The sequence below is a fragment of the Flavobacterium lacisediminis genome, from assembly GCF_025909975.1.
GTDB classification, from domain to species: domain Bacteria; phylum Bacteroidota; class Bacteroidia; order Flavobacteriales; family Flavobacteriaceae; genus Flavobacterium; species Flavobacterium lacisediminis.
This window is the reverse complement of the sequence record NZ_JAPCIO010000005.1, coordinates 57672-238574: the sequence shown is the minus strand read 5'-3', so window position 1 is coordinate 238574 and position 180903 is coordinate 57672. Positions and strand designations below refer to the sequence as shown.

The 180903-nt window shown below is 32.3% G+C and carries 167 protein-coding genes, 1 tRNA gene and 2 pseudogenes (1 of these 170 cut by a window edge); 54 read left to right on the top strand and 116 right to left on the bottom strand.

Annotated features, from left to right (window positions below; translation table 11 throughout):
- Together OJ995_RS09330 and OJ995_RS09325 are read right to left on the bottom strand one after the other, a co-directional pair.
- A partial coding sequence (locus OJ995_RS09330; protein WP_264369167.1) for a choice-of-anchor L domain-containing protein occupies positions 1–1227 on the bottom strand: 1227 nt, incomplete at its 3' end.
- 3 nt (positions 1228–1230) lie between these two features.
- The gene (locus OJ995_RS09325; protein WP_264369166.1) at positions 1231–4587 is read right to left on the bottom strand and encodes a DUF8693 domain-containing protein; all 3357 of its coding nucleotides are present in this window, start codon (positions 4585–4587) and stop codon (positions 1231–1233) included.
- 168 nt (positions 4588–4755) lie between these two features.
- Here OJ995_RS09325 and OJ995_RS09320 point away from each other — a divergent pair, with 168 nt between their 5' ends.
- The 4 genes from OJ995_RS09320 to OJ995_RS09305 all read left to right on the top strand — a co-directional run bounded on the left by OJ995_RS09320 (position 4756) and on the right by OJ995_RS09305 (position 10486).
- Complete coding sequence (locus tag OJ995_RS09320) at positions 4756–6195, top strand: hypothetical protein (protein WP_264369165.1); 1440 nt, start codon at positions 4756–4758, stop codon at positions 6193–6195.
- 46 nt (positions 6196–6241) lie between these two features.
- Positions 6242–7486, top strand: a complete 1245-nt coding sequence (gene pepT / locus OJ995_RS09315) for a peptidase T (RefSeq protein WP_264369164.1) — start codon at positions 6242–6244, stop codon at positions 7484–7486.
- Between the two features lie 117 nt (positions 7487–7603).
- On the top strand, positions 7604–9832 hold the full coding sequence (locus OJ995_RS09310) for a M20/M25/M40 family metallo-hydrolase (protein ID WP_264369163.1): 2229 nt from the start codon (positions 7604–7606) through the stop codon (positions 9830–9832).
- A 75-nt stretch (positions 9833–9907) separates the two neighbouring features.
- A complete protein-coding gene (locus OJ995_RS09305; RefSeq protein WP_264369162.1) occupies positions 9908–10486 on the top strand; it encodes a YdeI/OmpD-associated family protein in 579 nt (192 codons plus the stop codon).
- A gap of 52 nt (positions 10487–10538) precedes the next feature.
- Here OJ995_RS09305 and yajC read toward each other — a convergent pair whose 3' ends face one another.
- From yajC to OJ995_RS09285, 4 genes are all read right to left on the bottom strand, one after another.
- Positions 10539–10805, bottom strand: coding sequence for a preprotein translocase subunit YajC (gene yajC / locus OJ995_RS09300; protein WP_264369161.1), 267 nt, complete (start codon positions 10803–10805; stop codon positions 10539–10541).
- Between the two features lie 21 nt (positions 10806–10826).
- Positions 10827–11285: a DUF1573 domain-containing protein gene (locus OJ995_RS09295; protein WP_264369160.1), complete on the bottom strand. Its 459-nt coding sequence runs from the start codon at positions 11283–11285 to the stop codon at positions 10827–10829.
- A 12-nt stretch (positions 11286–11297) separates the two neighbouring features.
- Positions 11298–12239, bottom strand: coding sequence for a transcription antitermination factor NusB (nusB, locus tag OJ995_RS09290; protein WP_264369159.1), 942 nt, complete (start codon positions 12237–12239; stop codon positions 11298–11300).
- A gap of 83 nt (positions 12240–12322) precedes the next feature.
- Positions 12323–13426: a Glu/Leu/Phe/Val dehydrogenase dimerization domain-containing protein gene (locus tag OJ995_RS09285; RefSeq protein WP_133607340.1), complete on the bottom strand. Its 1104-nt coding sequence runs from the start codon at positions 13424–13426 to the stop codon at positions 12323–12325.
- Positions 13427–13619: 193 nt separating this feature from the next.
- Here OJ995_RS09285 and OJ995_RS09280 point away from each other — a divergent pair, with 193 nt between their 5' ends.
- Together OJ995_RS09280 and OJ995_RS09275 are read left to right on the top strand one after the other, a co-directional pair.
- A complete protein-coding gene (locus OJ995_RS09280) occupies positions 13620–15386 on the top strand; it encodes an ABC transporter ATP-binding protein (protein WP_264369158.1) in 1767 nt (588 codons plus the stop codon).
- A 70-nt stretch (positions 15387–15456) separates the two neighbouring features.
- Positions 15457–15831, top strand: coding sequence for a PUR family DNA/RNA-binding protein (locus OJ995_RS09275; protein WP_133607344.1), 375 nt, complete (start codon positions 15457–15459; stop codon positions 15829–15831).
- 54 nt (positions 15832–15885) lie between these two features.
- Here the strand turns inward: OJ995_RS09275 and OJ995_RS09270 are convergent, their stop codons facing one another.
- From OJ995_RS09270 to trxA, 4 genes are all read right to left on the bottom strand, one after another.
- A complete protein-coding gene (locus OJ995_RS09270) occupies positions 15886–16218 on the bottom strand; it encodes a tRNA-binding protein (protein WP_264369157.1) in 333 nt (110 codons plus the stop codon).
- A gap of 66 nt (positions 16219–16284) precedes the next feature.
- Positions 16285–16497 (bottom strand): YgaP family membrane protein, encoded by a 213-nt coding sequence (locus OJ995_RS09265; protein ID WP_264369156.1) that lies wholly within the window; start codon positions 16495–16497, stop codon positions 16285–16287.
- 19 nt (positions 16498–16516) lie between these two features.
- Positions 16517–16906 carry a rhodanese-like domain-containing protein gene (locus OJ995_RS09260; protein WP_264369155.1) on the bottom strand — a complete coding sequence of 130 codons (390 nt, stop codon included), beginning with the start codon at positions 16904–16906 and terminating at the stop codon, positions 16517–16519.
- Between the two features lie 43 nt (positions 16907–16949).
- A complete protein-coding gene (gene trxA / locus OJ995_RS09255; protein WP_133607350.1) occupies positions 16950–17252 on the bottom strand; it encodes a thioredoxin in 303 nt (100 codons plus the stop codon).
- Between the two features lie 142 nt (positions 17253–17394).
- Between trxA and hemN the strand changes: the two genes are divergently transcribed.
- Entirely contained in the window at positions 17395–18759 is a 1365-nt protein-coding gene (hemN, locus tag OJ995_RS09250; protein ID WP_264369154.1) for an oxygen-independent coproporphyrinogen III oxidase, read from the top strand.
- Here the strand turns inward: hemN and OJ995_RS09245 are convergent, their stop codons facing one another.
- On the bottom strand, positions 18760–20592 hold the full coding sequence (locus tag OJ995_RS09245; RefSeq protein WP_264369153.1) for a BamA/TamA family outer membrane protein: 1833 nt from the start codon (positions 20590–20592) through the stop codon (positions 18760–18762).
- Between the two features lie 141 nt (positions 20593–20733).
- Here OJ995_RS09245 and OJ995_RS09240 point away from each other — a divergent pair, with 141 nt between their 5' ends.
- From OJ995_RS09240 to OJ995_RS09215, 6 genes are all read left to right on the top strand, one after another.
- Positions 20734–22080, top strand: a complete 1347-nt coding sequence (locus tag OJ995_RS09240) for a DEAD/DEAH box helicase (RefSeq protein WP_264369152.1) — start codon at positions 20734–20736, stop codon at positions 22078–22080.
- Between the two features lie 17 nt (positions 22081–22097).
- Complete coding sequence (locus tag OJ995_RS09235; RefSeq protein ID WP_264369151.1) at positions 22098–22598, top strand: DUF1877 family protein; 501 nt, start codon at positions 22098–22100, stop codon at positions 22596–22598.
- A gap of 121 nt (positions 22599–22719) precedes the next feature.
- Positions 22720–24645 (top strand): vWA domain-containing protein, encoded by a 1926-nt coding sequence (locus tag OJ995_RS09230; RefSeq protein ID WP_264369150.1) that lies wholly within the window; start codon positions 22720–22722, stop codon positions 24643–24645.
- The gene (locus OJ995_RS09225) at positions 24642–25901 is read left to right on the top strand and encodes a dihydroorotase (protein ID WP_264369149.1); all 1260 of its coding nucleotides are present in this window, start codon (positions 24642–24644) and stop codon (positions 25899–25901) included. The genes OJ995_RS09230 and OJ995_RS09225 overlap by 4 nt, the downstream gene beginning before the upstream one ends.
- A 20-nt stretch (positions 25902–25921) precedes the next feature.
- Entirely contained in the window at positions 25922–26242 is a 321-nt protein-coding gene (locus OJ995_RS09220) for a DUF4870 domain-containing protein (RefSeq protein ID WP_264369148.1), read from the top strand.
- Between the two features lie 9 nt (positions 26243–26251).
- Complete coding sequence (locus OJ995_RS09215; protein ID WP_264369147.1) at positions 26252–26890, top strand: alpha/beta hydrolase; 639 nt, start codon at positions 26252–26254, stop codon at positions 26888–26890.
- Between the two features lie 66 nt (positions 26891–26956).
- Here OJ995_RS09215 and OJ995_RS09210 read toward each other — a convergent pair whose 3' ends face one another.
- A complete protein-coding gene (locus OJ995_RS09210; protein WP_264369146.1) occupies positions 26957–27526 on the bottom strand; it encodes a fasciclin domain-containing protein in 570 nt (189 codons plus the stop codon).
- A gap of 148 nt (positions 27527–27674) precedes the next feature.
- Here OJ995_RS09210 and tpx point away from each other — a divergent pair, with 148 nt between their 5' ends.
- From tpx to ribB, 6 genes are all read left to right on the top strand, one after another.
- A complete protein-coding gene (gene tpx, locus OJ995_RS09205) occupies positions 27675–28172 on the top strand; it encodes a thiol peroxidase (RefSeq protein WP_264369145.1) in 498 nt (165 codons plus the stop codon).
- Positions 28173–28238: 66 nt separating this feature from the next.
- Positions 28239–28613, top strand: a complete 375-nt coding sequence (locus OJ995_RS09200; RefSeq protein ID WP_264369144.1) for a diacylglycerol kinase — start codon at positions 28239–28241, stop codon at positions 28611–28613.
- Positions 28614–28646: 33 nt separating this feature from the next.
- Positions 28647–31169: a DNA translocase FtsK gene (locus OJ995_RS09195; protein WP_264369143.1), complete on the top strand. Its 2523-nt coding sequence runs from the start codon at positions 28647–28649 to the stop codon at positions 31167–31169.
- A gap of 10 nt (positions 31170–31179) precedes the next feature.
- On the top strand, positions 31180–31824 hold the full coding sequence (lolA1, locus tag OJ995_RS09190; RefSeq protein WP_264369142.1) for an outer membrane lipoprotein periplasmic chaperone LolA1: 645 nt from the start codon (positions 31180–31182) through the stop codon (positions 31822–31824).
- Between the two features lie 46 nt (positions 31825–31870).
- On the top strand, positions 31871–33307 hold the full coding sequence (locus OJ995_RS09185) for an LptF/LptG family permease (RefSeq protein WP_432419328.1): 1437 nt from the start codon (positions 31871–31873) through the stop codon (positions 33305–33307).
- Positions 33308–33311: 4 nt separating this feature from the next.
- Positions 33312–34445 carry a 3,4-dihydroxy-2-butanone-4-phosphate synthase gene (gene ribB / locus OJ995_RS09180; protein ID WP_133607380.1) on the top strand — a complete coding sequence of 378 codons (1134 nt, stop codon included), beginning with the start codon at positions 33312–33314 and terminating at the stop codon, positions 34443–34445.
- 612 nt (positions 34446–35057) lie between these two features.
- On the opposite strand, the gene OJ995_RS09175 is transcribed toward ribB, so the two are convergent.
- From OJ995_RS09175 to OJ995_RS09135, 9 genes are all read right to left on the bottom strand, one after another.
- On the bottom strand, positions 35058–35354 hold the full coding sequence (locus OJ995_RS09175; RefSeq protein ID WP_264369140.1) for a GIY-YIG nuclease family protein: 297 nt from the start codon (positions 35352–35354) through the stop codon (positions 35058–35060).
- A gap of 324 nt (positions 35355–35678) precedes the next feature.
- Complete coding sequence (locus OJ995_RS09170; protein WP_264369139.1) at positions 35679–36134, bottom strand: hypothetical protein; 456 nt, start codon at positions 36132–36134, stop codon at positions 35679–35681.
- 110 nt (positions 36135–36244) lie between these two features.
- Positions 36245–36976 carry a hypothetical protein gene (locus OJ995_RS09165; protein ID WP_264369138.1) on the bottom strand — a complete coding sequence of 244 codons (732 nt, stop codon included), beginning with the start codon at positions 36974–36976 and terminating at the stop codon, positions 36245–36247.
- 181 nt (positions 36977–37157) lie between these two features.
- A complete protein-coding gene (locus tag OJ995_RS09160) occupies positions 37158–37577 on the bottom strand; it encodes a hypothetical protein (RefSeq protein WP_264369137.1) in 420 nt (139 codons plus the stop codon).
- A 510-nt stretch (positions 37578–38087) separates the two neighbouring features.
- Entirely contained in the window at positions 38088–38600 is a 513-nt protein-coding gene (locus OJ995_RS09155) for a hypothetical protein (RefSeq protein WP_264369136.1), read from the bottom strand.
- A 286-nt stretch (positions 38601–38886) separates the two neighbouring features.
- Positions 38887–39573, bottom strand: coding sequence for a nuclease-related domain-containing protein (locus OJ995_RS09150; RefSeq protein WP_264369135.1), 687 nt, complete (start codon positions 39571–39573; stop codon positions 38887–38889).
- Positions 39574–39593: 20 nt separating this feature from the next.
- Positions 39594–42740: a DUF3427 domain-containing protein gene (locus OJ995_RS09145; protein WP_264369134.1), complete on the bottom strand. Its 3147-nt coding sequence runs from the start codon at positions 42738–42740 to the stop codon at positions 39594–39596.
- Positions 42737–43054, bottom strand: a complete 318-nt coding sequence (locus tag OJ995_RS09140; protein WP_432419327.1) for a (deoxy)nucleoside triphosphate pyrophosphohydrolase — start codon at positions 43052–43054, stop codon at positions 42737–42739. Before OJ995_RS09140 ends, OJ995_RS09145 begins: the two co-directional genes overlap by 4 nt.
- Before the next feature lie 403 nt (positions 43055–43457).
- A complete protein-coding gene (locus OJ995_RS09135; RefSeq protein ID WP_264369132.1) occupies positions 43458–44207 on the bottom strand; it encodes a hypothetical protein in 750 nt (249 codons plus the stop codon).
- 769 nt (positions 44208–44976) lie between these two features.
- On the opposite strand from OJ995_RS09135, the gene OJ995_RS09130 reads away from it, so the two are divergent.
- The 5 genes from OJ995_RS09130 (at position 44977) to OJ995_RS09105 (ending at position 47636) form a co-directional block, all read left to right on the top strand.
- On the top strand, positions 44977–45171 hold the full coding sequence (locus OJ995_RS09130; RefSeq protein ID WP_264369131.1) for a hypothetical protein: 195 nt from the start codon (positions 44977–44979) through the stop codon (positions 45169–45171).
- A gap of 807 nt (positions 45172–45978) precedes the next feature.
- Positions 45979–46737 (top strand): hypothetical protein, encoded by a 759-nt coding sequence (locus OJ995_RS09120; protein WP_264369129.1) that lies wholly within the window; start codon positions 45979–45981, stop codon positions 46735–46737.
- 32 nt (positions 46738–46769) lie between these two features.
- The gene (locus tag OJ995_RS09115; protein ID WP_264369128.1) at positions 46770–47165 is read left to right on the top strand and encodes a DUF5675 family protein; all 396 of its coding nucleotides are present in this window, start codon (positions 46770–46772) and stop codon (positions 47163–47165) included.
- An 11-nt stretch (positions 47166–47176) separates the two neighbouring features.
- The gene (locus OJ995_RS09110) at positions 47177–47470 is read left to right on the top strand and encodes a hypothetical protein (RefSeq protein WP_264369127.1); all 294 of its coding nucleotides are present in this window, start codon (positions 47177–47179) and stop codon (positions 47468–47470) included.
- Positions 47463–47636, top strand: a complete 174-nt coding sequence (locus tag OJ995_RS09105) for a hypothetical protein (protein WP_162833736.1) — start codon at positions 47463–47465, stop codon at positions 47634–47636. The genes OJ995_RS09110 and OJ995_RS09105 overlap by 8 nt, the downstream gene beginning before the upstream one ends.
- 223 nt (positions 47637–47859) lie before the next feature.
- On the opposite strand, the gene OJ995_RS09100 is transcribed toward OJ995_RS09105, so the two are convergent.
- The 52 genes and pseudogenes from OJ995_RS09100 to OJ995_RS08845 form a co-directional block, all read right to left on the bottom strand.
- Positions 47860–49386: an ATP-dependent nuclease gene (locus tag OJ995_RS09100; RefSeq protein ID WP_264369126.1), complete on the bottom strand. Its 1527-nt coding sequence runs from the start codon at positions 49384–49386 to the stop codon at positions 47860–47862.
- A 201-nt stretch (positions 49387–49587) separates the two neighbouring features.
- The gene (locus OJ995_RS09095; protein WP_264369125.1) at positions 49588–50010 is read right to left on the bottom strand and encodes a DUF6943 family protein; all 423 of its coding nucleotides are present in this window, start codon (positions 50008–50010) and stop codon (positions 49588–49590) included.
- A gap of 1029 nt (positions 50011–51039) precedes the next feature.
- The gene (locus OJ995_RS09090; RefSeq protein ID WP_264369124.1) at positions 51040–52218 is read right to left on the bottom strand and encodes a TolC family protein; all 1179 of its coding nucleotides are present in this window, start codon (positions 52216–52218) and stop codon (positions 51040–51042) included.
- Complete coding sequence (locus tag OJ995_RS09085; RefSeq protein WP_264369123.1) at positions 52208–55303, bottom strand: efflux RND transporter permease subunit; 3096 nt, start codon at positions 55301–55303, stop codon at positions 52208–52210. The genes OJ995_RS09090 and OJ995_RS09085 overlap by 11 nt, the downstream gene beginning before the upstream one ends.
- 10 nt (positions 55304–55313) lie before the next feature.
- Positions 55314–56810, bottom strand: coding sequence for an efflux RND transporter periplasmic adaptor subunit (locus OJ995_RS09080; RefSeq protein ID WP_264369122.1), 1497 nt, complete (start codon positions 56808–56810; stop codon positions 55314–55316).
- 58 nt (positions 56811–56868) lie between these two features.
- Positions 56869–57114, bottom strand: a complete 246-nt coding sequence (locus OJ995_RS09075) for a hypothetical protein (RefSeq protein WP_264369121.1) — start codon at positions 57112–57114, stop codon at positions 56869–56871.
- A gap of 89 nt (positions 57115–57203) precedes the next feature.
- Positions 57204–57614: a hypothetical protein gene (locus OJ995_RS09070; RefSeq protein WP_264369120.1), complete on the bottom strand. Its 411-nt coding sequence runs from the start codon at positions 57612–57614 to the stop codon at positions 57204–57206.
- 304 nt (positions 57615–57918) lie between these two features.
- A complete protein-coding gene (locus OJ995_RS09065) occupies positions 57919–58974 on the bottom strand; it encodes an endonuclease (RefSeq protein WP_264369119.1) in 1056 nt (351 codons plus the stop codon).
- 252 nt (positions 58975–59226) lie between these two features.
- Positions 59227–59769 (bottom strand): hypothetical protein, encoded by a 543-nt coding sequence (locus OJ995_RS09060; RefSeq protein ID WP_264369118.1) that lies wholly within the window; start codon positions 59767–59769, stop codon positions 59227–59229.
- Positions 59770–59988: 219 nt separating this feature from the next.
- Positions 59989–62022: a UvrD-helicase domain-containing protein gene (locus OJ995_RS09055; protein ID WP_264369117.1), complete on the bottom strand. Its 2034-nt coding sequence runs from the start codon at positions 62020–62022 to the stop codon at positions 59989–59991.
- Positions 62006–63805 (bottom strand): ATP-dependent nuclease, encoded by a 1800-nt coding sequence (locus OJ995_RS09050; RefSeq protein ID WP_264369116.1) that lies wholly within the window; start codon positions 63803–63805, stop codon positions 62006–62008. Before OJ995_RS09050 ends, OJ995_RS09055 begins: the two co-directional genes overlap by 17 nt.
- Before the next feature lie 333 nt (positions 63806–64138).
- Positions 64139–64927 carry a hypothetical protein gene (locus OJ995_RS09045; protein WP_264369115.1) on the bottom strand — a complete coding sequence of 263 codons (789 nt, stop codon included), beginning with the start codon at positions 64925–64927 and terminating at the stop codon, positions 64139–64141.
- Positions 64869–65366 (bottom strand): hypothetical protein, encoded by a 498-nt coding sequence (locus tag OJ995_RS09040; protein ID WP_264369114.1) that lies wholly within the window; start codon positions 65364–65366, stop codon positions 64869–64871. The genes OJ995_RS09045 and OJ995_RS09040 overlap by 59 nt, the downstream gene beginning before the upstream one ends.
- 77 nt (positions 65367–65443) lie before the next feature.
- Positions 65444–66703 carry a Y-family DNA polymerase gene (locus OJ995_RS09035; protein WP_264369113.1) on the bottom strand — a complete coding sequence of 420 codons (1260 nt, stop codon included), beginning with the start codon at positions 66701–66703 and terminating at the stop codon, positions 65444–65446.
- 34 nt (positions 66704–66737) lie between these two features.
- A complete protein-coding gene (locus OJ995_RS09030; protein WP_264369112.1) occupies positions 66738–67109 on the bottom strand; it encodes a hypothetical protein in 372 nt (123 codons plus the stop codon).
- A gap of 6 nt (positions 67110–67115) precedes the next feature.
- Positions 67116–67565, bottom strand: coding sequence for a LexA family protein (locus OJ995_RS09025; protein ID WP_264369111.1), 450 nt, complete (start codon positions 67563–67565; stop codon positions 67116–67118).
- A 231-nt stretch (positions 67566–67796) separates the two neighbouring features.
- A complete protein-coding gene (locus OJ995_RS09020) occupies positions 67797–69788 on the bottom strand; it encodes a heavy metal translocating P-type ATPase (protein WP_264369110.1) in 1992 nt (663 codons plus the stop codon).
- Positions 69789–69798: 10 nt separating this feature from the next.
- Complete coding sequence (locus tag OJ995_RS09015) at positions 69799–70146, bottom strand: DUF3703 domain-containing protein (protein WP_432419326.1); 348 nt, start codon at positions 70144–70146, stop codon at positions 69799–69801.
- Between the two features lie 20 nt (positions 70147–70166).
- Complete coding sequence (locus tag OJ995_RS09010) at positions 70167–70526, bottom strand: heavy-metal-associated domain-containing protein (protein WP_264369108.1); 360 nt, start codon at positions 70524–70526, stop codon at positions 70167–70169.
- 57 nt (positions 70527–70583) lie between these two features.
- Complete coding sequence (locus OJ995_RS09005; protein ID WP_264369107.1) at positions 70584–70901, bottom strand: heavy metal-binding domain-containing protein; 318 nt, start codon at positions 70899–70901, stop codon at positions 70584–70586.
- A gap of 30 nt (positions 70902–70931) precedes the next feature.
- The gene (locus OJ995_RS09000) at positions 70932–72221 is read right to left on the bottom strand and encodes an efflux RND transporter periplasmic adaptor subunit (RefSeq protein ID WP_264369105.1); all 1290 of its coding nucleotides are present in this window, start codon (positions 72219–72221) and stop codon (positions 70932–70934) included.
- An 11-nt stretch (positions 72222–72232) separates the two neighbouring features.
- Positions 72233–76582: a CusA/CzcA family heavy metal efflux RND transporter gene (locus tag OJ995_RS08995; protein WP_264369104.1), complete on the bottom strand. Its 4350-nt coding sequence runs from the start codon at positions 76580–76582 to the stop codon at positions 72233–72235.
- A gap of 95 nt (positions 76583–76677) precedes the next feature.
- Entirely contained in the window at positions 76678–76965 is a 288-nt protein-coding gene (locus OJ995_RS08990) for a hypothetical protein (protein ID WP_231841451.1), read from the bottom strand.
- A gap of 99 nt (positions 76966–77064) precedes the next feature.
- Entirely contained in the window at positions 77065–78174 is a 1110-nt protein-coding gene (locus tag OJ995_RS08985; protein WP_264369103.1) for a hypothetical protein, read from the bottom strand.
- Positions 78175–78290: 116 nt separating this feature from the next.
- Positions 78291–78731 (bottom strand): QcrA and Rieske domain-containing protein, encoded by a 441-nt coding sequence (locus OJ995_RS08980; protein WP_231834648.1) that lies wholly within the window; start codon positions 78729–78731, stop codon positions 78291–78293.
- A 1-nt stretch (position 78732) separates the two neighbouring features.
- Positions 78733–79914: a di-heme oxidoredictase family protein gene (locus OJ995_RS08975; protein WP_264369102.1), complete on the bottom strand. Its 1182-nt coding sequence runs from the start codon at positions 79912–79914 to the stop codon at positions 78733–78735.
- A gap of 338 nt (positions 79915–80252) precedes the next feature.
- Positions 80253–80918: a hypothetical protein gene (locus tag OJ995_RS08970; RefSeq protein ID WP_264369101.1), complete on the bottom strand. Its 666-nt coding sequence runs from the start codon at positions 80916–80918 to the stop codon at positions 80253–80255.
- Between the two features lie 202 nt (positions 80919–81120).
- A complete protein-coding gene (locus OJ995_RS08965) occupies positions 81121–81780 on the bottom strand; it encodes an ATPase (RefSeq protein ID WP_264369100.1) in 660 nt (219 codons plus the stop codon).
- A complete protein-coding gene (locus OJ995_RS08960) occupies positions 81764–82525 on the bottom strand; it encodes a transcriptional regulator (RefSeq protein WP_264369099.1) in 762 nt (253 codons plus the stop codon). The genes OJ995_RS08965 and OJ995_RS08960 overlap by 17 nt, the downstream gene beginning before the upstream one ends.
- A 364-nt stretch (positions 82526–82889) precedes the next feature.
- Positions 82890–83204, bottom strand: coding sequence for a helix-turn-helix domain-containing protein (locus tag OJ995_RS08955; protein WP_264369098.1), 315 nt, complete (start codon positions 83202–83204; stop codon positions 82890–82892).
- 116 nt (positions 83205–83320) lie between these two features.
- On the bottom strand, positions 83321–84160 hold the full coding sequence (locus OJ995_RS08950) for an RteC domain-containing protein (RefSeq protein ID WP_264369097.1): 840 nt from the start codon (positions 84158–84160) through the stop codon (positions 83321–83323).
- A gap of 222 nt (positions 84161–84382) precedes the next feature.
- Positions 84383–86629 carry a multicopper oxidase domain-containing protein gene (locus OJ995_RS08945; protein ID WP_264369096.1) on the bottom strand — a complete coding sequence of 749 codons (2247 nt, stop codon included), beginning with the start codon at positions 86627–86629 and terminating at the stop codon, positions 84383–84385.
- A gap of 17 nt (positions 86630–86646) precedes the next feature.
- Positions 86647–86865, bottom strand: a complete 219-nt coding sequence (locus OJ995_RS08940) for a GDCCVxC domain-containing (seleno)protein (protein ID WP_026726769.1) — start codon at positions 86863–86865, stop codon at positions 86647–86649.
- Positions 86866–86916: 51 nt separating this feature from the next.
- A pseudogene (locus OJ995_RS08935) lies at positions 86917–87255 on the bottom strand (MerC domain-containing protein); the annotation flags it as partial.
- An 18-nt stretch (positions 87256–87273) separates the two neighbouring features.
- Positions 87274–89811: a heavy metal translocating P-type ATPase gene (locus OJ995_RS08930; protein ID WP_264369095.1), complete on the bottom strand. Its 2538-nt coding sequence runs from the start codon at positions 89809–89811 to the stop codon at positions 87274–87276.
- 78 nt (positions 89812–89889) lie between these two features.
- Entirely contained in the window at positions 89890–90450 is a 561-nt protein-coding gene (locus OJ995_RS08925; RefSeq protein WP_026726771.1) for a helix-turn-helix domain-containing protein, read from the bottom strand.
- A 10-nt stretch (positions 90451–90460) separates the two neighbouring features.
- Positions 90461–91705: a hypothetical protein gene (locus tag OJ995_RS08920; RefSeq protein WP_264369094.1), complete on the bottom strand. Its 1245-nt coding sequence runs from the start codon at positions 91703–91705 to the stop codon at positions 90461–90463.
- 14 nt (positions 91706–91719) lie between these two features.
- Positions 91720–92967, bottom strand: coding sequence for an efflux RND transporter periplasmic adaptor subunit (locus tag OJ995_RS08915; protein WP_026726773.1), 1248 nt, complete (start codon positions 92965–92967; stop codon positions 91720–91722).
- A 2-nt stretch (positions 92968–92969) separates the two neighbouring features.
- Positions 92970–94217 (bottom strand): efflux RND transporter periplasmic adaptor subunit, encoded by a 1248-nt coding sequence (locus OJ995_RS08910; protein WP_264369093.1) that lies wholly within the window; start codon positions 94215–94217, stop codon positions 92970–92972.
- Positions 94218–94219: 2 nt separating this feature from the next.
- On the bottom strand, positions 94220–95473 hold the full coding sequence (locus OJ995_RS08905) for a TolC family protein (protein ID WP_026704796.1): 1254 nt from the start codon (positions 95471–95473) through the stop codon (positions 94220–94222).
- A pseudogene (locus tag OJ995_RS08900) lies at positions 95460–98687 on the bottom strand (efflux RND transporter permease subunit). Before OJ995_RS08900 ends, OJ995_RS08905 begins: the two are co-directional and overlap by 14 nt.
- Before the next feature lie 92 nt (positions 98688–98779).
- Positions 98780–99253, bottom strand: coding sequence for a heme-binding domain-containing protein (locus tag OJ995_RS08895; RefSeq protein WP_264369092.1), 474 nt, complete (start codon positions 99251–99253; stop codon positions 98780–98782).
- A gap of 1 nt (position 99254) precedes the next feature.
- Entirely contained in the window at positions 99255–100016 is a 762-nt protein-coding gene (locus tag OJ995_RS08890; RefSeq protein WP_264369091.1) for a DUF3347 domain-containing protein, read from the bottom strand.
- Positions 100017–100051: 35 nt separating this feature from the next.
- Positions 100052–100522: a hypothetical protein gene (locus OJ995_RS08885; RefSeq protein ID WP_264369090.1), complete on the bottom strand. Its 471-nt coding sequence runs from the start codon at positions 100520–100522 to the stop codon at positions 100052–100054.
- Positions 100523–100557: 35 nt separating this feature from the next.
- Positions 100558–101214, bottom strand: coding sequence for a class I SAM-dependent methyltransferase (locus OJ995_RS08880; protein WP_231836797.1), 657 nt, complete (start codon positions 101212–101214; stop codon positions 100558–100560).
- A gap of 1 nt (position 101215) precedes the next feature.
- Positions 101216–102031, bottom strand: coding sequence for a hypothetical protein (locus OJ995_RS08875; RefSeq protein WP_231836796.1), 816 nt, complete (start codon positions 102029–102031; stop codon positions 101216–101218).
- The gene (locus tag OJ995_RS08870) at positions 102031–102528 is read right to left on the bottom strand and encodes a heavy-metal-associated domain-containing protein (protein ID WP_264369089.1); all 498 of its coding nucleotides are present in this window, start codon (positions 102526–102528) and stop codon (positions 102031–102033) included. The genes OJ995_RS08875 and OJ995_RS08870 overlap by 1 nt, the downstream gene beginning before the upstream one ends.
- A gap of 2 nt (positions 102529–102530) precedes the next feature.
- Positions 102531–102995 (bottom strand): TlpA family protein disulfide reductase, encoded by a 465-nt coding sequence (locus tag OJ995_RS08865; protein ID WP_231836794.1) that lies wholly within the window; start codon positions 102993–102995, stop codon positions 102531–102533.
- Between the two features lie 6 nt (positions 102996–103001).
- Positions 103002–103874: a DUF3347 domain-containing protein gene (locus OJ995_RS08860; protein ID WP_264369088.1), complete on the bottom strand. Its 873-nt coding sequence runs from the start codon at positions 103872–103874 to the stop codon at positions 103002–103004.
- 188 nt (positions 103875–104062) lie between these two features.
- Positions 104063–104440 carry a hypothetical protein gene (locus OJ995_RS08855; RefSeq protein ID WP_264369087.1) on the bottom strand — a complete coding sequence of 126 codons (378 nt, stop codon included), beginning with the start codon at positions 104438–104440 and terminating at the stop codon, positions 104063–104065.
- 60 nt (positions 104441–104500) lie between these two features.
- Positions 104501–105748: a site-specific integrase gene (locus OJ995_RS08850; protein WP_264369086.1), complete on the bottom strand. Its 1248-nt coding sequence runs from the start codon at positions 105746–105748 to the stop codon at positions 104501–104503.
- 288 nt (positions 105749–106036) lie between these two features.
- Positions 106037–106121: transfer RNA gene (locus tag OJ995_RS08845), tRNA-Ser, on the bottom strand.
- Between the two features lie 1256 nt (positions 106122–107377).
- Here OJ995_RS08845 and OJ995_RS08840 point away from each other — a divergent pair.
- On the top strand, positions 107378–107935 hold the full coding sequence (locus OJ995_RS08840; RefSeq protein ID WP_264369085.1) for a DUF6642 family protein: 558 nt from the start codon (positions 107378–107380) through the stop codon (positions 107933–107935).
- 34 nt (positions 107936–107969) lie between these two features.
- Here OJ995_RS08840 and OJ995_RS08835 read toward each other — a convergent pair whose 3' ends face one another.
- Positions 107970–109346, bottom strand: a complete 1377-nt coding sequence (locus OJ995_RS08835) for a hypothetical protein (RefSeq protein WP_264369084.1) — start codon at positions 109344–109346, stop codon at positions 107970–107972.
- 201 nt (positions 109347–109547) lie between these two features.
- Between OJ995_RS08835 and OJ995_RS08830 the strand changes: the two genes are divergently transcribed.
- The 3 genes from OJ995_RS08830 (at position 109548) to OJ995_RS08820 (ending at position 112228) form a co-directional block, all read left to right on the top strand.
- Positions 109548–111188, top strand: a complete 1641-nt coding sequence (locus OJ995_RS08830) for a tetratricopeptide repeat-containing sensor histidine kinase (protein ID WP_264369083.1) — start codon at positions 109548–109550, stop codon at positions 111186–111188.
- A 2-nt stretch (positions 111189–111190) separates the two neighbouring features.
- A complete protein-coding gene (locus tag OJ995_RS08825) occupies positions 111191–111856 on the top strand; it encodes a response regulator (protein ID WP_264369082.1) in 666 nt (221 codons plus the stop codon).
- A 78-nt stretch (positions 111857–111934) separates the two neighbouring features.
- Entirely contained in the window at positions 111935–112228 is a 294-nt protein-coding gene (locus OJ995_RS08820) for a hypothetical protein (protein ID WP_264369081.1), read from the top strand.
- Between the two features lie 3 nt (positions 112229–112231).
- On the opposite strand, the gene OJ995_RS08815 is transcribed toward OJ995_RS08820, so the two are convergent.
- The 3 genes from OJ995_RS08815 to OJ995_RS08805 form a co-directional block, all read right to left on the bottom strand.
- Entirely contained in the window at positions 112232–112549 is a 318-nt protein-coding gene (locus tag OJ995_RS08815; RefSeq protein WP_264369080.1) for a hypothetical protein, read from the bottom strand.
- Between the two features lie 140 nt (positions 112550–112689).
- Positions 112690–113025, bottom strand: a complete 336-nt coding sequence (ytxJ, locus tag OJ995_RS08810) for a bacillithiol system redox-active protein YtxJ (protein ID WP_133607410.1) — start codon at positions 113023–113025, stop codon at positions 112690–112692.
- A 93-nt stretch (positions 113026–113118) separates the two neighbouring features.
- Complete coding sequence (locus tag OJ995_RS08805; RefSeq protein WP_264369079.1) at positions 113119–114678, bottom strand: protein adenylyltransferase SelO; 1560 nt, start codon at positions 114676–114678, stop codon at positions 113119–113121.
- A gap of 167 nt (positions 114679–114845) precedes the next feature.
- Here OJ995_RS08805 and OJ995_RS08800 point away from each other — a divergent pair, with 167 nt between their 5' ends.
- Complete coding sequence (locus tag OJ995_RS08800; RefSeq protein ID WP_264369078.1) at positions 114846–115871, top strand: M28 family metallopeptidase; 1026 nt, start codon at positions 114846–114848, stop codon at positions 115869–115871.
- A 69-nt stretch (positions 115872–115940) separates the two neighbouring features.
- Here the strand turns inward: OJ995_RS08800 and glyA are convergent, their stop codons facing one another.
- On the bottom strand, positions 115941–117215 hold the full coding sequence (gene glyA / locus OJ995_RS08795; protein ID WP_264369077.1) for a serine hydroxymethyltransferase: 1275 nt from the start codon (positions 117213–117215) through the stop codon (positions 115941–115943).
- Positions 117216–117327: 112 nt separating this feature from the next.
- Here glyA and fahA point away from each other — a divergent pair, with 112 nt between their 5' ends.
- The 10 genes from fahA (at position 117328) to OJ995_RS08745 (ending at position 129476) form a co-directional block, all read left to right on the top strand.
- A complete protein-coding gene (fahA, locus tag OJ995_RS08790; protein WP_264369076.1) occupies positions 117328–118614 on the top strand; it encodes a fumarylacetoacetase in 1287 nt (428 codons plus the stop codon).
- Between the two features lie 201 nt (positions 118615–118815).
- On the top strand, positions 118816–119997 hold the full coding sequence (locus OJ995_RS08785; protein WP_264369075.1) for a hypothetical protein: 1182 nt from the start codon (positions 118816–118818) through the stop codon (positions 119995–119997).
- Positions 119998–120217: 220 nt separating this feature from the next.
- Positions 120218–122821, top strand: coding sequence for an ATP-dependent chaperone ClpB (gene clpB, locus OJ995_RS08780; RefSeq protein ID WP_264369074.1), 2604 nt, complete (start codon positions 120218–120220; stop codon positions 122819–122821).
- Between the two features lie 150 nt (positions 122822–122971).
- Positions 122972–124216 carry an MFS transporter gene (locus tag OJ995_RS08775; RefSeq protein WP_264369073.1) on the top strand — a complete coding sequence of 415 codons (1245 nt, stop codon included), beginning with the start codon at positions 122972–122974 and terminating at the stop codon, positions 124214–124216.
- Between the two features lie 39 nt (positions 124217–124255).
- Entirely contained in the window at positions 124256–124759 is a 504-nt protein-coding gene (locus tag OJ995_RS08770) for a DUF4199 domain-containing protein (protein ID WP_264369072.1), read from the top strand.
- Positions 124760–125368, top strand: coding sequence for a DUF2238 domain-containing protein (locus OJ995_RS08765; protein WP_264369071.1), 609 nt, complete (start codon positions 124760–124762; stop codon positions 125366–125368).
- A gap of 23 nt (positions 125369–125391) precedes the next feature.
- Positions 125392–125952, top strand: a complete 561-nt coding sequence (locus OJ995_RS08760) for a GNAT family N-acetyltransferase (RefSeq protein WP_264369070.1) — start codon at positions 125392–125394, stop codon at positions 125950–125952.
- Positions 125953–125955: 3 nt separating this feature from the next.
- On the top strand, positions 125956–127098 hold the full coding sequence (locus tag OJ995_RS08755; RefSeq protein ID WP_264369069.1) for an ABC transporter ATP-binding protein: 1143 nt from the start codon (positions 125956–125958) through the stop codon (positions 127096–127098).
- Between the two features lie 13 nt (positions 127099–127111).
- On the top strand, positions 127112–128629 hold the full coding sequence (locus tag OJ995_RS08750) for a hypothetical protein (RefSeq protein WP_264369068.1): 1518 nt from the start codon (positions 127112–127114) through the stop codon (positions 128627–128629).
- A 1-nt stretch (position 128630) separates the two neighbouring features.
- Entirely contained in the window at positions 128631–129476 is an 846-nt protein-coding gene (locus tag OJ995_RS08745; protein WP_264369067.1) for an aldose 1-epimerase family protein, read from the top strand.
- Between the two features lie 31 nt (positions 129477–129507).
- Here the strand turns inward: OJ995_RS08745 and OJ995_RS08740 are convergent, their stop codons facing one another.
- The 3 genes from OJ995_RS08740 to OJ995_RS08730 all read right to left on the bottom strand — a co-directional run bounded on the left by OJ995_RS08740 (position 129508) and on the right by OJ995_RS08730 (position 131245).
- Positions 129508–130098: a hypothetical protein gene (locus OJ995_RS08740; RefSeq protein ID WP_264369066.1), complete on the bottom strand. Its 591-nt coding sequence runs from the start codon at positions 130096–130098 to the stop codon at positions 129508–129510.
- 16 nt (positions 130099–130114) lie between these two features.
- Positions 130115–130396, bottom strand: coding sequence for a hypothetical protein (locus OJ995_RS08735; RefSeq protein ID WP_264369065.1), 282 nt, complete (start codon positions 130394–130396; stop codon positions 130115–130117).
- Between the two features lie 174 nt (positions 130397–130570).
- Positions 130571–131245, bottom strand: a complete 675-nt coding sequence (locus OJ995_RS08730) for an OmpW/AlkL family protein (protein WP_264369064.1) — start codon at positions 131243–131245, stop codon at positions 130571–130573.
- Between the two features lie 139 nt (positions 131246–131384).
- On the opposite strand from OJ995_RS08730, the gene smpB reads away from it, so the two are divergent.
- A complete protein-coding gene (smpB, locus tag OJ995_RS08725) occupies positions 131385–131837 on the top strand; it encodes an SsrA-binding protein SmpB (protein ID WP_133607514.1) in 453 nt (150 codons plus the stop codon).
- A gap of 10 nt (positions 131838–131847) precedes the next feature.
- Positions 131848–132210: a helix-turn-helix domain-containing protein gene (locus OJ995_RS08720; protein ID WP_133607516.1), complete on the top strand. Its 363-nt coding sequence runs from the start codon at positions 131848–131850 to the stop codon at positions 132208–132210.
- Here the strand turns inward: OJ995_RS08720 and OJ995_RS08715 are convergent, their stop codons facing one another.
- Positions 132211–132852 (bottom strand): protein-L-isoaspartate(D-aspartate) O-methyltransferase, encoded by a 642-nt coding sequence (locus OJ995_RS08715; protein ID WP_264369063.1) that lies wholly within the window; start codon positions 132850–132852, stop codon positions 132211–132213.
- 98 nt (positions 132853–132950) lie between these two features.
- Here OJ995_RS08715 and OJ995_RS08710 point away from each other — a divergent pair, with 98 nt between their 5' ends.
- The 8 genes from OJ995_RS08710 (at position 132951) to OJ995_RS08675 (ending at position 140454) form a co-directional block, all read left to right on the top strand.
- On the top strand, positions 132951–133916 hold the full coding sequence (locus OJ995_RS08710) for a Gfo/Idh/MocA family protein (RefSeq protein ID WP_264369062.1): 966 nt from the start codon (positions 132951–132953) through the stop codon (positions 133914–133916).
- A gap of 33 nt (positions 133917–133949) precedes the next feature.
- The gene (locus OJ995_RS08705) at positions 133950–134840 is read left to right on the top strand and encodes a 3-hydroxyacyl-CoA dehydrogenase family protein (protein ID WP_133607522.1); all 891 of its coding nucleotides are present in this window, start codon (positions 133950–133952) and stop codon (positions 134838–134840) included.
- A 65-nt stretch (positions 134841–134905) separates the two neighbouring features.
- On the top strand, positions 134906–136126 hold the full coding sequence (locus OJ995_RS08700) for a DUF1015 domain-containing protein (RefSeq protein WP_264369061.1): 1221 nt from the start codon (positions 134906–134908) through the stop codon (positions 136124–136126).
- A gap of 69 nt (positions 136127–136195) precedes the next feature.
- Entirely contained in the window at positions 136196–136723 is a 528-nt protein-coding gene (locus tag OJ995_RS08695) for a hypothetical protein (RefSeq protein ID WP_264369060.1), read from the top strand.
- Positions 136724–136729: 6 nt separating this feature from the next.
- Positions 136730–137395 carry a YggS family pyridoxal phosphate-dependent enzyme gene (locus OJ995_RS08690; RefSeq protein ID WP_264369059.1) on the top strand — a complete coding sequence of 222 codons (666 nt, stop codon included), beginning with the start codon at positions 136730–136732 and terminating at the stop codon, positions 137393–137395.
- A 40-nt stretch (positions 137396–137435) separates the two neighbouring features.
- Positions 137436–138797, top strand: a complete 1362-nt coding sequence (locus tag OJ995_RS08685; RefSeq protein WP_264369058.1) for an exonuclease domain-containing protein — start codon at positions 137436–137438, stop codon at positions 138795–138797.
- Positions 138798–138799: 2 nt separating this feature from the next.
- Positions 138800–139726: a tRNA (adenosine(37)-N6)-dimethylallyltransferase MiaA gene (gene miaA, locus OJ995_RS08680; protein ID WP_264369057.1), complete on the top strand. Its 927-nt coding sequence runs from the start codon at positions 138800–138802 to the stop codon at positions 139724–139726.
- A 2-nt stretch (positions 139727–139728) separates the two neighbouring features.
- Positions 139729–140454, top strand: coding sequence for an acyl-[acyl-carrier-protein] thioesterase (locus OJ995_RS08675; RefSeq protein WP_264369056.1), 726 nt, complete (start codon positions 139729–139731; stop codon positions 140452–140454).
- A gap of 30 nt (positions 140455–140484) precedes the next feature.
- Here OJ995_RS08675 and OJ995_RS08670 read toward each other — a convergent pair whose 3' ends face one another.
- From OJ995_RS08670 to OJ995_RS08610, 13 genes are all read right to left on the bottom strand, one after another.
- Positions 140485–141183: a response regulator transcription factor gene (locus OJ995_RS08670; RefSeq protein WP_153201734.1), complete on the bottom strand. Its 699-nt coding sequence runs from the start codon at positions 141181–141183 to the stop codon at positions 140485–140487.
- 18 nt (positions 141184–141201) lie between these two features.
- Positions 141202–142785 carry a sensor histidine kinase gene (locus OJ995_RS08665; protein WP_264369055.1) on the bottom strand — a complete coding sequence of 528 codons (1584 nt, stop codon included), beginning with the start codon at positions 142783–142785 and terminating at the stop codon, positions 141202–141204.
- A gap of 71 nt (positions 142786–142856) precedes the next feature.
- A complete protein-coding gene (coaE, locus tag OJ995_RS08660; protein WP_264369054.1) occupies positions 142857–143444 on the bottom strand; it encodes a dephospho-CoA kinase in 588 nt (195 codons plus the stop codon).
- A 1-nt stretch (position 143445) separates the two neighbouring features.
- Positions 143446–144444 carry a glycosyltransferase family 2 protein gene (locus OJ995_RS08655; protein ID WP_264369053.1) on the bottom strand — a complete coding sequence of 333 codons (999 nt, stop codon included), beginning with the start codon at positions 144442–144444 and terminating at the stop codon, positions 143446–143448.
- A 78-nt stretch (positions 144445–144522) separates the two neighbouring features.
- The gene (locus tag OJ995_RS08650) at positions 144523–147183 is read right to left on the bottom strand and encodes a T9SS type A sorting domain-containing protein (RefSeq protein ID WP_264369052.1); all 2661 of its coding nucleotides are present in this window, start codon (positions 147181–147183) and stop codon (positions 144523–144525) included.
- Positions 147184–147372: 189 nt separating this feature from the next.
- Complete coding sequence (gene fabV / locus OJ995_RS08645) at positions 147373–148560, bottom strand: enoyl-ACP reductase FabV (protein ID WP_264369051.1); 1188 nt, start codon at positions 148558–148560, stop codon at positions 147373–147375.
- A gap of 65 nt (positions 148561–148625) precedes the next feature.
- A complete protein-coding gene (recN, locus tag OJ995_RS08640; RefSeq protein WP_264369050.1) occupies positions 148626–150278 on the bottom strand; it encodes a DNA repair protein RecN in 1653 nt (550 codons plus the stop codon).
- A 28-nt stretch (positions 150279–150306) separates the two neighbouring features.
- The gene (gene porD, locus OJ995_RS08635; RefSeq protein ID WP_264369049.1) at positions 150307–151200 is read right to left on the bottom strand and encodes a type IX secretion system protein PorD; all 894 of its coding nucleotides are present in this window, start codon (positions 151198–151200) and stop codon (positions 150307–150309) included.
- On the bottom strand, positions 151190–152401 hold the full coding sequence (coaBC, locus tag OJ995_RS08630; protein ID WP_264369048.1) for a bifunctional phosphopantothenoylcysteine decarboxylase/phosphopantothenate--cysteine ligase CoaBC: 1212 nt from the start codon (positions 152399–152401) through the stop codon (positions 151190–151192). Before coaBC ends, porD begins: the two co-directional genes overlap by 11 nt.
- A 10-nt stretch (positions 152402–152411) precedes the next feature.
- Entirely contained in the window at positions 152412–152726 is a 315-nt protein-coding gene (locus OJ995_RS08625) for a DNA-directed RNA polymerase subunit omega (protein WP_026726592.1), read from the bottom strand.
- Positions 152727–152735: 9 nt separating this feature from the next.
- Positions 152736–153542, bottom strand: a complete 807-nt coding sequence (locus tag OJ995_RS08620; protein ID WP_264369047.1) for an outer membrane protein assembly factor BamD — start codon at positions 153540–153542, stop codon at positions 152736–152738.
- Between the two features lie 98 nt (positions 153543–153640).
- Positions 153641–154519: a 4-hydroxy-tetrahydrodipicolinate synthase gene (gene dapA / locus OJ995_RS08615; RefSeq protein WP_264369046.1), complete on the bottom strand. Its 879-nt coding sequence runs from the start codon at positions 154517–154519 to the stop codon at positions 153641–153643.
- A gap of 3 nt (positions 154520–154522) precedes the next feature.
- A complete protein-coding gene (locus OJ995_RS08610) occupies positions 154523–155041 on the bottom strand; it encodes a DUF6913 domain-containing protein (protein ID WP_264369045.1) in 519 nt (172 codons plus the stop codon).
- A gap of 45 nt (positions 155042–155086) precedes the next feature.
- On the opposite strand from OJ995_RS08610, the gene OJ995_RS08605 reads away from it, so the two are divergent.
- On the top strand, positions 155087–155875 hold the full coding sequence (locus OJ995_RS08605; RefSeq protein ID WP_264369044.1) for a 5'-nucleotidase C-terminal domain-containing protein: 789 nt from the start codon (positions 155087–155089) through the stop codon (positions 155873–155875).
- 9 nt (positions 155876–155884) lie between these two features.
- Positions 155885–156799, top strand: coding sequence for a bifunctional metallophosphatase/5'-nucleotidase (locus tag OJ995_RS08600; RefSeq protein WP_264369043.1), 915 nt, complete (start codon positions 155885–155887; stop codon positions 156797–156799).
- On the opposite strand, the gene OJ995_RS08595 is transcribed toward OJ995_RS08600, so the two are convergent.
- The 7 genes from OJ995_RS08595 to rpsF all read right to left on the bottom strand — a co-directional run bounded on the left by OJ995_RS08595 (position 156800) and on the right by rpsF (position 161876).
- Positions 156800–157513 (bottom strand): hypothetical protein, encoded by a 714-nt coding sequence (locus OJ995_RS08595; protein WP_264369042.1) that lies wholly within the window; start codon positions 157511–157513, stop codon positions 156800–156802.
- A complete protein-coding gene (locus tag OJ995_RS08590) occupies positions 157494–158198 on the bottom strand; it encodes a hypothetical protein (protein WP_264369041.1) in 705 nt (234 codons plus the stop codon). The genes OJ995_RS08595 and OJ995_RS08590 overlap by 20 nt, the downstream gene beginning before the upstream one ends.
- A complete protein-coding gene (gene ligA / locus OJ995_RS08585; RefSeq protein ID WP_264369040.1) occupies positions 158191–160182 on the bottom strand; it encodes an NAD-dependent DNA ligase LigA in 1992 nt (663 codons plus the stop codon). The genes OJ995_RS08590 and ligA overlap by 8 nt, the downstream gene beginning before the upstream one ends.
- 2 nt (positions 160183–160184) lie before the next feature.
- Complete coding sequence (locus OJ995_RS08580) at positions 160185–160658, bottom strand: DUF6495 family protein (protein ID WP_264369039.1); 474 nt, start codon at positions 160656–160658, stop codon at positions 160185–160187.
- A gap of 73 nt (positions 160659–160731) precedes the next feature.
- Positions 160732–161175 carry a 50S ribosomal protein L9 gene (gene rplI, locus OJ995_RS08575; RefSeq protein WP_264369038.1) on the bottom strand — a complete coding sequence of 148 codons (444 nt, stop codon included), beginning with the start codon at positions 161173–161175 and terminating at the stop codon, positions 160732–160734.
- Between the two features lie 60 nt (positions 161176–161235).
- A complete protein-coding gene (gene rpsR, locus OJ995_RS08570; RefSeq protein ID WP_008253655.1) occupies positions 161236–161532 on the bottom strand; it encodes a 30S ribosomal protein S18 in 297 nt (98 codons plus the stop codon).
- 2 nt (positions 161533–161534) lie between these two features.
- Positions 161535–161876, bottom strand: a complete 342-nt coding sequence (gene rpsF, locus OJ995_RS08565; RefSeq protein ID WP_008253663.1) for a 30S ribosomal protein S6 — start codon at positions 161874–161876, stop codon at positions 161535–161537.
- Positions 161877–162026: 150 nt separating this feature from the next.
- Between rpsF and OJ995_RS08560 the strand changes: the two genes are divergently transcribed.
- Positions 162027–162722, top strand: a complete 696-nt coding sequence (locus OJ995_RS08560) for a LytR/AlgR family response regulator transcription factor (protein ID WP_194096146.1) — start codon at positions 162027–162029, stop codon at positions 162720–162722.
- On the opposite strand, the gene priA is transcribed toward OJ995_RS08560, so the two are convergent.
- The 5 genes from priA to sucC all read right to left on the bottom strand — a co-directional run bounded on the left by priA (position 162719) and on the right by sucC (position 168970).
- Positions 162719–165169: a replication restart helicase PriA gene (gene priA, locus OJ995_RS08555; protein WP_264369037.1), complete on the bottom strand. Its 2451-nt coding sequence runs from the start codon at positions 165167–165169 to the stop codon at positions 162719–162721. The two genes, OJ995_RS08560 and priA, sit on opposite strands and share 4 nt — an antisense overlap.
- A gap of 116 nt (positions 165170–165285) precedes the next feature.
- Positions 165286–165849, bottom strand: a complete 564-nt coding sequence (locus OJ995_RS08550; RefSeq protein ID WP_264369036.1) for a chalcone isomerase family protein — start codon at positions 165847–165849, stop codon at positions 165286–165288.
- A 20-nt stretch (positions 165850–165869) separates the two neighbouring features.
- Positions 165870–166793: a YihY/virulence factor BrkB family protein gene (locus tag OJ995_RS08545; protein WP_264369035.1), complete on the bottom strand. Its 924-nt coding sequence runs from the start codon at positions 166791–166793 to the stop codon at positions 165870–165872.
- Positions 166794–166796: 3 nt separating this feature from the next.
- Positions 166797–167654 carry a carboxylating nicotinate-nucleotide diphosphorylase gene (nadC, locus tag OJ995_RS08540; protein ID WP_264369034.1) on the bottom strand — a complete coding sequence of 286 codons (858 nt, stop codon included), beginning with the start codon at positions 167652–167654 and terminating at the stop codon, positions 166797–166799.
- A 122-nt stretch (positions 167655–167776) separates the two neighbouring features.
- Positions 167777–168970, bottom strand: a complete 1194-nt coding sequence (gene sucC, locus OJ995_RS08535) for an ADP-forming succinate--CoA ligase subunit beta (protein WP_264369033.1) — start codon at positions 168968–168970, stop codon at positions 167777–167779.
- 236 nt (positions 168971–169206) lie between these two features.
- Here sucC and lysA point away from each other — a divergent pair, with 236 nt between their 5' ends.
- Positions 169207–170412, top strand: coding sequence for a diaminopimelate decarboxylase (lysA, locus tag OJ995_RS08530; protein ID WP_264369032.1), 1206 nt, complete (start codon positions 169207–169209; stop codon positions 170410–170412).
- A 49-nt stretch (positions 170413–170461) separates the two neighbouring features.
- On the opposite strand, the gene OJ995_RS08525 is transcribed toward lysA, so the two are convergent.
- From OJ995_RS08525 to OJ995_RS08495, 7 genes are all read right to left on the bottom strand, one after another.
- A complete protein-coding gene (locus tag OJ995_RS08525) occupies positions 170462–171079 on the bottom strand; it encodes a hypothetical protein (protein WP_264369031.1) in 618 nt (205 codons plus the stop codon).
- Positions 171080–171082: 3 nt separating this feature from the next.
- The gene (gene pafA / locus OJ995_RS08520; RefSeq protein WP_264369030.1) at positions 171083–172693 is read right to left on the bottom strand and encodes an alkaline phosphatase PafA; all 1611 of its coding nucleotides are present in this window, start codon (positions 172691–172693) and stop codon (positions 171083–171085) included.
- Positions 172694–172805: 112 nt separating this feature from the next.
- Entirely contained in the window at positions 172806–173234 is a 429-nt protein-coding gene (locus tag OJ995_RS08515) for a hypothetical protein (RefSeq protein WP_133607594.1), read from the bottom strand.
- Positions 173235–173246: 12 nt separating this feature from the next.
- The gene (locus tag OJ995_RS08510) at positions 173247–174191 is read right to left on the bottom strand and encodes an NAD(P)H-dependent flavin oxidoreductase (protein WP_264369029.1); all 945 of its coding nucleotides are present in this window, start codon (positions 174189–174191) and stop codon (positions 173247–173249) included.
- Positions 174192–174194: 3 nt separating this feature from the next.
- On the bottom strand, positions 174195–175811 hold the full coding sequence (locus tag OJ995_RS08505) for a S8 family serine peptidase (RefSeq protein WP_264369028.1): 1617 nt from the start codon (positions 175809–175811) through the stop codon (positions 174195–174197).
- Between the two features lie 60 nt (positions 175812–175871).
- On the bottom strand, positions 175872–177059 hold the full coding sequence (mnmA, locus tag OJ995_RS08500; RefSeq protein ID WP_264369027.1) for a tRNA 2-thiouridine(34) synthase MnmA: 1188 nt from the start codon (positions 177057–177059) through the stop codon (positions 175872–175874).
- Positions 177060–177824 (bottom strand): toxin-antitoxin system YwqK family antitoxin, encoded by a 765-nt coding sequence (locus tag OJ995_RS08495; protein ID WP_264369026.1) that lies wholly within the window; start codon positions 177822–177824, stop codon positions 177060–177062.
- Between the two features lie 186 nt (positions 177825–178010).
- Between OJ995_RS08495 and OJ995_RS08490 the strand changes: the two genes are divergently transcribed.
- Complete coding sequence (locus OJ995_RS08490) at positions 178011–178955, top strand: fasciclin domain-containing protein (RefSeq protein WP_264369025.1); 945 nt, start codon at positions 178011–178013, stop codon at positions 178953–178955.
- 60 nt (positions 178956–179015) lie between these two features.
- Here OJ995_RS08490 and proC read toward each other — a convergent pair whose 3' ends face one another.
- Complete coding sequence (gene proC, locus OJ995_RS08485; RefSeq protein ID WP_264369024.1) at positions 179016–179816, bottom strand: pyrroline-5-carboxylate reductase; 801 nt, start codon at positions 179814–179816, stop codon at positions 179016–179018.
- 57 nt (positions 179817–179873) lie between these two features.
- Positions 179874–180903, bottom strand: the 3' portion of a protein-coding gene (yidC, locus tag OJ995_RS08480; protein WP_264369023.1) for a membrane protein insertase YidC. The gene runs 863 nt beyond the window's last position; the window shows 1030 of its 1893 coding nt (coding positions 864–1893); its start codon lies off the right edge, out of view; the stop codon is at positions 179874–179876.

Sequence of the window (180903 nt, the reverse complement as noted above, 5' to 3'; positions counted from 1 at the left end):
ACACGTTGGTTGTGTTACTGCTCCAACTGTTGGTGCTGCTGGTGTAGTACCAACTGTGATTGTTATTTCATCAAAACATGATAAATCCGAAGCTGTCCATCTCAATACATTTGTACCTAAAGCCAAACCATTAACAGTAGTCGATGGACTTGTAGCAGAAACAAAAGTACCTGAACCAGATTGTACAGACCATGTACCCGTTACAGGGGATGTAGCTGTTATAGTTGCAGATGTTACGTCACACAAACTCTGATTTGAACCTGCATCACAAGTTGACTCAGTAGTAAAACTTCCAGCTTCTAAATAAACAACACTATCATAAGTTCCATCATTTACATCTGTAACAATTAATTTTATATGATACGTTTGACCAGGGGTTAAACCTGTTTGTGTTGCTGTCAAAATTCTTGTGTTACCATTAAGTTGTGTTCCATCAATAGTTCCTAAATATTCAGGTGTTGGGGTATTTTGTACCCAACTCCCATTAGCGGCAATACAATTGGCAGAACTTGGAGCACCACCACTTGATCCAACAACTCCATTATTTACAGAATTTATAGATACTTCTGAACCATTAGATAAACGAGCAATATTTCTTGCATTATTAGTAAAACCTTGGCCACCAGCAATACCAGGACCACTTATTAAAAAACCAAATTTATCATTATAAGAAGAACACTGATAATTAATAAAACCACTGTCGTCTGTATATTCTTCAGATCCAAAAATGTAACGAAAAGTTACAGAGTTTTCTACTGGAACAAAATCAAACTCTAAAATTGCAGCATTAAAATAATTTTGAGCTCCGGCTAAAATATCCAAATCTAAAATATAAGTTGGCGAACCTCCTCCTTGTCTTATTTCTCCAGTAGTCCCTGAAGTGTATGCAGTAGCCATTTGTCCAACAGAACCAGGATGAACCCCTAAAGTCAATGGAATTGTTGATGTATTTCCTGTTGACAACACAACTCCACTTGTAAAACCCATTTGTGCTAAAGTAGTAGTTGCCGTAGAAAAATATCCAACTTGATAACGACTTGCATCATTATAAACTCCTCTGAATACAACATTTGAAATTGTAGTCCCACTACTTGCAGGTACTAATACACCATCTACTAATTGTGTAGGTGTGTATAAAGTATTATTAATAGTTATTTGACAATAAGCAGATGATAATGCAAAAAGCAAAATTATTATCGTAACTATTGATCTGATGAAACTTTTCATATTCTAATTTTGATTTAAAATTTTAGTTGTCTTTTTTGCACCATTAACACATGTAACATTTACAATATAAATACCAGATGCAAGTACTATATTCTTGGTATAATTTAGGACATTTTGTTCAAGTGAAGCATTGAATATTAATCTACCATTTATATCATATAATTCAACTTTAGAAATTGGAGTATTACTTAAAATTCCAAGTTGTGAGTTTAAAATTGAAGCTTGAATTTCAGTTTCTTCATTAAGAATATCCTCATCTACTCTATCGGATTGATAAACAATTTCGAATCTATCTACAGTGTTGTCTGGATAAAAGAAATATGAAGCTTGGGTTAAATCATGATAAAAATTCATTTTTTTATCATGTAAATAAATACTTTGCGTATTGAAAACACCCTCTTTTTTACTTAAACTAATAGTTAACATTGATGATGGATTTTGTAACGAATAATCCAATGCAACTTTATCTGTTAATTGAAATGCCTCTCTTCCTTGGATAACTAATTTTTCATCCCCTAAAACCGAATAAAATTTAACTGGTGACAACGAATTAATTGGTCCATCGTATGCTTCATCAAAATCATTAGTTGCTCCCGATATGTAACCTACTAACAATTCATTATATCTTCCCTCTGCATCAGCTAAACGCAACCAATATCTATCTTTTTCATCATTTGCCCCTTTGTAAAATTGGTTGTTACTTGGAATGTCTTTTGTTCTCTGTTTATTAGTGAACAACACAGTTCCATTGACTTTAGGACGTACCATAAATCCTTGAGCAGAAGCAATATATCCATTTGGCAAAATACCATTTGGTGATTGAGTGGTAGCACTTGGAACCCCAACTCCCCCTGTTAAATTAAAGGACGCATAGTCAGCTTGCTGATAAAGTCCACTCCCCGGATAAGGTGTATTAGCCGACCATAAATAAACCGTACCATAAATTTTATCACTATTTTCATTATAAAAATCTTCAAATTTAATTGCTCCAGGATATGGATTTCCTAACAAAGTGAAATTTCTAAATGCATTATGTTCATTATCATAATACTTTACAGTTGCATTATAATTTCCGTTATTAGATGTACCTGAATAATTTAAAGTTATATTGGCTGGAGTTGTTCCAACACTTGTTTTTACTCTTGTAATGAAACCAGTTGCAACTGTTGGCTCACTTACTAGCGACCTCCAACCTTGATAACTAAAATTCACTCCATTAACACAAAAATCAGGATCCCAATAATATTTAATATCAAAGTTTGTATTAAACACAGGAAGAATGGCATTACTCACTGGCTTACTCCAATAAACATAATCCCAACGAATTTTATTCCCTGTATCTTTAGTAAAGTTTATATTGGGCGTTACGATAGATTCGTTATTTAAATCTAACGGATAGTTTACCTGAACTAAATTACCTCTACTCTTTACGTTTATTATACCATTATTAAAAATGGAATTTACTACATAAACATAAGTACCTAATTCATCTGCACCTACATTTGATTTACTATCGTTATCAATTACAAGTGTTTTTCCCGTTTTTACAGTCATAACACAAGCGTCAATATTACCATAAGTTGATGTATTATAGTCGTAATCAATGATTACATGTTCATCAACTGTTGGAATTGTTTTTCTTGACCATCCAATAGGTGTACCTTTTGTAAATGTTCCTAAAACTGTAGTAGTTCCTGGGTTTGTTGTTTTAGCAACTCTAAAAGTTCCGGTTGTAGGAACAGCTGTAACTTTATAATATCCATTATATCCTGCCGGTGTAAATCCTTCAATTACAACCCAATTGCCGACAACTAAACCATGAGTAGCTTTTGTAAAGGTAATTACAGAAGTAGCCCATGTTGCTGCTGTAATGGCATTTGGTAGATTTGCTCCCTTATCGAAAGTTATTACATCTGCATCTGTGGCAGTTGTGGTTACATCTCCCCATGTATTCAATGTTGAACAAATAAATGTTGCTGAAGCAGCACCACAAGTACCTGTGAAACGATCGTTACAAATGGTTAGCGGTAAGCTAGATGGAAGTGCTGTAGAATTTTCCGTATATCCCGGAGCTGCTACTATGGTAGTATCTGCACCAAATTCAGGTTTACTAACTGACACTCCTAAGCCATCTGCAACCATATCACCATTACCACCAATTCCTGCACCTAAATCATTTATTTTAATTGAATTCTTAGGAATATCTTTATTATAAAGATTTACTTGAGTACCTGAATAAACTGAATTAAATGTATTATTTTCTAAAACTACATCGAAAACAGGCGCAGTACTACCCTTATCAAAACTGATATCTTCACCTTTATCAACAGCATTATTATTTGTAAATGAACATGATTTTATATTAATATTAGATGTAACATCGCTTAAGTTAGTTATTGTAATAGCGCCACCATCGGAAGAGGTTGCTGTTGTGGAATTATTAGAAAAACTACAATTAGATATAGTTACATTTGAATCTACAGAAGGGTTAATTATAATAGCCCCTCCTCCAAAGTTACTCCCTCCTCCAGCAGTAATATTACTATCAAAACATGAATTCAATATTGTTAACGTACCCCCTTTATGAGCAATTGCGCCTCCAGTTGTAGCACCATTTGCATCAAAAGTAGAATTTGTGATAGTTACATTTGCAGAGGCTCCTTGAATTAAAATTGCTCCTCCATCTAAAGCACTTATCACATTATTATTCATGCTACAATTTTCAATATTAACAGTAGCATTATTTATTTTTAATGCACCTCCATAATTTGCTGAAGCAACTCTATTACAGGGTAAAGAAGAATTCTTAATTGTAACACTTGTAGTTGAACCTGAAATATATAACGAACCTTGACCTCCAGACCCAACATTAGCATAAATAATGACTTGATCAAAAATTATACCTGTTCCAGAAGAAATTGTCATAGCTATTCCATCAGATGCACAGTCATATTTTGTTATTTGAATTCCTTTGAAAACCGCATTATTTGCAGTAAGATTTCCCCATCTAACAGTACCAGTTACAGAACCAGATTCAAAAATTGTGTTTGCAGCTCCTGCGCCTATAATTTGAATATTATTTTTATTAAATGCAATTGTTCCTGTACTAATATATGTTCCTGAATCAACATAAATAATATCACCACTAGTTGCAATTGCGTAAGCAGCAGCAAGTGTTAATTTAGGAGAACCTGCTGTTAATCCTGAATTTGCATCATTTCCAAAAGCAGAACAATAAACATCGTTGAGAGCTGAACCATCATTTACATATATATTGGCTGAAAACACATCAGAACAGAAAAAGAAAGCTACAATGAATACAACGATTCTAAATCTAAATAAATAGTAATTTTTATTCATATGGTGTTCAGATTAATTTATTAGCAATTATTTAACGTGCTGTTAATCATTTGTTCAAAAGTAAGTAAACATGATTCACGTAATAATAAAAAAAATAACTATTTTTGGATTTTAGAACATATACATATGATTATAGACGAAAGCAAAAAACTCATAGAATCAATGTCTATGAACGAAAAAAGGTATTTTAAAATATTTATAAATAAAAATATTTTTGGAAGTCAGAATAAATACCTATTACTTTTTGATATTATCAACAGTAACACAACAATCACTGAAGATACTTTAAAAAAACATGTAAAAGAACAAGATTATTCGGATAAAAATATTTCTTATGATATTAATTATTTAAACAAAATCATACTACGCTCTTTAAATGAATTTCATCACGAGAAAACGATTAGTCTTAAACTTCAAAACCATATCAAATCGGTTGAAATTTTATTCTATAAAGGATTATATGATGAATGCTTAAAAATTATTAGAAAAGCAAAAAAACTAAGTCTCAAAAATGAAAATGAAATCTTAATTCTTGAATTATTGAATTGGGAAAAAAAATGCATGGGATATTCAAAAGGATTCTACGGTGCTATGTCGGTTAATGAAAAAATAGATAATTACTTTAATTACATAAAAGAAAACAGAGAAATTACCGATTTATATTATCACAGTTATTTCTTAAAAAACAACGTTGGAAAAATACCTTTCGAGGGAATTCTTGAAGAATTCAATAAAATTATTGGAAATGCTATTTTTAAGAGAGATGGATCGAGCCTGCATTCAGTTCAATCTAAAATATTTTATTTTTTAACAATAGCAAATTACTTTCACGTTATTAACAAAAAAGAAAAAGAACTACTTAACCTAGAAAAAACGATTGATGTTTTCGACAACAACCCTTTTTATAAAGAAGAAAACCCATTAGACTATATTTCTGTTTATACGCGAATTATTGACATCTATAAAAAAAGTGACGATACAACTTTTCATAACAAAATCGAAGCTTTACGTGGATTTGAAAACATTTTAGATTTTCAAAAAAGTGTAGCACAAGAGCGTATTTTCTTTCACACTAATCAAGCTGAATTAGAATTTTTAATTTTTAACAATAATTTTGAAGAGGGTTTAAGAATGATGCAAATAGTAGCAAAATCTTTGAAGGAAAACAAATTCAATATTGAACCCTACTATTTCATTGGGATGTATTATCAGTTTGCTTGTATATTACTAATCAGTAAAAACCTATCACAAAGCTTAAAATACATCAACTTAATTCTGAACGAATTCAAGTTGGAAGATCGACCAAAAACATTTATCAAAACAGAGATCATAAATCTCATCATTCACTACGAATTGAAAAACTATAAATTAGTACTTCACAATTACAGTACTTTTAATAAAAAATACAAGCGTGTTTTTAAACTAAACTTTATTGAGAAAAATATAATACAAGCAATTATTCAAATTTCTGAAAATCCCTTTGGCAGTAATGAAACAGTAGAATTCAAAAAACTACATACTAAAATTCAGAAAAAAAATGATTTAGAGGATAACATTTCAAATAAAATTTACAGAAAATACATAGACTCAAAATTAAATCGTAATTAACTAACCTATTCAACCTATTCCTTATATTTGCTTAAATTTAAAAAACATGCAACACATTATCGACCGCTTTGTAAGCTACGTTACTATAGACACTGAATCAGATCCAAACTCTGACACAACACCTAGTACAAAAAAACAACTAGATCTTGCCAAACTTTTAGTAAAAGAATTAAAAACAATGGGAATGTCCGATGTAACTATTGATAAAAATGGTTACGTAATGGCTACTTTAGAAAGTAATGTAGAACACGAGGTTCCAACAATTGGTTTTGTTTCTCATTATGACACAACTCCAGATTTTACGGGTGCTAATGTAAAGCCTCAAATAATTGAAAATTATGATGGCGGTGACATTTTGCTAAACAAAGAACAAAATATTGTACTTTCTCCAAGTTATTTTAAAGATTTACTTTTATACAAAGGTCAAACTTTAATTACTACAGACGGAACTACTTTACTTGGTGCCGATGATAAAGCTGGAATTACCGAAATCATGTCGGCAATGGAATATTTAATTCAACATCCTGAAATCAAACATGGAAAAATTCGTGTAGGTTTTACGCCTGATGAAGAAATTGGTCGTGGCGCCCATAAGTTTGATGTAGAAAAGTTCGGATGCGATTGGGCGTATACTATGGATGGTAGCCAAATAGGTGAATTAGAATATGAGAATTTTAATGCTGCTGGAGCGAAAATCACTTTCAAAGGAAAAAGTGTTCACCCTGGGTATGCAAAAGGAAAAATGATTAACTCAATGTTGTTAGCCAATCAATTCATTTCAAAATTACCAAAGAACGAAATTCCAGAAAAAACAAAAGGATACGAAGGATTCTTTCACGTGGTTGGAATCTCTGGAAGTATTGAAGAAACGATAGTGGAATTAATTATTCGCGACCACAGCGCTAAAAAATTCAAAGAAAGAAAAGAGTTCATCCACGAATTAGCGAATAAATTCAATAAAAAATGGAAAAAACAATTTGGTGAAGAAATCGTAATAGCAGAAGTCAAAGACCAATATTATAACATGAAAGAAAAGGTTAAGCCTGTTTTTCATATTGTTGAAATTGCAGAAAAAGCGATGAAAGAATTAGGAATCAAACCTATCATAAAACCAATACGTGGCGGAACTGATGGTTGTCAATTATCATACAAAGGATTACCTTGTCCAAATATCTTTGCTGGAGGACACAATTTCCATGGAAAATACGAATACGTTCCTGTTGAAAGTATGGTTAAAGCTACTGAAGTAATTGTTAAAATTGCCGAAATTACAGCAGCAAATAAAAACTAAATCAAAACTAGAATAGAAAACTATTATAAAGACAAGCATTTTGGAGCTTGTCTTTTTTTGTATATTCGTACCTCATTTTATATTCATTAAAAATAAAAACTAATTATGTTTCAAACTATGAATCTTAAAAAAGGCTTATCAGTAGTACTTATTACCTCACTTTCAATATTTTCTTTTGCACAAGAAAAACATCTTAAAAACATCAAACAATTAACTTTCGGTGGCGATAATGCAGAAGCTTATTTTAGTCCAAATGGAGATAAACTAACACTTCAAGTTACTAATAAAGCTTTTGGTGTGTCTTGTGACCAAATCTTTATGTTAGATTTAAAAGCACAAGAATTCAACGAAAAAAGTTTGCAATTGGTTTCAACTGGAAAAGGAAGAACCACTTGTTCGTATTACATGCCGGATGGAAAACATATTCTTTACGCATCTACTCACGCTGCTGATCATGCTTGTCCAGCACCACCAAAACCGATTGATGGAAAATATTTATGGGCCATTTATCCAGAATTTGACATTTACATTGCCGATTTAAACGGAAACATAACCAAACAATTAACTAATTCTCCTGGTTATGATGCTGAAGCTGTAGTTTCTCCTGATGGTAAAAAAATTGCTTTCACAAGCATTAGAAGTGGTGACTTAGAATTATACACCATGGATATCGATGGAAGTAATTTAAAACAAATCACAACTGGCTTAGGTTATGATGGCGGATGTTTCTTTTCACACGATAGTAAAAAACTAGTATTCCGTTCGTCACGTCCTAAAACAGCTGAAGCTATAAAAGAATATAAAGATTTATTGGCTCAAAACTTGGTAGCGCCATCTGAAATGGAAATCTACACTTGTAATATTGATGGTTCAGATTTAAAACAAATCACCAATCTTGGAAAAGCCAATTGGGCGCCTTACTTCCATCCTTCTGACAAGAAAATCATCTTTTCATCGAATCATCATTCTACTCGTGGATACGATTTTCAATTGTACATGATTGATATTAATGGTGAAAATTTACAGCAAATTACCTATGAAAGTGAATTTAATGCTTTCCCAATGTTTTCTCCAGATGGAAAGAAATTAGTTTTCTCTAGTAACAGAATGCAAAGCAAACCAAGAGAAACCAACGTTTTCATTGCAGACTGGGTTGAAGGAGATGCAACTGAAATTGCTCAACCAAAAGCATTAAAAAAACACATAACGTACTTATCATCTGATGCATTACAAGGGCGTTTAACTGGTTCTGAAGGCGAGAAAAAAGCAGCGGATTACATCGCAAAAGAATTCAAATCATTAGGATTAAAGCCTTATGCCAACAATAGTTATTTCCAAAAATTCAATTACAAAGTAAAATTGAATCCTCATGCAACGGATGGCTCTGGAGATAAAGCAAATCACGGAACTAATGTGATTGCCTTTTTAGATAACAAAGCTTCTAAAACCATTATTATTGGCGCACACTATGACCATTTAGGTTTAAACGAACACAACCATTCTACGAAACCAAATTCTCATGGCGAAATTCATAATGGCGCTGATGATAATTCTTCTGGCGTGGCTGGAGTTTTAGAATTAGCTCGTATGTTATCAAAAAACAAAGTCAAAGAAAATGCGAATTATATTTTTGCTTTGTTTTCGGGTGAAGAAGATGGTTTAATTGGATCTAAACACATGGCGGAAACTTTAAAATCATTACATCCAAATGTTATCGTAATGATTAATATGGACATGATTGGCCGCTTAAATGCAGATAAAGGTTTAACAGTGGGTGGTGTAGGAACTGCTCCTGAATTTACAAACATCATTAATAAAAACAAACCAGCTGGGTTCAATGTAACTTTAGACAATGCAGGACAAGGTCCATCTGACCATACTTCGTTTTATTTAAAAGATATTCCAGTGTTGTTTTTCTTTACAGGAACTCACATGGATTACCATAAACCAAGTGATGATGAAGATAAAATCAACTATTATGGTGTTAGAAATATTGTAGATTATGTATTTAGAGTAAGTAATGAAATTGAAAATCTAGATAAAATTACATTCACTAAAACGACTATGGATGCTGGAAAGACAGTTCCAAAATACAAAGTAACTTTAGGAATCATGCCAGATTATACAGACCATGGTGATGGTTTACATATTGATGGTGTTACCGATAATCGTCCAGCACATGCAGCAGGAATTTTAGCAGGCGATATCCTAGTAAAAATTGGAGATTGCGAAATCAAAGAAGTATATGGCTATATGGAATGTTTAGGAAAATTAAGTGTAGGCGATGAAAAAGACGTAACCGTAATGCGAAATGGCAAACCAATTACAGTTAAAGTAAAATTCTAAGTATTAATTAAAGAGGACAATGTTCCTCTTTTTTTATGAAGATTTTTTACATTTGATAAATAAATCGTTATCACTTTGGAAAAAGAAAACAAATGGAATAAAACCAATCAATGGGAAAACGAATTGGAGCAATTGCATACTATCATTCGTAAAACCCTTTTAGTTGAAACTACGAAATGGGGCGGACCTGTTTATACCTATAAAAACAGAAATGTAGTGGGAATTGGTGGATTTAAATCGTATTTTGGAATATGGTTTTACAATGGTGTTTTTTTGAAAGATGAGAAAAAACTGCTCATAAATGCCAATGAAGAGAATACGAAATCACTTCGTCAAATGCGATTCAACTCGGCACAAGAAATTGATGAAAAACTGATTTTAAACTATATAAAAGAAGCCATTGAAATTGAAGATAAAGGATTAGTTATTCCGAAAGAAAAAAAAGAAACCATTATCCCTGAATTGTTGCAAAAAGAATTGGATAAAAATTCAGAACTACATACTAAATTCAATCAATTTTCACCATATAAACAAAGAGAATTTATAGAATATATAGTTACTGCCAAACAAGAAAAAACACAAATTACTCGTTTAGAAAAAGTCATTCCAATGATTTTAGAAGAAAGAGGATTGAACGATAAATATAGAGCATAAAAAAGCCGAATTTCAATTAAGAAATTCGGCTTTACTTTTATTTAAAATGAAATTATGCTTTTAATTTAGCACTCATTTCCATTGAAATAGCAGATTTTTCCATTTTGATTTTACCAGCCATTGTTTCTACAACGATTGTATCTTCATTCAATTCTGCAATTTTACCGTGGATTCCAGCTTTAGTGATAATTTTATCACCTACTTTTAATCCGGTTTCAAATGCTTTTTCTTTTTTGGCTCTTTGTTGTTGTGGTCTTATTAATAAAAAATAAAACACGGCAATCATTAATACAATTTGTATTGCTAAACTTGGATTCATACGTTGTTTATTATTTAGCTACTACTTAGCAGCTGGTGTTACATTTGCTTTAATTTTAAACGTTTCATGACCATTCTCAGTATTAGTCGTTAACGTTACTGTTTTTTCTTGTTCTCCTGGTTTATTTTTAGAATCAAAAGAAACTTTTATTGGTGCAGAAGCACCTGGTTTAATTGGATCTTTTGGTGGTTCTGGAACAGTACATCCACAACTTCCTTTAGCATCAGCAATAACTAAATCAGATTCTCCAGTATTTTTAACAATGAACTCTGTTTCTACGATATCACCTTCTTTAATAGTTCCAAAATCGTGAATTTCCTTGTCTAATTCCACGATAGGTAATTTTCCTATTAATGCTTTTTCAGCTTCAATGGTTTTCACATCAGCATCAGTAATTTTATCTGCTGCACTTTCTTGTTTACAAGCTGTTGTTAACACAACTAACGAAAGGGCGAATAACCCAATTGATTTTCTTATCATATAATTAAAATTTTATAATAAACCTCTACCTGCTTTGTTCAATTTTCCGTCTCGGTCAAACTCTTTTACTAAGTTGTCCAAAATTCCGTTGATAAAAATACTACTTTTTGGTGTAGAATATTCTTTTGCAATTTCTAAATATTCGTTAATTGTTACTTTCGTAGGAATAGAAGGGAATTTCAACAACTCACAAATTGCCATTTTTAAGATAATGGTATCAATTTCGGCAATACGTTCTACATCCCAATTTGGCGTTTTATCGATGTATTCTTTAGATAATTCAACTTCGTTTAAAACCGTTTTTCTAAACAAGTTTTTTACAAATTCTTTATCATCAGAATCTTTATAGACTTTTGGAATTACCAATGCATCATGTTCCGATTTTAATTGTTTGATTTGCTTCACAATCAGAGTATTGATTCCCGGTAAATCATCTACCCAAGTTAATTTATAATCTTCTAAATAATCGTATAGACGATCACTTGGAGCAATTACTTCGGTATATAAATCGGCAATAAAGTTTTTATCATCTTCAAAACTACTAGTTGGTTTTTCCATGTAATTTTGGTACAATTCACTTTCTTTAATAGTGTCTATTAAACCTAAAATAATATCATCATTCAATTTCCAGTTGTTGATGTTATTATCATCTAAAGCCGTTTCTAATGCTTCTGATTCGGTTAATAAAACCAAAGCTTTATTGTTGATGAATTTTAAATTTGGATGACGTTCTTCTTTAGTAGCTAAGTGTTTTTTAGAAGCCAAATCGATGTATTCCTCTTCTTTCTTTTTGATTTCTATAAGTGCTGAAAGCAATAAAAGATACAAGTTTTGGGTATTTTCGATACTTTGAAAAAGGAATTTTTCTTCTTTATCCAAATTATCAGATTGGTGTTGGTGCATTGCATAAATACTTTGCATCACTTTTACTCGGATATGTCTTCTGTTTAACATACTAATTAAGAACTTTATAAAATTAAGAGAGCGAAAAAGTTGCCTCTTTCGCTCTGCAAAAATACAATTTTATTTAAAACGAATTACTTCTTTAATTCATTTTTTGCATCATCAATACGTTTTTGCGCCATTGAAAAGGCTGCTTGATGCGTAGTAATGTTGTTATCATCTGCAAATTTGAAAATCTCTAATGCTGTGTTATAGATGTTTTCTGTTTTTTCCATCACCTGAGCATTCGTCCATTTTACTAATTCAGAATACACATTGATAACACCTCCAGCGTTAATTAAGAAATCAGGTGCATATAAAATACCTTTCTCTTTTAAGATTTTTCCGTGAATTGCTTCGTTTGCTAATTGGTTATTTGCAGCACCAGCAATGATAGAAGCTTTAATATTGTTGATAGTAGCATCGTTAATAGTAGCTCCTAAAGCACAAGGTGCATAAATATCTACATCAGCACTGTATAAATCAGCACCTGTATAAATTTTAGCGCCGTACTTCGCTCCTACTTGGTTTACTCTATCTTCGTTAATATCAGTAATCGTAACTAAAGCACCACTTTCTGTTAAGTGTTGTACTAACACTTCACCCACGTGTCCAATTCCTTGTACTAATACTTTTTTACCTTCTAAACTATCAGAACCATATTTGTATTTAGCAGCTGCTTTCATTCCCATGAAAACTCCATAAGCTGTTACAGGAGAAGGATTTCCTGAACCACCTCTTTCAACTGAAATACCCGCAACGTGTTTCGTTACTTCGTTAACAGTATCCATGTCTTTGGTTTCCATTCCTACATCTTCTGCAGTGATATATTTTCCAGATAATGAATCTACAAATTGTCCAAAACGGCGCATTAATTCAGGCGTTTTTTGAGTTTTAGCGTCACCAATGATAACCGCTTTTCCTCCACCTAAATTTAATCCCGAAATTGAGTTTTTGAAAGTCATTCCACGAGACAAACGTAAAACGTCGTTTAACGCTTCCCATTCGTTTGTATAATTCCACATTCTAGTTCCTCCTAATGCAGGTCCTAAAACTGTGTTATGAATTCCAATAATTGCTTTTAATCCTGTATCTTTGTCGTGACAAAATACAACTTGTTCATGACCATCAAAAGAAACCTGACCGAATACTGGGTCTACTTTATGAAGCTCATTCGCTTTTAATAATTCTGCTGTCATGTGATTTGAGTTGGGTTGAAAATTATTCAATATTTAATTACAATATTACGAATAATTTTAAATTGATTCAAAAAATTATATTTATTTTAATAATTTAGCAATGAAAAGCTAAAAAACCCGATAATCATTCATTATCAATTGATTAACTTTTTAATTAATTTGGTAACGATTCGATATCACACTAAAGATTACTATGAAAGAACTGCAATATTTAAACAAATACTTTGTCAAATATAAATATCGTTTCCTATTAGGGATATTAATAACCATTATCGCACAAATATTTTCTTTATTCACACCTGAGTTAATTGGAAACTCTATTAAAGTGATTGAAGATTATGTGAAACACCCTACAAATGATATTCCGTTTCAGAAAGAATTATTAGTAAAAAATATTCTCTTAATCCTAGCTACCACAATTATAGCTGGATTTTTTACATTCTTAATGCGTCAGACATTAATTGTAATGTCGCGCCATGTCGAATTTGATTTAAAGAATGAAATCTTTAATCATTACCAGACTTTAACACAACGTTTCTACAAAAACAATCGTACTGGCGATTTAATGAATCGAATTAGTGAAGATGTTGGAAAAGTAAGAATGTATGTTGGGCCTGCCGTTATGTACTCATTAAATACCTTAATGCGTTTTACGATTGTGGTGATTTACATGTACAACATATCGCCAAAGCTTACTTTATATTCTCTATTACCATTACCACTTTTATCCTATAGTATTTTCAAAATCAGTTCTATGATTCATAAGAAAAGTGGTGATTTTCAACAAAATTTATCAACTTTATCTTCTTTTACACAAGAAATTTTTTCGGGAATTCGCGTGATAAAAGCCTATGCAATTGAGAATAAAAAACAACAAGAGTTTACCGATTTAAGCAATGAAAGTAAGGTAAAAGCAATGGATTTAGCTAGAGTAAATTCACTTTTCGGTCCTTTAATGATTTTACTTATTGGATTGAGTAACTTGGTTGTGGTGTATGTTGGTGGTTCTATGTACATTAATAACGACCCCGAAATTAACAGTATTGGAGTAATTGCCCAATTCATTTTATACATCAACATGTTAACTTGGCCTGTAGCCTCTTTAGGTTGGGTTTCATCATTGGTTCAAGAGGCAGAAGCTTCTCAAAAACGTATTAACGAATTCCTAAAAGAAGAACCTGAAATTAAAAACACCAACAGCAGCCATTCTACAATTGAAGGTAATATCAAATTTGACAATGTTTCATTTGAATATGATGATACCAATATCAAAGCTTTAGACAAGATTTCGTTTGAAGTTAAAAAAGGAAAAACATTAGCAGTTTTAGGAAAAACAGGTTCTGGAAAATCAACTCTTTTAACCTTAATTAGTCGTTTATATGACACTAATTCAGGAACAGTTTATATCGACAACAAAGACATTAAAGATTTAAATTTATTCGATTTACGTAATCAAATAAGTGTGGTGCCACAAGATGCTTTCTTGTTCTCAGATAGCATTAAAAACAATATTAAATTTGGTAATGAAAATGCTACCGATGAAGAAGTTATGGAAGCTGCAAAAAAAGCGGTAGTTCATGATAACATTATGAATTTCAATCAACAATACGAAACCATTTTAGGTGAACGAGGTATTACGTTATCTGGTGGACAAAAACAAAGAGTTTCAATTGCTAGAGCTTTAATCAAAAACGCTCCTATCCTACTATTAGATGATTGTCTTAGCGCCGTTGATACCGAAACCGAAGAAACCATACTAAACAACTTGCTAGCATATTGCAAAGACAAAACCACTATTATCGTAAGTCACCGTGTGTCATCAGCTAAAAATGCGGATTGGATTATCATTTTAGAGGAAGGAAAAATCATTGAGCAAGGCACTCATTCTCAACTATTAGAACAAAATGGTTACTACAAAGAGTTATACTTAAAACAACTTTCGGAAAAAGAAATTGACTAAACTTTTGTTTAATCCAATTTTTTTTTAGATTTTTGAGACGCTATAACACTAATTAATTGACAGTAGGATTATGAGAGAAAATGACATGTTAGAAAAAGAAGATATTTTTTCTAAAGTATTGCGTGCAGGAAGAAGAACGTATTTCTTTGATGTAAGAGCTACAAAAGCAGATGATTACTACATTACCATTACTGAAAGTAAAAAGTTTACAGAAGAAGATGGTTCATTTCACTTTAAAAAACACAAAATTTATTTGTACAAAGAAGATTTCGCTGCTTTCAGAGAAATTTTAGACGAAATGACTGATTTTGTTTTAGACCAAAAAGGTGAAGAAGTAATTTCGGAAAGACACCAAAAAGATTTCAAAAGAGAAATCTATGCTGAAGATAACGAAGAAATAAAATCAGCAGAAAGTTTTACTAATATTGATTTTGACGATATTTAATCGTTAGATTATGAAATACAAATCCCAAATTCTAAAAAGAATTTGGGATTTTTTTCATCCAATTCGCAACCCATTTTCAACTGGAATATCAGAAGTCAGCAAAACAATATCATTCTCCTCACCTACTGAACCCAACACCAAACATTCACTCATAAAATCTGCGATTTGTTTTTTAGGAAAATTGACAACTGCAATAATTTGTTTACCTAGTAATTCTTCTTTAGCATAACGTTTGGTAATTTGAGCAGATGATTTTTTGATGCCCAATTCAGAACCAAAATCAATCGTTAATTGATATGCTGGTTTATTAGCTTTTGGAAAATCTTGTACTTCTAAAATTGTTCCAACGCGCATTTCTACTTTTTCAAAATCATGCCAAGATATCATATTGTATAAAATAAAAAAGTACAATTTACCAAGGCAAATCATACTTTAAATAATATTGATTATTACTTATTTTTTTGGTTTTACTTTACAAGTATTAATTCCTAGTAAAGTATATAGAGGACAAAATTGCATTGAGGCTGTAAGAACCATAATAGCTCCAACACCTAATACTACCCATTTTAATGTTCCATCTAACATACCCGAAAGGCCTAAAATCAAAGCAATAACTCCAATCATAACACGCAAAAAGCGGTCACCTGTACCAACATTTTTTTTCATAATAATTATAATATTAAGTTTATTTTACTGTGGGTTTATTTTGGCTATTCCAATTTGAAATACCACCTTCCAAATCGGTAATATTTTTAAATCCTAATTCTTTTAATCTCGCAGAAGCTTTAGCACTTCTTCCTCCCGATTTACAATACACCATTACAGGTTTTTCTTTATCTAAACTCGCCACTTTGGCATCAAAATCATCTGCCATAAAATCGATATTTACTGCATTTTCAATATGACCTTCACTAAACTCCTCTGGTGTTCGAACATCCACTAATTGCACATCAGGTTGCGTAATTTTTTGCTCATACTTTGCTACATCTAAAACTTGCACGCTATCGGCTTGATTTTTTAAACAAGAGGTAAATCCTAACAAAAGGAACATTAAACTCAATACTTTTATCTTCATTATTCTATTTTTTTAATGTTTTCGAATCTAAATATACAAAAAATTAATTCAAATGATTACTGATAATATCAGTTAAATCTTTTGAACTTAAAACTCCCGATTGTCTCCAAAGCATTTTACCCGTTTTAAATAACATCAAAGTAGGAACTCCACGAACCATAAAATGACTAGCCAAATCTTGATGTTGATCAACATTCACTTTTATAATCTTTACAGCTTCTTTTAAATTAGTTTTCACTTCTTGCAATATAGGCGACATCATTTTACATGGTCCACACCAATCGGCATAGAAGTCCACTAAAACCAAATCATTACTATTGATGATATCATTAAATTTTGCGTTCATAATCTTTTATTTTTCTATTCCAAAGATACGATTTCAACCTGCCTTTTTATGTAATATTTGTTACACAAGGGCAATATGATAATTATCATTTTTTATTGTTCAGAAGCAAACTAAGTTTGTATGGTGCAAAAAATCTATCGCCATGTCAGTATCAATCGTCCAAAAATACAATGTTCCAGGGCCACGTTATACCAGCTATCCTACTGTTCCTTATTGGGAAGAGGAAAAATTCCATTTAGAAGATTGGAAACGTACCCTTTTACAATCTTTTAAAGAATCGAATGCTACCGAAGGTATCAGCTTATATATTCACCTTCCGTTTTGCGAAAGTTTGTGTACTTTTTGCGGTTGCAACAAGCGAATTACAAAACGCCATGAGGTTGAAGATCCTTATATTACAGCCGTAATTAAAGAATGGAAATTGTATTGCGATTTATTTCCAAGAAAACCAATCATCAAAGAAATTCATTTAGGTGGCGGAACTCCAACGTTCTTTTCGCCTGAAAATTTAGAACGCTTGATGAACGGAATTTTTCAGTATGCAACAAAAGCCGAAGAACACGAATTTAGTTTTGAAGGGCATCCAAACAACACAACTCGAAACCATTTACAAACCTTATACAATTTAGGATTCAGACGTGTAAGCTTTGGTGTACAAGATTATTCACCTAAAGTACAAGAAGCTATTCACCGCATTCAACCTTTTCATAACGTAGCAAAAGTAACATTTTGGGCAAAAGAAATTGGCTATACTTCTGTAGGACACGATTTAATTTTCGGACTTCCATTTCAAACCTTAGCCGATGTTAAAGATACGATTGATAAAACCAAATCATTACAACCTGATAGATTAGCGTTTTACAGCTATGCTCACGTGCCATGGATTAAAGGTAACGGTCAACGCGGTTTTAAAGATGAGGATTTACCAAAAGATGATGAAAAACGCATGTTGTATGAAGAAGGCAAAAAACAACTAGCACAAAACGGTTATCATGAAATTGGAATGGATCACTTTGCATTAGAAAACGATAGTATGTTTACTTCATTTAAAGAAGGTAAGCTACACCGTAATTTCATGGGCTACACGGCTTCAAAAACGCAGTTAATGATTGGATTAGGAGTTTCATCAATTAGCGATAGTTGGTACAGTTTTGCACAAAACGAAAAAACAATCGAAGATTATTACACCCATTTAGCAGAAGACCAATTACCTGTTTTTAGAGGGCACGTTTTAACACCTGAAGACTTAATTATCAGAAGACATATTTTGAATTTAATGTGTCAGTTTACTACTTCTTGGAAAGATGAAGCTTTAGATTTTCCTGAACTACCATCAGTTTTAGCAAGTTTAGAAGAAATGCGAGAGGATGGTTTTCTAACCATTCAAGATGATACCATAACTGTTACAGAAAAAGGAAAACCTTTCGTTCGTAATATTTGTATGGCATTTGATTTACGTTTAATTAGAAAAGCTCCAGAAACCAAATTGTTTTCTATGACGATTTAATTATTCATATTTAATGTAAGCAGGTTTGGATAACTGAAAATCATATAGTGTTAAATTAGTATTCTCAAAAGAATTGAATTTCATCTCGTCATCTCCTTCAAACGGAATCGTTGGGTAGTACGAAAAAGAAATCTGAAAACTATTGAATACTAAAAAATCATTATTAATTAAAGCTCCAATACTAAATTTCGAATACACCTTACTCGAAAACAAAGCCTTTTCATTAGCTAAAGAACCTAGTGTCATATTAAAATAAGGACTAAATCTAAAGCCATACCAACTTCCAGGAATATAAGATTGCGTTTGAAAAGATGCTGTCCATTTTTGAGTTCCGTTTAAACGATTATTAAATCCAGGTAATCCATCTGCTTCGAGTAAATTTAAACGATCTTTAAACGATTCATCTCTATTATTCCCCCAAACATACGTAGGTTTCACAAATTGTCTAAAATGCCATTTGCCCCAAGAAATAAGAGGGCTAAAATAATTCAAGCCTATCTTAAAAGTAGTTTGTTCTGTTAATCCAGCATCGTAAAAACTGCCCCATTCGGCAAAACCACTTGCGTAACCAAATGAATATTTTTTTCCATAGGAAACACTCAATCCAGTATACATTCTAGAATTACTATTTTTCTCTTGATGTCCAATAATTAAAGCAATATTTTCACCGTATGGAATATCCTCCGTAATATTATAATTGAAAACAAATTTATCTTGATAAAACTTTTGTTTAGAAACCCCAATCATTCCAATCCAATTCTTCTCATTTGAAAAATAATTAGAAGGATCTAAAACAGCATCGAGAACACGACCAAAAACTTTCTGATTATAAGTTAACGCTATAATCATATTGGTAAAATAGCGCTCTGGATTGTCTTTCGAATTTATTTTAAAAGCTCTTCCATACCAATATTCTTGAAAATCATATGAAACATCTCGCAAAATAAAATCATCAAAAAATGGAATTTGCTCTGTACGCAATCGGTTCTCGAAATAAAATCCACCAGCATTTTTTGTAATTACCGAATAAAAAGGGCGATTGATATCAATACTTCGTTTACTATCATTATTAAAATCATTAGCATAATCTAAATCCAAACGGATATAAGTATTTTTAATATTATTGATAGAATATTGAGCATAAGTAGCTCTTTCTTTAGTATCAAAACGGTTTTTTATATTTCCACTTATCAAATGTCCAAAACCTAAAATATTACGTTCAGTTAATTTAACACTACTCTCATTTGAAGACAAACTACCAGTTGGAATCAAAGTCCAAGAATCCAAAACTCGAATCTTAACATCAATCGAGTCTTTGCTATTAGGAATATCAACAGGTACAATAGTAACTTCACGAATGTAACGCTGACTTCGAATCAAACGTTCCGATTCGAGTACAAGTTTAGCATCTAATTTGTCATGCTTTTTGAACAACATGATATTTCGAATGGTAATTTCATTTGTTTTTATGTGAACCGAGTTTCCAAAATTCTCTAACTTTCTCTTAGGTACTTTTTTTTCGTTAGTAATTGAATAACCAAAAGGATCTAAAGTTTCAATTGTAATGTTACGAATGATTTTTCCTTCTTGAGATGTGCTAACTACCTTTTTTTTCTTTTTAGGCTTAAAAGGAACTAAGTTTTCAGCTTCTAATGCCGATTCTTTAAAAACCAACTTATAAATGAATCTCGAAAACTTATTTTTTTTAGATAAATCATTAATGTCTTGGTAAATCGAAATACTATCTTTCTCTTGAATAATATCCTGAGCACAAATGTGATCCGAATTTAAACAAAAGATAAAAACAATAAAAAATAAAATATTCCTTTTCACAATACAAAACTATTACTATTAAATCGAATTACTATTACACAATTCCGATAAAACGTTACAAGATTAAATTTAGTACCCTTGTCACGTGTTAAAATTCATTCCAAAAAGTTTATGTACCTTTGCACAAATTTAATACCCTTTATGAAAACGTTCCAAGAATTTGATTTACCAAAATCACTACAAAAAGCATTAGACGAATTAGGTTTTGTTCACGCTACACCTATTCAAGAAAAATCGCATTCTGTAATTCTTTCAGGAAGAGACATGATGGGAATTGCACAAACAGGAACAGGAAAAACCTTTGCCTATCTACTTCCTATTCTAAAACAATGGAAATTTCAAAATAACGAATCAGCAAGAATTGTTATTTTAGTTCCAACGCGTGAATTAGTCGTTCAAGTTGCAGAAGAAGTTGAAAAATTGACCAAATACATGAGTGTGCGGACACTTGGAATTTATGGTGGAGTTAACATCAATACGCAAAGAAAAGCATTAGCAGAAGGTGTCGATATTTTAGTAGGAACGCCTGGACGTGTTATGGATTTAGGTTTAGATGGAGTTTTACGTTTCGACGAATTACAAAAATTAGTTATTGACGAGTTTGACGAAATATTAAACTTAGGATTTCGTGCCCAATTGACTTCGATTTTATCGATGATGCGTGGCAAAAAACAAAACATCTTATTCTCGGCAACTATGACGGAAGAGGTAGATGCCATGTTAGATGAGTATTTCGATTTTCCAGTAGAAGTATCTTTGGCGCAAAGCGGAACGCCTCTAGAACAAATTGAACAAATCGTTTATCAAGTTCCAAATTTCCTTACCAAATTAAACCTATTAAAACACTTGGTTCGTGAAACCGAAACCATGGAACGTGTTTTAATTTTCGTAAACAACAAACGTATTGTTGATTTGGTTTTTGAAACATTAGACGAAGAATTTCCAGAGCAATTTGGTGTAATTCACTCGAATAAATCGCAAAATTATCGTTTGAATACGATGGCTTCTTTTCAAGCAGGCGAATTAAGAGGTTTGGTTACTACTGATATCATGGCGCGTGGTTTGGATATTTCTGATATCACGCACGTAATCAACTTACAATTCACTGAAGAACCAGAAAAATACATGCACCGTATTGGTAGAACGGGTCGTGCTGATAAAACAGGTATTGCAATCAGTTTGGTTTCACCAAGTGAAGTTGAAAGTAAAATTGAGGTAGAATTATTAATGAATACCGAAATCAAAGAATTTCCACTTCCAGAAGATTTAAAAATCGAAGAACGCTACTTAGATTTCGAAAAGGAAAAGAAAAAAATGAAATTCTTGTTGAAAACACCTAAAAAAGAAGGTGGAGAAGCTTTTCACAAGAAAAAAGATAAAAATGCGAAAGTAAACCTTGGAGGCCCAGGAAAACGTAAACCACGTAAAACCGAATCAAGAAATAGAAATATCGAACGTAAAAGAGACGAGAAGAGAAAGAAGAAATAATTAAATGCTTAAAATAAATGGGATTAATTGCTTGTTATTATGTTATTGAAGATAATATAATAGATAAAACCATCCATTTAAGCTTTGACTATGAAAGCTATTTAGAGAATAATTTTTCAGAGGAAGAATTAAATAACTTAATTTTTGGTCAAGACACTAAAAGTTGGAATCCATTATTTGAACTTTTAAAAATATTAGATACATCAAACACTAAAGTTTTATGTCAAATAGATAAAGATGATTTTTATATAAAAGAATCAGAAAATATGACAAGTTTTTATTTTCATGATTCGAAAAGAGTCAATGAAATTTGGAGTGAATTAAAAAATATAACTTCAGAAAAAATAACTAAATCACTTGAAAATGAAAAACTAAAAGAAAGAATTTCTAATATTGAAGGTTATTATAATGAGAGAATACATTGGGCCGAATCAATAATGATTGAATACAATCAAATTTACAATGCATTTGAATCAGCTCATAAATTTAAAAAAGGAATAATTATTTCAATTAGTTAGTTTTTTTTTAAAAATCCGTGTAAATTTCTTAAATCCGTGTCATCTGTGTTCCAAAAAAATGACTCAAATATCTACAGTAATCTAAATTGAATTTCGTACTTTTGACAAATTCTAATAATAAATGCAGTTCAAACATCCAGAAATTCTATACTTCCTTTTTCTGTTGGTGATACCAATTTTGGTGCATTTATTTCAATTACGTCGTTTTAAAAAAGAATATTTTACTAACGTAAAACTCCTTAAAGAACTTCAAATTCAAACCCGAAAAAGTTCTAAAATCAAGAAATGGTTGTTGTTAGCTACTCGTTTATTGCTATTAGCTTGTTTGATTATAGCTTTTGCACAACCCTTTTTTGACGCCAAAGACACAACCAATAAAGGAAACGAATTAATTATCTTATTAGACAATTCGTTTTCGATGCAAGCTAAAGGCGCAAAAGGCGAATTACTAAAACGAAGCATTCAAGATTTATTAGAAGAATTACCTGAAAACCAACAATTTTCATTACTTACCAATTCCGAAGTGTTTTGGGACACGGATGTCAAATCCATTCAAAAAGAATTGCAGAATTTAAAGTACTCTGCGATGCCGTTTCAGTTGGATTATTTGATCAATCAAGTAGAAACCAAAAAGAAAAACACAAAAAAAGACTACGTTATCATTACCGATGCCATTCAATCGGAAAGTAAAAAAGCCTTGGATTTAGCAGAAAATAACGTAGTATATTTCATCCAGCCCGAAGCGCAAAACAAAACTAATATCAGCATTGATAAAGTAACGATTTCACAAGTTTTAGAACAATTTTACGAATTGAAAATCACGCTTCAAGCTTTTGGAGAAACAGAGAATGAAGTGCCGCTTTCTGTTTTCAGTAACAATAAAGCCATTGCCAAAACCATTGCGAAATTTGAAAATCCAAAAACAGAAATTGCAATCACCATTCCAAAAAATGATTTCCACGGAAATATTAGTATTGAAGATAACAGTCTAAGCTACGATAACGATTACTATTTAAGCATTTCTAAACCTGAAAAAGCAAATGTAATCGCTATTGGAAATTCTGATAAGAACAACTTTTTAAGTCGCATCTTCACTGGTGATGAGTTTAATTTCAAAAGCACGGAATTAGCCACTTTAGATTACAATCAAATTGAAAATCAAGATGCGATTGTACTGAATGAATTGGAAGATTTACCAGTTGCTTTAGGAACAACACTGAAATCATTTTACGAAAAAGGTGGAAATATTGTTTTGATTCCGAATGCAAAAAATTCACCTTCTTTATTAAATGCTTTCGCAAAAAACTTCGGTGGATTGAATTATTCCGAACTTTCAACATCTGGAAAACAAATCACGAAAATCAACTTTAATCATCCATTATACCAAACGGTTTTTGAGAAAAAAGTGACTAATTTTCAATATCCAAATGTAAAAGAAAGTTTTACTTTATCAGGAATTACGAACATTTTACAATACGAAGACAATTCAGTTTTCGTGGGTTCAACTACGAATCGATTGGGAACGTTTTACGCTTTTTCGGCACCGATAAACAAACAAAATAGTAACTTCCAAAATGCACCTTTAATTGTTCCAACATTTTACAACATGGGACAAAATCAAGGAAAAACAGGAATTAACGCATACACCATTGGAGAAAACGAAAACCTAATTTTAGAAACTATTTTAGCAAAAGACGAAGTGGTTTCAGTTCAAAAAGAAGGCTATAGTTTCATTCCGATGCAACAAATATTAAATACCAAATGCAAATTATCCTTTGGTGATTACCCAGAAGAAGCAGGAAATTTTGATGTGATAAAAGCGAACAATTCGCTAAAGAAAATCAGTTTCAACTATCCAAGAACGGAAAGTGATTTAACGCAAATTTCGACTGCCAATTTTGAGAGTTTCACTAAAGTAGACAACATATCTACCGTTCTAAACGATATTGCTTCCGAACGTACAAGCAATGAAATTTGGAAATGGTTTATCATCGCAACACTACTATTTTTAATAACAGAACTACTAATCCAAAAATTTGTAAAATGACGCAAGTTATTCTAAAACAAGCCAAAATCATCGACGCTTCAAGTCCATTTCACAACCAAGTGATGGACATCAAAATTGAAAACGGAACGATAACACAAATAGAAAAAGAAATCGCAGCTACTTCAGGTTTTGAAGTGGTGAATGTTCCTAATTTACACGTTTCTCAAGGTTGGATGGACAGCTCGGTTTCTTTTGGAGAACCAGGCTACGAAGATCGTGAAACCATAGAAAACGGCTTAAAAGTCGCAGCTAAGAGCGGATTTACAGCTGTAGCTTTACAACCTAACTCAAATCCAACTATCGATAATCAAGCGCAAGTACGATTTGTATTGGACAGAGCTAAAAACCAAGCAACAACTTTATATCCAATCGGCGCTTTAACAAAAGGTAGCGAAGGAACGGATTTAGCGGAATTATTCGACATGAAAAACGCTGGAGCCATTGCGTTTGGGGATTATAAGAAAGCGTTACAAAATGCCAATCTTCAAAAAATTGCCTTACAATACGTGCAAGATTTCGACGGAATGGTAATCTCTTTTTGCCAAGACAGCACTTTAAAAGGAATTGGAATTGCAAATGAAGGTGAGGTAAGTACAAAATTAGGTATGAAAGGAATCCCAGCTTTAGCCGAAGAATTGCAAGTCGCTCGTAACTTATTTTTATTAGAATACACTGGCGGAAAATTACACATTCCAACAATTTCTACTCAAGGAAGTATCAAATTAATCAAAGAAGCTAAAGCAAAAGGCTTGAACGTTACGTGCAGTGTTGCCGTTCATAATTTAGTTTTAAACGATGAAATTTTAATGGGATTTGATTCGCGATACAAAGTACTGCCTCCATTACGAGAAGAAGCTACTAGAAAAGCTTTAGTGGAAGCTGTTTTAGAGGGAACAATAGATTGTATTACTTCAGACCATAATCCTTTAGACATCGAACTTAAGAAATTAGAATTTGATTTAGCCAAAGATGGAACCATCGGATTAGAGAGTGCTTTTGGTACTTTACTAACGATTTTACCACTTGAAGTAATAGTTAACAAATTAACAGCCAACAAACTGGTTTTCAATATTGATAACCCATCAATAACAAACGGAAGTAAAGCTGATATTTCTTTATTCACTACAGAAGAAAATTGGATATTTGGAAAAGAAAATATCCTATCAAAATCTAAAAATTCGGCTTTCTTAGGACAAAAAATGAAAGGAAAAGCTGTTGGAATTTACAATAATGGACAATTAATAATGAACCATTAATAATTGATAATTTTAAAATTATGAACGAAATAGAACAAGGAAAACAAACGGCAATTGTAAGTTATTTAACAATTATTGGAAGTATCATTGCAATATTCATGAACAGTGAAACTAAGAATAGTTTTGCTAGTTTTCACATTCGTCAAGCATTAGGAATTTTTATTACTTTCTTCTTATTAGGCTATCCTATTGGATATTTCGATAACTGGATGGTTACAGCTTCATTTTGGACATTCATCTTTATTTTATGGTTATTCGGGTTTATGAATGCATTGAATGGCGAACAAAAACCAGTTCCTTTTTTAGGGGAATTGTATCAAAAAATATTTAAAAGTTTCTAATTCATAAAAATGAACTTACACTACTTAATTCAAGAACCAAAAACAATAAAAGATAAAAACCCTTTATTGATATTATTACATGGCTATGGTAGCAACGAAGAAGATCTATTTTCTTTCGCTACCGAATTACCTCAAGATCATTATGTAATTTCAGTTCGTGCGCCTTATGATTTACAACCTTATGGACATGCTTGGTATGCCATTCATTTTGATGCAGACGAAAATAAGTTTTCTGATAATGTACAAGCCAAACAATCGGTTGAAATCATAGCGAGTTTTATTGATGAGATTGTTAAACAATATCCAATCGACGCTAAAAATGTAACTTTAATTGGTTTCAGTCAAGGTGCGATTTTAAGTTATGCTACTGCCCTAACCTATCCTGAAAAAATATCTAAAGTAGTGGCGTTAAGCGGCTATTTAAATCAAGAAATCCTACCAGAAGCCATCGATACTAAAGCTATTTCACATTTGAAATTTTTCGTTTCTCATGGTTCAGTTGACCAAGTAATTCCGGTAGACTGGGCTCGAAAAGCAAAACCAGCTTTAGAAAATTTAGGCTTAGAAATTGAATATCATGAATATCCGGTTGGTCATGGTGTAGCACCTCAAAACTTCTTTGATTTTAAGAATTGGTTACAACGATAAATTAAAAAGCTCTGAACTTACATTCAGAGCTTTTCATTTAACAAACTAAACTAAACATTTTAAGCATTATGATTTTGGAGTAACCACAGTATCTACTACGTGAATTACACCATTTTTTTGATTTACATCTGTAATCGTTACTTTGGCACTGTTTCCATTTTCATCAGTAATGTATAAATCTTTACCTTTCATCCAAGCCGTTAACGTGCCTCCGCTAACTGTTTTTAAAGTCGCTTTTCCATTTCCTTTTTTGATAGCAGCATCAATATCTTTTGCATTCATTTTTCCAGCTACTACATGGTAGGTTAAAATAGTTTGCAATAATTTTAAATTCTCTGGTTTCAATAAGGTTTCAACAGTTCCAGCAGGTAATTTCGCAAACGCAGCATTTGTTGGGGCAAAAACGGTGAATGGTCCTTCTGACATTAATACATCAACTAATCCAGCAGCTTTTACAGCTGCAACTAATGTAGTGTGGTCTTTAGAATTAACCGCATTCTCTACAATGTTTTTACTTGGATACATAGGAGCTCCTCCTACTTCTACTGTTCTTTCTTTAGTTTGAGCAAATGATGATGTTCCTACTAATAATCCAAAAGCCACTACTGCTGTAGCAAAAAATTTGTTCGTTTTCATATTATATTTTTTTAAGTTTTATAATGGCATTTACGCTGAAAACAAATTCTTGGTTTTAAAAAACAGAAAAAAATAATCTTAAGTAAACGATAAGGTACACTTTAACCAATTATTCTTTACTTTTGTTATTCAAAAAAAAAAATTAGGTATGGCATCAATTACATTAGGAGGAAATCCTGTACACACAAATGGCGAATTGCCAGCAGTAGGCTCAAAAGCTACTGATTTTAATTTAGTAAAAACCGATTTAGGAACTGCAACTTTAGCTGATTTTGCGGGTTCTAGAGTAGTTTTAAACATTTTCCCAAGTATTGATACTGGAACTTGTGCGGCTTCGGTTAGAAAATTCAATGAGAAAGCTAGTGCTTTAGCAAATACTAAAGTATTATGTATCTCAAGAGATTTACCTTTTGCTCAAAAACGTTTTTGTGGCGCAGAAGGTTTAGAAAATGTAATCAACTTATCCGATTTTAAAGACGGTGGTTTTGGAAAAAACTACGGTTTAGAAATCACTGACGGACCTTTAGCTGGTTTACATTCACGTGTGGTAATTGTTTTAGATGAAAATGGAACAATTCTTCACACGGAACAAGTAAAAGAAATTGCTGACGAGCCAAATTACGAAGCTGCTTTAGCTGTACTTTAAGAAACACCAACTGTCCTGAAATTGAGCAATCAACTTTAGGACAGTTTTTTAATTTAAACGAATAAAATGAAATTCGAAAAAGACGAAACACTTTTTACAGGCCGATTAAAAAGCATTGGATTTGCCATTAAAGGCGCAATTAAATTGATTACTACCGAGCATAGCGTTATGGTGCAATCCTCTTTAGCTGTGATTATGACATTTGCTGGATTCTATTTTGGTATTAATCGCATGGAATGGATGATGCAAATTCTAGTATTCGGTTTAGTATTAGGAATTGAAGGATTAAATACAGCTGTTGAAAAAATAGCAGATTTTGTACATCCTGATTATCACGAACGCATCGGTTTCATTAAAGATATTGCCGCTGGAGCTGTTTTTTTTGCTGCCCTAACAGCGATTACAATCGGATGCATTATTTATTTTCCGTATTTGTTTTAATTTAGCTACTTTTGTAAAAATTGTTCCGTTTACATGGCCAAAAAAACTAGCAAAGACTCCGTTAATAACCCTACTGAAACCAAAGAAAAATTCTCTTGGCGTTTAAGTCGTCAGCAGAAGTTTATTTTAGGTATTTCGCTTATTTTCTTTTCATTAGCCTTATTACTTTCTTTTATTTCTTATTTCATTACAGGAAATAACGATCAGGATTTAGTAACCGAATTAACGAATAGAAACGCTAAAGCCGAAAACTGGTTGGGCAAATTTGGCGCTTTCTTAGCCGACTTCTTCCTTTATAAAGGATTTGGAGTTGCCTCATTTATCTTTGTTAGAATCTTATTTTTAGTGGGAGCTTACCTAGTTTTAGATATGGCTTTAGCTAAATTAAAGAAAAGCTTCTTTTGGGATTTTTATCTCATCATTTTTGTTTCAATAATCTTAGGGTTTTTCTGGAATTATATTCCGCAATTAGGAGGAACGGTTGGATTTGAAATGAACCTTTTCATTCAAGATTACATTGGAAAAACAGGAACATTATTAGTGTTGCTTTTTGGTATCCTGATTTTCTTAGTATTTAAAATCAAAATGTCGCCTGAAAGCTTTACTAAAGTTTTTGAAAAACCGCAAACAGCTTTCAATGAAGATATTGCTGCAGAAAGCACAATAGCACCAGTAGCAGTAGACACTACAGAAGACAATAATGAAGAAGAAGAAGAAATCAATACTGATTTACCAATCACAACGCCTCCAAACTCAAAAGACGATTTTATCTTAACAGAAGACGAAGAAGAAATGGGTAATTTCGAATTGAAAACTTATCCTTCCTCTTTCGAAATAGATAAAGAAGCTTTAAAACCAACAATTGCTTCTGCATCGGAACTAAATTTAGATCCAAAACCAAAAGTTGAAACTCCAGAAGTAACTAATTTTTCTATCGAAGACCGAAGCATTCCCAAAGAAGATTTCGTAAACGAAGACGCTTTTGTAATTGAAAAAATTGAAGAAGAAGAATTAGTTGAAGAAAACTTAGCAGCCAAATTGGTGCAAGATTTTGGGTTATTTGACCCAACATTAGAATTATCACACTACCAATTCCCATCGATTGATTTACTAAAAGAATATTCTTCTGGAGGTATTACCATCAATCAAGCGGAATTAGAAGAAAATAAAAACAAAATTGTAGATACATTAAAGAATTACAGCATCGGTATTTCGCAAATTAAAGCTACTGTAGGACCTACGGTTACTTTATACGAAATTGTGCCAGAAGCAGGTATTCGTATTTCCAAAATCAAAAACTTAGAAGACGATATTGCGTTGTCGTTAGCGGCATTAGGAATCCGTATTATTGCGCCTATTCCAGGAAAAGGAACCATTGGTATTGAAGTACCTAATAACAACCCTACTATGGTTTCTATGAAGAGTGTTATCTCTTCACCAAAATTCCAAACCGCTGAAATGGAATTACCAATTGCTTTAGGGAAAACCATTTCAAATGAAACATTTGTAGTAGACTTAGCCAAAATGCCTCACTTATTGATGGCAGGTGCTACGGGACAAGGTAAATCAGTAGGTTTAAATGCCGTATTGACTTCCCTACTCTACAAAAAACATCCAGCCGAAGTGAAATTCGTTTTGGTTGACCCGAAAAAGGTAGAATTAACCCTTTTTAATAAAATTGAACGTCATTATTTAGCAAAACTACCTGATGGTGGTGACGCTATTATCACCGATAACACCAAGGTAATTAACACCTTAAACTCACTATGTATTGAAATGGACAACCGTTATTCTTTATTAAAAGATGCGATGGTTAGAAATATCAAAGAATACAACGAGAAATTCAGAAACCGTAAATTAAATCCAGAAAACGGACACCGCTTTTTACCATACATCGTATTAGTTGTAGACGAGTTTGCCGATTTAATTATGACAGCTGGTAAAGAAGTTGAAACGCCTATTGCACGTTTAGCTCAGTTAGCACGTGCCATTGGTATTCACTTAATTATTGCAACGCAACGTCCGTCGGTAAATGTAATTACGGGGATGATTAAAGCCAACTTCCCAGCGCGTATTGCGTTTAGAGTAACTTCTAAAATTGATTCTAGAACCATTTTAGATTCAGGTGGTGCTGACCAGTTAATCGGACGAGGTGATTTATTGTACACTCAAGGAAACGAAATCGTCAGAGTTCAATGTGCTTTTGTTGATACTCCAGAGGTAGACAAGATTTGTGATTTCATTGGAGCGCAAAAAGCCTATCCTGAAGCCTACTTACTTCCAGAATACGTGGGTGAGGAAAGTGGCATAAAACTTGATATAGACATATCCGAAAGAGATTCGCTATTCAGAGAAGCTGCGGAAGTAATCGTAACCGCACAACAAGGAAGCGCTTCTTTAATTCAAAGAAAATTAAAATTAGGTTACAATAGAGCCGGTCGTTTAATCGACCAATTAGAAGCTGCTGGTATTGTAGGCCCATTCGAAGGTAGTAAAGCCCGTTCCGTTTTAATACCTGATTTAGTAGCACTGGAACACTTTTTAAACAATGAATAAAAAAAATAAAATGAAACGTTTTTTACAAGTTGCAATCGCACTACTTATTGGTTTTTCATTACAAGCTCAAGATGCTAAAAAAGCAAAAGAGTTGTTAGATGATGTATCGGCGAAAATAAAATCGTACGATAATATTGTGATTGACTTTAAATATACTTTAAACAATCCAAAAGAAAACATCAACCAAGAAAGCAAAGGAAATGTGGCACTTCAAGGAAATTTATACAACTTAAATTTCATGGGAGTAACCAAGATTTTTGACGGAAAAAAAGTATACACTATTGTACCAGAAGATGAAGAAATAACTATCGCTAACTTTGATGCTAACGACGATAATGCCATTACACCAAACAAGATGTTGACTTTCTTTAATTCAGGATACAAATATGCTTGGGACATTCTTCAAAACGTAAAAGGAAGAAAAATTCAATACGTAAAATTAACCCCAAATAGTAGCAAAGACCAACGCAAAGAAATCCTTGTAGGGATTGATGTACAAACAAAACACATCTACACGGTAATTGAAGTGGGCAAAAATGGAACAAAAACTACTTTAACTGTTAATTCTTTTAAAACAAATCAGCCTTTATCGAAAAATCATTTTACCTTTACCAAATCAAAATATCCTAATTATTACATCAATAAATTAGACTAATTTCGTTCGGGTGAAAATATTAGATAAATACATTATTAAATCTTTCATGATTACATTTACTTCGGTATTTGTAATCTTGTTTTTTATATTCGTTTTACAAGGAATTTGGCTTTTCATTGCCGAACTAGCAGGAAAAGATTTGGACTTTTTTACAATTATCAAATTCCTATCGTTCTACGCTCCTACTATTGTTCCGTTAGTATTACCGCTTTCGGTATTGTTAGCTTCAATCATGACCTTTGGTAGTTTTGCCGAAAACTATGAATTTGCCGCTATGAAATCTTCTGGAATTTCATTACAACGCGCCATGAAAATGCTAACGATTACCATAGGGATTTTAGCGTTAGTATCGTTTTTCTTTGCTAATAATGTAATTCCAGATGCGCAATACAAATTCATCAATCTTAGAAAAACTATTGTACAGCAAAAACCAGCTATGGCAATTGCTGAAGGACAATTCAACACTATTGGTTCTTCTAACATTAAAGTAGATAAAAAATCAGGCGATAATGGCGAGTTCCTAGAAGGCGTTACCATGCATGTTAAAAACAACAACATGGGATTAGGCGCTAATACCATCATCAAAGCCAAAAGAGGGGTTTTAACTAGCGAAGACGATTCAAATTATTTACAATTAGAATTGTATGATGGTTATTATTACGAAGACATTCACCCTAAAAATTTCGAAGACCGCAAACGCTTACCTTTTGCCAAAAGTAGTTTTGAAAAATACGTGGTAAATATCGATTTAACCAAACTAAATCAAGCCGAAATAGACGATGGGAACATTACATCTGAAAAGATGCTTACCGTTCCAGAATTAAAATACACACTAGATTCATTACAAAATAGCTACAACAAAGATGTGATGTCGTATGCCGACAATGTTGTAATGCGTAGTGATAATATTTTTAGAAAGAAAAATCAAAATACGATTAACAATGTAACGCCAAAGGTTCCAAATGCAAACGTATCACCTAAAAAAGACTTGTTAAGTATTTTTACACCTTTGGAACGCAAACAAATACTAGAAATGGCAAAAAGCAATGCCGCTAGTACGGAGTTTAGTATTCAAAGTAGTAAAACCGATTTAGAAGGTAAAACAAAAAACATCAACAACCACTGGTTGGCAATTCATGAAAAATTTGTAATTGCATACTCTTGTTTGTTAATGTTCTTTATCGGAGCACCTTTAGGAGCTATTATCCGAAAAGGAGGATTAGGATTGCCTATTGTATTTGCTATTTTAATCTTCATAACCTTCCATTTCATTAATACTTTCGGACGTAAAGTAGCGCAACAAGATACTATTCCTCCTTTTCTTGGAGCTTGGATGGCATCGTTATTAATGACACCTTTTGCTATAATTTTAACCTATCGTGCTACAAACGATATTGGTATCATGATTAATTTTGATTGGATAACCGACCCGTTTAAAAAACTTTTTAATAAAATAACACAAAATAACGACGACAACAACTAACACCATGTCAAAGAACATACAACTAAACACGATTGAAGAAGCTATAGAAGACATCCGTCAAGGAAAAGTAATCATAGTAGTAGATGATGAAGACAGAGAAAACGAAGGTGACTTCTTAGCCGCTGCCGAAAAAGTAACCCCAGAAATGATTAACTTCATGGCAACTCACGGAAGAGGTCTTATTTGTGCCCCTTTAACCGAATCGCGTTGTAAAGAATTAGACTTACATACAATGGTACGTAATAATACCGACCATATGGAAACGGCATTTACGGTATCAGTAGATTTAAAAGGTAACGGAGTAACAACAGGAATTTCCGCTGCCGATAGAGCAAAAACCATTCAAGCCTTAATAGACCCTGAAACAAAACCATTCGATTTAGCACGTCCTGGACATATATTTCCATTAATTGCAAAACAAGGTGGCGTATTAAGAAGAACCGGACACACAGAAGCTGCAATTGACTTTGCACGTTTAGCAGGATTTAAACCAGCAGGTGTTATTGTAGAAATCATGAACGAAGACGGAACTATGGCGCGTTTACCTGAATTGGTAAAAGTGGCTAAGAAATTCGACTTAAAATTGGTTTCAATTGAAGCTTTAGTGGCTTACAGAATGCAACACGATAGTTTGATTCAGAAAAAAGAAGATTTTGATATTCAAACCCGTTTTGGAACATTCAGAATGCGTGCGTATTTACAAACTACCAACAAACAAGTACACATTGCCTTAACAAAAGGAACTTGGAATGCTGGAGAATCGGTTTTAACACGTATCAACACAACCCAAGTCAACAATGATATTTTAGGTACACTTACCGATAACAACGATAAGAAACTAGATGATATTTTCCGTAAAATTAACGAAGTAGAAAAAGGAGCAATCATCTTCATTAACCAAGAAGTAAAATCCTTAGAGTTATTAGATCGTATTGCCGAATTAAAAGTATTACAATCTCAAGGCGAAATGCGTGCCCCACAAATTAAAATGGACACCAAAGATTTCGGAATCGGAGCACAAATCCTCCACGACTTAGACATCACCAAAATCGAATTACTATCCAACAGCACCGCTCCCACCAAACGCGTAGGAATGATAGGCTACGGCTTAGAAATCACCGATTATGTAAATTATTAATTTACAAAAAACGCTCAAGTTGTCTTGAGCGTTTTTTTTATAAGATTAATGCTAGCTGAGGCACTCGATTTTCACACCGTTGCCTGAGGCACTCGATTTTAATACCGTTGCCTGAGGCACTCGNAAAAAACGCTCAAGTTGTCTTGAGCGTTTTTTTTATAAGATTAATGCTAGCTGAGGCACTCGATTTTCACACCGTTGCCTGAGGCACTCGATTTTAATACCGTTGCCTGAGGCACTCGATTTTAATACCGTTGCCTGAGGCACTCGAAGGCAAAAGGCCATGAGAAATGGTGGCTTCGAGAACCTCAGTCCCCATATCATATTTTCTATAGAACTACTTAAAACCGTTGCCTAAGGCACTCGAAGGCAAAAGGTCATGAGAAATGGTGGCTTCGAGAACCTCAGTCCCCATATCATATTTTCTATAGAACTACTTAAAACCGTTGCCTAAGGCACTCGAAGGCAAAAGGTCATGAGAAATGGTGGCTTCGAGAACCTCAGTCCCCATATCATATTTTCTATAGAACTACTTAAAACCGTTGCCTAAGGCACTCGAAGTCAAAAGGTCAAAAAAAATGGTGGCTGAGGCACTCGAAGCCCCCATTTTTATTATATCTCATCTAAATCTCTATAAGCCTTTGCTAATAATGGCAACAAATCACTTTTACCTTCAATTAAAGCTTCTTTCTTTTTCCTACTCCAACCCTGAACTTGTTTTTCTCTATAAAATGCCTCATCAATTCTTGAATATTCCTCATAGTATAAAAGAGAAACTGGTAATCTCTTTTTTGTATGATTAGCCCCTTCACCATTTTGATGCTGTTCCAATCTTCTCTCTAAGTCAGTTGTACTTCCGGTGTAATAACTACCATCAGCACAAAGTAAAATGTACATAAACCCTTTCATACTATTTATTCATTAATGGTGGCTTCGAGAACCTCAGCCCCCATATCACATTATTCATTAGAACTACTCAAAACCGTTGCCTGAGGCTCTCGAAGGCAAAAGGTAAACCGGTTGCCTAATCGGTTACTGAGCTTGTCAAAGTATCGAAGGCAAAAGGTCATGAGAAATGGTGGCATCGAGAACCTCAGCCCCCATATCATATTTTCTATAGAACTACTTAAAACCGTTGCCTGAGGCTCTCGAAGGCAAAAGGTCAAAAAAAATTGGTGGCTGAGGCACTCGAAGCCACCAATTTTAAATAAACTTCACTTTACAATCAAAGTATTACTTCATCAATTTCTTTAACTTCCTAGTAGGTTTCATGTTGTTTTTCTCATTTTTACAATAAGCAATCAACAACTCAACAACACGATTATGAATCTCATCATTAGATAAATTAGCCCCTTTATTTTCCAAAACAACTTTTGGCAAAGCCATCATATACAATCCAAATAAGTCATTATTTCCCTCGGTTAGTTCCACAGCCTTAGAATCGATAGAAAAAGAATAGTCAGTCCCTTCCATCCATTTTAAAACATATTGCATAGCCGACAAACGGTTTAAGTTATTTGCTTCAAAAAGAGTACTCAAAAGAAAATTTGAACATTCCAAGACTTTTGGTTCGGCCTTTACATAATCTTCCATTTTTTGCAAAGTACCCGAATCTAAAGACGTATAATCTTGGGCAAACAAATTCAAACTACTAAATACTAAAACCAAACATAAAATTACTTTTCTCATAAATATAAAATTAAAATTAATTATCACTTGTCATTCCGCCGAAGTTGGAATCTCCTACGAAGTAGGCACACGCTTCACAAAGTGAAGCCAACCTTCTCCCTTCTCCCTCATCAATCCAAATAATACCAAGGAATCCCCAACAACCCCTCCTTATACTCCACTTCCACCTTATCATTAATCTGATAGAGTTCATACTCCTCTGAAGAAACACTTATACTCTCCGCGTCATAGTGGTGTCCCCAAGGTTTTACTTTAACATAGTACGTTCTTCTACCTTTACTACTTCTACTAATACGCTTATCAATCACCTCGGTTTGATATTCCTTAGGTTCCGAATAATCAAACGTACAATTCACAGCCACAACAGCACTATAACTATAAATAAAAAAACTAAAAACTATAGAACCATAAATCCACCACTTGTCTTTATTCGAATCCGAAATTTGCTGATGCGTAACCAACAAAAACAAACAAATCCCCACAAAAGCAATCGTACCTGCAGTAATAACCGCTACATAAGAATCCGTTTCATAATCTAACAAAGTGCGAACTACAATAGCCCAAGCGGGTAAATCAATAAAATCCGCTACATCATACTCGTCTTTTGAATCACGATCAATTTCTACTAACGAAGCAATACTGGGCTTGTTTAACCCATTCAAAAACATACCCACAAAAGGCAGTAACAACAACGCTATTAACAAATAGTCATAAGGCTTTGGATAAAACACAAACCACAAGCATAGACCAATAGAAATATATTCCAACCAATCGAGTTGGTGCAACTTATATACTTTAATGGGTTGATTTTTAGCTTTTTTATTCGTTTTGATAACTTTCATGGCAAGTGGTAAATTTTATTTCTTTTTAAAACAATCTAAAGAACTCATTGAGAGAGTCTCAGAAAAACGTCAGTTCGAGTGTTTTTTTTGTGGAGTAAAGCGAAACAAAAAATGTATCGAGAACCGTTTTGATTAATGCTTTATTCTCGATACATTTTTTAATTTATAATCTAAAAAGTAATTACTTAACTCGAGTAAAGACTACTGTTTCATTTTTATCAAATGTTTTAGGTCTTACATTATTAAATCCAAATTGCAATTTGAAACTATCATTATTGATTTTTTGAGCAATTCCTAATAAAGATTGGGTTTGTTTTCCTCCAACAATTGTAACAACAATATCAATATGCATCAGTTTCCCCATATCCTGAAACTTGTAAGTCATAGTAGCTTTTTTTCCGTTCTCAACAAAGTTTTTACCACCAATCTTCTCACCATTTTCCTCTAAAAAAGCATAGCCATCCTCTTGAAAAATCAGGTAACCAACCGATTTTTTTTCTACTCCTTTCCATCTTCCAACGATATTAAATGCCGCTCCATCAGGTGTTGTAAATGAGGCTAAACTTAAAGTAACTAATACTAATAAAATAATTTTTTTCATGATTAAAATGTAAGAATTGAATTTCAAATATAACAGAAAAAAATATAAAATACTATCTGTTAAACCAATTCATAAAAACAATTTTCAAGAGATTAAAACGAAATAACATTTCATTTGCTACACACAAAGTTGTCATTCCGCCAACAGTAAGCTTTTGCTTTACGCAGTAAAAGCTGTCATTCCGCCAAAATAGGAATCTCCTAACCTTAGGCACACGCTTTACGAAGTACAAGCTGTCATTCCGCAGAATAGGAATCTCCTACAACGTAGGCTATCGCTTTACGCAGTCAAAGCTGTCATTCCGCCGAAGTAGGAATCTCCTACACAGTAGGCTGTTGCTTTACGAAGTACAAGCCTGTCATTCCGCCAATTAGGAATCTCCTACATCGTAGGCTTTTGCTTTACGCAGTAAAGCCGACCTTCATCATTCAACATTCGTTAATCATCAATCATCATTCAATCACTCTTTGTCAAGGATTGCGAAAGGATACAATGACACCAAGCAAAAACTCAACTAATAGTCACCTTAGAAGCAATTAAATCGGCAATTTCTTGTTTCGTTATACCATAAACTCCTAAAATGTCCTTTGCTTGATTCAAATTACGTTTCAATCTTTTATTCGCATGATGAACAGCGAACTCTAAATCATTAAAACGCAATTCTTCAAGGGTAAAGCCTTTTTGTTCTAATTGCAGCAAATGCCAATCAGTGTAATTGATGGGTAATTTAATGCTTCTTAAAATACTATCGTCTTCAAAAAAAGTAGTTTGAGCCGTTACTTTAGTAACTCCCATTTGCAATTGATTATCCGTAACAATACATTCAAAAAAAATACCATCCCAGGTTTTCACCATATCATAAAAATAATGAAAATCAAAAGTGGCTTTTGCCGTATGTACCGTTTTACAAGGCAGTTCTAATTTGATGCCTGGAATAACCAATGTAAGTAAATTATCTGTAATCGTAAGCTCTAAGACCGTATAAGTCTTCTTTTTATACATCGTGGCAAGCGCCTTCTGCATCTTAGTTAACTCCGTTTTTAATTTTGATCTGCGAATGGTAAAGGAAGCTTTGTGCATAGGAAACGAATTTTAATTATAACTACAAAACTTAAAAAATAGTATAGTTATAAAATCGATTTCATGCTATTTATTTTAGCAGTCTTAACTTCTGCTTTTTGTAAAGTCTTATAAAAATCAAAACCTTTTTCTACATATTTATTGTCATGATGAATTTGTTTTAGTATCTAATTACTAAAATTTATCATCAAATAGGTGTATTTATTTTAACACGTGTGTATAGAAATTTTTAACGACCGAAATACTTTTTTATATTTTCAACATGTGTTTCTTTAATTTTATCATTATCTCCATTTAATGAAGCAGAGATTAAAAGATCTACAATTTCTCTTTTATTAGCATATTTTACTTGCTCATTTTGTTCTAAAATTTCCTTTATTACTTTAATTGCTCTAGAAGATTTTACCAAAAAGGTATTATTTGGAACATAATCAAGATTTCTAAAACTACAGTTACCAAAAAAAACAATTACAGAATAGAAAGGAACGTTTTGAAATTGAGGTAATTGTTTTCTTAAATCTTCAATATGCTTTTTATTTTGAAGTATTGGATTGTAAAATCTATATTTCTCTCTACCATAGGCTAGAACTTGTGTCCAGTGATTTTGACTTGCATATCCGAAGATCCATCCGTTGTATTTTTTAATTTCAAAAACAATTATACCAACTTTAGTAGCCACAACTAAATCAATTTGACAATATTGATTACCAGCTTTTTTTATATATAAATCATGAAAAATAGTTTGGTGATGAAATCCAGATTTCAGGAGTTTTAACACCATCAGACGTTCTGTGCGAGTACCACGATGTGATTTAGTAACCGTCATTAGTAATTTTTTGTCTTGAACTTTACGATATATAACAAGAAAAAGTATCAAGACAAATAAAATCAATATAAATAAAGCTTTTAAATTCATTAATAAATGATAAATTGAAATTAACCAACAGACATTTTAGCAGATTCTTTCCATAAATAATTAGGCATAGGTTCATTTAATTCCCATTTAATACTCATTGGTTTTGAACCTTCATATTCTTGAAAATTTCCTTCTCCAACAAATACATAACCATTTGTATTTTTGAACTCATTAGTTGATTTTTCTCTAACAAATAAAAGTATTTTTTTTCCTAATTTTTGATGGTTGATATAAGTTAATCCTTTACCACTATCATCTCTAGTTTGATTTTGAGATTGCCAATGAAATAATGTTTCACTGATTGCATAATCATCATAGAGAGTTGTAGGCGAGTAATCTTCTTCTGATTTGATTAAATCTATAAAAAGTAATTCTGTATTTAATTTTTTGTTTTCAGCAACTCCAACGCCTATAGCATTTGAAGATCTTTTTTCAAAAGTTGACATTTTGAATGCTACTAATATTTGGTCTCTTGTGTAACGAGCATGTAACTTCAAAGGCTGATCATATGGAAGTTTTATATCAATTTCCTTAAAACTAATTTTATCAATCAATATTTCTAAAACTTCTATAATTTCATTAACCAATATTTTGTTTTTCCCAATTTGTTTAATGCTATCTTCCAAAGAAACAAAACCTCCAGCGCTTTGCCAAACATCATAATGTAACATCAATAGCATCGCTTTTTCATTTTCATTGAAATCATTTATTTTAAAATTAAAGTCTTGTTTAGCAATCTTTAAAATAAAATTAAAGTAACTGTTTGAATTAGTAGACAACCATTTTTTAGCTATAGCGGAATAAATTTGTTTTTCATTAATTGATTCAAAATCATCAATTATTCCAGCTTTTTGACATAATCTTGACCAACTATCTTTTTTATAAATTGATTCAATTGAAATATGATTTAAATTTATAAAATTCCCTAAAGTTAATGGTAAGGTAGTTTGATGTTGAAAATTTCTAATTTTAGCTATTAATTGATTTACATTCAACGATGTTGCTTTTTCGATATTTTTAAGAATAGTCTCTTTTGCTTTCTTTTCCAAAACAATTGAACAACCCAAAGGCAAATGAGGAAAATCATCTTCAATTTCCTTTTTAACTGAAGTTGTTGTTTTACCAATTAATGCTCTAAACTTACTTTCAAAATCATATTCCGGCCTAGAGTTTCCAACAAAATCTAAAACAGTCAAACAATCTTTTCCTTCTGCTAAACGCAGACCGCGACCTAGTTGTTGAAGAAATACCGTTAAACTTTCGGTAGGTCTTAAAAATAAAACAGTATCAATCTCGGGAATATCAACACCTTCATTAAAAATATCAACTACAAATAAATAATTAAATTCTTTTTTCTTGAATTGTGTCCTAATTATATCCCTTTCATTTGCGTTTTTACTTGTCAAATATTCTGCCTTTAAACCAGCTAAATTGAATTTTTCAGTCATAAAAATTGCATGCTCAACTGTAACACAAAATCCAATTGCTCTAACATCATTTAAGTCGTTAGTATATTTATCAAGATTTGAAATAATTTGTCCAACACGCACATCACTATTTGTATATAAACTTGTCAACTCACTAGCCACATACTTTCCTTTTTCCCATTTAACGTTTGATAAGTCAATATTATCGGTAATTCCAAAATATTGGAACGGACATAATAATTTTTTATTTAATGCTTCTGGTAGTCTAATTTCGGCAGCTATACGATTACAAAAATCCTCCAAAATATCTTCACCATCCATTCTTTCTGGAGTTGCAGTTAATCCTAATAAAACTTTTGGCTTGAAGTAATTAATTATAGGTCGATATGTTGATGCTGAAATATGATGCACTTCATCAATTATAATAAAATCGTAATAATCAGACGAAAGATTAATATCTTTTAGTCTATTATTCAATGTTTGAACAGAAGCAAAAACGTATTCATTTGAAGTTGGTTCCAATCCATCGACCCATAAATCACCAAAATTATTATCTTTCAAAATTCCTTGAAAAGTGGCTTTTGCTTGAGTTAAAATTTCTTTTCTATGAGCGACAAATAACAACTTTGTAGACTTATTGTTATTTCTAAAATTTTTATAATCAAAAGCAGAAATAACTGTTTTCCCTGTTCCTGTTGCTGCAACTAAAAGATTCCTATATCGATTATGAACCTCTCTTTCTACTTCTAATTTTTCTAGAATTTCACTCTGATAATGAAATGGTTTCAAATCAAAATAGGAAGTTGAGAATGTATACTCTTTTGAAAATTTCCCTTGCTTTAATGCTTCAACTAGCTTTGAAGAATGAATATTTATATCATATAATTCAAATTCAGAATTTTGCCAATATGCCTCAAAAGTTTTCTTAAATTTATCTATAATATGTCCAACTTCTTTAGTTGTTACCTTTAAATTCCATTCTAATCCATCAGTTAAAGCTGATCGAGAAAAATTTGAAGAACCAATATATCCAGTATGAAATCCTGTATTTCTTCTAAATAAATAGGCTTTAGCATGCAATCTTTCGTTTCCTGTATTATAAGAAACTTTAACTTCTGTATTTTTTAATGATGATAAAAAATCTATAGCCTTTGCATCGGTTGCACCAATATAAGTAGTTGTAATGACACGTAATTTCCCTCCTCTATCAGTAAATTCTTTTAGCTCTTTTTCTAGTATTCTAATTCCTTTCCATTTAATAAATGAAACCAATAAATCTATTTCATCTGACGATAAAATTTCCTTTCTTAACTCACTTTCTAAGGTGGTTCCAGAATTTCCCCCAGTGAAAAGTTCACTATATGTTAATCTCGTATAAGGTGTAATTTCTTTTAAATGTAAATCTAAATCGGTAAAATGACTATCAACTTTTGTGAAAACTGCTTTTAGAATTTTTCCTTCTGTCTCAATTAAATCATCTTCAAACTCCTCTTTTTTTAATTCCTCTTTTAAAAATAATATTATTTTATTAGCAATATCAATTTGATTCTCTAATACATTTTCTCCTTTAATTAAATTAAAAGCTTGTTTAATAGTTTTACTTATATGGAGCGATAATATCTGAGAAGCTTCAGCTTTATCAATAGGAGTTTTTTTAATTTGAAATGTGTTTTTATCTAATTCGTTTAATTTGTAGTTAATTAGTTTTGTGACTAATTCTTCATATATTCCTTGGTTCATAATTCAAGCTTTAAAAATTCTTTTACAATTGGTAAATCTGCTTCAGCCCAATCTAAATTTAAGAGTTCTGATTTATCAAGTAATTTATAGTCTTTATGTTCAGTTAAGATAATTTCACCTGAAACATAATTTGCAGTAAATGGAATCAAATTAATTTTAAAATTTCCGTAATCAAATAAGCTATTTGATAATTTTTCTAAAACTTCAATATCAATATTTATTTCTTCATTTATCTCTCTTTTTATACAATCAATTTCGTTCTCACCTTCTTCTAATTTACCTCCAGGAAACTCCCATTTTAAAGGTAGCTTCATTTTTTCACTTCTTTGAGTAACTAAAATTTTATCATTAAAATATATAATAGCACAGGTTACATTTATCATTTAATCAAAGGATTTATAAGAATATTGATTTGAAAAGATTTATACTCAATAATATTATTAAATAACTAAATTGAAAAACACCTTTTATAAGTATTATCTGTAAAAATAGTAAAAAAGAAATCTAAAATATATTCCTATACTAAGTTAAAATCCAGAAGTTATAAACATCAGCAGATTATTTATTTTTCAAAAATATAGATATAATTTTTAATTAAAATGTGGAAAACCGTATAGGAAATGTTAAAATAAAAAACGCCCCACCATTTCTGGCAGGGCGTTTCCAATAGGGCTATACTGAACACTAACAACCCAATTAAATCAAGGCTATGAATTACTATTGAACCTCAAGCAAATTAAGCACATTGTAAGCACCATTGTTCAACATATATTGAACCCCATTCACTTCCTGAAAAAATTCAATAAGTAACACATGCATACCCACACCACTACCAGCAGGAACACCACTAGGCGTCAAAACAGGAGAAATAGCCCCTTGAACCAACGGAAAAACAGATTCAGGACTCAAAGTCAAATCCGATTCTCCAGTTTCAAAATTCAAGTTCAAATAACCCACCTGCAAACTAAAATGAGTAGCACCTTCAGCAGCGCGTAATTGCTCCATAGGATTAAACGAAGAAAGAGTAACCTCTCCTGTTCCGGTATCAACACTATAACTAGTATTCAACACACTGCCTAAAGTAGCTCTAGCATTAAAGTCAAACCCCTTTAAAAGCAACTTAGCCGAAGCATCCGTCAACCCAACAGAAACATTTCTCTTCCCTCTCTCACTTACTGAGTCCAAATTCTTAATTTGCCCCATAACCTTCACAAGCCTACTTGTCAGCTTACTGTCTTTCGCTCGAAACACCAGCGTCCCCAAAGAATTACGCAACAACTTACCCGAAGTAGCAATACTGCCAAACTCCATTCCGTTTTCACGAGTTCTCACAAACGCAGGATCGTTCATAATTCTGTTTTTGCTAACACCACCTTTGGTGCGCACAAAGTGCCCGTCTGCACTTTTGTAGAAGGTCAAGTTATCTAACGTACCTTCAAACTTTACCAAGCCATTTAATCTAGCCATATTTAAAAAAATTTAAAATTATTATGGCTCAAAACTAAAACATATACCAATACCCGTTTTTCAACATTTCCTTTATTGACAAGACCTAAGAACTTTTTCCCACATTTACCAAATACGTCCAAAAAAGTAAAAAATGGCACTTATTTCCGAAAAAGACACTTTCTGTAATAATAAAACACAACCCCACTTTCGTCACTTCGAGTGTTTTGTAGTTGTAAAGCCCAAGATTTACAAATACAAAATGTATCGAGAACAATAAAAAAGCGCAATTCCACCTCCGTCACTTCGAGTGTTTTGTAGTTGTAAAGCCTAAGATTTACAAATACAAAATGTATCGAGAACTATAGAAACGGTATTTTTTAATACAAGCAATACAATCACCCAACAAGTTTACTACATAGATACTCCATAGATAAAGTATAGATAGTGTATAGATAGTGTATGGATAATGTATGTACAAGTAGGTATAAAAAATCAACCTCCAATACAAAAAAGGAAAAAAAGAAGATATACTAGATAACGGACTTATTAACAGACGAACAAAAGTGGCGAATTACCACTTTTAAAAATCGCACTAAAAAACAAAATAAAGATTTCAAAACTAAGATATATAAGACACTGCTAAACAAAGCACAAGCAAGCTGCGCAAAAGAAAATACAGCCGTTAGTTGTTGATAATTTGTTTTTGAACTAAAGCAGTTAATTATTATTTTTGAAAATATGTAAAATCAAATCACGATACAAAAACTCAAAGCACAAAATGAGAAACATGCCATACAGAATCTGTATCACAACAAAAGATATAGCTAACATTAAAGGTTGCAGCGACAGAAATGCGCGCTTACTTTTAGGAGACATAAAATCCTACTTCAATAAAGAAGAAAAGCACCATGCAGTAACCTTTAAAGAATTCTCAGAATACACTCGTATTCCTTTAGAAGAGCTAGAACCTTTTAGAAAATAAAAAAACGTTGCCAAATCAAATGGCAACGTTTTTTTTTTATAATCATTACGCAATAAAAGCCGTCAATCAACACAAAACAAATCTATTGTGCCTATGTAATTTTATTAAAAAAAAGCCATAAAAAAAACCGATTCATTTCTGAATCGGTTTTACCCTGCGGAGAAAGAGGGATTCGAATCTCTTTCGTCAAGCCTATATTTTAAAAGTTTTTTCAATTGTCCAAATCTTGGGTCTCGATTTTAAACCTCAAAAAAGCATTCGTTTTTCTGACAAATCTTATAGTACAAATATAATAAAATATTTCAATTAAGTAGTTTAAAAATTAAATAAGTTGATACTGCTAATCAATCAATGGTAAAACATGTTCGATATTTAAGCCAGTATGAAAACAAAACTCTTCTATACTTACAAGGCTGTTTTTAGGCTTTCTAAGCGACTTTCTTATCTCATTTAATATTCTTGTGCTTTGACGATAGCTTTTACCTGTAATGCGTTGTATGTCCTTTGGATAGATACAAACTCGTTTTGATATTTGATTCATACTTTAACCTTGCTTTTGAGTTGGTTTTGAGATAGGTTAAAGGTACTTAATTAATCTTTTCATTTAACGTTAATTGAAGTTCTTGTTTAATATCATTTTAGGACATTTAAGGACAAATGTGTCGATTTAGGACATTTGGTATGGGGTGTTGTTTTTTGATGGGTATTGTGTGGGAAATTTGCCCTGTAATTATTTCAGAAAGTGTTGCAACCGTGTTTTGAATGATTTATGAAAGTGAATGAATGTTGAACTAAAATTTTGAAGTTATGGCTAGACAGAAAGGCATAATTAAGTTAAAAGGTACTATCGGGGATATTACTTTTTATAAGACGCAGGATGGGCATTTAGCTCGTGAAAAAGGTGGTATTGAGGCAAGTAGAATTGCTAGTGACCCTGCGTTTCAAAGAACGCGTGAGAACGGTTCTGAATTTGGTAGAGCTGGAAAAGCAGGTAAGCTTTTGAGAACGGCTTTACGCCCATTGTTGTTGAACTCTGCGGATGGTAGAATGGTGAGTCGTTTGACGCAACAAATGGTTAAGGTAATCCAAATGGATGCTGTGAGTGAGAGAGGATTACGAAATGTAATTGATGGGGAAATTGAATTGGTTCTAGGCTTCGAATTTAATATTCGTGGAAAATTAGGAACTTCTTTGTTTGCGCCTTTTACTACGGATATTGACCGTGTAGCTGGTACTTTGGATGTATCGATTCCTTCATTTGTTCCTGCGAATATGATTGCTGCTCCGAGTGGAACTACTCACTTTAAAGTGATTTCTGGAGGTGCTGAAATTGACTTTACAGGTGAAAGTTATGTGGTGGCTACTTCTGAAACTGCAATTTTACCTTGGGATGCTACAGCAACAGCTGTAATCAACTTGAGTAATGCGGTGACTGCTAACTCTACTCACCCACTTGTTTTGGCTCTTGGTGTGGAGTTCTACCAACAAATTAATGGGCAAATGTATCCGTTGAAAAATGGCGCTTTTAACCCGTTATCGATTGTTGCTGTAGACGGAGGCGTTTAATAGTGGTCAGTGATCAGTTTTAAGTGGTCAGTATGATACTGTTTTTAACAAGAACTTATTTCCCTGAAGGAACAAATGGAAAAATGGAATGTGAGGGCAAATTGATTAGTTATACTATTGAATTGCCATGGAAGCGAAATGAGCGTGGGATTTCCTGTATTCCGGAAGGGAAATATTTTATTAGAAAGCGATATAGTACGAAATACCAATGGCATTTGGAATTGGTGGATGTACCGAACAGAACTTATATTTTGATACATCCTGCCAATAATGCACAAAAGGAATTACATGGCTGTATTGCTCCTGTTACGAAACTTTCTGGACCTGGTTTAGGTTTACTATCTAGAAAAGCATTTACGAAGTTGAAAGACTTGGTTTATAAAGCTTTGGATAACAAAGAAAGTGTAGAATTGATTGTACAATCTTAATTTTTGAAAAGATGAATATAGTAGAACGTGCTAAGGCACCCACTCCGAAATTTTTTAAGGTGTTGCGCACCATTGGATTAGCCTTATTAGCAGTAAGTGGAAGCATTGTAGCTGCTCCAGTAGCTTTACCTGCTGTTGTTGTAACCGTTGCGGGTTATGCTGCCGTTGCAGGTGGTGTTTTATCGGCAGTGAGCCAAATTACTGTTGATACTTCGACAAGCTCAGCACAGGTTAAGGATAATACTATCCTGGGCAACAAAAAAGATGAGGTTAAGCCCGAAACTGACGTTGGAGGGAATGGATAATTCATTAACTTTGAAGGCAGGAACTTTTGGAGGATTTGCATTGAGTGTTATACCTAATTTAACCTCAGCCGATGTCTTAAAAACAATAGTTTTAGCCTTTATTGGAGCAGTAGTTAGTTTTGGTGTTACGTTGCTTTTAAAGCAATTGACCTCGAAAAAGAAATAAGCTCAGTTTTGATTGGTAACCTTTACTGAGTATGAGAAAGCCTAATGTTTTACGATTAGGCTTTTTTTGTTTTAAAGTTCTCTTAGCTTTAGGACGTTACATTAAATTTAGCCTAAAAGTTTATAAGAAAAAAACTTTCCAAATATAATTCCGAGAATTTACAAAACGCAAACCAATTTCCGAAATATCAAAAATCGGCTATTAGCGGCTCTTACTCCTGTCTTTAATTAAAAATTGGACCAAATACTTGATGAAGTTCAGGGTGATTGTTTGGACAATAGTGACTAGAATAATATTCAGCCAGTTTTATGCGAATGTAATTTTCCTCACGATTTGTTAGGTTTTTTATCTGTTCAATATAGTAAGGAATACGCATCTTTGCAGCCTGTCTTGGATTTGCTGAGTACACTAAACCTCTATTCTGTTCATCTATTATAATTTGAGAAATGTCAAACACTTCATTAAAAAGATCTTGTAGTGGTTGAATATGTGTATGAGGCTGATTGTTTAGCAATTCTACTAAACCTTGTTCTGGTGTTATAGGAAGATAATTAATTCTGTTTTGATTAGCATTGTATAGATTAAGTAATTCCTGTTGGCTTAAACTTCTATTTGCATTAACTTGTATTGCTTGCATGTCAGCATTAGCGTCTGAATCTAAAAAAGAATAAACACGTGTATTTTGAGGTATTAAATAGTTTGCTGATGCAATTGTAAATCTTAAAGTTTGCGGCCAACCGCCCACAGGTAAGATTTTGATAATTGGTCGTCTATGGTTATTTAGATTTATAAAATAGTAATTAATAAGTTGTTCAAGTATATACTTAGCATAGTCATCCTCAACGAAGAAGACTAAATCTGGCTGAACTTCTTCTTGGATGGCCATACTTTGAAGTGCAACCGCAGGATAGCAATTATATTCAACTTTAACTATTCCATTTGCAGCATTCCGCTCGAGATAGATTAGTTTTTTGGCTTTTTTTATTAGGCTACTTGAATGAGTTGATATAATTACGGTAAGATTTTTTTGGTTTGCTTGCCTTTCCAAAAAATGGAGTAGTTTGACCTGCACTTTTGGATGCAAAGCAAGCTCGATTTCATCAACCAAAATCAATGAATTATCAGCTATATTCTCCAACTGGAAAAGTGCATTTAAAACCAACAATTCCCCGAAACTAAAGTTTTTCTCTGTATAATATTGATTTTGACCTCCCATACTTTGCGCGGGCATTAAAAATCCATAATTCCACCTACCATAACCTCTGCCTTTCCCGTCTAACTTCTTTCTTCTAAGATTAGAATATTTCGTAGTTTGAAATATTTCATTCATTGAATCTTTAAAAAATTGCGGAGCTGCTAATATACCTTGAGTATTTAATTCATCATTTTGTACATAAAATCTATCTACACTTGAAGAAATAAACACAGCGTTATTATAACCCATTGTTGTTAAAAGAGTAGCACCTGATTTTGGTGTAGGTGACCATCTTGTATTTCTATAAGCATATTCTACATGAGCTCCATTTCGTTCATATCTTATACGTGCATTTCTAAAGTTGTCAAATTGATCATTAGAACTTGTTCTAAAATGTCGTTGGAAAGCATAGGAGTCAGTTAATCTCTGTAAGCATGCTAACAAAGTAGTTTTGCCTGAGCCATTAATTCCAGTCAATATATGTACTCCTGAAACAGGAATATCAAATTCTAGCGATTTAATACTTTTAAGATCTTTTATATGTATTTTACCCATATTTTAATTCTATTTTTGGTAGTACAGGTTTGTTGTACTTACCGCTGACTTATTTATAAGCGCTGCTAAATAGCGCCAATCTTTCCAATTTTGGATGTTTATACTCTATTTTGTAGGGTTTTTCAAATATAAATACAATATTTCGATTTATCTATCCAATTTCAATAAAAAAAGCCCAGACAAATTAGTCTAGGCTTATAATTACTTCATTCTATACCTCATCATAATAGCGTTTTTGAGTTCGTTGATGAGGTGGATGTTTTTATTGAAATGGTTTTCCTGCTCTTGCAACAGCTTTAGTGCATGGATGTTTTTTTTGTGCTGCTCGTGTTCTCGCATCATTCGCGTTGCTCTTGGGTTGAACTCTTTTTTGAATTCATAGAGAGATAAGAACGGAATAACGGAACCGCGAAGAAAAGGCATCCAGAATTTGGATTTCCATAGGCTCATGGCAATCCAAAAAATGTCCTCTTTTTGAGCTTCGGTTTGGAAGACTAGTACAAAGCTGTTTGTAAAAGGTTCGTTTTGAGGCTTTCCGCTATTTAGTCCTTTTGATAATACGAAAAAGTGCGGTTTGGCATAGTGCGCCCCAGGTTGGTGGGTTTTAATAAAAATTGTGTCCATAATACAAGGATTTAACAGGTTAACTTCCTTCGTCTTTCCTTCGTGATTGCCCGAAATGTGAATGGAAACCGAGATGCCCCACACACATTTTTGCAAAAGAAAAAAGGAAAAAAAAGAAAGCCGTCTTACCTTGTGGAGGGTTTCAAAAAAGCAAGTTTTACGGGTAAAATACTACCCATATGCGTCTGTGGAAACGCTAAGTGGATGTGGTGGTATTGAAAATTTATGGGTAGAGATTTTATCCGGAACCGAAGGCTTGAACTTGCTTTTTTGAATACCCGGAACAAACCTTTGGCTTCTTTTTTATCCTTTTTTTTGTAAAAATGTTTACCCCAAATGTTCTTATGAAATGGGGTTTTAGGGGTGTTCAAACGGGATTCGTAAACAAGGGTGTTTTTTTATTTGCTTACGTGGTGTATCAGTTGTTGATGCAAATAAAAATACACTCTTGTGATAGTTTGATTTTTGAGGATGCTTGATAGTTCATTTAGCAGTCGCGGTTTTCAGTTAGCAGTTAAGGTCTGATGGAAATGGGAAGCATCTTCAAAAAACAATGAAAATTACGTTAGCGGTAGCGTTCCTATTATTCTTCGGGTGGGTGCGGCTGGGAGCGGATATTTTACATAATAACCCTTATAACTTTCAGGGGGACTGCGTGGGGTGTTGGGAATGAATTATAAGGTTTATTATGTAATAATAGCTTTGGAGTGGTTTTTGTGTGTTTTTAGCGTTTGTTTTTTGGATTGGGTGTAAGTGGATAAAAAAAGGCGGACTGTGCGCGAGGGGTTGGGAAAACAGGGAGCCTTTTTTTATTGACTTACTCTGGGGTAAACAAGTGCTAAAAACACACAAAATACCACTAGTGCGGTGGGGAGCGTTGGACTGGGTGGGTGAAACTACTTCAGCGAAGCGTTCCTATTTTTATTGATGTATTTCTTTTTTTAAAATTTCAAATTTCCAAAATGATTCAAATAAAAAACACCCATTAAATCCTTTCGAAATAATGGGTGCTTTACTAGAATTAATAACTTACAATTTGTGTTTTAATAGTGTGGCAATGACATCATAATATTCCTTTTCTATTTCTAAATAAGAATTTTGAGAGTCGTTGTAATAATTTAATTCTACAAAATATTCTAAAACCGAAATTTGTCCAGCTGATAAGGCTTTATCCAATAATTGTATTGGTTCAACCGATTTATTTATCTTTTCGTATTCACTTAATATGCTTTTCAAACTTTCATAACGGTCATAAGTTTGTTTTATTTCATAATAGTATAAATTACTATGATCGTTTAAAGCACTTTCTGCAAAAGTCATTTTGGCTTTTTGAAGTTTTACGGTGTTTTTACTTTCCCAAAGCGGTAAAGCAACTCCAGTATGAATTCCGTTATAGGTTTGACCTAAAATGCCTTGATAATGATACCCAACTTCCATTTTTGGTAAGGCTAATGCTTTGCTTACTTCAATTTGTTTTTGAGCAATTACTTTTTCTTGTTCTAACGTTTTTCTAATGTAATCTTGTGCTTCAACTTCTTTTACGAATGTATCAAAGTCAGCAATAACAGGAGTTTCAAAATATCCGACATCTGTTAAACGTATTGCAATTCCTCCGTTTAGACTTGTAAGTTGTTCGTTGAGTTTTGCAATGGCAGAAGCATTGTCTTGAAACTGTTTTCTAATTTCTAACAATTGAATTTCTGCTTTATTTACATCCAAAATAGTGCCGTCACCTGTGGTCAATTTCTTCTTAAAATGAGCCAACCATTTTTCTGTTGCTTCTTTTCTTTTGGTTAAAGGAACTTGCAATTTATTTCGGTAAACCAATTCGATACAAATCTTTTTGGCTTCTAAAAGTAACTCTTGGTTAGCCGCTTTCAATTGTAAATCGGCTTGAATACCTAATTGATTCGCTAATTGGTTTTTCTTACCATACACCGTTGGAAAATCAAAAGATTGCGTTACTATAATATCTGTTTGATTTCCTGCTTCGGCTGGACTTCCTTTTAAATAATCATATTCAACCGTTGGATTGTATAACGAATTGCCCGTTTTGTATTGTACTTTTTGAGCATTCCAATAGTTAGTATTGGCTTGAATGGATTTATTATTTTTTGCAATTTCAGTTAAGACATTGTCAATATTGGATTGAGCATATCCCAAACCAAAAGACATCGTTACTAAAAATAGGATTATACTATTTTTCATTTGTTTCTTTTTTTCGATTAGATAAATAATACACTACCGGAACAATAAAAATGTTCAATAAAGTAGAAGTCAATAAGCCACCCAAAATAACTTTCGCCATTGGACTTTGAATTTCATTCCCAGGTAAATCACTTGCAATTGCTAACGGAATTAAAGCCAATCCTGCGGTTAGTGCGGTCATTAAAATTGGACTTAATCTATCTTTTGAACCTTGAATAACGGTTTCATAAAGCGATAATCCTTCTTTTTCTAAGGTTTCATAATGGGAAACTAATAGAATTCCATTTCGGGTGGCAACACCAAACAACGTAATGAATCCAATAATTGCTGGAATACTCAAAATGCCACTCGTAAAATAAATACTGAATACACCACCAATTAAGGCTAATGGTAAATTCAATAAAATGATAGATGCGGTTTTAACCTTTTTAAATTCTTGATAAAGAATTAAGAAGATTACCAATAATGAAATAAGTGAAGTTAAGACCAATGTTTTTGAGGCTTCCGCTTCGGCTTCAAATTGTCCACCATATTCGATATGGTATTCTTCAGGTAATTTTACTTCTTCATTTATGATTTTCTGAATATCCGCTACTACACTTTTTTGGTCACGACCTGAAACATTGGCAGAAACCACCGTTTTACGTTGCACATTTTCACGATTGATTGTATTTGGTCCAGATGTGCTTACTACATCGGCAACGTAGTACAACGGTATTTTTTTTCCATCGTGCGTATCAATCATTGCATTTTTAATGTTCTCGATTTTACCTTTATTAGCATCATCAAAACGAAGCATCAAGTCAAAGGTTTTATTTCCTTCATAAATTTCAGATACTTTTTCTCCTGCAAAAGCAACATCAACAAATTCATTAAACTGACCAATTGTAATTCCGTATTGGTTCAACATATCTCGTTTGGCTTTAATTTGAATTTGTGGTATTTCCACTTGTTGTTCCACACTCAAATCTACCAATCCTTCCACATTCTGAATTTTGGCTTTTATTTCATTGGAAAGCGTAAAGAGTTTATTCAAATCATTACCAAAAATTTTGATGGCGATATTTGCTCTAGTTCCTGATAGCATATGATCAATACGGTGTCCGATAGGTTGCCCAATAGTAATATTTGCACCTGTAATTCCTGATAATTTTTCACGAACATCAGCCATAAATTCATCACGACTTCTTTCTTCTAGAGTAAAAGGAGCGTCAATTTCGGCAGCGTTTACCCCTTGTGCGTGTTCATCGAGTTCAGCTCTTCCAGTTCTTCGGGTGGTAATTTTAATTTCAGGAACCGATAATAATGCTTTTTCTACTTGTGTACCAATTTTGTTGCTTTCTTCTAATGATATTCCTGGCAAACTCACAGCGCTAATTACTAAGGAACCTTCGTTGAACTCAGGAAGAAAACTTCTTCCCAGTTGGCTCATTACTAATAAGGAAACCAAGAATAATCCTCCTGCAATAATCAGTACTGCTTTTTTTATTTCCATTACTTTGTTCAAAGCCTTAGCATATACATTTTGCAAACGTTCTACTAACCAACTTTCTTTGTGCTGTTTTAAAAGCATTTTATCGTTAGTCAGTAAGTAACTTGCTAATACTGGCGTTAGTGTAATTGAAACGATTAACGAAGCAAATAATGCCACTATAAACGCAATTCCAAGTGGTGCTAATAATTTGCCTTCCATTCCTGATAAAAAGAACAGCGGTAAAAAGGCAACGATAATAATAAATGTTGCATTAATAACAGAACTTCTAATTTCAAAAGAACCATCAAAAATTACGGTTATTTTGTCTTTTTGTTCGGCTTTTGATTTTAGGGCATTTTCTTTGAGTCGCTTGAATACGTTTTCTACATCAATAATGGCATCATCTACTAAATCACCAATAGCAATTGCCATACCTCCTAAACTCATAGTGTTTATGGTAAAACCAAGCCATTTTAAAGTTAATATCGCAACAATTAATGAAATTGGAATCGCCAATAACGATATAAACGTAGCTCTCCAATTCATCAAGAATAAAAACAGAATGATGATGACAAAAGCAGTTCCTTCTAATAACGTTTTTTGAATATTACTGATAGAAGCATTAATAAAATCAGCTTGACGGAAGATTTTAGTATTAATTTGGACATCTTTTGGTAAGTTCTTTTGAATGTCAGCAATCGATGCATCAATAGTTTCTGTAAGTTCTAACGTATTGGTTGAAGGTTGTTTCATAACTGTCATAATAACAGCAGGTTTTCCTTTCAAAGAACCGTCACCAATTTTTAAAGAAGCTCCAATTTTTATTTCAGCTACATCTTCAATTTTTATGGTATTTCCGTTAACCGTTTTGATAACCGATTTCCCAAGTTCATTAATATCAGATGTTCTACCAATACCTTTAACGATATATTCGTTGTTGTATTCGTTCATAAAACCACCTGAAGAATTACCATTGGCTTCTTGACTTGCCTTTAATAATTCATTAAGGGAAATGTTGTAATAATTCATCTTTTGAGGAGAAGCTAATATTTGATATTGCTTGAATTCTCCACCAATAACAACCACTTGCGAAACGCCGCCTGTTGCTAATAATCTTGGTCGAATTGTCCAATCTGCGATAGTTCTTAAATCAATTTGAGATGTTTTATCAGCTGTTACACTGACCAACATAATTTCTCCCATAATTGAAGATTGTGGACCCATTGTAGGATTTCCAACACCTTGCGGTAATTTTTCTGCTACCGCTGTTATTTTCTCATTTACAATTTGTCTTGCTTTGTAAATATCCGTGTCCCATTCAAACTCTACCCAAACAATAGAAATTCCAGCGGAGGAAGAAGAACGAACACGTCTTACATTAGTAGCACCGTTTACTGAAGTTTCAATAGGAAATGTAACCAATTTTTCTACTTCTTCAGGAGCCATACCGTGAGCTTCAGTAAGCACAACAACAGTTGGAGCAGTCAAATCAGGAAATACATCTACTTCCATTCTTGAAGCAACTACACTACCAAAAATCAGCAGTAAAACCGATGCTATCACTACAAAAAATCGGTTGTGTAGCGAAAATTTAATTATTTTATTTAGCATAAGTTAGGTTTTAATGTTCGTGTCCGTGAGCAGGCAAAGCACCTGATGCACTAGATAATTTTATTTGATAACCACCTTTGGTAACTACTCTTTCGTTTTCAACTATTCCTGATAGAACTTGTACATTTAAACCATCACTTGCACCAAGTTTCACTTCTCTTTTTTGGAAACTTTCGCCACCAGTTTGCACATACACATAGAAAATTCCTTGTTCTTCAATTAAAGCCGAAACCGGAACTACTAAAGCATCTGCAATAGTTGAAGATTTAAGATAAATTTCAATAATCGAACCTGAAATTAATTGCCCTTCATTGTTGATTTCAAAAGTTACTGGAATAAATGGTGTGGAAGCCGAAGCACTTTTCCCATAAGAAACAATTCTACCATTTAAAGCCGTTGTATTGTAAACCACATCACTTTGAGGCGTTTTAAAATTAGCCGATGTAATGCTTGATAATCTACTAAAGTAGTTTTGAGAAACATTAGCTTGAACTAATAATCTTTTGTTTTTTGAAATAGTGGCTAACGGAGTTCCTGAAGCTACAAATTGTCCTTCTGTAACTAAAATATTTTTAACAAAACCCGACATTGGAGCTAACACATTCTGACCTTTACCACTGTAATTTTTAGAAACGGTGTTGTAGGCAGTTTGTGCATTTTCAAATTGTAGCTTCACTTGTTGATGGTCTTTCTCCGAAACAATTTTATCAGCGACCAATAATTTAGAACGCTCATAATCGGCTTTAGCTTTTAAGTAAATAGCTTTAGCATCTTTCACAGAAGCATCAATATTGCTTTCTGTCATATCAGCTCCCGTAATGGTAAAAAGTGAGTTGCCTGAATTTACAGCTGAACCCACAATAGTGTTTTTACCTGAAAAAACAACTACACCACTGGCTTTAGCAGTAACAATCATTTCGTCTCCAGGAGCAGAAAGAATTTGACCACTAGTTTTAATGACATCATTAAATGTTTGTTTTTTAATCGCTTGATTAGCAAATTCCACTTTCCAAGCTTGCTCTTTTAGATAAGAGACATCTGTACTTTCTGAATGAGGCGCTTGTTTGGCTAAAGCTGTTTTTTCATCAGGATAGACCACCACATTTTCTATGGTAATTTTATCTGTAAAATCTTTGGTTACTATGTCAAAAATTAATGTTCCTGTTCCTGCTGTTTTCGGATTTAATGCCAAACGAAATATACCAGGTGAACTAGGAGCATCAACAGAATTTTTAATGCCTTTATCTCCAACAAGTAAACTAACAGTAATTTTAGCATCTGTCAAAGCTTTAAAATTTTCACCCAAAATGGTAAAGTGAGCTGCAAACTTTGAAGTTTCACCTACTATCAAAGGTTTAAATTCAACAAATAGTTCTGAATTTTCAGTATAAAGAGTGTATGCTAATGGTTCTAGTGCAGAACTTTCTCTAGCTTCTTCTTTGTTGTTGCAACTTGTAAATCCTATTAAGAATAAATTAAGTAGCAGTATTTTATGTATTATTTTCATATATGTATATTATTTGAATGATGCCCATAACTCCAAAATTATAGGCATCAAAAATTAATTAATGGTCGTGTTTTTCACCATTTTCGTGTTGATGATCGTGCGCTTCTTCTGTTGCAACACTATCTTTACCAACGGTAAATTCTTCTTGAGAAACTGAATCCGTTTCGTGATTTGCATGCTCTTCACCATCAGCGTGTTGGTGTGTTCCATCTGTGTGATCATGTCCGTGTTCTTCGGTTTTGTTACCGTTACAAGCTGTAAATAAAAATGCTACAGCAGTCATTGAAAACAATACTTTTTTCATTGATTTAGTTTTTAGTAATTAGTATATATGAAAATAACTTAATGCCCAGAATAGGCAATAAGTGTCCTGTAATTCAAATAATGAATAGTTTAGCTAAAAAGTGTGGGCGGACCACGAAATTGTAAGGAGTGTAAATGGGGTGAAATAAAAATGAGTGGTTCTTTATTCCGAACGACTTCTTTTTTATTGTGAATAGTAAAGTTTAGATTCCAATTTGAAGGTATTTCAAATACCAATACTTCATTTGAAACCTTTTTAATAATTTTAGTTACTTCCTCTACATGAGAGTTCGAAAAAGTATCTGAGTGGTGATTAAAATGGGAGAAAATATGAGATAAACTGTCGTCATCATTATGTTCTTCTTCATGATGATGGTGATGATGTTTTTCTCCATGGTGATGATGGTGTTTTTCTGCATGTGTATGCGGAAAAAGGCTATGTCCTAATTGTAGCGAACAAGCTAAAAAAAGAAAGTAAATATAGATTTGCTTTTTTATCATCTTTACAAAAGTATGGAAAAAATCAAAACATAGTGTTAATTTTAAAAAGTCTAATCTAACTCTTTTTAATCTATTTATATAATCCTTTATTTTTGGTAAAATGTTTTGATGACAATCGGATATTCTTCTACTGAGTTCAAGATAAACTATGGACTGGTGGGTGAAACTACTTCAGCGAAGCGTTCCTATTTAAAACAAAGAAACCAAGAAAGCCTTTTGCTTACTATCTAGCCCCGATGGGAGTGATACCATGTTTAACGGACAGCGGGAATATGGAAACCAAGAATGCCCGAGCCTTTCGCTTCTAGTTCAAAATTACTTTATAAGATTTAGTTTTATTCTCTAACTGTAGTGTAATAAAGTAGATACCTTTTGAATTGCCTGATAAATCTATTGTATTTGTTGTAGTATTTATTGTTATTAATTGACCTAGAGTGTTGTAAATAGAGTAATTATATGTCTTGTTTTCAGTATTATTGATATAGATATAGTCCTTAGTGATTGTTGGGTAAATTAGGTTGTTTGATAGTGTATAATCATCTGAAGATAATACACCCCAAGTGTCTGTTGCTTGTGGTCCATTCCAAATTATTGTTGCTAGATATGGGTTGTCTATAAAAGGATTTCTGTTGCCTTGTATTGTGTTAAGAATATTGTTTCGGTTCATTTCATATTGTGAAACTGGATCTTGAGCATTCCAATCTAAAAACACGTTTGGCATATCCCCATAATTGGAATATGATGTACTACCTACACCAACATTGTTTGGTAAACATTGTGATGGATATCTAACATACATGTACATAATCATTCTTGCTACATCGCCTTTCCATTCATTACCTGGGTACCAATTCCCTGCTAGTGTAATGTATGACATATTAATCCCACTACCCTCTTCAAATTTTCTATTACTTCTTGAATTGTTTCTATCACTATCAATAGAACGCAAGTGATGTGCATCGGCACCTGCGAATTCAAAACCAAGATTAGGTGTACCTAATGAACGAGGGTAAACATGTTCTCTTACCCATAAACCACTACAAGAAGATGTATGACAAGAAGAAGTTTGAGCTCTGGAATAATCGTTTGTAATATCTGCATCAGTATCATTCCAACCGTAAACTAAAAGCACATTGTTTGTGTTACTTGGGTTTAAATCGGTTTGATATAATGCATCCCAAGTATCTGTAACGCCTGTTGCTGTATAGGGAAGGTTTGTAGTATGTGTGTTTGTTATAAGCGTAGTCAATTGGTTTTTTAAATAATCACCTTCTTGACTAAAATCAATTGAAGAGTAATATGCTGGAATTTGGGCATAGAATAAAGTTGGGACTAATAGAAAGAGTAATTTTTTTAGCATATTATTTTTTGTTTCATTCAAATCTAGTGAAATTAAATAAAGAAAGCAATGAATTTTTAAAACATCAGAACTAATTATTTTTCTCTAAAATAATGTTTATAGCGAATGTGGAAATTGTTTTAATAATACGTTATATCTTCAAACTTTAATGACCAAAATAACACTAAAATAACAAAACAACACATTCAACAGCTGATTTACAGAAGGATAATGAAATTAGCCAATGAAACATACAGTTTTTATAACATTTTTTTACAATTTACTAATATCTATTTTGAAATTTTTTCGAGTTGACATTTTGTCAATTTCAATGTAAACTTTCAAAAGCCAATCTTCTGGATAATTATTTAGAAATTTTGGCTCGCCTGAATATAAAGATTGTAGTATAGGAACCTTCATTAATTCTGCAACCTTCTTTGTGTTTACTGAAAATGTTAAATCAGGATTTATTCCAATTGATTTTAATGGATTTTTTACAAGGAACTTTTTTAAAGTAATGTAATTATACTTTTCGATAATTTTATCCATCTCTAAATTCCAAGCACTTACAGCTACAAAATATTCTTTTTGAACAATTTCAAAATTTAATCTAACCTTTTTTAAGTACACTTTCTGTTCTTTTGTAGGAACTTCTTGTTTTTTGTAAATTAATTTTATTTCTTGTTTGACTTGTGAAAACAAGTTTTCATTTTTTTCCAAAATGTTATTTTTTTCTATTATGCTTGGAATTAACTGAAATAATTCTGTAATTCTAATTTTATCGTTTTCTTCTATTTGATATTTTTTTACATTCATTGGAAGTAATTAAGTTGAAACATAACTATTAAATATCTTAAAATATTTACAACTTTTTAATAATTTAGTAAATTCTTGTTGTATATGACTTTGATAACTTTTCTTCTTTCATTTTCTATTGTCTGCCTATGAATTGATTGACGAATAGTTAGGTAGCGTATGGAATGTTGATTTGTACTAATTACCACGCGATGGGAATCACTCAGTATCGGGGGTGTTCTATTCATCAATATTTGTAACCTCAATTATTTCCCAAACATCTGTATCTATTTTATTTAATAAATTATTAAATCTGTCTTTATGAATTGCAATACAAAGTAAATCCGAAGGTCGTGAAAAGCCTACATATGCCATTTTTATTGAACTTTTATGATGCACTCTATTGTCATTGAAACTATTACCCAAGAATTGAGGAGTTAATCTTTCAGATTCGTAATTGCTGTGGTAGTATGATTCCAAATACAATGTTGCACAATGTGTTTGACCTTTAACTGAGTGAACACTTGTGATTTCAATTTCTAGCCCGTCTACTTTATAATAATTGGTGTTTTCCAATACTTCTTCATTGACGATAGGCATTCCTACTGGGTCATTATTGATGAAAGTTAAACTAGCTGAAAGAGCATTTTCAGAAAAGATAGCAAAGAAATTAATCGTGTATGCTTTTATCTCGTTCCAAACATCATATGTCTTTCCTTTGATTATACCGATTGACCAATTGTACAAATTTAAATTAAACTCATCTAATTTTTGAAATTCCTTTTCTCTGATAAAATCAATCAATTTTTTTTTTGTATAAGGTCGTTGGTCTAATGTATTAATGTTTTCTAAACGTAATATTTTCAGGAAAGCACTTAATATATTTTTGCGCAAAGGTTCTAATGTCTTTTTGTTCTTATCGTAATATAGCAAATAATCTTTCAGGCAATCATAATCTTGTTTAGGTTTGTTTTTTTCTTTTTTAAAACCTTTATGATAATCTTCTAATCTTAGTTTTACTTCATCTTGTCGGCTGGCAAAATCATCTTTCCAGTCTGTATTCCAACAAATAACTTTAACCGATTTGTCGGGATTGGTTAAGATGCCATTTTCTTTGTAAGTTTTAACTATTTGGGCAAAAAAAGGAATGACATTAGTAATATTTTTATTTTCAAAGACCAATATATGAGGCTTTAGAACACACTCATTGAGACCGACAATATCAAAATCCGCATCACTATGTAAAGCAAATTTTTTCACAATATCTGCGATTGGCTTACTAAGTCGTTGGCTACCGCTTAATCTTAATACATCTAATCTATCAATCCAAACATCTGTTGCTTTGACTGAATTATATATTGCCTGATTTTTATCACCAATTCGTTGAATTACTGAAATGCTATTACCTTCATTATAAAATATTTTTTCCAATAAATTATATTGGTGGGTGTCCATATCCTGCATTTCATCAACAAAGACAAAAGGGAAGCGTTTTTGTAAGATTTGTTTAATCGCTGGTATCTTGTGAAGATAGAGTTCACCAAAATGGTATGCGTAATCGTATGACATTATACCTTTCTTGAGCACCTCAACGATTATTGTTTTTAAACCGATAAATTTTTTATTTGTTTTGTCTCTCAATAAAACATCGCCATTAATGTTTTTTATTTCTTTAGTTATAAAATCAAAATACAGGCCTCGAACTTCATTTTCTATAAGTTTTTTGCAAATTTCTTTTTTAAGATTATTGTTATTATTTGCTTCTGAAGTAGCTCTATTGATGTGTCTTTGATAAAACCATTTTGTAGGTTGGTCATAATCTTCATTCCAAGCTATGATATTAAAAAGCTTTACTAGCTCCTCTTGGTATCTTTCCGTATCAATCCAATTCAACTTCTTTCTAAAACCAAGATTGTATATTGGAATGGCCAAAAATTCATCAACGAAGCTCTGTATAGTGCCAACAAAATTTGGATATAAAAAAAGTTTTGGACTATGCTTCTGTATCTTTTCTTTTATCTCATCAATGGCTGCGTTAGTATGAGATAAAACCAAAATACCTGAACCATCTGAAAAAGGAAGTTTTCTTTCCAAAATAACCAATTTTGCAAGTAGAGCAGTTGTTTTTCCGCTACCAGGAACCGCTTGTAAATCTATGTTGTTTAAGTTGCGAATAAAGTTTTTTCGTTCATCATCAAACTCTTTTCCTAAGGGAAGTAGAAGCTTTTCGGCATAGCGAATATCTTCATCCGATATATTAATTTCCTGCGGCATATTTAATTGCTTTTATAAGGTAATTTATACTATCGGCATCATCATCTACGGCAATCTGAATTGTTCGAAATGGTTTAATTAAATCTTCATCAATAGCGTTTGCAATTTGATAAGCAATTTCTGTTTTTTTAAGACTTTTTTTAATTAACTTTTTGGCAAGTGCTTTTTCAAAGTCGGTATTCCAGTCTGTTCCTGTATGGACTGTTTTAGCTGCATTTTGAAAGACCGCTGTTAAACTTGTTGATTTGAATAATGAATATTCCAACGTCCATTTTGAGGCAGCAAAATATTTTACAATTTGTTCCGCCTTTCCATTTATATTCGCTATTTTTTGCTGTTCTTCCTGTTGAACAGTATTTGCGTCTCTTTTTAAATAATCGTCTCCGATCTTCTCATAATCTCTTACGTCAGAATCTGTAACAATAGCAACAGGAATTTTCATAAAGGGCTCTTCATTTCTTAGATATATCTTCGCATAATGGTCAAACCCTGTATGACCAATGTTTACAATCGATACACCTTTTTCAGTAAGATTGATTCCAATTGCCTTAGCAATGCTTGGAATAAGGATTTCTTCCGCCCATCCTTCAACTAAAATTACACCCTTTGCAAAAAATAGGTTTGCTTTGGTTGTGTCAAGAAATTTTTCTAAGAATTTATAATTGTCTGAACCTAATTTAGTGAATGTATTTCCCATTGGAAAACAATATCCATTATTGCTGATAATTAAATTTTCAAGTTTTAGTTTAGAAGCTAAATTGGGGCTGTGTGTTGTAAGAATAAGTTGGATTGTATCCTGCTTTTCAAAAGCCTCAATTACCTGCATTTGTGCTTGTGGGTGTAAATGGGCTTCTAATTCTTCCACTAATCCTAAGCGTAAACCACTCCAATTTGATTTATTCAAATGAAGCAACTCAGCAGCCATAAACAATCTGTTCAATGTGCCTAATCCTGGATTCGGTTCGTCTTTCAAGAATAAAGTTAATTTTTCAAGTATGCTCTTTATATCGTTTGATGTGGCGTTAAATTCTGTTTCATAGTTATTGCCATAGAAACCTTTAATATATCCGTCTATTTTATCTTTAATTTGTTTTCCTTCAAGTGGCCTAATTGTTTGTTCTTCTCCTGCTTCATTGGTTAAAGTGGTTTCAAACTCACCTTTAAAATACTTTTTTAATTCTTCACTAAGGCTCTCAAATATCTTTACAAGTTCGTGTTCTTTCTCTTTTCCTTTAAAAGCTGTATCGCCTAAGAGAATTTGTGATAATCTTGAATTACGTTTGGCAACTAATTCATTTTCCGCATCTCTTAAAGGTTTTAAATATGTTGCCTTCAGATATTCTTTAGCTTCTGCTGTAAGAAGATAACCATCTTCATCAATGCCCGCCTTTACATCTGCTGGCAATATTTTTTCATCTTGTTGTCTTACATCATAATTTATTTTAAGAAAAGGTTTTGCATCTTCTCCTGTACCTTTCCACCCTAGCCATTCTGTAAAGTTTTTAGCTTCGTTAGGAGTTAAATTCTCAAAAATTAGTTCAATCCTGAAACGACTTGCATCCTTGAAAAAGTCTTTGTTTTCAACTCTTATATAATCATAACTATGAGTTTTGAGAACAAGTTTTACCGCATCAATAATTGCAGTTTTCCCTGAATCGTTTTCCCCAATAATCACATTCAACCCTTTGTTAAGGTTTAAATCCAAATTTGGTTTTTCAAGGTCTATTTCACTATCAGAACCAAATTTCCTATAGTTCCAAAGTTTAATGTTTGATATATGCATTTTACTTGTTTTCTAAAATTATTTCGTCTGTAGACATCTCTTTACACTTGCAATAAACGACAGACTGAGAAAAAACCTCACAATCTTATTAACAAATATAGTGAAATAGTTGTATTTTTACTTAAGCATCTCATCAGATTTGGCTATTGCACAAAGCCCTATTTTAGGCAAAACCATCACTTTACAACGCTTGAAGAAAAGAGGTTTTTTATCCTTAACCGAATTACATTTACAATTTAACCCAACTCTTTACTAACTGCCGAGTACGTGACACGTACGCACGGTATTGTGAGAGGTGCACGCCGTCAGTTAATGGCTTCGCCGTCTACTCGATTAGTTGATGGGTTTTTTCCCCGTTTTTCTTAAATTTGTTATATTTCCCTTTGAAAAAGTATAAGTTGAGCTATAGAATAAATCAAAAAGGATGTTAACACAGTATCGTTTTTCAATTGAAGCTTTAATATTGTCAGTTTGTTTATTAGACTTTCCGGATATCATTAAACTTGGTGCGATATGAATTGGAATGTGTTCAATTCCATTGTCAATCATGTATTCTTTTTTTAACTCATTTAAAACTCCAATGAAATTAAACAATAATTCTGGAAAAGGATTAAATTGTTTAACCTCACAAAATGTCATTAAATCATTATTATTTACAAAAGAAAAAGTGGTATTTGTATCATAATAACTTTTAGTATATTGTATTCTATCCTTTTTAATAACTGCAATATCTGGAGATGTAAAAATATTTTTATCGTGAGAAGATTGTACTGCAAGATTGTGGTGAATTTCAAAAGTAATCTTTTCAGATCCAGAATCAAAAGTTGCTTCAAAGTGTGAAAAATTTGATTGAATACCAGATGGAGAACATTTATATTTATACCTTCTACCAGCTTGTAAATTTGTAGCCTCCAATTCATAACCATTTAATTCATAAAATCTTACAATGTAATTGAAGCAACTCATTTCAAAATAATCACTTGTTCGTTTTGCTTGATTAACAACTGTAGTTTTATATTTATTTGCAAAAGTTCTAATTTCCTTTTCAAATTCAATCCAATCTTTAAAAGGGGATATCTTCTTCGTTATTTTTGTTTCCTTCTCGCTTTTCTTTATTGCCATTTTGAAGTTCAGATTTCAATGTTATTATTTTCTTTAGAAATTCTCTTGTTTCGTGATACTCCATAACTATTGGTGGAATGGAAAATCTTTCAAGTAAGTGATTAAAATTAATTACTACTGCAAGTATTTTATTTTTTTCTTCAAAAGTTAAGTCATAGCTTCCAATTCTTATAGTGTCAGTTTTCCCTTTTTTAGTTACCGTTCCGTAGAATTTGACTGCTCCGTCTAAATTAGTTATTACTCTTCTATGAAAAATAGATAATGACAATAAAAGTTCAATTGTTCTTGAACTATCTCTTAGTGATTTATATGTTTTATAATTCTCTATTAAATAGTTTGTTTCTTTAAGCCTACTTTGATACTCATTATAGATTTGGTTAGCTAAATTATACGGAAGTTGATATGTTAAGATATTTATTATTGGAGTGTCTTTTGTCATAGTTAATTGTGGTTAGATTATCGAGTCGCAACAACCTTGCAACTAACTTTTTATATCATTAAATATATACATTTTTTTTAAATTTTGATTGTTATAATATCGTCTAATCTTGTTGTGTATGATTTTGATAATTTTTCTTGTTTCATTTTCCATTGTCTCCCAAGGGATTGATTGGCGAACTTGATTTTGTTTTTGCCATAAGCTCTATTAAGTTTATCAACTACTGACATTAGGGGTTGGTGTTTTGGATTTGAGGTGTTGAATAGTGATAATTGGGTTTGGTCGTTTGGGGTTAAGCCCATGACTATTACGCCTGCTTTTTTGTAATTGTAGCCTTCTTTGAATATTGCTTTTAATCCAATTTGAGCATACTTGTTTAACTCGATTGTGGAGTTTGTTGGGAAATCGGTATTGATTACTATATTTCTTGAGTATTGAGGTTGGTCCTTTCTGAAATAGTTGGTGTGAAGAAAAACCATAATCATGTTGCAATGGCTGTTTTGTCTTCTTAGTTTTTCGGAACAGGAAGTTGTGAACGTTGCTATACGTTCTGAAATATCTTCCAATTTTGTCATTGGTTTTTCAAATGATCTTGTTGTAGCAATCATTTTTTTACTTTTTGGAGTTTCTAAATCCAATGTTGGTTTTCCTTCTAATTCATGTTTTAATCTCAATCCTACAACTGCCATTTCTTTTCTAACCCAATCATCGTGTAATTGTGTGAATTGATATGCATTAAAAACATTAACTGCTTGTAAGCGTTTTGCATGTTTTCGTCCAATACCCCAAACGTCTTCAATTTTAGTCCATTTAAGGGCTTTTATTCTCTTTTCTTCAGTATCTATCACATAGACACTTTTAGTTCGTTCAGGGAACTTCTTTGCTATTTTATTGGCTACTTTAGCTAGTGCTTTGGTTGGTGCAAATCCTACACTTATGGGAATTCCTGTATTTTTAGTTACAGTCTTTTGAATTTTTATTCCGTATTCTTCCAGGTTAAAGAATTCAAATCCTTCAAATTTTAAGAAAGCTTCATCAATACTATATACTTCAATATCGGGTGTAAAAGTTGAAAGTATGTTCATTACTCTGCTGCTCATGTCACCATACAGTGCATAGTTTGAAGAATAGACAAATACATTATTGTCTTCGAATAGTTTTTTGAATTCGAATGCAGGAGCACCCATTGGAATACCTAATGCTTTAGCTTCGTTAGAACGCGCAATAACACAACCATCATTATTGGAAAGTATTACTACTGGTTTTCCAATTAAATGTGGTTCAAATACTCTTTGGCAAGAGGCGTAAAAGTTGTTGCAGTCTACTAAGGCAAACATTTTTAAACAGTGTTCAGTGTTCAGTTATTAGTGTTCAGTTTTTGGAAATAATTTCCAAGTATTCTTCAATTAATTTAAAGTTAGTAATATCGGAATTTTCTATTTTGAGCGTTTTTCTATCTCCAGTACTAATATCCCAAAGTATAAGATAACTATCTCGACCATCCCAAAACATTTCTAATTCTTTCGTTTTGATATACCACGATTTATAAGCCTCAAATGTGTAATTTGAATCTTTTACATCCTGAACAAAAAAGAGAAAAATATCGTAAATAAGCTTTGAAAATGTGTTGTAATTTGCAGCTTCTATTTTGATAATATCCTCAATAAATTTATAATCTTCGTTATTAGCTGTGTTTGATTTTATTCTTTCTAAATGATTGATAATTAAATTAAATCTATCCATAACTAACTAAAATGTTTTAATGCTATGGATTACTATTCCCCAAATCATTAGTTCGTTTTCTTCTGTTACTTTTATGGGTTTGTAGTCTTCATTTTCAGCTATTAACCAAACTACTCCATTTTCTTTTTTGATTCTTTTTACTGTAAAATCTCCATCTATTTGACAAATCGCTATTTTTCCATCTTGCGGTTCTAAGCTTTTATCAATGATTAGTAAATCGCCATCGAAAATACCTGCGTTTTTCATGGAATCCCCTTTTACTTTGGCGAAAAAAGTACTGTCTTTATGTTTTATTAATTCTCTATTTAAGTCTATTGTTAATTCGATAAAGTCATCTGCAGGAGAAGGGAAACCGGCACTAATACCTACATCAACATATGGTAGTTCTAATTCTGTTGAATAATCAGGTGCGTAAAACTCGAAAACTTCGGTTGTATGTAAACTTTTTAATTTCATAGTTCTACAAAATTAAGTAAGTATTGTAATAGAAAATAATAATGTTGTAAAAATAGTTATTAACGAAATGAAGCAAACGGCAGCATTGATGCTAGGAATACTTGGATACCGATTGTTTTCGGTACAGGCATAGGAGCGATTTTTGTGCATATGAATGAGGTAATGAATATATACAAAAAAAAGATGCTTACTTAAATTAGTAAACATCTTTTTATAACTATATAATTAACTTTAAAACTTCATCCTTTGTATTCTAACCGCATTTAAAATAGCTAATAACGCCACACCGACATCTGCAAAAACGGCTTCCCACATAGTAGCTAAACCACCTGCGCCGAGAACTAAAACAATTGCCTTAACACTAAAAGCCAAAATTATATTTTGCCAAACAATTTTCTTGGTTTGTTTACCGATGTTTATTGCAATTGGAATTTTACTTGGTTTATCATCTTGAATAACTACATCGGCAGTTTCAATTGTGGCATCGCTACCCAAACCACCCATTGCAATACCAACATTACTTAAAGCAACTACTGGTGCATCATTCACACCATCACCAACAAAAGCTACGGTTTCGTTTTTAGCAATGATTTCTTTTACTTTGTTTACCTTGTCTTCAGGAAGTAAATCACCGAAAGCGTTTGTAATTCCAAGTTTTTGAGCTACAAATTGAACTACAGTATTTTTATCACCACTTAACATTGTGGTTTTTATACCTAAAGCTTTTAATTTATCGATTGTAATTTGTGCATCTTCTTTTATACTATCAGCAATAGTTAGATAGCCAACAAATTTTTTATCGTAAGCTACAGCAATCAATGTGTAAACGATACTTGTTGGGTCAATATCATAAGCTATAGAAAATTTATCCATTAGTTTGAAATTACCCACTAATAATTCTTTACTATTTACATAGGCTTTTAATCCGTGTCCTGATATTTCTTCTACATCTTTTAGTGTTATAGTACTATCAATATTTCCAACAAATTGATGAATGGCAGTTGCTACAGGGTGTGTACTTTGACTTTCTAAAGCATTTACCAATTGTAAGATTTCATCTTTGTTGAAATCGGAATTAAAAATAACTTCTTGCACTTTAAAAACTCCTTCCGTCATTGTACCTGTTTTATCCATTACAACATTTTGAACCGAAGCCATAACATCAAGGAAGTTACTTCCTTTGAAAAGAATTCCGTTTTTAGAAGCTGCTCCAATTCCACCAAAATATCCTAAAGGAATACTTATAACTAATGCACAAGGACATGAAATAACTAAGAAAACTAAAGCTCGATACAACCAATCTCTAAACTGGTAATTTTCTACAAATAACATCGGTACAACACATATTGCGATAGCTAAAGCAACTACAATTGGTGTATATATTTTGGCAAACTTTCTGATAAATAATTCGGTTGGTGCTTTTTTGGCAGTAGCATCTTGCACCATTTCGAGAATTTTTGACAATTTACTATCGGTGTAAGCAACAGTCACTTTTACTTGACAAACCGAATTTAAGTTTATCATTCCTGCTAAAACAGTTTCGCCTTTTGCTTTTGTGTCTGGTTTACTTTCTCCTGTTAATGCAGCCGTATTGAAAGAAGCAGTATCTGAAAGTAATTCGCCATCTAATCCTAATTTTTCACCTGCTTTTAATTGAATAATATCTCCAATCTTTGCATTTGATGCTTTGATTGTTTTAGCAACATTATTTTCGAGAATAGTTACTTCGTCTGGTCGTTGGTCGAGTAAGGTTTTGATATTGGCTTTAGCTCTTTTTACGGCTAATGCTTGAAAGATTTCGCCAATGGCATAAAATAACATTACTGCTACACCTTCGGGAAATTCGGCAATTGCAAAAGCACCAATTGTAGCAATACTCATTAATAGAAATTCTGAAAAAATATCGCCCTTTTTGATGCTTTCAAATGCATCTTTTATAACAGGAAAACCAACTGGAATGTACGCTAAAATATACCAACCTATTCTAATATAACCTGTAAACCAAGATGGGGTAAAATAGTTATCCAATCCAATGGCAAACATCAATAACACCAAGCTCATAATTGCTGGCAAAAACATTTGAAACGTAGATTTTTCTTGGTTAGAATGGTCGTGGTCGTGACCATCACCATCAGAATGATGTTCACTATCATTATTAATCTTATCTTCTAATGAACAACAAATTTGTTTTCCATCTTTGTCATAAATGTGTTTATGTTCCATACTATATAAATTAAGCGTTCAACTTTAAAATTTCTTGAATATCCTCTGGTATTTCCATTGTTTTTAAAGGTGGTACATTCGCACCACCTGTATTACCTAATGGAATATGACCAACAAATGATTTTACACCACCGACCAATAATCTTGGTATTTGACCAATAACTTCTTTTGAACTTTTTATCTTAATGCCAAATTGTAACATTTTCCAATGAACAGATGTGTGTTCACAAGGATATTTTTGTGCTATAATATGTGCTCGTTCTAAATGACACCAAGCATTTTGCAAATTATCTTGCTGTAAATTATCCTTAAATATTTCTAACTCTTTTTGATAAAAAGGAATTAGTTTATTTGGCATTTTAATAGTAAAGTTCATATTTATGCTTTACAACAACCATCTAAACTTTCATAAGCTTCTGGATTAGCTTTTACATCATCTGCATCATAACCTAACTTAGAAATACCATCTTTAATGGCTTGTAAAGTAGTTTTCTTTGAATTGTAATAAATGGTAAAAGTCATTGCTTTATCATCTAATTCGTACATCTTAACACCTTTAATTTTAAGCATTTCAGTTTTGAATTTTTGTCCACAGGTTTCACATTCTTTACAATGGTCGCAATGTAAAAATGTTTTTATTACTACTTTTTGAGTAGTTTTTTGTGCCGATACAAAATTTGAAAAGAAAAATAATGATACAGCTAACACAAATGTTTTTAATATTGGATTTTTACTCATAATTTTTATTGTTTTTTGGTTTTCGTGAATCATCGATTTCATAATTAACTTATTAGACTAATGATTATGTCCTTCGTGGCTCTCTTTTGAATGATCGTGTCCTTCGTGATTTTCTTTTGAATGGTCGTGACCTTCGTGATTATCAGCTTTGGCTTCAATTAATTCCATTTTGCAAACAGGACAGTTTCCTTTTTTATCGTACGTTTTACCTTTTTCACAATCCATTGGACATTCGTAAGCTAATTTTTGAGCTTCTCCTTCTTTGTGATTATGTCCTTCGTGTCCAGTTGTAGCTTCTGTATTTTCTTTTTTGTTACAAGAAACTGTACTAAATGTTGCAATAGCAAAAGCTATTATTAAAATTGATTTCTTCATTTTTTATGTTTATTAGAGTTAAATTAATTATTAATGTGCGTGACCGCCACCGCCTTCACTTTTCAGTAAATGACTTTGAATGTAGTATGCTCCTTTTAAGACAATTTTTGCGTTTGGTTCAATTTTTTGAAGTAAGGTAACTTGTGTATATCCTAATTGTGAAGTTCCTGTTTTTACTTCAATACGTTGGAAGTGGAATGTTTTTCCTTCTACTTCTTCGTGCTTGTCTCCATCTTCGTGATTATGTCCGTCTTTTTCATCGTGAGCTACTTCTTCTTTATGACCTTCTTCTAAAACAAAAACAAATTCTCTACCATCTGCTTTTATAATTGCTTCCGATGGTAAAGCTTTAACTGTATTTGCTCCTGCATCGATAAGTGCATTTACATACATTCCTGGTATTAATTTTTGTTGAAAGTTTGAAATATCAGCGTGTACGGCTACCGATTTTGTTTCGTTTTCGAATGATTTACCAACACTAAATATTTTTCCATTAATTTCTGTATTACCTTGATTAGTTAGGATAAAACGAACATTTTGACCTTGTTTTACTTTGAATAAATCTTTTTCGTACACTAATAAATCTACGTGTAATTTAGAATTATCGACTATATTCATTAAGGGTTTACCTGCTTCTACATTACTACCAATTTTAATATAAATTTCTGTAATATTTCCTGAAATTGGAGCAACAACTGGAACAGTTGCCGTAGTGTTTCCATTACCACTAATGTGTAAAGTATTCAATTGCTTTTGTAATGAATTAAACCTTGCTCTTTCAATTTCATAATCTGATTTAGTTTTTTGAAAAACTTTTTTAGAATTTACTTCTTCATCACTTAATGTTTTTTGTCTTTCAAATTCTAATTTTAGAAACTCTAAATTACTTTTTGAAGTTAGATAAGCTTCTTGAATTTTAGTAAATTCAGGACTTTCAATTGTAGCAATAGTTTGCCCTTTACTTACTCTTTGTCCCTCGATTACATTTATTGTTTTTACAATTCCTGTAGTAAAAACAGATACATCCGCTTGATTTTGTGGTGGTAACTTCGTATAGCCGTTAGCCTTAATTACTTCGCTTAAATTTTTATCTGAAAAAGTACCTAATGTTATACTTGATGCTTTAAACTGAGCTTCATTTAATTCAACTTCTTTAATTGTTGTTGGTTCTTTTTCTTCAGAATGGCTTTCTTCTGTATGAGCTTCACCATCTGTATGTACGTGTCCATCGCCTTCCGTATGACGCAAAGAAAAATATAAAATAATAGCAAGGATTATTGCTCCTACTATTGATGCATATATTATATTCGATTTTTTCATTTTACTTTTTATTATTGATTGATACTGTATTGAATTGTAATTATAGTTTGATTGTAATTATAAATCGCTTCGCTATAATTTAATTGAATTTGACTTGCTGTTTCTAAACTTTGAACATATTCTACATAAGAAATATCACCATTTTGATACCCTTTTGTAGCGTTTTTAATTATTAAATTAGCGTTTGGCATCGCTGTATTTTTATAATAATCTATTAAAGAAGCATACGTGACTAATTGCTCAGATTGTTGTTCTAAATGGCTTTTAAATTGCTGATTTATATAATCGGCATTTTTCTGTTCTCGTTCAATATTTGTTTTTGCAGATTTTGCTCTAGCGATACTACTTCCTGCAAATATTGGAACAGACAAACCAACTACAACACCTTGAAATTGAGGTGTGCTATTATAATATGTTGGTGTTCCGCTTACATCTTGAATACCTGTTATAGATTGCAAAAAATAACCTATTGAAAAATCTGGAGACAATGCTGATTTTTCTACTTTATGATTGGCTTTTGCAATTTTAACTTGTTGATCTGCTAATTGAACAATTGGGTTTTGTTTTACCATTGAACTATCAACTTTCGCCATAGCGGGATACGGCACAAATGAAGTGTCCGTTGCGATAAATTCTGTTTTTAAATCTAAAATTGCTTTTAGTTTTGATTTTTCAATGGCGATTTGTGTTTTATTTTGCTTTATTTTTTGCTCTAATTCTTGTTGTTTCGCCAATGCAATTGTTTTTTCTAAAGCATTTGTTTCACCTGTTTGAAATTTCAGATTGGCTGACTTTACAAATTTTTGCATCACAGCATATTGCTTTTCTAAAACTGCATTTTGTTTTTCATAAAACAACAATGTATTCCAAGATTGTCTAATAGAATAAGTTATTTCTTGTTTTGCAACTCCTAATTTAGTTGCACTTGCATTACTATACTCTTTAAGTAAACTTCTTTTAGCACTTATTTGAAATGGATTAAAACTTTGACTAATACCAAAATTTTTATCTTGAGCTTGTGAGTTTATTTGTCCAAATGTTCCTGACAATTCCGTTTTAGGAAGCTCAAATGCTGTTTTTTGCAACTGTGTTTGCATTTTTACTTCTAATTCTGAAGCTTGAATACTTTGATTGTTTTTCAAACCCATTTCAAGTGCTTGTTTTAAATCAAGCTTTTGAGTTTCTTGTGCATTTGCTCCAAATATCCCAAACAAAAAGGTAATTACTAAAGCCGAATTATTCATAGTTTTTCTTTTAATTTTTATGCCTTTCTCAAAATATAAATACAGAATTGGAAGGACAATTAAAGTAAGTAAAGTAGCTGTTATTAATCCACCTATAACAACAGTTGCTAATGGTTTTTGAACTTCAGCACCAGCACTACTACTAATTGCCATTGGTAAAAATCCAAGTGAAGCAACGGCAGCAGTTAATATAACAGGTCTTAATCTTACTTTAGTACCTTCTTTTATTCTGTCATACACATTGTCCATACCTTGTTTTTTAAGTTCATTAAAATATCCAATTAAAACAATACCATTCAGTACAGCTACACCGAAAAGAGCAATAAATCCAACACCTGCCGAAATACTAAATGGCATATCTCGTAACCAAAGGGCAATAATACCGCCAATTGCAGATAATGGAATAGCAGTAAATATTAATAGAGATTGTTTGATTGATTTAAAAGTAAAATAAAGCAATACTAAAATTAAACCTAATGCTACTGGAACGGCAACAGAAAGTCGTTTGTTAGCCTCGATAAGATTTTCAAATTGACCTCCATAAGTAGTGTAATATCCTTCAGGCAATTTAAGTTTTTCGTCTAATTTAGCTTGAATCGTTTCTACAACTGTTTTCACATCTGCACCACGTACATTAAAACCTACTACGATTCTACGTTTTCCATTTTCACGAGAAATTTGCATTGGACCATCTTCATATTTTACATCGGCAATTTGTTCTAACGGAATTTGATTGCCTGATGGTAATGTTACAAATAACGCCTTTAAGTTTTCAATATCTTTTCGGCTATCATTTGCTAAACGCACTACTAAATCGAAACGTTTTTCTCCTTCATAGACAACACCTGCTGTTTCACCTGCAAATCCCATACGAACTACTTTATTCAAGTCGCCAATTTTTAATCCGTAAAGTGCTAATTTGTCTTTGTTATATCGAATAGTTATTTGTGGCAATCCAGCAACTCGTTCAGCTTTCACATCAGACACACCTTCAATGCCATTGATTAGCTGAACTACTTCTTCACCCTTGCTCACTAACATATCAATATCTTCACCAAAAATCTTAACTGCTACATCACTTCTTACACCTGTCATTAACTCATTAAAACGCATTTGAATAGGTTGAGAAAACTCAGTAAATGCACCTGGAATATCAGACAAAGCATGTTCCATTTTTTCCATTAATTCTTCTTTGGTTTCAGCTGAAGTCCATTCACTTTTATCTTTCAAAAGAATAATCATATCTCCAGCTTCAATAGGCATTGGGTCAGTAGGAATTTCAGCCGAACCAATTTTAGTAACTATCATTTTAATTTCAGGAAATTTGGCTCTTAAAATTTGTTCTGCTTTTGTGGTTGCATCAACTTCTTGTGATAAAGAACTACCCGAAGCTATAATCAAATGCGTTGCAATATCACCTTCATCAAGTGTAGGAATGAACTCGCCACCTAGCGTATTAAATAAGATTAATGAACTTATAAATAATGTAATAGCTACACCGATAACAGCAGCTTTAACTCGTAATGCTTTTTCTAAAATAGGTGTATAGAAGTTGTAAATAGCATCAATTATTTTATCACTAAAATTCTTTTTATGCCCTGTTTCTTTTTTTAATGCCAAAGCAGACATCATTGGCACATAAGTTAATGACAATATAAATGCACCTAATATGGCAAATGATACTGTTTGTGCCATTGGTCCAAACATTTTTCCTTCGATTCCTACTAAGGCTAAAATTGGCAGATATACGATCAAAATTATTATTTCACCGAAAGCGGCACTACTTCTAATCTTCGCAGATGCTTTATACACTTCATCATTCATTTCTTGAGTGGTGAGTTTACCTTTTTTACTGACTTGGAGTCGATGTATAATAGCTTCAACAATGATAACAGCACCATCTACAATTAACCCAAAGTCAATTGCGCCTAAACTCATTAAATTTCCACTTACTCCGAAAAGTTTCATCATTGAAATGGCAAATAATAAAGCTAATGGAATAACTGAAGCCACAACTAAACCTGCTCTCCAATTACCAAGAAGTAATACTAAAATGAAAATTACAATTAATGCTCCTTCAATAAGATTGGTTTGAACTGTACTAATAGCTTTATCTACTAAAACTGTTCTGTCCATAAACGCCTCAATTTCTACTCCTTCAGGAAGTGATTTTTTGATTTGTTCCATTTTCTCTTTGACAGTTTTAACAACTTCGCCACTATTTTCGCCTTTAAGCATCATTACCATTCCTGATACTTCTTCGCCTTTTCCATCTTTTGTGACAGCTCCATATCTGATACTACTACCTATTTGTACCTTTGCAACATCACTAATAAGAATAGGTATACCATTTTGATTTTTTACAACAATTTTATTAATATCTTCAATACCATTAACCATACCCACACCACGAATGAAATAAGCATAAGGTTTTTTGTCTATATATGCACCACCAGTATTTTCATTGTTATTTTCTAACGCATCGAAAATTTCGGTAATTGTAGTATTCATACTTTTCAGCTTATCTGGCTGAACAGCAATTTCATATTGTTTAAGATTTCCACCAAGGGTATTCACTTCAGCAACTCCTTTTGTACCAATCAATTGGGGTTTTATAATCCAATCTTGAATAGTTCTTAAATCCGATGCATTGTATTTTTCTTCATACCCTTTTTTTGGAAATACAACATATTGGTATATTTCACCCAATCCTGTACTAACTGGAGCCATTTCAGGTGTACCAACTCCTTTTGGTATGGTATTTTCGGCTTCTTTTATTCGTTCTGTAATTTGTGCTCTTGCCCAATAAATATCTACTTCTTCTTTAAATACTACAGTTACAACACTTAATCCAAAACGACTTATTGAACGAAGTTCAACAATATCAGGAATTGATTTAACAGATTGCTCTATTGGATAGGTAATAAATTGCTCTACTTCTTGGGTTGCTAAAGTAGGTGAACTCGTAATTATTTGTACTTGATTGTTTGTAATATCTGGTAACGCATCAATTGGTAAAGTATATAATGAATAACTACCAACGATAACTAATACTAGTGTAAAAAGTCCAATAATAAATTTATTATTGATACTAAAATGAATGATTTTATCTAACATTTTTATTGTATAATGAATTAATAAACAGAGAACTGTTTTTCTTTTTAAAGTTGCTAAAAGACACAACTTATTAACCCGAAATTACTCGGGCTTCATTACACTAACTGTGGTGGTTGCCAAATGCTTCCGTAGAAATTTGAAAACGAAGTTGACTTATAAAAAGAAATAGAAGTTTTTATTTCTTGAAATCGAACTAAGAATTGAAAAGATTGAACTTCAAAAAAAGTTAATGTTTGTTGACCACAACAATTGCAAACACAAAAGGGAGAACATAAATCTGTTTCTTCATCGTGCGAATGATTGTGTTGTGAGTGAGCTTGTGAATGCGATGAAATAGTAGTAACATCATTATGCTCATCTGCACAAGGATAGGCAGTAAGCATAATTATATATATTGATAATATGATGTTTAAGATTTTCATCGTTGTAAAAGTAGTATATTTTTACAAAAAATAAAAATAATTACAAATTGAGCTATTATTTTAAAAATAAGTTGATATCCCAAAATTGAATCCATCTGTTATAGATGGTGGATTCGAAAGTATATCTCGTTGTTTTAGTAATCTATAATTTAAACGAATAACTGTTTGACTATTTGGTCTAAAACGTATAGCAGAAACCACACTCCATAAATCTTCACCTATATTACCACCTGTTTCGTTAAATTTACCCACATTCCAATCTACATATTCTAATCTACAAGCCACATTTAATGTTGCCTTTTCCCAACCTAACATTGTACGATTTAAAATTGGCTGAACGATATCTATAAAACCACCTTGTTGTTTACTTCCAAACTGTTGTGAATATGTACTAGGTACATCAACATTTATCCAAGCAAATTCAGTAGTAATAAAAGTTTTTGTATTTGGAAGTGTCGTATTGAAATCGATTGCAAAAATATTTACACTTCGCTTTTCATCTATAATAATGCCATCTTCTTGAAACTTATTGTAAACACCTCCCATATAAGACAAACCAATTTCGCCAATTTTACTATTTCTTACGGCTATTTTTCCTGTAAATAATGGTATTCCGCTATTAATTTCTTCGAATCTATCTGGATTATCTTTAGCTGCTGGTAAATAGGTTTTATTTTGAGTGTTTTCTATTATTGAATTATCAAAACTTCCTGAAAAATAAGCCTCATATCCATACATCCAATTTTTATGGTATTTTTTACCGTATAAACCTGCCCCAACATTACTAAAAGTGCCTGGTAACATCTGAGTTGCTGGAATTGGTCTGTCTGTAAATTCCCATTTTGGGCCATCGTGATTTTGATTAAATGCCCCGATTGGATTAACAATAATTCCTGCTCTAAAATTTGCCAAAGGATGAAACTCAACATCAACAGAAGCGAATTCGATTGCAATTTCATTGCCACCTTCTTCAAATTCTAACTCACTTAAAAACTTTACTCGTTTACCTATTGATGAAGACATAAATATAGATAATCTTCTAGCTTGAAACTGATGTCCTTCTGAAACACCATCGGTAGTAAGATGTTGCCAATTGGTTTCTACATAACCTCCAATAGCAATTGGTGTTTTATTAATATTTAAAGTTGGACGATTATATATAGCATCCATATTTAATACTTTGGTTGTATCTTTTGATACTCTTTTTAATAGGCTAGGATCTATTTGTGCATTGATTGTATTACTTATTAAAAAAAAACATAAAATTATATAGGAAATTGAGATTCTCATTTTAATGAAACTTTTAAAATATTATTTTCTATTCGTACTGGAAATTTTCTTAAATCTGTGCTTGCAGGACCGCTTTCAACTATTCCTTTATTGCTAAATTCACTACCATGAGCTGCACATTGAAGTTTATCTCCAAAAACTTGAAGTTCTGCTCCTTGATGTGTACATTCCATTAACAATGCCATATACTCTGTTTCATTGAATCGATAAATACAAATAGGAAATTGTAATATTTCATTCTGAGCGATAATGTATTTTTTATATTCTATTTTTCCATTTGAATTAATTTCAAAATCAGTAATTGGAACTAAAAGATCTGAACCTTTTATTTCTTTTGACAAGACTTGTGCTGAGGAACAGCTTTCTAATAAAGAAATACCTGCAATAGTTGCTAAACAACCAAAACCGCATGTTTTAAGAAAATCTTTTCTATTCATTTTATAAGGATTTTAAAAATTTTAGTACTGCATTTTTATCTGCTTGAGAAAGACTATTAAATGCGGTTCTACTACTAGTTGCTTCACCACCATGCATAGAAATGGCTTGTTCAATACTACGAGCTCTTCCATCGTGCATTAAAAAATATTGACCTCCCTGTGAATTCGCAGAAAGTCCTAATCCCCACAAAGGTGGCGTTCTCCATTCATAAGTTTTTGCAATACCTTCTGTGTAACCATCATCTAAACCACTTCCCATATCATGCAAAAGCATATCTGTATAAGGTGAAAATGATTTGAATGATAATCCAGTTATTGGTGAATATCCAGTTGTTAAATTTGATTTATGACAGCCTGTACAATTAATTTGTTCAAATACATTTCTACCCTGAATTACTTCTGTGTCATTTTGATTTCTTTGAATAGGTGCTTTTAATGTTTTAAGATAAAACACTAAATCATTAACCGTTACATTTGCTACTTCTGGGTCAATTTCTTCATTAGTGTAAACATCGATAGGATTAAAAGTTGATGTTATTCCCATATCTTGATTATAAGCATTTACTGTTTGATGCAATAAATTGAATGCAGCCGCTTTTTTTCCAAAACGACCTATATATTTTCCACCTTGTGTAGCTGCACCATCAGGATTAATGTAGCTTGGAATTGTTATCCAATTTGGTACACCCGAAATACCATCGCCGTCTAAATCATTTGGGTCTGCCATTGCTAAAATATCTGCATCTGTTAGATACTGTAAAAAGCCTAAACCTGTATTTGCAGGCGGAGTGAATTTTGAAAATGTTGCTCCTAAAGGAATTTGTTCAGGAGTATATCCTGGCAAAGCTCTATTTTGTAGTTGTGGTCCTCCTAAATGTAAAAATGTATTTCCGTTTTCGTCAGCTTGACCAAAACGTATTAATGTTGTAAACGGATGTCCTTTTCCATCACCTGCGTGACAACTTATACAACTTGTGGCAACAAATGTTGAACCTAAACCTGTATTACGAGTAAAAACTTCAGTAAATGCACCGTCTCCACTTAAAAACCTTGCTAATTCTTCATTTGATAAGCCTTCTATTGTTCCGTCTAAGACTTCATCATCAGCTGGAATATCTACATAACTTGTTTCGCACGACATAGCAATTGTGCAAAAAGCAACATATAAAATTAATTTTTTCATTACTTTAATATTATTTTTAGGCAAAACTAAAATATTAATTAGGTAAACACAAATTAAATAAAAAAAATATAGTATGAAAAAGATTTATAACTAATGGAATATGACAAAAAATCTAATTATTGGTGTTTATTTCGTTACAAAAAAAGATATTAAATCATAAAACATAAAAGAACATAAGTAGTGAGATAATGAATATGTAGATAGCTATAAAGGTGTAATTAACAATCCTTGTATAGTTCACACTATAGATAATATGTATTTAAAACAAAAGTAAATTTTAAAAAAGTTTTAAGCATACGTAAAACCGTACGGATTTATATAAAACCGTACGGTTTTCCTCATTCGAAGAAAATTTTTAGTTTTCTGCTGTAGTTGATTTTAGCAAGATAGTCAATGAATTCAGGAAGTTCTGATAGTGAGAGTAAGCCGTTTGTGTTTCTTGGTATAGGTTTGAAATAAACTTCTTTGATGTGCTTTTTGAAGATTATTTCACCCAAAGTAAATCGCAATAATAATTTTACATATTTTTTTGAATATAACTTGTCTTCATTTGAAATGTTTTCAGGCATATAAAGTGTTAGTATGATTTTTTTACTAGCTGTATTGTAGTCTTCTAACTTTATTAAAATTGATTTAATCATCTCTATCAATTTGTCTGAAAATTGGTTTTTGTTTTCGGCACATAATGGCTTTAGAAATGTGTGAGCTGTGAAGTATTCTAATCTTGGTGTTTTTTCACCTAATGCAATTATTTTAGGGAATAGTTTACGGTAACCGTGAGCAGAAAATAATACACAAAATTTGTTAGGCTGATTGTTTTGCATATAAATGTAAATGACGATTCTTTTTGAAACATAGTTGAGGTTTCGATGTAGGTTTTCTATTACCTCATCGGAATTAATTCCCAGTTTGTAGGCATGGTAAATTGCTTGTTCGTTTTGTTGGAACCATGTCCAGAAGTTTTGGATGGTTTTTATTTGGCGAGGGTTTAATTGTTTGTTCATTTTTATCGGATTTTACGTTGCACTTGGTTGGCACGCGGATGAAGCGGATTTTCAAGCGCGGGTTTGACGGATTTTTTTGTTTTCGGTTGTTGGTTGTCGGTTGTCTGGGTGGTTTTAAGCTGCGCTTAAAAGTAAGCCTACTTCGTAGGAGATACTTCGACAAGCTCAGTATGACAATTCAATTCTTTAGAAATATTGAAAATTATCTTTTATCCCTGGATTCATTGCTGAAGGTGATTAGGTTGAACATTGACCTCATCCTTGAGCGGAGGCGGTTGCCGTAGAGTGCTTCGATTTCGCTTGCGGAGAGGTTTGTGGTGATGTGGGTGATGGATTGATTTTGTACAAAATCTTCGTAGCGTGAAATGATAATTTCTGCCATAACGTTGAGGTCGTTGCCGTAGTGTTTGATGTTTTGTTCAGCTCCTAAGTCGTCGAAACAGTAGCCGGTTAAACGTGATTGCGTGTGCTCTTTTTGGGTGTAATGATGTAGTGATTCGAATCCATTTTTTGCGAATTCGAAAGATATTTCTCTACATGTCTTGATTTTGTAGTCGTGTTTGTGGTAAAAAAATGGTCGAATTAACGCCATAATTGACGTTTTCCCGCAACCAATTGGCCCCGACAATAAAATACCTTTGTTGAGGTCTAAATTGAGCTCTAAAGCCTTTTTTTCGTCTCGAATGGCATAAATTACCAATTTGAGAATGGTTTGATGGTCAACCACTTCAATTTTGAAAGAGCGACCGTAGATGAGTTTACCCTGGTACTCGATGTAGTTTAAGCACCAATTGAAGTTGTAAACTTTGAATCCGTTTTGAATAACGAAAGTGTCTTTGATGGTGTTAAAGTGCTTCTCCATAGTTTTTTTGATTTGTTACGTGGAGGTGTTTTGGGTTTAAATTGATTGTTTTGGGTTCTGTTTGAACTGAAGCATTAGTTTTATTTTCAAACTTCCTAGCGTTGAGCATCCAATTTCTTGCTGCAGCTTTCCAGTCTTTCATTTTGGTTCTGCCACCGACTAACCAACCGTTGCTCTCGAAGTAATTGAAAAAGCGTTGTGCTTCGATTTCGGTGAAGTTTTTTTCGAGGAAGTAGATTTGAGCTTCTTCCAAAGTGGGTTTTGATTGTTTTGAAATTGGTTTCTCGATCCCGATAGGTCGGGACAGGCATCCGCTCGAAGTGACAGTAGAATGATTTTCATCTTTCTTTTTCTTTTTTTGGCGCAACTTTTTTTCTTTTTCTTTTTCAATTTTTAAATCCGATTCTTGAACCTCATCAAAAATTGAATTTGTAAAAATTAATTTTTTTTCATTTTTTAAATTTTCTTGCTTAGCTATGTTTATAATGTTTGTATTGTTTATATTGTTTATATAAGGTACATGTTTAGAGCTTGTTTGATGCTTGTTTAGAGCTTGTTTAGTAACCTGTTCATTAACCTGTTCAATGACTTGGTCATTTTTTGACTTGGTTGCACGCTTTTTTAGTTCTTTTTTTGGCACTGGTTTGGAGTAAAAATCCAAGTTGCAGACTTCCAAAATGGACCCTTTGAATGGGTTAAAAGATGGTTTGTAAATCACGTATCCTCTTTCGGTTAAATCTTTCATGCATTTGTGGTAGGTTGCGGTTGATGCAATTTTGCTAATGCGCATAAGTTCGTCTCGTGAAATGCTAATTGGATTTTGAAAGCGATTTTGGTTCCAAAGTTGGAATATGGCCATGTAGAGGCTTATGTGGGTTGGGTTGAGGTCGTAATCGACGCTTACTTTTTCGAAGAAGCCGGTTAGGTGTTTTATATAATTCATGGTTTTAAAGTTTCAAGTTTCAGGTTGTGGTTTTAAGCTGCGCTTAAAAGTTAAAACCTACTTCGTAGGAGATACTTTGGCAAGCGCAGTATGACAACTTTGTTTGTCCGATTTACAGGTGCAAACTTCACAGGTGCCGTTACAGGTGTTTGTGTTTTCATTCATACTACTTTTCTAGCATTTTTACGATGTCCTCGTAGTTGTAGTAATTGATTCCGCCGATGCGTTTGTATTTTAGTGTCCCATTGATGCGGAGGTTTTGTAAGGTTCCTGGAGAGATTTTTAGGATTTCACGGACTTCGGCTGATTTGAGCCAAGGTTTTGGTAAAGCTTCAGATGTTTTTGATTTTGTTGTGGAATTTTTGATTTCTTGTAGTAGTAGATTTCCAAAATTTAGCAAATCTCGTTTCGTTACCATTTGGTGGTTAAGTAATTCAATGTTGTCCGTTTCTGGGAACAGGGCTTTGTGATTGAAGTTCATAATGCTATGTTTTGAAGTTATTTGGTACAAAACAATTGCATTTGAAAAAGAAAAGTTCCCAAGTTGGTACCAACTTGGGAACGATTTTTATGTGATTTGGTTGTTTTTAGTAGGTATTAGTTTAAATCATTTTCGATTTTAGTTTCCAGTGTCGCTTGCAACTGATTTAAAAATCGGGTTTGATCTGTTTTACGGTTTTTGATATCGATAAAGCTTCTGGTGATGTTGTCACCTAAATCGATTTGAAATGCTTTTTCAAAAACGTGGGTAATCTCTTTTATGTCGGCTTGCCCATTATCGAACACTTTAGATTCGTGTAACGCGTAAATGAGTTCGATTAAATCGACTTTTTTGGCTGTCCAGTGTAAGTTGGAATTGATTTGATTGTTAGTGATTGCACATGATTGATTAATACTATCTATTCGATTTTCAATGTGTAAAGCGAGTAATTCATAAGCAATTACTTCTGCTAATAAATAGTCATGTGAGGTACACAATTTAGCATCTTGATTGATAACCATACAATCGTTTAAGAATAAATCCTTATACTGTTTCCTGGAAAAATATAATTCATCAAAATGCGTAGAATGACTTTTAATGTATTTGATAAATTCTCTATTTTTCCTATAAAACTGGTTGATTGCATCAATCTTTTTTTCATAATGTTTTACTCGCTTGCTTTTATCTAAAGGAAGAGTTGCAACAAGTAAAAGTATTTCTTTATAGAAAATCAATTTTGCTACAATGTTAGGTTTGATTTCTTTGAAGAATTTGATTTCTTCTTGAATGGTATCGAAGACGTGGTTTTTGAGCCAGTCGGTTAACTGCTTTAAAATGTCTTCAATGAAAATAATAATCTTTTTTGCTTTTTCTACTTCATTAGAATTTGAGTTAAGGATTAGAGAAAGTTCGTGTTCAAAATCTACCAAAGAGTTGTTTTTTATAGTTGTTATCATAAAAAAATAGATTTTAGTTTGTCAAATTAAACTAAAATCTATTAAATTAAATGTAAATAAAATCTTAAAAATATTACAATATCTATAATATTTTAGTAATTAACTGATTTACTTTGCGTTTGCATATTAGCTTTGAATTTTGCTTTCAATATTTGCATATCCTCACTAATCTTCTTATCTAAAATCTTAGCGTAGTGCTGGATTTCATATACTAATTTAAAATCAATAATTTAAATTCACCCCAACTCCGAATCCCATATCACTATCATAATGTGTTCTTAGGCTTAGATTTCGTTTTAGAATGTATCGTGCTTCTAGCATGTATTCAGTATCAGTATTGACCATGAAGCCCATTCGTAATCGTTTGGAAACAGGGATATCTTCTCGCATTAATTGTAATCTTAGATTTCCATCTTGAAAAACTTCGGCTTGTGCAATTACTAACATTGGTAGTGTGTAATTAACTCCTGCACTTAAAACGGCTCTTTTATCTTTGGTGTTTTCTTGTCCAAAAATATTTTTTTCGATTTCTCCGTTCATTTTTCTGTAACGCCAATCGAAACCAATGAAAGGCATTAACCACTGCATTTTTCCTATGTATCTTCCTAAGTGGAATTCTGCTTCATAGCCGTGCATATCATTATACCCTAATCGCCATTCTGCTCCTAAACTCCAACGTGTATTTTGGATCATCGCCATTCCATCATTTCCATTGGTAGCAAAATCATTTTCAGCCATAATGTGAAAAGCTCTATCATCGGCAAATAATTTTCTTTGTGCTAATTTGGGATTTGGAATAAGTGGATTTGGAGCTTGGTTTTCGTAGGTAAAAACTCTTCCCATACCTGCCATCATGTGGTATAAAATATGACAATGAAAAAACCAATCGCCTTCAACATTTGCATTGAATTCAATAATATTTGTTTCCATTGGCATTAGATCCATTACATTTTTTAAAGGCGCAAACTCTTCTTGACCATTAATAATTCTGAAATCATGACCATGCAAGTGCATTGGATGACGCATCATGGAACCGTTGTAAAGCGTAATTCTAATATTTTCTCCTTTTTTTATAAGTATTTTATCGGTTTCAGAAACTACTTTATTGTCTAAACTCCAAACGTATCGGTTCATATTTCCTGTAAGCTCAAAACGAAGTTCTTTTACTGGTGCATCTTTGGGTAATGTCGTTTTATCAGTTGCTTTTAGCATTGCATAGTTGAGTGTTGTAATACTAGATAGCTTATTGGCATTGTATTGATTTTGATTATGGTTGGAATGGTCATTTTTCATTTCCATACTACTCTCATTTTCTTTGTTTTTTGCATTTGTAGCACCAGTTATTTCTGGATACATTACTACATTCATATCCATTTGGTTTAAGGACATACTCATTCCCATATCGTCCAAGTCGCCGTTCATTTTCATCATGCCATTCATCATTTTCATACCTTCAAAATATTTTAATTTAGGTAAAGGAGCAATTAATTGTTTGATGCCATTGCCAATGTATAATGAAGTTGATTTAGTTCTATCTTCTGGAGTTGCTAAAAATTCGTAGGAAGTATTATCGGCAGGAATTGTAACAATAACATCATAGGTTTCTGATACTGCAATCAATAATCGATCAACTTCAACTGGTTCAACATCGTTACCATCACTGGCAACTACAGTAATTTTTCCACCAGCATAAGTCAACCAAAAATAAGATGAAGCACCGCCATTTGCTATTCGCAATCGAACTTTATCACCACCTTTAAATTGCGATAATTGGTTTTCATTTTTACCATTAATTAGAAACTTGTCATAATATACATCGCTTACATCCATTGCGTTCATTCGTTTCCATTCGTTGGCAATTTTTGTTTTGAAATGACCTTGCCTAATAGCTTCCGCATAACTTTGTGTTGTGCCTTTTTTGATGGCAAACCAATCGGTTGCGTTGTGTAACATTCGATGAATGTTTTCGGGTTTTAAATCGGTCCATTCACTTAAAATTACTGGAACAGTTGGTAAATCATCGATACCTTTTCTAAAAGTAGGATCGTTTTCTTTTTTATTCATAATGAACATACCATACATTCCGATTTGTTCTTGTAATCCTGAGTGTGAATGATACCAATGCGTTCCGTTTTGGATGATGGGAAATGTATATTTATGCGTTGTGCCAGGTTGAATGGGCATTTGGGTTAAATTCGGTACTCCATCTTCTTTGTTAGGTAAAAATAATCCGTGCCAATGCAACGAAGTAGTTTCATTTAATTCGTTATGTACGTAAATTTCGGCAATATCGCCTTCTGTAAAAGTTAAGGTTGGCATTGGAATTTGACCGTTCACCGCAATAGCTCTTTTTTCTTTTCCAGAATAGTTGACAATTGTATCGCGAACGTATAAATCGTAACGTACTATATTTTGAGCAGTTATACTTAATGTAGTAAATGCTATAAGAATTGATAATTTAATTTTCATAAGTAATATTTTATATTTTAACAACAACCAGTTCCAACTTGAATTGGCGGGCATTTTACACTTCCGTAACTACAGTATACACAACAATCCCCTTCTAATGGACGTAATCTTTTTTTACAATTTTCACATTCATAAAAAAACTCGCAGGCATTTGTAGGCATTATTTCCTCTTTTTTATGACCGCAATTTGGACATGTAATTTTTGATTTTAGTTCTACTAATTTACCATTGTAGATGGTACATGTGTCGCAACCATTATGAAGTTTATTTCTGTAATAATTAACTATTGTAGCAATAAGAAGCCCAAACATACCAGCATATAAAAAATATACTTGATAATCATTATTGCAAAAATAATAGCTGTAAAAAATGACCAATGTACTTGGAATTGCTATTAATAAAGGATATAGACTTTTATGCCTATGATAGGAAAGAAAAAAACCAATAACAGAAACTAGAACCATACCTTGAAAAATCCACATCGTCCATCCGCCAAAAAGTTCAAAACTACCTAAACCTAAAGCAGATGCTGCAAATGCAAAAAGTGGAAAGCAACAAGGTGAAAATATTGCTGTGAAGAACATACCAATTGTTCCGAATTTATCTATATTATTTGCTATTTTCATTCTTTTTATTATTTTTTATTAGAGTTTTAAACTTCTTAATCTTAATGCATTTACAATTACGGATACAGAGCTGAAAGACATTGCTAAAGCTGCAATCATAGGAGATAGTAAAATACCGAAAACAGGATATAAAACTCCAGCTGCGATTGGTACTCCCAATACATTATAGAAAAAGGCAAAAAATAGATTTTGCTTAATATTTCTCATAACAGCATGGCTTAAATTCTTAGCTTTTACAATGCCTTGTAAATCTCCTTTGACTAAAGTTATTTTGGCACTTTCTATAGCGACATCTGTTCCAGTTCCCATTGCAATTCCAATATTAGCTTGGGCTAATGCCGGTGCGTCGTTTATACCATCGCCTGCCATGGCCACAATTTTGCCTTCGGCTTGTATTTTTTTAATTTCTTTGAGTTTGTCTTCGGGTAAACATCCTGCTTTATAAGTTGTTAATCCCAATTCATCAGCAACTGCTTTGGCTGTATTAACATTGTCACCAGTCATCATGATTACCTCGACACCCTGTTGCATTAATTCTTTTATTGCGTCTCTGCTAGAAGTTTTAATAGCATCTGTAATTGATACAAAACCAACAGCAACTCCATCAATGGCTATGTATGAAACCGTTTTACCTAATTTTTGTTCGGTAATTATTTTGTTTTCTAAATCGTCAGAAACTGTTGCCTTGACTTGCTCCATTAGTTTTTTATTGCCTAATGCCACTTTTTTATTAATCACTGTTCCTATAACACCCTTTCCGGCAACGGCTTCAAAATCTTTTACTTCGATTAAAGAAATGGATTTTGTTTTGGCATAAATTACCACAGCTTGTGCCAATGGATGTTCACTATATTGGTTTAAGGAAGCAATGCTTTGCAATAAGTCACTATCGTTGTTATTGGATGCATAAATTTTTTCGACAGATGGTTTTCCTTCGGTGATGGTTCCTGTTTTATCGGTAATTAAAACATTAACCTTATTCATGTTCTCTAAAGCCTCAGCATTCTTTATCAAAACGCCTGATTGTGCTCCTTTGCCAACACCAACCATTACTGACATGGGAGTTGCCAGACCCAGAGCACAAGGACAGGCTATAATTAATACAGCAATAGCATTTATAAAGCCATACACCAATGCTGGTTCGGGACCAAATTTTGCCCAAACAAAAAAGGTTATTGCCGATATAATGACCACAATTGGCACAAAGTACTTGGAGATACTATCTGCTAATTTCTGAATTGGAGCTCGTGAACGACTGGCATCATTTACCATTTGCACGATTTGAGATAGCAAGGTTTCGGAACCTACTTTTTCGGCTATCATCACAAATGATTTGTTTCCGTTTATTGTTCCGGAAATTACGTTATCGCCTTTCTTTTTATCAACCGGTATTGGCTCACCAGTAATCATGGCTTCATCTATACTGCTTTCCCCATCGGTTATTTTACCGTCAACAGGAATTTTATCTCCGGGTTTTACTCTCAATAAATCGCCTTTTTTGATGTCGTGGATTGATATTACTTTATCACCGCCATCAATAACCAAAGTAGCTTCAGTTGGCGCAAGTTTTAATAATTCTTTGATAGCTCCGCTGGTTTGGCTGTGTGCCCTTGCTTCGAGTAATTGTCCTAACAAAACTAAAGTCAGAATAACTGTTGTTGCTTCAAAGTATAATAATACAGTTCCGTGTTCTGTTTTGAATTCACTTGGAAAAATATCCGGAAAAAACATTCCGACTAAACTAAATAAAAATGCCACTCCCGTTCCAATTCCGATGAGTGTGAACATATTCAGATTCCAAGTAATAATTGATTTCCAGGCGCGAACAAAGAATATCCAACAGGCATAAAAAACAACAGGAAGCGATAATAGTAATTGTACCCAATTCCATTTTGAAGCAGTCATTAATTGCAATAGAGGATTGTTGTGTGCCATTTCAATCATGGCAATGGCGAAAATGGGAACCGTGAACAACACTGCAATTTTCATTTTTTTTACCAAATCTTTATACGTTTTTTGGTCTTCGCTTTCGCTTGGTTCCATTGGTACTAAATCCATACCGCATATAGGACAGGAACCCGGAGTTTCACTAATTACTTCGGGATGCATTGGACAAGTATATAGTGTCTTGTTTACGGTTAGTTCAGGTGCTTTGACTAGATCCATTCCACACACAGGACAATCGCCCGCTTTGTCATAGACTTTTTCGCCTTCGCAATGCATTGGGCAATAATATTTACCAGCGGCGTTGGTTGGTATAACAGCCTCTTTTTTATAATTATGCTCATGAGTAGAACAACATGACTTTGCAGCGGATTCATTAGTTGTAGTATCTTCTGTAGTTTTATCATTGCTCATTTCTATGGTGTATTTTCCAACAGTCGTCAGTGCTTCCTGCAACTTTGATGTTGGAATGTGTTTGTCCATAGTAATTATGGCCACTGGTGGGCTTAATGAAACTTTTGCTTCAATACCATCAATAGTATTCAATGCTTTCTCGACTTTAGAGCGACAACCATCGCAAGTCATTCCGGTAATGCTGTAAGTATGTATCATTTTTTATATTATTTTAATACAAATTTCTATCATAACTGCTTTTTGTATTTGCAAAATTTTGGGTTTGATTTGCAAGATTTATAAGTCTTCGATTTGCTTTCGTTTAATGGTTTTTATATTCTTAAAGTGTGTTGGTGAAAAGCCGGTTACTTTTTTGAATTGATTACTTAAATGTGAAACGCTACTATAGTTTAAAGAGTAAGCTATTTGGCTTAGGGATAATTCATCATAGATGATCAACTCTTTTACTTTCTCAATTTTCAGATTAATGAAGTATTTTTCAATTGTTGTGTTTTCTACTTCGGAAAAGAGGTTGCTCAAGGTATTATAGTCTTGGTGTAGCTCTTGGAATAGAAACTCGGATAGATTTGTTTTTAAATGATTGTTTTTATTTTGAACCAAATCAATAATCAATGTTTTAATCTTATCGATAGTTTTGCTTTTCCTATCATCAATCAAATCAAAGCCTACAGCATGAAGCTTTTTTAATAATTCGTTTTTTTGGATTTCCTGAATGTCATTTTTCAATTCAACTTCACCTAAATCAACTGAAACAGGATTGATGCCCATATTTTCAAATACAGATTTTACTACTATCTTGCAGCGGCTGCATACCATATTTTTAATGTGTAGCTTCATCATTGAGTTATTAAATTGTTTTTGCTATTTTATCCATGATCGAATGGTCTGTACCGAATTTGCAAATTGCATCACAATTGGTTCTTAGTTCTGAAAAGAGAATGTATTTAATATTCATTTTTGAATTTTTTATAACAGGTCTATTGAGTTGCTGAATGACATCTTTTTCGCGACTGTCAGGGATTATGATATAAAATACTTCATCACCATCAGAAATACTGAAATAAAGATCTGAAAGACGCAAAATCCCAGAGTAAATACTAGTGCTTTTTTCTACTTCAAATGCTCCGATAATGTTGTCAGTTCCTTTTTCAAACCATAAAACATCTATGAGTTTGATGGTGTTCTGAGTGTCTTTGTCACAAGGTAATTCAGGGAATTTATTTATAGAGATAAAAGAAAAATTTTGTCCGTTGAAAGCTTTGCTTTTATCATTACTTGCCGGTGTAACATCGAATCCTAATGATGCCCCAATTTTCAATAGATGGTATTGCATTTCACTATGCAGATTATCTTCTTTTTTTTCTTCGATAATTTCTTTTTGGCGTTTTACTATGTTTTTTTCCAATTTATGACGCTCTTCTTCACTCAGATAATCATCATTTCCTATTAGCATTTTTTGAGTCCCAATTTCAAAACACAATCCTGCGATTGCACCTAAATCATTGGATAGTTCCGATTTGAATTTTGAATTTGTTTCCAGTAGTGTCTCTCTAATTTTTAAGTATTCACTCCAGCTCCCCAATTTTTTTTTATCCTTGAATAAAAAATTAAAACCATTTACAATTGCCGTGTTGAAAGGAGGAAACCACGTTGGGTGCAAAAAATACAAAATACTGGCAACGGCCGGCCCCAATCCTTTGATGCGTAATTCGTCCAGTTTAACAATTTCTTTAAGTACCTGTTCTTCATTTTTTGCGTTAATACAATTTTCTAAGAATTGGCCAAAAGCAATTTTATTGGTTTGATTTTCATAGATATCAGGAATTCGGAGTTTTGGTTTCCAATAAAAAGGATGTGAAACCCCAACAAATACCTGTTTTTGCTCGGCAATGCAATTCAGTACAAATTCTAAGCTGCTATTTTTAAAATCGTTTGGGAATGATTTGTTTTTGATATCTTCAACAACCTGAATAATTCCGCGGCGGATAGTTCTGAATGCCTTTAACCGTTGGTCATTGTCAACAAACCAAGTATTATAAACACTCTCTGTATCGTTTTTGTATTGCTGTATTATTTGATTAAAATTGTTCATTCTTACTATTTAAATTACATTTTCATTCCTTCCATCGGGTTACTGCCTTTGCGGAATTTATATTCGCTATTGATGGCATAGGCACCCGTTATCACTACTTTTTGACCATTGGCAATTTTTGTTTTGATTTCTATCAGTCCATTAGTTTCAATTCCTGTTTCTACCATTAGATTTTCATAAACACCCGGTTTTTTTTCTACCCAGATGTAGGATGCGTTTTCTTCTCTAATTACTGCATCGGTGGGAATGTATATTCCTTTACCGCCGGAAATCATCAATTTTGCAATGGCCTGCATTCCCGGTTTTAAAATTAGATTTTGATTTGGTATTTCAAATCGAATCAAAAGTAAACGGGTTTCCGGGTTTATTTCAGGATTGATAAATGAGATTTTAGCGCTTATTGATTTATCAGGGAAATCGACAAATGTTATTGTAGCAATTTGGCCTATTTTGAGGCTTTTGAAGTAGTTGATATTAACTTGTGTTTCAAGCCAGAGTTTATTCAAATCAGTTACTTTGATGATTGGTTCGCCTTCCATGATATAGCTTCCTTCAGCAGTACTTATTTCTGAAACTGTGCCGCTGACAGTGCTATAAAATGTGGTATATGGGGAAACATCTTTATTACTTTTAATATTCTCAATTTGAGTATTGGACAAACCATAGAATAAGAGTTTTTGTTTGGCGGCATTCATTATATTTTTTGCGTTTTTTCCAAAATTACCGGGCATTTCCAGTTGTTTAAATGCTGTATAATAGTCTTGTTTTGCTATTGCAATATCCTCACTGTATAATTGAAAGACAGGCTGGTTTTTGGATAGGTAATCACCAGTGGATTTGAAATATAATTTTTCAATTCTACCCATTGCTTTTGAAGAAAAGGTTTTAGATTTTTCTTGATTGAATGTTAAAACACCTGTGTAGTTTTGTTCTAAATTGTTTTGTGTTTGTCCTATAACTTGAGTTGTGATATTACCAAGTTGAATTTGTTGTTTACTTAAACTTATTTGGTTAACCTCACTATCATCCTGTTTTATGGGTGTTAACTCCATGTGGCAAATAGGACACTTGCCGGGTTTATCTTCTTTTACTTGAGGATCCATAGAACATGTATAAAAAGTAGTTTCTTTATTTTTATCATGTTGAGAGTGGTCTTCTTTTTTATTCTCATGCTGAGAATGGTCTTCTTTTTTAGAAGAATTACAAGCTGTAAATATTAGGGAAAGCAATAAAAAGATGCCTATTTGATTTAAATTTTTCATACTTACTCCGTTTTAATAAAGCTTTCGCTATCGATTAAATATTGTGCATTTTTTGCAATAGTATCACTAACAGAAATACCTTTAATGATTTGAATATAACCGTTCAGTTCAAACCCTGTTTTTACCGGTGTTGCTTTAAAACCATTGTGAGATTTAACAAAAACAATTTTTTTATTACCTGTACTTACCAATGCGTTTTTTTGTATCCAAAGACCGCTAATTGACCGTGTTTTTATAATACCTTGCAATCTCAAACCTATCGGCAATTTGAGTGTATTGTTGTTTAAATAAACCCTAATTCTATTGGTTTTGTCGGTAGCATTAAATTGTGTTTCAATAAAATTTATTTTCGCTTCTATTGATTCTTCAGCATTGAGTTCAGAAGTTATTTTAATGGCTTGATTGACTTCAATAAAACTGCTGCTTTCCTGAGTAATGTTGAATACTCCCCAAACTTTATCAGTATTTACTAATTTAAACACAACTTCTCCTTTTTTGACATAGTTTCCTTCTTTTAACTCAAGTTTTTCAGTACTGTTATTCATACTTTGCATTGCAGAATTTGATGGAGTAACCATTGTTTCTGACCCTATGACAATTCCATTAGAAGGACTGTAAATGGCTATTTTAGGATTGGCTTTTTTTGAATTAGCTAAAGCACTTATTTGATTTTGAGTCATACCGTAAAGCAACAACTTTTGTTTTGATGCCTCAATAATTGAGCTGTTATCAATATCATTTGAAAGTAAATAAATAAAGTTTTCTTGCTCAGTTAAAAGTTCAGGGCTATATAAATCAAATAATTTTTGTCCTTTATTAATTCGTTGGTATTTAAAATTCACATATATTTTTTCAATTCGGCCACTTATTCTTGCTGCAATATTTACCGCTGAATTTGGGTCATAAGCGACAGTGCCAGGAAGATTGATTTCACCACTTAAAGTTGAATCTATTGCTGTTATAGTTTGAAATTTACCTACTACAAAGTTATCTGTTGGCTTGATGACATTATCAATATTATAATCTTCAATAGCATGATTGTCAATTACTTTTTTTACTAAAGTCATTCCGCAAATAGGGCAGTTTCCAGGTTTATCTCTAATAATTTGCGGATGCATTGAACAGGTATAGACAACGTTTTGATGAGAGCTTGCGTCATGTACTTCAGGTTTTATGACATAGAAATAAATAGCAGAACCGATTATTGCTATTATACCTAGAATCAAACCATATTTTATATACTTATTCATAGTTACTTAATTTCGAGTTGTTTTTCGATTTCGACCTGAGTGTTTAGTATGGACTGCAATTTGTCGAGAGCGTCCATTTGGGCCATGTTCAAAGCTTCCCATGCGTCTAAGACAATGAACAAATCACCAGTGTTATTTTGCCAAGCCAAAACGGCGGTATCATAATTTTTGCGCAATGAAGGGATGATGCTTTTTTCGGAGATATTGTATTGTTTATTGAGGTTAGAAAGCTCTGTATTCATGCCCGAAATCATTCCAACTGTTTCATTTAAAATCATTTGTTTTTGCCAATTGAGACTTTCATTTTTAATTTGAAAGCTACTGATATTGGCTTTGTTCATTTTTGTTGACCAAGGCATGGGGATAGTCATCATGCCCATTAGTGAGAATTGCTGTGGCTGTTGTCCAAAAGCAAACATGTGGTCATATTTAACTCCAAATTCGGGTAGAAATTTTGATTTTTCTGCATCAATTTTCAGTTGGTTTACTTCCATGGTTCTTTTGATGGCATTTATATCACTTCTGTTTTTGGAAATTGATGAGGTGTCCAATAGTTGTGAATTGTATTCCTTTAGTTCGAATGCTTCTTCAATTTCAAACACCATATTTTTATCTCTTGACATTAGAGTGTTGAGCATAATTCTTTTTTGTGAAATATCATTCTGAAGCATTATAATCATACTTTCTAACTCATTATATTGAGATTTTGCTTTATAATAAGTGGGGAGTTTATCCATATTGTACTGGTATCTTATTTCCATGCTTTTTATCATGTATTTTAAGAGTAGTAAGTTATCATTGGCCACTTTGACTTTTTTGTTTAGTACAAGCCATTGATAATAATTTGTCTTGGCTATAGCATAAAGCTGATTTAAAGTGTAATTTTTGTTTTCTTTTTCAACAGATGACATTGCGTTCATATACTTGTATTCGGCATTTTGTTTTTTTGAATTGGGAATCATTTGTGAGACTCCAATCATATAACTGCCCATGCCAGGACTCATATCATCTGCTTTCCACATTTTGGTATTGTAGGGCGTCATAAAAAAACCGGTTTCTACTTGAGGTGCCATCCAGCTTTTAGCCCCTTTTGCAGCAGCATCCATACTTTGGATATCGGCATCATACATTTTTAGCTGCGGATTATCGGTTTTGATTGTGCTCAAGATATTATCCAGTGAAACAATCTGTGCATTAGCAATTGTAAAGCTTAAAATCAAAAAGCTTATAACGATATAATATTTATTCTTTAACATCTATAAGTTCTATTTTGCCTTTAGTTTTTAATTCGTGAAGTTTCACCATTTCAAAAACAATAGGAGTTACTAATAATACATAAATTGTAGAAGTAATTGTCCCACCAATAAGAGGAACTGTGATAGGTAACATTACATCGGCACCTGTACCTGTTGCCCAAAGTATCGGAATAAGACCAAATAAAGAAACAGAAACCGTCATTAGTTTTGGTCGCAACCTTTTGGCTGATCCATCAATAATATATTGTCTCAATATTTCTTCGGTGATAACCTCTTTGCTATTTCCGTATTTCTCAACCATTTTGTTCATCGATTCATTTAAATAGATCGTCATTAACATAGCTGTTTCAATGGCCATTCCGAAGAGGGCAATAAAACCAACCGCAACCGCAACAGATAAATTTATTCCGTAGAAATAGACCATAAAAACACCACCGATTAAAGCAAAAGGCACTGTTATCATTGTAATGAGGGATTCTTTCATGGAGTGGTAAGTAAAATATAAAATAAGGAAGATAATTATCACCACAATTGGTAGTATCATGCTTAGCGTTTTATTGGCTCTCAACTGATTTTCCCACTGGCCACTCCATTCAATGTAATATCCTTTTGGCATTTTAGACATCATTGAATTTAATTTTTTCTGAGCTTCTTTCACAGTACTACCTAAATCTCGATCACGTACATTAAACAGCACACTTCCCCGAAGCATGGCATTTTCGCTATTTATCATAGGCGGCCCATCGCTTATTTTTACCTCTGCAATGGTTTCTAAAGGAATTGGGCCATATTGCATCGTTTGGACTTGCAATTTTTTCAGTGCATCAATACTGTTTCTATATTCTTGTGCATATCTTGCATTTACAGAGAAGCGTTGTCGTCCTTCAATTGTAGTTGTCAGTTTCATTCCTCCGATAGCTGCTTCAACAACTGCATTAATATCGTCAATTGAAAGGCCGTATCTGCCCAAAAGCTCCCTCTTTGGCTCAATGTCAATGTACCTTCCACCAGTTATTGGCTCCGCATACAAATCTTTTACACCCGAAGTACCTTCGAGTGCTTTTTTGATTTTTTGAGATAGTGCATTAATGGTATCTAAACTTTCTCCATAAACTTTAATTCCAACATCTGTTCGAATACCAGTAGATAGCATGTTTATTCTATTAATGATAGGCTGTGTAAAGCCGTTGGTTACTCCCGGAATTTGGAGTTTATTATTTATTTCGGTTATAATATCATTCTTTGTTTTTCCTTCTCTCCATTCACTTTGAGGTTTTAATAAAATGATGGTTTCAATCATGCTAATAGGGCTATTATCTGTAGCAGTATTGGCTCTACCAGCTTTTCCCAATACATGGTCTACTTCGGGAATTGATTTTATCAATTTGTCTTGAACCTGCAATATTCTTTTTACTTCCGAGTTTGAAACATCGGGCAAGGTAACCGGCATGAAAAGTACTGAACCTTCATCCAATGGTGGCATAAACTCGGAACCTAAACGAGTAAACATGACTAAACCGATTAGTAAAGCTACTACATTAATTCCTAAAACCGTTTTCCTCCATTTCAAACAAAAAACCAAAATAGGAGTGTATACACTTTCCAGTTTTTTATTGATTGGGTTTTTATTCTCAGGACGAAGTTTACCTTTTAATAAAAAGCTTATAAGCACCGGTGTGAGTGTAATGGCTAAAAAAGCATCAACGATTAGAATGAATGATTTTGTCCAAGCCAAGGGACTAAATAATTTTCCTTCCATACCTGTGAGTAAAAAAACCGGTAGAAAAGACGCAATTACGATCAGTGTTGAGTAAAAAACACCCGGTCCTACTAACTTTGATGATTTTTCAATTAGTTGAAGTTTTTCATCAGAGGATAAAGGGTCGTGTTCCTTTTTAAATAAATTTTTAATTTTTTCTATCATCATACCATTTTACTTGTTATCAATCATTTCTTCTTGTTTCTCTGAGATTGTCCTGTAGGCGTTTTCAACCATTACAATTCCATCATCCACAACAACTCCAATAGCGAGTGCAATACCGGTTAATGACATAATATTAGATGAAATACCAAATGCTTCAAGCAATATGAAGCCAATTGCTACGGATATAGGAAGTTGAATTAAGATTATAAGGGCGCTTCTCCAATGGAACAGAAAAATTAAGATAACGAGTGAAACTGCTATCATTTCTTCTATAAGTGTTCCCTTGACAGATTCAATAGCTTTTTCGATTAACTCGCTTCTGTCATAGGAAGTTTTAAATTTCACTCCTTCGGGCAATCCTTTTTCAACTTCTTTCATCTTTGCTTTAACCGCTTTGATGACTTTATCAGCATTTTCGCCGTAACGCATTACCACTATACCGCCTACGACTTCCCCAGTTCCGTTTTGGTCAAAAATTCCAAGGCGTAAATCTCCACCCATTTGTACTGAACCTATGTCTTTTACCTTCACAGGGATAGAATTGTAATTTTTAATCGAAATATCCTCGACATCTTTACTGTTCTTTATGTAGCCTAAACCTCTAATGATATAAGACATATTACTCATTTCAAACTTTCGGCCGCCTACATCATTGTTATTAGCCTTAACAGCATTCATTACTTCCATCATACTGACATTATAATACTGCATTTTTAGTGGATCTAAAACCAATTGATATTGCTTTTCAAAACCTCCGAATGAAGCAACTTCTGCTACACCGGGAACAGTTTGCAGTGCAAATTTCACATACCAATCCTGTAAGGCACGTTGTTCCCCAAGATCCATTCCGTTAGCTTCCAAATGATACCAAAAAATATGGCCAACACCTGTACCATCTGGTCCTAAGGTTGGAACAACATTTTGTGGAAGTAAACGTTGGGCATAATTTAATCGTTCCAACACACGGGTTCTTGCCCAGTAGGTATCTACATTGTCTTCAAAAATGATATAGACAAAGCTCATCCCAAACATGGAGGCTCCCCGTATATTTTTAACTTTTGGTATCCCTTGAAGATTAGAAACCAAAGGATAAGTTACTTGCGCTTCGATTACCTGTGGGCTTCTACCCATCCACTCGGTAAATACAATAACCTGATTTTCTGATAAATCAGGGATAGCATCTATAGGATTTTGTTTCACGCTATAGATTCCCCACACAAATAAACAAGCCGAAACCAGTAGCACAATTGCTCTGTTTCTAAGTGAGAATGTAATTAGTTTTTCTACCATTTTTGTCTTTTTTCTTCCTTTTAAATAAAATTAATCAATTGAGTCCTTTTACATTATGATATATATCACATATTCAAAATATAGGAGAGCACTTAATTTTCCGACAAACTGTTGTTTTCATTTATTGAATTAATCCAGGTAATTATTTCCTGTTTTTGCGCCTCATTAAGTATTGCATCATGATGTAATAGCGTGTAGGAACTTAAAGGCATATCACCCGATTTAATTTGTTTGCTTATTGCTTCTAACTCACTTTGCTGCTTTCGATTTGAATAACTGCCAAACTCATTAAAATTTAACTCTTTCTTTCCATCACTAATATGTGTTTCTACAAATATTCTGGCAGGTTGAATGTAATCGTACCACAAATATTTGGTGTTGTTACTGTGACAGTCATAACAAGCTATTTGCAATGAATTGAGAACTGATGGTGGCACATTATAATTGTTTGCAAAGTTTTTCCCAATATCGAACGAATTACTTATATTCTGTTTTGGTTGGTAGAATTGAATGGCTACAAACACTAAAAAGAATACTAATGCAATCTTTTTCAATTTGCGTTTCATTTTAAAGTGTTTTTTTCAAACTACCGCAAGTCAACATTTGGGAACCATAAAATGGGTTTTTAATTTCTTTGGTTTCACTAATCCATAGTGCACCTTTACCATCATTGTACATTGGACAATAATCTTGATACAGCTTTTGATCAGTTCCAAACATTTTAATTAAATCATTAATGTCTTTGCTAAGAATTGCAAAATGTTCTCTCTGATGGTCAATTTTACCTGCATTTTTACCTATGTGTTCCGCGTGTTCTTTTGCATCATCAACAATGTCTATATACTCTTTTTTCTGACTTGGTGTTAAAGCATTTGTATTGGTTGATGCCATAACTTTGAATAATGAATTTCCAGCAATTGCCGCAGTTTTAGCATCATCTTTTGTTAGTGCATTTTTAATTTTTAAATAGTTTGTAACTATTTCTTTTATTGAAAATGGTGATTTAGCAATTTCTGCTTCAACCACTTTTTTTTCAGCTTCATTAGTTTTCAGTTTTGTAGTGTCTTTATGTTCGTGAAGACCGTCATTATGGTTGTGTTCTGACTTAGCTTGAGCAACAGGTTCTGTTAATTCCATTCCACATTTAGAACAATTTTCGCCTTTTTTACCAGTTACTTCTGGGTGCATTGGACAGGCGAAAAGTTGATCTTTTTGAGTATCACTCATGTTATTTTCAGTTGATGTACTTTCAACCCCCTCTGACTTTGTAGTTTTGTTACAAGAGATTAATGTTGTAACTAATGCTATTAAAATTACTACTTTTTTCATTTTTTTAAAATTTTGAAGTTATTATTAAATAATTTTTATTTGTAACTATGTTCTGTGCTTTGTTCGTGATAATGTTTCGTTATTTCTTTAGGAATACGTTCTAGTTTTCTATCTTTTGAAAATATTGTTGAGATAGATTTTCCTCTTATCTTAAAAGTTACTTGAATATCGGTATACATATTTGCATTTATTTCGTTCACAATAAAAGCTTCTGCATCTATACTTGTTAATTCAACTTTCTTTGATTTTCCATCAGCAAATATTAATGAAGCTGTTCCTGTTATTTCAGTATTGCTTAATGGTTTCAATTTTTCATCAAGTATGAAAAAATATACTTTGCTATCCTTAATTAAAGTTTCGATATGATAACTTTTTACTTTTTTGATGGTTCCATTATGAGGACCATTAGAATTGTTTCCGTTTTGTGCGAATAAATTCATTATTGGCATTATTGCAATTAATATTGCAATAATTATTTGGTTATTTCTTTTTACAATTTCATTCATTATTCATTTTTTTAGAGTTAATTTTAAGAAACTGATTAATAATTAATTTTATTGGCTAAATAATAAGAATAAGTACCAATTGATGTATTGATATGGTCTATTTCCTCTACATTTTTAAATCTTGCATCTGAAATGTATTTTATCATTAAACCATTTACATTATCATTGGTGGTTTTGAAACCGTCAAGTAATTGAACTAAGTAAAATGAGAACCGCATCCATTTTGTTTTTGCTTTACCCCAATCTCCAATAATTAGCTCACCCTCTGGTTTTAGTATCCTATTAATTTCCAGTAAGCATTTTAATTTTGTGACACTATCTAACTGATGAAAAACAAGAGAACTATAAACCTTATCAAATGATTTATCTTCAAATGGCAACTTATTTCCATCATACAAAAAAAGCGGTGCGTGAATTCCTGCCTTATTTAATTTATACTCAGCTATTGATTTAATTTTAGGGTCAATATCAACACCTTGAACATCACTATCAGGAAATCGTTGTTTGAGAATAATAATGTTTTGAGCTGTTCCAAACCCAAATTCTAATATTTTTTCATCCTCTTTAGGGTTAACAAAATCTACTAACCTGTTTCTGAATTTTTTCTCAGGCATAGTTATTTTGATTGCTAAATCGTAGTAATCACTTAAAAAATCATAACCCAATGCTGGAATAAATTTTGTTGTACTCATTTTATTTTTGTTTTTTTAAATCGAAAAAAGTATAGTACAGATTGAAATAAAATCCATTTGGAGCTGAGCGTACCATTGAACTTACCAATTCTTGACGATATGCAAAGTCCAAACGTGCTTGGCTATTAAAAATAAATTGCACAGCAGGCATCACATCCAAATAAGATTTACCATTTTCATTAATAGTTTGTCCAACAAATTCAACCATTAAATTAATGTTTGTTTGTTTGTAATTTGTGTACTTTTTGGGGTACATCAATTTACCAAAAGAAAGTGTATAATTAGTTGCATTATCACCAATATTATCCGGAAATGGATAACTTGGTTTGTTATCTAAAGCTTTCTCAAAACTTATTGAAGAACTTATTGCAACTTTTTTAATCAATTTTGTAGCTATTAATCCTGTTTCAAAACCTGAATTGTGTCCTAAAATTTCAATCTGTTCTTGGTGAATATCTGCATTATTGAAACTATATCTACCATAAGCTGCTAATCGGAAATGACTATTTAAATCATCTGTAGAATAAAAACGATATTTCGTATAAAAACTACCACCTTCAGTAACTAATTGGCTATTTCTATTACTCACAAAAGCAGAAGCACGAAACATTATATTTTTATTTAATCCATATGATACTTCGGGCATAAAATGATAATTATAACCTGATTTCATTTCCTCTTTAAAAAGTGACTGCATTACATTAACTCCAAGTGAATTTGCTGGAACATTACTTGCAGGATCTGTAATTACAAATAATTCCTGGCTAAAAACATTTTGACAACTTATTGTAACAAAAAATAAAATAATCTTTCTCATTAATTTAGAATTTTAATGTGGAAATCATCTTCATTATTTGAAGCATACGTTTCGACATTCTTATATGATTTGGATAATTTTTTATATTCCTTTTCAGTAACATAGCCCTTGTCAACTACTTGAAATTGTATTTCGGTCACGTTATTTGGTCTGTCATTAACCAAAATGTAAGAATTTTTAGCTATGGTTTCAGGTTTTGCTGTTACAACTAATGAACCGATAAAAAAACCTGCTTTTTCTACTTTCTCCTTAAATACTTTTGGGCTTAATTCATTACCTTCTTTAAGGGTTATAGTGAACGTGTTTGTATTTAAATCGGTTTCTACATTAACCACTTCGGGTAAGCTTTTAAGTTGCTTGTTTATAGCATTCGAACACATTGAACATGTTAGTCCGGTTGCTCTAATTTCAGCTTTTGAAATTTGGGCATTACTTTTCATTGAAAACATCAAAACCATTGATGCAACCAAAACATAACCTATATTTATTTTTTTCATTTTTACTCTTTTATTAATTTCAATATTTCTTCTTCTGTTGGATTTTTTGCAATTAGAACACCTTCTTCATTGAATAAAAATTTCGATGGTAATTCCTCTACACCAAATTGTATTGCTGTTTCAGCATCAAAACCTTTTGAGTCTATCAATTGGGTAAATTTAATTTTATCTTTTTCAACAGCTTTTAGCCATTTATTAGTATCTGTATCGATTGATATTCCTATTATTTCTATTTTATCTGAACTAACTTCATTATGTAGTTTTACTAACTTTTTATTGCCTAATCTGCAAGGACCACACCATGATGCCCAAAAATCAATTAATACATATTTCCCTTTAAAAGATGTAATATTTACCTCTGTATTACTAGTACTTTTTAATGCTATTGATGGTATTGTATCTCCAACATCAATCTGTGCAGTGGCTATATTAGTAATTAAAAAAAATGCAAAAATTATTCTTCTCATTTTAGATTATTTAATAGTTTCTACCGTTTTTCCACAAGTTAACATCATTGAGCCGTAGTAAGGATTCTTTACTGCATTTTCTTTACTTAACCAATTTGCACCTTTACCATCATTGTACATAGGGCAATGTTGGAAATAAACTGGAACCTCATACTTTGCAACTTTTAATAATGAATAAATGTCTTTTGATAATGTTGTAAAGTGATTTCGTTGTTTATTAATATCTTTTGATTTTGAAATCAGTTCAGTATCTTTTTTAATTTGATTTACAACTTTCATCCAAACCATATGAACATCCATATCCAATTTGTCCATTTTAACATTGTTTATTGCAGTTAGTAATTCCTTTGAAGCAATTGAAGTTGTGTTACCATCAGAAGAAATCATAGCATCTTTTACCACAAAATAGTTATCAAAAACAACTTTAAGTTGGTTAACTTCTTGAAGTACCATCTTTGAAGTTTCATTGTGGTTTACATGATTATTATGGATTTCAGTAGTTTCTTCCACTTTGATTTCTTCTTTAACTGGAACTTTAGCAACTCTGTCATATTGACAACATCCATGAAGATTGTCATAGACATCATCTGGTGCAAGAAACTTATCACTATCATATCCTGCTAATGCTATTCTTTTTAGTATTTCGTCTGGATTAGTTTTAGTAGTATCATAAGTTAAAGTGGCCATCTTCGAATCTTGATCCCAATCTACTTTAGCTACTTTTTTGATATTTCCTGCATTTTCGATTTTGGTTTCGCACATTCCGCAATTACCATAAATCTTAACGGTTTCGGTTTTAGCATTTTTTATTTGTGCATTGACAGCAATACTAAGCAATATAAAAGTTGCTAGCATTATATTTTTAAATGAATTTTTCATTTTAATAATGTATTAGTAATCAAAGTGAATTCCTTTGACAAGTTGATAAAAAAATAATGAATTACAGTTTAGAAGTCTATCGGTTTGAAATAATTAATAATAATTATAAAAACGAAAAGTAAACTGATGATTAATCTGATAGCAAAATGCTATAAATTTGACACACTAATGGCTGTCAAAAAAAGAATTTAGCCTATTTTAGGTATTAGCCAAATAGAATGAAAACCATCTGAGATTGATGGTGCCGTGTATGAAAACTTAACTTTCTCTATTGAAGAATAGCTAAACGTATAATTTTTAAAAATAGTATCGGATAAAAAACTTACTGAAGCAGAAGGACAAGTTGAAGAACATCCACATTTTGAATGACCACAGTTGCCTTCACAACCTTTATGGTCTTTATCTTTTGAATTATCATTATCACAACAACTCTTTTTTTCCTTTTTAGTAGATGAAACTTCTTTTTCACAAGAATGTTTTGAATTAGAGTTACCACAAGCCATAGCCGTACTAGGCATTAAAAACATGCCTAGTAAAACTATTAATATTATGTGATATTTTTTCATTTTTAATTTTAAAACATCACAAATGTATAAAAAATGAATTGTTGTTTGTATAAAATATTGTTAAAAAGAGTTTTGGCAACTACGTCGATTTACATTGATTGAAAATTTATCTTTAAGTATTTTCATATCCTCACTAATTTTCTTGTCTAAAATCTTAGCATAATGTTGCGTTGTTTTCAGATTTGTGTGCCCTAACATTTTACTTACGGTTTCAATAGGAACTCCGTTACTAAGTGTTACTGTCGTTGCAAAGGTGTGTCGGGCAATATGGAATGTTAGTTCTTTGTTGATACCGCAAACCGTTGCAATTTCCTTAAGGTAAGAATTCATTTTTTGGTTTGACAATATTGGAAGTATTGTGCCCTTATTTTTATTAACAGGATAATCAGAATATTTATCCATGATATATTGGGCGGTTGGTAATAAAGGAATTTTGGAATTAGTATCCGTTTTCTGGCGGTTTTTGTTTATCCATTTATCTCCATCAATTCCTAAAACAATATTATCCGGTGTTAGTTGTTTCACGTCTATATATGCTAATCCAGTAAAGCAGCTGAAAACAAATATGTCACGAACTAACTCCAAACGTTCTGAAACGAATTCTTTTTCCATCAAACTTTGAATTTCTTGTTCTGTAAGGAATTCACGAACTACTTCTTTGACTTTTGCTTTATAATTTGCGAATGGGTCCTTCGTTAACCATCCATTGGCCAAGCAAATGTTTATAATCTTATGGAAGTTTTTAATATACTTTACAGCTGTATTGTTAGCACACTTTCTTTCTGTACGAAGATAAAATTCATACTCTGTAATAAAAGCATGATCTATTTTCTCAATATTAATATCAGAAACTTTGTATTTCCATTCAAGAAAGTCTTTTGTATGTTTTAAAGATGTTTCGTAACGTTCAAGTGTTCCTGGAGCGTACTCGCTTCCCACCAACTCTTTAATTTTTCGATTGTGTTCTGTGAAAATTGGAATTAGTAGACGTTCGCGTTCTTTTATACCGAGTAAACGATTTTTAAATTCATCGATGTTTAATGATACGCCATCTTTTAATAATTCGAATTGGATTTCGTTTATTCGATTTCGTGTAAAATCAAGTAAGTTATTTATTGAACGAGCTTCTTCTGAATTACCCTTCATTTTGCTTAATTCAGTTGACCATTTCGATGGCTCAATAAATTTTTTAGTACTGTACTCAAATCGTTTTCCTTCGATTGTTAATCGCACATAAATTGGTAATAATCCATTACCATTGGCTTTGGTTGATTTTGCATAGAAATGCAATGTGACTTTTGAATTCATTTTTGGTAACCTTTAAGTTATTAATTAATTTACTTTAAAGTTTGCCACAAATCAAGATGTTTGAAAATTGAAAAGGTTATTGAACAGTTTACCAATAGTGGATTGGTTGAAAATCGCTGCAACTAAAATTTCAATTTAGCGAGACCCAAAAATCAGGTTTTTATTAGGGTCTCGATGGGGTCTCTTGATTTTTGAAAAAGAATGAATATTTTGAAAGGTAGTAAAAACAAAAAACCTCGAAATTCCTAAGATTTTCGAGGTTTTGATAACTTTTGATAAGCTATTCCGCGGAGAAAGAGGGATTCGAACCCCCGGACCTGTTACAGTCAACAGTTTTCAAGACTGCCGCATTCGACCACTCTGCCATTTCTCCAATAAGTCGCGCACTACTTCCGTATTGCGAGTGCAAATATAGAACGATTTTTTATTTCTGCAAACGTTTTCAAAAGAAAAAAGTAAAAAAAACACACTTTCCTCCTCACCCCATTCCCAACCATTTGAATGTCAGTAAATAAATAAAACTAAAATTTAAGAAAAATTTAAACTCTAGTACATCCTTTGCGCTCTTTGCTATAAACCTTAGCGCACTTTGCGTTTAAATAAAACCATAATTCAACATTCAAAACAAGTAAACACCCCTAATGTCCCAATTCCTTCTAAACATTACTCTTATTAGAACTACTCCAACCGTTGCCTGAGGCTCTCGAAGGCAAAAGGTAATAAAAAAACCGGCCACTACCTGCGTTTTGCACAAGAAAACCCGTTTCATCCGCGTACCAAATCAAGTGCAACGCCTCTATGTAACTCTCTCAACACAATCCACTTCCAAAGAAACTCCGTGCAGCTCTGTGAAAAAAACTATGTGCCTATGTGTTTTAATTTCAAAATTCAACATTCGTTAATCATGATTCAACATTCAAGAAATGCTTAACAGCATGACAAACTAGACGATTAGTCTATTGTGAACTATAAAAGTGCAACGCCTCTGTGTAACTCTCTCAACACAATCCACTTCCAAAAAACTCCGTGCAGCTCTGTGAAAAAAACTATGTGCCTATGTGTTTTAATTTCAAAATTCAACATTCGTTAATCATGATTCAACATTCAAGAAATGCTTAACAGCATGACAAACTAGACGATTAGTCTATTGTGAACTATAAAAGTGCAACGCCTCTGTGTAACTCTCTCAACACAATCCACTTCCAAAAAACTCCGTGCAGCTCTGTGTAAAAAACTATGTGCCTATGTGTTTTAATTTCAAAATTCAACATTCGTTAATCATGATTCAACATTCAAGAAATGCTTAACAGCATGACAAACTATGCGTGTAGTCTAATGTTAACTATGCCAAGTGCAACGCCTAAAAAATCAACACAAAGTAAAACTATGTGCCTATGTGTTTTAATTTCAAAATTCAACATTCGTTAATCATGATTCAACATTCAAGAAATGCTTAACAGCATGACAAACTATGCGTGTAGTCTAATGTTAACTATGCCAAGTGCAACGCCTAAAAAATCAACACAAAGTTAAACTATGTGCCTATGTGTTTTAATTTCAAAATTCAACATTCGTTAATCAAGATTCAACATTCAAAAAAACCACCTACTTTTGTAAAAATCAAAAACAATGCACCCTAATTCCAAACTATTTTGCCTAGAAAGCGTTCCCGATGTCACTTCCCTAACATCGAGCATCATCCTACCCTCTTTAGAAAAACTAGCATTGCAATACAACATAACTAATGTTTACCAAACCTGTGATAGCATAGAAGGATTAGAAGAAAGCCTATCCACCCTACTCTATGAAGACCGAAACTTCAATGATTACGAAATCATTTACTTCGTATTCCAAGGAAGAGACAACAACATCATCATCGATAATTATTTGTACAGCCTAGAAGAAATAGCCGAGTTCTTTGAAGGCAAACTTACCAACAAACGCATCCATTTTGCCAATACCTTACAATTAGACCTAGATTCCGAAACCGCTCAATATTTCTTAGATGTCACGGGAGCCATTTCCATATCAGGCTATCGCAACCCAGCTCCTATTTTAAGTACGATTATCGACAACCCATTCTTTGCCTTATGTCAAGAATACGATGATGTTACCGATATAGTAGAAGAATTATTCGAAAAACACTACACCTTAGCCAAAGCGATGGGTTTTACTTTGTATTATTAAAAAGACCTTCAAGCTAACTTGAAGGTCTTTTTTATTAACTCCTAAACAAAACGTTCATAATATCATCATACGTTTTTAGTTCTTCGGGATGAACCCTCATTTTAAATGCCACTTTTCCTGAACGGGCTTCCAAGTTCTTAAAATCTGAGGCAGTAAAATACGCTAGTTTTCCATCTTCCGTCATTCCCCACAACACATTCTGACTTTCTGGATTAAAATGAATCGTTTTGGTATAACGATACAAAGCATTAACTCCAATTTCCACTAACACAACTTGTTTTAAATCCAACGCCTTCCCATTTTCATCTACAAAAGAAGCATCCAGTTTAGCACCTTTTGGATACACATGAGGATAATCTAAATTCACTACACCAAACTGATTTACCTCTAACGTTCTCATTATTTTTTTACTACCTGTTAAACTTTCAATCTCTTTGCGTTGCATAAATCGGTTATATTCATTTGCTTTTCTATTATAATTTGCCCAAGCATTATCTATTCTTTTTCGTTCGTTCTCAATTTTAGAAATTAAACCCGCATATTTTTTCTTATATATATTTAATTCTTTAGAATACTTTACTTTGTCTTTAAAACTTAAATAACAAGTACATTTAGTTTTTGCCGTATCAGGTATTTCACCCCAAGGAACAAAAGTCACTTCATAAGTACCATTCTTTAAGTCATTCACTAAAATGTCTTTTGCAAAACTAAAACCGCATTGCTTACCATCAATTGGCTCAAACCAAACGTTTTTGTATGCTTTCAATTTATCATTTTCATTCAGATTGTCTGTGACCTGAAAAGCAAATTTTCCCGCCTCTTTTGGAGGAATTGGAGCTTCTGGCAAACGTTCTAATTCTTCTTTCTTTGTAGCTGTTTTTATTTCATCCTTACCTAATTCACGCCATGTATTCGTTTTAGGATCTAAATCATAACGATTAAATTTAGCATCCTCTGAAAAACTTACTGCATCGACTTTTATTTTATTATTTGGATTGACCTGAACAGCCTTTCCATTATTCGAAGCATTCATTTCGAACATTCCTGCCGATTCAAAAACCAATTCTTCGCCATTTTCATTGGTAAAATTCATTGGAATACCCGCTAAATAAATGTCTAACGGATTGGAAAACATTCTGAATTTTAAAGCCACTGGACTCGTAATTACATTACCCTTTTCATCTAAAAAAGCATCTTTAGGTATCGAAATCACCGAACCTGATTTGTGATAAATCACCGTATCCTTTGTGGGTGAAATTTGAAATTCATCCGCAACAATATCTGCTGCAGGAATTGGTGGAACTAATCGTTCTTCAGTAGCAGCTTGAGGTTTAGCTGTTTCTTCCTTTTCTTTACAAGAAAACAAACTCATTGAAAACAATACAATGAGTAAAAAATAACGGTTTTTCATAATAATAAGATTTGGTTAATAGTAAAACGTTAATAAATTACAATTAGTGCATAACATTTTTAAAATTAAAAGATTACAATATGAAATCCGTACGTATTTCCGTATCAAACAAAAAATTATAAGTTTCAACACAACTTGTACCATAAAAACTTTTAAAACTATAAGAAATTGCCTATTTTCGGGCGATATAATCCAATCGTGATGTCTTGCTTAAAAATTGCTTTTCTTGCTTTCTTATTCCTAATTATTTCTTGTAAAAACCAAGAAGAAAATCCTGCGCTTGATGCGAATTTAGAACAAGCAGAAAATCTTTTCGCCACAAAACAATACCGAAAAGCCTATTATTATTACAATCAATCTTTTCTCTTCAACAAAGAACAAAACAATACCAAACGAGCTGTTTTTAACTTGTTACGAATGGCACACATCGAAAATTTAGAGTGCGATTATATAGGAAGTGAAGCCACAACTACACAAGCCATAAAGCTATTTGACAAAACTATTCCGGTACCCTATCAAACTAATGCCTACAACTCGTTGGGATTAAATTATATGCATCTAGCCAACTATGAAGAGGCAAAAAAAATGTTCGAAAAAGCAATTCAAATAACCGAAGATTCATTAACCGTTTATATTTCAAAAAACAACATTGGGTATTTATACATCAAACAAAAAGAATATCAAAAAGCGGTTCGCCTATTATCCGAAATAGAAAACAAAAAAATCCTTCAAGAATCACCTTTAGATTATGCTCGCGTACTAGATAACAAAGGAATTGCGTTGTTTCACTTAAATGATAAATTGGCATTATCCTATCTAAAAAAAGCAAAAACAATTAGAGAAACCAATAATGACGATTCGCAAATTGTATCGTCTTATATGCATTTAGCCGAATATTATAAAAACCAAGAGCCCGCAACCGCAAAAGAATGGACTCAGAAAGCATACCATTCAGCTACAAAAGCATTTATTCCCGATGATCGATTAGAGGCGTTAAACCTTCTCTTTACCACCACTACTAACAACGACCTAAAAAACCAATATCACGATACTTATATTCACATTAATGACAGCTTGCAACAAGCCAGACAACAAGCTAAAAACCAATTTGCTAAAATCAAATACGATTCCGAAAAAGCGGAAACAGAAAAAACAGCTTATCAATATAAAATGTATGGTTTTATAGTATTATTAATACTAAGTGTAGCCGTTTTCATTTTGCTTTATCGTTTAACTATTCAAAGAAACAAACGCAAAATTTTAGAAACCCAATACACTACCGAAACTAAAATTGCCAAACGTTTACATGATGAATTAGCCAATGATGTTCACAACACCATTGCCTTTGCCGAAACTCAGAATTTGGAAGACCAACAAAACAAAGAAACACTTTTAGATAACCTAGACACTATTTACCAACGTGCGCGAAACATTTCCAATGAAAATAAGGAAATTAACACTGGTAAAAACTATTTAGAACAACTAAAACACATGATTAATGCGTATTCAAGCGATACCATCAATGTAATTTTAAACACGAGTGCATTACATGAAGTACCTTTAAATTCAGAAATTAAAATTGCTTTATATCGTGTACTACAAGAACTCATGGTAAACATGAAAAAGCATAGCAATTGCTCGTTAGTAATGATAAGCTTTAAAGAGACTAATTCTGCATTAGAAATTAACTATTCAGACAACGGAAAAGGGACCGATAATCAATTACAAATAAAAAATGGTTTGCAAAATGTGGAAAACCGCATTTTTTCTATCAACGGAAACATTACTTTTGATACTGAACCTAATAAAGGTTTTAAAGTAAAAATTACAATTCCGAAATAAGTATGTTTACCAAAGTACTAATAGCCGAAGATTTTGATAGTATCAATATCGCCTTAATTCAGACCCTTGAAAATATGGGGGTAAAAGAAATTGAACACGCTAAATATTGCGATGATGCCTTACTAAAAGCTAAAAAAGCAATACAAGACAAAGCTCCATTTGATTTATTAATCAGTGATTTATCCTTTGAAACCGACTACAGAACCGTTTCTTTAAAAAGTGGAGAAGAATTAATTATGGCTATTAGAAAAATACAACCTGAAATACCTGTATTAGTATACACAGTAGAAGACAAATCTTTTGTAATCAAAACCTTAATTAAGGATTTAAAAGTGAATGCTTTTGTTCATAAAGGCAGAAATAGTATCAGTCAATTAAAAACGGCTATGGAAACAATATTATTTGGTGGAAACTTTATCTCTCAAAATTTAGCTCATGCATTGAAAGATACTAATTTTAATGAAATAGAAGATTACGATGTAGAGGTACTAACACACTTAGCTAAAGGAGTAACCATTGAAGAAATGGAACTATTATTTAAATCGAAAGACATTAAACCTAACAGTAAAAGTTATATCGAAAAAAGAGTTAGCAAACTTAAAGATGTCTTTAAAGCAAAAACTACTATCCACCTTATAGCTCTTTCAAAAGATTTAGGTATTATCTAAATCTTTTTATTCATTTACGGATTTCCGTACGGAATTAAATTTTCTTGAGGTTAGCTTTGTACAAAACAACGCTATTTCATGCCTAACTACTATTTACATACCGAACCTGATGCAAAAGGAAATTATTGCTTACATGTAGCAGGATGTTCTTATTTAAATAACTCAAGTCAATTTGCAAATCTTGGAGATTTTACAAAAATTGAAGAAGTAATTGCAGAAACAAAATCTTCAGATTATACGATTTCACTATGCAAAGAATGTATTGACATCCATTATAGCAAATCAGCCATAACGAATACACCATCGTTATTTTTCCAATTACAAAATACAATCAAAAAAGGATTAAATTTTGTAATTGGAAAGAAAAAATAAGTATTATAACAATAAAATCAATAATAGAATAATAATAATTACAGCCCCAACAGATAAGTAAATACCACTATTACTATCTCGTAATGAAGATTTTATAACTTTCACTTCTTTTCGAAGTGCTTTTTTTTCTGTTGAAGTCATTTCTGACTTGTCCATTGCTTTTATTTCATTCAAACGATCTAACTGTACTTGTACATGCGCAGGAACTTCAATAGGTTTTGCAACAGGTGTATTGGATGGATTACCAGCAGCTGTCATAGTGTTTGGAAAGAAACTTATCGACATTATTAGCATCAATAAGTAAAGAGTTGTTTTTTTCATAATAGTATAATGTTAGTAATTATTTACAACATAAAATTATACACTTCAATTGACTAAAGTGTTATACTATTTCTAGAAAAAATTACAGAAATCACAGATATAAAATCGGTTCCTATTTTAGAAAATACTTAAATCCAAAACTACAAATACTTAGCAATGTCTTCTGCCTGAATGCTATGATGCGAAACACGATACACCACTTCCCCATTCTTTAAAACAATAATTTGTGGCGATTGATGAATCACACTTAATTCCTCTGCAATAAAATTAGAAACACTTCGATATGAAAGTAAATCTAAATAATTGAAATCGGCTTTAGCAATTAACACATCATTTCCACTAACCAAGCGCTCCTTAGCATAAGCACTAATACCACAAGTCACACTATCCTTAAAGATAATTTGAGGTTTTTCATTCGATTTTTCAACAATTTCTCTTACTTGTTCTTCAGTAGTTATGGGATTCCAGTTTTTCATATTTTTTTATTTGCTTTATGCCATAAGCTCTAGGCTATTGGCAAGAATATTATTTAAAAAGCGTATTGCATATAGCTTAAAACCTATAGCAATTTAAGAACTACACGACAACATAGAACACCCAACTTTATGTCGCGCCCAGTCTGGTCGTTTGGCAAACCACTTTTCATATTGCGGTTGTTCGTCGTATGGATTTTTAAGCAACGTATATAATTCGTCAATAAGCGTATAATCTTCTTTCTCTGCGGCTTCAATGGCTAATTGTGCCATATAATTTCGCAACACATATTTGGGATTAATGGTATTCATAGCTTGTTTTCGTTCTTCATCTGAAAGAACTTCTGCTTTAATTTTCTCCAAATACAATTCCATCCAATTCAACCAACTCGTTTTTAATGTCGCTACAATTTTATCGGGTTGGTAAAACGCTAAGGCAATTTTAGCTAACGCTTCATCAGAAGTATCTGTTTTTACTACATTGGCCAAGTTGCGATAGAAAATCGTCATATCCGTTTCTGAAGCAGTTAACAAAGTAATTAATTCATCTTGAAAAGGAGTATCATATTCCGCTAGTAAACCCAACTTTTGTTGTTGCAGTATCGGAAATTGACTGTCAAATTGCTGACTGTAACTATTCAATACTTGTTCCATCGAAGCAATATCTTCAATCAACGGATACAAAGCATTTCCAAGTTGTACCAAATTCCACAAAGCAATATCAGGTTGGTTTCTAAAGCGATATCTTCTGCCTTCTGCATCAGTCGTATTCGGTGTCCAATCTGGGTCATAATCTTCCAACCATCCATACGGACCGTAATCAATAGTTAATCCTAAAATCGACATATTATCCGTATTCATCACACCATGAACAAAACCAACGCGTTGCCAATGCAACACCATTTCCACCGTTCTATTCACCACTTCTTGATAAAACTGCAAATACTTTTCTTTTCCCGAAACAGTAATTTCAGGATAAAAATACTGAATCGTATAATCGGCTAATGTCTTTAAATTCTTGATATCCTTACGAGCAGCAAACAATTGAAAATTCCCGAATCGAATAAACGAAGGAGCTACTCTACACACTACTGCACCATCTTCATAAGCGGCATTTCCGTTGTATAAAACATCTCGTAAAACTTTGTCACCAGTTGTCACCAAGGATAACGAACGAGTGGTTGGTACACCCAAATAATACATCGCTTCGCTACACAAATGCTCACGAATAGAAGAACGTAAAACGGCAAAACCATCTGCTGTTCTCGAATAAGGCGTTTCCCCTGCTCCTTTCAATTGTAATGTCCAACGCTGATTATTGTGTAAAACTTCAAACAAATTAATCGCTCTTCCATCACCAAGTTGTCCTGCCCAATTCCCAAATTGATGTCCAGCATACGCCATGGCATAAGGTTTTGAATCTGGATAAACACTACTTCCTGAAACCAAATTTAAAAAATCAAGAGATTGTGTTTCTGCTTTAGAAATCCCGAATAATTCAGCCACCTCATCAGCAACATGAATTAATTTAGGCTTTGAAGGAACACGAGGTGATACAAACGAAAAAGCAGCATCAAATACTTGTCTTCTTGTATTTGAAACATTTGAATCGGCAGGCAATTGCTGATTGAAAGTATCGTTTAAGTGTAATTTCATAAAGTAATTAGTGTCGTAACCCTACAAAGGTACTCATTGTTACTTTGAAATAAATAAAAGAAATATTCAAAATTTGTTAAAATTATTTACAAACTGTAATAAAAAAACTATTTGTGCTACTAACTGATTATATTTGTTTTATCTAATAACATAACAAACTTCTATCTATGAAAAAAATAATGTTTTCAGGTGCCATTTTAACGATGCTTCTTGCTAGCTGTTCGTCAGCGCAAACAGCACAAAAAACTCCAGCAGACGCAGGCACTTATATTGCAACAATTAAAGCAGAAGAACTAAGCAAACACTTATATATTGTTGCTGGTGATGAAATGCAAGGAAGAAATACAGGTGAGCCTGGACAAAAAAAGGCAGGTGAATATTTAATTAGCGAATACAAAAAAATGGGCATCAGTTTTCCTCCAGGAGCAACTGATTTTTACCAAAAAGTGCCTTCTGAATTTATGAAAAGAGGATTTGCTCCTAAATTAAATGACTCAGAAAACATTTGGGCTTTCATTAAAGGTACTGAAAAACCAGATGAAGTATTAGTTATTTCTGCGCATTACGACCACGTGGGAATGAAAAATGGTGAAATCTATAATGGTGCCGATGATGATGGTTCTGGAACTGTAGCTTTATTAGAAATTGCTCAAGCATTTAAAGAAGCAGAGAAAAAAGGTCACGGACCAAAACGCTCTATCTTATTCTTACACGTTACTGGTGAAGAACATGGTTTACACGGTTCAAGATATTATTCAGAAAATCCTTTATTCCCATTAGCAAATACCATTGCAGATATTAATATTGACATGGTAGGAAGAAGAGATACACTTCACCCTGCAACAAACAATTATATTTATGTAATTGGATCAGACAGATTAAGTAGTGAACTTCATACAATAAACGAAGAAGCAAATACTAAATACACGCAATTAACATTAGATTACAAATACAACGATAGAAAAGATCCAGAAAGAATTTACTACCGTTCTGACCACTATAACTTTGCTAAAAAAGGAATACCTTCAATTTTCTTCTTTAACGGAATCCACGCAGATTATCACTTACCAAGTGATACTCCAGATAAAATTGAATACGATGCTTTAGCAAAACGAGCACAATTAGCTTTTGCTTTAGCTTGGGAATTAGCCAATCGTCCTGAAAGAATTAAAGTAGACAGAGACGGAAAATAAATCCGAACTTTATAAAAACAAAAAACTCCTGATGATTAGTCAGGAGTTTTTTTATTGGATAATGTTTGATTAAAATACAAACATTGCTCTTTCGCTCATTAAATCATTTACTTCTTCCGCTACTTGTTCTAAAACAGCTTCGTCAGTATGATTCATTAATACTTTGTCGATTAAAGCTACAACCGTTTCCATATCTTCTTCCACTAAACCACGAGTTGTGATGGCTGGAGTTCCCACACGAATACCAGAAGTAACAAATGGTGATTTATCATCAAATGGCACCATGTTTTTATTTACTGTAATTTCTGCTTTTACCAATGCGTTTTCAGCATCTTTACCTGAAATCCCTTTGTTTCTTAAATCAATTAACATCATGTGGTTATCTGTACCTCCTGAAATTAATTTGTATCCTCTTTTATTGAATGCTTCTGCCATTGCTTGTGCATTTTTTTTCACTTGCATAGCATAACGGAAAAACTCATCCGTTAAACATTCTCCAAAAGCAACCGCCTTAGCTGCAATAATATGCATTAAAGGTCCACCTTGATTACCAGGGAAAACTGACATATCTAAAACATGAGACATCATTCTAATTTCTCCTTTTGGAGTAGTTAATCCCCATGGATTTTCGAAATCTTTCCCCATCATAATCATTCCACCTCTTGGACCTCTTAATGTCTTATGAGTAGTGGTAGTTACAATATGACAATGTGGAATTGGATCATTCAATAAACCTTTTGCAATTAAACCTGCAGGGTGTGAAATATCAGCTAATAATAAAGCGCCAACGCTATCAGCAATTTCTCTGAAACGTTTAAAATCCATATCACGAGAATAAGCCGAAGCTCCAGCAATAATCATTTTTGGTTTGTTTGCAGTTGCTATTTCTTGAATTTTATCATAATTCAATACTCCTGTCTCCTCTTCTACTCCATAAAACACAGGATTGTATAATTTTCCAGAAAAGTTAACTGGAGAACCATGTGTTAAGTGACCTCCGTGAGATAAATCAAATCCTAAAATAGTATCACCTGGTTTCAAACAAGCAGCAAAAACAGCTGTATTCGCCTGTGAACCTGAGTGAGGTTGTACGTTAACATATTCCGCACCAAACAAAGCTTTTGCTCTGTCAATTGCAATTTGTTCTACAATATCTACTACTTCACATCCTCCGTAATATCTTTTACCAGGATATCCTTCAGCATATTTGTTGGTTAAACATGAACCTGCAGCTTCCATTACTTGGTCGCTTACAAAGTTTTCAGAAGCAATTAATTCAATTCCGTGAATTTGTCTGTCTTGTTCATCAAGAATTAGGTCAAAAATTTGTTCGTCGCGTTGCATTGCAATAAATATTCGTTAAAATTAGGTCAAAATTACAAAAAAGGTTTGTTACATTGCTAGATAATTTTATATTTGATTCATAATTTTTCAACAACAAACTAACAATACAATTATGCCAAATATAGCAAACGACCCAAATAGAAAATCGTGGATAAATGTGCCCGAAAATTGTGATTTTCCTATTCAAAATATTCCGTTTGGGGTTTTCATCACAAAAGAAGATGTTATCACCATAGGAACCCGAATTGGAAATTGCGCTATTGATATGGGTGCTTTACAACAATTAGGTTATTTTGAAGGCATTGAACTTACAGATGATATGTTCATGCAAGACACACTTAATGACTTTATTTCTGACGGGAAAAAAACATGGCGATTAGTACGAAATCGCTTAGCAGAACTTTTCGATGAAAATAATCCAGCACTAAGAGACAACAAAGACCATCGCGAGGTAGTTATCTTTAAAGTAGAAGATATCGAAATGCTTTTACCAGTTCAAATTGGAGATTATACCGATTTTTACAGTTCAAAAGAACATGCTACTAACGTAGGAAAAATGTTCCGTGATCCAGAAAACGCTTTATTACCAAACTGGTTACACATTCCTGTAGGTTATCACGGAAGAAGTTCTACGATTGTGCCTTCAGGTATTCCTGTACACAGACCTTACGGTCAAACGTTACCAAACGGAGAAACAACTCCTGTTTTCGGACCTTCTAGATTAGTGGATTTTGAATTAGAAACAGCTTTTATTACTACAGATGCAAACTTAATGGGAGAACCAATTCCAGTTGAAGAAGCAGAAGAACACATCTTCGGAATGGTTTTATTTAACGATTGGAGTGCGCGTGATATTCAAAAATGGGAATATGTGCCACTTGGACCTTTCTTAGCAAAAAACTTTGCTTCATCAATTTCACCTTGGATAGTTACTATGGATGCTTTAGAACCTTTTAGAGTGAAAGGACCTGAGCAATCTCCAGAACCATTACCATATTTACAACAAAAAGGAGAAAAAGCGTTTGATATCAATTTAGAAGTAATAATCAAACCTGAAAATTCAGAAGAGACGGTGGTTTCGCGTTCGAACTTTAAATATATGTATTGGTCAATGGCACAACAATTAGCACATCATACCATAAATGGTTGTAGAGTAAATTCAGGTGACATGATGGGAAGTGGAACAATTTCTGGTCCTACTGAAGATTCATTCGGTTCAATGTTAGAGCTAACATGGGGTGGACAAAAACCTTTAACCTTAAAAGATGGTACTGAAAGAAAATTCATTAATGATAACGACACTGTTATTGTGAGAGGATTTTGCCAAAAAGGAAATCTTAGAATTGGTTTTGGAGAAGTTTCAAGCAAATTATTACCCGCTATTGATTTGAAATTCTAAAAATCATTACATACAATAATACAAACTCCGAAAGTCAATTTTCGGAGTTTTTTTTATTGTCCAAATGAAATGGCATCCTTTTTGTCTTTACCTCAAAAACAACAAAGATAGAATAGCCAGCAGGTCATGTACTTTAAAAAAGCAAACTGACGAAGCAAATAGCTACAAAAAAATTCTATATTTGCCTAAATTTCAAATTTTATGAGAAAAATTACCTTATTATTTTTATCGTTATTAATTGTTTCATGCGGGGTGAAGCAAACTCAATCTATGCTAAGTAATGGCGATTATGACGGCGCTATAAATAGAGCTTTAGAAGGTTTAAGAACTAATAAAAACTCTAAAGGAAACCAAGATTATGTTTACTTACTAGAAGAAGCTTTTGCTAAAGCAAAACAACGCGATTTAGAATCGTTGAATTTGTTAATAAAAGAAAACAATCCTACAAACTACGAAAGAATATTTAATCTTTACACACAATTACACAATCGCCAAGAAAGAATTAAACCAATTTTACCTTTACAATTAATTAAAGAAGGTAGAAATGCTATTTTTCCAATGGATGATTATTCGGATGAGTTAATTAGTAGTAAAAATAATCTATCTGGTTTTTTATATGCCAATGCTAAAAAATTAATGACTTCAAGAAACAAAATGGATTTCAGACAAGCTTACGATGATTTAGCGTATTTAGATAAATTAAATCCTAATTATAAAGACGTTCGTGCCTTAATGGATGAAGCGCAATTTAAAGGAACTGATTTTGTTCATGTATATACAAAAAACGAGACTAATATGGTTATTCCAAAACGTTTACAAGACGATTTATTGGATTTTAGCACCTATGGAATCAATGATAAATGGACTGTTTATCACAACAACAAACAGAAAAATATCAATTACGATTTTGGTATGATTGTAAATTTCAGACAAATCAATATCTCTCCAGAACAAGTGAGAGAAAAACAATTTGTGAAAGAAAAACAAATCAAAGATGGTATTAAAACACTTTTAGATGCCAACGGAAATGTAGTAAAAGATAGTTTAGGAAATCCAATTAAAGTGGACAACATGAAAACTATTACAGTTAGTATTTATGAATTTACCCAATTCAAATCATGTCAAGTAACCGCGAAAGTAGATTATATTGATTTTAGAACCAATCAATTAATTGATGCTTTCCCAGTAACAAGCGAATTTATTTTTGATTACATCTACGCTAACTATAACGGAGACAAACGCGCTTGTGAAGAAAATTATTACCAATATTTTGACAGAAGAGCTGTTCCATTCCCAAGTAATGAACAAATGGTTTACGATACAGGTGAAGATTTAAAAGCTAAACTCAAAGGAATTATCACAAACAATAAGTTTAGAAGGTAAATTTTATAACTTAATTAACAGAAGACAGTATCATCACATACTGTCTTTTTTTGTATCTTTATGTGTCTTTTAAAGTAAGAAAAATCAAAAAACAGTGTCATTTTGACATTAAAACAAGATTAAAACACTTAAATTAAAGACATTTTGACATCTTATATGAATTGGAACATATATTGAATAATCCATATCAAACAACTCACTAAAAGGATTAATTAAGAATATGAACATCAACAAATTCACAATCAAATCGCAAGAAGCATTGCAACAAGCACAGCAAATTGCGCAAAGTTTTGGGCACCAACAGCTTGAAAACGAACATATATTTAAAGGAATTTTAGAAGTAGACGAAAACGTTACACCTTTCATTTTGAAAAAATTAAACGTTAACGTTGATCTTTTCAAAAAAGTATTAGACAGCACGATTCAGAGTTTTCCAAAAGTTTCAGGAAGCGATTTAATGTTCTCACGAAGTGCTTCGTCAACTTTAACTGAAGCCGAAATCATTGCTAAAAAAATGAACGATGAATATGTTTCTATCGAACATTTATTATTAGCTATTTTCAAATCGAAAAGTAAAGTAGCACAAATTTTAAAAGACCAAAGTGTAACTGAAAAAGGTTTGGAAGCCGCAATTGCTGAAATTAGAAAAGGTGAAAGAGTTACTTCAGCTTCTGCAGAAGAAACCTATAATTCATTAAATAAATACGCTAAAAATTTAAATGATTTAGCTAGAAATGGCAAATTAGATCCCGTTATTGGTCGTGATGAAGAAATTCGTAGAGTATTACAAATTCTTACTCGAAGAACCAAAAACAATCCTATGTTAATTGGGGAACCGGGTGTTGGTAAAACAGCCATTGCCGAAGGTTTAGCACATCGAATTGTAGATGGCGACGTACCTGAAAATTTAAAAGACAAAATCGTATTCTCACTAGATATGGGAGCACTGATTGCTGGTGCCAAGTACAAAGGAGAGTTTGAAGAAAGACTAAAAGCGGTAGTTAAAGAAGTAACTTCTGCCGAAGGTGATATCGTGCTTTTTATAGATGAAATTCACACCTTAGTTGGTGCTGGAGGCGGTGAAGGTGCAATGGATGCAGCTAACATTTTAAAACCTGCTTTAGCTCGTGGCGAATTGCGTGCAATTGGCGCCACAACACTAGATGAATATCAAAAATATTTCGAAAAAGACAAAGCGCTTGAAAGACGTTTCCAAAAAGTAATGGTCGATGAACCTGATACTGAAAGTGCCATTTCGATTTTGCGTGGTATCAAAGAAAAATACGAAACGCATCACAAAGTGCGAATCAAAGACGATGCTATTATTGCGGCTGTGGAATTATCTCAACGATATATTACCAATCGTTTTCTTCCAGATAAAGCCATTGACTTGATGGACGAAGCGGCTTCAAAATTGCGAATGGAAATCAATTCAAAACCTGAAGAATTAGACGTTTTGGATAGAAAAATCATGCAATTAGAAATCGAAATGGAAGCGATTAAACGTGAAAATGACGAAACTAAATTGAAAGGTTTAGGTTTGGATTTAGCGAATCTAAAAGAAGAACGCAACGAAATCTTCACCAAATGGAAATCAGAGAAAGATGTAGTTGATAATATTCAAGCGGTAAAACTAGAAATAGAAGATTTCAAAATTGAAGCCGAACAAGCCGAGCGCAATGGTGAATATGGAAAAGTAGCCGAAATTCGTTACGGAAAAATTAAAGAAGCACAAGAACGATTAGATGCTTTACAAACACAATTACTAGAAAATCAAGCTGGAACTTCCTTAATTAAAGAAGAAGTAACTCGTGAAGATATTGCAGAAGTAGTTGCCAAATGGACTGGAATTCCTGTAATGAAAATGCTTCAAGGTGAACGTGAAAAACTACTTCGCTTAGAAGAAGAATTACATCGAAGAGTTGTGGGTCAAGAAGAAGCTATTGAAGCCGTAAGTGATGCTGTTCGTAGAAGTCGCGCTGGTTTACAAGATATGAAAAAACCAATTGGTTCTTTCTTATTCTTAGGAACAACAGGTGTTGGTAAAACTGAATTAGCTAAAGCGTTAGCCGAATATTTATTCGACGATGAAAATGCGATGACGCGTATCGATATGAGTGAATACCAAGAGCGTCATGCAGTTAGCCGACTAGTAGGTGCGCCTCCTGGATATGTAGGTTATGATGAAGGTGGACAATTGACTGAAGCTGTTCGAAGAAAACCGTATTCAGTAGTATTGCTAGATGAGATTGAAAAAGCACATCCTGACACTTTCAACATCTTATTACAAGTTTTAGATGAAGGGCGATTAACGGATAACAAAGGTCGTGTTGCGGATTTCAAAAATACGATTATCATTATGACTTCAAATATGGGAAGCCAAATAATTCAAGAAAAATTCGAGAATTTAAAAGGTGGAATTGAAGCAGCAACCGAAGCAGCAAAAACTGAAGTCTTAGGCTTATTAAAACAAACTGTTCGACCAGAGTTTATCAATCGTATTGACGAAATTGTAATGTTCACTCCTTTGACTGATAAAAACATCAAAGAAATTGTGGGATTACAATTGAAAAGTGTGATTAAAATGTTGGCACAACAACAAATTACAATGGATGCTACCAAAGAAGCTGTGGACTATTTAGCTAAAAAAGGCTACGATCCACAATTTGGAGCGCGACCAGTAAAACGTGTAATCCAACGTGAAGTATTGAATCAACTATCAAAAGAAATTTTAGCAGGTAAAGTAACAACTGACAGCATTATATTATTAGATAGTTTTGATGGTAATTTAGTGTTCAGAAATCAAAATGAGTTGGTAAAATAAAATCAATTCACCAAAATATCCCGTAATCCATGGGTTTATAATGGGTTAAGTTTGTTTTAGTTTGGGAAACACCGATTCTGTATGGAGTCGGTGTTTCTTTTTTATCTTACGAACCATTTATTTTTTTATTTTTGAAACAAATGAAACCCAATGAAAGAATTTACAACCCAAGAAAAACTAAAACACTTATTATCATTTCCTGTAATTGTAGCTGCTTTAGGCTACTTTGTTGATATTTATGACTTACTACTTTTTGGTATCGTTCGTGTACCTAGCTTAAAAGACATGAACTTAGATGTCGATACTGCTGGAACTATGATTCTTAATTTTCAAATGGTAGGTTTACTTTTAGGAGGAATTCTTTGGGGAGTTTTAGGCGATAAAAAAGGAAGACTTTCAGTTCTATTTGGTTCCATTTTAGTGTACTCTTTAGCTAATATTGCTTGTGGATATTTACCTCACTTTCCTGTGGAAGACAAAACCATGCTATATGCTTGGTTGCGATTCATTGCCGGAATTGGTTTAGCAGGTGAACTTGGTGCCGGAATTACTTTAGTATCAGAATCGTTACCCAAACAATTACGAGCAATTGGAACTTCCATTGTAGCAGGATTTGGTTTACTTGGAGCTGTTGTGGCACAATTAACTGTAGAATTAGCAGGTGATTGGACGATTGCGTATTATATTGGTGGAGCTTTAGGATTAATGCTTTTAGTATTACGAATTAGCGTAGCAGAATCTGGAATTTACAACGATATCAAACACGATAGTAACATCAAAAAAGGGAATTTCTTTTCGTTTTTTACCAATTGGAATCGTTTCGTAAAATACATGAAATGTATTGCTATTGGATTACCTACTTGGTTTTGTATCGGAATTTTAGCGGTTATGGCCAATCAATTTGCACCTGTAATGGGAATTGATAATATTCAGCCGGGAAAAGCTATTATGTGGGCTTATGTTGGGATTTCGGTTGGAGATTTTGCCAGTGGTTTTATTTCGCATTGGTTACATTCTCGTAAAAAAGCCATTTTCTATATGATGTTGTTTACCATCATTGGAGTTTGTTTGATGCTTTTTGGTGGAACCAAATCGGAAAACATGTACTACTTTTATTGTGCTTGGTTAGGTTTAGGAACGGGTTATTGGGCAATGTTTGTAACTGTTGGAGCTGAACAATTTGGTACCAATATTAGAAGTACAGCTACTACCACTATTCCCAATATGGTTCGTGGATTAGTTCCAGTTATGTTACTGGCTTTTGACGGTTTAAAAGTAAATAACGGTGTGATTGCTGCTGCTGCGATTGTAGGTTTCTTTGCTTTTGCACTAGGCATCTACTCCACTCTAACTATTTCTGAAACACATAATAAAGATTTAGATTTCAATGAATAATTTCGTTAAATTTGAAGAACTAACCAAAAACTAAGCATCATGAATAACATTATTTTAAAAAATGGATTATTTGGAAGCATAATTGTTACTGCATTACTAGCATCTGTTACTATGTATATGAAAGCAAATCCTGAAAAAGAAGTCAGTATGATTTTTGGATTTGCAGGAATGCTACTTGCTTTCATCTTTGTGGTATTAGGAATTAAGCAACAACGAGACGCAAATAATGGGTTCATTTCTCTTGGGAATGCTTTTCTTACAGGTTTTTGGATTACCCTGTTTATTTCAACAGTTTATGTAGTAGTCTGGTTAATTATCTTTTATAATTTTTTTCCAAATTTTGCAGAACATTATACGGATATGGCTATTCAAAAAGCAAGTCCAGATGAATTGGCTAAAGTAACCGAAGAGATGAATTCCTTTAAAGAAATGTATAAAAATCCTGTTATGGTTATTCTATTTACTTATATGGAAATCTTGCCATTAGGAATTGCCTTTTCATTTATAAGTGCTTTAATTTTAATGAAAAAGCAAATCAACTAAATGAAAAAATTACAACTTTATTCACTATTATTCTTCGCTGGATTACTAATTTCTGGTATTTATCCAAAAGAATATTTTACTTGGTTTTTAGAAGTACTGCCTGCAGTAATAGGATTTGCGATTTTAGCATTCACCTATAAACGTTTTCAATTTACCAATTTTACATATTTCTTCATTTTAATACATTGTTACATCTTATTCCTTGGCGGACATTACACCTATGCCGAAGTACCACCATTTGAATGGATAAAAGAAACGTTCAATCAAACTCGAAACAACTACGATAAAGTCGGACATTTTGCACAAGGTTTTGTTCCGGCAATGATTGTAAGAGAATTATTTATTCGCAAAAATGTTGTTTCAAATAAGAGTTTCTTTAACTTTATCATTGTAGCGGTTTGTTTAGCGATTAGTGCGGCTTACGAATGGTTAGAATGGGCTGTTTCATTATGTACTGGTGAAGGAGGCGATGCTTTCTTAGGAACGCAAGGCTATGTTTGGGATACACAATCTGATATGTTATATGCAACCATTGGTGCTATTTGTATGTTGATTTTCTTCAGTAAAAAACACGATAAAGCAATTCAAGAGCAATTTCAAACTCAATAACAAGATTCAAATTATAAAAAATAATGCTACAACTTAACTTCTCTCCTTTTCCGATACTAGAATCGGAACGTTTACGTTTTAGAAGACTAACCAATGAAGATGCTCCTGAAATTTTTGCTCTCCGTGGTAATCCTGAAACTATGAAATTCATACCAAGACCATTGGCAACAACTATTGAAGATGCTTTAAATCATATCAAAATAATTAATGATAAAATAGACGAAAACCAAGATATTAACTGGGCTGTCACTGAAAAAGGAAGTGACAAATGCATTGGATTAATGGGATTTTACAGAACGCAACCTGAAAATTTCAGAACCGAATTAGGCTACATGATTACACCAGAGCATAGTGGAAAAGGTTATGTAACAGAAGCTGTGAAAACATTATTAGATTTTGCTTTCAATACCTTAAATTTTCATTCTATCGTTGCAGTTATAGATTCAAGACACATCGCTTCGGAACGTGTTTTACAAAAAGTTGGCTTTGTAAAAGAAGCACATTTTAAAGAAGATTTTTATTACAACAATGAATTTACCGATACTGTAATGTATGGTTTACTAAAACGAAATTTTACAAAATAATATATGACCGAATTTGAAAAACAATTTCGAGAAGTCAGAGAACTTTTAGATTTTAAAGATTACAATCAAGTAATCAAACGTATTATCGATTTTACTTTAGATACTGAAGATATTGACCTCTACCAAAAAACAAACGCATTTTTAGATTGGCACGACTACAATGAAAATAACGAAATTGAAAAATTAAGTCAACTTTCTAATTTACTTACAGAGCTCCATACCTTTTTAAGCTCAAAAGAATGTCACGATCATCAAACCATTATTTCGGTTAAAAATCTTCAAAAAGTATACAATTCTGCCTTCGGATTGGGTCCGATTAACTTAGATATTAAAACAGGAGAAATTATTGGTTTAGTTGGAGAAAATGGTAACGGTAAAACTACCTTATTACGAAGTATTTGTGGGGAATTGCATCCAACATCTGGAACCATAAATTATCAATTTCAGTATGATGATTTGTATGATTTACGTACCAAATTAGTTTATATTCCGCAAAGAACAGACACTTGGCGTGGTTCTATGTATGAAAATTTAGAGTTCACCGCTAGCTCTTACGGTTATAAACCTGAAGAAAACAATCTAGTGGTTAATTTAGTCATCACAAGATTAGGTTTAAGAAAATTTAGAAATCACTCTTGGAATAACTTATCTTCTGGATATAAAATGCGCTTCGAATTAGCTCGAATGTTACTTAGAAAACCAAAAATTTTATTGATTGATGAACCTTTGGCCAACTTAGATATTTTGGCACAACAAACTGTTTTAGATGATTTTAGAAACATCGCTAATTCAGCATTTAGACCTATTGCTATTGTTTTGAGTTCACAACAATTATACGAAGTAGAAAAAACATCAAATCAGGTGGTTTTCTTAAAACGTGGTTCGCAAAAGAATTTACAAGCCGAAAATGATGCTAGTAAAAATTGCATTATAGAATTTGAAAGTTCGTTAAATTTAAGCGATTTAAAACAAGTATTTGCTACTTTAGAAATCATTTCATTAGAGCAAAATGGCGGAACTTTTATTGCTACTTTCCCTGAAAATATTAGCATCAACGACTTCATGAAAACGGTTGTTAATCAATCGGTTCCTTTGAGCTATATGCGAAACATTTCAAATTCAACCCGTCGCTTTTTTGTGAACTAAAATTAAAAATCTCATGTTTAAAGATATACAGAAAAAACTTTTACTTCAATATCCATTACTTTGGAATACCAAATTTGTTCCAATGATTGCTATTGGAATTCTAATGCACATCATCTTCTTTGGTTTAGGCTACATCGACGGAACCATCGATTTTTCAAACAGAAATAATATCGATATTGAAGCCACATCAATTATGTTTGGTGTTTTAATCAACATAATTATAATTATTATATGGCTTATTAACTACTTCAAAAACAATTCTTTAAAATCATTTTACAGTAAATCAAAATATAGTTTATTTTACGAATGGTTACAAATATTTGTTGTTAGTGCATTTTTGTTTACTTTTTATGTTCCATTTCATGTTGGAAAGCAACTACATCAAAAAAGTTATTATTCGCTTGAAGAAACTACCAATCGTTGCAAAACTATTGCTACCGCAGATATGTTTATTGATGGAAGTTTTGGAGAAACTGAATTAGATTCAATACATCGATCAAAATTAAATGGTGAAGAAGAATACATAAATGAATATGAAAACGATTACTATGACAATAGAAGAGACACCAATTATCATCATTTTAGAAAAGATTACATTGTTTTTGGTGAAAAAAAATACGATCAATTTTCATTAGTAAATAGAAATACATTTGGATTTACTGTCATTTCAAGAGAACAAGATTCGTTAAATAGAATACAAGTTCAAAATTGGTTACATCAAGACAGTCAGGCTGAAGTTAAAAAATTAATGAATAATTACTTAAACCTAATTAGAGAACACAATTTAGCCACTAATCTAACTTTAGATAAATGGTTCGAAATTATTTACAAAGCTCCTGAATTTAAAGAGTTTTTATACATTCAACCTTATTTGAAACAATATGAAACTGATAATTCATACAAATACAATAGCTATGATTATGCTGTGGAAGTTCCAGTAAATGAGCGAAAATATTCAAAATATTTTGTACAACAAGATGTTTTAAAAGATAAATATGATATTGTTTCTGATGCACATACAGATGATTTTTTTGATGAAATTGCTATACTTGCTTTTTTATATGGAGCTTTAGGCTTTTCAATATTGGTATTTTCGTTTCGTGTCACTTCAGGAAAAAGTTGGTTAATTGCTGTTGTTAGCGCCGGAATAATTAATATTATTTATGGCATTTTTACTGTAGTTTCAAGAGCTGACATGTTGTATTTTTATTTAATATTACTTACCATTTTAGGAATCATATTTTATTTTTTCATCATCTATTCTAAAAAGAAAAACTTACAGTTGAGCCGAATTGCCCTGAATTTATTTTTATGGTCATTTGTTGCTGTTATTCCATTACTTTATTTAATGATACAAGAACATTATTTAAGAAGTGAAAATAGATACGATTATAACTATACATCTCCCGAATATGAATGGATGAGGGAGCATATAATTCATATGTTTTCATTAAATTTTATTTTTGCCATTCTAACACTTTTCTTTTTATCAAAAATTATTAGAAACTGGAAAGGAATTTCAGAAGATTAATATGATAATTACACTTTCAAATAACAAAATTTCGGCATCAATTGATTCACTTGGTGCCGAATTAATTCGATTAGAAAAAGACAACCAAAATTATATTTGGACAGTTGATGAAACTTATTGGAACAAAACATCGCCCATTTTATTTCCAATTGTAGGTCGATTAAAAAATGATGCTTACACCATTGCTGATAAAAAATATGAATTGCCAAGACATGGTTTTGCCAGAAATTTCGAATTTCAAATTCTAAATCAAACCGAAAATTCTGTTATTTTTGTATTGGAAAGTAATTCCGAAACGTTGAAAAATTATCCGTTTGAATTTCAATTACAATTAGAATATGAATTAGACGGAAATGAATTAAAAATGAAGTATTCTGTTGAAAACAAATCGGAAGTAACTATGCCATTTTCTATAGGAGCGCATCCGGCATTTGCAATTGATGATTTTTTTTCAGACTATTCCATACAATTTAATGAAGCAGAGGAATTTGTATCCTATGAATTAGAAAACGAACAATTTAGCAATTCATTCCGGAAAATAAATTCAGAAAACGGACAGATTAATTTAAACTATTCGCTTTTTGAAAAAGATGCTTTGGTTTTCAAACATTTAAAATCAAACGAACTTATACTTTTAAACAATAATAAACCCGTTCTTTCAGTTCAGTTTGAAGGTTTCCCTTATTTAGGGATTTGGACCAAACCAAACGCTCCGTTTTTGTGTATTGAACCTTGGTGTGGTTTAGCAGACAACGTAAATCATAATGGAAATATTTTTGAAAAAGAAGGAATTAATTTATTACAACCACGAGAAACTTTTTCAAGAACAATCAAAATAACCTTATAAAAAAAATCCCGATTTCTCGGGATTTTTTAATTTAGTCGATATAAGTTTTATTACCGTTTTTGTTGATATAATATTTACCGCCTCTTGGTCCAGTAAATACTTTTTTACCTTTATACTCTCCAGTAACTTTGTCTTTTACTTTTTTCTCAGCTGCTTTAGAAATTGTCGTTTCTTTTAAGTCTTCTTTCTCTTCAACTTCAGTTTTCTTTACTTTTGCTTTAGCCTCAGTTTTCTTTGTTTCTACTTTGTCCTTAGTGTCAGCTTTTTTAGCATCAACTTTTGCTTTAGTTTCACCTTGCTTTGAAGCGGCTTTTGCTTTAGCATCTGCAGCAGTAGCCTTTCCTTTAGCAGAAGCTTCATCAGATTTTGATTTTGATTTAGCCTTTGCATCAGCTGAAGATGATTTACCTTTATCAGAAGCTTCATCCGCTTTAGATTTAGAATCTTTTTTTACAGAAGCCGATTTCTTTTCTGCTTCTTTCTTTTTCTTGTCTGCTTCTTTTTTGTTTTTCTCAGCTTTTTCTGTTGCAGCTTTTTTAGTTTCTTTAGTTGTTTTGGTTTCTTGAGCTAAAGAACCTAATGTAAATAATAGGGATAAACCCAAAAGAGCGATTTTTTTCATTCGTTTTTGTTTATAGTTATACAATTTTGTGAATTCTATTTACAGGTATCACAACTCCCTGTTTAAGTATTACTCTACTATCAGTAACTCCCCAAATAGTAGTTTCTACCATTTTTTTTGACATATCATCCTCAAAATAAATTTTAATTTTAACATGTTCTAAATTACCTAAAGAAAGTGCTCTGTCTAAATCATTTTTGCGTTCTGCAATATCTTCTTTATCTTCTAATACATCCAATTTTGGAAAATTTAAAGATGCTATTAATTCTTTGTCTATTAATTCAAATGTTGTGCTCATATTTTAATTAGTTAGGTTAGTTTAATAAAATTAAAAAAAAATCTAAATAAAATTACTTTTTTTCTCTTTTATTTCAAGGCCTACTAATATTTTAATCAACTTCAAAATACATGCCAAAAAAAAAGAGATTACATTAAAGTAATCTCTTTTTGATTAAAACTAACCAATAAGCTATTAGAACTTCATCCCAACACCAACTCCAAACAACCAAGGATCGATGTCTACTTTAGCAGGGATACTTAAACCCGGAGCTAAATTTGAAGCGTCAACAGTTACGTCTGTGCTTAAAAATAAACGCTTAGCGTCTACGTTTATGAAAAATGTATCGTTTAACATCAAGTCAAATCCTAATTGTGCTGCGTATCCTAAAGCATTATCATACTTAACATCGGCAACATCTCCAGATTTTACATTATAAAACAATGTGTAATTTACTCCTGCTCCAATATAAGGTTTAAAAACCTTTTGATCTGAAGTATAAAAATGATATTGAGCCGTTAATGTTGGAGGTAATAACCAAACACTTCCTAAATCAACATTACCAGCTGCTGTATTAATTGCTTTTACATCATGTTTTGCAGTTCCTAAAATTAATTCCGCTGCAAAATGTTCTGTAAAGAAATAAGTAAAATCTAACTCTGGAATTAAAGCATTAGAAATTGCAACATCACCACCTATAATACCAATTTTAGCACTTTGGTCTGGAGAAACTCCAACAGCTCTTATACGAACTTGCCATCTTTTAAATTCATTTGATTTTGACTCTTCTTTTGTCTCGTTATCTTGTGCATTTATAAAATTTACTGTCATTAATGACATAGCCATCAAAGCAAAAACTATTTTTTTCATTTTTATTTAGATTAAAATTATGAGTCAAAGATATTTACATGTAAAAACCTAAAAACTGATATAAATCATAGATTAAAAAATATTTATCTTTAATTATCGTTTTAAAATGCTACAATTTTGATTTACATTTGTGGTCCTTATGCAAAAGACAGTTAACATACTTAATAAACGCGCTAAATTCGATTACGAAATTTTAGACAAATACACCGCTGGAATCGTTTTAACCGGAACCGAAATCAAATCGATTCGTTTGGGGAAAGCTGCTATTACTGAAAGTTTTTGCGAATTTAATGACGGTGAGTTATTTGTAATTAACTCGCACATTGAAGAATATTTATACGGAACACACTACAATCATAAAACGAAAAGTGAGCGTAAACTGCTTTTAAACAAGAAAGAATTAAAGAAATTATTCAAAGATTCTGATAACAAAGGGTTGACAATTGTGCCACTTCGTTTGTTTACTAATGAAAAAGGATTGGCTAAATTAGATATTGCCTTATGTCGTGGTAAAAAGAATTACGATAAACGTGAATCGTTAAAAGAACAAGATACCAAACGCGATATAGCCCGAATTAAGAAAAGTTTCTAATCATACTTTTATGAAAGAAATTTTAAAACAAGCCCGAATAGAAAAAGGTCTTTCCACTAGAAAGTTAGCGGAACAAGCAAAAATCGACCAAGCTTTAATTAGTAAGTTTGAAAACGGATTTCGCATTCCAACAAAAAAACAAATTCAAACGCTAGCTCAAATTTTAGAAATCGACATAAAGCCTTTATTAGTAGCTTGGTACAAAGTGAAGCTAGACCATAATTTCGATTTAAATCCATTTGCCATTCAAGCCATTACTGAAATTCTTCAAGAAAAAGGCATTGAAGTTGGGAATTCATCTAAAGAAAAAGAAATCACTTCCATCTTAGACGAATTGGAAGTTTTAAAACAAAAATTAACGAATCTTCGATAATTAATTTTTGTTTTCTAAAAGCGGTACAAATTTAAAATCACCAAATTCGTGCTTTTCAAATTGCGTTTCGTTTTTACGAATCAGCAAGGTCATGATTTGCTCTTTTTCTCCTACTGGAATAACTAACCTTCCTCCTATCTTTAATTGTGCCATCAAAGGTTGCGGAATAAATGGAGCTCCAGCCGTTACAATAATACTATCAAAAGGAGCATAGTTTGGTAATCCTTTGTAACCATCACCAAAAGACAAGTGTTTTGGGCGAATGCTTAACTTTGGTAACAGAATTGAAGTGGTTTTAAATAATTCATTTTGGCGTTCAACTGAATATACTTTGGCACCCATCAAACATAAAACAGCCGTTTGGTATCCACTTCCAGTTCCAATTTCTAATATTTTATGATCTTTTTCTACTTCCAATAATTGCGATTGAAAAGCCACAGTGTAGGGTTGGGAAATGGTTTGACCAGCTCCAATAGGAAATGCCTTGTCTTGATAGGCAAAATCTTCAAAACTAGAATTTAAAAACAAATGGCGCGGAATTTTACTAATGGCTGCCAATACATTTTTATCGGTAATTCCTTTGTCTTCCAACTGTTTTACGAGCTGATTTCTAAGTCCTTGATGCTTATTAGTATCTTTCAATTTGGGTACGAATTTATTTTGTAAAAATAGAAAACAAATTGTCAATTATCAATTAAGATTTATCAATTAATTTCTATTTTTGTTGAAAATACTTTTTTATGCTTAAAGTTGGAGTTTTAGGTGCTGGTCACCTTGGAAAAATACATTTGAGATTATTAAATCAATCTGAAAAATATGAATTAGTAGGCTTTTACGATGCTTTTGAAGAAAACGCCAACAAAGTAGCAGCCGAATTTGGATATAAAAAATTCGATTCTATTGCAGAATTAATTGCCGCAGTAGATGTGGTAGATATTGTAACGCCAACCATGCAACATTTTGATTGTGCAAAACAAGTTATTGAAGCCGGAAAGCATATTTTCATCGAGAAACCAATTTCAAATACCGTAGCAGAAGCAGAAGAAATTATCGCTTTAGCTAATAAATACAATGTAAAAGGGCAAGTTGGACATGTAGAACGTTTCAATCCTGCGTTTACTGCTGTGAAAGATAAAATCAACAATCCGATGTTTATTGAAACGCATCGTTTGGCAGAATTCAATCCTCGTGGAACGGATGTTCCTGTGGTTTTGGATTTAATGATTCACGATATTGATGCTATTTTAAGCGTTGTAAAATCAAAAGTAAAATCTATTAACGCAAGTAGTGTTGCGGTGATTTCAGATTCTCCAGACATTACCAATGCACGAATTGAATTTGAAAACGGTTGTGTAGCCAATATTACTTCGAGCCGTATCTCCATGAAAAACATGCGCAAATCGCGTTTCTTCCAAAAAGACGCTTATATTTCTGTTGACTATTTAGACAAAGTTTGTGAAATCGTTCGCATGCAAGATGCGCCAGAAGTTCCAGGTGATTTTGATATGATTTTACAAAATGCAGAAGGTGTAAAAAAACAAATCTATTTTGACAATCCAAATGTACAAGCTAATAATGCAATTTTGGACGAATTAGAAACATTTGCAGATGCTATCAATAACAACACCACACCCATCGTAACATTAGAAGACGGAACCGAAGCATTACGTGTGGCGTATCAGATTATTGATTGTATGAATAAGTAATAAATAATAAACTAAAAATCCTAAAATAACAAAATGAACACAATAGCTGTAATTGGAGCGGGAACAATGGGTAACGGAATTGCTCATACTTTCGCGCAAAGCGGATTTACCGTAAAATTAATCGATATTTCAGACAAATCATTAGAAAAAGGAATGGCAACTATTGCTGCAAACCTTGATCGTATGGTTACAAAAGGAACTATTACGGAAGATGATAAAATCAAAACCATAGGAAATATCATTACTTACACTGACATCAAAGATGGTGTTGTAGGTTGTGATTTAGTAGTAGAAGCGGCTACAGAAAACGTAACTTTAAAAATGAACATCTTTAAACAATTGAGCGATGTTTGTGACCATAACGTAATTTTAGCTTCTAACACTTCTTCTATTTCAATTACGCAAATTGCAGCACAAGTAGTACATCCTGAAAGAGTTATCGGAATGCACTTTATGAATCCGGTGCCAATTATGAAATTGGTTGAGATTATCCGTGGTTATTCGACTTCTGATGAAGTGACTAAAATCATCATGGATTTATCAGTTAAATTAGGAAAAACTCCAACAGAAGTAAACGATTATCCAGGTTTCGTAGCTAACAGAATCTTAATGCCAATGATTAACGAATCGATTGAAACGTTATACAACGGAGTTGCAGGTGTACAAGAAATTGACACCGTAATGAAATTAGGAATGGCACACCCAATGGGTCCATTACAATTAGCAGACTTCATCGGATTAGACGTTTGTTTATCTATCCTAAACGTAATGTATGACGGATTCAAAAATCCAAAATATGCACCATGTCCGTTATTAGTAAATATGGTAATGGCTGGAAAATTAGGAGTAAAATCGGGAGAAGGTTTCTACGATTACTCAGAAAGCAAAAAAGCAGAAAAAGTTTCGAAACAATTTTCTAAATAAAGTGAAAAGTGATTAGTAATTAGTGAATAGCTAGTTACTAATCACTAATTACTAATCACTCAAAAATGGACAAAATAAAACCTTTTAAAGCAGTTCGACCGGTAGCTGATAAAGTTGCCTTAGTTACTTGCAGAACGTATGACGATTATAGTTCGGCTGAGCTTGCTGCTTGGTTGGATTTTAATCCGTATTCGTTTTTGCATGTGATTCATCCTGCTTATGCCAATGCGCAAAAAGTGTCATTGGAAAAGCGTTTTAAAGCCGTTGCTAATAAATATCAAGATTTTAAACACGACCAAATTCTGATTGAAGAAGAACATCCTGTTTTTTATCTGTACGAAATCCAGTCAAAAGGACAAACTTTTACTGGAATTATTGCCGGAACTTCGGTGAAAGATTACCAAGATAACGTCATCAAAAAACACGAAGACACCTTGCAATATCGCGTGGAATTGTTCAAAGATTATTTACATCAAACGAATTTTAACACCGAACCCGTTTTAATCACTTATCCCGATAGCGTGGAAATTAATACGTTTATTGCGTTGCGAAAAAAGAGTAAACCTGTTTACGAATATTCGACTACCAATAAAGAAAAACACACACTTTGGAAAATTGATACGCAATCAGAAATTGATTGGCTACAAGAACATTTCGAAAAAATTCCGAATTTATATATTGCCGATGGACATCATCGTTCGGCTTCAGCGGAATTGTTATACGAACAAGACAAGCATTTAGGAAACGAAAATCTGAATTATTTCATGAGTTTTTTAATTGCCGAAAGCAACATCAAAATTTACGAATTCAACCGATTGATTCGCGATTTGAATGGTTTGAACAAAGAAGAGTTCATCAAAAAATTATCCGAAAATTTTATCATCAAAGCAAAAGACCAAGAAATTTGGAAACCTCAAAACAAGTTTGAATTTGGAATGTATTTAGATGGTAGTTTTTATGCTTTATTTTACAAACACGAAAACCACATTGCAACCACTGTTTTAGATGATTTAGATGCCCAAATTTTATACGATAAAGTCTTATTTCCAATATTAGGCATCGAAGATTTAAGAAACGACGAACGCATTGATTACATTCCAGGAAAACAATCGATTTCTGTGATAAAAGATTTAATCGACGAAGGCGAATTTGAAGTAGGTTTCATGCTCTACCCTTCCGATATCAATGAAATAAAAGCCTTAGCCGATAACAACTTAATCATGCCTCCAAAATCAACGTATATCGAACCGAAGTTTAGAAGTGGTTTGGTGGTTTATGAGTTGTAGGTTTGGTTACAGGTTTCAAGTTTAAAACACAATTTTGTCATTTCGACGAAGGAGAAATCACATTAAGATATGAAAAAAATATTGTTCTTTTTCTTGCTTGTCAACTTTTGCTTCTCGCAAAATGAAAAATTATCAATTACAAAGATTGATAGTATTTGTAATGCAAACGGAACATATGGAAGAATGAAAGGTGATATTAACATTAAAAATGAAAAAAATGAAATAATTGGCTTTGGTGGATCTTCAATAAAAACTTATTTAAATTACTATAATCAAGAATATTATAATAACTTAACTCGAGAAGAAAAAAAGAGATACAATAAAGAAAAAGATTCTGAGTTGATTAAAGCAAACTTCAATCAAAATATTTTATACTACAACAATATTCAAGAGAGCATGTTTGGTGAATTTTACTATTATAAAAACCAATTATTTTACCTAAAACTAAAAATTACAAAAAACGATATCGTTTACAGCTATACTTTAAATGAATCAGAGTTAGAAAATGAAAAAGAAATTAAGAATGAATTAGGCTTAGAATTAAAAAAATGGATTACTGAAAAAAATCTAGAAATACTTAAATTTCATAATAATTAGTACAAAATGTCAATCCAACAAAACCTCAATACTATTAAATCCCAACTTCCAGCACACGTTACCTTAGTTGCGGTTTCAAAAACCAAACCTGTAGCGGATTTAATGGAAGCTTACGATGCTGGGCAACGTATTTTTGGAGAAAACAAAATCCAAGAAATGACCGAGAAATGGGAAATCATGCCAAAAGACATCGAGTGGCACATGATTGGTCATGTGCAAACCAACAAAGTCAAATACATGGCGCCTTATGTGAGTTTGATTCATGGAGTAGATAGTTTAAAATTATTGCAAGAAATCAACAAACAAGCGGCTAAAAATAATCGTGTGATTGATTGTTTATTACAAGTCTACATTGCCGAAGAAGAAAGCAAATTTGGTTTAGATGAACAAGAATTGGAAGAGCTACTGAAACTAGTTCAGCATGACAAGGATAATTTTAAAAACATCAGAATCGTAGGTTTAATGGGAATGGCCACGTTCACCGAAAATAAAAACCAAATCGAAAAAGAATTCAAACATTTGAAAACTATCTTCGATAAAATAAATGAATTATCAATTATCAATTATCCATTATCAATTCTTTCAATGGGCATGTCGGGCGATTATCAACTCGCAATTTCATGCGGAAGTACGATGGTTCGAATAGGAAGTAGTATATTTGGATCCAGATAAGAGAAAACTAATCACTAATTACCAATCACTATTCACTAACTTGTACTGTATACTCGACATAGAAACCACTGGAGGCCAATTCAACGAAGAAGGAATTACCGAAATCGCCATTTATAAATTTGATGGTCATGAGGTAGTGGACCAATTCATCAGTTTGGTTAATCCTGAAAAGCCAATTCAACCTTTTGTTGTGAAATTGACTGGGATTAACAATGCCATGCTTCGAAGTGCTCCAAAATTCTATGAAGTAGCTAAAAGAATCATCGAAATTACTGAAGGTTGCGTTATTGTAGCACACAACGCGTCATTCGATTATCGTATTTTAAAAACCGAATTCCGACGTTTGGGTTACGATTTTAAAAAGCAAACCCTTTGTACGGTAGAATTAGCTAAAAAGTTAATTCCGGAACAAGAATCGTATAGTTTAGGGAAATTAGTTCGCGCATTAGGAATTCCTATGGCTGATCGTCACAGAGCTAGTGGTGATGCGATGGCAACTGTAAAGTTGTTCAAAATGTTGATGGTAAAAGACGTTGAAAAAGAAATCGTAAAAAGTTTCATTAAGACGGAAATCAAATCAGGAATTTCTCCAAAACTATTGGATATTGTCGAAAATTTACCTTCAAAAACGGGAATCTACTACATACACAATGAGAAAGGCGATTTGATTTACATTGGTAAAAGTAAAAACATCAAAAAACGCGTCAACCAACATTTCACAGGAACTTCAAGTAAAAGTAAAAAAATACAACGCGATGTATTTGCTGTCACTGTTGAAGAAACCGGAAGTGAATTAATCGCACTTTTAAAAGAAAGTGAAGAAATTAAAATCAATAAGCCAATTTATAATAGAGCGCAACGTAAAAGCATTTTTCAATATGCCTTATACATGCATAAAAATGAAGCAGGCTATTTAGCGCTAAGTGTTGAAAAAGCAGATGGTCGTAAAAAAGAAATTACGTCTTTTACAACCTTACAAGAAGGAAGAAATGCTTTATTTAAAATTACAGAAAAACACAATTTATGCCAGAAAATCAATGGTTTATACATCACAAAAAACGATTGTTTTCAGCATAAAATAAAAGAATGTAATGGCGCTTGTATTGGCGAAGAAACCCCAGAAAGTTATAACGAAAGAGTAACCGAATTTATAGAGGAAAACGCTTTTGAAAACAACAATATGATTATCATTGATCGCGGTAGAACTTTTGATGAAAGAAGTGCCGTATTAATTGAAAATGGTGTTTACAAAGGCTATTGTTTTTACGAATTAAATTATCAGATTACCAACATCGATATTTTGAAAAATATCATTATTCCAATGCAACATAATCGCGATATTAAAACGATTATTCAAAGCTATTTACGCAAAAACAAGGTTTACAAAGTAATTAAGTTTTAAAGTTGAATTACCTAATCACTATCATCGGACCAACAGCTATAGGAAAAACGGCGCTAAGTATTACTTTAGCACAACATTTTGGTTGCGATATTATTTCGTGCGATAGTCGCCAGTTTTTTAAGGAAATGAAAATTGGTACTGCTGTTCCGAGTGATGAAGAGTTAGCTGCAGCTCCACATTATTTTATCCAAAATAAATCGATTTTTGAAAGTTATTCTGTTGGTGATTTTGAGCAAGAAGCTTTAACGAAATTGGACGAATTATTTCAGAAAAACAACATTCAAATTATGGTGGGTGGTTCTGGATTATATGTAGATGCAGTTTTAAAAGGATTTGATGATTTTCCTGATATTGATAACTCAGTTAGAGATGAAATAAATGCAAAATTTGATAGTTTAGGAATCGAATATTTGCAAGAGCAATTACAAAAATTAGATTCGGAATATTATACAAAACTTTCAACAGAAAATCCGCAAACCTTACAAAACCCTCAACGTATGAAGCGTTTTGTTGAAGTTTGTATTGGAAGTGGAAAACCGTATTCAAGTTTTATTGGAAAACGAAAAAATGTGAGAAACTTCACTCCTATTATCATTGGATTAGAAGCGGACAGAGAAATCATGTACAACAGAATCAACCAAAGAGTTGATATTATGCTAAATGAAGGACTTTTAGCCGAAGCGCAAGCATTGTATCCAAACAAACATTTAAATGCGTTACAAACTGTTGGTTACAGAGAATTATTCGATTATTTTGATGGAAAAACAACATTGGATTTCGCCATCGAACAAATCAAAATGAACACACGCCGTTTTGCTAAAAGACAAATTACTTGGTTTAAACGAACTGAAAATGTGAGTTGGTTTGATTATATGACCGATAGAAAAGAGATTATTACAACAATAGAATCACAGATTCAAAAACTATAAAAATGCCCATTTCACCCAACTTTACTTCCATTTTAGAACAAGAATACGAAATCAACTTTCTGCAATGCTATCCAAATGGGTTGTTGAAATATACCGATTTATGCAATATTTTTCAAATTACGGCGGGAATTCATGCCGATTTAGGTGGAATTAGCTTTAGCGATATGCAAGAACATCATCAAGCTTGGGTGATGAGTAAAATGCGTTTGGAAATTATCAGTTTACCGAAATGGAAAGAGAAAGTTACCGTAAAAACTTGGATAAAATCATTGGAAAATTCGCGTTCAACTCGTTGTTTGGAATTATATCGAGGTGATGAAAAACTAGCAGGTTGCGAAACGTATTGGGCAGTTTTAAATACGCAAATCAGAAGACCTGAAAATTTAGCTTTACCACACGAACATTTCATTAAATATCCAGAACACAGCGCAACTGAAAAATCGGTGCAACGAATTAATTTAGATGTTCCTTTTGAAAAAGTTTTGGATTACAAAGTTCAGTTATCAGATTTAGATATTGTAAATCATGCAAACAACGTAAAATACTTAGAATGGTGTTTGAATACGATGGATAGAAAATTTGTCTTAAAACAGCACATACAAAGTTTTGAAATGAATTTCTTGAAAGAATTAAATTGGAATGATGAAGTAGCTATTTCGAAAAACGAAAATACATATGTAATTTCTAAAGAAGATAAGATTTGCTTTGCATTAGAAATAAACGAATAAAAAAAGTCCTGATTGCTCAGGACTTTTTTGTTATTTTTTGATTACTAATCTAAAACCTTCTCCGTGAATGTTTAAGATTTCTACGTTTTCATCTTGTTTCAAGAATTTTCTCAATTTAGCGATGTAAACATCCATACTTCTTGAAGTGAAATAGTTATCGTCTCTCCAAATTTTGGTTAACGCTAATTCTCTTGGCATTAAATCATTTTCGTGAAGTGCTAACATTTTTAATAATTCGCACTCTTTTGGAGATAATTTAATTGGTTCTTGTCCTGGAAAAGTTAAGAAACGTAATTTTGAGTTTAAGTGGAATTTACCAATTTCAAATTCAAATTTAGTTGTATCTGGTTTTACTTCTGATGCTTTTCTTTGGATAATGGCTTTAATTTTCATTAAAAGTACTTCAGAATCAAACGGTTTGTTTAAATAATCGTCTGCACCTACTTTATATCCTTTTAGAACATCTTCTTTTAACGTTTTAGCTGTTAAAAATATGATTGGCACATCTTGGTTTTTCTCACGAATTTCTCTCGCTAATGTATAACCATCTTTATATGGCATCATAACATCTAAGATGCATAAATCGTAAGTATCTTTTTTAAATTTTTCGAATCCTTCCATTCCGTTTTTTGCCAACGTAACATCAAAATCATTTATCATTAAATAATCTTTCAATACGGCGCCAAAATTTGGATCGTCTTCAACTAATAATATTTTCTTTGCTTCCATAGTAATTGTGTGTATATTTTAATTTATTAATGGCAATTTTATAATAAAGGTACTACCCTTTCCTTTTTCGCTTTCTACAAATATTTGACCGTTATGGTCTTCAACAATTTGTTTTACGTAAGACAAGCCTAAACCGTGTCCTTTAACGTTATGCAAATCTCCAGTATGTTCTCTGTAAAATTTCTCAAAAACTCTTTTCTGAGCCACTTTACTCATACCTGCTCCTTGATCTTGAATTTTGATTACAATAAAATCTTTAATATTTTCTGTAAAAACATCAATTATTGGAGCTGCTGGCGAATATTTAATCGCATTATCCAATATATTTACCAAAACATTGGTAAAATGAACTTCGCTTAAAAGAATTGTACTTCGATTTGCATTAAAATGCTGATGAATTACACCTTCTCTATCTTCTATAATTAAACTAACATGTTCAATTGCATCTTCTATAATTTCCGTAACATCTCTTGGTTCCTTTGATATGTCTAACTCATTTCTTTCTAATTTAGAAATACGTAGTACATTTTCAACCTGAGCATGCATTCGTTTATTTTCTTCTTTAATCATTTGAAGATAACGTTGAACTTTTTCTTTATCTTCAATAATTTTAGGGTTCTTAATAGCGTCTAAAGCTAAATTAATAGTAGCAATAGGCGTTTTAAATTCGTGCGTCATATTATTAATAAAATCGGTCTTGATTTCAGAAATTTGCTTTTGCTTGATTAACTGATTTAAAGCACTTGAATACGTTAATACAATTACCAAAGTAAAAAGTAATGACAAACTTGAAATTCCAATTAAAGATGAAAAAACGAATTTGTTTTTTTGTGGAAAACTTACCAGTAATTGATGCTTTGAAAGTCCTTCATTATCTTGAAAAACTGGAATTCCATAGGTTGTATTAACATCGTATTTAAAGTTTTCAGAACGGACTTTTGTTGCTAAACCATTGCTGTAAATTCCAAATTCAAAAGGTGTTTTTACTCCATATTTATGAAGCTCATCTTTTAAATATTTACCTAATTGCTCAGTTGAAACGCGTTCTTGCAGAGGCTTTAATGATACTACATCTTTAAAGGCTACTTCAAAATTTGCTTTATCCAAACTAGAAACACTACCTGACTTTCTTATAGTAACATCTGGAAATGAACGCATTTGTATACTTCCATCGTTAATGGTATTTCCATTAAAAATTTCTGTTTTTCTTTTAGAAACCACATTTCCAAAATTGACTGAATTTGCTTTTTTATCAAAGAACGAACCATTAATACCATAGTTTTCTGCTACTAAGGTATTGGTGTAAATTATCGTCTCATTCGTTTTTTTATCTCGTTCGTAGAAATAAATTTCTTTTAGTTCTTCTTCTTTTGGAATTTTACCTGTACTATCAATGATTTTATTGTAATAATTATAAAAAGAAACTAACTCTTTTTCTTTGATCGTATTGGAAACATTTCCTAAAACTTGTTGAACGTGGTATTTGAACTCCTCTTCATTTTTATCTAACGAAGTCGAAATCCAATACAACTGAACTAAGATGATACCAATTAATGACAAACTCATTAAAAAGACCAATAATCTAAACCTTGACTTATTCATCGAAACAAATTTAACATTTTAACATTTCTTGTTAAAATACATTAACCAAAGATTAACATAAAAACCTTTTTTTAAAGTTTTGCTAAAATTTTAAGAATTTCATCAGTTTTTAATAAAGTTTTTTGTAAAATAATATTTTCTATCACAAAATCACTTAATTCTATTTTACTTGCCTCTGGAAGTTGGTTTTTAATTCGTGCTAAAATGCTTTCTTTACTTACATTATCTCTTTTCATAGCTCTTTCAATTCTTAAATCTTCTGGAGCTGTAATTAAAATAACTTTGTCACATTGATTATGCCCTCCAGTTTCAAAAAGTATCGCCACTTCTTTAATTATAAACGGAAAATTTTCATGTTCTTTTAACCAATTTTTAAAATGAAGTTGGACTTCGGGATGAACTATAGCATTTAATTCTTTTAACTTGCGTGAATTATTAAAAACTAATTCGGCAATTTTTTTTCGATTAAGTGTATTGTCTTTGTTAAGAATAGATTCTGAAAACAAATTTTGAATTCTTTGTTTAACATCAGCTCTTTCCATAATATTTTTGGCTTCTTCATCAGCAATGTAAACAGGAATACCTTTAGAAGCGATATAATTCGCAACTGTAGATTTCCCACTACCTATACCTCCTGTTAAACCAATAATTTTTGTCATCTTATTTCTTAAAAAATAATTCAGGAAATGCTTCTTGAGGCTTTTGTTTCAATAATGCAATTCTATAGTAAGAAATTAAAAATCCTTTTCCATAACCGTAAAACTGAATTACTGTTGACCATAATGAATATAACGCTATTTTTAAACTTTTATTAGCAATTAATGAACTTATAAACAATAAAAGAAAATACAATCCATATAAACAAATGAAAAATGGAATAGAAAAAAAGAAAAACAGAATCGAAAATAAAAATCCTAATAAAAAGAAACTTGGAAACCAAAACGTGATTTTTGTATGTTGTGGATACCAAGAATTTAAAATAGGTCTTGCTTTCCCAAATTTATTTACTTGAATTTGAAACTTCTCCCAACTAATTCTTCTTTTATGATACACGAATGCATTTTTGATTAATTTAGTTTTAAAACCTAAATTCCATAATCGAATAGATAAATCAGGATCTTCTCCAGGGTGAATATTACCAAAACCATTTGAAGCTTCAAAAGCTTTTTTAGAGAGTCCCATATTAAAACTTCTCGGTTGAAATTTATCTACTTTTTCACTTCCGCCTCTAATTCCACCTGTAGTTAAAAAAGAAGTCATGGTAAAATTAATCGCTTTTTGGATGTCAGAAAACGAATCTAATGCGGCATCTGGACCTCCGAAACAATCAACATATTCTTCTTCAAGACTTTTTTGAACTTGAGTTAAATAATCTGTAGGAATAATACAATCTGAATCAAGAATAATAAAATAATCTCCCTTTGCAACATTCATTCCGTAATTACGAGAATCACCGGGACCAGAATTTGGCTTGAAATAATATGAAATTGTTAATTTATTAGTATACTTTTCAATTATATTCTGACAAGGAATGGAAGAACCATCTTCAACAATTACAACTTCAAAAGGAATTGACGACGTAAACTTAGTCAAGCTCTCCAGTAATTCGTCAATTTCTTCAGGTCGATTATAAACAGGAACTATAAAGGAAAAATACATCTTAATTTTTTTACAAATATATAAAAAAGAAAAGTCCCGAATAAATCGAGACTTTTCATTATCATAATATTATTAAAATTACTGTTTAATAACTTTAATTGATTTTGTTGTATTACCTACAGTAACATTTACAATATAAGCACCAGAATTCAATCCAGACATATTGATTTGACCTTCAGTAGCGTTCATTTTTCTATCCAATACGACTTGACCTAACATGTTAACTACTTGAACATTTGAAATTTCAGAAGTATATGATAAGTTCAAAATATCTTTTACTGGATTTGGATAAGCTGTAAATGCATTATTATCAAAAGAACTAGATGATAAAGATGGATCTGATAAATTAATGATAAAAGTACCTTGTTCGGATGCATTACTCCATACTTGAACATAATAAGTATTACCTGCTACTAAACCAGTTAAATTTTCAGTTATTGTACCAGTAAAATTTGAATTACAAGCAAGTGTTGTTTCTGTTAATGTTGCACAAGTTCCAGAATAAACCGTGAAGTTACCAGAAGTCATTGAACCAACAGTTACAGCACAATCAACTAAACCAGATGTTGGTGCTTGAAATGAGAACCAAACATCTTGAATTGATCCAAATGAATCACATGAAGGTTGCGTAGCATTAACAGTTCCATAAGAATTATCAGAACCAACATTTACTCCATCAACGTTTACCGCCAAAGATGTTCCACAATCTTGATTTGTAACTGCAGGTGGATTTACTGCAACACAAGAAACTGTCATTGAATAAGCACCTGTGCTTCCTGAATTCCAACCTTCAATTGCAATATAATAAGTTGTAGTACCATCGGAATTGAATGAAGCTTTCGAACGAGTTCCATTGGTACAACTTGCATCATCATCATTTCCTCCAATAAGAGTTAATGCTCCTGAAGTACCAGTATATATTAAAACAGAACTATCATAAGAAGATGCACATAAATCCAATGTAACTGTTTGGGCAGTACCTGAACCTGTAAAAGAGAACCAAACATTTGGCGCATCCATATCCGCTCCAAAACCGTCAGGAGCGCTATCTTCATCTAAAGACGCATAAACTGTTGAACCAGTATAAGTATTTCCACACGAAATAACAGCAGCGTTAGCAAAATTATCATTTGCAGGTGCTGATTGAGTAGCAACTGTTATAATATTTGTACCTGTAGTAACATTATAATAGTAATCATAAGGACCTGCTCCACATCTTGTATATTCGTAGACCTTTGCATAGTATGTAGTACCTTGAGTTAATCCTGTTACGGTAACTGTAGTTCCAGTACCGTCAAATACAATTTGTTGTCCTGATCCTGCATAAACAGTATTAGCAGTTAATGCTGGCCCATTTCCATTAACTGGATCAACAAATACTGGCGAATTACTAAAATAAACTACCCTTCTATTTCCATTACCGTTTGTCCATGATAATGGAATTGTTGTCAAAGTAACGGTACCTGCAGTTAACAGAGTAACTTGGTTTGACGGAGTAGCTGGAGGATTAATTGAAACTGAAGCAGTTTCGGAAGATGAACCAGAATTGGTACATGTAACTTTTAATCTGTAATAAATAGTAGTTCCAGAAAAAGCTGGTGGAATATATGAAGATGTTGTAGCTCCAGTACCACCAACAGCATTTTGCCAAACATCAGTAACACCATCGTCATTAGATTCTTCCCATTGGAAAGACAATCCTGTAACACCACTTGTAAAACCAGTAGCTACTATAGTAGCTGGAACTGTACCTGAACATATATTTTGAATTGCTGGAGTTACACTTCCAGCAGTAGGCACACCAGAACATGGAACTGGAGGTGTCCAAGTAAACGTTAAACCTGAAGTAGGTAAAACAGTATTAAGAAAGGTAACAGTTTGGGTATTACTTGTTCCTGCAGTTGTTGAAGACCAAGAAGTTGCGCTAGTTCTATTTAAATAACTTGTATTTACTGAACCTCTTAAACCAACCTGTGGAGCAGAACTTGTTGTTCCTGAAATAGAAGAACCATAAATAAAATCAATTACATTTGATGTTTCATTTAAAACGATTTGAAAATCTAAATTTCTTTGAGTGACATTATATGGTCTTAAATTAGTATATTGAATAATAAGTTTTCTATTTGGAGAAACTCCTTCAATTCCATAACTAATTTGTCCTGTAGCAACATGAAAGGTTCTACCTGTTCCTGTTGAAGTACAATTTGCAGAAATTGTAACTTGTGTTGCGTCAAAAGAAACCACTGTTGCTCCTGCAGGAACTCCAGTTCCGGAAATTAAGGCTCCTACAGTGAACTCACTTGTAGTACCTGATGTAATGGTAATAACAGGAGAACCAGTTGTATTACTACCTAAAGCAGCATAACCACCATTAGCATCTAAACCGAATGCAGATAAAGCACCATCATAAACATTTGTACTTCCAATTGGACCATAAGTACCTGCTGTTGGAGCTGTAGCTCCAAAAGAGACAAAACCATTAGTATTTACATAAATATTTGTTCCAGTTACATAATTAACACCCGCAAAATTAAAATCAAAAGGTAGTGCTAATGTGTAATTTACATCATCTAGTGCAGCAGCAGAAGTTCCACTAGTAGCAGTTTGTGTTGCTAAAATAGTTGGAGCGGATAATGCCATGTAAGTACCGTTGCTTTGACTAAAAGCATAAGAAGATACCTGAGCATTAATTTGCCAACAAGTAAAAAAGGCAAATAATAATAAAGTAATTTTTTTCATGTATTTATAATTTTATAGTTAATCAACTACAAATTTAATCAATATATGAATGCTTATATCTATAACTGATTAAACCTTTTAACAACACTAACTTAATATCGATGAAATACCTAAAAAAAACGACAAAAAACAAAAAACCCTAACTAAGTTAGGGTTTTGTAACATTTTAAATAAAAAATGTTAGTTTTACTATATACTTGGTACCATCACCATTTCATTTGCATCAGCTTGGTAATCAACACCATCAAATCCAAATCCAAATAAATTTAAGAAATCTTGTTTGTATCCAGCTAAATCACCTAATTCTACTAATGTTTCTGTTGTAGATTCACCCCATAATTTAGCAATTTTTTCTTGCACATCAGCTCTCATTTCCCAATCATCAATACGAATTCTTCCTTTATCGTCTGTTGGAATAGCATTACCTGTGTACAATCTATCCGCATACAAACGTTGGATTTGCTCAATACAACCTTCATGAATTCCTTCCGCTTTCATGATTTTATACAACAATGAAATATATAATGGAATTACTGGAATTGCCGAACTAGCTTGTGTTACTAATGCTTTGTTTACTGAAACATATCCTTTACCATTGATATCTTTTAATTTCTCTGTAATTTCAAAAGCAGTTGCTTCCAAATGATCTTTAGCTCTTCCGATTGTACCTTTTCTATACACTGCTTCAGTTACTTCAGGCCCTATGTAAGAATATGCAATTGTTGTTGCACCTTCTGCTAAAACACCTGCTCCTTTTAAAGCATCCATCCACATTGACCAATCTTCACCACCCATAACCACAACAGTGTTATCTATATCTTCTTGATTGGCTGGTTCAATTGATACACTTGTTACATTTCCTGTATGGAAATCAACTGTTTTATTTGTAAAAGTTGACCCAATAGGCTTTAAAGTAGAACGGTGTAAAACACCTGTCACTGGATGTTGACGCACTGGAGATGCCAAACTATAAATAATTAAATCTATCTGACCTAAATCAGCTTTAATCATATCTATTGTTTGTTGTTTTACTTCGTTTGAAAATGCATCACCATTAATACTTTTTGCATATAATCCAGCCTTTGCTGCTTCAACTTCAAATGCTGCTGAATTATACCAACCTGGAGAAGCAGTTTTCCCTTCAGATGGAGCTTTTTCAAAAAATACACCTATAGTTGCTGCATCAGAACCAAAAGCACTTGTAATTCTTGAAGCCAAACCAAAACCTGTTGAAGCACCAATAACTAATACTCTTTTAGGTCCGTTGATTTTTCCTTTAGATTTTACATATTCGATTTGATTTTTTACATTTTGTTCACAACCTTTTGGGTGAGCTGTTAAACAAATAAATCCTCTCATTCTTGGTTCTATAATCATGATATTCTATTTTTAAAATTGGTTTGTTTGTCGTTTAAAATAGTAAGCAAAAGTACTTTAAAAAATTAATTCAGCAAAGCTTTTGCATGTTGTAAAGCCGAATCAGTTATATCTTTACCTGATAACATTTCAGCAATTTGTTGAATTCTTTCTTCCTGAGTTAACAGATTTAATTCTGAAATTGTAGTTTCTCCTTGATTTCGTTTTGAAACTTTATAATGTGAATTTCCTTTAGCTGCAATTTGTGGTAAATGTGTGATGGCAAATACTTGCATAGTAGCACTCATTTCTTTCATAATTTCACCCATTTTAATTGCAATCTCTCCAGAAACTCCGGTGTCAATCTCATCAAAAATAATAGTTGGTAATTTAGAATAATTGGCTAAAATGGCTTTTATTGCTAACATAATACGCGACATCTCTCCACCAGAAGCTACTTTTTTCAACAACCCAAAGCTAGTTCCTTTGTTTGCAGAAAACAGTAAAACGACCTCATCTTTTCCTTTTGGATAGTAAGAATCCGTATGATTAATTTCAATTTGAAAATTGGCTTCTACCATTCCTAATTGTGATAAAATAGCTTTAATTTTTTCAATTAAGATTGGTGCTGTTTTTATTCTGTTTTCAAAAATAGACATAGCTATTTCATCAACTTTCACTTGTTTTGTATTTAATTCAGATTGCAATTTATTAATAACACCATCTAAATCATCAACACGAATAACCTTAGCATCCAAATCGTTTTGGATTACCAATAATTCAGCAATAGTTTGAACTTGGTGTTTCTTTTGTAAATTATAAATGGATTGCAATTTCGTATTAACTAATTCCAATCGCTCAGGATCAGCTAAAATTTTCTCATTGTTTTGTTCGCATTCCGAAATAATATCTTCAATTTCAAGTAAACTACTTGTCAAACGCTCTAACAATTGTGCATTTTGAATAGAAAAACCAGCCACTTTTTGAAGTGAAATTTTGATTTCTTTCAAATTGACTAATGCACCTACTTGCTCTTCATTCGCAATAGCTAAAATTCGTTCGAAATTTTCTTTTATGAATTCGACATTGCTTAATTGTTCTAACTCTTGTTCTAATTCTTCTTGCTCACCATCAACTAAATTGGCTGCTAAAAGTTCGTTTAACAAAAACGAATTATATTCATATTCCTTAATCAAAGCTTCTTTTTCTGAAATCAATTGTTTCAACTCTTTTTGAGTGAATTTGAAATCAGCTAATGCGTATTTGTAAGAAGCTACGAATTCTCCGTTATTGGCAACTGCATCTAAAATATCAATTTGGTAATTTTCTTCTGTTAGTTCTCTAGTTTGATGTTGGGAATGAATATCCAATAACATAGCCCCCAATTCCTGCAATTCCTGAAGATTTACTGGGCTATCATTTACAAAAGCACGCGATTTTCCTGAAGGTAAAATTTCTCTTCTAATGATGGTTTTATCTTCATAATCCATATCATTTTCATCAAAAAAAGATTGAAGTTTATAGTTGGAAATAGCAAATTGTGCTTCAATAATGCATTTTTGTTCTTTATCTTTCAACGAAGTCAAATCAGCTCTATTACCTAAAACCAAACCTAGAGCACCAAGAAGAATTGATTTTCCTGCACCAGTTTCTCCTGTAATAACAGAAAACTGATTGGAAAAATCAGTTTCAAGCGATTCTATTAACGCGTAATTTTTTATGGAAAGTGAAAGCAACATAAGTTAAATATTCATTTAAGAGATTGAACTATCTTATTTTATTCCACTTTTGAGAATTAAGAGGAGAAATTCTATTTAAAGTTTCTAGCAATTTAACGTTGTTTGTTTGTGGTCCACCAGAAAAAATAGAAACCAATTCATCTCCTTTAGCATCAAAAAAAGTTCGAACCAATAATGAATTTGGTCTTGTTTTTTGAATTTCTGCCAAAGTTTCTATTGAATTAGCTACATTCTCTTTCCCTTTTTTCACATCTTCACTCATGGTATCTAGACCTAATCTGTGATACTCATAAAGTGTTTTTCTAAAGGGTGCAAAAGTGGCAGCTAACATATCTGAAACTAAAAAATTACGATTGTTATTATTTCCTTCTGATTGCGACCAACCTTTGTAACCACTAGACTGAGCTACGTTAACAATATTTGATGCTACTTCTAAGTATTTTGACCCTCCATTTAAAGCAAAAGAATCCATATCCATTCCAATAATTATATTAGAATAAAATGCTAAAACAGAAACTAAATTAGAATTAAAAGAATTTTGGTCATAAACCATAGTTTCAAATTCGATAAATCGAAAAGTGAAATTTTTGTCGTTTATGTTTAAAATAGGTGTTACTAAAGTAGAGTTAAGAACAGGTCTTGAAGATTGAACTTGCAATGTAGCTTCAAAAACATTAGAACCATAAGATGTAACATTAATAAAAAAGTTACATTCAATTTTTTCAACATCAGTATATTCTTTATTAGTCCATTTTGTGGTATTTAAAAATTCTTTAACTTGAGTTTCAAGATTTTTAAAAAGTTGTGGATTTCCATTAGCTACTTGTTGGTAATTAACAGAAACAGTTGCATTAAGTTCTTGCGAAAACACATTACCTAATGAAAACAAGAAAACCACTACTACTAATACTTTATGCATCATAAAATTGAATTACTTTATTAATAATATCTTGAGCTACTTCTTCTTTTGTTTTTAATTCTTTAGGCTCAATTGTAAACTCTTTAGAGATAAAAGTTACTTTATTAGTTTGCATTCCAAAACCAGCTCCTTTATCATTTAATGAATTTAAAACTATCAAATCTAAGTTTTTTTTCTGGATTTTTTGCTTTGCATGCTCAATTTCATTTTCGGTTTCCAATGCAAATCCAATTAAAAACTGATTTTTCTTTTGTTCACCTAGAGAAGCTAAAATATCTTTTGTTTTTTCTAGCTCTATAGAGAACGTTGCATCATTCTTTTTTATTTTCTGATCTGCAACATTTTTTGGGCGATAATCTGCAACTGCTGCTGCTGCAATTGCGACATCTACGTTATCGAAATATTTATGACAAGCCTCATACATATCTTGAGCAGATGTTACTCTAATTAAATTAATTGATGAGTTTTGCACATTTAAATGTGTTGGACCTGAAACTAAAATTACTTCAGCCCCTTTATTAGCGGCTTCATTTGCGATATCAAATCCCATTTTACCCGAAGAATGATTTCCTATAAATCGAACAGGATCTATTGCTTCATATGTTGGACCAGCTGTAATTAATATCTTTTTCCCTTTAAGTGGTAATTTTTCTAACAAATCATTTTCAAGGAAAGCAACTATATTTTCAGGTTCTGCCATTCTTCCTTCACCAGATAAACCACTAGCTAATTCTCCACTTTCGGCAGGAATTATTATGTTTCCAAACGATTTAAGTTTGTGAAAACTATCTAAAGTAGAAGGATGTTTGTACATATCCAAATCCATTGCAGGTGCAAAGTAAACCGGACATTTAGCAGAGAGGTAAGTTGCAATTAATAAATTATCGCAATTCCCATTTGCCATTTTGGAAAGTGTATTGGCTGTAGCTGGAGCAATAAGCATTAAATCAGCCCACAACCCTAATTCTACATGATTATTCCATTCACCATTTGCTTCTTCTTCGTTATAAAAAGTCGAATACACTGGGTTTTTAGAAAGTGTTGCTAAAGTTAATGGGGTAACAAAATGCAAAGAAGCAGGCGACATTACAACTTGTACTTGTGCGCCTGCTTTTATGAATAGTCTAACCAAGTTGGCTGTTTTGTAAGCAGCTATACCACCAGATACACCTAGCAAGATTTTTTTACCGCTTAAAACAGACATATTGATTGATTTATTTAGCTTCTCTGTAATAGATTTTACCTTCTTCCCACTCTTGCACTGCTAAAGCGTGTGGTTTAGGTAATTTTTCATAGAATTTTGAAACTTCAATTTGCTCTTTGTTTTCAAAAACTTCCTCTAAACTATCGTTGTAAGTTGCAAATTCTTCTAATTTTTCAATCAATTCTTTTTTAATTTCAGTATTGATTTGATTAGCACGTTTTGCCATGATAGTAATCGCTTCATAAATGTTTCCGGTAGGCTCTTCTAATTTACTTTTATTATAAGTAATAGTGTTTACTGGAGCATTTGTTTTCTTTAAATCCATGATTTACTTTTATTTAGAAAATTGTTTTAATTCTTGTTCAATATCTGCCAATAACTTATCGGCTTGTTCTTTATATTTTGTATTTGGCTTAAACTTGATTAAACTGTTATATGCAGCTTTGGCCACAGCAAAACGTTCAGCTTTTTTTAATTCAATACTATTTTTTGCAAAACTATATGTAGCATCAAACTTTAAAAACATAGCATCTTCTTTATAAGGAGTACCAGGATAATCAGCAATAAAATTATCTAAAGCTTTAATAGCTGCAGTGTACTCTAGTCGATAATCTGCAATAGTATGATATTGTTTTGCAATCTCAAATGCCTTTTTTTCTTGTTTTTCACGTAATTCTTTAACACAAACATTTGCTTTAGGTAAAAATTCAGAATTTGGATAATTATCAATAAATTTTTGCATCTTATCTAATGCTTTTTGTGTATCTGTTTGATCTAAACTATATGCTGGTGATAACCTATAAAAGCTTTCTGCTGCAAGAAAACTCGCTTCTTCTCTTTTATCACTTCTAGGATATGAAACCACATAATTCTCAAACTGATAACCAGACAAATAATATTCTTCTGTATTATAAAGTGCTTTTGAGTAATTAAAAAAGAACAATTCAGAAGTTGGTTTACCCTTATAAGCAGGTGCAGCTTGTTCGTATAAACGAATTGCTTTTCCATACTTTTCTTTCTCGAACATTTGATTGGCAACTGTTGCTTTTACTTCAACATCATCAGATTTTAAAGCCTTCTGATAAGGACTACATGACACCAATACAATGGTAAGTATAAGGAAACTAAAAAATTTATTCATTTGGCTTTATATTTTTACTTTATAAACATCCATAAGATGTTACCTAAAAAAGCAACTGCAAATTTAGACATTATTTAATTACTATAAAAATCTTTTTTTTAACTTAATTTTCTTGTGAAATTGTGCAATCTTGTTGCTAAATCTTCATTTACATTTACAAGTGGTAATCGTACTGTGTTCTCAGACAATCCCAATGATTTAAAGACTTCTTTAATTCCTCCCGGATTGCCTTGTTCGAAAATCATATCAATACTATCAGCTAATAAATAATGTAATTTATAAGCCTCATCCACTTTTCTTTCTAATCCTAAACGCACCATTTCAGAGAATTCCTTTGGAAAACCTTCCCCAATTACCGAAATCACACCTGCTCCACCTGCTAAAACCATTGGTAACGTAATCATATCATCGCCAGAAATTACTAAAAATCCTTCTGGTTTTGTTTGAATTAATTTCATTGCTTGTACAATATCTCCAGCCGCTTCTTTAATTCCGATTACATTTTTGAAATCATTTGCAATTCGAATTACAGTTGATGGCAACATGTTACTTGCTGTTCTTCCAGGCACGTTATACAAAATAACTGGAATGGGCGACGCTTCTGCAACCGCCTTGAAATGTTGATAAATCCCTTCTTGCGTTGGTTTGTTGTAGTAAGGAGAAACTGACAAGATAGCTGAGAAATGAGAAAAATCTCTAGTTTTCAATTCTTCAACTACTTTATGAGTGTTGTTTCCTCCAACTCCTAAAACTAAAGGCAATCTTCCCGCATTCGCTTTAATTATAGTATCGATAACTAATTCTTTTTCGTCTTGTGATAACGTTGCCGATTCTGCTGTAGTTCCTAAAACTACCAAGTACTCTACTCCTCCTTCAACAACATGATTTACAATTCTAGCCAACGCTTCAACATCAACCGAAAAATCTTTTTTAAATGGCGTAACTAAAGCAACACCTGTACCAATAAATGATTGCATTTCTTATATTTTATTTAAAATTTTCAAATACTTAAACAGTTCTAAAACAAACTCATTATAATTTTCAACAAGAGTTTTTATGATAAAATGATTGACTCTTTTGTCAACCGTGTCAAATCCAACTTTAAATTTAGCCTTCGATTTAGTTGACAATAACAAAAGTCCACTTTTATTCACATCGTAATAATTGATTAACAAATCAAAAGGAGTTTCTATAAAATCATTGACTTCTTTTTTATCAATTTCTCCCGAAAGCGAAATATTCTTTAAGGATAAATAAGGCTCGCTTGGCTCTTCTTTTTTCTTGATTTTATCTTTATAAACTAATATCGAAATATTGCTAGCATCAATTCCTTGCGAAGCTATTCTTTCAACTAATTGAGCTGTTTCTGAGAAATAAGATTCATCAACTAAAATTCCAACAGTTACTACTTTATCATTTGATGCCAACGCATTTTGAGTTGCTAACCTTTTAGTAACATTTTTTTTTAGAAAAAAGTTCTTTATAATATTATAAAACATAGTATTTTTACCTATTCGACAAAATTAAAAATTTAAGCTTTTGTTATGCTTGTAAATGTAAAAAAGAATACAATATCTTTTCGGTTTTTTGTTATATTATTAACATTTAATCTCATTATATCCTGTAAATCAACTTCTTCTTATCAAACCACTAAAATTGAAGGAAAAAAAATAGGTGTTACCAATGAAAAAGGGGAAAACGAAGCCATTACAAATTACGTGAAACCTTACAGTGATAACATCAACAAAGATTTGAATAGTGTTTTAGCATACTGTCCTGAAACACAAGACAAAAGTAAAGGAACTTGGCAATCGAATATCGGAAACTTATTAGCCGAAATTACTTTTGAACTTGGAAATCCAGTTTTTCAAAAAAGAGAAAATAAAACTATTGACGCTTGTTTACTTAATCACGGCGGCATCAGAGCGGTTATTCCTAAAGGAGATGTTACTACAAGAACTGCTTTTGAAGTAATGCCTTTTGAAAATAGCCTAATCATTGTAGGACTTACCGGAAAAGAAATTAAAACGTTAGCCGAATACATCATTAAAGAAAAGAAGCCACATCCTTTATACGGAATGAAAATCTATATTGATAAAAATACTTTAGCAATCAATAAGATTGAAATAAACAATCAACCTTTAGATGAAAATCGAATTTATTATGTGGGAACTTCTGATTATTTAGCGAATGGAGGCGACAACATGACTTTTTTTAAAGAAAGTAAAATCAAATTTGACATGGAATACAAACTTCGAAATATGATGATTGATTATTTCAAGAAAGTAGATACGATTCCGAACATTACAACCGAAAAAATAATTTTAGAATAATACTTAGCTATGAAGAGAAGAGATTTTATCCAAAAAACAGCTGCGAGTTCGGCTTTACTTGGTTTATCAGGCGTAAGTTTAAGTAGTTTTTCTACATTAGAAACCAAGAAGATTACCATTTTACATACGAATGATACGCACAGTCATATCGATCCATTTCCTATTGATCATCCAAAAAACCCAAACATGGGTGGAGCTGCTAGAAGAGCTGCGATTATTGAAAGCATTAGAAAAGAAGAAAAAAATGTGCTTTTATTAGATGCTGGTGATATTTTTCAAGGAACTCCGTATTTCAATTATTATGGTGGCGAATTGGAATTTAAATTAATGAGCATGATGCAATACGATGTTGCCACAATGGGAAATCACGATTTTGACAATGGAATTGATGGTTTTTATGCCCAATTACCTCATGCAAGGTTTGATTTTGTATCAGCAAATTATGATTTTAAAAATACGGTTTTGAATGAAATTGTAAAACCTTATAAAATCATTATTAAAGACGGAATTAATATTGGGATTTTCGGATTAGGCGTTCAATTAGACGGACTTGTTGATAAGAAACTTTATAAAGAAACCGTTTACAACAATCCAATTGAAGTAGCGCAAGACATGACCCGGATTTTAAAAGAAGAAAAGAAATGTGATTTGGTAATTTGCTTATCCCATTTAGGATTCAAGTACAAAGACGAACCGGAGAAACCAAGTGATATTCTATTGGCTCATAAGACTAAAAACATTGATTTGATTATTGGAGGTCACACCCATACTTTTTTAGACAAACCTGTAATTGAAAAAAATAGCGAAGGAAAAGAGGTTTTGATTAATCAAGTGGGATGTTTTGGTGTAAATTTAGGACGAATTGATTTCTACTTATCTAACGATAAATTGCATCACAATCAAACAAAGAATATTATTGTGTAATTACTTTTCTCTGTGCAATAAATACTTCAGAAGAAAATAATAGGTTGGGATTTCGAAGATACAAGAAATGTAAATAAACAAATCATTTTTACTGTAATATTTGTTCAATGCTATAAAGACATCCGAAAAAAACAGACAAAGTATTGTTAACAATAAAAATCGTGATGCAATAGACTTAAATCGCAAAGCATTGTAAATACTTAAAATCAAAACCATTAAGAACATTACAATATATCCAATTACTACAAAAAACTCTTTAAATTCTACATTTAAAGTCATACTGGCTACTTTGTAAAGTATCACTAAAACTAAGTAAGAAATAATAAAATACTTGAAATTATTCTGTAAAAATTGGTTTCTTTTAAAGAGTTTAGAATCAGTTACTACGTAACTAAACAAAATTGCAATAGCAATTAAATACAAATAAGTTGAAAAAACCTTAATATCTCTTTCTTCAAGTAAAATTAGGTTATCCGCTAAGAAAATGACTAAAAACAAACCTAAATTAAGGTATATTTTTGGTGACTTTGTAATGAAAAAATAAGCAAAAGCTATGCTTGGAACTATTATAGGTTTAAATATCAAAGCAATATCTAAATCATCATAAATTCTAAAGAAAAACAAATAACACAAATACGCTATAAAGTAAACATATAATGCTGCACTTGCTTTAGCATCAATACTTTTATCAATTTTAAATAAAGGATTTTCCATATATCTTAAAATTTGTTCTACTAATAAAATAAGAAAAATAAAAATAAAAAGTCAATTCTTGAAGTAAATGATAAATAACTTTTAAAAATAAAAAATCAGGAATTCTTGTAAAAAAAATATAAAAAATATCTGAAATGATAAAACTAGTAACCATTAAAGAAGAAAATAAGACGGTCCTATTTGCACAGTTAATTTGAATAATCCCAACTAACAAACCCATAAAAAACAATAAAATCCCAAACAATGAGTAAATTATCATTTTTACCGAACCATCATCTTTTAATAAAGAAATCATATTAATAGAAATATAAATAAAGAGAATAATAATTACATAAAATGAAAAATTATTAATTTGAATTTTTTTCTTTTTAATATAATAACGAAAATCTTGAAAAAGAAAATAACTTATGATAAAGTAAGGAATCAAAAAAAATGCAAATCCTTCGAAAAAAAAAGCATCTTTATTAATTAAAAGAATTATTTCTCCAATAAAATATAATAAAATAGAAAATGAAAACAAAAAATTTATCCTACCCCTTACTCTAATATAATAATAATAGAAGAGGGATGGAATAATCATAGGCTTACTAAAAAGTTCTAAATTTTCATTACCAAAAATTGATGCTATTACAAATAATATAATAGCAATAAAATAAAGTAATAAAGCCGAATTTAGTTTAATCATTTATCATTTGTTTGAAATCTAATTCTGTTATGATTGCAATTTTTAATTGATTCGCTTTTTCTAGTTTTGAAGGCCCCATGTTATCTCCAGCAATTACATAATCGGTTTTTGATGAAATAGAACTTCCTACTTTTCCGCCGTTATCTTCAATCGCTTTTTTGAGTTCGTCTCTTGAGTAAATTTCAAAAACTCCTGAAACTACAAATGTCTTTCCTTTCAACTTTTCAGAAAGTAAAACATCTTCTTCTCCAGATTCTAATTGAACTCCATAACTCTTAAGCCTATCAATAATACGAATATTTTCTTGATTTTCAAAGAATTGTACGACACTCTGTGCAATTTTATCGCCAATCTCATCAACTAAAATCAAATCCATGATGCTAGCTTGAGCAATTGCATCAATTGATTTGTAATGCTTAGCTAACTTTTTTGCAACTGTTTCGCCTACATATCGAATTCCTAAAGCATATAAAACACGCTCAAAAGGAATGGTTTTCGATTTTTCAATTCCGTTAATTAAATTCTCAGCAGATTTTTCTGCCATTCGTTCTAACGGAATGATTTGCTCTTTTTTTAGCTCATACAAATCGGCATAATTAGTAACTAAACCTGCATTGAATAACAAAGCAACTGTTTCTCCTCCCAAACCATCAATATCCATGGCTTTTCGGGTGATAAAATGCTGAATTCTTCCAATAATCTGAGGTGGACAGCCATAGAAATTTGGACAAAAATGATTCGCTTCACCTTCACTTCTAACTAATTCTGTTTGGCACTCTGGACAATGCGTGATGTATTTCGTAGGTTCCGCTTGATTTCCTCTTTGCGCTACTGCTATAATCTTTGGAATAATTTCGCCTCCTTTTTCAACAAAAACTTCATCACCTATTCTGATATCTAATTTTTCGATTTGGTCAGCATTGTGTAAAGAAGCACGTTTTACAATAGTCCCAGCCAATTGAACTGGTTCTAAATTCGCAACCGGAGTTATAGCACCTGTACGCCCAACTTGGTAAGAAATCGAATTTAATTTCGTAGTCACTTGTTCGGCTTTAAACTTATACGCCATTGCCCAACGAGGTGATTTTGCAGTATAACCTAACTCATCTTGATGTTGTAAATTATTGACTTTAATTACCACACCATCTGTTTCGTAAGGCAAATCGTGACGGTGTTTATCCCAATAATTGATATATTCAAAAACTTCGCTTAAGTTTTTAGCTAATTTAGATTGTGTTGGCACTTTAAATCCCCAATCTCTTGCTTTTTGCAAACCTTCAAATTGGGTTTTAAATGGTAAATTATTTCCAATTACGAAGTACAACAAACAATCTAAAGGACGTTTCGCTACTTCGGCACTATCTTGCAACTTTAAACTTCCGGAAGCGGTATTTCTTGGGTTTGAATAAGGAGTTTCGCCAATTTCTATTAATTCTTGATTCATTTTTTCAAATCCGGCAAACGGAAGAATGATTTCTCCACGAATGTCAAATTTTTCAGGAAAATCACCTTTTAAATGAATGGGAACTGCTTTTATCGTTTTGATATTATTGGTTACATCATCGCCTTGAAAACCATCGCCGCGCGTTACTGCACGTACTAAACGACCATTTTCATACGAAATACTTATTGATGCCCCATCGTATTTTAATTCGCAAGTATATTCCAGTGGAACATCACCTAAAACTTTTTGAATTCGGGTTTCCCAATCTTGTAAATCTTCGATTGAATAGGAATTATCCAACGAATACATACGATACTCATGTTTAATAGTCTCGAAATTTTTGGTCACCATTCCTCCTACTCTTTGAGTTGGTGAATTTTCATCAAAAAACTCGGGATGTTGTGCTTCTAAATCTTGTAATTGTTTTAGTTTTTGGTCAAATTCAAAATCAGAAATTGTTGGTTTATCCAACACATAATAATTATAATTATGCTGATTTAATTCGTCTCTTAAATTTTTAATAGTATCTAAAACGTTCATATTTACTGATTGATTAAGCTGTCTAATTTAGTAAACAATTCTCCTTTGCTGATGATTCCACCTTGTTTGATGATTTCAAACAATGATTCATTTCTATTTTCTGACAAATCTTTTTTACCTCTTGTAATTTCCACATCATCAGAAAATAAATTTTCAGATAACCAGTGAATTCCATCGGCAGAAACAAAATCAATTTGTGGATTATTGGTTTTAATTACGAAAGAAAAAACCGCATCTTGCATACATTTAAAAAGAAAAATGTAATTTTTAGAAAAATGATCAATGTGAGTTACATTCGTCAATGCTTTTTCCCAAATCATATCGGAAAAAACATCGATTTCTTGTTCAGCAATGTGAGGTTTATTTTGTTTAATTTCATCCCATTCCTTTTTATCTATAGATTGTGTTGCTAAAAAAGTAATGAATTCTGGATGTAATTCTTCTAATTGCTCTTTGGTTAATCTTGCGTACTTCATGTAGTAATTTTATAAAGTAAAGATAAAAAAAAAGCCCCGATAAAATCGGAGCTAATTTATATTTTAAGAAAAATTATGCTTTTTCACCAACGATTTCGTATGGTAAATCAACAATAACATCTCTATGTAATCTTACGCTTGCAGTATATTTACCTACACGTTTTACTACACCACTTGTGATGAATTTTCTATCAATTGAATGACCGTTAGCTTCTAATGCCTCTACAATGTTAGCGTTAGTAACTGAACCAAACAATTTATCACCACCTGCTTTAGCAGTAATTTTAATTTCTAAAGCTTTTAAAGCCTCAGCTAAAGATTTTGCATCTGCAACGATTTTAGCTTCTTTGTGTGCTTTTTGCTTTAAGTTTTCAGCTAAAACTTTTTTAGCAGAAGGAGTAGCTAAAATAGCTGCACCTTGAGGGATTAAGAAGTTACGTCCGTATCCGTTTTTCACAGTTACTACGTCATCTTTAAATCCTAAATTTTGAACGTCTTGTTTTAAGATAAGTTCCATGTTGTTGTCCTTTTAATTAGAAGTTAGGTTCCTTAACGGAAACCAACAACTTAGTTGATATTATTTTAATAAATCGGCCACGTATGGCATTAAAGCTAAGTGACGAGCTCTTTTAACAGCTACAGAAACTTTTCTTTGGTATTTTAATGAAGTACCTGTTAAACGTCTTGGTAAAATTTTACCTTGCTCGTTAACAAATTTCAATAAAAAGTCTGCGTCTTTATAATCGATATATTTGATACCTGATTTTTTGAAACGACAATACTTTTTAGTTTTGTTTGTATCTATGTTTAAAGGCGTAAGATATCTGATATCTCCGTCTTTTTTACCTTTTGCAGATTGCTCTAATGTAGACATGATTAGTTTGATTTAGCTTTTAATTTAACTCTTCTTCTTTCTGCCCAAGAAATTGCATGTTTGTCTAAAGACACAGTTAAGAAACGCATAACACGCTCGTCACGACGGAATTCAGTTTCAAATGCAATAATAATTTCAGCTGGCGCTTTGAATTCGAATAAGTGGTAAAATCCACTTTTCTTGTGTTGAATTTCGTAAGCTAATTTTTTTAAGCCCCAATCTTCTTTCGATACCATCTCAGACCCTTTAGAAGTAAGAAAATCTTCAAACTTGCTTACTGTTTCCTTTACCTGTTGCTCAGATAAAACGGGATTCAAGATGAAAACAGTTTCATAATGATTCATAATCTTTATATTTATTGTTATAAAATTGGGTGCAAAAATAATACTTTTATTTGAAATTACAAGCATAACCAATTATTAATTTTTACATAAAAAAACTTGTGTAGTTGTAATAATTGTTCTACTTTTAACAAACTATAAAAATATATGCCCATGAAGTTGAATTGTATCGTTGTAGATGATAGTGCTATTCAAAGAATTACCATCACAAAATTAGTTAACGAATCAACATTATTAAACTTAGTAGGAGATTTTGCCAATGCTCTTGAGGCAAAGAATTGTATCAACAATAACACTATTGATTTAATCTTCTTAGACATCGAGATGCCGCTAATTAACGGTTTCGACTTATTAGACGGACTAAAAACCAAACCACAAATTATATTCATTACTTCAAAAGCAGATTACGCAGTAAAAGCTTTTGATTATGAAGCAACTGATTTTCTACAAAAACCTATTTCTAAAGAACGTTTTAATAAAGCAGTAAAGAAAGCAACAGAACTTCATGCGCTACGTTACGAAAATCATGAAGAACATGGCGATAGTATCGTAATAAAAAGCAATTTAAAGAAACTTAAAGTGTATGTTTCTAAAATTAAATGGATTGAAGCCTATGGCGATTACATCAAAGTGGTTACCGACGATGAAAGTCATTTGGTACTATCAACTATGAAAGGTTTTGAAAAAGAACTTCCAGAAGGTAAATTCATTCGAGTACACAAGTCTTATATTATCAATTTAGATAGAGTCGAAAAATTCAATAGTAAGTTTGCTGAAATTGGAAATACGAAAATTCCTTTGAGTCGTAACAAGAAAGAAGAAATTGTAAAAGCAATCGAAAACGCTTAATAAACGTCGACATCAACTTTTACCTTAATAGCACGATATTGCGGAACTGCTTCAAAACTCATGAGCACTTTCGCAATATTTTTTTTGGTATTGCCCAAATGCTTCTGAACTGGAATTTTAATCATAATCGTGCGAATGTATTCATTTCGAATTCTATTTATAGCTGGCTCTTCCGGACCTAAAACTGGCATATCTAAATTTTGAGACAACACGTTATAAATCCACATAGAACCTTCTTTCAGTTTATCAAAATCACGATGTTTCAAAGTAAGTTTCACTAATCTAAAGAAAGGCGGGTATTTGAAATTCTGGCGTTCGTAAATTTGTTCTTTATACATTCCCATATAATCATTACCCAAAACTTGCTGGATGGTATTATGATATGGATTATACGTTTGAATAACTACTTTACCTTTTTTCTCCGAACGTCCTGCCCTACCCGAAACTTGCATCATCATTTGATAAGCTCTTTCGTAGGCTCTGAAATTCGGTTGGTTTAATAAGTTATCGGCATTTAGAATCCCAACTAAAGTTACATTATCAAAATCCAAACCTTTGGCTAACATTTGCGTTCCTACCAAAACATCAATTTCTCTATTTTTGAAGGAATCGATAATTTTTTCGAAGCCAAATTTTCCTCGTGTGGTATCTTGATCCATTCTTCCGATATTTTTCTCTGGAAAAAGGGTTTTCAATTCCATTTCAATTTGTTCCGTTCCGAAACCTTTAGTTGTTAAATCTACCGATTGGCAACTGTGACAATGCGTAGGATTCGCAATCGAATGACCACAATAATGACAACGCAATTGATTTTTGAATTTGTAATACGTCAAACTTACATCGCAACTTGGGCAATGTGGCACATGACCACACGTCATGCATTCCACATAAGGCGAAAATCCTCTTCGGTTTTGAAATAATATAACTTGCTCTCCTTTCGATAAGGTTTCTGTAATTTCTTCCAATAATTCATCAGAAAAATGCCCCGACATTTTCTTTCTGAAATATTTGTCTTTCAAATCGACCAATTTGATTTCAGGCAAAACAACGTTTCCATAGCGCACTTTCAATTCAGTTAAACCGTATTTATTGGATTGCACATTATAATAGGTTTCCAAAGATGGAGTCGCGCTTCCCAAAACTACTTTTGCTCCGTGCTGCTTCGCTAAAACTATAGCAGCATCGCGGGCATGATATCTTGGTGCTGGATCGTTTTGTTTGAATGTTTGTTCGTGTTCTTCATCTACAATAATACACCCTAGATTTGAAAATGGAAGAAACAAAGCACTTCGAACACCAATAACCACTTTAGCTTTTGGAGAATTTTCTAAGACTTGATTCCAAACTTCAATCCGTTCGTTATTTGTATATTTTGAATGAAAAACGGCAACTTCATTTCCGAAATAAGCTGTTAATCTTTGCACTAATTGAGTAGTTAAAGCAATTTCTGGCAATAAAAACAAAACTTGCTTTCCTTCCTTAATATATTGCTCTAATAGTTTGATATAAATTTCGGTTTTACCTGAAGCCGTAACGCCGTGTAATAAATTTACATCAAAGGTTTTAAAATTTTCCTGAATACTATCGAAAGCTACTTGTTGCGCTTCACTTAACATGAATTGACTATCGTCTTCTTTATCGAAAGCAACTCTATCTTGCGCAATATAATATTCTTCGAAAATCGTTTTATCAACTAAGGACTTTACAATAGCTGCAGAACTTCCGGAAGTTTCGATAAGTTTTTTTACGGAAATTGGTGCTTTTTCACGAGCTTGTAATTGGAAATAATGTAGAACCAATTCGCGTTGTTTCTTGGCTTTGGATAACACTTCCAATAACTCGGCTAATTGTTCTTGTTGTAAAAAAGATTCATGCAATTTGATATAGCGAACCAACTTGGGTTTGTATTGTTCCGAAATTTCTTCTTGCAACACCAAAGCTCCTTTTGCTAACAATCGATTTATGATAGGAAAAACCGTTTTCTTACCCAAAATTTTAATCACATCTTGAACCGTAATCGAAGATTGGCTTTTTAAAGCTTCTAAGATTAGATACTCATCATCCTTTAAATCATCCGAATCTAATTCCGCATTTTCTCTTGCCGAAATAATCGTTTCACTTTCCAAAATATAACCTGAAGGCAATGCACTTCGAAACACTTCACCAAGCGAACACATATAATAAGAAGCAATCCATTTCCAATGCTCAATTTGATGAAGATTCACAACAGGTTTTTCATCTAAAATTTGATGAATTTCTTTGGCTTCGTATAATTGAGGTGGTGTGTTGTTTTTATCTAAAACTAATGCGGTATAAATCTTGGTTTTACCAAATGGAACTGCCACTCGCATTCCAATTTGAATGTAGTGAAATTCAGCTTCCGAAACCTGATAAGTAAAGGTTTTAGAAACAGCCAACGGTAAAACGACTTCGATAAAATACAGCATAGAACAAATATAGTTTGAAAAAGAGAATAGAGAAAAGAAAAAAGAGAAAAGATGAACAACTACAATAAAAAAAGCGTCCTCGAATGAGAACGCTTGATTTATATTTTTAGTTAGAATTATTTCCCTAACATTTCGTCTTTTAAGTCTTTATCAGCTGGTTTGTCGCATAACCAAATTCCGAATAAAGCTTTTTTGAAATCTTGTCCATCGATGCTTCCTTTTTTAACTCCGTTTTTGTAAACAACAACTCCTTCGTTTGGCACATTGATAATAATGAAAACATCACCTTTTTTAATTTCTTCTTTAAAGAAACCTTTGAATTTATCAATTTTAGCTTTTAATGGTGCTGTTTTCTTACCTGTTGAATTTTCAAAACCTTCATTAATAGCTGATACCATTTTTTCAGAAGTAATCAAACCTGAAACGATGTTTAATTTGATAGCAGCTCCTTCTTTACTGTTCATGATTTCAGAAGCATTTGTACTTTTTTTCTCTAAATATAAAGCTCCAACATACATGTCCATAAACATTTTAACACGAGTTCCAGCTCCGTTTAATACTAAAGATTGACCTTCTAAATTCATTTTAGCATCTACCTTAACTCCTGCTACAGTTTTTTGTGCATTTACAGTAAATACAGTTGCAATCAACATTAAAAATGTAATAACTTGTTTTCTCATAATTTATTTTTTTAGTTTGGTTAAATATATAAATTTTTTCTTTTCAATTTTGAAATAGTTGCATTTAATTCGAAACCTAGTAACAAAACCATGCAATTTATCCAGATGTAAAACATTAATACAAGAAGTGTACCAATTGAACCATACAACTCATTATACTTAGCAAATTTAGTTACATATATTCCAAAAATATAAGAAGAAAGCACAATTAAAATGGTGGTAAAAACCGCACCATAGCTAATGAATGCAATACTTGAAGTTTCTTTTGCTCCAAACTTATATAATATTGAAGTTGTGATTAAAATCATTAAAAGTATAAATCCATACCTACTCCATTCAATCACTGAAACATCAGCAACATAACCTCTAATGTTAATCTTTTGAATCATTACCTCAGCAATAACGATAGCTGCAACTGTAATTAATAAAATCATAGACAACACTAAAGAAATGGCTAAAGAAATAAAATATTGTCTAAAAAAACCTCTAGTAATAGTAATGTGAGCTGACATTTCAAATCCGCCCAAAATAGCATTAATACCATTGGTCATCAATAAAATAGACAAAATAAAACCTGATGAAAGTAAGCCTTGATGACTGGTTTCCATAATATCTCTCAAAATAGCTTCAATAGCGTCATAAGTATTAGGCGGAACACCTTCTTCTACAAACTCTAAAAAATCGGCTTGAAAATTCTCTAACGGAATAAACGGAATTAAATTCAGAATAAATAAAGCAAATGGAAATAACGCCATAAAGAAACTAAACGCAATAGAACTGGCCCTGTATGAAAAAGCGCCTTTGAAAATTCCCAAAACATAAAGTTCCAAAATATCATAAAGCGACAATCCTTCTAAAGTTTTTAGCTTTATGGCTTTGGTAATTGCAACCAATTGCTTTACAACAGGAATTTTATTGAGTTTATTTTCTATTTCTTCGGACATAATTTATATTGCTTTTAAACTTAAATCCATATTATAAACTGAATGCGTTAATGCACCAGAAGAAATATAATTCACTCCACATTCTGCATAATTGCGAATGGTTTTTTCATTGATGTTTCCTGAAGATTCTGTCAAACTTTGATCTCCAATCATAGCTACTGCTTTCTTAGTCGTTTCGTAATCGAAATTATCTAATAAAATTCGGTAAACACCGCCAGCATCTAAAATTTGTTGAACTTCTTCTAAATTTCTGGCTTCAACAATGATTTTTAAATCTTTATTATTATCAATCAAATATTGCTTTGTCTTAGCAATCGCTTGCGGAATTCCACCTGCAAAATCGTTGTGATTGTCTTTCAACATAATCATATCGTACAACGCAAAACGATGATTTTCACCTCCACCAATTTTCACTGACCATTTTTCGATGGCACGAATTCCTGGTGTGGTTTTTCTCGTATCTAAAATTTTAGAATTTGTTCCTTCTAATAAATCAACAAACATTTTGGTTTTTGTTGCGATAGCGCTCATACGTTGCATCGAATTCAGCACCAAACGCTCTGCTTTTAAAATAGATTGCGAACTTCCTGAAACATGAAAAACAACATCACCATATTTTACTCTTTCACCATCATTGATAAAAGTTTCCACTTTCATGTCTTTATCTACATAATGAAAAATCATTTTGGCAAATTCTACTCCAGCAATAATTCCCTCATCTTTAACTAATAACTTCGCTTTTCCTTGAGCTGAAGCTGGAATACATGCAAGTGAACTATGATCGCCATCTCCAACATCTTCACGAATGGCATTACTAATAATTAACTCTAATTCTTTTTGAAATTGCACTTCTGAAATCATGGTTTGTAAATTGAATTGCTAATGTAAGAAATCCTTTGAAGTTTAAAAAATATTGAGCCTGTAAAAACAAAAAACTCCCAGATAAATCTGAGAGTTTCTTTATGATTGAATTTAAAATTCGATTAAGATAAAGCTGCTTTAACTTGGTCAGCTGCTTCTTGGAATTGAACTGCCGATAAAATTGGCATACCTGAATTATCGATTAATTCTTTAGCAATTTCTGCATTTGTTCCTTGTAAACGAACGATGATTGGCACTGTAATAGCGTCACCCATGTTTTTGTAAGCATCTACAACACCTTGAGCAACACGGTCACAACGAACGATTCCACCAAAAATGTTAATTAAAATAGCTTTTACGTTTGGATCTTTTAAGATAATACGGAAAGCCGTTTCAACACGTTTTGCATCAGCAGTTCCACCTACGTCTAAGAAGTTAGCTGGTTCAAAACCTGCATACTTAATTAAATCCATAGTAGCCATTGCTAAACCAGCTCCGTTTACCATACAACCTACAGTTCCATCTAAATCTACGTAGTTTAATCCTACTTCTTTAGCTTCTACTTCGATTGGATTTTCTTCTCTAACGTCTCTCATCTCAGCATATTTTGCTTGTCTGAATAAAGCGTTATCGTCGATATTTACTTTAGCATCAACTGCTAAGATTTTATTGTCAGATGTTTTTAATACAGGGTTGATTTCAAACATTGATGAATCAGAACCGATATACGCTTTGTATAAAGCATCGATAAATTTCACCATTTCTTTGAAAGCATCTCCAGATAAACCTAAATTGAAAGCAATTTTTCTAGCTTGGAAACCTTGTAATCCGTAAGCTGGATCAATTTCTTCTGTAAAGATTAAGTGTGGTGTGTGCTCAGCAACTTCTTCGATATCCATTCCACCTTCTGTAGAATACATAATCATATTACGTCCAGTAGCTCTGTTTAATAAAACAGAAACATAGAATTCAGAAGTTTCGCTTTCACCAGGATAATAAACATCTTCAGCAATTAAAACTTTGTGAACTGTTTTTCCTTCTGGTGGAGTTTGTGGTGTAATTAACTGCATTCCGATGATTTGCTCAGAAATTTCAGTTACTTGGTCTAAGTTTTTAGCTAACTTAACTCCTCCACCTTTTCCTCTACCTCCAGCATGGATTTGTGCTTTTACTACGTACCAACTTGTACCTGTTTCTGTAGTTAATTGTTTTGCTGCAGCTACCGCCTCAACTGGATTGTTTGCAACAATACCACGTTGAACACGTACTCCATAACTAGCTAGGATTTCTTTACCCTGATATTCGTGTATGTTCATAATTGTTATGCGTTTATCTTGTTTAAAAAAGTGCCACAAAAATAGCAAAGTAATTTTTAATGGACTAACTTTTTTTCGTTTAATTTGGGAATTTGATATACATATTCTTATTAAAAGTGCAAGATAAAATATTTTCAAATGTTATAAATAAAACATTTTGTTATTTTTTGTTAATAATTGTTTTAAAAATTGCATTGAATTAATATTGATTTACTTTTGCATCAAATTAAATAACAATGAAACCAGAAGTATTACAACAATTAGCAACAGAATTTGGAAGTCCGTTATATGTATATGATGCGGAAAAAATTGCCTTTCAATACAACCGATTACAAAATGCATTTAGCAAAGTAGAACGTTTTAAGGTGCATTATGCCGTTAAAGCATTATCGAATGTTTCTGTTTTGAAATACTTAAAAAGTTTAGGTTCTGGATTGGATACTGTTTCTTTACAAGAAGTGCAACTGGGATTACATGCAGGTGTTGACCCAAAAGACATTATTTACACTCCTAATGGTGTTTCGATGGAAGAAATTGAAGAAGTAGCGGCTTTAGGGGTTCAAATCAACATTGATAATTTATCGATATTGGAGCAATTTGGAACAAAACATCCAAACATTCCTGTTTGTATTCGAATCAACCCACATGTTATGGCGGGTGGAAATGCGAATATTTCAGTGGGACATATTGATAGTAAATTCGGGATTTCGATTCATCAATTGCCTCATATTTTGAGAATTATTGAAAATACGAAAATGCACATCAATGGCATTCACATGCATACCGGTTCTGATATTTTAGATGTGGAAGTGTTTTTATATGCAGCTGAAATCCTATTCGAAACTGCTAAAAATTTTCCAGCATTAGATTTTATCGATTTTGGAAGCGGATTCAAAGTTCCTTACAAAAAAGGTGATATTGAAACTAATATAGAAGAATTCGGAAGAAAACTAACAAAACGCTTTATAGCTTTCGAAAAAGAATATGGTCGCCCATTAACTTTAGCTTTTGAGCCCGGAAAATTCTTGGTAAGCGAAGCTGGTTATTTCCTAGCAAAAGTAAATGTAGTAAAACAAACTACTTCGACAGTTTTTGCTGGAATTGATTCTGGATTCAATCATTTGATTCGTCCGATGTTATATGGTGCGCAACATCATATTGAAAATATATCTAACCCAAAAGGGAAAGAACGTTACTATTCGGTAGTAGGTTATATTTGCGAAACCGACACTTTTGCTAGCAACCGAAGAATAACAGAAATTCACGAAGGTGATATTTTATGTTTCCGAAATGCGGGTGCTTATTGCTTTTCAATGGCATCTAACTACAACTCACGACTAAAACCAGCCGAAGTACTATGGAAAGACGGAAAAGGTCACTTAATCAGAGAACGCGAAACGTTTGATGATATTTTGAGAAATCAAATAATGATTGAAATTTAGTTTTTTTGTTAAGTAAAGAAAAGCCCGGATTGATTATTTATTCGGGTTTTTATTTTTTAACAGTACAAGTTACTTCATAAGGTTCATTTGGAAATCCATAAAGAACCATAATTTCAGAATCAACATATTTAATTGGTATTTGAAAATCTACATAAATATCATCATAAAATGAAAGAAATAGTGTTTCATTAAATCTCTCTAATAGGATTCTACTTCCAATTCTATTCATGCTTTTATTGAGTTCTTGAATTACACGAGAATCTAATATATCATTAAAAACAATAATCTTTTTATTATTATTCCAGGAAAAATCGAATTTCAAAAGTTGTATTTCTTCTTCTGATAAATCCGTTTGAGTTGGAAACAATCTCTCATAATCTAATTCAAATATGCATTCTGTTGAAGTAGATGCTTCATTAAAATTACTAACAGCTCTTTTAATTCCTTTTCTAAATAATCTAATTCTGTTTGGATTCAGAAATTTAAAATCCTCTTCATTTAGCTTTTCATTCCAAAGTTGATTTCTCACTTTATGGAGAAACAAATCATCACTTCTTTCTAAAGTAAAATGAAGAATATCATCATTATCAAATTCAATTAAATCTGTTTTCCCGTAATCACCTCCTGTTTTAACAAACAACCAAGTTCCGTTTAAATCAGCTTTCATAAATTACTTATCCAAAACCTCCAATAAAACCTTACCATCAGAACTATTTGGCATGGTAATTTTCAGCATTTGGGTAACTGTTGGAGCAATTTGTGTGATTTCTTTTCTATCGTGGGTTTGTCCTTTTTTGATGTTCCAACCAAAGAAAATTAAGGGTACATGCGTATCATAAGAATAAGGCGAACCATGCGTTGTTCCTGTTGAAGAATATTCTACATAACCTGGTTTAAAAATCATGATAAGTTCCCCGTTTTGTGTTGGGTCATATCCTTTAGTGATGAAGTCTAAATAGTAATCACTTGGATTTCCGTTGGTGATTTCTTCTTCAGTGTAAACACGCTTGATGTAATCTTGTTTGTGCAAATAATCTTTGAAGGTTTGTTTTACTTCTTGTAAATTCAAGCCTTTTGCTTTTACTTTTGCTTTATCAAAAAATAGGTTATAATTAGAATAATCCAATACTAAGTTTTCTCCAAAGGTAGCTTCTGAAAATTCCTTCAACTCTTTTTGAATGTTTTTGTAATTGATGTTATCTACTTTGTATTTATTATCTTTCAAATAGGTTACGTTTTCCGCTCCAGCGTGATCTGCTGTTAAGAAAACCAAGTAATTTCCTTTTCCAACGGTTTTGTCTAAGTAAGCTAAGAAATCAGCAATAGTTTCGTCCAAACGCAAATAAGTGTCTTGTAATTCGATAGAACGAGGACCTAAAACGTGTCCGATGTAATCAGTTGAAGAGAAACTTACGGCTAAGAAATCGGTAATATTATCTTTTCCTAAATTTTCGCTTTCGATGGCTTTTTTAGCAAAATCAGCTAATAAATTATTTCCATAAGGCGTTGAACGTAGAATTCCAGCATCATTTGCATCATACATATCTTGTAAATTGTATGGCATAAACGGCGCTTTTTTATACAATTTACCTTCGTATGGATTGTTATCGGTTAAGCTTTCGTTGTACGTTTCTTTTGGTTTTAGTAAATCCCAACCTTTGGTTACGTATTTTAAATAATTTTTCTCAGCATTAAATAGCGTTGCCCAATCTGGAAGTTTTTCTCCGTAATACGTACTTGAAATAAAAGCTCCGGTTTTACTATACCAAAAAGCCCAATCCGCAAAATGTCCAGCTGGAAGAATTGCACCTCTATCTTTAATACTCATCCCAATTACTTTTCCTTTGAAATTAGTTGAAAGTTTCAATTCATCAGTAATGGTAGAACTTTGCAAGTTTCTTGGCGACATTTTTCCTTCTTTTTTAGAATCATCACCAATAGTTGAAACCGTTTCGTCATCGGTACAATATACTTCTTTTCCTGTAGCTTTATTGAACCATTCGTTACCTACAATTCCGTGAACCGCCGGTGTTGTTCCAGTATAAATAGAAGCGTGTCCAGGTGCCGTATAGGTTGGCATATAATTGTAATGTGTGTTATGAAAAGTATATCCTTCTTTCATTAATCGTTTGAAACCATTTTCTGAAAAGTCGCTTGAAAAACGGTATAAGTACTCCATTTTCATTTGATCTACTACGATTCCTACTACTAATTTTGGTTTATCTTGCGCAGTTCCTGTAAAAGAAACTAGAACAACTAACAAGGCTAAGGCTTTTTTCATTTTAAAACTATTTTATACAAAAGTACGTTTTTGATGTAAATGGAATGTTAATAAATAAAAAAATGACTTTCTATTGCATTCAATAAAAAGTCATTTTAATTATAATTTAAACTTATTTCTTCTTTGCAGGTTTATCTTCAAGAACCGTCATATTGTAAGCAATAATCATGTCTTCGTATGTAATATACAATTGATTTCTGCCTCCTTGTTTCTTTCTGGTGTAAATAGTTAAAACACATTCTACTCCATTGTTATCCACACAATTGAATTTAACTACATCGTCGTCTCCAATCGTTTCTTGATTTCCATATTTCATAATAGAAAACAGCTGAAGTACTTCTGAATAAACTACAATTCGGTGACTTTCCATGTCCAAAAGGACAGTCATTTCTGATTTTTGCAATTTCGACCAATCGCTCCAATTTCCTTTTTTGTCTTTCTGGCTTACCATATATCCAGAAGTTTTGAAATTAAATTTTTGAGCATAAGTAGTAACCGATGCAAAAAACAAAAACAATAGTATGTATTTTAAACTCTTCATTTCGTTGTTATATTAAAATTCAAAGGTAGTTACCTCTTTTCTAGCAGCGTTAAATTCCGTTATGATATTATCAACAATAGTTTCAACAGGCAAAATATCGTGAATTAATCCGGCAATCTGACCAATTTCCAATTCTCCTTCGACTAAATCGCCTTCAAACATACCTCTTTTTGCTCTTCTTTTTCCTAATAATGCTTCTAAATCTTGTTTTGATGGACATTTAGCGTACAATTCCTGAACATCATTATAGAATTTATTTTTGATAAGTCGAACCGGAGCCAATTCTTTTAATGTTAATTGCGTATCTCCTTCTCCTGTTTCCACAATTGTTCTTTTGAACTCATCATGTGCAGAACTTTCAGTTGAAGCAGCAAAACGACTTCCCATTTGAACGCCATCGGCACCTAAAGTCATAGCGGCTAGCATTCCCCTTCCTGTTGCAATTCCTCCTGCAGCAATAAGTGGAATTGAAATTTGTTCGCGTACCATTGGAATTAAGGTTAACGTTGTTGTTTCTTCTCTTCCGTTGTGTCCACCTGCTTCAAAACCTTCAGCAACTACAGCATCTACTCCAGCTTCTTGTGCTTTTAAAGCGAACTTAGAACTACTTACTACATGTACAACAGTTATGCCATTTTCTTTTAAAAACGGAGTCCAAGTTTTTGGATTTCCTGCTGAAGTAAAAACGATTTTAACGCCTTCTTCTTTCAGAATTTGCATGATTTCTTCAATGTTTGGATATAACATTGGAACATTTACTCCAAAAGGTTTATCGGTTGCCTTTTTACATTTTTGAATATGTTCTCTTAACACTTCTGGATACATAGAACCAGCACCAATTAATCCTAAACCACCAGCGTTACTTACGGCACTTGCCAGTTTATAACCACTGTTCCAAATCATTCCTCCTTGGATAATTGGGTATTTTATATTGAAGAGTTGGGTAATTTTATTCATTAATTATAATTTCAATAATTTTCCTTGAGTTGATTTATTTGCTAATTTCAATTGGTAAAAATACAAACCTGATGCCAAATTTTCTAAATTAACTGATGCATTTGTTTCAGAAATTTCATAAGATCCCACTTGTTGTCCAATATTATTAAATAAAACAAGATTTCCAGAAAAATTTGCATCTGAAAAAACAATAGTTAATTTATCTTGAACTGGATTTGGAAACAATAAGACAATATCATTTTCATAATTGTTTGCGGATAAAGCATTGGTTAAAGCCAATTGAAAATCGGGAACTCCATATCCTTTATAAATGGTTGGATTATTATACAAATCAGCCGATTGTTTTACAAATTGAACGATTTGAGCATTTGTCATATTTGGAACAGCTGACCAAAAAGTAGTTACCATTCCGGCTAAAATAGGACTAGAAAAAGAAGTTCCATTAGCAGTTGTTATACTTCCTGAAGAATTACTAACGGTTGAACCAGCACCTTTTGCGCAAACATCGGGTTTAACTCTTCCATCAAATGATGGTCCAATAGAACTAAAAGAAACATAATTTTCAGTTGCATCTACAGCACCAACCGTTAATGTTGTAATTGCATCAGCTGGTGTTGCTATATTTGGATTTGCTGAATTTCCTGAATTCCCAGCGCTTGTAACGCAAATCATTCCTTTTGAAAAAGCTTTGTCAGCACCTCTTGCAGCAAATGTTTTAATACCGTTCATATCTGAATACGAATAGGTATAATTTGGATTATCGTATTCAAAATAACCTAATGAAGTATTAATTACATCAACTCCTAAACTATCTGCCATTTCAGCAGCTTCTACCCAATAAGATTCTTCAACAGGATTTTCTGAATTTACATCTTCAGTAATGAATAGATAATATTGAGCATCAGGCGCAGTACCTACTAATTGATTGTCAACAAAACCCGCCATACAAGACAAAACCGAAGTTCCATGAGAATTTCTTGTATAAATTGAAGTATTTCTATCAGGAAAATTATAACCTCCTAAAATTAAGTTATTATCTCGTAATCTTTGAAAAGGACTTGCGGTATTTACCCCAGGAAAACCAGCATCCATAATAGCAACCATTTTACCTTGACCTGTATAATTCTGTTGGTGCAACAAATGTCCGTTTAACATTTGAATTTGATTGGAAGAACCACCATAATTGAAATTAACTAAAACTTCTAATTGTTTGTTAACCGATTTCATCTCAGTAACTTTTTGAATTTCATTTGAAGACCTTGAATTCAAACTAGCATTAGCAAACTGAATATGACTAACAAACAATAAACCAGATAATAATTGAATATTAGCTTGTGTTCCTCTAACATGAAGTGCATTTAGCCATTTCGATTTAGCCATAACTGTAATTCCAGTTGAAGCAGTAACTTGGTCTATATACGTTTGAGCAATGGGAACATCCGTATTATCTAATGCAATACCTTGAGCAGTTCTTCTGTCTAATGCTCTTTGAGATAACATTTGTAAAGGATTCGCTAAATAATAAGCGGCATCAGGTTTATCATTAAAATACACCCAAGCGTCTTCTTGAGAAAAACTTAAATTGAAAATCAATAATGTAAAAAGTAGTAGTTTCTTCATATGCTTTGGGTTTACAAAATCAAATTTAATGATTTTTATTGAAGAAACTACAATTGTTTTTTAAGCAATAACACCACTTCCTAAAATTTCATCATTAAGATGCCAAGCAACAAATTGTCCTTCAGTAATAGCAGATTGTGGATTTTCAAACACCACATACATACCATCTTTAAATTGATATAAAGTCGCTTTTTGAAGAGGCTGGCGATAACGAATTCTTGCCATAACCTCCATTTCCTGACCCTCTTTTAAAGCTAAATCTTCTCTTATCCAGTGTACTTCATCGTTTGCAATAAATAATGCTTTTTTAAACAAACCTGGATGTTGGTTTCCTTGCCCTGTGTATACAATATTCTTTTCTACATCGGTTTCAATAATAAATAAAGGCTCTTTTGTTCCTCCAACATTTAAACCTTTGCGTTGCCCTTTTGTAAAATAATGAGCTCCTTGATGCTTACCCATTACCTTACCTGGTACTTTCAAATAATCAATTCGTTTAGCTTCAAAAGCAAAAGCTTCTTCTTCTGAATTGAATTGTGGTTTTTCTTGATGGTATATTGCTGCTTCTGCCGGAATATCAATAATTATTCCTTCTTTTGGTTGTAATTTTTGTTGTAAAAATTCAGGCAAGCGCACTTTTCCTATAAAACAAAGTCCTTGAGAATCTTTCTTTTCGGCTGTAATTAAATCCAATTTCGATGCTATTTCACGAACTTCAGGTTTGGTCAATTCACCAATAGGAAATAACGCTTTTGAAAGTTGTTCTTGTGATAACTGACAAAGAAAATAAGATTGGTCTTTATTTCCATCTTTACCCGCTAATAATTGAAAAACTTCTTTTCCGTCTTTTTCAATAGTTCCTTTACGGCAATAATGGCCTGTTGCTACGTAGTCTGCTCCTAGAGACAGAGCAATTTTCATAAAAACGTCGAACTTGATTTCACGGTTACACAATACGTCAGGATTTGGAGTTCTTCCTTTTTCGTATTCGTTAAACATATAATCAACGATTTTCTCTTTGTACTGTTCGGATAAATCAACCGTTTGAAAAGGAATTCCTAATTTTTCAGCAACTAGTAAAGCATCATTACTATCTTCTAACCATGGACATTCATTTGAAATAGTAACCGAATCATCGTGCCAATTCTTCATGAATAGCCCAATAACTTCGTATCCCTGTTCTTTTAACAAATAAGCGGCAACACTTGAGTCTACTCCTCCAGAAAGTCCTACTACTACTCTTTTCATTTATTCCTGTCCTCCTTTTTCTTCTTTTAATTGTTCAAGCGTTTTAGATGCTTCTTTAGCATTTCTTTGCTCGTATTTAATTAATTCTTGACCAAATTTAGCTGCTTTAACTTCTTTAATAACTTTATTTTTCTCGAAAAACTTCCATTTACCAACACGTTTTCCGTTAACATAATTACCTTCATACATTTTATTTCCTAACCCATCATAATAAGATGCTACCCCATCATATTGCCCATTTTTATATATATGAGAATCTATTAACTTTCCTTTTTCTGAATAGGTTTTAGAATTTCCTACCTTTATTCCTGCTTTATAGTTGGTTTCTTCAGCTACAGTTCCATCTTTATAAAAAACTTTTCTAACTCCTTCTAACTTTCCATCTTTATAGAATTCGTGAGACATTAGTTGTTTGGATTCAAAATGATAATATTTCCATTCGCCCTCTGGAAGTTTATTAACTAATTTTCCTTCACTTACTTTATTTCCTTTTTGATCATAAAAAACAGCATAACAAGAACCATCTCCTTTTGAAAAATCTCTTGTTGCAATAACTGTTCCTGCTTTTGTATCATCAAAATATTTGAATATACCTTTTTCTTTTCCATGTTCAAAAGTACCTTCATAACGAATTCGATTCGATTCTTTATGTGTTCCTCTCCATAATCCATGACGATTCCCTTTATCGTCTAATTGATTGATTTTATCCTGAGCATTGCTAATAAAAGCACTAAAAAGTAAAAACAGAAAAATTATTTTTTTCATTTTTTTAAATATTGTTTGATTTATTAAGTTGTAATCGCATTATAAACATTGAAAAAAATCAAATATTAGACCAAAATTGATTAAACAAAAAATAAATGTTAGTTAAATTTACTACATAACGCTATCCAATAGTTTTTTATTTGTTTAATCTTTTATAATTTTGGTTAAACAAAAAATAAATGTACTATGAAAAACTTTGCAAAATTAATCAAATTAACTTTAATAGTAGCAACTTCTACTATTATGTTTTCATGTTCTGAAGATGATGGAAACAGTTCAAACAACAACACTATTGCTGCAGTCGCATCAAAAAATGCAAATCTATCAATTTTAGTTGATGCTCTAGAAAGAGCAGACTTATCTTTAGATAGAAATGGTTCATTTACCGTTTTTGCCCCAACAAATGAAGCTTTTGTACAATTTTTAAACGACAACAACTTTGAAACACTAGAAGATGTTCCTGTGAATGTTTTAAGACAAGTACTTTTAAATCATATGGTAATAGGAGAAAACTTATCTACCGACTTATCAACGGGATATATTAAAACTCTTGCCAAAGGTAGTGCTTCTTCTACAAACACATTAAGTATGTTTGTTAACACTGCTTCTGGAGTACGCTTAAATGGAGTTGCAAACGTAATTGCTGCGGACGTAATGGCTTCAAATGGTGTAGTTCACGTTGTAGATGCTGTTATAGGTTTACCTACAATCGTAACTCATGCTACCGCTAATCCAAACTTTTCTACCTTAGTGGGAGCTTTAACTGCTGAAGGTCAACCAGATTTCGTTGGAATTTTATCTGGAACTTCTAGCTCGCCTTTTACAGTTTTTGCGCCATCAAATGCAGCTTTCACTACTTTCGAATCACAAAATCCAGGTACAATTGCTAGTTTGACAAGCTCTCAATTAACAGCAGTATTAAGCTATCATGTTGTGGCTGGTGCTAATGTATTGTCAAGTGGTATTCCTACTGGACCTATTACTACATTTGAGTCTGGAACATTTACAATTTCTGGAACTACAATTACTGATGAAGCTTCAAGACAAACTAATATTGTAGCAGTAGATGTACAAGCAACTAATGGCGTAATACATGTGATTGACAACGTAATTCTACCAAACTTAGACTAATTCGTTTCTATAAATAAAATTGCTATGAATAAAAAACGCTTTCCAATGGAAAGCGTTTTTTTATGAACCTAATTCTATTGCTCTTGAATTTGCAGCTTCTATTCCTTCTATCACAATTTCTTGAAGCTTATTTTTATTATATACTAACAAAGCCGCTTCGGTTGTTCCTCCTTTTGAAGCAACTCGTTGAATCCAAGCATCGTTTGATAATTTACTTCTATTTTGTAATTGAACAGAACCAGAAAATGTTTGACTCACCAAGAACTCTGCTTCAGATGGTGAAAAACCTAATCTAATTGCCGATTCAATCATAGCCTGCATAAAATAAAACACATAAGCTGGTCCACTACCTGAAACCGCTGTAGCCGCATTTAGCATTTCTTCTTTTTCAATATAAATGGATTTTCCTGTAGTGTTGATTAAATTCTGAACGATAAAAAGTTCTTTTCTATCTACTGCGTTTGAAGCACAAAAAACGGTCATTCCCTCACCTATTTGTGTTGGTATGTTTGGCATTGATCGTACAATTTTAGAAACACCCAATTCCTTTTGCATAGCTTCAATTGAAATCCCAGCCATTACTGATAAAATAACATGTTCTGTATTTAAGAAAGCTTTTATTTCAGAAGCCAATTGTTTGAAATCTTGTGGTTTCACAGCTAAAATCAAAATATCGGATTCGAAAATATTGGGATTAGGTTGAGTGTAAAAATTTGCAGAATCGATTCCGAAGGAATACTTTTCTTCAACTACTACTTTGTTTAAAATTAAAATATCTGAAGCTCCTACAAATCCAGAGCTCATAAAACTGTTGGCATAGGTTTGCCCCATATTACCAAATCCGATAATCGCTATTTTCATTACTATTATAAAAAAGAAACCCTGTCGTTTGCAGACAGGGTTTGTATTAAGATAAACTTATTTTTTCTTTTGTGCGGCTTTTTGAGCTTCTGCTTGCTCCATCATTTCGCGCATTTTTCTTTGGAATTTACTTTCCTTTTTCTCTTTTGTTTTATTCTCTTGAATTTGAGCGTGAATTTTATCTTCTTTCACGATGTAATTCTTAATAACCAACATAATTCCGATAGTAATTAAGTTAGAGATGAAGTAATACAAACTCAATCCAGATGCATAATTGTTAAAGAAGAATAACATCATAACAGGAGAAATGTAAATCATAATTTTCATGATTTTACCCATATCTGGCATACCTTCTTGTGGTGGCGTGCTCATTGCTTGGTCTCCAGTTGTCATTTTCATATAGAAGAAAATAGCAATAGAAGCTAAAATTGGGAATAAACTCACGTGATTTCCATAAAAAGGAATACTAAAACCATTTGGAAAATAGTAAATCGCATCAAATGAAGATAAATCATCAGCCCATAAGAACGATTTTTGTCTTAAATCGAACATCGATGGGAAGAACTGAAACAACGCATAGAAAATAGGCATTTGCATCAAGGCTGGTAAACATCCTGCCATAGGATTTACACCGGCTTTAGAATACAACTTCATAGTTTCTTGTTGTTTCTTCATTGGATTGTCCTTGAATTTTTCATTCAATTCTGTAATTTCAGGACGTAAAACCTTCATTTTTGCTTGTGACAAATAAGACTTGTATGTTACTGGCGACATTACAATACGAACTAAAATCGTAAACAATACAATCGCAATTCCGTATCCTACTCCTAATGCTGAAATAAATCCGAAAACTGGAATAAAAATATAACGGTTAATCCATCCGAAAATTCCCCAACCTAATGGCATGATTTCGTCAAGATTTCTATCATAATCATTTAAAATTTCATATTTCGCTGGACCATAATACCAATTCATATTATAGTTTAAAGCGCCATTTTTAAATTCTAAAGGAACTTGAGCTGTGAAATTTTTTGTAAAAACAGTATCAATTTCTTCATCATCAACTAAATTATCAGATTTGAACTTA

Excerpts from the sequence above, each read along its gene's own strand:
- OJ995_RS09325 (WP_264369166.1), bottom strand. The coding sequence starts at position 4,587 with ATGAATAAAAATTACTATTTATTTAGATTTAGAATCGTTGTATTCATT.
- OJ995_RS09320 (WP_264369165.1), top strand. The coding sequence starts at position 4,756 with ATGAACGAAAAAAGGTATTTTAAAATATTTATAAATAAAAATATTTTT.
- pepT (WP_264369164.1), top strand. The coding sequence starts at position 6,242 with ATGCAACACATTATCGACCGCTTTGTAAGCTACGTTACTATAGACACT.
- OJ995_RS09310 (WP_264369163.1), top strand. The coding sequence starts at position 7,604 with ATGAATCTTAAAAAAGGCTTATCAGTAGTACTTATTACCTCACTTTCA.
- yajC (WP_264369161.1), bottom strand. The coding sequence starts at position 10,805 with ATGAATCCAAGTTTAGCAATACAAATTGTATTAATGATTGCCGTGTTT.
- OJ995_RS09295 (WP_264369160.1), bottom strand. The coding sequence starts at position 11,285 with ATGATAAGAAAATCAATTGGGTTATTCGCCCTTTCGTTAGTTGTGTTA.
- nusB (WP_264369159.1), bottom strand. The coding sequence starts at position 12,239 with ATGTTAAACAGAAGACATATCCGAGTAAAAGTGATGCAAAGTATTTAT.
- OJ995_RS09285 (WP_133607340.1), bottom strand. The coding sequence starts at position 13,426 with ATGACAGCAGAATTATTAAAAGCGAATGAGCTTCATAAAGTAGACCCA.
- OJ995_RS09280 (WP_264369158.1), top strand. The coding sequence starts at position 13,620 with ATGAAAGAACTGCAATATTTAAACAAATACTTTGTCAAATATAAATAT.
- OJ995_RS09275 (WP_133607344.1), top strand. The coding sequence starts at position 15,457 with ATGAGAGAAAATGACATGTTAGAAAAAGAAGATATTTTTTCTAAAGTA.
- OJ995_RS09270 (WP_264369157.1), bottom strand. The coding sequence starts at position 16,218 with ATGATATCTTGGCATGATTTTGAAAAAGTAGAAATGCGCGTTGGAACA.
- OJ995_RS09265 (WP_264369156.1), bottom strand. The coding sequence starts at position 16,497 with ATGAAAAAAAATGTTGGTACAGGTGACCGCTTTTTGCGTGTTATGATT.
- OJ995_RS09260 (WP_264369155.1), bottom strand. The coding sequence starts at position 16,906 with ATGAAGATAAAAGTATTGAGTTTAATGTTCCTTTTGTTAGGATTTACC.
- trxA (WP_133607350.1), bottom strand. The coding sequence starts at position 17,252 with ATGAACGCAAAATTTAATGATATCATCAATAGTAATGATTTGGTTTTA.
- hemN (WP_264369154.1), top strand. The coding sequence starts at position 17,395 with ATGTCAGTATCAATCGTCCAAAAATACAATGTTCCAGGGCCACGTTAT.
- OJ995_RS09240 (WP_264369152.1), top strand. The coding sequence starts at position 20,734 with ATGAAAACGTTCCAAGAATTTGATTTACCAAAATCACTACAAAAAGCA.
- OJ995_RS09235 (WP_264369151.1), top strand. The coding sequence starts at position 22,098 with ATGGGATTAATTGCTTGTTATTATGTTATTGAAGATAATATAATAGAT.
- OJ995_RS09230 (WP_264369150.1), top strand. The coding sequence starts at position 22,720 with ATGCAGTTCAAACATCCAGAAATTCTATACTTCCTTTTTCTGTTGGTG.
- OJ995_RS09225 (WP_264369149.1), top strand. The coding sequence starts at position 24,642 with ATGACGCAAGTTATTCTAAAACAAGCCAAAATCATCGACGCTTCAAGT.
- OJ995_RS09220 (WP_264369148.1), top strand. The coding sequence starts at position 25,922 with ATGAACGAAATAGAACAAGGAAAACAAACGGCAATTGTAAGTTATTTA.
- OJ995_RS09215 (WP_264369147.1), top strand. The coding sequence starts at position 26,252 with ATGAACTTACACTACTTAATTCAAGAACCAAAAACAATAAAAGATAAA.
- OJ995_RS09210 (WP_264369146.1), bottom strand. The coding sequence starts at position 27,526 with ATGAAAACGAACAAATTTTTTGCTACAGCAGTAGTGGCTTTTGGATTA.
- tpx (WP_264369145.1), top strand. The coding sequence starts at position 27,675 with ATGGCATCAATTACATTAGGAGGAAATCCTGTACACACAAATGGCGAA.
- OJ995_RS09200 (WP_264369144.1), top strand. The coding sequence starts at position 28,239 with ATGAAATTCGAAAAAGACGAAACACTTTTTACAGGCCGATTAAAAAGC.
- OJ995_RS09195 (WP_264369143.1), top strand. The coding sequence starts at position 28,647 with ATGGCCAAAAAAACTAGCAAAGACTCCGTTAATAACCCTACTGAAACC.
- lolA1 (WP_264369142.1), top strand. The coding sequence starts at position 31,180 with ATGAAACGTTTTTTACAAGTTGCAATCGCACTACTTATTGGTTTTTCA.
- OJ995_RS09185 (WP_432419328.1), top strand. The coding sequence starts at position 31,871 with ATGATTACATTTACTTCGGTATTTGTAATCTTGTTTTTTATATTCGTT.
- ribB (WP_133607380.1), top strand. The coding sequence starts at position 33,312 with ATGTCAAAGAACATACAACTAAACACGATTGAAGAAGCTATAGAAGAC.
- OJ995_RS09175 (WP_264369140.1), bottom strand. The coding sequence starts at position 35,354 with ATGAAAGGGTTTATGTACATTTTACTTTGTGCTGATGGTAGTTATTAC.
- OJ995_RS09170 (WP_264369139.1), bottom strand. The coding sequence starts at position 36,134 with ATGAGAAAAGTAATTTTATGTTTGGTTTTAGTATTTAGTAGTTTGAAT.
- OJ995_RS09165 (WP_264369138.1), bottom strand. The coding sequence starts at position 36,976 with ATGAAAGTTATCAAAACGAATAAAAAAGCTAAAAATCAACCCATTAAA.
- OJ995_RS09160 (WP_264369137.1), bottom strand. The coding sequence starts at position 37,577 with ATGAAAAAAATTATTTTATTAGTATTAGTTACTTTAAGTTTAGCCTCA.
- OJ995_RS09155 (WP_264369136.1), bottom strand. The coding sequence starts at position 38,600 with ATGCAGAAGGCGCTTGCCACGATGTATAAAAAGAAGACTTATACGGTC.
- OJ995_RS09150 (WP_264369135.1), bottom strand. The coding sequence starts at position 39,573 with ATGAATTTAAAAGCTTTATTTATATTGATTTTATTTGTCTTGATACTT.
- OJ995_RS09145 (WP_264369134.1), bottom strand. The coding sequence starts at position 42,740 with ATGAACCAAGGAATATATGAAGAATTAGTCACAAAACTAATTAACTAC.
- OJ995_RS09140 (WP_432419327.1), bottom strand. The coding sequence starts at position 43,054 with ATGAAGCTACCTTTAAAATGGGAGTTTCCTGGAGGTAAATTAGAAGAA.
- OJ995_RS09135 (WP_264369132.1), bottom strand. The coding sequence starts at position 44,207 with ATGGCTAGATTAAATGGCTTGGTAAAGTTTGAAGGTACGTTAGATAAC.
- OJ995_RS09130 (WP_264369131.1), top strand. The coding sequence starts at position 44,977 with ATGCCATACAGAATCTGTATCACAACAAAAGATATAGCTAACATTAAA.
- OJ995_RS09120 (WP_264369129.1), top strand. The coding sequence starts at position 45,979 with ATGGCTAGACAGAAAGGCATAATTAAGTTAAAAGGTACTATCGGGGAT.
- OJ995_RS09115 (WP_264369128.1), top strand. The coding sequence starts at position 46,770 with ATGATACTGTTTTTAACAAGAACTTATTTCCCTGAAGGAACAAATGGA.
- OJ995_RS09110 (WP_264369127.1), top strand. The coding sequence starts at position 47,177 with ATGAATATAGTAGAACGTGCTAAGGCACCCACTCCGAAATTTTTTAAG.
- OJ995_RS09105 (WP_162833736.1), top strand. The coding sequence starts at position 47,463 with ATGGATAATTCATTAACTTTGAAGGCAGGAACTTTTGGAGGATTTGCA.
- OJ995_RS09100 (WP_264369126.1), bottom strand. The coding sequence starts at position 49,386 with ATGGGTAAAATACATATAAAAGATCTTAAAAGTATTAAATCGCTAGAA.
- OJ995_RS09095 (WP_264369125.1), bottom strand. The coding sequence starts at position 50,010 with ATGGACACAATTTTTATTAAAACCCACCAACCTGGGGCGCACTATGCC.
- OJ995_RS09090 (WP_264369124.1), bottom strand. The coding sequence starts at position 52,218 with ATGAAAAATAGTATAATCCTATTTTTAGTAACGATGTCTTTTGGTTTG.
- OJ995_RS09085 (WP_264369123.1), bottom strand. The coding sequence starts at position 55,303 with ATGCTAAATAAAATAATTAAATTTTCGCTACACAACCGATTTTTTGTA.
- OJ995_RS09080 (WP_264369122.1), bottom strand. The coding sequence starts at position 56,810 with ATGAAAATAATACATAAAATACTGCTACTTAATTTATTCTTAATAGGA.
- OJ995_RS09075 (WP_264369121.1), bottom strand. The coding sequence starts at position 57,114 with ATGAAAAAAGTATTGTTTTCAATGACTGCTGTAGCATTTTTATTTACA.
- OJ995_RS09070 (WP_264369120.1), bottom strand. The coding sequence starts at position 57,614 with ATGATAAAAAAGCAAATCTATATTTACTTTCTTTTTTTAGCTTGTTCG.
- OJ995_RS09065 (WP_264369119.1), bottom strand. The coding sequence starts at position 58,974 with ATGCTAAAAAAATTACTCTTTCTATTAGTCCCAACTTTATTCTATGCC.
- OJ995_RS09060 (WP_264369118.1), bottom strand. The coding sequence starts at position 59,769 with ATGAATGTAAAAAAATATCAAATAGAAGAAAACGATAAAATTAGAATT.
- OJ995_RS09055 (WP_264369117.1), bottom strand. The coding sequence starts at position 62,022 with ATGCCGCAGGAAATTAATATATCGGATGAAGATATTCGCTATGCCGAA.
- OJ995_RS09050 (WP_264369116.1), bottom strand. The coding sequence starts at position 63,805 with ATGCATATATCAAACATTAAACTTTGGAACTATAGGAAATTTGGTTCT.
- OJ995_RS09045 (WP_264369115.1), bottom strand. The coding sequence starts at position 64,927 with ATGGCAATAAAGAAAAGCGAGAAGGAAACAAAAATAACGAAGAAGATA.
- OJ995_RS09040 (WP_264369114.1), bottom strand. The coding sequence starts at position 65,366 with ATGACAAAAGACACTCCAATAATAAATATCTTAACATATCAACTTCCG.
- OJ995_RS09035 (WP_264369113.1), bottom strand. The coding sequence starts at position 66,703 with ATGTTTGCCTTAGTAGACTGCAACAACTTTTACGCCTCTTGCCAAAGA.
- OJ995_RS09030 (WP_264369112.1), bottom strand. The coding sequence starts at position 67,109 with ATGGATAGATTTAATTTAATTATCAATCATTTAGAAAGAATAAAATCA.
- OJ995_RS09025 (WP_264369111.1), bottom strand. The coding sequence starts at position 67,565 with ATGAAATTAAAAAGTTTACATACAACCGAAGTTTTCGAGTTTTACGCA.
- OJ995_RS09020 (WP_264369110.1), bottom strand. The coding sequence starts at position 69,788 with ATGGAACATAAACACATTTATGACAAAGATGGAAAACAAATTTGTTGT.
- OJ995_RS09015 (WP_432419326.1), bottom strand. The coding sequence starts at position 70,146 with ATGCCAAATAAACTAATTCCTTTTTATCAAAAAGAGTTAGAAATATTT.
- OJ995_RS09010 (WP_264369108.1), bottom strand. The coding sequence starts at position 70,526 with ATGAGTAAAAATCCAATATTAAAAACATTTGTGTTAGCTGTATCATTA.
- OJ995_RS09005 (WP_264369107.1), bottom strand. The coding sequence starts at position 70,901 with ATGAAGAAATCAATTTTAATAATAGCTTTTGCTATTGCAACATTTAGT.
- OJ995_RS09000 (WP_264369105.1), bottom strand. The coding sequence starts at position 72,221 with ATGAAAAAATCGAATATAATATATGCATCAATAGTAGGAGCAATAATC.
- OJ995_RS08995 (WP_264369104.1), bottom strand. The coding sequence starts at position 76,582 with ATGTTAGATAAAATCATTCATTTTAGTATCAATAATAAATTTATTATT.
- OJ995_RS08990 (WP_231841451.1), bottom strand. The coding sequence starts at position 76,965 with ATGCTTACTGCCTATCCTTGTGCAGATGAGCATAATGATGTTACTACT.
- OJ995_RS08985 (WP_264369103.1), bottom strand. The coding sequence starts at position 78,174 with ATGGATGCTATATATAATCGTCCAACTTTAAATATTAATAAAACACCA.
- OJ995_RS08980 (WP_231834648.1), bottom strand. The coding sequence starts at position 78,731 with ATGAATAGAAAAGATTTTCTTAAAACATGCGGTTTTGGTTGTTTAGCA.
- OJ995_RS08975 (WP_264369102.1), bottom strand. The coding sequence starts at position 79,914 with ATGAAAAAATTAATTTTATATGTTGCTTTTTGCACAATTGCTATGTCG.
- OJ995_RS08970 (WP_264369101.1), bottom strand. The coding sequence starts at position 80,918 with ATGAACAAACAATTAAACCCTCGCCAAATAAAAACCATCCAAAACTTC.
- OJ995_RS08965 (WP_264369100.1), bottom strand. The coding sequence starts at position 81,780 with ATGGAGAAGCACTTTAACACCATCAAAGACACTTTCGTTATTCAAAAC.
- OJ995_RS08960 (WP_264369099.1), bottom strand. The coding sequence starts at position 82,525 with ATGAAAGATTTAACCGAAAGAGGATACGTGATTTACAAACCATCTTTT.
- OJ995_RS08955 (WP_264369098.1), bottom strand. The coding sequence starts at position 83,204 with ATGAACTTCAATCACAAAGCCCTGTTCCCAGAAACGGACAACATTGAA.
- OJ995_RS08950 (WP_264369097.1), bottom strand. The coding sequence starts at position 84,160 with ATGATAACAACTATAAAAAACAACTCTTTGGTAGATTTTGAACACGAA.
- OJ995_RS08945 (WP_264369096.1), bottom strand. The coding sequence starts at position 86,629 with ATGAAAATTAAATTATCAATTCTTATAGCATTTACTACATTAAGTATA.
- OJ995_RS08930 (WP_264369095.1), bottom strand. The coding sequence starts at position 89,811 with ATGATACATACTTACAGCATTACCGGAATGACTTGCGATGGTTGTCGC.
- OJ995_RS08925 (WP_026726771.1), bottom strand. The coding sequence starts at position 90,450 with ATGAAGCTACACATTAAAAATATGGTATGCAGCCGCTGCAAGATAGTA.
- OJ995_RS08920 (WP_264369094.1), bottom strand. The coding sequence starts at position 91,705 with ATGAACAATTTTAATCAAATAATACAGCAATACAAAAACGATACAGAG.
- OJ995_RS08915 (WP_026726773.1), bottom strand. The coding sequence starts at position 92,967 with ATGAAAAATTTAAATCAAATAGGCATCTTTTTATTGCTTTCCCTAATA.
- OJ995_RS08910 (WP_264369093.1), bottom strand. The coding sequence starts at position 94,217 with ATGAATAAGTATATAAAATATGGTTTGATTCTAGGTATAATAGCAATA.
- OJ995_RS08905 (WP_026704796.1), bottom strand. The coding sequence starts at position 95,473 with ATGTTAAAGAATAAATATTATATCGTTATAAGCTTTTTGATTTTAAGC.
- OJ995_RS08895 (WP_264369092.1), bottom strand. The coding sequence starts at position 99,253 with ATGAAACGCAAATTGAAAAAGATTGCATTAGTATTCTTTTTAGTGTTT.
- OJ995_RS08890 (WP_264369091.1), bottom strand. The coding sequence starts at position 100,016 with ATGAAAAAAGTAGTAATTTTAATAGCATTAGTTACAACATTAATCTCT.
- OJ995_RS08885 (WP_264369090.1), bottom strand. The coding sequence starts at position 100,522 with ATGAATGAAATTGTAAAAAGAAATAACCAAATAATTATTGCAATATTA.
- OJ995_RS08880 (WP_231836797.1), bottom strand. The coding sequence starts at position 101,214 with ATGAGTACAACAAAATTTATTCCAGCATTGGGTTATGATTTTTTAAGT.
- OJ995_RS08875 (WP_231836796.1), bottom strand. The coding sequence starts at position 102,031 with ATGAGAAAGATTATTTTATTTTTTGTTACAATAAGTTGTCAAAATGTT.
- OJ995_RS08870 (WP_264369089.1), bottom strand. The coding sequence starts at position 102,528 with ATGAAAAAAATAAATATAGGTTATGTTTTGGTTGCATCAATGGTTTTG.
- OJ995_RS08865 (WP_231836794.1), bottom strand. The coding sequence starts at position 102,995 with ATGAGAAGAATAATTTTTGCATTTTTTTTAATTACTAATATAGCCACT.
- OJ995_RS08860 (WP_264369088.1), bottom strand. The coding sequence starts at position 103,874 with ATGAAAAATTCATTTAAAAATATAATGCTAGCAACTTTTATATTGCTT.
- OJ995_RS08855 (WP_264369087.1), bottom strand. The coding sequence starts at position 104,440 with ATGAAAAAATATCACATAATATTAATAGTTTTACTAGGCATGTTTTTA.
- OJ995_RS08850 (WP_264369086.1), bottom strand. The coding sequence starts at position 105,748 with ATGAATTCAAAAGTCACATTGCATTTCTATGCAAAATCAACCAAAGCC.
- OJ995_RS08840 (WP_264369085.1), top strand. The coding sequence starts at position 107,378 with ATGCACCCTAATTCCAAACTATTTTGCCTAGAAAGCGTTCCCGATGTC.
- OJ995_RS08835 (WP_264369084.1), bottom strand. The coding sequence starts at position 109,346 with ATGAAAAACCGTTATTTTTTACTCATTGTATTGTTTTCAATGAGTTTG.
- OJ995_RS08830 (WP_264369083.1), top strand. The coding sequence starts at position 109,548 with ATGTCTTGCTTAAAAATTGCTTTTCTTGCTTTCTTATTCCTAATTATT.
- OJ995_RS08825 (WP_264369082.1), top strand. The coding sequence starts at position 111,191 with ATGTTTACCAAAGTACTAATAGCCGAAGATTTTGATAGTATCAATATC.
- OJ995_RS08820 (WP_264369081.1), top strand. The coding sequence starts at position 111,935 with ATGCCTAACTACTATTTACATACCGAACCTGATGCAAAAGGAAATTAT.
- OJ995_RS08815 (WP_264369080.1), bottom strand. The coding sequence starts at position 112,549 with ATGAAAAAAACAACTCTTTACTTATTGATGCTAATAATGTCGATAAGT.
- ytxJ (WP_133607410.1), bottom strand. The coding sequence starts at position 113,025 with ATGAAAAACTGGAATCCCATAACTACTGAAGAACAAGTAAGAGAAATT.
- OJ995_RS08805 (WP_264369079.1), bottom strand. The coding sequence starts at position 114,678 with ATGAAATTACACTTAAACGATACTTTCAATCAGCAATTGCCTGCCGAT.
- OJ995_RS08800 (WP_264369078.1), top strand. The coding sequence starts at position 114,846 with ATGAAAAAAATAATGTTTTCAGGTGCCATTTTAACGATGCTTCTTGCT.
- glyA (WP_264369077.1), bottom strand. The coding sequence starts at position 117,215 with ATGCAACGCGACGAACAAATTTTTGACCTAATTCTTGATGAACAAGAC.
- fahA (WP_264369076.1), top strand. The coding sequence starts at position 117,328 with ATGCCAAATATAGCAAACGACCCAAATAGAAAATCGTGGATAAATGTG.
- OJ995_RS08785 (WP_264369075.1), top strand. The coding sequence starts at position 118,816 with ATGAGAAAAATTACCTTATTATTTTTATCGTTATTAATTGTTTCATGC.
- clpB (WP_264369074.1), top strand. The coding sequence starts at position 120,218 with ATGAACATCAACAAATTCACAATCAAATCGCAAGAAGCATTGCAACAA.
- OJ995_RS08775 (WP_264369073.1), top strand. The coding sequence starts at position 122,972 with ATGAAAGAATTTACAACCCAAGAAAAACTAAAACACTTATTATCATTT.
- OJ995_RS08770 (WP_264369072.1), top strand. The coding sequence starts at position 124,256 with ATGAATAACATTATTTTAAAAAATGGATTATTTGGAAGCATAATTGTT.
- OJ995_RS08765 (WP_264369071.1), top strand. The coding sequence starts at position 124,760 with ATGAAAAAATTACAACTTTATTCACTATTATTCTTCGCTGGATTACTA.
- OJ995_RS08760 (WP_264369070.1), top strand. The coding sequence starts at position 125,392 with ATGCTACAACTTAACTTCTCTCCTTTTCCGATACTAGAATCGGAACGT.
- OJ995_RS08755 (WP_264369069.1), top strand. The coding sequence starts at position 125,956 with ATGACCGAATTTGAAAAACAATTTCGAGAAGTCAGAGAACTTTTAGAT.
- OJ995_RS08750 (WP_264369068.1), top strand. The coding sequence starts at position 127,112 with ATGTTTAAAGATATACAGAAAAAACTTTTACTTCAATATCCATTACTT.
- OJ995_RS08745 (WP_264369067.1), top strand. The coding sequence starts at position 128,631 with ATGATAATTACACTTTCAAATAACAAAATTTCGGCATCAATTGATTCA.
- OJ995_RS08740 (WP_264369066.1), bottom strand. The coding sequence starts at position 130,098 with ATGAAAAAAATCGCTCTTTTGGGTTTATCCCTATTATTTACATTAGGT.
- OJ995_RS08735 (WP_264369065.1), bottom strand. The coding sequence starts at position 130,396 with ATGAGCACAACATTTGAATTAATAGACAAAGAATTAATAGCATCTTTA.
- OJ995_RS08730 (WP_264369064.1), bottom strand. The coding sequence starts at position 131,245 with ATGAAAAAAATAGTTTTTGCTTTGATGGCTATGTCATTAATGACAGTA.
- smpB (WP_133607514.1), top strand. The coding sequence starts at position 131,385 with ATGCAAAAGACAGTTAACATACTTAATAAACGCGCTAAATTCGATTAC.
- OJ995_RS08720 (WP_133607516.1), top strand. The coding sequence starts at position 131,848 with ATGAAAGAAATTTTAAAACAAGCCCGAATAGAAAAAGGTCTTTCCACT.
- OJ995_RS08710 (WP_264369062.1), top strand. The coding sequence starts at position 132,951 with ATGCTTAAAGTTGGAGTTTTAGGTGCTGGTCACCTTGGAAAAATACAT.
- OJ995_RS08705 (WP_133607522.1), top strand. The coding sequence starts at position 133,950 with ATGAACACAATAGCTGTAATTGGAGCGGGAACAATGGGTAACGGAATT.
- OJ995_RS08700 (WP_264369061.1), top strand. The coding sequence starts at position 134,906 with ATGGACAAAATAAAACCTTTTAAAGCAGTTCGACCGGTAGCTGATAAA.
- OJ995_RS08695 (WP_264369060.1), top strand. The coding sequence starts at position 136,196 with ATGAAAAAAATATTGTTCTTTTTCTTGCTTGTCAACTTTTGCTTCTCG.
- OJ995_RS08690 (WP_264369059.1), top strand. The coding sequence starts at position 136,730 with ATGTCAATCCAACAAAACCTCAATACTATTAAATCCCAACTTCCAGCA.
- OJ995_RS08675 (WP_264369056.1), top strand. The coding sequence starts at position 139,729 with ATGCCCATTTCACCCAACTTTACTTCCATTTTAGAACAAGAATACGAA.
- OJ995_RS08670 (WP_153201734.1), bottom strand. The coding sequence starts at position 141,183 with ATGGAAGCAAAGAAAATATTATTAGTTGAAGACGATCCAAATTTTGGC.
- OJ995_RS08665 (WP_264369055.1), bottom strand. The coding sequence starts at position 142,785 with ATGAATAAGTCAAGGTTTAGATTATTGGTCTTTTTAATGAGTTTGTCA.
- coaE (WP_264369054.1), bottom strand. The coding sequence starts at position 143,444 with ATGACAAAAATTATTGGTTTAACAGGAGGTATAGGTAGTGGGAAATCT.
- OJ995_RS08655 (WP_264369053.1), bottom strand. The coding sequence starts at position 144,444 with ATGTATTTTTCCTTTATAGTTCCTGTTTATAATCGACCTGAAGAAATT.
- OJ995_RS08650 (WP_264369052.1), bottom strand. The coding sequence starts at position 147,183 with ATGAAAAAAATTACTTTATTATTATTTGCCTTTTTTACTTGTTGGCAA.
- fabV (WP_264369051.1), bottom strand. The coding sequence starts at position 148,560 with ATGATTATAGAACCAAGAATGAGAGGATTTATTTGTTTAACAGCTCAC.
- recN (WP_264369050.1), bottom strand. The coding sequence starts at position 150,278 with ATGTTGCTTTCACTTTCCATAAAAAATTACGCGTTAATAGAATCGCTT.
- porD (WP_264369049.1), bottom strand. The coding sequence starts at position 151,200 with ATGATGCATAAAGTATTAGTAGTAGTGGTTTTCTTGTTTTCATTAGGT.
- coaBC (WP_264369048.1), bottom strand. The coding sequence starts at position 152,401 with ATGTCTGTTTTAAGCGGTAAAAAAATCTTGCTAGGTGTATCTGGTGGT.
- OJ995_RS08625 (WP_026726592.1), bottom strand. The coding sequence starts at position 152,726 with ATGGATTTAAAGAAAACAAATGCTCCAGTAAACACTATTACTTATAAT.
- OJ995_RS08620 (WP_264369047.1), bottom strand. The coding sequence starts at position 153,542 with ATGAATAAATTTTTTAGTTTCCTTATACTTACCATTGTATTGGTGTCA.
- dapA (WP_264369046.1), bottom strand. The coding sequence starts at position 154,519 with ATGCAATCATTTATTGGTACAGGTGTTGCTTTAGTTACGCCATTTAAA.
- OJ995_RS08610 (WP_264369045.1), bottom strand. The coding sequence starts at position 155,041 with ATGTTTTATAATATTATAAAGAACTTTTTTCTAAAAAAAAATGTTACT.
- OJ995_RS08605 (WP_264369044.1), top strand. The coding sequence starts at position 155,087 with ATGCTTGTAAATGTAAAAAAGAATACAATATCTTTTCGGTTTTTTGTT.
- OJ995_RS08600 (WP_264369043.1), top strand. The coding sequence starts at position 155,885 with ATGAAGAGAAGAGATTTTATCCAAAAAACAGCTGCGAGTTCGGCTTTA.
- OJ995_RS08595 (WP_264369042.1), bottom strand. The coding sequence starts at position 157,513 with ATGGAAAATCCTTTATTTAAAATTGATAAAAGTATTGATGCTAAAGCA.
- OJ995_RS08590 (WP_264369041.1), bottom strand. The coding sequence starts at position 158,198 with ATGATTAAACTAAATTCGGCTTTATTACTTTATTTTATTGCTATTATA.
- ligA (WP_264369040.1), bottom strand. The coding sequence starts at position 160,182 with ATGAACGTTTTAGATACTATTAAAAATTTAAGAGACGAATTAAATCAG.
- OJ995_RS08580 (WP_264369039.1), bottom strand. The coding sequence starts at position 160,658 with ATGAAGTACGCAAGATTAACCAAAGAGCAATTAGAAGAATTACATCCA.
- rplI (WP_264369038.1), bottom strand. The coding sequence starts at position 161,175 with ATGGAACTTATCTTAAAACAAGACGTTCAAAATTTAGGATTTAAAGAT.
- rpsR (WP_008253655.1), bottom strand. The coding sequence starts at position 161,532 with ATGTCTACATTAGAGCAATCTGCAAAAGGTAAAAAAGACGGAGATATC.
- rpsF (WP_008253663.1), bottom strand. The coding sequence starts at position 161,876 with ATGAATCATTATGAAACTGTTTTCATCTTGAATCCCGTTTTATCTGAG.
- OJ995_RS08560 (WP_194096146.1), top strand. The coding sequence starts at position 162,027 with ATGAAGTTGAATTGTATCGTTGTAGATGATAGTGCTATTCAAAGAATT.
- priA (WP_264369037.1), bottom strand. The coding sequence starts at position 165,169 with ATGCTGTATTTTATCGAAGTCGTTTTACCGTTGGCTGTTTCTAAAACC.
- OJ995_RS08550 (WP_264369036.1), bottom strand. The coding sequence starts at position 165,849 with ATGAGAAAACAAGTTATTACATTTTTAATGTTGATTGCAACTGTATTT.
- OJ995_RS08545 (WP_264369035.1), bottom strand. The coding sequence starts at position 166,793 with ATGTCCGAAGAAATAGAAAATAAACTCAATAAAATTCCTGTTGTAAAG.
- nadC (WP_264369034.1), bottom strand. The coding sequence starts at position 167,654 with ATGATTTCAGAAGTGCAATTTCAAAAAGAATTAGAGTTAATTATTAGT.
- sucC (WP_264369033.1), bottom strand. The coding sequence starts at position 168,970 with ATGAACATACACGAATATCAGGGTAAAGAAATCCTAGCTAGTTATGGA.
- lysA (WP_264369032.1), top strand. The coding sequence starts at position 169,207 with ATGAAACCAGAAGTATTACAACAATTAGCAACAGAATTTGGAAGTCCG.
- OJ995_RS08525 (WP_264369031.1), bottom strand. The coding sequence starts at position 171,079 with ATGAAAGCTGATTTAAACGGAACTTGGTTGTTTGTTAAAACAGGAGGT.
- pafA (WP_264369030.1), bottom strand. The coding sequence starts at position 172,693 with ATGAAAAAAGCCTTAGCCTTGTTAGTTGTTCTAGTTTCTTTTACAGGA.
- OJ995_RS08515 (WP_133607594.1), bottom strand. The coding sequence starts at position 173,234 with ATGAAGAGTTTAAAATACATACTATTGTTTTTGTTTTTTGCATCGGTT.
- OJ995_RS08510 (WP_264369029.1), bottom strand. The coding sequence starts at position 174,191 with ATGAATAAAATTACCCAACTCTTCAATATAAAATACCCAATTATCCAA.
- OJ995_RS08505 (WP_264369028.1), bottom strand. The coding sequence starts at position 175,811 with ATGAAGAAACTACTACTTTTTACATTATTGATTTTCAATTTAAGTTTT.
- mnmA (WP_264369027.1), bottom strand. The coding sequence starts at position 177,059 with ATGAAAAGAGTAGTAGTAGGACTTTCTGGAGGAGTAGACTCAAGTGTT.
- OJ995_RS08495 (WP_264369026.1), bottom strand. The coding sequence starts at position 177,824 with ATGAAAAAAATAATTTTTCTGTTTTTACTTTTTAGTGCTTTTATTAGC.
- OJ995_RS08490 (WP_264369025.1), top strand. The coding sequence starts at position 178,011 with ATGAAAAACTTTGCAAAATTAATCAAATTAACTTTAATAGTAGCAACT.
- proC (WP_264369024.1), bottom strand. The coding sequence starts at position 179,816 with ATGAAAATAGCGATTATCGGATTTGGTAATATGGGGCAAACCTATGCC.